214 protein-coding genes, 12 tRNA genes and 1 other RNA gene (2 of these 227 running past the window's edge) are annotated in these 230,686 nt (G+C 52.7%); 88 read left to right on the top strand and 139 right to left on the bottom strand.

Going from position 1 to position 230,686, the window contains the following annotated elements:
- Together HV229_RS18140 and HV229_RS18135 are read left to right on the top strand one after the other, a co-directional pair.
- Positions 1-477 carry the final stretch of a Gfo/Idh/MocA family oxidoreductase gene (locus HV229_RS18140; protein WP_181546081.1) on the top strand. 675 nt of this gene lie to the left of the window's left edge, so the window shows 477 of its 1,152 coding nt (coding positions 676-1,152); its start codon lies beyond the left edge, outside the window; its stop codon occupies positions 475-477.
- Between the two features lie 77 nt (positions 478-554).
- A complete protein-coding gene (locus HV229_RS18135; protein ID WP_016152169.1) occupies positions 555-1,535 on the top strand; it encodes a LacI family DNA-binding transcriptional regulator in 981 nt (326 codons plus the stop codon).
- Positions 1,536-1,538: 3 nt separating this feature from the next.
- Here the strand turns inward: HV229_RS18135 and HV229_RS18130 are convergent, their stop codons facing one another.
- From HV229_RS18130 to HV229_RS18115, 4 genes are all read right to left on the bottom strand, one after another.
- Positions 1,539-2,783: a mechanosensitive ion channel family protein gene (locus HV229_RS18130; RefSeq protein ID WP_016152170.1), complete on the bottom strand. Its 1,245-nt coding sequence runs from the start codon at positions 2,781-2,783 to the stop codon at positions 1,539-1,541.
- A gap of 64 nt (positions 2,784-2,847) precedes the next feature.
- Entirely contained in the window at positions 2,848-3,501 is a 654-nt protein-coding gene (gene nfsB, locus HV229_RS18125) for an oxygen-insensitive NAD(P)H nitroreductase (RefSeq protein WP_016152171.1), read from the bottom strand.
- Between the two features lie 119 nt (positions 3,502-3,620).
- A complete protein-coding gene (locus HV229_RS18120; protein WP_016152172.1) occupies positions 3,621-3,989 on the bottom strand; it encodes an MmcQ/YjbR family DNA-binding protein in 369 nt (122 codons plus the stop codon).
- Positions 3,989-4,570, bottom strand: a complete 582-nt coding sequence (locus HV229_RS18115; RefSeq protein WP_016152173.1) for a TetR/AcrR family transcriptional regulator — start codon at positions 4,568-4,570, stop codon at positions 3,989-3,991. The genes HV229_RS18120 and HV229_RS18115 overlap by 1 nt, the downstream gene beginning before the upstream one ends.
- A gap of 189 nt (positions 4,571-4,759) precedes the next feature.
- On the opposite strand from HV229_RS18115, the gene HV229_RS18110 reads away from it, so the two are divergent.
- A complete protein-coding gene (locus HV229_RS18110) occupies positions 4,760-5,872 on the top strand; it encodes an MBL fold metallo-hydrolase (protein ID WP_016152174.1) in 1,113 nt (370 codons plus the stop codon).
- A gap of 17 nt (positions 5,873-5,889) precedes the next feature.
- Complete coding sequence (locus HV229_RS18105) at positions 5,890-6,231, top strand: RamA family antibiotic efflux transcriptional regulator (RefSeq protein WP_003021996.1); 342 nt, start codon at positions 5,890-5,892, stop codon at positions 6,229-6,231.
- A gap of 21 nt (positions 6,232-6,252) precedes the next feature.
- Here HV229_RS18105 and HV229_RS18100 read toward each other — a convergent pair whose 3' ends face one another.
- Entirely contained in the window at positions 6,253-6,501 is a 249-nt protein-coding gene (locus tag HV229_RS18100; protein WP_016152175.1) for a DUF1158 domain-containing protein, read from the bottom strand.
- Between the two features lie 66 nt (positions 6,502-6,567).
- Positions 6,568-7,686, bottom strand: coding sequence for a YbdK family carboxylate-amine ligase (locus HV229_RS18095; RefSeq protein WP_181546079.1), 1,119 nt, complete (start codon positions 7,684-7,686; stop codon positions 6,568-6,570).
- A gap of 169 nt (positions 7,687-7,855) precedes the next feature.
- On the opposite strand from HV229_RS18095, the gene HV229_RS18090 reads away from it, so the two are divergent.
- Positions 7,856-8,560: a GNAT family protein gene (locus HV229_RS18090; protein ID WP_016152177.1), complete on the top strand. Its 705-nt coding sequence runs from the start codon at positions 7,856-7,858 to the stop codon at positions 8,558-8,560.
- Between the two features lie 75 nt (positions 8,561-8,635).
- On the opposite strand, the gene HV229_RS18085 is transcribed toward HV229_RS18090, so the two are convergent.
- From HV229_RS18085 to HV229_RS18070, 4 genes are read right to left on the bottom strand one after another with little or no spacing between them, the layout of a single operon-like run.
- Positions 8,636-10,144: an FGGY-family carbohydrate kinase gene (locus tag HV229_RS18085; protein ID WP_181546077.1), complete on the bottom strand. Its 1,509-nt coding sequence runs from the start codon at positions 10,142-10,144 to the stop codon at positions 8,636-8,638.
- Between the two features lie 32 nt (positions 10,145-10,176).
- Entirely contained in the window at positions 10,177-11,595 is a 1,419-nt protein-coding gene (locus HV229_RS18080; protein ID WP_047358063.1) for an L-fucose/L-arabinose isomerase family protein, read from the bottom strand.
- Between the two features lie 37 nt (positions 11,596-11,632).
- Positions 11,633-12,580 (bottom strand): transketolase C-terminal domain-containing protein, encoded by a 948-nt coding sequence (locus tag HV229_RS18075; RefSeq protein ID WP_047358064.1) that lies wholly within the window; start codon positions 12,578-12,580, stop codon positions 11,633-11,635.
- On the bottom strand, positions 12,573-13,403 hold the full coding sequence (locus HV229_RS18070; RefSeq protein WP_016152181.1) for a transketolase: 831 nt from the start codon (positions 13,401-13,403) through the stop codon (positions 12,573-12,575). The genes HV229_RS18075 and HV229_RS18070 overlap by 8 nt, the downstream gene beginning before the upstream one ends.
- Positions 13,404-13,719: 316 nt before the next feature.
- Here HV229_RS18070 and HV229_RS18065 point away from each other — a divergent pair, with 316 nt between their 5' ends.
- A complete protein-coding gene (locus HV229_RS18065; protein ID WP_047358065.1) occupies positions 13,720-14,670 on the top strand; it encodes a sugar-binding transcriptional regulator in 951 nt (316 codons plus the stop codon).
- 82 nt (positions 14,671-14,752) lie between these two features.
- On the opposite strand, the gene HV229_RS18060 is transcribed toward HV229_RS18065, so the two are convergent.
- From HV229_RS18060 to HV229_RS18035, 6 genes are all read right to left on the bottom strand, one after another.
- The gene (locus HV229_RS18060; RefSeq protein WP_016152183.1) at positions 14,753-15,841 is read right to left on the bottom strand and encodes an ABC transporter permease; all 1,089 of its coding nucleotides are present in this window, start codon (positions 15,839-15,841) and stop codon (positions 14,753-14,755) included.
- A gap of 1 nt (position 15,842) precedes the next feature.
- Positions 15,843-17,369 (bottom strand): sugar ABC transporter ATP-binding protein, encoded by a 1,527-nt coding sequence (locus tag HV229_RS18055; protein ID WP_170973930.1) that lies wholly within the window; start codon positions 17,367-17,369, stop codon positions 15,843-15,845.
- A complete protein-coding gene (locus tag HV229_RS18050) occupies positions 17,369-17,977 on the bottom strand; it encodes a DUF2291 family protein (RefSeq protein WP_016152185.1) in 609 nt (202 codons plus the stop codon). Before HV229_RS18050 ends, HV229_RS18055 begins: the two co-directional genes overlap by 1 nt.
- Before the next feature lie 11 nt (positions 17,978-17,988).
- The gene (locus HV229_RS18045) at positions 17,989-18,930 is read right to left on the bottom strand and encodes a D-ribose ABC transporter substrate-binding protein (RefSeq protein WP_016152186.1); all 942 of its coding nucleotides are present in this window, start codon (positions 18,928-18,930) and stop codon (positions 17,989-17,991) included.
- Positions 18,931-19,047: 117 nt separating this feature from the next.
- Positions 19,048-19,710 (bottom strand): enterobactin synthase subunit EntD, encoded by a 663-nt coding sequence (gene entD / locus HV229_RS18040; protein ID WP_101699794.1) that lies wholly within the window; start codon positions 19,708-19,710, stop codon positions 19,048-19,050.
- 50 nt (positions 19,711-19,760) lie between these two features.
- A complete protein-coding gene (locus HV229_RS18035) occupies positions 19,761-22,055 on the bottom strand; it encodes a TonB-dependent siderophore receptor (protein ID WP_094760663.1) in 2,295 nt (764 codons plus the stop codon).
- Positions 22,056-22,308: 253 nt separating this feature from the next.
- Between HV229_RS18035 and fes the strand changes: the two genes are divergently transcribed.
- The 4 genes from fes to wzz(fepE) all read left to right on the top strand — a co-directional run bounded on the left by fes (position 22,309) and on the right by wzz(fepE) (position 29,024).
- Positions 22,309-23,526, top strand: coding sequence for an enterochelin esterase (fes, locus tag HV229_RS18030; protein ID WP_016152189.1), 1,218 nt, complete (start codon positions 22,309-22,311; stop codon positions 23,524-23,526).
- A gap of 30 nt (positions 23,527-23,556) precedes the next feature.
- Entirely contained in the window at positions 23,557-23,775 is a 219-nt protein-coding gene (locus HV229_RS18025) for an MbtH family protein (RefSeq protein ID WP_016152190.1), read from the top strand.
- Complete coding sequence (gene entF / locus HV229_RS18020) at positions 23,772-27,662, top strand: enterobactin non-ribosomal peptide synthetase EntF (RefSeq protein ID WP_181546075.1); 3,891 nt, start codon at positions 23,772-23,774, stop codon at positions 27,660-27,662. Before HV229_RS18025 ends, entF begins: the two co-directional genes overlap by 4 nt.
- 228 nt (positions 27,663-27,890) lie before the next feature.
- On the top strand, positions 27,891-29,024 hold the full coding sequence (gene wzz(fepE) / locus HV229_RS18015) for an LPS O-antigen length regulator Wzz(fepE) (RefSeq protein ID WP_046275117.1): 1,134 nt from the start codon (positions 27,891-27,893) through the stop codon (positions 29,022-29,024).
- A gap of 46 nt (positions 29,025-29,070) precedes the next feature.
- Here wzz(fepE) and fepC read toward each other — a convergent pair whose 3' ends face one another.
- The 3 genes from fepC to fepD are packed head-to-tail and all read right to left on the bottom strand — an operon-like array spanning position 29,071 to position 31,861.
- Positions 29,071-29,868, bottom strand: a complete 798-nt coding sequence (gene fepC / locus HV229_RS18010; protein ID WP_046275116.1) for an iron-enterobactin ABC transporter ATP-binding protein — start codon at positions 29,866-29,868, stop codon at positions 29,071-29,073.
- Positions 29,865-30,857, bottom strand: a complete 993-nt coding sequence (gene fepG / locus HV229_RS18005) for an iron-enterobactin ABC transporter permease (RefSeq protein ID WP_049271360.1) — start codon at positions 30,855-30,857, stop codon at positions 29,865-29,867. The genes fepC and fepG overlap by 4 nt, the downstream gene beginning before the upstream one ends.
- Complete coding sequence (fepD, locus tag HV229_RS18000) at positions 30,854-31,861, bottom strand: Fe(3+)-siderophore ABC transporter permease (protein ID WP_016152194.1); 1,008 nt, start codon at positions 31,859-31,861, stop codon at positions 30,854-30,856. The genes fepG and fepD overlap by 4 nt, the downstream gene beginning before the upstream one ends.
- Before the next feature lie 109 nt (positions 31,862-31,970).
- On the opposite strand from fepD, the gene entS reads away from it, so the two are divergent.
- Positions 31,971-33,209, top strand: a complete 1,239-nt coding sequence (entS, locus tag HV229_RS17995) for an enterobactin transporter EntS (RefSeq protein WP_181546073.1) — start codon at positions 31,971-31,973, stop codon at positions 33,207-33,209.
- Positions 33,210-33,267: 58 nt separating this feature from the next.
- On the opposite strand, the gene fepB is transcribed toward entS, so the two are convergent.
- The gene (gene fepB, locus HV229_RS17990; protein ID WP_016155944.1) at positions 33,268-34,224 is read right to left on the bottom strand and encodes a Fe2+-enterobactin ABC transporter substrate-binding protein; all 957 of its coding nucleotides are present in this window, start codon (positions 34,222-34,224) and stop codon (positions 33,268-33,270) included.
- A 187-nt stretch (positions 34,225-34,411) separates the two neighbouring features.
- On the opposite strand from fepB, the gene entC reads away from it, so the two are divergent.
- From entC to HV229_RS17955, 7 genes are all read left to right on the top strand, one after another.
- The gene (gene entC / locus HV229_RS17985; protein WP_016152197.1) at positions 34,412-35,587 is read left to right on the top strand and encodes an isochorismate synthase EntC; all 1,176 of its coding nucleotides are present in this window, start codon (positions 34,412-34,414) and stop codon (positions 35,585-35,587) included.
- Positions 35,588-35,620: 33 nt separating this feature from the next.
- Positions 35,621-37,231, top strand: coding sequence for a (2,3-dihydroxybenzoyl)adenylate synthase EntE (gene entE / locus HV229_RS17980; protein ID WP_181546071.1), 1,611 nt, complete (start codon positions 35,621-35,623; stop codon positions 37,229-37,231).
- 13 nt (positions 37,232-37,244) lie between these two features.
- A complete protein-coding gene (locus HV229_RS17975) occupies positions 37,245-38,102 on the top strand; it encodes an isochorismatase (protein WP_019076241.1) in 858 nt (285 codons plus the stop codon).
- Positions 38,102-38,857, top strand: a complete 756-nt coding sequence (entA, locus tag HV229_RS17970; RefSeq protein ID WP_181546069.1) for a 2,3-dihydro-2,3-dihydroxybenzoate dehydrogenase EntA — start codon at positions 38,102-38,104, stop codon at positions 38,855-38,857. The genes HV229_RS17975 and entA overlap by 1 nt, the downstream gene beginning before the upstream one ends.
- Positions 38,858-38,859: 2 nt before the next feature.
- Positions 38,860-39,273, top strand: a complete 414-nt coding sequence (gene entH, locus HV229_RS17965; protein WP_029139447.1) for a proofreading thioesterase EntH — start codon at positions 38,860-38,862, stop codon at positions 39,271-39,273.
- A 185-nt stretch (positions 39,274-39,458) separates the two neighbouring features.
- Positions 39,459-41,564: a pyruvate/proton symporter CstA gene (gene cstA / locus HV229_RS17960; protein WP_016152202.1), complete on the top strand. Its 2,106-nt coding sequence runs from the start codon at positions 39,459-39,461 to the stop codon at positions 41,562-41,564.
- A 63-nt stretch (positions 41,565-41,627) separates the two neighbouring features.
- Positions 41,628-41,825, top strand: coding sequence for a YbdD/YjiX family protein (locus HV229_RS17955; RefSeq protein ID WP_019076244.1), 198 nt, complete (start codon positions 41,628-41,630; stop codon positions 41,823-41,825).
- Between the two features lie 104 nt (positions 41,826-41,929).
- Here the strand turns inward: HV229_RS17955 and HV229_RS17950 are convergent, their stop codons facing one another.
- Positions 41,930-43,018, bottom strand: a complete 1,089-nt coding sequence (locus HV229_RS17950; RefSeq protein ID WP_181546067.1) for an oxidoreductase — start codon at positions 43,016-43,018, stop codon at positions 41,930-41,932.
- A 132-nt stretch (positions 43,019-43,150) separates the two neighbouring features.
- Here HV229_RS17950 and HV229_RS17945 point away from each other — a divergent pair, with 132 nt between their 5' ends.
- Positions 43,151-44,311 carry a pyridoxal phosphate-dependent aminotransferase gene (locus HV229_RS17945; protein ID WP_181546065.1) on the top strand — a complete coding sequence of 387 codons (1,161 nt, stop codon included), beginning with the start codon at positions 43,151-43,153 and terminating at the stop codon, positions 44,309-44,311.
- Here HV229_RS17945 and HV229_RS17940 read toward each other — a convergent pair whose 3' ends face one another.
- From HV229_RS17940 to dsbG, 4 genes are all read right to left on the bottom strand, one after another.
- The gene (locus tag HV229_RS17940; protein WP_046275109.1) at positions 44,312-44,929 is read right to left on the bottom strand and encodes a ParB/RepB/Spo0J family partition protein; all 618 of its coding nucleotides are present in this window, start codon (positions 44,927-44,929) and stop codon (positions 44,312-44,314) included.
- Positions 44,914-46,137 (bottom strand): phosphoadenosine phosphosulfate reductase, encoded by a 1,224-nt coding sequence (locus HV229_RS17935; protein ID WP_131351919.1) that lies wholly within the window; start codon positions 46,135-46,137, stop codon positions 44,914-44,916. The genes HV229_RS17940 and HV229_RS17935 overlap by 16 nt, the downstream gene beginning before the upstream one ends.
- A 149-nt stretch (positions 46,138-46,286) precedes the next feature.
- A complete protein-coding gene (locus tag HV229_RS17930) occupies positions 46,287-47,207 on the bottom strand; it encodes a LysR family transcriptional regulator (protein ID WP_181546063.1) in 921 nt (306 codons plus the stop codon).
- 205 nt (positions 47,208-47,412) lie between these two features.
- On the bottom strand, positions 47,413-48,159 hold the full coding sequence (gene dsbG / locus HV229_RS17925; RefSeq protein ID WP_053388573.1) for a thiol:disulfide interchange protein DsbG: 747 nt from the start codon (positions 48,157-48,159) through the stop codon (positions 47,413-47,415).
- Between the two features lie 374 nt (positions 48,160-48,533).
- On the opposite strand from dsbG, the gene ahpC reads away from it, so the two are divergent.
- Entirely contained in the window at positions 48,534-49,097 is a 564-nt protein-coding gene (ahpC, locus tag HV229_RS17920; RefSeq protein WP_004859485.1) for an alkyl hydroperoxide reductase subunit C, read from the top strand.
- A gap of 154 nt (positions 49,098-49,251) precedes the next feature.
- Complete coding sequence (ahpF, locus tag HV229_RS17915; protein WP_016152210.1) at positions 49,252-50,817, top strand: alkyl hydroperoxide reductase subunit F; 1,566 nt, start codon at positions 49,252-49,254, stop codon at positions 50,815-50,817.
- 250 nt (positions 50,818-51,067) lie between these two features.
- Here the strand turns inward: ahpF and uspG are convergent, their stop codons facing one another.
- Both uspG and rnk read right to left on the bottom strand, forming a co-directional pair.
- Complete coding sequence (gene uspG / locus HV229_RS17910) at positions 51,068-51,496, bottom strand: universal stress protein UspG (protein ID WP_016152215.1); 429 nt, start codon at positions 51,494-51,496, stop codon at positions 51,068-51,070.
- Between the two features lie 187 nt (positions 51,497-51,683).
- Positions 51,684-52,094 (bottom strand): nucleoside diphosphate kinase regulator, encoded by a 411-nt coding sequence (rnk, locus tag HV229_RS17905; protein ID WP_005120853.1) that lies wholly within the window; start codon positions 52,092-52,094, stop codon positions 51,684-51,686.
- A 275-nt stretch (positions 52,095-52,369) separates the two neighbouring features.
- Here rnk and HV229_RS17900 point away from each other — a divergent pair, with 275 nt between their 5' ends.
- A complete protein-coding gene (locus HV229_RS17900) occupies positions 52,370-53,200 on the top strand; it encodes an alpha/beta hydrolase (protein WP_181546061.1) in 831 nt (276 codons plus the stop codon).
- 96 nt (positions 53,201-53,296) lie between these two features.
- Complete coding sequence (locus tag HV229_RS17895; protein WP_016155958.1) at positions 53,297-53,920, top strand: flavin reductase family protein; 624 nt, start codon at positions 53,297-53,299, stop codon at positions 53,918-53,920.
- Positions 53,921-53,961: 41 nt separating this feature from the next.
- Here HV229_RS17895 and rna read toward each other — a convergent pair whose 3' ends face one another.
- From rna to citC, 8 genes are all read right to left on the bottom strand, one after another.
- Positions 53,962-54,768, bottom strand: a complete 807-nt coding sequence (gene rna / locus HV229_RS17890) for a ribonuclease I (protein WP_181546059.1) — start codon at positions 54,766-54,768, stop codon at positions 53,962-53,964.
- A 110-nt stretch (positions 54,769-54,878) separates the two neighbouring features.
- On the bottom strand, positions 54,879-56,342 hold the full coding sequence (gene citT / locus HV229_RS17885) for a citrate/succinate antiporter CitT (protein WP_016152219.1): 1,464 nt from the start codon (positions 56,340-56,342) through the stop codon (positions 54,879-54,881).
- A gap of 25 nt (positions 56,343-56,367) precedes the next feature.
- On the bottom strand, positions 56,368-57,273 hold the full coding sequence (gene citG / locus HV229_RS17880) for a triphosphoribosyl-dephospho-CoA synthase CitG (protein ID WP_181546057.1): 906 nt from the start codon (positions 57,271-57,273) through the stop codon (positions 56,368-56,370).
- Positions 57,242-57,796, bottom strand: coding sequence for a citrate lyase holo-[acyl-carrier protein] synthase (citX, locus tag HV229_RS17875; protein ID WP_094760678.1), 555 nt, complete (start codon positions 57,794-57,796; stop codon positions 57,242-57,244). The genes citG and citX overlap by 32 nt, the downstream gene beginning before the upstream one ends.
- Positions 57,797-57,799: 3 nt before the next feature.
- Positions 57,800-59,332 carry a citrate lyase subunit alpha gene (citF, locus tag HV229_RS17870; RefSeq protein WP_181546055.1) on the bottom strand — a complete coding sequence of 511 codons (1,533 nt, stop codon included), beginning with the start codon at positions 59,330-59,332 and terminating at the stop codon, positions 57,800-57,802.
- A 9-nt stretch (positions 59,333-59,341) separates the two neighbouring features.
- Positions 59,342-60,250, bottom strand: coding sequence for an aldolase/citrate lyase family protein (locus tag HV229_RS17865; RefSeq protein WP_046274582.1), 909 nt, complete (start codon positions 60,248-60,250; stop codon positions 59,342-59,344).
- On the bottom strand, positions 60,247-60,543 hold the full coding sequence (gene citD / locus HV229_RS17860; RefSeq protein ID WP_003831276.1) for a citrate lyase acyl carrier protein: 297 nt from the start codon (positions 60,541-60,543) through the stop codon (positions 60,247-60,249). Before citD ends, HV229_RS17865 begins: the two co-directional genes overlap by 4 nt.
- Positions 60,540-61,616, bottom strand: coding sequence for a [citrate (pro-3S)-lyase] ligase (gene citC, locus HV229_RS17855; RefSeq protein WP_181546053.1), 1,077 nt, complete (start codon positions 61,614-61,616; stop codon positions 60,540-60,542). Before citC ends, citD begins: the two co-directional genes overlap by 4 nt.
- A gap of 389 nt (positions 61,617-62,005) precedes the next feature.
- Here citC and dpiB point away from each other — a divergent pair, with 389 nt between their 5' ends.
- Together dpiB and dpiA are read left to right on the top strand one after the other, a co-directional pair.
- Complete coding sequence (dpiB, locus tag HV229_RS17850) at positions 62,006-63,667, top strand: sensor histidine kinase DpiB (RefSeq protein WP_046274583.1); 1,662 nt, start codon at positions 62,006-62,008, stop codon at positions 63,665-63,667.
- Complete coding sequence (gene dpiA, locus HV229_RS17845; protein ID WP_016152226.1) at positions 63,636-64,316, top strand: two-component response regulator DpiA; 681 nt, start codon at positions 63,636-63,638, stop codon at positions 64,314-64,316. The genes dpiB and dpiA overlap by 32 nt, the downstream gene beginning before the upstream one ends.
- Positions 64,317-64,465: 149 nt before the next feature.
- Here the strand turns inward: dpiA and dcuC are convergent, their stop codons facing one another.
- Positions 64,466-65,848 (bottom strand): anaerobic C4-dicarboxylate transporter DcuC, encoded by a 1,383-nt coding sequence (gene dcuC / locus HV229_RS17840; protein WP_016152227.1) that lies wholly within the window; start codon positions 65,846-65,848, stop codon positions 64,466-64,468.
- A 451-nt stretch (positions 65,849-66,299) separates the two neighbouring features.
- On the opposite strand from dcuC, the gene pagP reads away from it, so the two are divergent.
- Positions 66,300-66,863: a lipid IV(A) palmitoyltransferase PagP gene (gene pagP / locus HV229_RS17835; RefSeq protein ID WP_016155963.1), complete on the top strand. Its 564-nt coding sequence runs from the start codon at positions 66,300-66,302 to the stop codon at positions 66,861-66,863.
- A gap of 189 nt (positions 66,864-67,052) precedes the next feature.
- Positions 67,053-67,262, top strand: a complete 210-nt coding sequence (cspE, locus tag HV229_RS17830) for a transcription antiterminator/RNA stability regulator CspE (protein ID WP_000034825.1) — start codon at positions 67,053-67,055, stop codon at positions 67,260-67,262.
- Between the two features lie 51 nt (positions 67,263-67,313).
- Here cspE and crcB read toward each other — a convergent pair whose 3' ends face one another.
- Positions 67,314-67,697 carry a fluoride efflux transporter CrcB gene (crcB, locus tag HV229_RS17825; protein ID WP_181546051.1) on the bottom strand — a complete coding sequence of 128 codons (384 nt, stop codon included), beginning with the start codon at positions 67,695-67,697 and terminating at the stop codon, positions 67,314-67,316.
- Between the two features lie 90 nt (positions 67,698-67,787).
- On the opposite strand from crcB, the gene HV229_RS17820 reads away from it, so the two are divergent.
- Complete coding sequence (locus HV229_RS17820) at positions 67,788-68,576, top strand: deaminated glutathione amidase (RefSeq protein ID WP_016155964.1); 789 nt, start codon at positions 67,788-67,790, stop codon at positions 68,574-68,576.
- Between the two features lie 128 nt (positions 68,577-68,704).
- The gene (gene tatE, locus HV229_RS17815) at positions 68,705-68,908 is read left to right on the top strand and encodes a twin-arginine translocase subunit TatE (protein ID WP_016152230.1); all 204 of its coding nucleotides are present in this window, start codon (positions 68,705-68,707) and stop codon (positions 68,906-68,908) included.
- 77 nt (positions 68,909-68,985) lie between these two features.
- Here tatE and lipA read toward each other — a convergent pair whose 3' ends face one another.
- From lipA to HV229_RS17765, 10 genes are all read right to left on the bottom strand, one after another.
- Positions 68,986-69,951: a lipoyl synthase gene (gene lipA / locus HV229_RS17810; protein ID WP_003022702.1), complete on the bottom strand. Its 966-nt coding sequence runs from the start codon at positions 69,949-69,951 to the stop codon at positions 68,986-68,988.
- Positions 69,952-70,157: 206 nt separating this feature from the next.
- On the bottom strand, positions 70,158-70,799 hold the full coding sequence (gene lipB, locus HV229_RS17805; RefSeq protein ID WP_181546049.1) for a lipoyl(octanoyl) transferase LipB: 642 nt from the start codon (positions 70,797-70,799) through the stop codon (positions 70,158-70,160).
- 96 nt (positions 70,800-70,895) lie between these two features.
- Positions 70,896-71,159 carry a DUF493 family protein YbeD gene (ybeD, locus tag HV229_RS17800; protein ID WP_003022706.1) on the bottom strand — a complete coding sequence of 88 codons (264 nt, stop codon included), beginning with the start codon at positions 71,157-71,159 and terminating at the stop codon, positions 70,896-70,898.
- 106 nt (positions 71,160-71,265) lie between these two features.
- Positions 71,266-72,477, bottom strand: a complete 1,212-nt coding sequence (gene dacA / locus HV229_RS17795; protein ID WP_003022711.1) for a D-alanyl-D-alanine carboxypeptidase DacA — start codon at positions 72,475-72,477, stop codon at positions 71,266-71,268.
- Between the two features lie 142 nt (positions 72,478-72,619).
- Positions 72,620-73,729, bottom strand: coding sequence for an endolytic peptidoglycan transglycosylase RlpA (rlpA, locus tag HV229_RS17790; protein WP_016155966.1), 1,110 nt, complete (start codon positions 73,727-73,729; stop codon positions 72,620-72,622).
- A gap of 10 nt (positions 73,730-73,739) precedes the next feature.
- The gene (gene mrdB, locus HV229_RS17785; protein ID WP_006685529.1) at positions 73,740-74,852 is read right to left on the bottom strand and encodes a peptidoglycan glycosyltransferase MrdB; all 1,113 of its coding nucleotides are present in this window, start codon (positions 74,850-74,852) and stop codon (positions 73,740-73,742) included.
- A gap of 2 nt (positions 74,853-74,854) precedes the next feature.
- Positions 74,855-76,756, bottom strand: coding sequence for a peptidoglycan DD-transpeptidase MrdA (gene mrdA / locus HV229_RS17780; RefSeq protein WP_016152233.1), 1,902 nt, complete (start codon positions 76,754-76,756; stop codon positions 74,855-74,857).
- 30 nt (positions 76,757-76,786) lie between these two features.
- Complete coding sequence (rlmH, locus tag HV229_RS17775; RefSeq protein WP_181546047.1) at positions 76,787-77,254, bottom strand: 23S rRNA (pseudouridine(1915)-N(3))-methyltransferase RlmH; 468 nt, start codon at positions 77,252-77,254, stop codon at positions 76,787-76,789.
- A gap of 3 nt (positions 77,255-77,257) precedes the next feature.
- Entirely contained in the window at positions 77,258-77,575 is a 318-nt protein-coding gene (gene rsfS, locus HV229_RS17770) for a ribosome silencing factor (RefSeq protein WP_003022728.1), read from the bottom strand.
- Positions 77,576-77,829: 254 nt separating this feature from the next.
- Positions 77,830-78,441 carry an adenosylcobalamin/alpha-ribazole phosphatase gene (locus HV229_RS17765; protein WP_016152234.1) on the bottom strand — a complete coding sequence of 204 codons (612 nt, stop codon included), beginning with the start codon at positions 78,439-78,441 and terminating at the stop codon, positions 77,830-77,832.
- A 96-nt stretch (positions 78,442-78,537) separates the two neighbouring features.
- Between HV229_RS17765 and cobD the strand changes: the two genes are divergently transcribed.
- Positions 78,538-79,632, top strand: coding sequence for a threonine-phosphate decarboxylase CobD (gene cobD / locus HV229_RS17760; protein WP_181546045.1), 1,095 nt, complete (start codon positions 78,538-78,540; stop codon positions 79,630-79,632).
- Here cobD and nadD read toward each other — a convergent pair.
- The 4 genes from nadD to leuS are packed head-to-tail and all read right to left on the bottom strand — an operon-like array spanning position 79,607 to position 84,471.
- Positions 79,607-80,248, bottom strand: a complete 642-nt coding sequence (gene nadD / locus HV229_RS17755; protein WP_181546043.1) for a nicotinate-nucleotide adenylyltransferase — start codon at positions 80,246-80,248, stop codon at positions 79,607-79,609. The two genes, cobD and nadD, sit on opposite strands and share 26 nt — an antisense overlap.
- Position 80,249: 1 nt before the next feature.
- On the bottom strand, positions 80,250-81,281 hold the full coding sequence (holA, locus tag HV229_RS17750; protein WP_046274591.1) for a DNA polymerase III subunit delta: 1,032 nt from the start codon (positions 81,279-81,281) through the stop codon (positions 80,250-80,252).
- Positions 81,281-81,874: an LPS assembly lipoprotein LptE gene (gene lptE, locus HV229_RS17745; RefSeq protein WP_181546041.1), complete on the bottom strand. Its 594-nt coding sequence runs from the start codon at positions 81,872-81,874 to the stop codon at positions 81,281-81,283. The genes holA and lptE overlap by 1 nt, the downstream gene beginning before the upstream one ends.
- A 14-nt stretch (positions 81,875-81,888) precedes the next feature.
- The gene (gene leuS, locus HV229_RS17740) at positions 81,889-84,471 is read right to left on the bottom strand and encodes a leucine--tRNA ligase (RefSeq protein WP_181546039.1); all 2,583 of its coding nucleotides are present in this window, start codon (positions 84,469-84,471) and stop codon (positions 81,889-81,891) included.
- A gap of 235 nt (positions 84,472-84,706) precedes the next feature.
- Between leuS and HV229_RS17735 the strand changes: the two genes are divergently transcribed.
- Positions 84,707-85,189, top strand: coding sequence for a zinc ribbon-containing protein (locus HV229_RS17735; protein WP_003022748.1), 483 nt, complete (start codon positions 84,707-84,709; stop codon positions 85,187-85,189).
- Between the two features lie 45 nt (positions 85,190-85,234).
- On the opposite strand, the gene rihA is transcribed toward HV229_RS17735, so the two are convergent.
- The 10 genes from rihA to miaB all read right to left on the bottom strand — a co-directional run bounded on the left by rihA (position 85,235) and on the right by miaB (position 95,718).
- Positions 85,235-86,170 (bottom strand): pyrimidine-specific ribonucleoside hydrolase RihA, encoded by a 936-nt coding sequence (gene rihA / locus HV229_RS17730; RefSeq protein ID WP_046274594.1) that lies wholly within the window; start codon positions 86,168-86,170, stop codon positions 85,235-85,237.
- 116 nt (positions 86,171-86,286) lie between these two features.
- The gene (gene gltL / locus HV229_RS17725; RefSeq protein ID WP_003022754.1) at positions 86,287-87,012 is read right to left on the bottom strand and encodes a glutamate/aspartate ABC transporter ATP-binding protein GltL; all 726 of its coding nucleotides are present in this window, start codon (positions 87,010-87,012) and stop codon (positions 86,287-86,289) included.
- Positions 87,012-87,686 carry a glutamate/aspartate ABC transporter permease GltK gene (gene gltK / locus HV229_RS17720; RefSeq protein ID WP_003022757.1) on the bottom strand — a complete coding sequence of 225 codons (675 nt, stop codon included), beginning with the start codon at positions 87,684-87,686 and terminating at the stop codon, positions 87,012-87,014. Before gltK ends, gltL begins: the two co-directional genes overlap by 1 nt.
- On the bottom strand, positions 87,686-88,426 hold the full coding sequence (gltJ, locus tag HV229_RS17715; RefSeq protein WP_016152241.1) for a glutamate/aspartate ABC transporter permease GltJ: 741 nt from the start codon (positions 88,424-88,426) through the stop codon (positions 87,686-87,688). Before gltJ ends, gltK begins: the two co-directional genes overlap by 1 nt.
- Before the next feature lie 289 nt (positions 88,427-88,715).
- A complete protein-coding gene (gltI, locus tag HV229_RS17710) occupies positions 88,716-89,624 on the bottom strand; it encodes a glutamate/aspartate ABC transporter substrate-binding protein GltI (RefSeq protein ID WP_016152242.1) in 909 nt (302 codons plus the stop codon).
- A 357-nt stretch (positions 89,625-89,981) separates the two neighbouring features.
- Entirely contained in the window at positions 89,982-91,520 is a 1,539-nt protein-coding gene (gene lnt, locus HV229_RS17705; protein WP_181546037.1) for an apolipoprotein N-acyltransferase, read from the bottom strand.
- A gap of 24 nt (positions 91,521-91,544) precedes the next feature.
- Positions 91,545-92,423 carry a CNNM family magnesium/cobalt transport protein CorC gene (gene corC, locus HV229_RS17700; protein WP_181546035.1) on the bottom strand — a complete coding sequence of 293 codons (879 nt, stop codon included), beginning with the start codon at positions 92,421-92,423 and terminating at the stop codon, positions 91,545-91,547.
- Positions 92,424-92,585: 162 nt separating this feature from the next.
- The gene (gene ybeY, locus HV229_RS17695) at positions 92,586-93,053 is read right to left on the bottom strand and encodes an rRNA maturation RNase YbeY (RefSeq protein WP_003835559.1); all 468 of its coding nucleotides are present in this window, start codon (positions 93,051-93,053) and stop codon (positions 92,586-92,588) included.
- Complete coding sequence (locus HV229_RS17690; protein ID WP_019076268.1) at positions 93,050-94,096, bottom strand: PhoH family protein; 1,047 nt, start codon at positions 94,094-94,096, stop codon at positions 93,050-93,052. The genes ybeY and HV229_RS17690 overlap by 4 nt, the downstream gene beginning before the upstream one ends.
- Positions 94,097-94,287: 191 nt before the next feature.
- A complete protein-coding gene (gene miaB / locus HV229_RS17685) occupies positions 94,288-95,718 on the bottom strand; it encodes a tRNA (N6-isopentenyl adenosine(37)-C2)-methylthiotransferase MiaB (RefSeq protein WP_016152245.1) in 1,431 nt (476 codons plus the stop codon).
- Positions 95,719-95,863: 145 nt separating this feature from the next.
- Between miaB and ubiF the strand changes: the two genes are divergently transcribed.
- Complete coding sequence (gene ubiF / locus HV229_RS17680) at positions 95,864-97,039, top strand: 3-demethoxyubiquinol 3-hydroxylase (protein ID WP_065554191.1); 1,176 nt, start codon at positions 95,864-95,866, stop codon at positions 97,037-97,039.
- Positions 97,040-97,142: 103 nt separating this feature from the next.
- On the opposite strand, the gene HV229_RS17675 is transcribed toward ubiF, so the two are convergent.
- The 12 genes from HV229_RS17675 to nagB all read right to left on the bottom strand — a co-directional run bounded on the left by HV229_RS17675 (position 97,143) and on the right by nagB (position 104,135).
- Positions 97,143-97,217, bottom strand: a tRNA-Gln gene (locus HV229_RS17675).
- 36 nt (positions 97,218-97,253) lie between these two features.
- Positions 97,254-97,328: transfer RNA gene (locus tag HV229_RS17670), tRNA-Gln, on the bottom strand.
- A 43-nt stretch (positions 97,329-97,371) separates the two neighbouring features.
- Positions 97,372-97,448 (bottom strand) — tRNA-Met (locus HV229_RS17665).
- Positions 97,449-97,469: 21 nt separating this feature from the next.
- Positions 97,470-97,544 (bottom strand) — tRNA-Gln (locus HV229_RS17660).
- A 37-nt stretch (positions 97,545-97,581) separates the two neighbouring features.
- A tRNA-Gln gene (locus HV229_RS17655) sits at positions 97,582-97,656 on the bottom strand.
- 23 nt (positions 97,657-97,679) lie between these two features.
- Positions 97,680-97,764: transfer RNA gene (locus HV229_RS17650), tRNA-Leu, on the bottom strand.
- Between the two features lie 8 nt (positions 97,765-97,772).
- Positions 97,773-97,849 (bottom strand) — tRNA-Met (locus tag HV229_RS17645).
- A gap of 222 nt (positions 97,850-98,071) precedes the next feature.
- Positions 98,072-99,736, bottom strand: coding sequence for an asparagine synthase B (gene asnB / locus HV229_RS17640; RefSeq protein ID WP_181546033.1), 1,665 nt, complete (start codon positions 99,734-99,736; stop codon positions 98,072-98,074).
- Between the two features lie 252 nt (positions 99,737-99,988).
- A complete protein-coding gene (gene nagD, locus HV229_RS17635; RefSeq protein WP_005121413.1) occupies positions 99,989-100,741 on the bottom strand; it encodes a ribonucleotide monophosphatase NagD in 753 nt (250 codons plus the stop codon).
- A gap of 155 nt (positions 100,742-100,896) precedes the next feature.
- The gene (locus tag HV229_RS17630) at positions 100,897-102,117 is read right to left on the bottom strand and encodes an N-acetylglucosamine repressor (RefSeq protein WP_016152247.1); all 1,221 of its coding nucleotides are present in this window, start codon (positions 102,115-102,117) and stop codon (positions 100,897-100,899) included.
- A gap of 8 nt (positions 102,118-102,125) precedes the next feature.
- Positions 102,126-103,274: an N-acetylglucosamine-6-phosphate deacetylase gene (gene nagA, locus HV229_RS17625; protein WP_032931096.1), complete on the bottom strand. Its 1,149-nt coding sequence runs from the start codon at positions 103,272-103,274 to the stop codon at positions 102,126-102,128.
- 60 nt (positions 103,275-103,334) lie between these two features.
- Complete coding sequence (nagB, locus tag HV229_RS17620) at positions 103,335-104,135, bottom strand: glucosamine-6-phosphate deaminase (RefSeq protein WP_003022803.1); 801 nt, start codon at positions 104,133-104,135, stop codon at positions 103,335-103,337.
- Positions 104,136-104,477: 342 nt separating this feature from the next.
- Here nagB and nagE point away from each other — a divergent pair, with 342 nt between their 5' ends.
- Both nagE and glnS read left to right on the top strand, forming a co-directional pair.
- Entirely contained in the window at positions 104,478-106,427 is a 1,950-nt protein-coding gene (nagE, locus tag HV229_RS17615; protein WP_181546031.1) for a PTS N-acetyl glucosamine transporter subunit IIABC, read from the top strand.
- Between the two features lie 187 nt (positions 106,428-106,614).
- A complete protein-coding gene (glnS, locus tag HV229_RS17610; protein WP_016152250.1) occupies positions 106,615-108,282 on the top strand; it encodes a glutamine--tRNA ligase in 1,668 nt (555 codons plus the stop codon).
- Between the two features lie 58 nt (positions 108,283-108,340).
- Here glnS and HV229_RS17605 read toward each other — a convergent pair whose 3' ends face one another.
- Genes HV229_RS17605 through HV229_RS17595 form a run of 3 tightly spaced genes read right to left on the bottom strand, consistent with a single transcriptional unit; the run spans position 108,341 to position 112,802 of the window.
- Positions 108,341-109,624, bottom strand: a complete 1,284-nt coding sequence (locus HV229_RS17605; protein WP_181546029.1) for an ABC transporter substrate-binding protein — start codon at positions 109,622-109,624, stop codon at positions 108,341-108,343.
- 33 nt (positions 109,625-109,657) lie between these two features.
- Positions 109,658-111,766, bottom strand: a complete 2,109-nt coding sequence (locus HV229_RS17600) for an ADP-ribosylglycohydrolase family protein (protein WP_181546027.1) — start codon at positions 111,764-111,766, stop codon at positions 109,658-109,660.
- Positions 111,767-111,800: 34 nt separating this feature from the next.
- Positions 111,801-112,802, bottom strand: a complete 1,002-nt coding sequence (locus HV229_RS17595; protein WP_137366608.1) for a LacI family DNA-binding transcriptional regulator — start codon at positions 112,800-112,802, stop codon at positions 111,801-111,803.
- A gap of 636 nt (positions 112,803-113,438) precedes the next feature.
- On the opposite strand from HV229_RS17595, the gene chiP reads away from it, so the two are divergent.
- Together chiP and chiQ are read left to right on the top strand one after the other, a co-directional pair.
- Positions 113,439-114,845, top strand: coding sequence for a chitoporin (chiP, locus tag HV229_RS17590; RefSeq protein WP_181546025.1), 1,407 nt, complete (start codon positions 113,439-113,441; stop codon positions 114,843-114,845).
- A 49-nt stretch (positions 114,846-114,894) separates the two neighbouring features.
- Positions 114,895-115,227: a ChiQ/YbfN family lipoprotein gene (chiQ, locus tag HV229_RS17585; protein ID WP_016155980.1), complete on the top strand. Its 333-nt coding sequence runs from the start codon at positions 114,895-114,897 to the stop codon at positions 115,225-115,227.
- A gap of 51 nt (positions 115,228-115,278) precedes the next feature.
- Here chiQ and HV229_RS17580 read toward each other — a convergent pair whose 3' ends face one another.
- From HV229_RS17580 to ybfF, 9 genes are all read right to left on the bottom strand, one after another.
- Positions 115,279-116,574: an MFS transporter gene (locus tag HV229_RS17580; RefSeq protein ID WP_016152256.1), complete on the bottom strand. Its 1,296-nt coding sequence runs from the start codon at positions 116,572-116,574 to the stop codon at positions 115,279-115,281.
- A 53-nt stretch (positions 116,575-116,627) separates the two neighbouring features.
- Positions 116,628-117,767, bottom strand: coding sequence for a tricarballylate utilization 4Fe-4S protein TcuB (tcuB, locus tag HV229_RS17575; RefSeq protein WP_137352675.1), 1,140 nt, complete (start codon positions 117,765-117,767; stop codon positions 116,628-116,630).
- Positions 117,754-119,157, bottom strand: coding sequence for an FAD-dependent tricarballylate dehydrogenase TcuA (gene tcuA / locus HV229_RS17570; RefSeq protein ID WP_181546023.1), 1,404 nt, complete (start codon positions 119,155-119,157; stop codon positions 117,754-117,756). Before tcuA ends, tcuB begins: the two co-directional genes overlap by 14 nt.
- 97 nt (positions 119,158-119,254) lie before the next feature.
- A complete protein-coding gene (tcuR, locus tag HV229_RS17565) occupies positions 119,255-120,181 on the bottom strand; it encodes a tricarballylate utilization LysR family transcriptional regulator TcuR (RefSeq protein ID WP_181546021.1) in 927 nt (308 codons plus the stop codon).
- A gap of 130 nt (positions 120,182-120,311) precedes the next feature.
- On the bottom strand, positions 120,312-120,758 hold the full coding sequence (gene fur / locus HV229_RS17560) for a ferric iron uptake transcriptional regulator (protein WP_003022836.1): 447 nt from the start codon (positions 120,756-120,758) through the stop codon (positions 120,312-120,314).
- Entirely contained in the window at positions 120,751-120,837 is an 87-nt protein-coding gene (locus HV229_RS17555) for a ryhB-regulated fur leader peptide (protein ID WP_049259739.1), read from the bottom strand. The genes fur and HV229_RS17555 overlap by 8 nt, the downstream gene beginning before the upstream one ends.
- A 210-nt stretch (positions 120,838-121,047) precedes the next feature.
- On the bottom strand, positions 121,048-121,578 hold the full coding sequence (gene fldA, locus HV229_RS17550; RefSeq protein ID WP_003022839.1) for a flavodoxin FldA: 531 nt from the start codon (positions 121,576-121,578) through the stop codon (positions 121,048-121,050).
- A 155-nt stretch (positions 121,579-121,733) separates the two neighbouring features.
- On the bottom strand, positions 121,734-122,021 hold the full coding sequence (gene ybfE, locus HV229_RS17545) for a LexA regulated protein (RefSeq protein WP_003022842.1): 288 nt from the start codon (positions 122,019-122,021) through the stop codon (positions 121,734-121,736).
- A gap of 128 nt (positions 122,022-122,149) precedes the next feature.
- The gene (gene ybfF, locus HV229_RS17540; RefSeq protein WP_181546019.1) at positions 122,150-122,923 is read right to left on the bottom strand and encodes an esterase; all 774 of its coding nucleotides are present in this window, start codon (positions 122,921-122,923) and stop codon (positions 122,150-122,152) included.
- Positions 122,924-123,117: 194 nt separating this feature from the next.
- On the opposite strand from ybfF, the gene seqA reads away from it, so the two are divergent.
- Positions 123,118-123,660 carry a replication initiation negative regulator SeqA gene (gene seqA, locus HV229_RS17535; protein WP_016152261.1) on the top strand — a complete coding sequence of 181 codons (543 nt, stop codon included), beginning with the start codon at positions 123,118-123,120 and terminating at the stop codon, positions 123,658-123,660.
- Between the two features lie 24 nt (positions 123,661-123,684).
- On the top strand, positions 123,685-125,325 hold the full coding sequence (gene pgm, locus HV229_RS17530; RefSeq protein ID WP_016152262.1) for a phosphoglucomutase (alpha-D-glucose-1,6-bisphosphate-dependent): 1,641 nt from the start codon (positions 123,685-123,687) through the stop codon (positions 125,323-125,325).
- A gap of 71 nt (positions 125,326-125,396) precedes the next feature.
- Here the strand turns inward: pgm and potE are convergent, their stop codons facing one another.
- The 9 genes from potE to kdpF form a co-directional block, all read right to left on the bottom strand.
- A complete protein-coding gene (gene potE, locus HV229_RS17525) occupies positions 125,397-126,716 on the bottom strand; it encodes a putrescine-ornithine antiporter (protein WP_016155987.1) in 1,320 nt (439 codons plus the stop codon).
- Positions 126,713-128,911 (bottom strand): ornithine decarboxylase SpeF, encoded by a 2,199-nt coding sequence (gene speF / locus HV229_RS17520; RefSeq protein ID WP_016155988.1) that lies wholly within the window; start codon positions 128,909-128,911, stop codon positions 126,713-126,715. The genes potE and speF overlap by 4 nt, the downstream gene beginning before the upstream one ends.
- Before the next feature lie 256 nt (positions 128,912-129,167).
- Positions 129,168-129,272 carry a leader peptide SpeFL gene (gene speFL / locus HV229_RS17515; RefSeq protein ID WP_114149115.1) on the bottom strand — a complete coding sequence of 35 codons (105 nt, stop codon included), beginning with the start codon at positions 129,270-129,272 and terminating at the stop codon, positions 129,168-129,170.
- Positions 129,273-129,550: 278 nt separating this feature from the next.
- Positions 129,551-130,228 (bottom strand): two-component system response regulator KdpE, encoded by a 678-nt coding sequence (gene kdpE / locus HV229_RS17510; RefSeq protein ID WP_016152265.1) that lies wholly within the window; start codon positions 130,226-130,228, stop codon positions 129,551-129,553.
- Positions 130,225-132,909, bottom strand: a complete 2,685-nt coding sequence (gene kdpD, locus HV229_RS17505; RefSeq protein ID WP_080859006.1) for a two-component system sensor histidine kinase KdpD — start codon at positions 132,907-132,909, stop codon at positions 130,225-130,227. The genes kdpE and kdpD overlap by 4 nt, the downstream gene beginning before the upstream one ends.
- Before the next feature lie 10 nt (positions 132,910-132,919).
- Positions 132,920-133,486: a potassium-transporting ATPase subunit KdpC gene (gene kdpC / locus HV229_RS17500; RefSeq protein ID WP_181546017.1), complete on the bottom strand. Its 567-nt coding sequence runs from the start codon at positions 133,484-133,486 to the stop codon at positions 132,920-132,922.
- 8 nt (positions 133,487-133,494) lie between these two features.
- Positions 133,495-135,543, bottom strand: coding sequence for a potassium-transporting ATPase subunit KdpB (gene kdpB, locus HV229_RS17495; protein WP_181546015.1), 2,049 nt, complete (start codon positions 135,541-135,543; stop codon positions 133,495-133,497).
- A gap of 20 nt (positions 135,544-135,563) precedes the next feature.
- Positions 135,564-137,243, bottom strand: coding sequence for a potassium-transporting ATPase subunit KdpA (kdpA, locus tag HV229_RS17490; RefSeq protein WP_046274707.1), 1,680 nt, complete (start codon positions 137,241-137,243; stop codon positions 135,564-135,566).
- Positions 137,243-137,332, bottom strand: coding sequence for a K(+)-transporting ATPase subunit F (kdpF, locus tag HV229_RS17485; protein ID WP_001670793.1), 90 nt, complete (start codon positions 137,330-137,332; stop codon positions 137,243-137,245). The genes kdpA and kdpF overlap by 1 nt, the downstream gene beginning before the upstream one ends.
- Before the next feature lie 308 nt (positions 137,333-137,640).
- On the opposite strand from kdpF, the gene HV229_RS17480 reads away from it, so the two are divergent.
- The 3 genes from HV229_RS17480 to HV229_RS17470 all read left to right on the top strand — a co-directional run bounded on the left by HV229_RS17480 (position 137,641) and on the right by HV229_RS17470 (position 140,478).
- Positions 137,641-137,847: a YbfA family protein gene (locus HV229_RS17480; RefSeq protein WP_003022870.1), complete on the top strand. Its 207-nt coding sequence runs from the start codon at positions 137,641-137,643 to the stop codon at positions 137,845-137,847.
- A gap of 124 nt (positions 137,848-137,971) precedes the next feature.
- Positions 137,972-139,390, top strand: a complete 1,419-nt coding sequence (gene phrB / locus HV229_RS17475) for a deoxyribodipyrimidine photo-lyase (protein WP_181546013.1) — start codon at positions 137,972-137,974, stop codon at positions 139,388-139,390.
- A 161-nt stretch (positions 139,391-139,551) separates the two neighbouring features.
- Positions 139,552-140,478 carry an Rpn family recombination-promoting nuclease/putative transposase gene (locus tag HV229_RS17470; RefSeq protein ID WP_181546011.1) on the top strand — a complete coding sequence of 309 codons (927 nt, stop codon included), beginning with the start codon at positions 139,552-139,554 and terminating at the stop codon, positions 140,476-140,478.
- Positions 140,479-140,527: 49 nt separating this feature from the next.
- On the opposite strand, the gene dtpD is transcribed toward HV229_RS17470, so the two are convergent.
- Positions 140,528-142,009 carry a dipeptide permease DtpD gene (gene dtpD / locus HV229_RS17465; RefSeq protein WP_016155995.1) on the bottom strand — a complete coding sequence of 494 codons (1,482 nt, stop codon included), beginning with the start codon at positions 142,007-142,009 and terminating at the stop codon, positions 140,528-140,530.
- A gap of 289 nt (positions 142,010-142,298) precedes the next feature.
- Here dtpD and ybgI point away from each other — a divergent pair, with 289 nt between their 5' ends.
- From ybgI to nei, 8 genes are read left to right on the top strand one after another with little or no spacing between them, the layout of a single operon-like run.
- Complete coding sequence (ybgI, locus tag HV229_RS17460) at positions 142,299-143,042, top strand: radiation resistance protein YbgI (protein WP_181547730.1); 744 nt, start codon at positions 142,299-142,301, stop codon at positions 143,040-143,042.
- A 15-nt stretch (positions 143,043-143,057) separates the two neighbouring features.
- Complete coding sequence (gene pxpB / locus HV229_RS17455; protein WP_046274709.1) at positions 143,058-143,714, top strand: 5-oxoprolinase subunit PxpB; 657 nt, start codon at positions 143,058-143,060, stop codon at positions 143,712-143,714.
- Complete coding sequence (gene pxpC / locus HV229_RS17450) at positions 143,708-144,640, top strand: 5-oxoprolinase subunit PxpC (protein WP_016152275.1); 933 nt, start codon at positions 143,708-143,710, stop codon at positions 144,638-144,640. Before pxpB ends, pxpC begins: the two co-directional genes overlap by 7 nt.
- Complete coding sequence (gene pxpA, locus HV229_RS17445) at positions 144,630-145,364, top strand: 5-oxoprolinase subunit PxpA (protein ID WP_181546009.1); 735 nt, start codon at positions 144,630-144,632, stop codon at positions 145,362-145,364. Before pxpC ends, pxpA begins: the two co-directional genes overlap by 11 nt.
- A gap of 55 nt (positions 145,365-145,419) precedes the next feature.
- A complete protein-coding gene (locus HV229_RS17440; protein ID WP_003831395.1) occupies positions 145,420-146,142 on the top strand; it encodes a DUF969 domain-containing protein in 723 nt (240 codons plus the stop codon).
- Complete coding sequence (locus HV229_RS17435) at positions 146,139-147,134, top strand: DUF979 domain-containing protein (protein WP_016152277.1); 996 nt, start codon at positions 146,139-146,141, stop codon at positions 147,132-147,134. Before HV229_RS17440 ends, HV229_RS17435 begins: the two co-directional genes overlap by 4 nt.
- 9 nt (positions 147,135-147,143) lie before the next feature.
- On the top strand, positions 147,144-147,788 hold the full coding sequence (pcp, locus tag HV229_RS17430) for a pyroglutamyl-peptidase I (protein WP_181546007.1): 645 nt from the start codon (positions 147,144-147,146) through the stop codon (positions 147,786-147,788).
- Positions 147,789-147,802: 14 nt separating this feature from the next.
- A complete protein-coding gene (gene nei, locus HV229_RS17425; protein ID WP_181546005.1) occupies positions 147,803-148,594 on the top strand; it encodes an endonuclease VIII in 792 nt (263 codons plus the stop codon).
- On the opposite strand, the gene HV229_RS17420 is transcribed toward nei, so the two are convergent.
- Both HV229_RS17420 and HV229_RS17415 read right to left on the bottom strand, forming a co-directional pair.
- Positions 148,591-149,637 carry an AbrB family transcriptional regulator gene (locus HV229_RS17420; protein WP_155574061.1) on the bottom strand — a complete coding sequence of 349 codons (1,047 nt, stop codon included), beginning with the start codon at positions 149,635-149,637 and terminating at the stop codon, positions 148,591-148,593. The genes nei and HV229_RS17420 overlap by 4 nt on opposite strands.
- A gap of 174 nt (positions 149,638-149,811) precedes the next feature.
- A complete protein-coding gene (locus HV229_RS17415) occupies positions 149,812-151,095 on the bottom strand; it encodes a citrate synthase (protein WP_016152281.1) in 1,284 nt (427 codons plus the stop codon).
- 697 nt (positions 151,096-151,792) lie between these two features.
- Here HV229_RS17415 and sdhC point away from each other — a divergent pair.
- The 8 genes from sdhC to sucD all read left to right on the top strand — a co-directional run bounded on the left by sdhC (position 151,793) and on the right by sucD (position 161,437).
- Positions 151,793-152,197 (top strand): succinate dehydrogenase cytochrome b556 subunit, encoded by a 405-nt coding sequence (gene sdhC, locus HV229_RS17410; RefSeq protein ID WP_016152282.1) that lies wholly within the window; start codon positions 151,793-151,795, stop codon positions 152,195-152,197.
- Entirely contained in the window at positions 152,191-152,538 is a 348-nt protein-coding gene (gene sdhD / locus HV229_RS17405) for a succinate dehydrogenase membrane anchor subunit (RefSeq protein ID WP_005122550.1), read from the top strand. Before sdhC ends, sdhD begins: the two co-directional genes overlap by 7 nt.
- Entirely contained in the window at positions 152,538-154,304 is a 1,767-nt protein-coding gene (gene sdhA / locus HV229_RS17400; RefSeq protein ID WP_003022919.1) for a succinate dehydrogenase flavoprotein subunit, read from the top strand. The genes sdhD and sdhA overlap by 1 nt, the downstream gene beginning before the upstream one ends.
- A 15-nt stretch (positions 154,305-154,319) precedes the next feature.
- Positions 154,320-155,036 carry a succinate dehydrogenase iron-sulfur subunit SdhB gene (gene sdhB / locus HV229_RS17395; RefSeq protein WP_181546003.1) on the top strand — a complete coding sequence of 239 codons (717 nt, stop codon included), beginning with the start codon at positions 154,320-154,322 and terminating at the stop codon, positions 155,034-155,036.
- A gap of 235 nt (positions 155,037-155,271) precedes the next feature.
- Entirely contained in the window at positions 155,272-158,073 is a 2,802-nt protein-coding gene (gene sucA, locus HV229_RS17390; protein ID WP_016152283.1) for a 2-oxoglutarate dehydrogenase E1 component, read from the top strand.
- Positions 158,074-158,087: 14 nt separating this feature from the next.
- Positions 158,088-159,311 carry a 2-oxoglutarate dehydrogenase complex dihydrolipoyllysine-residue succinyltransferase gene (gene odhB / locus HV229_RS17385; RefSeq protein ID WP_016156001.1) on the top strand — a complete coding sequence of 408 codons (1,224 nt, stop codon included), beginning with the start codon at positions 158,088-158,090 and terminating at the stop codon, positions 159,309-159,311.
- Between the two features lie 90 nt (positions 159,312-159,401).
- On the top strand, positions 159,402-160,568 hold the full coding sequence (gene sucC, locus HV229_RS17380) for an ADP-forming succinate--CoA ligase subunit beta (RefSeq protein ID WP_003022927.1): 1,167 nt from the start codon (positions 159,402-159,404) through the stop codon (positions 160,566-160,568).
- Positions 160,568-161,437, top strand: coding sequence for a succinate--CoA ligase subunit alpha (gene sucD, locus HV229_RS17375; RefSeq protein WP_003022929.1), 870 nt, complete (start codon positions 160,568-160,570; stop codon positions 161,435-161,437). The genes sucC and sucD overlap by 1 nt, the downstream gene beginning before the upstream one ends.
- Before the next feature lie 93 nt (positions 161,438-161,530).
- Here sucD and HV229_RS17370 read toward each other — a convergent pair whose 3' ends face one another.
- From HV229_RS17370 to otnK, 8 genes are read right to left on the bottom strand one after another with little or no spacing between them, the layout of a single operon-like run.
- Positions 161,531-162,184 (bottom strand): aspartate/glutamate racemase family protein, encoded by a 654-nt coding sequence (locus HV229_RS17370; RefSeq protein WP_046274716.1) that lies wholly within the window; start codon positions 162,182-162,184, stop codon positions 161,531-161,533.
- Entirely contained in the window at positions 162,181-162,600 is a 420-nt protein-coding gene (locus HV229_RS17365) for a heme-binding protein (protein WP_016152289.1), read from the bottom strand. The genes HV229_RS17370 and HV229_RS17365 overlap by 4 nt, the downstream gene beginning before the upstream one ends.
- Before the next feature lie 5 nt (positions 162,601-162,605).
- The gene (locus tag HV229_RS17360) at positions 162,606-163,952 is read right to left on the bottom strand and encodes a bile acid:sodium symporter family protein (RefSeq protein ID WP_053388609.1); all 1,347 of its coding nucleotides are present in this window, start codon (positions 163,950-163,952) and stop codon (positions 162,606-162,608) included.
- Positions 163,953-163,973: 21 nt separating this feature from the next.
- A complete protein-coding gene (locus HV229_RS17355) occupies positions 163,974-164,786 on the bottom strand; it encodes a 3-keto-5-aminohexanoate cleavage protein (RefSeq protein WP_103929032.1) in 813 nt (270 codons plus the stop codon).
- Between the two features lie 28 nt (positions 164,787-164,814).
- The gene (locus tag HV229_RS17350; RefSeq protein WP_016156007.1) at positions 164,815-165,591 is read right to left on the bottom strand and encodes a TIM barrel protein; all 777 of its coding nucleotides are present in this window, start codon (positions 165,589-165,591) and stop codon (positions 164,815-164,817) included.
- Entirely contained in the window at positions 165,572-166,378 is an 807-nt protein-coding gene (locus tag HV229_RS17345; RefSeq protein ID WP_046274719.1) for a DeoR/GlpR family DNA-binding transcription regulator, read from the bottom strand. Before HV229_RS17345 ends, HV229_RS17350 begins: the two co-directional genes overlap by 20 nt.
- Positions 166,379-166,387: 9 nt before the next feature.
- Positions 166,388-167,032, bottom strand: a complete 645-nt coding sequence (locus HV229_RS17340) for an aldolase (RefSeq protein ID WP_016152294.1) — start codon at positions 167,030-167,032, stop codon at positions 166,388-166,390.
- On the bottom strand, positions 167,029-168,285 hold the full coding sequence (gene otnK / locus HV229_RS17335) for a 3-oxo-tetronate kinase (RefSeq protein ID WP_181546001.1): 1,257 nt from the start codon (positions 168,283-168,285) through the stop codon (positions 167,029-167,031). The genes HV229_RS17340 and otnK overlap by 4 nt, the downstream gene beginning before the upstream one ends.
- A 372-nt stretch (positions 168,286-168,657) precedes the next feature.
- Here otnK and HV229_RS17330 point away from each other — a divergent pair, with 372 nt between their 5' ends.
- On the top strand, positions 168,658-169,551 hold the full coding sequence (locus HV229_RS17330) for a PocR ligand-binding domain-containing protein (protein WP_181545999.1): 894 nt from the start codon (positions 168,658-168,660) through the stop codon (positions 169,549-169,551).
- Here HV229_RS17330 and cobA read toward each other — a convergent pair.
- Positions 169,530-170,318 carry a uroporphyrinogen-III C-methyltransferase gene (cobA, locus tag HV229_RS17325; protein WP_115191216.1) on the bottom strand — a complete coding sequence of 263 codons (789 nt, stop codon included), beginning with the start codon at positions 170,316-170,318 and terminating at the stop codon, positions 169,530-169,532. The genes HV229_RS17330 and cobA overlap by 22 nt on opposite strands.
- 405 nt (positions 170,319-170,723) lie before the next feature.
- Between cobA and HV229_RS17320 the strand changes: the two genes are divergently transcribed.
- The gene (locus HV229_RS17320; protein ID WP_047359471.1) at positions 170,724-171,626 is read left to right on the top strand and encodes a LysR substrate-binding domain-containing protein; all 903 of its coding nucleotides are present in this window, start codon (positions 170,724-170,726) and stop codon (positions 171,624-171,626) included.
- An 82-nt stretch (positions 171,627-171,708) separates the two neighbouring features.
- Here HV229_RS17320 and cobO read toward each other — a convergent pair whose 3' ends face one another.
- From cobO to glmS, 10 genes are all read right to left on the bottom strand, one after another.
- Complete coding sequence (gene cobO / locus HV229_RS17315) at positions 171,709-172,311, bottom strand: cob(I)yrinic acid a,c-diamide adenosyltransferase (RefSeq protein ID WP_016156012.1); 603 nt, start codon at positions 172,309-172,311, stop codon at positions 171,709-171,711.
- Positions 172,312-172,320: 9 nt separating this feature from the next.
- Complete coding sequence (locus HV229_RS17310; protein WP_094168594.1) at positions 172,321-173,973, bottom strand: class I fumarate hydratase; 1,653 nt, start codon at positions 173,971-173,973, stop codon at positions 172,321-172,323.
- Between the two features lie 58 nt (positions 173,974-174,031).
- Positions 174,032-175,033: a glutaminase A gene (gene glsA, locus HV229_RS17305; RefSeq protein WP_047359470.1), complete on the bottom strand. Its 1,002-nt coding sequence runs from the start codon at positions 175,031-175,033 to the stop codon at positions 174,032-174,034.
- 125 nt (positions 175,034-175,158) lie between these two features.
- Positions 175,159-176,463, bottom strand: coding sequence for a dicarboxylate/amino acid:cation symporter (locus tag HV229_RS17300; RefSeq protein WP_016152302.1), 1,305 nt, complete (start codon positions 176,461-176,463; stop codon positions 175,159-175,161).
- Positions 176,464-176,631: 168 nt separating this feature from the next.
- Entirely contained in the window at positions 176,632-176,949 is a 318-nt protein-coding gene (locus HV229_RS17295) for a DUF4387 domain-containing protein (RefSeq protein ID WP_016152303.1), read from the bottom strand.
- On the bottom strand, positions 176,946-178,316 hold the full coding sequence (locus HV229_RS17290; protein WP_181545997.1) for an acyclic terpene utilization AtuA family protein: 1,371 nt from the start codon (positions 178,314-178,316) through the stop codon (positions 176,946-176,948). Before HV229_RS17290 ends, HV229_RS17295 begins: the two co-directional genes overlap by 4 nt.
- A gap of 3 nt (positions 178,317-178,319) precedes the next feature.
- On the bottom strand, positions 178,320-179,561 hold the full coding sequence (locus tag HV229_RS17285) for a methylaspartate ammonia-lyase (RefSeq protein ID WP_016152305.1): 1,242 nt from the start codon (positions 179,559-179,561) through the stop codon (positions 178,320-178,322).
- Positions 179,561-181,006 (bottom strand): methylaspartate mutase subunit E, encoded by a 1,446-nt coding sequence (locus tag HV229_RS17280; protein WP_016152306.1) that lies wholly within the window; start codon positions 181,004-181,006, stop codon positions 179,561-179,563. The genes HV229_RS17285 and HV229_RS17280 overlap by 1 nt, the downstream gene beginning before the upstream one ends.
- Positions 181,007-181,024: 18 nt before the next feature.
- Positions 181,025-182,413 carry a methylaspartate mutase accessory protein GlmL gene (gene glmL / locus HV229_RS17275; RefSeq protein WP_016156015.1) on the bottom strand — a complete coding sequence of 463 codons (1,389 nt, stop codon included), beginning with the start codon at positions 182,411-182,413 and terminating at the stop codon, positions 181,025-181,027.
- Positions 182,413-182,862, bottom strand: coding sequence for a methylaspartate mutase subunit S (gene glmS / locus HV229_RS17270; RefSeq protein ID WP_016152308.1), 450 nt, complete (start codon positions 182,860-182,862; stop codon positions 182,413-182,415). The genes glmL and glmS overlap by 1 nt, the downstream gene beginning before the upstream one ends.
- A 1,218-nt stretch (positions 182,863-184,080) precedes the next feature.
- Here glmS and cydA point away from each other — a divergent pair.
- The 19 genes from cydA (at position 184,081) to pnuC (ending at position 196,146) form a co-directional block, all read left to right on the top strand.
- Entirely contained in the window at positions 184,081-185,649 is a 1,569-nt protein-coding gene (gene cydA / locus HV229_RS17265; protein WP_016152309.1) for a cytochrome ubiquinol oxidase subunit I, read from the top strand.
- A 15-nt stretch (positions 185,650-185,664) separates the two neighbouring features.
- Positions 185,665-186,804, top strand: coding sequence for a cytochrome d ubiquinol oxidase subunit II (gene cydB / locus HV229_RS17260; RefSeq protein WP_181545995.1), 1,140 nt, complete (start codon positions 185,665-185,667; stop codon positions 186,802-186,804).
- Positions 186,805-186,818: 14 nt separating this feature from the next.
- On the top strand, positions 186,819-186,932 hold the full coding sequence (gene cydX, locus HV229_RS17255) for a cytochrome bd-I oxidase subunit CydX (RefSeq protein ID WP_003022970.1): 114 nt from the start codon (positions 186,819-186,821) through the stop codon (positions 186,930-186,932).
- Complete coding sequence (gene ybgE, locus HV229_RS17250) at positions 186,932-187,225, top strand: cyd operon protein YbgE (protein WP_181545993.1); 294 nt, start codon at positions 186,932-186,934, stop codon at positions 187,223-187,225. Before cydX ends, ybgE begins: the two co-directional genes overlap by 1 nt.
- A gap of 330 nt (positions 187,226-187,555) precedes the next feature.
- Positions 187,556-187,960: a tol-pal system-associated acyl-CoA thioesterase gene (ybgC, locus tag HV229_RS17245; protein ID WP_003831439.1), complete on the top strand. Its 405-nt coding sequence runs from the start codon at positions 187,556-187,558 to the stop codon at positions 187,958-187,960.
- A complete protein-coding gene (tolQ, locus tag HV229_RS17240) occupies positions 187,957-188,649 on the top strand; it encodes a Tol-Pal system protein TolQ (RefSeq protein ID WP_016152312.1) in 693 nt (230 codons plus the stop codon). The genes ybgC and tolQ overlap by 4 nt, the downstream gene beginning before the upstream one ends.
- Positions 188,650-188,652: 3 nt before the next feature.
- On the top strand, positions 188,653-189,081 hold the full coding sequence (tolR, locus tag HV229_RS17235; protein ID WP_003022978.1) for a colicin uptake protein TolR: 429 nt from the start codon (positions 188,653-188,655) through the stop codon (positions 189,079-189,081).
- Between the two features lie 64 nt (positions 189,082-189,145).
- Entirely contained in the window at positions 189,146-190,402 is a 1,257-nt protein-coding gene (tolA, locus tag HV229_RS17230) for a cell envelope integrity protein TolA (RefSeq protein WP_016152313.1), read from the top strand.
- 127 nt (positions 190,403-190,529) lie between these two features.
- The gene (tolB, locus tag HV229_RS17225; RefSeq protein WP_003022981.1) at positions 190,530-191,822 is read left to right on the top strand and encodes a Tol-Pal system beta propeller repeat protein TolB; all 1,293 of its coding nucleotides are present in this window, start codon (positions 190,530-190,532) and stop codon (positions 191,820-191,822) included.
- Positions 191,823-191,856: 34 nt separating this feature from the next.
- On the top strand, positions 191,857-192,375 hold the full coding sequence (gene pal, locus HV229_RS17220) for a peptidoglycan-associated lipoprotein Pal (protein WP_003022983.1): 519 nt from the start codon (positions 191,857-191,859) through the stop codon (positions 192,373-192,375).
- A gap of 9 nt (positions 192,376-192,384) precedes the next feature.
- Positions 192,385-193,173, top strand: a complete 789-nt coding sequence (cpoB, locus tag HV229_RS17215) for a cell division protein CpoB (protein ID WP_047359468.1) — start codon at positions 192,385-192,387, stop codon at positions 193,171-193,173.
- A 165-nt stretch (positions 193,174-193,338) separates the two neighbouring features.
- A tRNA-Lys gene (locus HV229_RS17210) sits at positions 193,339-193,414 on the top strand.
- A gap of 26 nt (positions 193,415-193,440) precedes the next feature.
- Positions 193,441-193,516, top strand: a tRNA-Val gene (locus tag HV229_RS17205).
- A gap of 3 nt (positions 193,517-193,519) precedes the next feature.
- Positions 193,520-193,595, top strand: a tRNA-Lys gene (locus HV229_RS17200).
- A gap of 152 nt (positions 193,596-193,747) precedes the next feature.
- Positions 193,748-193,823: transfer RNA gene (locus tag HV229_RS17195), tRNA-Lys, on the top strand.
- A gap of 32 nt (positions 193,824-193,855) precedes the next feature.
- Positions 193,856-193,931: transfer RNA gene (locus HV229_RS17190), tRNA-Lys, on the top strand.
- Positions 193,932-193,960: 29 nt separating this feature from the next.
- Positions 193,961-194,086: non-coding RNA, RtT sRNA (locus HV229_RS17185), on the top strand.
- A 269-nt stretch (positions 194,087-194,355) separates the two neighbouring features.
- A complete protein-coding gene (nadA, locus tag HV229_RS17180) occupies positions 194,356-195,399 on the top strand; it encodes a quinolinate synthase NadA (RefSeq protein ID WP_047359467.1) in 1,044 nt (347 codons plus the stop codon).
- Between the two features lie 27 nt (positions 195,400-195,426).
- On the top strand, positions 195,427-196,146 hold the full coding sequence (gene pnuC / locus HV229_RS17175; RefSeq protein WP_016152316.1) for a nicotinamide riboside transporter PnuC: 720 nt from the start codon (positions 195,427-195,429) through the stop codon (positions 196,144-196,146).
- On the opposite strand, the gene zitB is transcribed toward pnuC, so the two are convergent.
- Positions 196,143-197,084 (bottom strand): CDF family zinc transporter ZitB, encoded by a 942-nt coding sequence (gene zitB / locus HV229_RS17170; protein ID WP_019076308.1) that lies wholly within the window; start codon positions 197,082-197,084, stop codon positions 196,143-196,145. The two genes, pnuC and zitB, sit on opposite strands and share 4 nt — an antisense overlap.
- A 113-nt stretch (positions 197,085-197,197) precedes the next feature.
- A complete protein-coding gene (locus HV229_RS17165) occupies positions 197,198-197,572 on the bottom strand; it encodes a YbgS-like family protein (RefSeq protein WP_181545991.1) in 375 nt (124 codons plus the stop codon).
- Between the two features lie 332 nt (positions 197,573-197,904).
- Between HV229_RS17165 and aroG the strand changes: the two genes are divergently transcribed.
- The gene (gene aroG / locus HV229_RS17160) at positions 197,905-198,957 is read left to right on the top strand and encodes a 3-deoxy-7-phosphoheptulonate synthase AroG (protein WP_016152319.1); all 1,053 of its coding nucleotides are present in this window, start codon (positions 197,905-197,907) and stop codon (positions 198,955-198,957) included.
- Positions 198,958-199,111: 154 nt separating this feature from the next.
- On the opposite strand, the gene gpmA is transcribed toward aroG, so the two are convergent.
- The 7 genes from gpmA to modE form a co-directional block, all read right to left on the bottom strand.
- Entirely contained in the window at positions 199,112-199,864 is a 753-nt protein-coding gene (gpmA, locus tag HV229_RS17155; protein ID WP_003022999.1) for a 2,3-diphosphoglycerate-dependent phosphoglycerate mutase, read from the bottom strand.
- A 232-nt stretch (positions 199,865-200,096) separates the two neighbouring features.
- On the bottom strand, positions 200,097-201,137 hold the full coding sequence (gene galM, locus HV229_RS17150) for a galactose-1-epimerase (RefSeq protein ID WP_019076309.1): 1,041 nt from the start codon (positions 201,135-201,137) through the stop codon (positions 200,097-200,099).
- Complete coding sequence (galK, locus tag HV229_RS17145; protein ID WP_080859023.1) at positions 201,131-202,279, bottom strand: galactokinase; 1,149 nt, start codon at positions 202,277-202,279, stop codon at positions 201,131-201,133. The genes galM and galK overlap by 7 nt, the downstream gene beginning before the upstream one ends.
- Before the next feature lie 3 nt (positions 202,280-202,282).
- Positions 202,283-203,329 (bottom strand): galactose-1-phosphate uridylyltransferase, encoded by a 1,047-nt coding sequence (gene galT, locus HV229_RS17140; RefSeq protein WP_181545989.1) that lies wholly within the window; start codon positions 203,327-203,329, stop codon positions 202,283-202,285.
- Between the two features lie 9 nt (positions 203,330-203,338).
- On the bottom strand, positions 203,339-204,355 hold the full coding sequence (galE, locus tag HV229_RS17135; protein WP_016152323.1) for a UDP-glucose 4-epimerase GalE: 1,017 nt from the start codon (positions 204,353-204,355) through the stop codon (positions 203,339-203,341).
- Between the two features lie 217 nt (positions 204,356-204,572).
- A complete protein-coding gene (modF, locus tag HV229_RS17130; protein ID WP_094760711.1) occupies positions 204,573-206,045 on the bottom strand; it encodes a molybdate ABC transporter ATP-binding protein ModF in 1,473 nt (490 codons plus the stop codon).
- A 67-nt stretch (positions 206,046-206,112) separates the two neighbouring features.
- Complete coding sequence (modE, locus tag HV229_RS17125; RefSeq protein ID WP_016152325.1) at positions 206,113-206,901, bottom strand: molybdenum-dependent transcriptional regulator; 789 nt, start codon at positions 206,899-206,901, stop codon at positions 206,113-206,115.
- A gap of 130 nt (positions 206,902-207,031) precedes the next feature.
- Between modE and HV229_RS17120 the strand changes: the two genes are divergently transcribed.
- The 4 genes from HV229_RS17120 (at position 207,032) to modC (ending at position 209,906) form a co-directional block, all read left to right on the top strand.
- Positions 207,032-207,181 carry an AcrZ family multidrug efflux pump-associated protein gene (locus tag HV229_RS17120; RefSeq protein WP_003023026.1) on the top strand — a complete coding sequence of 50 codons (150 nt, stop codon included), beginning with the start codon at positions 207,032-207,034 and terminating at the stop codon, positions 207,179-207,181.
- Between the two features lie 201 nt (positions 207,182-207,382).
- A complete protein-coding gene (gene modA / locus HV229_RS17115) occupies positions 207,383-208,156 on the top strand; it encodes a molybdate ABC transporter substrate-binding protein (protein WP_016152326.1) in 774 nt (257 codons plus the stop codon).
- Positions 208,156-208,845 carry a molybdate ABC transporter permease subunit gene (gene modB / locus HV229_RS17110; RefSeq protein ID WP_016152327.1) on the top strand — a complete coding sequence of 230 codons (690 nt, stop codon included), beginning with the start codon at positions 208,156-208,158 and terminating at the stop codon, positions 208,843-208,845. The genes modA and modB overlap by 1 nt, the downstream gene beginning before the upstream one ends.
- A 2-nt stretch (positions 208,846-208,847) precedes the next feature.
- Positions 208,848-209,906, top strand: coding sequence for a molybdenum ABC transporter ATP-binding protein ModC (gene modC, locus HV229_RS17105; RefSeq protein WP_016152328.1), 1,059 nt, complete (start codon positions 208,848-208,850; stop codon positions 209,904-209,906).
- On the opposite strand, the gene HV229_RS17100 is transcribed toward modC, so the two are convergent.
- Entirely contained in the window at positions 209,907-210,725 is an 819-nt protein-coding gene (locus HV229_RS17100; protein ID WP_019076314.1) for a pyridoxal phosphatase, read from the bottom strand.
- A gap of 165 nt (positions 210,726-210,890) precedes the next feature.
- On the opposite strand from HV229_RS17100, the gene pgl reads away from it, so the two are divergent.
- A complete protein-coding gene (gene pgl, locus HV229_RS17095) occupies positions 210,891-211,886 on the top strand; it encodes a 6-phosphogluconolactonase (protein WP_049042052.1) in 996 nt (331 codons plus the stop codon).
- A 115-nt stretch (positions 211,887-212,001) separates the two neighbouring features.
- Here pgl and HV229_RS17090 read toward each other — a convergent pair whose 3' ends face one another.
- The 13 genes from HV229_RS17090 to HV229_RS17030 form a co-directional block, all read right to left on the bottom strand.
- A complete protein-coding gene (locus HV229_RS17090; protein ID WP_181545987.1) occupies positions 212,002-213,150 on the bottom strand; it encodes a hypothetical protein in 1,149 nt (382 codons plus the stop codon).
- 14 nt (positions 213,151-213,164) lie between these two features.
- Complete coding sequence (locus HV229_RS17085; protein WP_249417765.1) at positions 213,165-213,941, bottom strand: M23 family metallopeptidase; 777 nt, start codon at positions 213,939-213,941, stop codon at positions 213,165-213,167.
- Positions 213,942-213,953: 12 nt separating this feature from the next.
- Complete coding sequence (locus tag HV229_RS26465; RefSeq protein ID WP_131405742.1) at positions 213,954-214,751, bottom strand: A24 family peptidase; 798 nt, start codon at positions 214,749-214,751, stop codon at positions 213,954-213,956.
- Between the two features lie 12 nt (positions 214,752-214,763).
- The gene (locus HV229_RS17075; protein WP_131405743.1) at positions 214,764-215,801 is read right to left on the bottom strand and encodes a type II secretion system F family protein; all 1,038 of its coding nucleotides are present in this window, start codon (positions 215,799-215,801) and stop codon (positions 214,764-214,766) included.
- The gene (locus HV229_RS17070; RefSeq protein WP_181547726.1) at positions 215,785-217,167 is read right to left on the bottom strand and encodes an ATPase, T2SS/T4P/T4SS family; all 1,383 of its coding nucleotides are present in this window, start codon (positions 217,165-217,167) and stop codon (positions 215,785-215,787) included. The genes HV229_RS17075 and HV229_RS17070 overlap by 17 nt, the downstream gene beginning before the upstream one ends.
- 143 nt (positions 217,168-217,310) lie before the next feature.
- Positions 217,311-217,847 carry a hypothetical protein gene (locus tag HV229_RS17065; RefSeq protein ID WP_181545985.1) on the bottom strand — a complete coding sequence of 179 codons (537 nt, stop codon included), beginning with the start codon at positions 217,845-217,847 and terminating at the stop codon, positions 217,311-217,313.
- The gene (locus tag HV229_RS17060; protein WP_181545983.1) at positions 217,829-218,686 is read right to left on the bottom strand and encodes a hypothetical protein; all 858 of its coding nucleotides are present in this window, start codon (positions 218,684-218,686) and stop codon (positions 217,829-217,831) included. Before HV229_RS17060 ends, HV229_RS17065 begins: the two co-directional genes overlap by 19 nt.
- Positions 218,687-218,690: 4 nt before the next feature.
- Positions 218,691-219,236: a hypothetical protein gene (locus HV229_RS17055; RefSeq protein WP_131405745.1), complete on the bottom strand. Its 546-nt coding sequence runs from the start codon at positions 219,234-219,236 to the stop codon at positions 218,691-218,693.
- Between the two features lie 7 nt (positions 219,237-219,243).
- The gene (locus HV229_RS17050; protein WP_181545981.1) at positions 219,244-220,686 is read right to left on the bottom strand and encodes a type II and III secretion system protein; all 1,443 of its coding nucleotides are present in this window, start codon (positions 220,684-220,686) and stop codon (positions 219,244-219,246) included.
- Positions 220,687-220,706: 20 nt separating this feature from the next.
- Positions 220,707-221,198 carry a TcpQ domain-containing protein gene (locus tag HV229_RS17045; RefSeq protein ID WP_249417764.1) on the bottom strand — a complete coding sequence of 164 codons (492 nt, stop codon included), beginning with the start codon at positions 221,196-221,198 and terminating at the stop codon, positions 220,707-220,709.
- Positions 221,179-223,323 (bottom strand): prepilin-type N-terminal cleavage/methylation domain-containing protein, encoded by a 2,145-nt coding sequence (locus tag HV229_RS17040; protein WP_181545979.1) that lies wholly within the window; start codon positions 223,321-223,323, stop codon positions 221,179-221,181. The genes HV229_RS17045 and HV229_RS17040 overlap by 20 nt, the downstream gene beginning before the upstream one ends.
- A 70-nt stretch (positions 223,324-223,393) precedes the next feature.
- Positions 223,394-224,146: a prepilin-type N-terminal cleavage/methylation domain-containing protein gene (locus tag HV229_RS17035; protein ID WP_131405748.1), complete on the bottom strand. Its 753-nt coding sequence runs from the start codon at positions 224,144-224,146 to the stop codon at positions 223,394-223,396.
- A 568-nt stretch (positions 224,147-224,714) separates the two neighbouring features.
- Positions 224,715-225,998 carry a putative acyl-CoA thioester hydrolase gene (locus HV229_RS17030; RefSeq protein ID WP_029139460.1) on the bottom strand — a complete coding sequence of 428 codons (1,284 nt, stop codon included), beginning with the start codon at positions 225,996-225,998 and terminating at the stop codon, positions 224,715-224,717.
- 223 nt (positions 225,999-226,221) lie between these two features.
- Here HV229_RS17030 and hutI point away from each other — a divergent pair, with 223 nt between their 5' ends.
- The 4 genes from hutI to hutU form a co-directional block, all read left to right on the top strand.
- The gene (hutI, locus tag HV229_RS17025; RefSeq protein WP_181545977.1) at positions 226,222-227,445 is read left to right on the top strand and encodes an imidazolonepropionase; all 1,224 of its coding nucleotides are present in this window, start codon (positions 226,222-226,224) and stop codon (positions 227,443-227,445) included.
- On the top strand, positions 227,442-228,383 hold the full coding sequence (gene hutG, locus HV229_RS17020) for a formimidoylglutamase (RefSeq protein ID WP_047359451.1): 942 nt from the start codon (positions 227,442-227,444) through the stop codon (positions 228,381-228,383). Before hutI ends, hutG begins: the two co-directional genes overlap by 4 nt.
- A gap of 87 nt (positions 228,384-228,470) precedes the next feature.
- A complete protein-coding gene (locus HV229_RS17015) occupies positions 228,471-229,190 on the top strand; it encodes a histidine utilization repressor (RefSeq protein WP_016152334.1) in 720 nt (239 codons plus the stop codon).
- Between the two features lie 125 nt (positions 229,191-229,315).
- Positions 229,316-230,686, top strand: the 5' portion of a protein-coding gene (gene hutU / locus HV229_RS17010) for a urocanate hydratase (RefSeq protein ID WP_049043080.1). The gene runs 315 nt beyond the window's last position; only the first 1,371 of its 1,686 coding nucleotides appear in the window; it begins with the start codon at positions 229,316-229,318; the stop codon falls past the right edge of the window.

Raw genomic sequence — 230,686 nt, 5'->3', positions numbered from 1 at the left:
GACCTGCAATTTGAGGATAAAGCGGTGACGACGGAAGATTGTGGATCGGTGCTGGTACGTTTTGACGATGGTAGCAAAGGCTGCTTTAGCGTTTCACAGGTGAGTGCCGGGCGCAAGAATCACCTGAGCTTTGAAATTAACGGTAGCCAGAGTTCACTGCACTGGGATCAGGAAACGCCGCAACAGCTTTGGGTCGGGCACCGTCAGCAGGCGAACCAGATCCTGACCGATGACCCTGGATTGATGAATGCGGATGTTGCTGCCAGTGCGCACTTTCCGGGTGGGCATATTGAGGGCTGGCCGGATGCGTTCAAGAATATGATGCAGCAGTTCTATCAGGCGGTGCAGGCAGGCAAAATGCCCGCGACGGCGGAGCGTCGATTTGCGTCATTTTCTGATGGTGCGGATGTGATGTATATCATTGATGCGATTATAAAAAGCCATCAGCAGCAGCGCTGGGTATCAGTGCAGCGCTAAACACGCACCCGGTTCGCCGGGCAGTGATTTTATGGTAGCCTCAACGTAAAGCCTAAACCGCAGGACTTGTCGTCGTTATGTCTATTCAAAAAATCGCCCAGCTTGCCGGTGTGTCGGTGGCGACGGTATCGCGTGTGCTGAATCACAGTGATACCGTCAAAGCCAAAAATCGCGAGCGCGTGCTACAGGCTATTAAAGAAAGCAATTATCAGCCCAACCTGCTGGCTCGTCAGCTGCGTACGGCACGCAGTTCGATGATTCTGGTGATGGTTTCCAACATTGCCAACCCTTTTTGTGCAGAGGTTGTTAAAGGCATTGAAGAAGAGGCGGAAAAGAATGGCTATCGCATTTTGCTGTGTAATTCCGGCTCGGATACCGCCCGCTCAAAATCGGCGCTAAAGCTGCTGTCTGGGAAAATCGTTGATGGCATTATCACCATGGATGCATTCTCAAAATTACCGGAACTGACCACGCTGATTGGCGACGCTCCCTGGGTTCAGTGTGCGGAATATGCTGATAAAGGCGCGGTTTCCTGCGTAGGGATTAACGATGTTGACGCTGCGCAGTCGGTAATATCTCACCTGGTGGAAAAGGGCTATCGACGCATTGCGCTAATCAATCATGATCTGAGTTATAAATACGCCCGGTTGCGTGAACGTGGCTATAAAGCGGCGCTGCATGCGCTGTCGCTTGAGTATCAGGCCGTAGAATACGCCAGCGAATTAAGTTCCAGCGCAGGAATTGCGGCGATGAAAACATTGCTTGCCGCAGAGGTGAAACCCGACGCGGTGTTTGCCGTATCGGACACGCTGGCCGCTGGCGCGATGCGTGCTATTCTCAATGCCGGATTACAGATCCCGCAGGATATCGCCGTCGTGGGCTTCGACGGTACGGAACTGGCAGAAATGGTTTCCCCACAGCTTTCGACCATTGAGCAGCCCTCGCGGGATATAGGCCGCAAAGCGGTAGGATTGCTGCTGAATAAAATAGAAAATCCTGACGCGCAGACGGAAAGGGTGATGATGGACTGGCGCTATATTTCACGCGCCAGTACCTGAGCGTTAGCGTTGAAATGCGCCTGACAGTGCGCGAATATCATTTCCGGTGGGTGATTGATGAATGCGCAAGCCAAATTCTTCGATCACGGCGAATATATGGTCGAAAATATCAGCCTGAATACTTTCATATTCCAGCCAGACCACCGTATTAGTAAAGGCATAAATTTCGATCGGTAAGCCGTGATCGTCTGGCGCAAGCTGGCGCACCATTAACGTCATATCTTTGCGAATCCGCGGATGATGACGCAAATATTCGTTCAGATAGGCGCGGAAGGTGCCAATATTCGTCATTCGACGGTGGTTTAATACCGATTCAGGCGCATCTAACTGCTGATTCCACTCGTCAATTTCCTGATGGCGCGTGGTCAAATACGGTTTCAGCAGGTGCGCTTTATGCAGCCGCTGACGCTCATCCTCATCAAGAAAATGAATGCTGGTAGCATCAATGCTGATGCTGCGTTTAATGCGTCGCCCACCGGAAGCCGACATCCCACTCCAGTTTTTAAAAGAGTCCGATACCAGTGACCAGGTTGGGATAGTGGTGATGGTGTTATCCCAGTTGCGCACTTTTACGGTGGTTAAGCCAATATCAATCACCGCGCCATCTGCGCCGTATTTAGGCATTTCCAGCCAGTCACCCAACTTCAACATATCGTTGGCTGAAAGCTGTATTCCGGCCACCAGCCCGAGGATCGGATCTTTAAACACCAGCATTAACACGGCGGCCATGGCACCCAGACCGCTTATCAATATTGCCGGTGACTGACCAATCAGCAGGGAAATCATCAATATTCCGACGACAATAGCGCTGATGAGCTTGATGCCCTGAAATATGCCTTTTAGCGGCAATTGCGATGCGGCAGGGAATTTTTGCGACAGATTGAGAATGACGTCCAGCAGGGAAAACAAGGACAACAGGGCGTACATCATGATCCACAGCTGTGCGCAGGTTACTAATATTTCTGCTGCTTCACTGCCTTTCTGTAACCAGAGTGCGGCCTGTATATTGACAATGATACCCTGCAGGGTGAATGCCAGCCGATGAAATAACTTGTTCTGCGTGATGATTTGTAGCCACAGGCGGGAGCTGGCGTTGGCGCGCTTTTCAAATGCGCGTAATACCACCCAGTGCAAAATAACGTGAACAATAATGGCGGTGATAAAAATAATGCCAAAAATCATCACCAGTGAGGTGGTGTGATTTATTTCAATGCCGAGTTCTTCTACCTGAGATATCAATTCCTGCATAACGTCTCCTTAATAAACAGCGGTCTATGATGACCGCTGTGTAGAGCTTATGCAAATGCGGGGATTAAACTTCCGTCAGTGTTGTTTCCAGCGGCAGACGAGATTTTGGCAGCGCGGCGTTGAAATCTTCTACGCTGTGATGACCCACCGGGACCACAACTACGCTGGTGAACCCTTTTTCTTTCAGGCCAAATTCTGCATCCATGACCGCCGCATCGAAACCTTCGATCGGCACCGCATCCAGACCCATCGCCGCCACGCCCAGCAGGAAGTTACCGACGTTCAGATACACCTGTTTTGCCATCCAGTGGTTGTCATCTTTCAGCTCTTTGCGATGCATGTCGGCAAAGAAGGTACGGCCTTTGTGGTTTGCGGCTTTGGCTTCAGGGGTGGCGAAACGGCCATCGCGCTCTTCTTGATCGACCACGCGCTCCAGCCAGGCATCGTCCATCGCCGTTTTGGCGCAGAACACCACGACGTGGGAAGCATCCAGCATTTTACGTTCGTTGAATACAAAGCCGCCGGCTGCGGATTTCGCCACGCGCGCTTTACCTTCGTCAGTGCTGGCAACGATAAAGTGCCACGGCTGAGAGTTGGTGCTGGACGGACTAAACTGCAGCAGCGTTTTTAATTTTTCGGCCTGCTCAGCGGTCAGTTTTTTATTCGGATCGAATGCCTTAGTGGAGTAACGTTTTAAGGCGACAGAAACAATATCCATAACTACTCCTGGTGATTTTTCATACCCTGCGGGTGCGTTTTGTTTCAGCAGGGTACAGGGTTAGCAAGAAAAAGATAAGACAGGAAAATGCAAAAACACTTATCGGAGTTAACGATAAATCAACCTGGACGCAGGCGTTTTTGATCCCGCTTCGCCAGGCCGTCTACGACGCGATGCCATGAATCATTTACCAACTCCGTCAGTAATGACTCGGTAATGTCGTCGCCTGGGTAGACCGATATCCAGTGCTTTTTATTCATGTGATAGCCGGGTTCAATGCTGGGGTAGATCTGCTGATTTAACAGTGACTTTTGCGGATCGGCTTTCAGGTTAACCAGCGGGCGTCCGCGAAGCTCTGAGACCAGCATAAAAATTTTGCCGCCGACTTTGAAGACATCGTATTCCGGGCCGAATGGCCAGCAGTGCTCGGTAAAAGGCAGTTCAAGCGCAAGGCGCTTTGCACAGGCATGTAAGGTCTGGCCGTCCATTATTTTTCCTCACGGGTGAGTGCGCGCCACATCGCCTCAAATCCCATCGAAATATATTCTTTTGCGCGAGCCGCGTCGCGGGCGGCGAACTCCATGGTGGTCTCTGCCAGAGAAAGAAACAGCGCGTCGCCAAAGGCGCGATACTCGTCAGACATAAACTCAGGTCGTACGGAGCGATGACAAAGATCGCGCAGTTCCGGGAACATATCGTCAGCCTGCTGTTCCGTTTCTTTGCTGATTTTCTCGCTGACGGCCAACTGGCGAATCGTGCGATGCCCGCAGGTATGGTTCAGGCCCCAGCTAATGTAGCTGTTCCAGATATAGTGAGTCATGGTTTTGGCATCGGTCACCGATCGATCCAAATTTGCCATCATCGACTGACAAAGGTCTTGCTTCAAAAAGAGGTAAAGCTCGTTGATCAAATCATCTTTGGTTGCGAAATAGCGAAACAACGTCCCCTCCGCAACCCCTGCATTGCGGGCTATCACGGCGGTAGATGCCGCAATGCCTGATTGTGCAAATGCTGTGGTTGCAGCTTCCAGTAATGCCAGTTTTTTGTCTTCACTCTTCGGACGAGCCACTACACTTTACCCTTAAGTCTGTAAAAAACATGATTGAATCACGGCCTTTGCAGCACCGCAACGGCGAATGTCAAAGATTGAAAATCATCTTGACGGCGAACTTTCGATTTCTATAATGAGTGCTTACTCACTCATAATCAAGAGTCAGTCGCGCAAACCAGCGGAAAGGGGCGCGTTTAAGGTCAGGATATGAAGCGTCTCACAGTTTGTGTGGTTGTTATTATGCTAATTGCCGCAGCTGCAAGTTTACCGTTTGTACTCAATGCCGGGTTTGGTCAGGCTCCGCAAGGGGCACAACTGAGTTTGGTTGAACAGTCACCTCACTATCGTGATGGACAGTTTCATAACCAGGTGCCGACACCGGGCTATACCGGCAACAAAGGCATGCTGGCGGCCTGGTGGGAATTTCTGGTCGCTAAGCGTGATAATGCGCGCCCGGCGCAGCCGTTACCGCTGGTGGCAACCGATCTCGCCGGACTTTCGCCACAGCAGGATACTCTGGTCTGGCTGGGCCACTCCTCATGGTATTTGCAGCTGGCGGGTCAACGTATCCTGATTGATCCGGTATTTAGCAATTATGCCGCACCGTTTTCATTCCTGAACAAAGCCTTTGCCGGGGATTATCCGTGGACTGCGCAGACGATGCCGGAGATCGATCTGCTCATTATCTCGCACGATCACTATGACCATCTGGATCTCGCCACTATCAAGGCGTTAATGCCGAAAATTAAGCGAGTGATTACGCCGCTCGGCGTAGGGTCGCATCTGCGTTACTGGGGGATGCGCAGCGAGATAATCGAAGAGCGGGACTGGAATCAGTCCGTCAGAGTGACGGATTCGCTGATCGTTCATGTGCTGCCTGCTCGTCATTTTTCGGGGCGCGGTATCAAGCGCAACCAGACGCTATGGGCGAGCTTTATGTTCGAAACGCCGGAGCAGAACGTTTATTACAGCGGAGATTCCGGCTATGGACCGCATTTTAAAGCCATCGGTGAGCAGTTTGGCTCGGTTGATTTGGCGATTATGGAGAACGGTCAATATGACCAGGACTGGAAGTTTATTCACATGATGCCAGAAGAGACGGCGCAGGCCGCGGCCGATCTGCATGCGAAAGCCGTGTTGCCAGGGCATGCCGGCCGTTTCGTTCTGGCGAAACATACCTGGGATGATCCCTACAAACGACTGGCGCTTGCCAGCCGTCGTCAGGATTACCGACTACTGACGCCAATGCTGGGTGAACCGGTAATTCTGTCCGAACCGGACCAACCGTTTACGGCCTGGTGGCAACAGGCGACTCAATGAATACAGGGGAGAGCATGATGACGATTTCTGCTCAGGTCATTGATACGATTGTTGAATGGATTGATGATAATTTGAATCAGCCATTGCGCATTGATGATATTGCACGCCATGCGGGATATTCCAAATGGCACCTGCAGCGTCTTTTTATGCAGTACAAAGGTGAAAGCCTCGGGCGCTACATCCGCGAGCGTAAGCTGCTACTGGCGGCGCGCGATCTACGCGATACCGACCAGAAAGTGTATGACATCTGTTTGAAATACGGATTCGATTCGCAGCAGACCTTTACGCGAATTTTCACCCGTACGTTCAGCCAGCCGCCGGGCGCGTATCGCAAAGAAAATCATAGCCGAACGCATTAACGGCAAAGGGTTCTCGCGGGTCTAATCCGCCAGCGAGAACCAGCGCCGCCAGATAAAACGCAGTACAAAATATTCAATCACCCCCAGCAGTAAAAACCACAGACAAAACAGCAAAGTATAAAATTGGTTGAGATCCATTAGATGAAAGGTGGCGACGAGTTTTTGCGCCAGCACAATGCCCAGTGAGGGGGCGGGCAGCAGCAGGCAAGACAAAAAAGCCAGCAGCAGGATCCCTGCGGCGGTCATCAGTGATTCAAGCGGGTGTTTCATTGTATTGTTAAACTTGAGTTAAAAAGCCATTGTCCGGGATCTCTGTGGGCAACGCAAACGCCACGCTTACAGCCCGGCCCAAATCTCACAATGTTTTTTCACCAGACCACTCAGAGATCCGCCATCGGCGACAAAATCACGCATGCTCTGCGCTTCATCATGACCATTTTTAACCTGCAGGCGTAAGGATTCAATCGCGCTGGTCGCGCCTACTTTGTCCGCAGAAGCGGCGACATTCTCCAGTAGCCGTAGCGTGTCATCTGACAGGCGGTGCCCATCGCCGGTATTGACGTCGGTGATGATTCCCTCCATGCCAAAGCGGCAGGCCTGAAAACGGTTAAATTTATACAGCAGGTAATCACGCTCCTGGTGCTTGAATGGCCGTTTAGTGAGCAACCAGTGGGCGGTAGCCTGAATAAGTCCCGCCATATTGACTGCGTGTTCAAGGGTTAGCGGAGTGTCCATGACGCGAACCTCTACCGTACCAAAGTGCGGGCTGGGGCGGATATCCCAGTGTAAATCTTTAATGCTATCAATCATGCTGGTGTAAGCCAGTCGACGAAATAACCCCTCGAATTCCTGCCAGCTATTCACCCACGGCATCGGGCCATTATCGGGAAATCCGGAGAAAATATTCAGCCATGCGCAGGCAAACCGCGTGTCGGACGTTTGCATATAAGGTGAGGCGGCAGAGAGTGCAATAAAATGGGGAACAAATCGCGACAGGCCGTGCAGGAGGTAAATAGCATCATCGCCGTTTGCACAGCCGATGTGCACATGTTGGCCGAATACCGTCGCCTGCTGAATAAGATAGCCAAAATTTTCCAGGTTGCGCCGATAGCGTTCGTCATCGCAGACTTCCTGACGTTGCCATTTTTGAAACGGATGCGTACCGCCGCCACAGATGGCGAGGTGATGCTCGGCAGCAACCCGTGAGATTATCTGCTGCATGGCGGATAATTCAGCACTCGCCTGGTCGATATTGCGACAAACCCCGGTCGCCATCTCCAGCATACTTTCAGTGATATCGTGCTTTACTTCTCCGGCGGTGAGCTGCGGCTTTACGGCGTCAATCAGTCGGGAAGAGTCCTGGCTCAGGTCGTAGCCCGGAGGATTGACCACCTGCATTTCCAGTTCAATGCCTAACGTAAAAGGGTCAGAAACATGAAAATCGGGTAGGGACATAGTGTTCTCTTCAGCGTTGATTTTTAATCAGTATAGACGCGTCATCTTGCAAGCTGCATATAGAAGGGCCGCTGATTTTCTGTTCGATGTCAGAAATCCCCCCGCGATGCTTTGACGGCGAAATGGCCGGTGTTATAACTATTTTTTACTTCGCAACAGGGGTTGAATCGTGCCGGAAATTAATCTTTATGGACAGACCGTCGGCGATATTGTGCCTGACTGGAATGGTGCTGCCGTACTGCCGCGGGAAGAACTTGCAGGGCAATATTGTCGACTGGTTCCCCTGGATGCCGACAGCCATGCCGCCGATCTGTTTGATGCTTACGCGCAGGCGCCAGACGATCGCGACTGGACCTGGCTTGCAAGTTCTCGCCCCACGAGCGTTGAGGCCACAGCTTGCTGGGTAGAGGGCAAATCCACGGATGCATCTCTGGTTCCCTATGCTGTCATTGAACAGCGTTCCGGTCGTGCGGTGGGACTGGTGTGCTTTATGGCGATCGAACGGGAGCATGGTTCGGTTGAAATTGGTCATGTAACCTGGTCACCGCGCATGAAAAATACGGTACTCGGCACCGAAAGCATCTGGCTGTTGCTGCGCCAGGCGTTTGCGTTGGGCTATCGTCGCGTGGAGTGGAAATGTGACTCTCTGAACACGGCTTCCCGTCGGGCGGCGGAGCGCCTTGGGTTTATCTTCGAAGGACGTTTTCGCCAGAAGATTGTGCGCAAGGGGCGTAATCGCGACAGCGACTGGTTATCGATGATTGATAGCGAATGGCCCCAGTGCGACGCTGTTTTGCAGCGCTGGCTGGCTGCCGACAACTTCGACGAAAAAGGGCAGCAACGCCGATCTCTGGCGGCGTGTCAGCCGCAGTAGCTCGCTTTTGAAGAATTAACAGTGCGCTCACAGTCAGTTATGGCTGCGGGCGCATTTATCATTAGCGTTGATTTATTAACGGGTTTGCCAACGGGTGCGTTCGACGGCTCCTTGCCATTCATGCCAGCGTTTTTGCAATCTCCCATGGCGCGCCATGTTTGGCTGGAACGATACGTGATCGGGCAGATAATCTCGCAACTGGCTGGTAGATGCACCTTGCAGCTTCTTGCGTGCCAGCAATCCGGCACCGATAGCGGAAAGTTCAGGGATATCGCTGCGCATCACCGGACAGCCCAATAAATCGGCTTGATACTGCATTAGCCAGTCATTTTTTGTTGGCCCGCCATCAACCATTAACGCGCTGAGTCGAAAACCGTTGTGCTGGCGCATCGCTAAAACAACATCGGCAATCTGATAGGTAATCGACTCCAGTGCCGCACGTACCAAATGTGCGCGTTTCACTCCGCGGCTGAGACCGTGAATCAACCCCCGGGCATCTTCATCCCACCAGGGCGCGCCCAGCCCGGTAAGGGCCGGAACAAAATAGACGCCCAGCGTGGAGTCAACCGTGGCGGGCAGCGTATTGAGCTCATGAAGCAGTTGCTCTTCCGGTAATTCGCTAAGACCTGTGCTATCGGCCATCCATGCGACGGCATCTCCCGTATGCGGAATATTACCTTCCAGTCCGTAGACCAGGGTGTCAGCGTCATGCCAGGCTATGGTCGTTGCCAGCGCGCTCACCTCGGACTGCGCCGAGAATACGGGAGCCATAATGGAAGATCCGGTGCCATAGGTCGCTTTGACGCAGCCTTCCATACCCAGCCCATGGGCAAAAAGCGCAGCATGAGAGTCGCCAATCATCGCCAGAATAGGGATTCCATCAGGTATCCTCTCCAGACCTTTTGTTACGCCAAAATGGTGGCTGGAAGGGCAAACTTCGGGCAACGCCTGCTGCGGGATACCGAATAGAGCCAACATCTCGTTATCCCATTGTCCGCTGTTGAGATTGAGCAACTGCGTGCGTGAAGCGTTGGAGATGTCGCAACGAAATTCCTCGCCGTGCGTTAAGTTCCACAGTAACCAGCTATCGATGGTCCCGAGACATATTTCCCCTTGCTGTGCGAGCGTCATACCGTTGGGAACTGACTCCAGCAGCCAGCGCATTTTAGAGGCGGAAAAGAGTGGGGCAACGGGTAATCCGGTGATGGATTTTATGTACGCTTCGTGCCCCTGTTCACGTAATGCACGGCAAAAATCTGCCGTGCGCGAACATTGCCAGGTGATAGCAGGGCCGATAGGGCGACCGCTGGCACGATACCAGCCTATCGCCGTTTCACGTTGATTGCTGATCGCCAGCGCTGCGACGCGTTGTGCGCCGACGCAGGCAATGGCTTGTGCCACAACATCCAGCGATGCGTCCAGAAGTGCACCACCTGACTGTTCAACCCAGCCTTCACGGGGCGTGTGGATCGCCAGCGCGCGGGAGAACTTCGCGACCACGTTTCCCTGACCATCCAGCGCTACGGCTTTGGCATTGGTGGTGCCTTCATCAAGCGCAATAATAATGTCTTTTTGTGCTGACATTGTTTTCTCCAGCCCTTCGGTTTCCCTGAGTATTAGCGATGGAAAAAGGTATCCACCCCGAGATAGCGGGTGAAAGCTTCATGCAGTACCTCTGCGCTGGCGGAATGGTTCATTGCCACGTGATGCTCAAAGCCATTACGACAAATCCAGGCCAGTAGGTTCTCCAGATGAGGCACCTGGATTACCGCTCGGCAGCCGACAGTGTCCAGCGGATCGTCAACCGATAGCCCTTCACCGACGTAGGCTTTGATTTCGCCGGTTAAATCGTCGGTACTCAGGCGGAAGTAGGTCAAGGCACCGCTTTTCATACGACCGTGAACTGCACCGCAGGTGTTCTCTTTACCGACGGTGGTACCGATGATATCCGCCGTCCCCATCTTCGGGCTGTCCAGACTGGCTGATGCGAAATTACCGCAGTGAAAAAGAACGCATTTATCACGATCGTCGCCGAAATTATTGTTCCAGTCGGCAATGGATGCTGGACTTAAGTTGCTGCTGGCGAGGGCGTACATTGACAACGCGCCCATCACATCCACTTCGCAGGCACTGGGCATTAACTGCCCGGACATCACGCTCATGATTGAGCAAACGTTGATGCCTAAATTTTCCTGCAGCGAGGTCCAGCACTGGATGGCAGTCGTATCAATATCATTAGCGATGACCCATTCGCTGATAACGACAAACAGTTTTGCCATGGTGACCAGTTTGTCGGCTGGAATGGCGCTGGCGTCGGCGTTATCCATCAACAGGCGGCGTTTTTCATCCACCCGGATATCGTCGTCGCGCAGTCGTTTGATGCGGGTAAAGACTTCAGACAGATCCAGTGTTTCAACGGCAATACCCAGTCTTTCGAGCAATTTTTCGCTGTAGCGGACGGTGTTAAACCCAGCTGGACGTGCGCCGATAGCGCCGACGCGAACTCCGCGCATGCTGGCGACCACGCGACAGATTTGTTCGAAACGTTTCAGATCTTGTGCAAACACCTCGCCTGACAGGTCGCAGACATGCTGGGTGGTTAGCGTAAACGGAATACCGTACTGGCGCATGTTATTGCACAGGGAGATCTTGCCGCAGAAGCTGTCACGGCGAGTGGCAAGCCCCATTTTATCCAGGTTGTCTTCCTGCGCCTGGATCAGAACCGGGACATCTAAACCGGAAAGTCGCAGCGTTTCCGCTATCGCTTTTTCATCGCCAAAGTTCGGCAGTAGTACCACCACACCGTGAATCTTGTCGCGGTGAGCGCGGAAAAGTTCAGCACAAACTTTCGCATCCTGACGGGTTTCAACACCGCCGAGTTCTGTCTGCGTTTCGTTGAGCATTATGGTGTTAATGCCCAGCCGCTCAAAGAGCACGCTGGCTTGTTCGCGGGCTTCAGCAACCAGATAGCTCGGGAAAAATCCCCGATTGCCAATAATCACCGCCATGGTCAACTGATGAGGAATTCGTGACATCGCTTTCTCCAGTAAGTGTTCTGTTGTTGTTATTGTTTTATCGTGTTGCCAGCAACAGTGCGGTGGCGTTTTTCACGACACCCGCCGCGTCAATTTCATGGCGTGCGCGCGTTGCTGCACGATCGGCTGCGATTGCATATTGGCCATCGGCAATCCCCAATCTACGCAGTGGAATAGCACAGCCAGCTTCTGCCAGCACTTCAGCCACCAGACTTCCCACGCCGCCATTAATGTTATGTTCTTCCACGCTAACCACTGCCTTGCAGTGGGTTAAAGCTGCCAGTAACTGTTGGGTATTGCAGGGACGAATTGACGGTACACTGATTACGCTGGCGTCAATACCCGCCTGTTCCAGCACTGTGGCAGCCTCGACAATTTCATGCACAGTTGAGCCCATTGCCACCAGTGCGACATCTTTTCCTTTGCGCAAAATATCGATATTACCCGGCGCGAACTGGTAGTTTTCGTCGTGTAATTCGGGTAAGGCTTTGCCATCCAGGCGAATATAAACCGGACCTATGTGGCTTAAGGCGTAATCGAGAATCTGTCGGCATTCCACCGGACAGGACGGGGCGTAAATCTCAATATTGCCAAAACCGCGTAGCACGGAAATATCATCAATGCTGTGGTGCGTACTGGCGAGCGGTCCGTAGCTGGCCCCTGCGTTCAGGCCAATCAACTTCACGTTGGTATTGTTGTAGCAAATGTCGACTTTAATTTGCTCATTGGCCCGTGAAATCAAGAAGGGCGCAGCGTTACAGGTGACGGCGATTTTACCGCCCAGCGCCAGTCCGGCAGCAGCACCGACCAACGTCTGTTCGGCAATACCCACGTTGACCAGACGACCGGGAAATTCCTTCATAAATGGGGCGATTTTTGCTGTTGATGTTGAGTCAGCCACCACCGGCACAACATCCATTCCACGTTTGACCGCAGCAATTAACGTGTTCACCATGACGGTGGCGAGGTGTTCGCTATTACGCATCTTTCAGTTCCTCCAGCGCCAGTTCAACTTCTTCTCCTTTTGGCACGCGGTGGTGCCATTCCGGGCGGCCCTGGATAAAAGAGATCCCGGCTCCTTTGGTGGTGTGTGCAATGACGACATATGGCTTGCCTTCAGGGGTTAATCCTTCCAGCGTGCGCACCACATCGCTCATATCGTTCCCGCGACACTCTGTGACTTGCATACCGAAGGCTCGCCATTTTTCATCCAGCGGATCGGTGTTCATGATCTCTTTGGTTGAGCCGGCAAGCTGGAGGTTATTTTTGTCGTTGATGATAATCAGGTTATCCAGTTTATAGTGGGCAGCGACCAGTGCCGCTTCCCAGTTGCTGCCTTCGGCCAGTTCACCATCACCGGTGACGACAAACACCCGGCGTTTGCTGTTGCTGCGTTTAGCCGCCAGCGCAATCCCTACTGCAACCGGCAGACCGTGACCAAGAGCTCCGGTATTCAATTCAATTCCTGGCGTTTTATGTTTTACCGGATGCCCCGGCAGATGCGAATCAGCGTGTTGATAGGTCGCCAGCCAGTCCACAGGAATAAAACCGGCTTCAGCCAAGACACAGTAGTAACCGCCCACAGCGTGACCTTTTGACTGGATGTAGATATCGCGCTCGTCGCTCTCTTTAATCTCCGGGGAGCAATTCAGGATGCGAAAATAGAGTGCTGTCAGCAGTTCAACCTGCGACAGGTCTGCGCCAGTGTGCCCGCCAGCCGGGCTTTCAGCATTCAACACGATAATGCGGCGACGCACGGCACGTGCTTTCTTTTCTAGCTCAGGTATTGAGAGCGAAAACGGATTCATAAGACACCTCTTGAATGTTTAATCTTGAATGAATAAATATTCCATGTGAGTGCAGTAGTGCAACTGTCTCTCTACCCACCACGTAATCTGCAGATAAAACAGTCAGTCGTTATTGGCTAGAATAAATATTCACTACTGATTTATTATTCACGATTAAAGATATGCCTTGTCTGGCGGTTTGTCTACGGCTTGTGCCACCAAATTTTGGAGAAAAGAGAAAAGGATCACACTAACGTGATAACTGGAAAGGTACTGATGACTTGTTATCTATTCAGGTATGAATAAAAATAACAGGCAGTTTATCAGGGGGAATGCCATGTCAAAGCAGGATGAACAGCGGTTGCTGGTTAAGATTGCCACGCTTTACTACGCCGAAAATAAAAAACAGTCTGAAATCGCCACGCTGCTGCATTTGTCGCAGTCCTTTGTCTCCCGTGCTTTAACGCGTTGTCAGAAAGAAGGGCTGGTGAAAATCACCGTCGTACAGCCGACCAATATCTTTGTGGCGCTGGAAAAAGCCATTGAAGAGCAGTTTGGTATTCGTCAGGCGATTGTCGTGGATGTCGGTGACAACCCCAGCAATACGCAAATTAAGCATGCAATTGGCAGCGCGGCGGCGCATTACGTTGAAACCCGCTTGCGAGCCGAGGACCTGGTTGGAATTTCCTCCTGGAGTAGCACCATTCGCTGTATGGTCGATGAGATGCACCCGCAAAATATCCGTGCGGCGGGGGTGATCCAACTGCTGGGCGGCGTAGGGCCGAATGGTAACGTGCAGGCCACGATTCTTACGCAACAGTTGGCAGCGCACCTTGGCTGTCCGGCCTGGCTGCTGCCTTCACAAAGTATTGAGCATTCGGTTGAAGAGCGTACACGGTTGGTTAACAGCCCTGACGTTGCCGCGGTGGTTGAAAAGTTTGCTGAAGTGGATGTGGCAATTGTCGGTATTGGCGAACTGGAGCCTTCTCAATTGCTGAAAAACTCAGGCAACTACTACAACGAAGAAATGTTGCGACTGCTCGCCGAGCGCGGCGCAGTAGGCGATATCTGTCTGCATTATTACGATGCAGCAGGTAACCCGGTACTCAGCCATGAGGAAGACCCGGTCATCGGAATGGAGCTTTCGCAGATCCGGGAGTGTAACCACGTGATTGCTTTGGCTGGTGGTGTGGAAAAACAGAATGCGATACGCGGGGCATTGCAGGGGAATTATATTGACGTATTGATCACCGACTACCCGACAGCCCGCAGTCTGGTGAAAGGGTGATGTCACGGTGAGTTAAACAATTGACAGCCCCAGGAGGCCCCTGGAGCTGTCTGGTTGTGCATATCAGACTTTTCAGAGGGGATCACTGACTTTCCATCGCCGCCTTTTGTGCTACCACCGCGGCTTTTTGCTGCATCCGGTTTTGCATCTGGTCGATGATGACCGCGACGATAATCACGATACCTTTAATCACCATTTGCCAGAACTCGCTGACGCCCATCATCACCAGACCATCGGCCAGAAAACCAATAACGAAAGCGCCAATCAGCGTGCCTAAAATCGTGCCCCGTCCACCGGCCAGTGACGTACCGCCGAGAACCACTGCGGCAATGGCGTTCATCTCAAATGCCGTACCGTTGGCCGGATGGCTGGCGGAAAGCTGTGCCGAGACCACAATTCCAGCAATCGCGGCACACAGTCCGGATAGGGTATACACCCAGATTTTCACCTGTTTTACTTTTACCCCTGACAGCTCAGCAGCGCGCTCGTTATCCCCGATGGCGTAAACGTGGCGACCAAAGGGTAGACGACGAGCGACGTAAGCAATGACCAGTGCCAGCACAATCATCATCCAGATGGCCCACGGAATCCCAAACAGTGTACCGGCACCAATCTCATCAAAACCGGTATTGCCGAGCTGCGGATTGCCGGAAAGCCCGGGAAAGGTTTGCCCATCGGAGGTCAGCATCGCCGCCCCGCGCAAAACGTACATGGTTCCGAGCGTACAAATAAACGGTGCGACGTTATAGTGGGTGATGATCCAACCATTCGCCGCGCCAATCAGCCCACCAATCAACAAGACGACAGGCACAATCACCCAGACGCTGGGGAAAATTGCGATGCCGAACATTGGCAATACAATGCCTTTAGTGATTAGCCATCCCGCGACCATGCCGCACAGCCCAAGCGTAGCGCCAATTGAGAGATCAATCCCGGCGGTAATAATGACAAACGTGATCCCCAGCGCCAGAAAGGCGTTAATGGCGATATGCTTGATCATAATGACCATGCTGCCGCCAGAGAGAAATCCCGGTACGGTGAAGGCAAAGAACCCGACGATTAAAAACAGTGCAATAAAAGTGCGCAGTTTTAGGATTAGTAGCAGGATATTTTCCCGAGAGAAGGCGACTGTGGAGCGAGGCGCGATGGCGGCAGATTGTAGTGTTTTCATATCAGAACCCCTGAGCACTTGCGGTTACCAGCGCCGATTCTTCGGCACGATCGCGGGCGATATCGGCAGTTAGCTTGCCGCCGGACATCACCAGAATGCGGTCAGAAACCGCCATAATTTCTTTTAAATCTGAGGTGGAGAAGACCACAGCAATACCCTGCTGGGAAAGCTGGACCATCATGCGGAACACATCGGCTTTCGCTCCGACATCGATGCCGCGTGTGGGTTCGTCAAGAAATAGAATTTTGGGATTGGTGAGCAGAGAGCGACCAATCACCACTTTTTGCTGGTTCCCTCCGCTCAGCGCCTGAATTTCAACCTCTGGCGAGGAGACTTTTATCGACAGATTGCCAATTGTGCTGGCGACCACGGCCTCTTCATCTTTGCGGGCAATGGCAAAGCCACGTTGCAGACGCCGCCAAAGGCTGGCAATAGTCAGATTGGTGGCGACGGATGAAATGGGGAAAATCCCTGTGCGCTTGCGATCCTCCGGCACCAGACTCATTCCCATACGGATGCGATCGGCGGTGGTTAAGCGCTGCGGGACCGGTTTGCTGTCGAGCCACAGTTTTCCGAGGTAGTTGCGCTCAGTACCTAACAAGCACTCGAACAATTCGGTTCGCCCAGCCCCCATAAGTCCATAGATACCGACAATTTCACCGGCATGAACGTTAAAGGTGACGTCATTGACGACTGCGCTGCCAGCGGTATTCACGCAGGTGATATGTTCAGCTTCCAGAACCGGAGCTCCAAACGTGCGGCCGGGTTCGAGAAAGTTACTTACCGGGTCACTGCCCAACATCTCGCGCACAATCCACGGGACATCGATGTCGCTAACCTTGGCTTCGGCTTGAAATTTACCATCGCGTAAAATAGTGATCACATCGCCAATTGCCATCAATTCCTCGAGGCGATGGGAGATATAGATTATCGACACGCCCTGGCGAGTAAGTTCACGGATCACGCGAAACAGAATCTCGACTTCAGTTTTACTGAGCGCTGAGGTGGGTTCATCAAGAATCAGGATATCTGCATCTTCAGCCAGTGCTTTGGCGATTTCGACCAGCTGTTGCTGCCCTACTTTGAGATTGCCAACCAGGTCGCGCGGTGATATCGGCTGATCGAGCCGGGTTAATAATTCCGCGGTGCGTTTCTCTTGCTCGGCCTCATTGATGGGGGCCATGCCTTTTTGAATCTCCCGACCGAGGAAAATGTTTTCCGCGACGGTGAGGTTCTCAAACAGGTTTAACTCCTGATGCACCATACCAATTCCATGTGCCGCAGCATCACGGGTGCTGGCAAAGCGCACGGGATTTCCATTGAGCGACATCTCACCGCTACTGGGTTGCTGAACGCCTGCGAGGATCTTCATCAACGTCGATTTCCCCGCACCATTCTCACCAATAATCACATTCACCTTGCCACGCCAGACCTGATAATCGACGCTGTCCAGTGCAATTGTGCCGGGAAACAGCATTGAAATGGCATGCGTGCGCAGGATGATGTCATCAGCTGAGGTATTGCGCATTAGTGAGCCTCCTGTTCCAGCGTCAGTGCTGCTGCGTTTTCCGCTTTTCCAGCATTCAACGTCACGGCAAACAGCACCGTGGCAGTTTTCCCTTGCCAGCTAGTGTCTACGGCGGGTAACTGTTTCGCCGCTTCACGGTTATAAGCCCGTGACAGTTGGGCAAACTGAACCTGGTTAGTAAAATCTTCAAACTTGAAACCACTGGCATCGCGAATAGCATTGCCACGCATTACCGGGCCAATCTGAATCGTGACGGGCATATCATTGACCCTCACCACGATGGTGTGCTCTCGCCCATTGGTGGTGTCGACGCTATCAATCTGGCTGGTCAGGCGTACAAACACGCTTTCGGGAGCGGGTGAGGGGGCCTTCAGGCGAGTGGTCAGCGCTGAAGCATCCAGAACATGTTGCTGTGCCGCTTCCAGGACGCGGGATTGCCAGGTTTGTTGCGCGATCTGATCGGGAGTCTGGTTGTCGAAACTGGCTTTGGCCTGAGGATCGGCCGGGATAATTGGTTTGCCGTTTTCGTCGAGGTCAACTACCGTACAGGCCGTCAGCAACAGGGTGGCGCATCCAACCAGCGCGGCACCCCATTGTGTTAACGACATAGTGCCTCCGCTTAGTGGCTCAGGTTGAACTTGTTCAGCTTGCTGGCATTGGTTTCGTCAATCAGCACGCAATCCATGAGCTGTTTTTCTTCTTTCTGGGCTTTGCCGTTTTTCAGATAGTAATCCGCCTGCTCAACAGCCATTTGTGCCTGCTGCCAGCCGGGCTGCAGTACTGTCGCTTTAATATTGCTTTTATTAATGATTGAATCGCGGGTGTAGTCGCTGCCATCAAAACCGACCACGATGACATTATTTTTCCCCGCCGCTTTTAGTGCGGCTTCTGCACCCAGCGCCATAGTGTCGTTACCTGAGATCACGCCTACGATATCTGGGTTGGTTTGTAGAATGGCTTCCATTCGGGTAAAGGCTTCGGTTTGGCTCCAGTTTGCCGTCTGCTGGGCTACCATTTTCATGTCCGGATAGTCATCGAGTACATCGTGATACCCCTGCGAGCGTACATGGGCGTTGGTGTCGGATTGACGTCCCAGCAGTTCAACGTACTTCCCTTTTCCGTCCAGTAACCTGGCGAACTTCTCTGCGCCGAGCTGTGCGCCTTGATAGTTATTCGACACGATTTGCGCCACCGCGATGCCGGTTTTATTGATTTCGCGATCGATCAGAAAAGCAGCTACACCCGCTGCTTTGGCTTTTTCCAGCGGCCCTACAGTGGCATCTGCACCCGCATTATCAAGAATGATCGCTTTCGCTTTACGAGCAATAGCAGTCTCAATCAGTTGGTTTTGTTTATTGACGTCATCATCATGAGAGGCAACCAGCGTGGCGTATCCCAGCTCTTTTGCTTTGGCGACTGCACCGTCGGCTTCGGCTTTAAAAAACGGGTTATCGTGAGAAGGGGTAATAATCGCAATCAGTCCGTTGTCGGCAGCATACAGCGAACCCGATGTGGTAAGGATCGAGGCCAGTAATACGGATTTAATCAAGGTCTTGTTCATCTCTTTCTCCACTTTGAATATTTATTCAAATATGATTTATTATTCAAGTTAACGATAAGACGAGATAATCGAACTGTCTACGATTTGCGCAGCTAATTTCTTAAAAAGAGAAAAGGATCACGATCCTGATGGTGAGAATGGAAATAGCGTCACGATATTTTTATCACGCTGAAACCAATGAACGTTAACTTCTTGATTGCCGAGGTTTGCCGAAAATGACGGCATGATTTGTAATGTTAATTGCTGAGTCGTGAGTGCGGTGATTTTTGCGCTGGTGAAACCTGGTAGCCCCGATGCCTGATTGGAAAACGCCTTATACAGGCTCTCCTTTGCGCTGAATACCAGGGTTAAGGCGAGCGGAAAGGGCAGGCAGGCATGCTGCAAAATCTGATGTTCGTGGTTATCAATAATGCCATCAGCCAGCTCAACTGCGGTTTGTGGTGTAAAAATAGCTTCTATATCCAGCCCAATGGGATGCGTTGATACGACCGCCAGCGCCGTTGTTGTGCTATGGCTGATGCTGCCAAACAGATCCTGCGGCCACAATGGTTGGCGTTGCACATCGATGCCGGGCACGGTTTTGTGGCCAAATTCACGCAGTGCGTGGACTGCAGCAATACGCCCCGCTAAGTGCTCAGCTTTACGCTTACGCCCACTGGAGTGGAGCTGAGTGTGGTGGGGGAGCCAGAGCAGGTCGTGCTCATGGAAAGTGTCGGGATCAAATTCGACAATGTGCAGCGTATGATCTGCGAAAGGGAGCGGGATGTGCGTTGTGTGCATGATTTCTTACGGTTTCCCTCTCCCCGCAGCGAGGAGAGGGAAAAACATTATCAGAAGTGTGTGTTAACGCTCATGAACCACGTCCGGCCCGGTTCGTTATAGGTGTACGCGCCAGCGCCCGCCATGTAATAGCCAGTTTTGTTGTCGCTGGTGGTTTGGGCATTACCTTCACGCCACAGACGTTTGTCGAAGACGTTATCCACGCCGCCGGTCAGGCTGACGTTTTTCGTCACATCCCAGGTCGCACTCAGGCCGACAATGCTGTACGGACTCACTTCCTGGGCTGAACTGCCGGTCACCGGTTTCCCCTGGTAATCGTATTTTTTCGGCTGCTGTTTGCCGTACCAGGTGAAGGTGGATTGCAATGACAGATCTTCGCGTGCCTGCCAGCTCAGGGTCGAGTTCAGCGTGTATTCAGGAATAATCGACAGGCGTTCGCCGGTCTCTTTATTCTTACTTTGCAGCATGTAGGTAATGTTGTTGGTCCAGGTTACGGTCTCGCTAACCGGCACGTTCAACGTCCCTTCCAGACCTTCCACCACCGCTTTAGGCACGTTTTCCCACTGATAGATATCGGTGTAGGTTGTTGTTGTTTTACCTGTGGTCGGGTTTTTCTGGGTAATCGATGTTCTGCTTAACGGTACGGTTCCTGCTTCAATCTTGTTACGGTAATCGTTGCGGAACCAGGTTACCCCGGCCAGCCAGCCATCACGTTTGAACTCCAGACCAATCTCTTTGTTGATACTGGTTTCGGCCTTCAGATCATCGTTGCCCATCATGTAGCAACCAATACCGGTCGCTGAGCCAGTGGCGTAGCAACCCTGACCTTTACTGTACAGAATGTAGTTCGGGTTGAGCTGATATAGGCTTGGCGCTTTATAGGCGCGCGCAATCCCCATCTTCAGGGTGAAGTCATCGCCCAGACCTTGGGACAGGTTCAGGGACGGACTCCAGTTATCGCCCACAATGCTGTGATGATCGAAACGCAAACCTGGCGTCAGCATGGTGCTGTCGGTCAGTTCCATGTTGTTTTCAGCAAACAGAGAGAAAATCTCTGCGTCTGAGTACGGGCTGCGGTTGGTGCTGCTGGACCCAGGAATATTACCGCCCATAAAGGTCTGAGTATTGGAACTCATGTCCTTCATGCGCTGCTGGTTCCATTCGGTACCGAGCGTCAGATTTTGGTTAACCAACAGGTCGAATGGAATGCTAATTTCGCTGTGCAGGGTGACATCCGCCAGGTCAGTGTCGGTAAAATGATTACTGTTAAATAGCCCTTCAAGACCTCCTGCCAGACCTTCACCCAAACGGGAGTTGCGGGTATGTTCGTATTGCGCCCAGTTGCTGGTGGTAATGCCATTGTCCCAGCCGCCGTTCCACGTCAGCGCATAGTTCTGACGGTACATACGGTTGGTTTCTTTACCGTAGTATTTTTTTACCAGTCCGTTGGTTTTGTTATCGTTGTTGGTGTTCTGGGTGTCGCCAGCGTATAGATTGCCCTGGCGGCTGTAGCCGGCTTCAAACTCCAGCGATTGCATTGGCGCAAAATCCCACCGCAGTTGGCCGTTGATATCTTTGTTTTTTACCCCTTCACGACCCGCTGGCATGGTATCTGCGTAGTCGCCCGTACGTGCAGACTGGTGACCATCGTTAATGTCCCACGCGTCGGCCTGGGTTTTATCGAGATTACCGTTCAGGCGGAAGCTGAAATCCCCGCCCAGCGGGCCATTCAAACTAAAGTTGGTGCGTTTGGTCGAGCCTTCTTCTTTGTGTTCAGGGGCGTTGAAATAGGTATTCCAGGAGCCATGCCACTCATCGCCGCCTTTCTTGGTGATGATATTCACCACGCCGCCAGCCGCACCGTTGCCATAGCGTGCCGCGGCAGGACCACGCAGCACTTCAATACGTTCGATCATTTCCGGAGCAACCCATGCGGTATCGCCGCGGGTATCACGCTCGCCGCGCCAGCCCTGACGCACAGAGTTACGGCTGGTTACCGGTTTGCCGTCGATCAGAATCAGGGTGTTTTCCGGCCCCATGCCGCGAATATCGATTTGGCGGTTGTTGCCGCGTTGACCGCTGGTTGAGTTACCGGTCAGGTTGACGCCTGGCATGGTACGGATGATTTCCGACACATCGCGAGCGGGAGGATTCTTACGAATTTCATCAGCGGTAATGGTTGAAACGCCCGGTGCCTGCAGGTTCTGCTGGGCGGCGGTAACCACGATGGTGTCTTCATGAGAGACAGCGGCGCTATCGGTTTGATCTTCTGCCATCGCTGGCAGGGCTACCCCGTAAATCCCTAAATTGACCAATAAGGCCAGTGAATGAATCTTGTTGTTCATTGTATGTCCTGCTGTTCTTTTAGCCACGAGTACCAATGTGCCGTGGTGCGGCATTTGGTCTGATGTCGCCCGCATCCGCGTAAACCCTCCATTCCAGAAAAAGTACGCAGCGCCAGGCCGGTTTATAAGTGGTGAAAAACTGTGCGCGCTTCCCACAGCGCGACAATACGCTATTGCAAATGCAAATAGTTATCAATAATATTATCAATATATTTCACGCTAGATCATAAAATTTGACAATAAACATGGGGTTATGGCGGTGACGACGTTAAAGATGGGAAGCGAGGCGTGGTGGCAGTCAAAAAAAGGCCCGGAGTGGGAGCGTGAAGACAACGGAAATTATCGGGTAACCTTCTGGTGGCGCGACCCGCAGGGAACGGAAAAAGAGTCAGCCATTCATCGCGTATGGGTCTATATCACCGGCGTCACCGACCACCATCAAAATGCCACCCCGCAGTCGATGCAACGCATTGACGGAACAAATGTTTGGTGCTGGAGTGTTTCCCTCAGCGCCAACTGGCGCGGCAGTTACTGTTTTATCCCAACAGAACGAAATGATATTTTTGCCGCGCAGACGCCGGGCGAAGCGCCTGACCGAACCGTGCTGCGTGAAGGCTGGCGGCAATTGTTGCCGCAGGCTATTGCCGATCCCCTCAATCCGCAGAGTTGGCAGGGCGGTCGTGGCCATGCGGTGTCTGCGCTGGAAATGCCTGATGCACCCGTACAACCGGGATGGGATCGACCTGAAAACCCCGACTCGCCCGCAGTTTGCCTGCAATGGCGTAGCGCCAGACTCGGCAATACACGCCGCGTGTGGGTGTTTACCACTGGTGAAGCCCAACCGGAAGCGCGTCCGCTGGCCATCCTGCTGGACGGACAGTTTTGGGCACAAAGTATGCCGGTCTGGCCTGCGCTGACTTCACTCACCCATCGCGGACACCTCCCGCCCGCCGTTTATCTCCTGATTGATACCATCGACACGGCTCACCGCAGCCGCGAATTGCCGTGTAATGCGGATTTTTGGTTGGCGGTACAGCAGGAGTTATTGCCGCTGGTGAAGACCACGACCGCGTTCAGTGACGACCCGCAGCGTACCGTCGTCGCCGGGCAAAGTTTTGGCGGGCTGTCATCGCTGTATGCCGGGCTTAACTGGCCCGCGCGCTTTGGCTGCGTGCTCAGCCAGTCAGGCTCTTATTGGTGGCCGCATCGCGGTGGTCATCAGGATGGTGCGATCGTTGAGCAACTGAAGAGCGGAAAGATAAGCGCCCAGGGGCTGCGTATTGTCCTGGAAGCCGGGATCCGCGAGCCCATTATTTATCGCGCAAATCAGGCGCTTTATGCCCAGTTACCCTCTGCACCACAGTCTATTTTCTGGCGTCAGGTTGATGGTGGACACGATGCGCTTTGCTGGCGCGGCGGACTGATGCAAGGGCTGATCACGCTCTGGCAACCGCTTACCGACACGATTTAACCGGACGATGTTCCACGACAGGAGTTGAGTATGGAATTCAGTAACCCCTTCGATAATCCGCAGGGCCAGTTTTACATTCTGCAAAATCCCCAACGTCAGTTTAGCCTTTGGCCGCAGCAATGCTCACTTCCTGCTGGCTGGACGGTCGCGTGCGAACCCCAATCACAGGAAGCCTGCCAGCAATGGCTGGATGCAAACTGGACCACGCTGACGCCAGCGAACTACGTCGATGTGCAGGAGGCTCCATGACTCAACGTTTACCGTTAGTTGCGGCTCAGCCGGGGATCTGGATGGCGGAAAAACTCTCCACATTGCCCTCTGCGTGGAGCGTGGCGCACTACGTAGAATTAACCGGCGAACTGGACGCACCGTTGCTGGCGAAAGCGGTAGTGGCGGGTCTACAGCAGGCCGATACCCTACGGATGCGGTTTAGCGAAGATAACGGCGAGGTCTGGCAATGGGTAGACTCTGCGCTTGCCTTTGCGCCACCAGAAATTATCGATCTGCGCGAAAAATCCGATCCGCATGCGGCAGCGCGCGCCTTGATGCAGGCAGACCTGCAGCAGGACATCCGTGCTGATGGCACTAAGCCGCTGGTTTTTCACCTGCTCATTCAGGTGGGAGAAAAGCGTTGGTATTGGTATCAGCGTTACCATCATCTGCTGGTTGATGGCTTCAGTTTCCCGGCCATTACCCGCCAGATAGCCGCAATTTACCGCGCATGGCTGCATGGCGAGCCCACGCCGGAATCACCTTTTACGCCATTTTCTGAGGTGGTGGAAGAGTATCAACAGTATCGGCAAAGCGATGCCTGGCAACGTGACGGCGCCTTCTGGACCGAGCAGCGAAAGCAACTCCCACCTCCGGCTTCGCTGTCTAACAAACCCCTGCCAGGGCGGTCGGCCAGCGCGGATATTATTCGTCTGAAGTTAACCGCGCCTGAAGGGGAGTTTCGCCGGCTTGCGGCACGTATGCCAGACGATCAGCGTGCGGATCTGGCCCTTGCGCTGGTGGCGCTGTGGCTCGGACGTTTATGCAGCCGAATGGAATATGCCGCCGGGTTTATCTTTATGCGGCGTATGGGGTCGGCGGCGCTCACGTCCACCGGACCGGTTTTAAACGTCCTGCCATTTGGCGTGCAGTTGAATGCGGCAGAAAGTTTGCCTGCACTTGCCCAACGACTGGCCGCACAGTTGAAGAAAATGCGCCGACATCAGCGATATGATGCTGAGCAAATTGTTCGCGACAGCGGGCGCGCAGCCGGTGCCGAACCGCTGTTTGGCCCGGTACTGAACGTGAAAATATTTGACTATCAACTGAATATTCCTGGCGTTCAGGCGCAAACCCATACGTTGGCGACAGGTCCAGTGAACGATCTGGAGCTGGCGCTGTTCCCGGATGAAAACGGCGGGCTGAGTATTGAAATCCTGGCCAATAAACAGCGCTACGATGCCGCGACGCTGGCGCAACATGCATCGCGTTTAACCGCGCTTATCGCGCAGTTTGCCGACAATCCGTCGCTATGCTGCGGCGATGCCGGGATGCTGTTGTCGACAGAACATGAGCGGCTGGCGAAGATTAACGACACGACCGTGGCGATCCCGTCCACCACGCTGAGCGCGCTGGTGGCACAGCAGGCCGATAAAACGCCGGATGCCCCGGCGCTGGCTGATGCCCGCTATCAGTTTAGCTATCGTGAAATGCGCCAACAGGTTGTGGCGCTGGCGCGCCGCCTGCGCGAGCGTGGCGTACAGCCTGGTGACAGCGTTGCCGTGGCATTACCGCGTTCCGTGTTCCTCACGCTGGCGCTGCACGGTATTGTTGAGGCAGGAGCTGCCTGGCTGCCATTGGATACCGGATACCCGGACGATCGCCTGCGGATGATGCTCGAAGACGCGAAGCCAAAATTGTTGATCGCGACCGAAGAGCAACTGGCGCGCTTTAGCGATATTCCGGAGCTGGAAAGTCTGTGCTACAACGCGCCGCTGCCAGAAGAGGATGTTGCACCGCTGGCGCTATCTCAACCTAATCATACGGCCTATATTATTTTTACTTCCGGTTCTACCGGCAGACCAAAAGGGGTGATGGTTGGGCAAACAGCCATCGTTAACCGTTTGCTGTGGATGCAAAATCACTATCCTCTGACTGCGGATGATGTGGTGGCGCAAAAAACGCCGTGCAGTTTTGACGTCTCGGTATGGGAGTTTTTCTGGCCGTTTATTGCCGGGGCAAAACTGGTCATGGCAGAACCTGAAGCGCACCGCGATCCGCTGGCGATGCAGCAGTTCTTTGCGCAGTCAGGGGTGACGACCACGCACTTTGTTCCCTCTATGCTGGCCGCTTTTGTTGCTTCACTGACGCCGGAAACCGCGCGGGAGAGCTGTGCCTCGCTGAAACGGGTATTCTGCAGCGGCGAAGCCTTACCTGCAGATTTATGCCGCGAATGGGAACAGTTGACTCATGCGCCACTGCACAATTTATACGGGCCAACGGAAGCGGCGGTCGATGTGAGCTGGTATCCGGCCTGGGGGGACGATCTCGCTGCCGTAACGGGCAATAGCGTGCCGATTGGCTATCCGGTATGGAATACCGGTTTACGGATCCTGGACGCCATGATGCGCCCGGTGCCCTTTGGCGTGGCGGGTGATCTCTATCTGACGGGGATCCAGCTGGCGCAAGGATACCTGGGACGAGCGGATCTGACTGCGAGCCGCTTTATCGCCGATCCGTTTAACCCTGGTGAACGCATGTACCGTACCGGGGATGTGGCGCGCTGGCTGGAGAATGGCGCAGTGGAATACCTCGGGCGCAGCGATGACCAGCTTAAAATTCGCGGACAGCGCATTGAGCTCGGTGAGATTGATCGGGTGATGCTGCAACTGCCAGATGTCGAACACGCCGTTGCCCACGCCTGCGTATTCAACCTGGCGGCGGCCACAGGCGGCGATGCGCGACAGTTAGTGGGGTATCTGGTGTCGCAATCGGGTTTACCGCTGGATACGTCTGCATTGCGGGAAACCCTGCGTGAAAAACTGCCTGCGCATATGGTGCCGACGGTATTGTTGCAACTGGCGGAGCTGCCGCTGAGTGCAAACGGTAAACTGGATCGTAAAGCGCTGCCGATGCCGCAGTTGACGTCGCGTACGTCAGGACGTGCGCCGCGAGCAGGGACTGAAACCGCCATCGCGCAGTCTTTTGCAGCCTTGCTGGATTGCGAGGTTAATGACGTGGAGGCGGACTTCTTTGCGCTTGGCGGGCATTCGCTGCTGGCGATGAAGCTGGCAGCGCAGTTGAGCCGTGTTTTTGAGCGTCAGGTAACGCCTGGGCAGATAATGGTGGCTTCTACTGTTGAACAACTGAGTGCACTGCTGGAGAGCAATGATGATGAACAGACGCAGCGTCTGGGATTCGAGACGATGCTGCCGCTGCGTGAAAGTCATGGCCCTACGCTGTTTTGCTTCCATCCGGCGTCGGGTTTCGCCTGGCAGTTTAGCGTGCTGTCGCGTTACCTCAGTCCGCAGTGGTCGATTATTGGCATTCAGTCGCCGCGACCGGATGGCCCTATGCAGACGGCGGAAAACCTTGATGCGGTATGCGAACATCACCTGGCAACGCTGCTCAGCCAGCAGCCTCATGGTCCCTATTATTTATTAGGCTACTCGCTGGGGGGGACGTTGGCGCAGGGAATCGCCGCACGCTTACATGCCAGAGGAGAGACAGTTGCATTCCTGGGGTTGCTGGATACCTGGCCGCCGGAAACGCAAAACTGGCAGGAAAAGGAGGCCAATGGGTTGGATCCCGCGGTACTGGCCGAGATCGAGCGTGAACGTGAAGCGTTTCTGGCAGCGCAGCAGGGGAATGCGTCAGAGGCCTTATTTAATGCTATCGAAGGTAACTACGCCGATGCGGTTCGCCTGCTCACCACGGCACACAGCGCGCCGTTTGCTGGTCACGCCACGCTGTTCGTTGCTGAGCGCACCTTAGTGCCGGGGGTCAGTCCTGAACGCAGTTGGTCACCGTGGATATCCAGTCTGGATGTATATCGTCAGGACTGCGCGCATGTCGATATTATCTCTCCCAGCTCGTTTGAGGCGATAGGGCCAATAATAAACACCTTGATCAATAATTCGGTGTAACAAAGCGAATCTTACTATCGCGACGATCAAATAACCCCATGATGTAATCATTATGTTATGGGGTTGATCTTTTTTGGTGTGATGAGGGCGATTAAAAGGGTGAATAAATTCCGAATATAATTTTTGGTAGGGCTTCGAGCACAAAGAGTGTTTCGGATAAATCTTACTAACTGGTAGACTTCTCTTTCGGAAATGTTCTTCTTTGGGTACGGATCTCAGGTCACACACATGTCATCATTAAATATTAAGCAAGATAACGTTTCGGATTTTACTGCATATCCTCAGCCAGCGGTAAATGCTAATGAAATCGATTTAGTTAATCTAATCGAAATCTTATGGCGCGCCAGGACGAAAATTATGGCGACCGTTTTCGCCTTTGCCTGTGTGGGTATTCTGGTCTCTTTTCTACTACCGCAAAAATGGACCAGTCAGGCCATCGTGACGCCGGCCGAGCCCGTCCAGTGGCAGAACCTCGAAAATACGTTGACCAAATTGCGCGTGCTGGATATGGATATTAACGTTAGCCGTGGTGAAGTATTTAATCTGTTTATCAAAAAATTTCAGTCGCCCTCATTGTTGGAAGAGTATCTGCGTTCTTCTCCTTATGTGATGGAACAACTGAAAGGCGCGGATATCGATGAAATGGACCTGCATCGGGCAATTGTCAGGCTCAGTGAAAAAATGAACGCCGTTGACAGCAATGTGGGAAAAAAGAATGAGACTTCGCTGTATACCGCATGGACGCTAAGCTTTACCGCGCCCCAGGCTGAAGAAGCCCAGTCTGTGCTGAAGGGCTATATCCAGTATATTTCTGATGCTGTGGTGAAAGAAACGCTGGAAGATATTCGCAATAAACTGTCCATCAAAACCAGCTTTGAGAAAGAAAGACTGGAGATGGATCGCATCAGGCTTAAGAATCAACTGGACGCCAAAATCCAGCGACTGCATTATTCACTGGAAATTGCGAATGCCGCTGGGATTAAAAAACCAGTCTACAGTAATGGCCAGGCGGTGAAAGATGACCCTGATTTCTCTATTTCACTGGGCGCTGATGGCATTGCACGTAAATTAGAAATAGAAAAGTCGGTAACGGATGTTGCTGAAATTAACGGTGAATTACGTAACCGCCAATATCACGTTGAACAGCTGTTAGCTATGAATGTGAATGATGTAAAATTTACGCCATTTAAATATCAACTTTCACCTTCGCTGCCAGTGCATAAAGATGGTCCGGCAAAATCGATGATCGTTATTTTGGCAGCTTTGCTGGGTGGCATGGTGGCGTGTGGTGGTGTTCTGCTGAATTACGCCATGGTGGCGCGTAAGCAAAAAATGACGTTTATTGATCAACAACTGGTGTGATGACATTTCGTCTGGCGGCGAGCAGTCCGCCAGACGGTAAATCTTGCTATTTATTGCGCCCAAGCGGCACCACTAACGGCGTTCCGGCAACCGGATCGTCGATAATCATACAGCGCAGACCATAGATTTTTTCAATAAGCTGCGCTGTGACGATCTCCTTCGGCGCACCCTCGGCAACAATTTTTCCGTCACGCAGCGCAATCAGATGTGTCGCATAGCGACACGCCTGATTAAGATCGTGCAGAACGGCGGCCAGCGTATACCCTTTCTCCCGGTTTAGCTCACTCAGCAGCTCCAGCAGATCGATCTGATGGCTGATATCCAGCCAGGTGGTAGGTTCATCGAGCAGCATAATCGACGTTTCCTGCGCCAGCACCATCGCAATCCATGCGCGCTGGCGTTGTCCACCGGAAAGGGTATCCACACTTTGTGACGCAAGATGAGTGATTCCCGTCGCCTGCATTGCGTTTGAGACTGCGATTTCATCCTCATTTCGCCAACGGGTAAACAATGGCTGGTGCGGGTAGCGCCCACGGGCAACCAGCTCCTGTACCGTAATATCACCCGGCGTGGTGGCGTTCTGCGCCAACAAACCTATTCTGCGAGCAACCTCTTTGCTGGCATAGTGCTGGATATGCTCGCCGTCGAGCCAGACCTTACCGTGCGCGGGCGTCATCAGACGACTAAGCGTGCGCAGTAGCGTTGATTTTCCGCAGCCGTTTGGCCCGATAATTGCGGTGAAGTGACCGTCTGGAATCGACACATTGAGGTTTTCCGCTACGGTAAATTTGCCATAACCCAGCGTTAACTGGTCGCCACGCAAACGGGCTACTGATTCGATCATTTTTTGCGGGACTCCTGAATTAACAAGACGATAAGATAAATACCGCCGAGGCTTACGGTGACAACGCCCACCGGAAGCTGATAAGGCATAAACAGCTGTTGGGCGCATAAATCCGCCATCAACAGCAGCAACGCGCCACACAGCGCCGACAGGGTTAATCCCCAGCGCGATGTGCCGCTAATCCGCCGCGCGATATGTGGGGCGACAAGGGCAATAAACGAGATAGGGCCAGCCAGCGCGGTGGCGGCAGCGGTCAGTACAACCGCAACCAGCATCATCATCAGACGTGAGCGCTCTACGCTGACGCCAAGCGCACAGGCACTGTCATCACCCATTTCCAGTAAACGCATCCGGCGCACCAGCAGCGTGGCGCACACCAGCATAAGGATAATCAGTGGGGCAGAAGGCCAGGTTTTGGCCCAGGTCAGGCCATTGAGCGATCCGGCGTTCCACAGTCCGGCGGTCAGCGCGGTTTCTAATGATGCCTTCAGCAGTAGCCAGGTGTTGAACGCAACCAGCATGGCGCGTATGCCGATCCCAATAATAATCAGCCGGAAGGTGTCGATACCATTGCGCCAGGCGAGCGCCCAGACCACCAGAGACGTCAGGACCCCGCCAACCATGGCCGCAAGCGCGATAGCGGTGAGATGCTGTCCGAACAGCACCATTGCCACCAGCACACCGCTCCAGGCACCGGTATTGAAACCCATCACATCCGGGCTGCCCAGCGGGTTGCGCATCAGCGACTGGAATATTGCACCGCTCACGCCGAGCGCCGCGCCAATCAATAGCGCCATCAGCACGCGTGGCAAACGCCATTCGGTCACCACCAGCGTAATACTGCGCGGCGCATCGCCAAGCAGAGCGGCAATAATTTGCTGGGTTTCCAGCGTAACGACGCCGCTACGCAGGCTCCACAAGCCAACGGCGAGACAACCTATAACCAGCAGCAGGCTGCTGACTATCAGGCGGCGGGAGAGGTGCATCATGCGCCACCCCCGCGCGGTTTCCGGCGTACCAGAAAGATAAGCACCGGCGCGCCGATAAATGCGCTGACCACTGAAACGCGCAGCTCGCCGGGGACAATCAGGCGACCGATGATATCGGCAATTAGCAACAGAGAGGGGGTTGCCAGCAGGGTAACGGGCAGCGACCAACGGTGATCTGCCCCCACCAGCCAGCGCGCCATATGTGGCATCATCAGGCCGATAAAGGCGATAGGGCCGACAATCGCGGTCGCACTGCCGCACAGTACGGTAATCACCAACAGGCCAATAAACTGCGTGCGAGCGACTTTGCTGCCAAGCGCGGTGGCGGTGTCGCTCCCGAGGCTCAGGCTATTCAGAGCACGGCTAAGGAATAACGCGACAGCCGCGGCAATCAGCACCGGCACCAGGACGACCTTCAGCGTTTGCAGGCTGCGGATATCCAATGAACCGGCCTGCCAGAAACGCAACTGATCGTAGACATCCGGGTTGAGCAGGGCGATTCCGGTGGATAATCCTTCCAGCACCGCGCCCAGCGCAACGCCCGCCAGCGTCAGACGCACCGGGCTTAACTGCCCGCCGCCCTGGCTGCCGGTAAAGGCCACTATAAGCGACGCGGCCAGCGCCCCGGAAAAGGCCATCAGCAGTTGCTCTTGCGCAGAGGAAAAACCGAACAGCGCGGCTCCCAGCACAATAGCGAAGCTGGCACCGGAGTTAACGCCCAGAATGCCGGGATCGGCGAGAGGGTTACGCGTGAGCGTTTGCATTAATGCGCCAGCCAGACCCAGCGCCCCACCGGCGAGCAGCCCCGCCAGCGTGCGCGGCAGTCGCGCGTCCAGCACGATGGTGCAATCAGCGCTTTGACAACTGCCGGTAAGTGCATCCAGCACCACGGAGGCAGGTAGCGACTTGGCGCCAATAACCAGACTTAATACCGTGGTGAGAACAAGTAATAACAATAGTCCGGGCACGGCGAAGGCACGTGTCGCGGAAACAGAGCATGACATATCAACTTCCCTGATAATGATAGTAATTATCGTTATCGATCTTATTTGGATATGTTAGCATGTGCAGCCATCGAATGGATATTGAAAAAGTACCTGGTAAGGCTCTGTAATGAATCGACAATCCTGGCTGCTCAATCTCAGCCTGTTAAAGACCCACCCTGCATTTCGCGCCGTCTTCCTCGCCCGTTTTATTTCCATTGTCTCTCTGGGGCTACTCGGCGTGGCGGTTCCGGTACAGATCCAGATGATGACCCAGTCGACCTGGCAGGTCGGTTTGTCAGTAACGTTGACCGGCAGCGCAATGTTTATTGGTCTGATGGTGGGCGGGGTGCTGGCCGACCGCTATGAGCGTAAAAAAGTGATCCTGTTGGCTCGTGGAACCTGCGGAATCGGCTTTATTGGTCTGTGTCTGAATGCGCTGCTGCCCGAACCGTCGTTACTGGCGATTTATTTGCTTGGCTTATGGGACGGTTTCTTTGCCTCGCTGGGCGTGACCGCGTTGCTGGCGGCAACACCGGCGCTGGTTGGGCGGGAGAATTTGATGCAGGCCGGGGCGATTACCATGCTGACGGTACGTCTGGGTTCGGTTATTTCGCCGATGCTTGGCGGAGTATTGCTCGCGACCGGTGGCGTGGCCTGGAACTACGGTCTGGCGGCGGCGGGCACTTTCATTACCTTGCTGCCGTTGCTGAGCCTTCCCGCGCTGCCGCCTCCGACTCAGCCGCGCGAGCATCCGTTAAAATCGCTGCTGGCAGCATTTCGCTTTCTGCTTGCCAGCCCGCTGATTGGCGGCATTGCGCTGCTTGGCGGTCTGTTGACTATGGCGAGCGCCGTGCGCGTGTTGTATCCCGCGTTGGCGATTAACTGGCAAATGTCGAGTGCGCAAATAGGTCTGCTGTATGCGGCCATTCCTCTTGGCGCGGCGGTGGGCGCGTTGACCAGCGGACAACTGGCGCACAGCGTGCGTCCGGGACTGATCATGCTGGTATCGACCGTGGCTTCGTTCCTGGCTATCGGTCTGTTTGGGTTGATGCCGGTCTGGGAGCTTGGCGTTGTCTGCCTGGCGCTGTTCGGCTGGCTGAGTGCGGTCAGCTCTTTGTTGCAGTACACCCTGTTACAGACGCAGACGCCAGAAGCGATGCTCGGGCGAATTAACGGTTTGTGGACTGCGCAGAACGTTACAGGAGATGCGATCGGCGCGGCGCTGTTAGGGGGATTGGGGGCGATGATGACACCGGTTGCTTCGGCAAGCGTAAGTGGGTTTGGGCTGGTGATTGTCGGTCTGCTACTGCTGCTGTTGCTGGGAGAAGTGCGCCGATTCCGACAAATGCCTGTGAATGCCGGATAGCGTTGTCCTCTACGGTTTATAGGCCGGATAAGGCGTTAGCCGTATCCGGCGCTGGCGATTAAAAGAGTGCCGACAGACGTTGCAGCAGCAGGGTCGCGCTGTAGTAGTCGAGACGGAAGGTTTCCGTACCCAGGGCGTAAACACGTTTATTCTGCACGGCAGGCAGATGTGCCAGCAGCGGATTAGCATAAATGGCGTCGGCATCTTTGTTGTCGCCAGCGAACAGGAACAGCGCTTCGCCGTTCAGGCCAGCCGCCAGGTTCTCACCGCCAAGCTGGATGATATCGTGGCGTTTGCCCTGACTCTGGCTGGTGTGCAATCCGGCAGGCAGCGGTGCCAGGGTGAAACCTAACTGCTCCATCAGCTTGCCCTGCGCCGACTCAGGCGTCCACAGGTTGGCGCTGTGCGCTGCAGCGGTGTATACCAGCGCGCTGACCGGTTGTGGCGGCAGGGTAATACGCTGCTTGACCGCCTGCAGTTGCTTATCAAACTCGGCAATACGCGCAGCAGCCTGTTGCTCCTGACCGGTAATTTCACCTAACTGCGTCAGCAGCGCCTGCCAGCTTTTGTCGTCGTAATTAATGATGAGCGTTGGCGCAATGGTGGACAGCTGATCGTATAGCGCGAGGGCTGAATCTCCCCCGGTGGCGCTGATCAGAATCAGATCCGGCATTTGCGCCGCTACGGCCTCAGCGCTCGGTTCGCCGATATACAGGCGGCTCAGTTTGCGCGCTTTTGCCACTTCGCTCCACTGGCGTAAAAAGCCCTGTGCATCGCCGATGCGATTGTTCGGCGTAGTAGCGCCGCTGGCGATGACCGGGGCATCAATTGCCAGCAGCGAGCCGGTGAGGGTGACGCTGGTGGAGACAATTCGCTGCGGCTTATGTTCCAGCGTATGCGTACCACGACTGTCGGTAACCTGACGCGGCCAGTCGGCGGCATAACCTGAAGAAATTCCTGAAATAGACAAACCTGCCAGTAAGAGCACGGTGCGGCAAAAAGAGGGGAGACTCACGAATCAGCATCCTGTTATCAGTATAAGTAATGCTTCTCATTTTCATTGTTAGTGGACAAGGATGCAAGCCAAAGTCGCACATTGTGCTGCCACAAGAGTTGACATACCGCCGCTTTGCTTTTAGGTTAGCGACCGAAAATATAAATGATAATCATTATTAGAGCTTTTATCATTTTTGGAGGATGATATGGAAACGTCACTGGCCGAGGAAAAAACGCAGACTATGCCGACGCTCGCTCCCGACAGTTTTTTCTTTATGTCGCCGTACCGTAGTTTTACGACGTCAGGATGCTTCGCCCGCTATGCGGAACCGGCAATTGATGGCGATTCGCCAGACAGCCCTTTCCAACAAAAAATGCATGCGCTGTTTGCTGATGCCAAAGCGCAGGGTATCGCTAACCCCATCATGGTCGGGGCGATTCCTTTTGACACCCGCCAGCCGTCATCGCTGTTTATTCCCCAGTCGTGGCAGACGTTCTCCCGAACGGCGAAGCAGCAATCATCTCGTTACTTTAACGCGCATCAGTCGCTGAACGTTGTTGAACGTAAATCGATCCCGGAACAGAACTTCTTTGAAGATATGGTCGCTCGCGCGGCTGCGCTGACGGCAACCCCGGAAGTCGACAAAGTGGTGTTGTCACGCCTGATCGATATCACCGCTGATGCCAATATTGACAGCGGGGCGCTGCTGGAGCGCCTGGTGGCGCAAAATCCGGCGAGCTACAACTTCCACGTCCCTCTTGAAGACGGTGGCGTATTGATTGGCGCCAGTCCGGAACTGCTGTTACGCAAAGAAGGCGATCGTTTCAGCTCATTACCGCTGGCAGGCTCGGCACGTCGTCAACCGGACGATGTGCTGGACCGGGAGGCGGGCATCCGCCTGCTGGCGTCCGAAAAGGATCGCCATGAGCACGAACTGGTGACGCAGGCCATGAAAAATGTCCTGCGCGATCGCAGCCGTGAACTGCAACTCCCTTCTTCTCCGCAACTGGTCACCACGCCTACGCTCTGGCACCTCGGCACGCCGTTTGAGGGTAAAGCCAACGCGCAAGAAAACGCCCTGACGCTCGCGTGCCTGCTGCATCCGACGCCTGCGCTGAGCGGCTTCCCGCATCAGGTTGCGCGCAAACTGATCGCCGAGCTGGAGCCGTTCGATCGCGAACTGTTCGGTGGTATTGTCGGCTGGTGTGATGCCCAAGGCAACGGCGAATGGGTGGTGACGATCCGTTGTGCGAAGCTGCTGCGTAATCAGGTACGTTTCTTTGCCGGTGCCGGGATTGTTCCGGCTTCGTCCCCGGTTGCTGAATGGCGTGAAACGGGAGCCAAACTCTCCACGATGTTGAATGTTTTTGGACTGCATTAAGAGCCTTATTGACCAGGCCTCTAAGGAGCGATAATGAGTATTCCTTTCACCCGTTGGCCGGAGGAGTTTGCCCGCCGCTATCGTGAAAAAGGTTACTGGCAGGATTTGCCGCTGACCGACATTCTGACCCGTCACGCCGACAGCGACCATACGGCGGTGATCGATGGCGAATGCCACCTGAGCTATCGCCAACTGAATCAGGCCACTGACAATCTCGCCTGCAGTCTGCGCCGTCAGGGGATCAAACCCGGCGAAACCGCGCTGGTGCAACTGGGCAACGTGGCTGAGTTGTATATCACTTTCTTTGCGCTGCTCAAGCTGGGCGTAGCTCCGGTGCTGGCATTATTCAGCCATCAGCGAAACGAGCTTAACGCCTATGCCAAACAGATTGAACCGGCGCTGCTGATTGCCGATCGTCAGCATGCGTTGTTTAGCGGAGACGATTTTCTTAACGCTTTTGTGGCTGAACACAATTCAGTGCGCGTGGTGCAACTGCGCAATGATGAAGGCGAACACAATCTGCAAACGGCGATAAGCCAGCCCGCGACTGATTTTTCCGCCACGCCATCGCCTGCTGATGAGGTGGCCTATTTCCAGCTTTCAGGCGGGACTACCGGGACGCCAAAGCTGATTCCTCGTACCCATAACGATTACTACTACAGCGTGCGTCGCAGCAATGAGATTTGCCGCTTCACCGGGGAAACGCGTTATTTATGCGCGATCCCGGCGGCGCATAACTACGCGATGAGTTCGCCTGGCGCGTTGGGGGTATTCCTGGCTGGCGGCACCGTCGTGCTGGCGGCTGACCCGAGCGCCACCCTGTGCTTCCCTCTGATTGAACAGCATCAGGTTAACGTCACGGCGCTAGTGCCGCCAGCGGTGAGCCTGTGGCTGCAGGCAATTGCGGAGTGGGGGAGCAATGCGCAATTGGCTTCGCTGACGCTGCTACAGGTCGGTGGGGCACGGCTTTCCGCCTCGCTTGCGGCGCGTATTCCGGCGGAGATTGGTTGCCAGCTGCAGCAGGTCTTCGGCATGGCGGAAGGGCTGGTGAACTACACCCGTCTGGACGACAGTCCTGAACGCATCATCAATACCCAGGGCCGCCCGATGTGTCCCGATGATGAAGTCTGGGTAGCAGACGCTGACGGCAACCCTTTAGCCGAGGGAGAAACCGGGCGCCTGATGACGCGTGGCCCATACACCTTCCGCGGCTACTTCAACAGTCCTGAGCACAATGCCAGCGCCTTTGACGCCAACGGTTTTTACTGCTCCGGCGATCTGATCGCCATCGATCGAGATGGCTACATCACCGTCCAGGGACGCGAGAAGGATCAGATCAACCGCGGTGGAGAGAAGATCGCTGCAGAAGAGATTGAAAACCTGCTGCTGCGCCACCCGATGGTGATCCATGCCGCGCTGGTCAGTATGGATGACGAACTGATGGGCGAGAAAAGCTGTGCCTGGTTGGTGGTAAAAGAGCCGCTGCGAGCGGTGCAGGTGCGTCGTTTTCTACGCGAACAGGGCGTAGCGGAATTTAAATTACCTGACCGCGTGGAGTGCGTTGAGTCGTTACCGCTGACTCCGGTTGGGAAAGTAGATAAAAAACAATTACGTCAGTGGCTGGCATCACGTTCACTGGCCTGAAGGAGAATAAGAGATGGCAATTCCTAAACTGCAGGCTTATGCGCTACCCACGGCGCTTGATGTTCCGGTGAACAAAGTGGACTGGGCGTTTGACCCCGAACGCGCCGCACTGCTGATCCACGACATGCAGGACTATTTTATCGGTTTTTGGGGCGATAACTGCCCGATGATGGAGCAGGTCGTCGCTAACATCGCCGCACTGCGTCAGTACTGCAAAGAGCATAACATTCCGGTGTATTACACCGCTCAGCCGAAAGAACAGAGTGATGAAGACCGCGCTCTGCTCAATGATATGTGGGGACCGGGACTGACGCGTTCGCCGGAACAGCAGAAAATCGTTGAGGCGCTGGCGCCGGATGAAGCGGATACCATTCTGGTGAAATGGCGTTACAGCGCATTTCATCGCTCCCCGCTGGAACAGATGCTTAAGGAAACCGGACGTAATCAACTGATCATTACCGGCGTGTATGCGCATATTGGCTGTATGACCACCGCAACGGACGCCTTTATGCGCGACATCAAGCCGTTTATGGTTGCCGATGCGTTGGCAGACTTTAGCCGTGACGAACATCTGATGTCGCTGAAATACGTGGCGGGACGCTCCGGGCGTGTGGTGATGACTCAGGAATTATTACCGACGCCGGTACCGGCCAGCAAAGATGCGTTACGCAGCGTTATTCTGCCGCTGCTCGATGAGTCCGAAGAGCCGATGGATGACGAAAACCTGATCGACTACGGACTGGATTCCGTGCGCATGATGGCGCTGGCGGCGCGCTGGCGTAAGGTTCATGGTGATATTGACTTCGTGATGCTGGCGAAAAACCCGACCATTGACGCCTGGTGGACGCTGCTCTCTCGCGAGGTGAAGTAATGTCTGGATTTGACTTCGCAGGGAAAACCGTCTGGGTAACCGGCGCGGGAAAAGGGATTGGCCACACCACCGCGCTGGCGTTTGTGAAAGCGGGTGCTGAGGTGACAGGATTCGATTGTGAATTTTCTCAGGATAACTACCCGTTTGCCACCGAAGTGCTGGATGTGGCGAATGCTGGACAGGTGGCTGAGGTGTGTCAGCGCGTCCTGCAAACGCGCGAGCGGTTGGATGTGTTGGTCAATGCGGCGGGTATTTTGCGTATGGGGGCCACCGATGCGCTGAGCATTGAGGAGTGGCAGCAGACGTTTGCGGTTAACGTTGGTGGGGCGTTCAATCTGTTTCAGCAGACGATGGCGCAGTTTCGTCGCCAGCAGGGCGGCGCAATCGTGACCGTCGCGTCGGATGCGGCGCACACGCCGCGTATCGGTATGAGCGCATACGGTGCGTCAAAAGCCGCGCTGAAAAACCTGGCACTGACCGTCGGACTTGAACTGGCTGGCAGCGGTGTGCGTTGCAATGTGGTTTCGCCAGGCTCGACCGATACCGACATGCAGCGTACGTTGTGGGTCAGCGATGACGCGGAGCAACAGCGCATTCGTGGGTTTGGCGAGCAGTTTAAGCTCGGCATTCCGCTGGGGAAAATCGCTCGTCCACAGGAAATCGCTAACACGATTTTATTCCTCGCTTCCGATCTGGCGAGCCACATTACGCTTCAGGATATCGTGGTGGACGGCGGCTCCACGCTGGGGGCATGACGATGATCTGGAAACGTCATTTAACGCTGGATGAACTGAATGCCACCAGTCAGAACACGATGGTGGCGCATTTAGGCATGGTCTATACCCGACTGGGGGATGATGTGCTGGAAGCAGAAATGCCGGTGGATAGCAGGACGCATCAGCCGTTTGGTCTGCTGCACGGCGGCGCGTCGGCGGCCCTGGCGGAAACATTGGGTTCGATGGCGGGTTATCTGATGACTCGCGACGGACAGTGTGTGGTGGGTACGGAACTGAACGCCACGCACCATCGGGCGGTTGCGCAGGGGAAAGTGCGCGGCGTTTGCCAGCCGCTGCACCTCGGGCGTCAGAGTCAAAGCTGGGAAATCGTCATCTTTGATGAGCAGGGACGACGCTGTTGCACCTGTCGTTTAGGCACTGCGGTGATGGGGTGAAGTCGCCCGACAAAGTAAAATGAAATTGCAGGGTTAACGGCTAAATGAAGTGATCCAGTTAACAATGCAATGTAAATACTCAGTGATACTTCGGGTTTACATGGTTGTCAGGTTGTTAAATTCAGAAAAGATGTTATAGAAACAAAATGTAACATCTCTCTGACCAGGACAACGGAAAACCAAGTATGAATAAATCAGGGAAGTACCTCGTCTGGACAGTGCTCTCCGTTATGGGAGCATTTGCCCTCGGCTATATCGCATTAAATCGTGGCGAACAGATCAACGCGTTGTGGATAGTCGTGGCGTCGGTCTGTGTCTACCTTATCGCTTATCGTTTCTACGGCCTGTACATCGCGAAAAATGTACTGGCGCTGGACCCGACGCGTATGACGCCTGCCGTGCGTCATAACGATGGTCTGGACTATGTTCCTACCGATAAAAAAGTGCTGTTTGGCCACCATTTCGCGGCGATTGCTGGAGCGGGTCCATTAGTTGGACCGGTGCTGGCGGCGCAAATGGGCTATCTGCCGGGTATGATCTGGCTGCTTGCCGGGGTAGTACTGGCGGGGGCGGTGCAGGACTTTATGGTGCTGTTTGTTTCTACTCGTCGCGATGGGCGTTCCCTTGGCGAACTGGTGAAAGAAGAGATGGGCCCAACGGCGGGTGTCATTGCGCTGGTGGCCTGTTTTATGATCATGGTGATTATCCTCGCGGTACTGGCGATGATCGTCGTGAAAGCGCTGACCCACAGCCCGTGGGGAACCTACACCGTCGCCTTTACTATCCCGCTGGCGATCTTCATGGGGATTTACCTGCGTTATCTGCGCCCGGGCCGCATTGGTGAAGTGTCGGTCATCGGTCTGGTATTCCTGGTGTTTGCTATTATTTCCGGCGGCTGGGTGGCTGAAAGCCCGACCTGGGCACCGTACTTTGACTTTACCGGCGTACAGTTGACCTGGATGCTGGTGGGATACGGCTTTGTCGCCGCCGTACTGCCGGTGTGGCTGCTGCTGGCACCGCGTGATTATCTCTCTACCTTCCTGAAAATTGGTACCATTGTTGGTCTGGCGGTAGGGATTCTGATCATGCGTCCGACGCTGACCATGCCTGCGCTGACCAAGTTTGTTGACGGTACAGGCCCGGTCTGGAGCGGTAACCTGTTCCCGTTCCTGTTTATTACCATCGCCTGCGGTGCGGTCTCTGGTTTCCACGCGCTGATTGCCTCCGGCACCACGCCGAAGATGCTGGCGAATGAAGGTCAGGCCTGTTTTATTGGCTACGGCGGGATGCTGATGGAATCCTTTGTCGCCATTATGGCGCTGGTGGCGGCCTGCGTTATCGACCCGGGCGTCTACTTTGCGATGAACAGCCCGATGGCTGTACTGGCACCTGCCGGAACCACCGATGTGGTTGCGTCAGCGGCACAGGTTGTGAGCAGTTGGGGCTTTGTTATCACGCCTGATACGCTGCATCAGATTGCGAACGATGTCGGCGAACAATCCATTATCTCCCGCGCAGGCGGTGCGCCGACGCTGGCGGTGGGTATGGCGTATATTCTGCACGGTGCGCTGGGCGGCATGATGGATGTGGCGTTCTGGTATCACTTCGCCATTCTGTTTGAAGCCCTGTTTATTCTGACGGCGGTAGACGCCGGTACGCGCGCCGCACGCTTTATGCTGCAGGATCTGCTGGGCGTGGTGTCACCGGGTCTGAAACGTACTGATTCCCTGCCTGCGAACCTGCTGGCAACGGCGCTGTGCGTGCTGGCCTGGGGTTACTTCTTGCACCAGGGCGTGGTGGATCCATTGGGTGGTATTAATACCCTGTGGCCACTGTTTGGTATCGCCAACCAGATGCTGGCCGGTATGGCGTTGATGCTTTGCGCGGTGGTGCTGTTCAAGATGAAACGTCAACGCTACGCGTGGGTGGCGCTGGTGCCAACGGCCTGGCTGCTGATTTGTACCCTGACCGCCGGCTGGCAGAAAGCGTTTAGCCCGGATGCGAAAATTGGCTTCCTCGCCATCGCTAACAAGTTCCAGGCGATGATCGACAGCGGTAATATTCCGGCGCAGTACACTCAGTCGCAGCTGACGCAGTTGGTGTTTAACAACCGCCTGGATGCGGGTCTCACTATCTTCTTCATGGTAGTCGTTGTGGTGCTGGGTCTGTTCTCCATCAAAACTGCACTGGCAGCACTGAAAGAGGACAAACCTACGTCGAAAGAAACGCCATACGAACCGATGCCTGAGAATGTCGAAGAGATCGTGGCGCAGGCGAAAGGTGCTCACTAATATTCTCTTAACCAACGAGCCCTCTCCTGAATGGGGAGGGCGTTTGTTCGACAGGGAACCACTATGTTTGAAACGCTCTCTAAAGCCGGGAAGTATTTAGGTCAAACCGCCCGATTAATGATAGGTGTGCCGGATTACGACAACTATGTTGAGCATATGCGCGTCACGCATCCGGACCTGACACCAATGACCTACGAAGAATTTTTCCGCGAACGCCAGGATGCGCGCTACGGGGGGAAAGGCGGCGCGCGCTGCTGTTAATGCTCTTCATCATTCAAGCTGCAGGCGTGTTCACCCTGGTCACTTATCTTTGTAAGCTCCAGGGGTTTCGCTGCGTTGCCGCCATCAGGCATCCCACACCATAATCACACCGTAAACGATTCTACTTTTTCGAACGCTGCGCGCAGCGTCTGTGGCGTTAACGTTACCGGCAGCGCATGAATGGACTCCACCGGGCGCAGGGTGTGCGCAATCACGTTGTCGATTTCGGCGCGGTTGTTGATGTCCACGTCCAGTTGAGCCAACCGGGTTGGCAGGTTGAAGCGCTGATAGGCGGTAATTAACTGCGCCAGCACATCATCTTGTCCCAGCAGCGCGCTCTGCACCAGTATGCCGTACGCCACTTTGGTGCCATGCAAAAACTTCTCGGTCTGCGGGAGCACGGTCAGGCCATTATGTACCGAATGCGCTGCCGCCACGCGGGTGTAGCGCTCACCCAGACCGCCGACCATGCCGCCTCCGGCAATAATTGCATCCACTACATCGCAAAATGTGCGGCTCAACATGCCTTGTTGCTTATCGACCAGCGCCTGCTCGCTGCTTTCCAACAGGACGTCGCGGATCGTCTGCGCAGCATGGATACCCAGACGTACGGTCAGAGGTAGGTTTTCCGGCTCAGGCGCGAGCACGACGGCCTCGTACCATTTCGCCAGCGTGTCGCCGATCCCCGCCAGTAAGTATTCTTCAGGCGCATTGAGAACGATCTCTGGCTCGACCAGCACGAGGAAATTGGCGTCAGCGAAAATTTCGAAATGCAGCGCCTGGCCTGCATCGTTGTACCAGACGGAGAGCGGTGTCCATGCGGCGCAGGTCGCTGCGATAGTAGGGATACCGACAAAAGGCAGACCCAGACGACGAGCCAGCGCTTTGGCCGTGTCGAGCAATGTCCCGCCGCCCACACCAATCACCACGCTGCGATTCTCTCCTGACTCTTTTGCCAGTTGAGTAACATCGGTTTCGCTGCAATGTCCCGTAAACAGCAGGTGCCTGGCATCGGCAAGATGAAATGCCTCAGGCAGATAAGGGCGGGCCGCGTCGATGGCGCGTTCACCGTAAACCCAGACGGCGCGTGAGAGTTGCTCTGCGGTGAAAAAATCGTTGAGTCTTGACAGGCTGCCGGGATGGGAAAAATAGTTGGCCGGGCCGGTGACGACGCGAATCTCGGTATTACTCATGTTGTGTTGTCCTTTTGGCTGTCCTGTCAATGCAGGTTATTTTTATATAGACGTCTGAACGTCTTGATTGCCAAATACTAGCATCGTGCTATAGTGGCTTCAACCACAACATCACACGCTGGGATAACAATAATGAGTAATAACCCGCTGATTCCGCAAAGCAAACTGCCTAATCTTGGCACCACTATCTTCACGCAAATGAGCGCGCTGGCGCAGCAGCATCAGGCCATTAATCTCTCGCAGGGATTTCCTGATTTTGACGGCCCACTTTTTTTGCAGGAACGTCTGGCGTATCACGTCGCGCATGGCGCAAACCAGTATGCGCCGATGACGGGCGTACAGCCGCTGCGCGAAGCCATTGCGGATAAAACCGCGCAGTTGTACGGCTATAAACCTGATGCGAATAGTGAAGTGACCGTGACGGCGGGGGCCACAGAAGCGCTGTTCGCCGCAATTACGGCGCTGGTGCGTCCTGGCGATGAGGTGATTTGTTTTGACCCGAGCTACGACAGCTATGCGCCCGCGGTCGAATTATCCGGCGGCGTAGTTAAACGTATCGCGCTGCAACCGCCGTCTTTTCGCGTCGACTGGCAGGAATTTAGCGCTGTACTCAGCGAACGTACCCGACTGGTGATCCTTAACACGCCGCACAATCCTTCCGCCACCGTATGGCATCACGCCGATTTTGATGCCCTGTGGCAGGCAATTAAAGAATGCGAGATCTATGTCATCAGCGACGAAGTTTATGAGCACATTTGCTTCGCCGGACAGGGACATGCCAGCGTGCTGGCGCATTCACAGCTGCGCGAACGCGCCGTTGCCGTTTCATCGTTTGGGAAGACCTACCATATGACCGGCTGGAAAGTCGGCTACTGCGTTGCGCCTGCCGCCATTAGCGCTGAATTACGCAAGGTACACCAGTATCTGACGTTCTCAGTTAATACGCCGGCTCAGTTGGCGCTGGCGGATATGCTGCGGGAGGATCCAACACACTATCGTGAGTTGCCAGCCTTTTATCAGAAAAAACGCGATGTGTTGGTGAACGCGCTGTGTGACAGCCGACTGGAAATTTTGCCGTGTGAAGGCACCTATTTTCTGCTGGTCGATTACAGTGCCGTCTCCACGCTTAACGACGTTGAGTTTTGCCAGTGGCTGACCAAAGAAGTGGGCGTTGCCGCGATCCCGTTGTCGGTTTTCTGCGCCGATCCTTTCCCGCATAAGCTGATTCGCCTATGTTTTGCCAAGCAAGAATCGACGCTGCTGGCGGCAGCCGAACGTCTGGTTGCGCTGTAGTTATTTTACTGTCCAGGCTTTGGAGAAGCGACGGTCGGCAAATAACTCTTGCAGACCGTTAATTTGTTTCAGACGTAAAACCTCATCGTCGTCCATACCTAACTCTTTACTGATTTTCTCTGCGCTCCATCCCAGTAGCGATAATTCACGAACGATTTCCGACATGGCATGAATTTTATGCCGCCCACGGGCACGGTTATGACGAATTGTCGCTGCCATGCGTTCATGGCGCTCACGCTGTAAACAGGTGACCGGCAGGTAGCCATGCAGGCGTGATTTCAGCGACGGTTTGCTTTTACCTAGCTCATGACGGTGGAAACCATCGACAATTTCGTATTCTTCCGCCGTAGAGTGAACTACCACGATGGGCTGCGTGAATCCGTCTGCTTCGAGGGATTTCTGCAGCAACTTTTTCTCCGGAGGCGCAACGTTATTGGGGTTATAGTCATTGGGTGAGATATGCTCATTTTTAATCCATAGTACACAATCTACTGGCTCTTCGCGAAAAGGGCTGACGCTGTGGATAGCCATTCTGAATTGGTTGATTGCTTCAATTCGCTCTTCTTCTGACAGTCCAGAAAGAAAACCAGTGAGTTCTTGAGTTAGTCGGTGTTGCATAAGATTCCCCATTGCTGGCGTTTTATTTTCATGCGTTCATTATAACGTTGGTAGTTTTTGGGTTTTGTGGGGCTGAATGACAGCGCCCGGCACCAGTAGTCGTTATTCAGCAGGACTTTACAGATACGCCGCCACGACGGAATATCCGCTGAGCCAATATCTTTTTCCTGAGTTTGCGGGATATTGTCCATGCCCTTTTTCTTATACCACTGCAAATAGATGGCGATTTTATTGCGATAATGCTCAGCGGTCGTTTCCGGCATACTGTTGAGTAGCAGCATGGCGTATTCCTGCCAGTTTAAATGTTCGGGTTTCAATATTTTGCGGTGCCCGTAAAAATGGTTGTCGTGACCGGCATAAATTCCGCCGCTTTTTACACCGCTGACACGGGCGCACATGGCTGCCCAGCGCTCGGGTTCAATGACGTGATATAGCCATAATCCCTGACGCTGTTCCGGGCCAAAGGGCTCACAAATACGCATGTAACGTGTTGGGACACCGGCCTGATACATGAGATTGTATAAGGGATTGCACGACATTCTGGTTTTTGCGAACCAGGTCCAGATATCGGCAGTTTTCCAGTCATAAATCGGGTAAATATACCAGGTATGCCCGCCGGGGGCGCTGGTGGTCCAGGGTTTATCATCGGCAAAGCGCTGCTTTTGCGAATTGGCAATGGCGACAAAACGATTATATGACTCATCGGCGCGGATCCCGACCATCATGCCGGCTGGACGTTTCTCTGAATACCAGTCAGCGAACTCGCGAACAAATTGTTCAAAGGTCATGCCGGGTTGATAGAAGGAGAAATACTCTGGATCGGTTATGGCATCCGTGGGAGGCTGGCGAACCCACGGAGTACCTGGTTCCCAACACTGCCATTCTGGCTGAAATTGAGAGAGGGAATTCTGGGTGGTGAGCGGTAAAGCCACCCAATAAAAGCGCTCGATGACATCAGAATAACGTGCACGAAGCGCCTCAACATAATCAATAGTGCAGGAAAACTGGGCTTCCCAGTCGATAAATAGTACGTCAATTTTTTTATGCAGTTGGCGTGCAAGCATAGCTGTCAGATGTAGCATCAGTCCTGAATCTTTCCCGCCGGAGAAAGAGACACAAACCCGAGGCAGAGTTTCCAGCGCCCAGGTTATGCGCTCCAGAGCGGCGTCCAGTACGTTTTGATCAAGCGGGATTTTATAAATAGACATATTAAACTCATATCAAAATTATTATTTAAAACAATAACAAATGCTGACAATAAGATATGCTAATTTTTTCCAGGCGCAACGTTTTAATACATTCATGGTTATTTTGAATTACTCTAATTCATAAATATTTAAAATGAATAGGTAAAGTTCTACTTGTTAGTCCTTTGATCATGTTTATAATTTATTTTATTAATTAAATTAACGAAGCCAGTATTGTTGAGTGATGCTCTGTTATACATCAAAAATAAATTTATTTTTGGTAAGGGAATATCGATACAGATCTCTTTTAAATTAAATGATCCGGTATATTGTTCGTAAATATCTCTTGGTAGCAGACCTATGATGTCTGTATTTGAAATAATGTTAATGATCGTTATTAATGAGTCGCTGCGGAAGCCAACATCTCGATTAGCCAGCAATGTGCTGGTTTGTTGCCAGTATTCCTTAACGCCTGTATCTTCAGAAATAAGTTGCGTGAACTGTTCTTTTAATATTGTTTCAAGCGTACTTTCTCCATTAATTCTCGGATGGTTTTTGTTGCAAACTAATATTGTTTCGACAGTTTTAAATGGCGAGCATATTATCGAGCGATTACTCACTGGAGCGGTAGCAATGACTAAATCTGCTTTTCTGTAAGCCAACAGATTTTCCGTACTTTCAGCAGTGATGAGTATGTTATGGTGCTCAATTTCGACATGCGATTCTTCTCTGACAAAATGAATAATTTCCTCGATGTTGATAATTGTTGGTAGTTGTGGACAGTAAATAATGAATTTTTTCTTCAGACTGGAGTTATTCATGATGTTTATTGTCTGCTCCAGACTGTTGAGATTTTTCTCAAGATGATGATGGAGGTTAATCCCCATAATCGTTGGTGTTATGCCTTTTCCGGAGCGGATAAACAGTGGGTCATTAAATTGTGTGCGTAGCCGTTGCAGTGACTGGCTAACAGCAGAGGGGGTGATATACAAAGTTTCGGCAGCTTTAGTGATACTCAAATGTTGATAAATACACTCAAAGATAACCAATAGATTGAGATCGAACTTTTTAAGGTCATAGAGGTTAGCCATACATACCTTCCTGTGATGGTCATGTTTTGAAAAATTTAATTCTGAAATATTTTAAGTTGTGAATATTCTTGTGGTTTATGTTTGTGTGCTTAATGAATTATTAATTTAAACTAAAAATAGCACATGTTGCGTAATTTTGACCAAAAAAGTTAATTTAAATGAGTGATTGACATGGGAATGATAACAACCACTCATTTTTTCACATTTATTTATTACCCATGATAATGTTTAATTTCTCCTTATCCGGTAAGCCGATTTCCTGTTGTAACGTATCGTCTTTACTCATGTAATAGATAGCCGGCGTGACGTTGGCGCCTAAATCATCCATCAACTTTTGATTGATATTCAATACCTTCATCTGCTCCGGTGAGACGGAGGTCGGGATTTGTAGCTTCATTTTCCCACCGGATGCCTCATAGTCATGCCAGGTCTTGGCCGGATCTTTTGCGGCCAGAATCGCTGCGGCGGTAGCCGGGCTTTCGGGTTTAATTACGCCAACCAGTAATGTGCGCAACTGAACTTTACCTGAGTCCACCCACGGGCGAGCCTGCTGCCAGAACTGTTTGCAATAGGGACAGAAGGGATCGGCAAACACGTAAACAATGACCGGAGCCTCTTTTTTCCCGTCCAGAATCCAGGATGCTTTTTCCATTCGCTGCCACATTTCGCGCCCGGCAGGGGCGTAGATCTCTTTTTCTATCAGCGTATTACTGAGGTTTTCGCCTTTTTCGTTATACATATAACCGGAAATGGCGTGTTTGCCGTCAGGCGTAACATAAATAGTAACGCCCATATCCTGGTATTTTCCCAGGTAGCCCTTCATTCCACCGGGCGCGTCGAAGGGTTTCAGAATAGTAATGCCCTGTTTCTCAATAGCTTTAACGGGGGCAGGAAGTTCTTCGGCGTGCACCACGGCAGGAAGCAGGGTTAAGAGTAAGGTACGTTTAAACATTGATTTTCCTTATAAAATCAGAAGGAAAGGGGGCTAAGTTGCAAAACCTATCGCAGCCATAGGTAAGATCGACCGTCAGTCGATTGCCCTTTCTTGAGTGGGGTGATGTAATCCCAATCGCTGTTACGACCTTTGTTAAGGTAATGTAGAGCGCAACACATAGCCAGCCCTGCTGGCACTGACGTTACCTGCGGGTAGCTCGGGTAATGAGGCTCCCTGCAAAGGGGGCCTTTTTTACTTTTATCTTTAGGTTCACAACATGAGTTTGAGTGGGTTGTTAGTTAACGCTTATTGATTTGATAAAGGAAACGCATTAGCCCTGCGAAGATATTTTCGTTAACTTATCTCTCAACGAAAACACGGAGGAAGTACAGATGTCTTTGATTAATACCAAAATTAAACCTTTCAAAAACCAGGCGTTCAAAAACGGTGAGTTCATCGAAGTAACCGAGAAAGATACCGAAGGTCGCTGGAGCGTCTTCTTCTTCTACCCGGCTGACTTTACTTTCGTTTGCCCGACCGAGCTGGGTGATGTGGCTGACCACTACGAAGAACTGCAGAAACTGGGCGTAGATGTCTATTCCGTATCTACTGACACCCACTTCACCCACAAAGCATGGCACAGCAGCTCTGACACCATCGCGAAAATCAAATACGCGATGATCGGCGACCCGACTGGCGCCCTGACCCGTAACTTCGACAACATGCGTGAAGATGAAGGTCTGGCTGACCGCGCAACCTTCGTTGTAGACCCGCAGGGTATCATCCAGGCAATCGAAGTTACCGCTGAAGGTATCGGCCGTGATGCGTCTGACCTGCTGCGTAAAATTAAAGCCGCACAGTATGTTGCCTCTCACCCAGGTGAAGTTTGCCCGGCGAAATGGAAAGAAGGCGAAGCGACCCTGGCTCCATCCTTAGATCTGGTCGGTAAGATTTAAGTCGCATAATTTGTCGGCCGGATAAACGCAGTGCATCCGGCCATTCCACAGGCGCAGTTTGCGCCTGTTTCATTCCAGCACCATGACGCAAGTTGCATTAATGCAGTCCCGCAAAGTCGGCTTGCATGATGATGTTTTCAGAGAGGGAAGAAGAATGCTCGACACAAATATGAAAACCCAGCTCAAGGCTTATCTTGAGAAACTGACCAAACCTGTTGAGCTGATTGCTACGCTGGATGACAGCGCTAAATCGGCAGAAATCAAGGAACTGCTGACTGAAATTGCTGAACTGTCAGAAAAAGTCACCTTTAAAGAAGACAATACTCTGGCGGTACGCAAGCCATCGTTCTTGATTACCAATCCAGGTTCTCACCAGGGGCCGCGCTTTGCCGGTTCTCCGCTGGGCCATGAGTTTACCTCCCTGGTGCTGGCGCTGCTGTGGACCGGTGGTCATCCGTCAAAAGAGGCGCAGGCGTTGCTGGAGCAGATCCGCGATCTTGACGGTGATTTTGAGTTTGAAACCTATTATTCGCTTTCCTGTCATAACTGTCCGGACGTGGTACAGGCGCTGAACCTGATGTCGGTACTGAATCCACGCATCAAGCATACGGCGATTGACGGCGGTACATTCCAGAACGAAATTACCGATCGCAACGTGATGGGCGTTCCGGCGGTGTATATGAACGGCAAAGAGTTCGGTCAGGGGCGTATGACGCTGACTGAGATCGTGGCGAAAGTAGATAGCGGCGCAGAAAAACGTGCGGCACAAGAGCTGAACAAACGTGATGCTTATGACGTGCTGATTGTCGGTTCCGGTCCTGCGGGGGCGGCAGCGGCAGTGTACTCTGCACGTAAAGGTATTCGCACCGGTCTGATGGGCGAACGTTTTGGCGGTCAGGTTCTTGATACCGTTGATATTGAAAACTACATCTCGGTACCGAAAACCGAAGGCCAGAAACTGGCGGGCGCGCTGAAAGCACACGTTGATGACTATGATGTTGATGTGATCGACAGCCAAAGCGCAAGTAAACTGGTTCCGGCGGCGCAGGAAGGCGGTTTACATCAGATTGAAACGGCATCCGGCGCGGTGCTCAAAGCACGCAGCATTATCATTGCCACCGGTGCGAAATGGCGCAACATGAACGTTCCGGGTGAAGATCAGTATCGCACAAAAGGCGTAACCTACTGCCCGCACTGCGATGGCCCGCTGTTCAAAGGCAAGCGCGTTGCGGTGATTGGTGGCGGCAACTCCGGTGTTGAAGCTGCTATTGACCTGGCAGGCATTGTTGAACATGTGACGCTGCTGGAGTTCGCACCTGAAATGAAGGCTGACCAGGTGCTGCAGAATAAGCTTCGCAGTCTGAAAAACGTCGATATTATTCTGAATGCGCAAACGACAGAAGTGAAAGGCGATGGCAGCAAAGTCACCGGCCTGGAGTATCGCGACCGCGTGAGTGGCGACGTTCACAGTGTGGAACTGGCGGGTATCTTTGTACAGATAGGTCTGCTGCCAAACACCAACTGGTTGGAAGGTGCCGTCGAGCGTAATCGCATGGGTGAAATCATCATCGATGCCAAGTGCGAAACCAGCGTGAAGGGGGTTTTCGCCGCTGGTGACTGCACCACCGTACCGTATAAGCAGATCATCATTGCGACCGGTGAAGGCGCGAAGGCCTCATTGAGTTCGTTTGATTATCTGATTCGCACGACAGTAGCATAAAAAAAGTAAGACTCACCTGCAATGCCAAAACCGTCAGCCATCCGCTGGCGGTTTTTTATTTCCACGCTTTCAGATTGTCAATTCTTGAAACAATAAACCGCATAACACATTCCTTTAATGAGTCTGAACATTAGTTTTATCAAAGAAAGATGAGGCGTTTTCTTTATTATATCAACCTGCATTACGTTTTCATGGTCACCCCTGTCAGGCGTTAACCTGGCAGGGGTTTTCTTTAGCAAATTAGAGACTATTAACGTACAACCAGCACTGGCAGAGTAGCGTGGCGAACAACGCTGGAAGCGTTTGAGCCGAGCAGATGAGTGCTGATTGATGGGTTGCGCGATCCAATGACGACCACATCCGCATTCAACTCTTCACCCAACTCGTTGACGACGTCACGTACGCTGCCAAAGCGGACGTGTTGTTTAATACGGGAAGGATCGATGCTGAAGTGACCGACCATCGTTTGCAGACGAGTTTCCGCTTCGTGTTGTAGATGCTCTTCAAAACGACGGACATCGGCTGCAAAGCGGTGCAGGCTTAAGCTTGCTGAGCCTGGCAGCACATGCAGCAGATGGATAACCCCGTTTTCCTGTGCCAGAAATTCTGCATGGCGAATAGCCTTGTCGCTCAGTTCCATTTCGAATACATCAACAGGCATTATGATTGTGTTGTACATAAACATTCTCCTTGTCATTACATGAACACATATCAGCATAGTATTAAAAATGATTCTGTCAGTCACGACACAGATTTATGTTTTGCGAACAGGAGATAAGGTGAGAGTCAGGAGCTGGGGACTAACCGGAAAGAGGATGCGGATGCATCCCCTGTAAGATAAAGCGAGTGGCTTTGATAAGACAGAGTTAGCGCAGGTAGTCGCCCGCAGCTTCAGGTTGGTACTCAAGCTCAATGACTTCGAGGTGTGTTGAGGTCCCGCCTGGTAGTTCCCAGTGAATGGTGTCGCCAACGCGCAGGCCCAGAAGTGCAGCGCCAACAGGTGCCATTACCGAAAGCTGTGTGCTGCTGTCAGTCATATTGGCCGGATACACCAGGGTACGCACACGGACTTCGCCATCACTCAGATTGCGGAATTTCACGCGGCTGTTCATGGTCACGACATCGTGCGGCATGGTTTCTGGTGAACACATTTGGGCACGATCCAGCTCGGCGTTCAGGGCGTCGGCAATCGGTAAACCAGCAAACGCAGGTTGCTCCAACAGGCGGTCAATGCGTTCCGCATCGAGGTCGTTAATGATGATAGTTGGTCTGGACATTTGTTACTCCATGTCGTCGATACTGCGGGTGCGCAGGTAAATAATCCCAAAAGAAAACCCTCACCGTCAGGCGGCAAGGGTTTAGCTTTTATGATGATACTGAGACTTACCCCTGGTTTGAAGTGATTTAGTTCACATTCAGGCAAATCATCAATATTGTTGCGTATGGTGTGATTTTAGCCGAAAAACGCGATCGTTCTCCAATTTGCATTATGCTTTTTAAGCGCTCGCTGCGGGCGCGTCAAACAACTCAGTGTTCCGCGACAGGAGATCTCATGAGCCAGTACGACAAACTTACCTTGAAAGACGGCAGCTATTTGCATTTTAAAGATTGGGGAAGTGGGCAGCCTATCGTCTTTAGCCATGGCTGGCCGCTGACGGCAGATGCGTTTGAGGATCAGATGCTGTTCCTCGGGGCGAAAGGATTTCGGGTGATCGCCCATGACAGGCGTGGGCATGGGCGTTCAGCCCAACCCTGGGATGGTCACAATATGGATCAGTATGCTGACGATCTGGCTGAACTTACCGCGCATCTCAATCTTAAAGATGCCGTACATGTCGGACACTCTACCGGGGGCGGGGAAGTGGCGAGGTACATTGGTCGCCATGGAACGCAGCGGGTAGCCAAAGCGGTGTTAATCGGCGCGGTGACGCCCATAATGATCAAGACCGACTTTAACCCAAATGGTGTGCCGAAAGAGGTGTTTGATGGCATCCGTGAGGGAGTGATAAACGATCGCGCTGCCTTCTTCTATGAACTGACCGCTGCATTCTATGGCTACAACCGCCCGGGCGTAAATGCGTCGAAAGCCGTTCGTGAAAGCTTTGTTGAACAGGGCTTACAAGGTTCCATCAAAGCGTTGTACGACTGTATTCACGCGTTTTCAGAAACTGACCTGCGTGAGGATCTCAAAAGGATGACTATCCCGACGCTGGTGATCCATGGTGATGACGATCAGATTGTCCCGTTTGAAACCTGCGGAAAGGTTGCGGCGGAAATACTGCCGGACGCGCAGTTGAAGGTGTATGTTGGCGGTTCGCATGGCATTTGCACTACCCATAAACAACAGATCAACGGTGATCTGCTCAACTTTATTCAATCGTAATCTTTAGCGGATTGTTCTACGCTGATCTTCTTTTTCCAGGGAGATGAGCGAAGCATAATTTGTGCTGCGCTGATGTTAACTTCAACAGAGAACACTATGTATTTCTATCAACCATCACAAGGACACGGCTTACCGCATGACCCGCTGAATGCCATCATTGGACCGCGCCCTATTGGCTGGATTGCCTCCCGCGACAGCGATGGTCGGCATAACCTTGCACCGTACAGTTTCTTTAACTGCTTTAATTATCATCCGCCGATTATCGGTTTCGCCAGTAGCGGCTGGAAAGATAGCGTGCAGAATATTATCGACACCGGTGAGTTTGTCTGGAATCTGACGACTCTTGAGCTGGCCAGCGCGATGAACGAAACGTCAGCCAGCTTGCCTCACGGCGAAGATGAGTTTTTTGCCGCCGGGCTTAGTAAGGCAGATAGTCGGATAGTCAGCGTGCCGCGCGTGGCGCAAAGCCCGGTCAATTTTGAGTGTCGCTTATCGCAAAGTCTGCAACTGACAACCGCTGATGGTTCGCCTGTTGAAACCTGGCTGGTGCTGGGAGAAGTGGTGGGTATTCATATTGATGAAACGCTACTGGAAGGCGGCATCTACCAGACGGCGAAAGCAAAACCGGTACTGCGGGCGGGCGGGCCAACGGCGTATTATTCGATCAGTGAAACACACCGCTTTGATTTAGTTCGCCCGGATGCTCGTTCAAAACGCTAACCATATGGACCGACGCCAGCTTGCCGCGCCGGTCGTTATTTTCAGTATCCCACTTTGTCGATAATAAACTGTTTACCGCAGTTACCCGGATGCGGTTGCGGTAAGAATGACTGTGCGGATAACGCCTGGTTAATGGTGTCGGCTTTCAGGGACAACTGGATTTCTGTGAGATAGGCCGGATTGCCGTGGCAGCTTAACTTCACGGCTTTGACGTTCTCTCTGCCCCAGCTTTTAGCGACGGCGGCGTCAAATGCGCTGCGGCTGACTGTTTTGCCGTAGTTTTCCGCGAGGAATTTGCCAGCCTCGCTGTTCTTAACCTCATTATTCATCCGTACCATCGTGCCGAAGTATGCGTCGGGATCAAAACCGAAACAGGCGCCATGTTTGGCATATTCGTAACGTTCCAGACAGGATCTCCCGCCGGCACCGGGCATTACGGCACTGAGTTTTGCCGCGCTTTCCAGCGACAGGCCCGTTTCGGGAGCCGAGCATTTACGGCTGGCGCGCGCTTCAGGCAGGTTGGGAATAGGGCGAGTCGCGCAGCCAAAGCGCATCCAGCGGCGGTTGTCTACTCCGCGGGCGGCGATGGATTTTGGCAGGCTGGGCCATAAACCGTGAACGGTCAGGAAATCTGCTTTGTCCGCGCTCTCTTTTTGCAGACGACATTCGTCGGGCTCTTGACGATTTCTCTCGTGTTGGCTCTGACAAAATCCGGTTTGCCAGGAGAGGGCCAGCACGTAGCTGTCAAAATCAGCGTACTGTTTTGCCTGAAGTTCATCGGCCTGAGCTACAGAAACTGGGAGCAGAAGTGCTGCCAGCAGCGAAGAATAACGCCATGTTGATGTCATGATGATTTCGGATACTTATATAAATTCTGAATATCATCTATTTAATCATAAAAAATGCCAGTCAGGTTTAGCTGACTGGCATCATTTTCATCAGGCGGGAACCCGAATGACTAGCTCCACATTGCCAGAATTGGCCAGCCGACCAGCAAAAGCATAGAGATGTAGATAACGCCGAAGATAGCACCCAGACGCCAGTAGTCTTTGGACTTCACATAACCGCAGCCGTAAATAATAACGCCAGGGCCAGTTGCATACGGAGTCAGACAGCCCATGATACCGATGGACAGTACCAGCAGGATACACAGGTGTTCCATCGGAACGCCCGGGATGCCTTTGCCGACGGCCAGAATAACCGGCAGCATGGTGGCGGTGTGTGCGGAAAGGCTGGCAAACAGGTAGTGAGCAAAATAGAACACCAGCACCAGAACGATCACGGTCGCGTTAGGCGAGAAGCCTTCCAGGTGCGAGCTCATCGTGTTGGCGAACCAGTCGATGAAGCCTGAACGGGTTAAACCATTCGCCATAACGACCAGCGTGGCGAGGTTAACCAGGGTGTTCCATGCGCTGTTATAACGGGTGATGTCTTTCCACGGGACAACGTGCAGCGCCAGCATCAGCGAGACTGCCAGCAGACCCACAGCGGTCGCATCAATCAGTTTACCGCCAAAGACCCACAGACCCAGGCTGAGCAGAACCAGACCGATCAGGGTCAGCTCTTTACGCGTCAGTTTACCCATGGTTTTCAGTTCATCACCAGCCCACGCGGCAACTTCAGCACTGTGAGTAACTTCTGGCTTGTAAAGAACATAGGACAGCCACGGAGCAACGATCAGCAAAATAATACCAACCGGCAGGAAGCTGAGGAACCATTGCAACCAGCTGATTTGAATACCGGCAATTTTATTGACGAATTCCAGACCCAGCACGTTAGGTGCAGCGCCGGTAACGAACATAGAGGAGCTCAGGCTGGTACTGATTACCATCATCCACATCAGATATCCGCCGATACGGCGCGCGGACGGATCGTTCGGGAATGATTTAAACAGCGGCGGCAGGTTTTTGATAACCGGGAATACGGTACCACCGGTTCGCGCGGTGTTGGACGGTGTAAACGGCGCCAGCAGAATGTCGATGATGACAATCGCGTAGCCCAGCGTCAGGGTGCGCTTACCCATGAATTTTACCAGGAACAGCGCGATACGACGACCCAGACCGGTGACTTCATAGCCCAGCGCGAAGATAAACGCGCCAAACACCAACCACACGGTAGTGCTGGAGAAGCCTGCCAGACCCCATTTCAGCGCTTGCTTACCCGCTTTAAACGCCGGGTCTGCCAGCTCTGAAGCATCAAACAGCAGATAGTTGCTGCCGATGACGCAGATCGTTACGGCGATAAAGCTTATCGCTGTTGCCGGGATTGGCTCCAGGATCATCCCAACAATCATTGCCACGAAAACGGCAAAATAGTGCCAGGCCTGCGGGGGCATTCCATCAGGGACAGGGATAAGAAACATGACGCCCATTACGACCAATGGGGCCAGTAATTTCCATATTTTATCTTTTGCTAAAGACATGTGTGTGATTCTCCGGAAAGGATCTTTAATTGTGATAATGATGAACTTGTGAAATCTGAGCTAAGAACCAGGTGACGATCAGCAGATCGGCGCAGCCTCCTGGGCTGAGGTTGCGTTCAATGCACTGTTGGTCGAACTGGCGCAGGTATTCGAGATCGGCAGGGGTGCGAATCCCCCCTTGCTGCAATAGAGTTGTGGCCTGCTGCTGTAGCCAACGCAGACCTTCTGCGCCGCCACGTGAAGCCACGTTGGTGTCGCCATTGATAGACATCAGCAGCAATAACGTGTCGAGTAGCGCCAGTTCAGGATCGCGGCCCTGAGTCAGCAGTGCGCGGTAGTGCGGCAGGGCATGCTGGATGACTAGCGGGTATCCCGCTTCGGCTTCGCCCCGTGCGCCGGTTAATCCCAGTTGCTGATAAAGACGTTGGCCAGCCGTGAGTTGTTGATTGTTCTGGCGCAGTTCGCGCTCGGTCAGGCCACGGCAAAATGTTGCTGCCGTAGAGCAAAGGGTTTCAGCGGTAACAGTCAGTTGGAGCTGGTGCAGGCGGCCAATGGCGGCACACAGCAGCCCCAGTGAAAAGATGCTCCCTTTATGGGTGTTTACCCCCTCGGTGGCGCGAAACATATCGGCTTCGCAGGCCATACCCAGTGGGCGCAGTCCTTTCAACACATCTTCAGGCGACAGCTGTGCGCTAAACGCCCCATATTCAATAAAACGCGGCAGCCAGGTCTGAATTGCCTCAGCGCTGCGATGAAAATCTTCCAGCGCCATATCTTTATGTGCGCCGTTGTTAATACGATCCACCAGACCCGGTTTGGGCGACAGGTTGACTTCAGTCAACATGGCCCGCCACGCAAGCGTTGCGTAAGCGTCAGGCAGATCCAGAGGAAGGACTGCGTTATTGGTTGATGTTGCGGGAATCGGCATCATGCAGCAGAGCCTCCATCTGAGAGAGTAAGTCGGAAAGCGCGTGGGTTTTACCCCGCGCGCATTCGGCAGCGCTTTGCTCGCACAGCAGACAGCGGCGGGCAGGGAGTGCGAAATGACGCCGGGACAGAATTTCCCCTTCAGGGGTCAGGACATCGATGTCCCATAACCGTCCCAGCGGATGTGAATGCTCAAGTTCAATCGTGGCTAGCTTGAGATCGTGGGCCGGGGCCTCAATAGACAAAAGACCTTCCGGACCGCTGGCAGAAACCAGCGCCGTTTGCTCCCTGATAATCCAGGTGGATTTTTCCGCCAGCGCGAGCAGGGCGGTGACGCCGTGATTAAAGATGCGACGGGTTAATGCGCTGTCTTTAATCGGACCCGGTGCGACCACGGTAAATGAGACCAGTGGCGCGTGATGACGCGTCAGCCAGGCATGTTGCCTTGCTTGTCTCTCATCCCGGCTGGCGAGCAGCTCGGGAATCGAAACCGCGTGTTGGGTGGCGTGTTCAGGGAGCAGGCGCATGGCTTATTCCTTCACCTGATGCACAACGTCAATCACCGAGCCATCGCGGTAACGCACAACGGCAATCACGCGGTCGGTGAATTCGATAGCGCGTGGCTGACCGGTGAGCTGCTGTGCACGTTCGCGCAGCCATTCAATGGACACCACTTTCATACCGGCTTCTTTCAGACGTTCAGCCAGTTCCGGACGCGCAGGGTTAACGGCGATACCGTGGTCAGTGACCAGGATGTCTACGCTGTAGCCCGGGGTTACGCAGGCCAGGACGTTATCAACCAGCGTCGGGATGCGTCCGCGAACCAGCGGAGCGACAATGATGGAAAGCGCAGCGGCAACCGCAGTATCGCAGTGACCGCCGGATGCGCCGCGCAGTACGCCGTCAGAACCGGTCAGTACATTAACGTTGAAGCTGGTATCAACTTCCAGCGCACTCAGCACCACGACGTCCAGACGATCGACGGAGGCGCCTTTTGAGCCCCAGTTGGCATACTGGTTGGCACTGATCTCAATGTGGTTTGGATTGCGGGCCAGCGACTCAGCCGCGTTACGGTCAAAGCTCTGTACGTCCAGCAGTTTGCGAATCAGGCCTTTTTCGTGCAGGTCAACGATGGTAGCGGTGATGCCGCCCAGCGCGAAGTCAGCACGGATATCGCGGCTGCGCATCTTGTCTTCCAGGAAACGAGTAACGGCCAGAGAAGCGCCGCCGGTTCCTGTCTGCAGTGAGAAGCCTTCATTGAAGTAACCGGAGTTAGCAATGACGTCTGCCGCGCTACGGGCGATTAACAGTTCTCGCGGGTTGGTGGTCATGCGTGTCGCATCAGCACCGATTTTGTCCGCATCGCCGACCTGATCGATCTGTACAATCAGATCCACTTGATCCTGCGTAATGCTGGCCGGGTTATGTGGATAGGTCAGCAGCTGTTCAGTCAGCAGGACAACCTGTTTTGCATTTTCGGCATCGACGCGGGCATAGCCCAGTGAACCACAGCACGCTTTACCGGTATAGCCGTTAGCGTTACCAAACTGGTCACAGGACGGTACGCCGAGGAACGCCACATCAATGCTGAGTTCGCCACTTTGCACCAGGTGTACACGGCCGCCATGGGAGTGGACCTGCACAGGCTCGGCCAGCAGGCCACGGGAGATCTCTTCCGCCAGCGGGCCACGCAGCCCGGAGGTGTAAATACGGCTGACCACGCCCTGACGGATGTGCTCAACCAGCGGAGCATGGCAGTCGCTCAGGGAGCTGGAGGCCAGCGTCAGATTTTTAAAGCCCATTCTGGCGATGGCGTCCATCACCAGGTTAATCGTCAGATCGCCACCGCGAAAAGCGTGGTGGAAAGAGATGGTCATGCCATCCTGTAAACCTGAACGACGAATGGCGTCTTCCAGGTTAGCGCATAGCTTTTTGTCGCGCGGTTTTTGCGCCTGTAATTCTACTTTTGCGGTGCTCTGATAAGCGGAAAGCTCACTTTCTGCATGACGGCTCCAGGCCGCCACGCGATCCTGGCGTTGAGACTGTTCGATTTTCTGCGTCATTTTTTTGCCTTATTCTTCGCGAATGCCGGAAAGTTCTGCACGGGAGATAACCAGAAGGGCGCGCTCGATAACCGGGCTGTCGACCATTTTGCCGTTCAGGGAAACTACGCCACGGCCTTCGCGAGCGGCGGCTTCAGCGGCTTCCACGACCAGGCGCGCGTGAGCCAGCTCTTTGCGTGTCGGGGCATACAGGTTGTGCAGGAGCTCGATCTGGCGCGGGTTGATGAGCGACTTACCGTCAAAACCCAGTTGCTTGATGTGTGCGGCTTCATGCAGGAAACCCGCTTCGTTGTTGGCATCGGAATAAACGGTGTCGAACGCCTGAATGCCGGCAGAGCGTGCCGCCTGCAAAATAGAGCAGCGGGCAAACAGCAGTTCAGTCCCTTCCGCAGAGCGCTCAGTACGCAGGTTACGCACATAATCTTCCGCACCCAGTGCAATACCGATCAGGCGCTCGGAGGCGTGGGCAATTTCTACCGCGCGGGTAATGCCTAACGGTGATTCGATGGCGGCTAACAGACCGGTACTGCCGGGCTCACGGCCACAGGCTTTCTCGATACGCAGGATTTCGCTTTCGATGTCGATGACATCCTGCGCGGTATCGGTCTTCGGTAAACGCACGATGTCAGCACCGCCGCGTACCACGGCTTCGAGATCGTTAATGCCCCATTCGGAGTCGAGGGCGTTTACGCGCACGATAGTTTCAACGTCGTGATACAGCGGATGCTGCAGCGCGTGGTACACCATACGGCGAGCAGTATCTTTCTCGCGCAGCGCGACGGAGTCTTCCAGGTCGAACATCAGCGCATCTGCCGGATAGATGAACGAGTTGCTGACCATGGCGGCATTGGCGCCCGGTACGAACAGCATGCTGCGGCGGGTACGGGGTTTACGTTGCTGCAAAGATTCACTAATCACTGGCAATCCTCCCATGGCAGTGCAGGAATACCGCCAGCGCGGGCCAGTAGTGCTTCCAGTCGCGCACGTAAAATGCAGTCCAGTGCGCCTTTATCATCAACATTTAATTGCACGCCGCGTACGTTGTAGCGGGACAGAACGTCCAGAATGGTGGCCCGGATGGCATCACCGAACTGCTTTTCGACGCTACTGTTAACCTGCAGGTCAATATCCTGCGAATCGAGTGGGGCGATGCGAATCATCACATCACCGGACTCGAGTGTGCCTGCGACGGCTGCCTGGTTTATTTTCATTTTTCACCTGTTGCTAATGCGGGGGTATTTTGGCGGACTGCCGCACCCGATGAGGCCCGCTCAACCATGCTTTGCAGATAGTGCAGCGTGGCGTCAGGGACCAGGGATGCGATAGCCGTGAGATCTTTTTTAACCAGCAGCTTGCGCACCCAGGAGGCAGAAATCGGCATCTCCTGGAAGCACAGCCGCTCAATTTCCACCAGTTCAATCGGTGGGGCGGGAAGCGTTGGGGTCTCCAGCCAGTAGCGCATATCGTTGTTGTACTGGGAGGTGACGGTGCAATACGGCTCGGTACCGACGAAGCGGTGCGTGACGCCAAGAGCCGGGGCCAGATACTGGCGGAAGATTTTCAGGTCTATTTCGGTATAGCAGTGGTTAATAACGCTCTGCTCTTTGATGAAGTAGCATGGGAATGTGGCGCGGGAAATGATGTATTCCGAACCGCGATGAACGGTTAAACGTGGAATGTCTTTTGTCCCTTTAAGCACCAGATCCAGTCGGTCTTCATACGGAAAACGCGAGGTATCTTCTTTCACCAAAAACAGATGCAGCCAGTCACATTGCGTGGCTGCTTGTTGGATCAGAAAACGATGTCCGTTGGTGAAGGGGTTGGCGTTCATGACGATACAACCAATTTTTTTCCCTTCATGGCGCTGTTTCGCCAGTGATTCAGCGTAGCGTTTCAGACGTGTAGTGCTGTTTTCCATCAGCACCATAATGCCGGGAACGCTGGTCAGCGTAGAAAAACCGCACTGCTTAAACAGCGACTCGTACTCGGTTTTGGTATAGATGAAGAGGTGCGTACAGTGGCGCTCATAGGCGAGGTTGATTAACTCGGTCGCCAGCGTCAACGCTAAGCCTTCACCCCTTACGGATCCGCAGATGGCGACGCACTTTATGATATTGCCGGCAATGCCGCCGCAAGCAATCAGGCGGTCATCACGGGTGACGGTGATAAATACTTCGACAGTTGTATCAACGCTCAAATCATTCTCTTTCAGAAATTGCGCGATAGCCGCCATCTTTTTATTTTCTGAGCGTTTAACTTGCGTGAATATATTATTACCGAACATAGTGAATAGAGCCCCGATGCTATATTTGTTACTGGGTTTCTGTTTTTGTTGCTCTGTTTAGCAACCTGATAACTTCTTGTTTGCAATTGAAGGGAATGTTTTTTTATTACGGAGTATTTCTTTTTTTCCCTGCTGCATACATCGTAAGGAGTATTTTGGAGGTAATTTTTGATTTATTTCACAATAAGTTAGAAGGTTTTAATGTGTTTTATGGTTTTAAGTTTTTTAATTAATTTAACTCCGAAATAGCGTGTGGTTTTAATTTGTTTAATTGATTTAAGGTGGGGAATCTGCAACGATCCTGTTTTATACCGCGACTTGCAAATAAAACATTTTTATTACAACTACAATGAGAAATAAGTTTCGGGTATCGTCGCTGAGGAAGAAATATGGCAGAGCAGAAAAATAAAACACGGTTTCCTTTTTTTCGCAGTCTGGCGTTTCCATTGCGTATCTTTCTGCTTATTTTGGTCGTTTCTGTTTTTATTATCGCCGCGTTAGCACAATACTTTACCGCCAGTTTTGAAGATTATCTGGCAACGCATGTCCGCGATATGGCGATGAACCAGGCCAAAATCATCGCCTCTAACGACAGTATCATCGCGGCGGTGAAGCATCGTGATTACAAGCGTCTGGCGACCATTGCCGACAAACTGCAGAGCGGGACTGACTTCGACTATGTGGTGATCGGGGATACCAACTCTGTCCGCCTTTACCACCCAAATCCGGAAAAAATTGGCTACCCGATGCAGTTCACCAAACCCGGCGCGCTGGAAAGAGGGGAAAGTTACTTTATTACCGGCAAAGGGTCGATTGGGATGGCGATGCGCGCCAAAACGCCCATCTTTGATGACGATGGCAAAATCATTGGCGTGGTCTCAATTGGCTATCTGATCAGTAAAATCGATAGCTGGCGATCGGACTTTTTACTCCCAATGGCAGGGGTGTTTATCCTGCTGTTGCTGGTACTTATGCTGCTCTCCTGGTTATTTGCCGCCCATATTCGCCGGCAGATGTTGGGGATGGAGCCTAAGCAAATCGCGCGGGTAGTGCGTCAGCAGGAAGCGCTATTCAGCTCGGTATATGAAGGTTTGATCGCCGTGGACCCTGATGGGTATATCACCGCAATAAACCGCAGCGCGAGGAAAATGCTGGGGCTGTCTTCGCCTGGACGAAAGTGGCTTGGAAAACCGGTTAGTGAGGTGGTTCAGCCGACTGACTTTTTCACCCAGCAGATTGCGGAAAAACGACAGGACGCGATGGTGAACTTTAATGGCCTGAGCGTTATCGCTAACCGTGAGGCGATTCGCTCCGGCGATGAACTGCTTGGGGCAATCATCAGTTTTCGTAGTAAAGATGAAATTGCTACTCTTAATGCGCAATTAACGCAGATCAAACAGTATGTAGAGAGCCTGAGAACGCTGCGTCATGAACACCTTAACTGGATGTCGACCATTAATGGCCTGCTGCAAATGAAAGAGTATGACCGGGTGCTGGCAATGGTGCAGGGGGAGTCGCAGGCGCAACAGCAACTGATTGACAGCCTGCGCGGCGCGTTTGCCGATCGTCAGGTAGCCGGTCTGTTGTTTGGCAAGGTGCAGCGTGCGCGTGAACTGGGCCTCACTATGACTATCGTTCCTGGCAGTCAACTGCATCAACTCCCTGAGGGGCTGGATAGCACAGAGTTTGCAGCAATTGTTGGCAATCTGCTTGATAATGCATTTGAAGCGAGCTTGCGCACCCAGCAAGGCAACAAGATCGTCGAACTCTATTTGAGCGATGAAGGGGATGACGTGATCATCGAAGTTGCCGATCAGGGATGCGGTGTACCGGAAGCATTGCGTGAAAAAATATTTGAACAGGGTGTGAGCACCCGTACCGATGAACCAGGTGAACATGGCATCGGTTTGTATCTGATTGCAAGTTATGTGAGGCGCTGTAACGGGGTGATTACACTCGAAGATAACTCCCCCTGCGGCACCTTATTTTCTTTATTTCTTCCGAAAGTGAAAAAAAATAATGACGGAACCATTAACGCTATTGATCGTTGAGGATGAAACGCTACTGGCGGAAATGCATGCTGAATATATCCGCCATATACCCGGCTTCAGCCAGATTTGGCTGGCGGGTAATCTTGCGCAAGCGAGGATGATGATTGAGCGTTTTAAGCCCGGTTTGATTCTGCTCGATAACTACTTGCCGGACGGCAAGGGAATTACGTTGTTGCATGAGCTAACCCAGACGCGTTATCCGGGGGGCGTGGTGTTTACCACGGCGGCCAGCGACATGGAAACGGTCTCCGAGGCCGTGCGCAGCGGCGCGTTTGATTATCTGGTCAAACCCATTGCCTACGAGCGCCTGGGACAGACGCTGACGCGTTATCAACAGCGCAGACGCATGTTGGCCGGTAATGACAGCGCCAGTCAAAAGCAGATTGATGAAATGTTTAATGCTTATGCGCGCGGCGAACCGAAAGGCGATTTGCCGACCGGAATTGATGCGTTAACGCTGAATGCGGTGTTGAAATTATTTGCCGATCCGACGGTACATCATACTGCGGAAACGATCGCCCAGGCGCTCACTATCAGCCGTACCACCTCCAGGCGCTACCTGGAGTACTGTGCCAGCCGTCATTTGATTATTGCGGAGATTATTCACGGTAAGGTGGGGAGGCCGCAGCGTATTTATCACGGCGGCTAATTCACGTCATCCTTGAAACTGCCTCTTTGTGGGCGGCGTGAAGAAATCCCAGTCACATAATTATCTATGGTACTGGGGATGTCTTCACTTGCCGCCTTGATGCTGCTTAAATGATTTTGCGTATCAAGGTCAGATACTGACAGTTATCGTTAACCGCCAATCAGGGCGGACGTCGCCGGCACCATCACTTCAGTTGCGATAATCACAACCAGCAGTCCAACCAGAACCGGAACCGAGGTACGTTTCACTACTTCGAACGGAGAGATCTTTGCCATCCCTGCGACAGCGACAACCACACCGGAGACCGGAGAGATTGTGCGTCCAAGGTTTGATGCCTGCAGCATCGGGATAGCAAGGTAAGCCGGGTTAATGCCAGAAGAGTGCGCCAGTTTCGGGATCATCTCAACGAAGGCATAGAACGGTGCGTTACCGGACCCCGTGGTCATTGCCGCCAGCATAGTCAGGATCACCAGTACCAGCATCAGAATAATGCTCGCGGAGCCAAACGAGGTGGCGATAGAAATCAGACTCTGAATAAAGCCGATTGTGCTCAGACCCTGGGCAAAAACGCCCGCCGCGACTAACAGCATCACCACGTTAGCAAAGGCATCCGCCATACCACGGTAGGCGACTTCCAGACCCGAGAAAACCTTCTGGGTGTTGAATCCTCGTACGAACTCCAGTACAGCAGCGATGAGCATGCACAGCACCAGAATCGTAATGATATGCAGCTGTGGGCCCCATTTTCCATCGAAAATCAGGACGCCAACGATCGGGGTAAATGGCAAGATGGCGTAAAACGACGGGGCGGTAGTGGTAATTTCAGCCACATCTAACATTTCATGAGAAATGTTCTCTTTTTTATCCAGATAACGCTGCCAGAAAAAGTGGGCAATCGCCATAGCAATGATGGCGGCAATGGAAATTGGCAGCGTGGTTTTAAACGCGAAATCGATCAGCGGCATTTCCGCGGCTTTTGCAGCCAGCACTACATCACCGGATGTTGGCGAAAGAATAATAGCGGCTGGGGAGGCGCAAATGGCCGCTGCGGCGCCACGGCTAATCCCAACGTTAACCATGACCGGGAACAATGTCGCCATCAGCAATACGCCCAGACCGGTTGCTGAAGAGACCGCCAGGGACATCAGGCAGGCGACAAAATAGGCGGCAATCATAAGCAGATAAGGTGAATTGATATACTGCAGCGGCTTAGAGGCCAGCTTAACCACCATATCATTCGCGCCAATATGCGTCATGTAGGCGGCAAAACCACACAGCATCATAATCATCATGCCGAGATCGCCGCCACGGCTCATCAGCAAAATTTTAATATATTCAACAATGTCTGTTGCCGTATAGCCCGTTGTTGCTGCGCTAGACGGCAAAACTTTATGGCCCATCAACGCACTGATAATCAGCAAAACCAGACCGCCGACAAACAGTACGCCTGTCGCGGAATAACCTTTAATGATGTAGCGCGCTACACCCACAATAACCACAACCCCAATAAGGAGTTCAATAAATGTCAACATTGTTTCCCCTGTCGCATTGCTGCCCAGAAAGTTAAAAAACTAAAAAAAGTAAAAAGTGGTGACAGAATGTGCCTAATAAACCGATAACTCTTGCTGATTGAAATCAATAAAAATACGGATTCAAGCGATGGCTAAGCCGTTTTTTCAGCATCGCGATTAAAAAAAGAATATCACAATAAAAAACTGTGAAGCGCAGCGTTGGTGTGTGTGTTTTGTGGTGATATTGATGCTTTATTGTTAATTTATTGTGATGTTATTTAACTCTCGCCGCAGGAAAGCACAATTTATTGGCAATAAAGAGAAAATAGTTCCTATGAAATGGCTCAGTAAATAAAGGGATAACTTATAGGCTGAGGAATATTCTGATTTTTTATTTGCGCATTTTTGTTAAGCTGACATTAAGGTTGGGTTTGCTAAAATTAATATTAAATCCCAGGATGGTAATTAAGTTGTGATTTTCGCTAAACGATATTTTCTCATTTTTTCATTTATTTTTATTCAGTTAGCTTTCACTTCCCAGGCTGCTGCTGAAGATAAAGGCTGGTTTGCTACTTTTAAAGATAATGTAAGTGAAACCTGGCAGCAGCCGGAACATTATGATCTGTATGTACCTGCTATTACCTGGCATGCGCGTTTTGCCTACGATAAAGAAAAAACGGATCGCTACAATGAACGGCCGTGGGGTGCAGGATTTGGTCAATCCCGTTGGGATGATAAAGGTAACTGGCACGGACTTTATATCATGGCGTTTAAGGATTCCTACAATAAATGGGAACCCATTGGCGGCTATGGCTGGGAAAAAACCTGGCGACCGCTGGCTGATGAAAACTTCCATACAGGTCTCGGCTTTACCGCCGGTTTCACCGCGCGTGATAACTGGAACTATATTCCGGTACCGGTGCTGTTACCGCTGGCATCAATTGGTTATGGCCCGGCAACGTTTCAGATGACCTACATTCCTGGAACGTATAACAACGGCAACGTCTACTTTGCGTGGATGCGGTTCCAGTTTTGATGGACTACCTGTATTGTCAGGTAGTTTATTGGAAAGTCTTTTAAAAACATAGTGATAGGAAGTTTAACTGAAAAATAACGCGACATTTATCACTTTTTGATAAAGTTCGACTGGACAAAGTGCACCACAATTGTTGTACTGATACCCGACACAGCATTTGTGTCTATTTTTCATGTAAAGGTAATTTTGATGTCTAAGATTAAAGGTAACGTTAAGTGGTTTAATGAGTCCAAAGGATTCGGTTTCATTACTCCGGAAGATGGCAGCAAAGACGTGTTCGTACACTTCTCTGCAATCCAGACCAATGGTTTTAAAACTCTGGCTGAAGGTCAGCGTGTAGAGTTCGAAATCACTAACGGTGCCAAAGGCCCTTCTGCTGCAAACGTAATCGCTCTGTAAGCATACGACAGCAAGCATTCAAAACCCGCTTAATTGCGGGTTTTTTTCGCTTCAATGTGCGGGAGAGACAGATACCAACCAGAATGCCAGGGCGGTCATCGCGAATGATCCCAACAGATTAACCAGTACATTCACCATAGCCCAACCAAAGCGTCCTTCCTGCAGTAAAAACACTACCTCAGCAGAGAAAGTGGAAAACGTTGTCAGTCCCCCGCAAAAGCCAGTAGTAATCAGCACTTTCCACATTGGGTCAATATTTGTCATGCGATTAAACCATGCCAGACCCATACCAATGATAAATGCGCCAAGTAAGTTTGCAGCCAGCGTACCGAATGGAATGGCCTGATGCAGCGGGTTAAACCGCATACTCAACATCCATCTTGCTACGCTACCTGTGCCACCACCGATAAAAACCGCTAAAAGGAGTTGTAACACTGCGTAATCCTGCTATTTGATTGTATAGAGGGTGAGTGTAACGCTGAATAATTGTTGTTGGCGAGCTTAACAAAGTTTTCTGGAGGGAATATGTTCGTTGCAGCAGGGCAATTTGCCGTGGGACCTTCATGGGAAAAAAATGCAGAAACCTGCGCCTTACTGATGTCTCAGGCTGCTGGAGAGGGGGCGTCGCTACTGGTATTACCGGAGGCATTGTTGGCGCGTGACGATTTAGACCCTGACCTGTCAGTGAAATCAGCTCAGCTTTTGGAAGGCGGGTTTCTGACGCATTTGTTGCGAGAAAGCGCACAAAATGAGATGACGACAATCCTGACGATTCATGTTCCCTCTGTGCCAGGCCGGGCATTTAACATGCTGGTGGCGCTACGGGCTGGTCGGGTAGTGGCCCATTACGCTAAATTACATCTCTATGATGCCTTTTCGATTCAGGAGTCACGTAATGTCGATGCAGGGGACGCCATAGCACCGCTGCTGGACGTAGGCGGATTAAAAGTAGGGCTAATGACCTGCTATGACCTGCGCTTCCCTGAGCTGGCGCTGGCGCACGCGTTGCAGGGGGCTGAGATTCTCGTTTTACCTGCGGCTTGGGTGCGGGGATCGTTAAAAGAGCATCATTGGGCCACGCTTTTGGCGGCAAGAGCGCTGGATGCCACGTGTTATCTGGTTGCGGCTGGAGAATGCGGTAACAAGAATATCGGCCAAAGCCGGGTCATCGATCCCTTTGGCGTGACTATTGCGGCGGCGGCTGAAACGCCCGCGCTCATTATGGCCGAGGTTTCCGCCGAGCGGGTGAGGCAGGTCAGGGCACAACTTCCGGTGTTAAGTAACCGACGCTTTGCGCCACCGCAATTATTATGACGTTTTTTTAAACAAGGCTTGATTCACCTTGTTACAGATTGCTATTGTGTGCGCGCGTCGAAAGGCCGTTAATATTCTCAGGTTAATATGGCGCTTTATGTAGCCTGGTTTAAGTCAAGAAGGTATCTATGGGTGAGATTAGTATTACCAAACTGCTGGTGGTTGCCGCACTGGTTGTTCTGCTGTTTGGTACCAAGAAGTTACGTACTCTGGGTGGAGACCTGGGGACGGCAATCAAGGGCTTCAAGAAAGCAATGAACGACGATAATGCCGATGCCAAGAAAGAGGCTGATGGTAGCGTTCAGGCTGAGAAGCTTTCTCATAAAGAGTAATACTGCAAACTCTGCATGAAAAAAAACCGGCGATTTGCCGGTTTTTTATTTCTGATATGTAAGTGAGTATTACACGATTACTTCACTTCCAGCCCTTTGGCCTGCATGTCAGCATGGTATGAAGAGCGCACGAATGGACCGCAAGCAGCGTGGGTAAAGCCCATAGCCATGGCTTCTGCTTTCATCTCATCGAACTCATCCGGGCTTACATAGCGTTGAACCGGGAGGTGATGGCGGCTTGGCTGTAAATACTGCCCCAGCGTCAGCATGGTCACGCCATGGCTACGCAGGTCGCGCATGACCTCAATGATTTCAGCATTGGTTTCACCCAGACCCACCATCAGACCCGATTTGGTCGGAATCTCCGGGTGCGCTTCCTTGAAGCGTTCCAGAAGCTTCAGCGACCAGTTGTAGTCAGCCCCAGGGCGTACATTACGATAAATACGCGGTACGTTTTCGAGGTTGTGGTTAAACACGTCTGGCGGCGTGGCTGTGAGGATATCCAGCGCGCGATCCATACGGCCACGGAAGTCAGGCACCAGCGTTTCGATTTTAATCGACGGGCTTTTCTCACGAATCGCGGTGATGCAGTCAGCAAAGTGCTGAGCGCCGCCGTCACGCAGATCGTCGCGGTCAACGGAGGTAATCACGACATAGCGCAGCGCCATGTCCGCAATCGTCTGAGCCAGTTTTAACGGCTCGTTGGCGTCAGGAGCAACCGGACGGCCATGGGCAACGTCACAGAATGGGCAACGGCGAGTACAGATTGCGCCGAGGATCATAAAGGTTGCTGTTCCGTGATTGAAACATTCAGCCAGGTTAGGGCAGGAAGCTTCTTCGCAGACAGAGTGCAGGCCATTTTTGCGCATTGCCGCTTTGATGCCCTGGATGCGAGTGGAGTCCGCTGGCAGTTTTATTTTCATCCATTCCGGTTTACGCAGCAGGGCTTCACGCTCTGTTGCCACATTTTTTACCGGGATAAGAGCCATCTTATCGGCATCGCGGTATTTAACACCGCGTTCCATCACAATGGGTTTACTCATAGCTTGCGTGTTCCAGTTGCGAATTACGAAGGAAAGCGTTTCAATTCAAGGGAATGTTGCATTTATCAACTATTTTTGAATTAGTGATACGCAGTATATCATTGAAACGGGCCAGAAAGCAGCCTGACAGGCTGGCAAAATGTAAAATAGTTGTTGTTTTGTGCCATTTGCCACAACATATGCCGTGGCAAACTATGACCGTATTTTCAGTCCGCAATGTACTCGTGCGGTGGGTTACCCAACAGCGCGAAGATGTTGGCCAGCAGGCGGGGGCGAATGCTCTTGGTCGTGGCCGTGCTATCCCACTGTGATACTTTCGCCATCTCCATCCCGGCATAACCACAAGGATTGATACGCAGGAAAGGCGACAAGTCCATATCCACGTTGAGCGCTAAGCCGTGAAATGAACATCCTTTACGGATACGTAATCCCAAAGAGCAGATTTTCTTCACACCCACGTATACGCCAGGCGCATCGGCTCGCGGGTGGGCGTCAATGCCGATTTCGGCAAGGGTATTCACGACGGTTTGCTCCAGCAGCGTAACCAGTTCGCGCACGCCAAGTTTACGACGCTTCAGGTTCAACAGCACATACATGACCTGTTGGCCTGGCCCGTGGTAGGTTACCTGACCGCCACGATCGCTCTGGATCACCGGAATATCTCCCGGCATCAATACGTGCTCAGCTTTACCTGCCTGACCCTGGGTGAAGACAGGATAATGCTCTACCAGCCAGATTTCATCATGACTGTTTTCATCACGGGTATCGGTAAATTCATGCATGGCCAGAGAGACTGGCTCGTAAGGTTGAAGACCGAGCTGGCGGACCAGAATTTTATCCTGATACAAAACGGCATCTCCGTAGAGAATGTTAAAGAGGGGAAAAGTATATCACAGGGGGGAGGGGTTACCCGAGCGGGGATGCAGCGGGTAACCGACAGGTTTTTACAGCACCATGCGTACGATATCGATATTGCCTAATTCTTCGTACAACGTTTCAACCTGCTCAATGTGTGTAGCAGTGATGGTGATTGAGACCGAGTGGTAGTTGCCTTTGCTGCTCGGTTTTACCGTCGGAGAGTAATCACCTGGCGCATGGCGCTGTACCACTTCAACCACCTGATCAACCAGCTCAGGCAACGCCTGCCCCATTACTTTGTAAGTAAATGGAGTAGGGAATTCAAGCAGTTCGTTAAGTTTGGTTTTCATGTCAGCTCCGGCGTTACATCAAAAAATAATAACTCCCACTGCGCGTGGGAGTTATCTGGATACCTAGTATATGGGGACGTAAATCACACTTTCAAGTGTTCGATTTTTAGCCAAACCAGTGATGGAACATTAATTTAATGTAATCAATGATTTTCCCAAAGAAGTTGCCTTCAGGGATTTCCTGCAGCACCACCAGTGGGCGCTGTTCAATGGTTTTGCCATCTAACTGGAAGTTGATAGTGCCGACAACCTGGTTTTTCTGCAGCGGGGCGTGCAGTTCAGTGGTGTTCAACACATAGCTGGCTTTCAGGTCTTTCATGCGGCCGCGCGGAATGGTCAGGTAGACGTCTTTATCAACGCCTAACGACGCACGATCGGTGTTACCAAACCAGGCGGGTTCTGAGGCAAATTCTTTACCCACTTTCAACGGGTTCACGGTTTCGAAGAAACGGAAGCCCCAGGTCAGCAGTTTTTTACTTTCGGTTTCTCGGCCTTTATAGGTGCGACCACCCATAACGGCGGAGATCAGACGCATCTGGCCTTCGGTTGCGGATGCAACGAGGTTATAGCCAGCCTTATCGGTGTGACCGGTTTTGATACCGTCGACATTCAGGCTGTTATCCCACAGCAGGCCGTTGCGGTTTAACTGACGAATGCCGTTAAAGGTGAACTCTTTTTCTTTATAGATAGAGTATTCGTTAGGCACGTCGCGAATCAGAGCCTGACCAATCATCGCCATGTCGCGAGCCGAGCTGTACTGACCGTCAGCATCGAGACCATGAACGGTCTGGAAGTGGGTGTTTTTCAGGCCCAGCGCATTCACATAGCTGTTCATCAGGCCGACGAAAGCATCCTGGCTACCGGCTGCGAAGTCTGCCATCGCCACGCACGCGTCGTTTCCGGATTGCAGGTTAATACCACGGATCAGCTGAGAAACAGGAACCTGCATGCCTGGCTTGAGGAACATCAGCGATGAACCTTTGAAGACCGGGTTGCCCGTAGCCCATGCGTCATTGCCGACGGTGACCAGATCGGTTTCTTTGAATTTCCCGGCTTTCATCGCCTGGCCGATGACGTAGCTGGTCATCATTTTGGTCAGGCTGGCGGGGTCGCGGCGAGTGTCTGCGTTCTGTTCTGCCAGAACTTTACCTGAATTGTAATCAATCAGGATATACGACTCCGCATCGATCTGCGGAACACCCGGGATCATGGTTTTAATATTCAGGTCATCGGCATGGGCAGCAGAGAGAGAGGCTGCGCAGAGAGCCGCGGTGAGCGCCATACGCTGCACGAAACGAGCGGAAAAAGTGGTCTTCATGGTCTGAACTACGACGTCCGTGATGAAATTAAAAAAAGTGCCCTACTATAGCAAATGCATAACTGGCAGGCATCTGACTTTCCGCGTGACTTTGTTAATGTCATTTACAGAAACTGACAGTTCAGATACCTGATTTACGTTATTACACGCCGGTGATGAAGGACTGTAATTGCGCCTCGGATTGAAGACGCTGCTGCAATGTGGAGGCTTCAGCTTTGCTGGCAAACGGCCCCATCTGGATACGCCAGACTGCGCCGTTTTGTACCACCCGGCCAGGAACGCCAAACTGCTGGCTTAAACGCTTTTGATACTGCTGCGCGCGCGACTGCTCGCTGACTGCGCCAACCTGAACCACATAGCGTCCGTTGGCAGTTGCCGCAGGCGCAGGGGCTGTGACGGCTGCTGGGGTTGCTGCCGGCGCGGTTGACGTGACCGGTGCGGTGGTTGTCGATTGCGGCGCCGGAGTCGGCTCGCTGCTTTCCAGCACGCCTGATGCGAGCGTGGTTGGCGCACCGAGGAATCCACTGCTGTTTACTGGCGCACCGGTTGGATCATCGCTTTTCAGCGTGGAATTACTGATCGGACGAATATCGCCTTGCGGCTGACCTGCATCTGATGGCGAAGGCATGCTTCCCATATTGCCGCCACCGCTTAAATCAGGACGCGCAGGCAAGGCATATGTTTGTTTCGCGACAGTGGTACAAGCCATACCCGGTCCGGACAATGAACCATCCTGGGCGACGATGATTGGGTCGATACGCACTTTAGTGTTGTTGGAGGTGTTCAGACGATCGGCTGCGGCGCGCGAAAGTGAAATCACGCGATCGTTGCCATAAGGCCCGCGATCGTTAATGCGCACGACGATCATCCTGCCGTTCGCCAGATTGGTAATTCTGGCATAGCTGGGGACTGGCAGCGTCGGATGCGCAGCGGTCAGCTGCATCGGATCGAACGCTTCGCCAGACGCGGTTAAGTTGCTTCCTGGTTCCGCATCATAGATAGCGGCAAGTCCGGCCTGGCTAAAGCGGGAGGGATCCTGCACGATTTTGTAGCTTTTACCATCACGCTGGTAGTCCTGATTCGCCGTTGGGTTCAGGGGTTCAAAGCGCGGATCGGCCCCGCTGATTTCAACAATCGGACCATTACACACCGCAGGCTGCGGCGCGACAGCAACCTGTTGCTGACCATCATCACTCGAACACGCCGCGAGCATTCCTGCTGCGATGCAGATACCAAGCCACTGCTTACGCATTGCGTACCCCTTACACGCTTTTCGACAACATTTTTCTATGGGTGTGGATCGACATAACAATCCCGAACCCGGCCATCAGCACGATAAGTGCCGAGCCTCCGTAACTGACCAGTGGGAGTGGAACCCCAACCACGGGCAGAATACCGCTCACCATACCAATATTTACGAAGACATAAACGAATAATATCAACATTAAGCCACCCGCCATGACGCGACCAAAGGTGGTTTGCGCGCGGGCAGCGATCCATAATCCGCGCATAATCAGCAAAATGTAGAGCGTCAACAGAATCAAGATCCCCACCAGACCCAGCTCTTCCGCTAAGACAGCAAAGATAAAGTCGGTGTGGCGTTCGGGTAAAAACTCAAGCTGCGATTGTGTACCATGCAGCCAGCCTTTGCCGCGTAACCCGCCGGAGCCAATAGCTATTTTAGACTGAATTATGTGATAACCCGCGCCCAGCGGATCGGTTTCCGGGTCGAGCAGCATCATGACGCGCTGACGCTGGTAATCATGCATCAGGAAGAACCACAGTATCGGGATAAACGCCGCGACCAGAACCACCGCAACGCCGATTAAGCGCCAGCTCAAACCAGAAAGGAACAAGACAAACAGACCGGAAAGGGCGACCAGAATTGAAGTGCCGAGGTCAGGTTGGGCGGCGACCAGCAGCGTGGGCATAAAAATCAGCACCAGCGCAATGGCGGTATTTTTTAGCGATGGTGGGCAAACGTCACGGTTAATAAAGCGCGCAACCATCAGCGGCACGGCGATTTTGGCAATTTCAGAAGGCTGAAAACGCACGATACCCAAATCCAGCCAGCGCTGCGCACCTTTGGAAATGGCGCCGAAGGCGTCTACCGCCACCAACAGAATGATGCAAAAGATATAGAGATAGGGCGCCCAGCCCTCATACACCCGGGGGGGAATTTGCGCCATCACTACCATGATGACCAGGCCCATTGCGATCTGGCCGACTTTGCGCTCCATCATGCCAATATCCTGGCCGCTGGCGCTCCAGATGACCAGTGAGCTGTAAACCAGCAGAGCCAGCAAAATAAGCAACATTGTGGGATCTATGTGGATTTTGTCCCAGAATGTTTTTTTGTTCGGATTATCCGTCACGATTATTGGTCCTCCGCTGCTGCAACCGCTGGGTTTTCCGCAGGCAGATTGGTGTTGTTGTCGCCCAACATAATATGGTCAAGGATCTGGCGCATAATGGTACCCACCGCCGGACCCGCACCGCCGTTTTCAAGGATCATGGCGACAGCGACCTGGGGTTTATCATAGGGGGCGAAGGCCGTCATCAGCTTGTGGTCACGTAACCGCTCGGCGATCTTATGTGCGTTATAGGTTTCATTAGCTTTCAGGCCAAAGACCTGCGCGGTACCGGATTTCGCCGCAATTTTGTAAGGCGCGCCAGCAAAATACTTATGCGCAGTTCCGTTAGGGCGGTTCGCAACACCGTACATACCGTCTTTCGCGATTTCCCAGTAACCAGAATGAATATCGCCAACGGGCGGTTCGTGCGGCTGTACCCACGGCACCTGCTTGCCGTTTTCTGCCGTGCTCATCAGCAGATGCGGGACTTTTATCAAACCGTCGTTGATAAGGATCATCAGCGCTTTACTCATCTGGATTGGGGTTGCTGTCCAATAACCCTGGCCGATGCCGACGGGAATGGTATCACCCTGATACCATGGCTTTTTAAACCGTTTTTGCTTCCACTCGCGGGTTGGCATATTGCCGGAGCGCTCTTCGGCAAGATCGATGCCCGTATATTTGCCGTAGCCAAATTTGCTCATCCACTCGGAAAGCCGGTCAATCCCCATATCATAGGCGATTTGATAGAAAAACGTATCCGCGGACTCTTCCAGTGAGCGGGTGATGTTCAGATGGCCGTGCCCCCACTTTTTCCAGTCGCGGTAACGTTTTTCAGAGCCCGGTAGCTGCCACCAGCCCGGATCGAACAGGCCGGTATTGCGGGTGATAACACCTGCGCTTAACGCAGAAACCGCAACGTAAGGTTTAACCGTCGAAGCAGGGGGGTAAACACCCTGTGTGGCGCGGTTAACCAAGGGGGTGTTCGGGTCATTGAGCAACCCGGAGTAATCTTTACTGGAGATACCATCCACGAACAGATTCGGGTCATAGCTCGGCATAGATACCAGCGCCAGAACACCACCGGTACGCGGGTCGGTAACCACCACGGCGGCACGACTGCCCGCCAGCAGCGTTTCAATATACTGCTGGAGTTTCAAATCAAGGGTGAGATAGATATCGTGCCCGGCCTGCGGCGCCACTTCTTTCAGCTGGCGAATGACGCGGCCGCGGTTGTTCACTTCTACTTCTTCATACCCGGTCTGGCCGTGAAGCACGTCCTCATAATAGCGTTCAATACCCAGCTTGCCGATGTCATGCGTTGCCGCGTAGTTAGCCAGTTTGCCGTCTTTGTCCAGGCGGTCTACGTCTTTATCGTTGATCTTCGATACGTAGCCAATTACGTGGGTCAGCGCAGAGCCGTATGGGTAATAGCGGCGTTTATAGCCTTTAACTTCGACCCCAGGAAAGCGATATTGATTCACGGCAAAGCGTGCGACCTGAACTTCAGTCAGGTTGGTTTTTACCGGAATTGAGGTGAAACGGTGTGAACGGGCGCGCTCTTTTTTAAAGGCAGCAATATCGTCGTCCGTCAGGTCTACGACGTTACGCAGCGCGTCGAGGGTATCCTGAATGTTGTCTACCTTTTCCGGCATCATTTCTATCTGATAAATGGTGCGGTTAAGGGCGAGAGGAATTCCGTTGCGGTCATAAATGATGCCGCGACTCGGCGCGATAGGCACCAGTTTGATGCGGTTTTCGTTCGAACGGGTCTGATAATCAGTGAAGCGAACGATTTGCAGATTATAAAGGTTGGCGATCAGCACGCCGGTTAGCAGCAAAATCCCCAAAAAAGCGACCAGCGCCCGGCGCACAAACAGCGCGGACTCAGCCGAATAGTCGCGAAAAGAATTCTGTAGTTTCATCCGCTGCTTAATCTACTCAAGAATCAATGATCACTCACGGTGATAAGGATGGTTGGTGGTAATGCTCCACGCCCTGTACAGACTCTCCGCAACCAGAACCCGAACAAGAGGGTGTGGAAGGGTTAATGCAGAGAGTGACCAGCTTTGTTCCGCTGCCGCTTTACAGCCAGGAGAGAGACCTTCCGGCCCGCCAATTAACAGGCTGACGTCACGACCGTCCTGTTTCCAGCGCTCCAGTTCGGTAGCCAGCTGCAGCGTGTCCCAGGGTTTACCCGGGATATCAAGGGTGACGATGCGGTTTTTGCCTGCGGCAGCCAGCATCTGCTCACCCTCTTTGTCGAGAATGCGTTTAATGTCCGCGTTCTTGCCGCGCTTTCCTGCCGGGATTTCGATCAGCTCAAAGGGCATATCTTTCGGAAACCGACGGAGATACTCGGTAAATCCGGTTTGTACCCAGTCAGGCATTTTCGTACCCACAGCGACAAGTTGCAGCTTCACGCATTAACTCCAGAGTTTTTCCAGTTCATACAGGCGACGACTCTCTTCCTGCATTACGTGGACAATCACATCGCCGAGGTCAACGACGATCCAGTCAGCGACATTCTCGCCTTCCACGCCGAGCGGCAGCAGGCCAGCAGTGCGGGACTCCTGAACCACGTGGTCTGCAATAGACATAACGTGACGGCTGGATGTACCGGTGCAGATAATCATGCAATCAGTGATGCTGGATTTGCCCTGAACGTCTAAGGCGATGATGTCTTGACCTTTCAGGTCATCAATTTTGTCGATTACAAAATCCTGGAGTGCTTTACCCTGCAAGTGTTCCCCCTGGGTGAAAAGAGTTAAAAACGTCTGTTAGTATACCTGAACCAGAGGCGATATCGGGACAAATGTCTCCGAATGCGCTTGTGAAGTGCGCTATCATCCCACCCCACGCTACAGAATGCATCGCCATTTTTGTAAAACAATTTCTGCAAAGCTCTGAAGGGCGGGAAAAGTCAGGTTGCGGAGAATAACAGCCTGTCATGGGGTGTCAATGGGAGAGAGGCCCTTCGGCATAAAAAACAGCGCTTTCACTCCCCGTCGCGCCATACGGCCCGGCTGTTAAGCACTTTCAGAACCGCAAAATCGTCACAAAAATCAATTGCGCTCCAGCAGCCTTGTTCGACGCGGAAATGCCACATTGCCGCAGCGGGCATGGACAGCAGACGGGCGATCAACACGCTCAGCACGCCTTGATGACTCACCACCAGCAGATTTTGGCTCGCTTTATAATCAGCAAGCTGGGCAATGAAACGTTCCACTCGCTGGGAAAACGCCTGAAAACCTTCGCCATTGGTGGGCGTCGCATTCTGCCAGTCGTTACACCACACGGCGTAATTTTCGGCGTCTTCGCGCGCCAGATCGCGATGGTGACGCATTTCCCAGTCACCAAAAAACATCTCATTAAGCTCAGGCATGTTGCGCACAGGAACTTCACGTTCTGCCAGAATCAACTGCGTTGTATGGCGGGCGCGTTCCAGTTCGCTGCACAGAACGTTGTCGACAGGGACATTGCGTAACAGCGTACCCAGCGTTTGTGCCTGAGCGATCCCCCGTTCCGTTAGCGGTGTGGGGGCGTGGCCGCTATATAAACCAGCGACATTGGCTTCGGTTTCGCCATGACGTACTAACCAGAGTCTCATGTTTTCCTCGTGAGGCTATTCGCACAAAATATGATGTTTGCCCTGATTGCGCAGTGATTTTTCACTAAAATACCCTTTTTTACGTGGAGCGGCACGATGTCTTTATTGAAGAGCGCACATGGCGGTAACACCCGAGAAGCCGCCGAATTGTTGGGCATCTTGCCTGAACAGTTGCTGGATTTTAGCGCGAATATTAACCCGCTGGGTATGCCGGTAAGTTTAAAACGGGCGATTATCGACAATCTGGACTGCACGGAGTGTTACCCGGATGTCGATTACGCGCAACTGCATGCCGCGCTGGCGGAGCATCATCAAATTCCGTCCTCGTGGATCCTGGCCGGGAACGGTGAAACCGAATCCATTTTTACCCTGGTGCATGGCCTGAAGCCACGCCACGCGATGATCGTGACGCCTGGGTTTGCGGAATATCGTCGGGCGCTGCAATGGGGAGACTGTACGATCCATGAGTTTGCGCTGTGCGAAGACGATGGCTGGCAGCTTACCGATGCGATCCTCGATGCGTTAACGCCTGAGCTGGACTGCCTGTTTCTCTGTACGCCCAATAATCCCACCGGGTTGTTGCCCGAAACCCGCCTGCTGCGTGAAATTGCCACGCGTTGTGAGTCGCTGGGGATCGCCCTGATCCTTGATGAAGCGTTTATCGATTTTATTGCCGGGGAGTCGGGGTTTATCCCGTTACTGCACGAGAACCCGCATATTTGGGTGCTGCGTTCGCTCACCAAGTTCTATGCGATCCCGGGACTGCGTCTGGGGTATCTGGTCAACAGTAACGAACAGGCGGTTGCACAGATGCGCAGCCAACAAATGCCGTGGTCAATTAATGCGTTTGCTGCCCTGGCAGGCGAGATTATCTTACGCGATAGCGCGTATCAGCGGGCGACGTGGAAATGGCTGGAACAAGAGGGGGAGCGGTTTGATCAACAACTGCAAGATCTGCCCGGCCTGACGGCGTATCCCGGCCGGGCAAATTATCGTTTATTACGCTGCGATAATGCGGATATTGATCTGCAACTTGCGTTGCTGAAACAGCATGTCTTGATTCGCAGTTGCGCCAATTATCCGGGGCTGGATGCGCGCTATTATCGGGTAGCCGTTCGCAGCCAGGAAGAGAATAACCGCCTGCTGACGGCCTTACGCAAGGCGCTTAGCGGTACAGTCCCTGTTGATTGATATAGTCAAGCACCGCGTCTGGCATCAGGTCGTCGCACGGCTCGCCCTTTTCCAGGCGCTCACGGATGAGCGTGGCGGAGATGTTAAACCACGGCGTTTCGGCCAGGTAAATCTTCCCGCAAGGCAGGTTGTGCAGGTCATCTGCTGAATGGGTCAGATGATCCTCCAGCCATTGCTGGTGTTTTTCCTGCGCCATTTCGAGTGGATAGCCCGGACGTCGGCACACGATGAGGTGGGTATTACCCAGAATCGTGTGGTAGTCATGCCAGGAAGGGAAGGTAAGCAGCGAATCCAGACCAATGATAAACGCTAACGGCACGTTTGGGCCTTGCTCCTCGCGCCACTCTTTTAGCGTTTGCGCGGTGTAGGAGGCGGTATCGCGTTTCAGTTCGCGTTCATCCAGGGAAAATAGCGGTTTATCAGCAATGGCCAGTTCAACCATACGCTTACGTTGTTCACCGGACGCTTCGGGCTGCGCACGATGTGGCGGCACGTTATTGGGCATGATGATGACCCGGGAAAGGCCAATCAGATTCGCCAGAATTTCAACCGGTTTAAGATGACCGTAATGCACCGGATCAAAGGTGCCACCGAACAGAGCCTGCAATGATTTCATATCAACCATCAATAAAAACATCGGCCAGCGATTTATGACAGAGCAAAAGGGAAAGCCCCTCAAGTTCCGCCCACACTGACTGACCATAGTCTTGTTTAAGCGTAATTTCCGTACGCGTTAAAAGCGTAACAGCCTGACGCAGTTGCGCCGGGTTCAGCCGGTTTAGCGCATCTCCCATCATGCCCCGGCGATTTTGCCACACCCGGTGTTTATCAAACAACGTGCGCAAAGGCGTATGGGCCGACTGCCGTTTTAAGTTAACCAGCAACAACAACTCACGCTGGATCGTACGCAGCAAAATAACCGGCTCGCTACCTTCCAGGCGTAGCTGCTGCAGAATGTGCAGCGCGCGTTTGCTTTTGCCCATTAGCAGCGCGTCTACCCAGTGGAATGGGGTAAAGTGCGCGGCATCGTTAACCGCTTTCTCCACGCGAGGCAGCGTTAGCTTGCCGTCAGGCCAAAGCAACGCTAATCGTTCCAGCGCTTGCGCCAGTGCTAACAGATTACCTTCATAGCAATAGCACAGCAGCTGATTGGCTGCGTCATCCAGTTGCAGGTTGTTAAGTTTCGCCCTGGCGGCAACCCAGCGAGGAAGCTGTGCTTGTTCCGGCGTCTGGCAGCTTACCTGAACCGCGTTATTTGCAAGCCCCGTATACCATGCGGCGTTTTCCTGTGCCCTGGTGAGTTTGTTGCCGCGAACCATCAGTAGCAGATCGTCATGTAACAGAGTGACGAGTGACGCGAGCTGTTCATTAATGGCGGCATTAGGGCCGTTTTCAGGCAACTGCAGAAGCAGGGTTTGACGGCTGGCAAACAGGCTCATCGCCTGGCAGAGTGAAAATATCTCTCCCCAGTCGGTGCTGTTGTCCAGAGTGAAGGCGTGGTGTTCTTCGAATCCTTGCGTTGCGGCAGCCTGACGGATGGCATCCTGGCTTTCCTGCAATAAGAGGGGATCGTTTCCCAAGAGTAAATACGCCGCGCGCAGCCCTTCATTGAGCTGTGCGCGGAGTTGTTCAGGGTACAACTTGAGCATCAGTTACCCAGCGTGGTGGAGACACGCGCCGGAGATGATGCAGGCGCTGCGGTTTTATTCACCGCAGGCTCAGCATCAGCATTGGATGACTGAGTATCGGCCAGATGTACGCTTGGCAGCTTACGAATCAACTGTTCAGCCGCTTTGTCATACATCTCTTTTATGATCATGTCCTGCTCGTTATCCTTCGCCAGTGCAGCCTGTGGGTTGTCAAAGAACGAACGATAAACTTTGGCGCTGATTGGATAAATATCATGACCTGGAATCAGCACAGTAGCCCTTACGGACATCACCATCTGGTATTCAGCCGTTTGACCGTTCTGGAATACCGATGCCGTATCCTGCGAAATGCTGACCGCACCCAGACGTAAGGACGTCACATCTTTACGCATGGTACCGTCTTCAAGCAGCGTAACACCGTTCAGACGCAGCTGATTACGCACCGCGCGGCTTAACGGGCCGTTTGGATCGCCAGAGTTCAGGATCATGGTTTTCATTGAGGGTGGAACCTGCGTAGTGTTACGCAGATGCCAACCACACCCGGCGGTGACAAGCACCGCCAGCGATAACAACAATGTTGTCAGAAGTCGCACGCTTCCTCCCGCGCTTAGCCAACGACCAGATTGAGGAGTTTACCCGGTACATAAATCACTTTACGTACGGTAACGCCATCAAGATATTTTGCCACCAGATGCTCCTGGCCAGCACGTTCACGAACCTGCTCTTCAGTGGCGTTTACCGGAACGGTGATTTTGCCACGAACTTTGCCGTTTACCTGAACCACAACCAGCGTTGAGTCTTCAACCATTGCTGCTTCGTCCGCCACCGGCCACGGTGCGTTGTCGATATCGCCTTCGCCTTTCAGCGCCTGCCACAGGGTGAAGCAAACGTGTGGGGTGAACGGGTTAAGCATGCGTACAACAGCCAGCAATGCTTCCTGCATCAGGGCTCTGTCCTGCTCGTCTGCCTGCGGTGCTTTCGCCAGCTTGTTCATCAGCTCCATAATCGCCGCAATCGCGGTGTTAAAGGTCTGACGACGACCGATATCATCGGTGACTTTAGCAATGGTTTTATGCACGTCGCGACGCAGCGCTTTTTGATCTTCGCTCAACACATCAACGTTCAGGGCAGCAACATCTCCCTGGGACGTATGTTCGTAAACCAGTTTCCAGACACGTTTCAGGAAGCGGTTCGCCCCTTCAACGCCGGATTCCTGCCATTCCAGCGTCATATCAGCCGGAGAAGCGAACATCATGAACAGACGTACGGTGTCGGCACCGTAGCGTTCAACCATGACCTGCGGGTCGATACCGTTATTTTTTGACTTGGACATCTTGCTCATGCCGGTATACACCAGTTCATGGCCTTCTGCGTCCTTAGCCTTGACGATACGACCTTTTTCGTCACGCTCAACGATGGCATCAACCGGAGAAACCCAGTTACGTTCGCCGTTGGCGCCAACGTAGTAGAACGCATCGGCCAGAACCATCCCCTGACACAGCAGCTGTTTAGCTGGTTCATCAGAGTTGACCATGCCTGCGTCGCGCATCAGTTTGTGGAAGAAGCGGAAGTAGAGCAGGTGCATGATGGCGTGTTCAATACCGCCAATGTAGATATCAACCGGCAGCCAGTAGTTCGCCGCGTCGGAATCCAGCATACCTTCCTGATACTGCGGGCAGGTGTAGCGCGCGTAGTACCAGGACGACTCCATAAAGGTATCGAAGGTGTCAGTTTCACGCAGCGCAGGCATACCGTTAACGGTGGTTTTCGCCCACTCCGGATCAGCTTTGATTGGGCTGGTAATGCCGTCCATGACTACGTCTTCCGGCAAAATAACCGGCAGTTGGTCTTCTGGCGTTGGCAGGACGGTACCGTCTTCCAGCGTCACCATCGGAATCGGCGCGCCCCAGTAACGCTGACGGGAAACACCCCAGTCACGCAGACGATAGTTAACTTTACACTCACCCACGCCTTTAGCTACCAGCTTGTCAGCAATAGCGTTGAAGGCCGCTTCGAAGTCGAGGCCGTCAAACTCACCGGAGTTAAACAGCACGCCTTTTTCGGTCAGCGCTTGTTCAGACAGATCCGGCTCTGCGCCTTCAGCAGTCAGAATTACCGGCTTGATGGTCAGGCCATATTTGGTCGCAAATTCGTAATCGCGCTGATCGTGACCCGGAACGGCCATAACTGCGCCTGTACCGTATTCCATCAGCACGAAGTTTGCCGCCCAAACCGGGATCTCTTCGCCAGTCAGCGGGTGAACGGCTTTGAAACCAGTGTCGACACCTTTCTTCTCCATGGTCGCCATTTCGGCTTCCGCAACCTTGGTGTTGCGGCATTCGTCAATGAAGGCAGCCAGTTCTGGGTTATTTTCAGCGGCTTTCTGCGCCAGCGGATGACCTGCAGCAACGGCCAGGTAGGTCGCACCCATAAAGGTGTCCGGGCGTGTGGTGTAGACGGTCAGCGTGTTGTCGTAACCGTTCACATCGAAGGTGATTTCCACGCCTTCAGAGCGGCCAATCCAGTTGCGCTGCATCGTTTTCACGGTGTCAGGCCAGTGATCCAGATTATCCAGGTCGCGCAGCAGTTCGTCAGCGTAAGCGGTGATTTTGATGAACCACTGCGGGATCTCTTTACGCTCAACTTTGGTGTCGCAACGCCAGCAGCAGCCGTCGATAACCTGTTCGTTCGCCAGTACGGTCTGGTCGTTCGGGCACCAGTTAACGGCAGACGTTTTCTTGTACACCAGCCCTTTTTTGTACAGCTCGGTGAAGAACTTCTGTTCCCAGCGGTAGTATTCCGGGGTGCAGGTCGCCAGCTCGCGGCTCCAGTCGTAACCGAAACCCAGCATTTTGAGCTGGTTTTTCATGTAAGCGATGTTGTCGTACGTCCAAGGCGCGGGGGCGGTATTGTTTTTGACCGCTGCACCTTCCGCCGGCAGACCGAACGCATCCCAGCCGATTGGCTGTAATACGTTTTTGCCCAGCATACGCTGATAGCGAGCGATCACGTCACCGATGGTGTAGTTACGTACGTGGCCCATGTGTAGTCGACCAGAAGGATAGGGAAGCATAGACAGGCAGTAATACTTCTCTTTGCTCTCGTCTTCGGTAACTTCAAATGTGCGCTTCTCATCCCAGTGAAGCTGTACTTTGGATTCTATCTCTTCCGGGCGGTATTGCTCTTGCATGGCAGCCAGTGGTCCTGTTTTCAATACAGCTACAAACGTAGCTCTAGATGTGGTGTTTTAGATCCGCATAGCATAGCCCAAACGCCCGCGCCAAAACAGCCTTTCGCGCATTCAACGTTGAATTCCCGTAAGGATAATTCTTGCACGAATTTACACACTCTGTGGACAGTCTTGCAAAGCGTAGCGTAAATAACGTCTATTATTATAGACAGTTAACGACCCAGGAGGCGAAGCGATGAACAAGGTTGCTCAATATTACCGTGAACTGGTGGCTTCACTGAGTGAACGCCTGCGTAATGGCGAACGCGATATTGATGCGTTGGTGGAACAGGCGCGTCAGCGCGTTATGCAGACCGGGGAGTTAACGCGCACCGAGGTGGAAGAGCTCACCCGGGCCGTCAGACGCGATCTGGAAGAGTTTGCTCTGAGCTATGAAGAAAGCCTCGATGAGGAGACCGACAGCGTCTTTATGCGGGTTATCAAAGAGAGTATCTGGCAGGAACTGGCCGATATTACCGATAAAACGCAGCTCGAATGGCGCGAAGTGTTCCAGGACCTCAGCCATCACGGGGTTTATCACAGCGGCGAGGTGGTCGGGTTGGGCAATCTGGTCTGCGAGAAGTGCCACTTCCATTTAGCGGTGTACACTCCTGACGTGCTGCCGCTATGCCCGAAATGCGGACACGATCAGTTCCAGCGTCGACCGTTTGAGCCGTGATAATGTTGCCGGATGCGACGCGCTGCGTCTTATCCGGCCTACGCATTAGGCGTAAAACTTCAACCGTTCTGCCAGCAGATCGACAAAACCTTCGCGATCCACGTCCACCATTACGGTGGCGTTTGGCTTATTGCCGCTCAGGAAGTAGTAGTCAACCACGGTCATTCCCTGGGTGTATTTGCCCTGAGTTTCCACACCAACCCAGCGTTCAACGGTGGTAAACAGTTCAGGTTTCAGCAGCCAGGCAATGGTGCATGGATCGTGCAGCGGCGCGCCAATGAATCCCCATTTTTCATCTTTGTGATATTCAAAGAAGAAGTCGAGTAGCTCTGCAACGATTGTCGAAATGGGATTGCCGATAGCGCGGAACCGTTCGGTATCTTCACGATGTATTTGCGCTTTATGCGTGACATCCAGTCCAGCCATCACCACCGGAATGCCCGACTGGAACACGATCTCAGCGGCTTCTGGATCCACGAAGATGTTGAACTCAGCGGCGGGCGTCCAGTTTCCGAGGCCCATTGCACCACCCATGATCACGATACGGGCGATTTTGGGGTGCAGTTCAGGATGGCTATTCAGTAGCAATGCCACGTTAGTTTGCGGCCCGGTGGAGACAATCGTCACCGGTTCCTGACTGTTACGCAGGGTTTTCGCCATCAATTCCACGGCGGTACAGTCCTGTGGAGCAAAAGCGGGTTCAGGCAGCGCCGGGCCATCAAGCCCGCTCTCACCGTGGACGTTATCGGCAATTATCAGGTCGCGCATCAGCGGTTTGACTGCGCCACCGGCCACTGGGATATCCGTGCGGTTGAGCAACGTTAACATACGCAATACGTTACGCAGTGTTTTGTCGGGGGTCTGGTTACCGGCAGAGGAGGTTATCGCTTTCACATCCAGTTCAGGTGAAGCGAGGGCGAGAACAATTGCGATAGCGTCGTCATGACCTGGATCGCAATCAAACAGGATAGGAAGTGCCATTGTTGCTCCTTGTAAGTGGGACTTTGTGACAAGGTTAACGCTGGGCTGTGCCTGTTTCGAGAAGTGAAGAGATAAATCGTGAGGTGGCGCGCACATGGAGGTGCGCGCCAGCAAAATTAGTGCAGGATTTTCGCGAGGAAGTCTTTGGCACGGTCTGATTTTGGATTAGCGAAGAACTCTTCTTTCGGTGAGTCTTCAACAATCTTCCCTTCATCCATGAAGATCACCCGGTTCGCCACTTTACGCGCAAAGCCCATTTCGTGGGTAACCACCATCATGGTCATCCCTTCATTGGCCAGTTCAACCATGACGTCCAGTACTTCGTTGATCATTTCTGGGTCGAGTGCTGACGTCGGTTCGTCAAACAGCATAGCGATAGGATCCATGCACAGCGCCCGGGCGATGGCGACACGCTGTTGCTGGCCCCCGGAGAGCTGAGCTGGAAACTTCTCGGCATGCGCTGACAGACCAACGCGTTCCAGTAACTTTTGTGCTTTATCGCGGGCCGGCTTTTTATCGCGTTTAAGCACTTTTACCTGCGCCAGAGTCAGGTTCTCAATAATCGACAGATGCGGGAACAGTTCAAAGTGCTGGAACACCATGCCAACGCGGGAGCGCAGTTTGGCCAGATCGGTCTTTTTATCATTCACCACGGTACCATCAACGGTGATGACGCCCTGTTGTACCGGCTCCAGCCCGTTCACCGTTTTGATAAGCGTTGATTTACCTGAACCTGACGGGCCGCAGACCACCACCACTTCACCTTTTTTCACTTCCGTGGAGCAGTCGGTCAGCACCTGAAAGTGACCATACCATTTAGAAACATTTTTCAGGGTAATCATTAAACTGTCCTTTTCTTCAAATAGCTGACCAACAACGATGCGCTCAGACTGAATACAAAATAAACGGCGCCAGCAAACAGGATCATTTCAACCTGCGTGCCGTCACGCTCACCAATGGTGGAGGCGGTACGGAAGAAGTCTGCCAGACTCAATACATAGACCAGCGAGGTATCCTGGAAGAGTACGATGCCCTGGGTAAGCAGCAGCGGCACCATCGCGCGAAATGCCTGCGGCAGAATGATGAGCTTCATCGACTGCCAATGGGTCATCCCCAGCGCCAGCGCGGCACTGGACTGCCCGCGAGAAATACTCTGGATACCGGCGCGGATAATCTCGGAATAGTACGCGGCTTCAAACATCGAAAATGCGACCATCGCTGAGATCAGGCGAATATCGGTTTTTGGCGACAGACCCAGCACGTTTTGCAGGAAGCCGGGCACAATCAGGTAGAACCACAGCAGCACCATCACCAGCGGAATGGAGCGGAATACGTTGACGTAGCCCTTCGCAAACCAGGCAATTGGCGCGAAGCTGGACAGACGCATTACTGCAAGGATGGTCCCCCAGACGATACCAATGACGACTGCCGTGACGGTGATTTTCAGCGTGATGATCAGCCCATCCAGCAGATACGGCAGGGAAGGGACGATAGAACTCCAGTCAAATTCGTACATTATTTGCCTCCCAAATTGCCAGGCAGGCGGATTTTGCGTTCGACGAGATTCATCACCAGCATGATGACGGCGTTAATCAGTACGTAGGCCAGAGTGATGGCCGTAAACGATTCCCATGCGTGGGCGGAGTAATCCAGTAGTTTACCCGCTTGCGCAGCCATATCGACCAGGCCGATAGTGGAGGCGATCGCGGAGTTCTTTACCAGGTTCATCATCTCTGAGGTCATTGGCGGAACAATCACGCGGTAAGCGTTTGGCAGCAGAACATAGCGGTAGGCCTGCGGCAACGTCAGTCCCATCGCCAGCGCGGCATTTTTCTGTCCGCGAGGCAGAGACTGAATAGCAGCACGAACCTGTTCGCAGACTCGCGCAGCGGTAAACAGCCCCAGACAAAGCATGGATGAGAGGAAGAACTGAATGTTGGGATCCAGTTCTGACTTAAACCACATCCCGATGTTTTCCGGCAGCAGTTCAGGAATGACCAGATACCAGGTAAAAAACTGGACGATGAGCGGAACGTTACGAAACAGCTCGACGTACAGCGTGCCGATCCCGGAAAGGAAACGATTTGGTACGGTACGTAAGATGCCGAATAAAGAGCCGATGAGGAAAGCGATAACCCAGGCGGTGATAGATAACGCGACAGTGACCTGGAAACCACTCCAGAGCCAGCCGAGATAGGTGGTGTTGCCGAACGGGGCTTGTTGTAAAAAAATACCCCAGTTCCAGTCTATAGACATAAATCTACTCCAGAAAAAAAAAGGGTAGCAGCGCTACCCCCGAAGATTGTTATTCAGCGTTTTGCGGTTTTCAGGCCTGATGGGGAACGACCATCAGGCTTATAGTCTGTCCGTGCTGAGTAGCAATCGAGAGGGAGGGGAAGCCTCCCTGATTACACTTCATCCTTCAAGATATCTCGTTGTTGGCTGCCTTTATTAATCCCGGTCACATACTCATGTAAGCGCCCGGGAATTCGCTCAGTTGCCGCCTCGATATAACTTGAAAGGTTTTGTGTACTCTTCTAATTAATTAGTTAAGCGCTTTATCATTCGGTTCTTTGAACAGGGCTTTCATCTCGTCTGACAGTTCGAAATTCATGTTCAGGTTCTTCGGTGGAATTGGATTTTTAAACCACTTATCAAACCATTTCTCAGCTTCGCCTGAGGTCTGCGCCTTGGCGATAGTGTCATCCATCAGCTTTTTGAACTGAGGGTCATCTTTACGCAGCATGCAGCCGTAAGCTTCCTGAGACTGCGGCTTGCCGACGATCTCCCAGTTGTCTGGTTTCTTCGCCTTCGCGCGCTCGCCAGCCAGCAGGGCGTCATCCATCATAAAGGCAACGGCGCGGCCGCTTTCCAGAGTACGGAAAGAGTCACCGTGGTCTTTCGCGCTGATGATGCGCATATCCATTTTTTGCTCTTCATTCAGCTTGTGCAGCAGCACCTCTGAGGTGGTACCCGAAGTCACGACTACGGCTTTACCTTTCAGATCGGCGAAATCTTTGACGTCGCCGCCTTTTTTCGCCAGCAGACGAGTACCAACAACGAAAATGGTGTCAGAGAAAGCCGCTTGTTTTTGGCGCTCGACGTTGTTGGTGGTGGAGCCACATTCAAAGTCGAAGGTGCCGTTTTGCAGCAGCGGGATACGGTTTTGTGAAGTAATCGGGATCAGTTTCACCTGCAGGTCAGGCTTGTTCAGTTTTTTCTTCACGGCTTCAACGATCGCGTTGGAGTAATCCTGTGAATAACCGACCACTTTTTGTTGATTATCGTAGTAAGAAAACGGTACCGATGATTCACGGTGGCCGACCACAATCACGCCGTTTTTGGCGATCTTGTCCAGCGTGCTGCCTGCCGCTGGTGCTGCGTCTTCTGCGTGCGCCAGACCGGCGGACATTCCCATGACCAGCATGGCAGTGGCGAGCTTACGTAATTGCATATCCAACTCCTTTATCGTCTGCGCCAGGGACGCATTGATACCCATTGTGATGTTGTTATTGTTTGCTACTAAAACGTGCAGTCTTGTATATGTTTGTTAACATTTAGTTTGGATGAATGTAAAGAATTTGCTGTTTTATTGTTTATTTTTGCGAGGTGCGCCGCACCATTTGGGGGCAAAAATATCTTGTTGCACTTTTCAGGTGCTACCGGCGCTCAACGTTGGTGCGACCAGGTTGCACATTCAGCCAAAACTGCATTTGTCTTGTAGAACAAAGCAATAGACGTGCCAGAATGGGGAGCGGGAAATGTTTTGTGGGCCGGATAAGCGAAACGTTATCCGGCCGGGAAAGGAAGGTTACTTACGACGCTGGCGCAGGCTCATTACCACTGCACCAAAGCCAAACAGCGCGGTAAGCAGCCAGAGCGGCCAGTTACCGGTACGGGCATAAGGGGTTAAGCCCGTCGTTGGCGTCACGCTGGTGGTCAGGACCTGGCGGGTAAACTGCGGGATCATCGCCTGAATCTCACCCTGTGGACCAATCACCGCCGTAATACCGTTGTTGGTGCTACGCAGCAGAGGGCGCGCCAGCTCGAGGGAACGCATACGTGCCATCTGGAAGTGCTGCCACGGGCCGATGGATTTACCAAACCATGCATCGTTGGAAATCGTCAGCAGGTAGTCCGTATCCGGGCGGAAATTATCCCGTACCTGTTCGCCAAGAATGATTTCATAGCAGATGGCAGCCGTCAGCTTAAAGCCGTGCGCATGCAGCTGTGGCTGCACATAAGGCCCACGGCTGAAAGACGACATTGGCAGGTCAAAGAACGGCGCTAACGGGCGCAGGATCGATTCCAGCGGGACGAACTCGCCAAACGGTACCAGATGGTTTTTGTTGTAGCGGTTGCTGGAGTCGTAACTGTACGGGCTGTCTTTACCCAGTGTGATGATGGTGTTGTAGGTGTCGTAACGATTCTGCTTGTTCAGACGTGCGTCAACGATACCGGTAATCAGCGTGCTGTTTTTCGATCTCAGCAGGTCATCCATCATGCCCAGAAAACGCTGCTGATTAATTTCCAGGTCCGGGATAGCGGATTCTGGCCAGATGATCAGCTGTGATTTGCCCATCTCAGGCTGGGTGGCGTCGAGATAAATCTTCAGGGTGTTGAGTAACTGACCTTCATCCCATTTGAGCGACTGCGGAATGTCACCCTGCACCATCGAGACCTGAGTGGTTTTTTCCGGCTCAAGCGTGTACCACTGGATATAGCGCAGCGGAAAGGGCAGAGCAAAGAGCACTAGCGCGGCAATCAGCGGCTTCCAGTTACGCGTCACCAGCGACAGCGCCAGCAGGCCGCTAACCACCATCAGCAGGAAGTTAATCGCCTCAACGCCCATTACCGGAGCCAGCCCTTTTAACGGACCGTCGATCTGACTGTAGCCGAACTGTAGCCACGGAAAGCCGGTCAGTACCCAGCCGCGCAGGAATTCGGTTATTTGCCAGACGACCGGCGCGGCAATCGCCACGCGTATCCAGGTGGTTTTCGGCCACAGACGCGCCAACACGCCGGCAAACAGGCCGGTGTAGAGGGAAAGGTATGCGGCAAGCAGAACCACGAGGAACACATTAATGGGGCCCGGCATACCGCCAAACTGCGCGATGCTGACGTAAACCCAGTTGATGCCGGAGCCAAACAGCCCCAATCCCCAGAAGTAGCCGATTGCGGCAGACTGGAGCGGACGGCGATTGAAGGTAAGAGCCTGCAGGCCCATCAGCGAAACGATCGCAGCGGGCCAGATGTCATACGGAGAGAAAGCCAGCGTCCCGCAGGCACCGAATAATAACGCCAGCAGCAGGCGAATGCGCTGGCGTTCAATTAATGGGGCAAATGCCATGTAGTCTTAGATCCAGTTTCGGGTTTATTCGTCCAGTTTGGGCTGGGGTGAGTCGTCCGGAATTCTGACATGAACCTGAATAATACGACGGCTGTCGGCCATTGCCACTTTGAACTGGTAACCATCAATGTCGATAGTCTCCCCGCGCGCGGGCAGATGACCAAAGGCCTGCATGACCAGCCCGCCGATGGTATCTACTTCTTCGTCGCTAAAATGGGTACCGAAAACGTCGTTGAAGTCTTCAATCGGCGCCAGAGCGCGAATGGTCCAGGTGTGGCGACTAAGCTGACGGAAATCGATATCGTCTTCTTCGTCGTACTCATCTTCAATTTCACCCACGATCAGTTCAAGGATGTCCTCAATGGTCACCAGACCTGAGACACCGCCGAATTCGTCGATGACGATAGCCATATGATAACGCTGGGAGCGGAACTCTTTCAGCATGCGGTCAACTCGCTTGCTTTCAGGTACGACAACCGCCTGGCGTAACACTTTCTCCATGCTGAAGGCTTCGGCATCGCTGCGCATAAACGGCAGCAGATCTTTGGCCATCAGAATCCCTTCAATGTGATCTTTGTCTTCGCTGATCACCGGGAAACGCGAGTGGGCAGACTCGATTATGACATCGAGACATTCGTCCAGGGTCTGGTTGCGTTTCAGGGTAATCATCTGAGAGCGAGGGATCATGATGTCGCGCACGCGTTGGTCCGCAATATCCATCACCCCTTCGAGCATATCGCGCGTATCTTCATCGATAAGGTCGTTTTGCCCGGAATCACGGATCAGCTCCAACAGTTCGTCGCGGTTTTTTGGTTCACCGTGGAAAAGTTGGCTCAGTAACAGGGAGAAAAATCCCTTTTTGCTGTTTAAGGTGTCACTACTGTGTGAATTGTCGTCGCTCATGGCGTCGTATGGGTTCTCATGTTAGTTAATACAAAGCTCGTCATGCGTATATTCAGCTGTTGACGGCATGTCTCTTCATCGTACTTCAAACCAGGTAAGCCGGATAAGGCGCAATACCTGATGGCGGCTGCGCCTTATCAGGCTTACAAGATTTCGAAATGCTTATTCTTTCTCGGCAATGTACGGATCCTCATAGCCCAGAGCAAGCATAATCTCTGTTTCGAGGGATTCCATCTCTTCCGCTTCATCGTCTTCGATGTGGTCGTAACCGAGTAAATGCAGGCTACCGTGCACCACCATGTGCGCCCAGTGGGCCTCAAGCGGTTTGCCTTGTTCCTGCGCTTCTTTCTCGACTACTTGACGGCAGATGATCAAATCGCCCAGCAGCGGCATTTCAATGCCCGGCGGGGCTTCAAACGGGAAAGAGAGTACGTTGGTTGATTTATCTTTCCCGCGATAGGTCAGGTTCAGCTCGTGGCTTTCCGCGTCATCGACCAGACGAATGGTAACTTCAGACTCTTCCTGAAACTGGGGGATCACCGCATCCAGCCAACCCTGAAACTGACTTTCTGTTGGTAAACCGGATTCGTCTTCACATGCCAGCTGTAAATCGAGAATAACCTGACTCATTTTTGTTCCTGCTCCTGAGCTTCGCGCTTGCGTTCTGCAGCCAGCTCGGCTTTGCGTTTCTGTTCTGCTTCTTCCCAGGCTTCATACGCCGTGACGATACGGGCGACCACCGGGTGGCGAACCACGTCTTCGCTATGGAAGAAATTAAAACTAATTTCGTCGACTTCAGCCAGCACTTCAATGGCATGACGCAGACCGGATTTGGTGCTTCGCGGCAGGTCAATCTGGGTGATATCGCCGGTGATAACCGCTTTAGAGTTAAAGCCGATACGGGTCAGGAACATTTTCATCTGTTCGATGGTGGTGTTCTGGCTCTCATCAAGAATGATGAACGCATCGTTTAATGTACGACCGCGCATGTAGGCCAGCGGCGCAACTTCAATGACGTTACGCTCAATCAGCTTTTCGACCTTCTCAAACCCGAGCATTTCGAACAGTGCGTCATACAGCGGTCGTAAGTAGGGATCGACTTTCTGGCTGAGGTCACCCGGCAGGAAGCCGAGTTTTTCGCCCGCTTCCACTGCCGGGCGGGTCAGCAGAATTCGACGGATCTCCTGACGCTCAAGCGCATCAACCGCAGCGGCAACCGCAAGATACGTTTTACCCGTACCCGCAGGGCCAACGCCAAAGGTGATGTCGTGGTCGAGGATATTCGCAATGTATTGTGCCTGGTTCGGCGTACGCGGCTTAATTACCCCGCGCTTGGTTTTGATGTTCACCGCTTTGCCAAATTCCGGCACGCTGTCTGCGCTTTGCTCAAGCACTCGCGCTTCTTTAATTGCCAGATGAATTTGTTCAGGCTCAATGTCCTGCGTCTGACCGCGCATTGGGGCAGTATCGACGTACAGGCTACGTAAAATATCTGCCGCCGCGGTGACGCAAATTGGGCGACCGGTCAGCTTAAAGTGGTTATCACGGCGGTTAATTTCGATGCCGAGGCGACGTTCCAGCTGCTTGATGTTGTCATCAAATGGGCCGCAAAGGCTCAACAGGCGGGCATTGTCTGCGGGTTCAAGGGTGATTTCACGAGTGTCTATGTTCAAACTGTTCCTCTTTTGCATGTCTTGCCGGACGCTGAACATTTACCGGCATCTAAGGAAATTATTCACGCCATGGGGGAAAGGCGCAAGCATTGCGATAAATATGGGGATGATGAGGTAGATTACAAGGCCCGCCGGGGCAGCGAGCCCAGAAGAGTAAGCCCGATAAGCGTAGCGCCATCGGGCATTGAAGATTAAGGCTGATAAATACCGACGCCCAGATCGTTTTCTTTGCGGGTACGCGCAATAACCGACTCAGGGGATTCAGCGATGCGCAGACCCATTTCGTCTTCGGTGCGCACCACTTTACCGCGCAGGGAGTTCGTCCAGACATCGGTAATTTCTACATCCACGAACTTACCGACCATTTCCGGGTTGCCTTCAAAGTTCACCACTCGGTTATTTTCGGTACGGCCAGACAGTTCCATGATGCTTTTACGCGATGTGCCTTCAACCAGAATGCGCTGGGTCGTGCCGACCATGCGACGGCTCCAGGCCATGGCTTGCTGGTTAATACGCTCCTGCAGAATATACAGGCGCTGTTTTTTCTCTTCTTCCGGCACGTCGTCAACCATATCGGCGGCAGGGGTGCCTGGACGCGCAGAGAAGATAAAGCTGTAGCTCATGTCAAAATTGACGTCTGCAATCAACTTCATGGTCTGCTCGAAATCCTGCGTGGTTTCGCCTGGGAAGCCAACGATGAAGTCGGAGCTAATCTGGATATCCGGACGCGCTGCGCGCAGTTTGCGGATGATCGCTTTATATTCCAGCGCGGTATGGGTGCGTCCCATCAGGTTCAGTACGCGATCTGAACCGCTCTGTACCGGCAGGTGCAGGAAGCTCACCAGTTCTGGCGTGTCACGATACACTTCAATGATATCATCGGTGAATTCGATCGGATGGCTGGTGGTGAAGCGGATACGGTCAATGCCATCGATCGCCGCGACCAGCCGCAGCAGATCGGCAAAAGATCCGATCGTGCCGTCGTAGTTTTCACCGCGCCAGGCGTTCACGTTTTGTCCCAGCAGGTTCACTTCACGCACGCCTTGCGCCGCAAGCTGGGCGATTTCAAACAGGATATCGTCCGCCGGACGGCTCACTTCCTCACCGCGGGTGTATGGCACCACGCAGTAAGTACAATATTTATTACAACCTTCCATGATTGACACGAAAGCGCTTGGACCTTCAGCACGCGGTTCCGGTAGGCGGTCGAATTTTTCGATCTCAGGGAAACTGATATCAACCACCGGGCTACGGGTGGTACTTCCACGCACTTTGTTAATCATTTCCGGCAGACGATGCAGGGTTTGCGGCCCAAAAATAATATCGACATAGTGCGCGCGTTGGCGAATATGGTCGCCTTCCTGAGACGCAACACAGCCACCGACACCGATGATCAGCTTGGGGTTTTTCTCTTTTAACAGCTTCCAGCGGCCCAACTGATGGAAGACTTTTTCCTGAGCCTTCTCACGGATAGAGCAGGTATTCAGCAGCAGCACATCCGCTTCTTCGGCCACGTCGGTCAGTTGATACCCATGGGTGGCATCCAGCAGATCGGCCATCTTCGATGAATCGTATTCGTTCATCTGACAGCCCCAGGTTTTAATATGGAGTTTTTTGGTCATCGACTTGCTCTTGCGAAATTGTGGCTGAAATGCAGGGCGCATAGTGTACTGCTTTGGCGCGGTTGTGACCAGTATGACGGATGTCAGCCTCAAGGGGTAAAAAATCCTGTAAACTTACACAATACATGTAACAGGATAATTGACCATGACAAATCAACCAACGGAAATTGCCATTGTCGGCGGGGGGATGGTCGGCGGCGCGCTGGCGCTAGGACTGGCGCAGCATGGATTTACGGTAACGGTCATTGAGCATGCCGTTCCCGCGCCGTTTGTGGCTGACGGACAGCCTGATGTCAGAATTTCGGCCATCAGCTCCGCCTCCGTGTCGTTACTGAAAGGGCTGGGCGTCTGGGATACGGTTCAGGGGATGCGCAGCCATCCTTACCGTCGTCTGGAAACGTGGGAATGGGAAAATGCCCATGTGATGTTTGATGCCGCCGAGCTTAAGCTGCCCTTGCTGGGCTATATGGTGGAAAACACGGTCCTGCAACAGGCGCTCTGGCAGGCTCTGGACGTTCACCCCAAAGTCACGCTGCGCGTGCCTGCGTCGCTGATCTCTCTGCATCAACATAACGATCGGCATGAGCTTGAGCTGGCTGGTGGCGAAAAAATTAGTGCGAAGCTGGTCATCGGCGCCGATGGCGCAAATTCTCAGGTGCGGAAAATGGCCGGGATTGGTATCCATGCCTGGCAGTATGCGCAGTCCTGTATGTTGATAACCGTGCAGTGCGAGAATTCGCCGGGAGACAGCACCTGGCAGCAATTCACCCCTGACGGTCCGCGCGCATTTTTACCGCTGTTTGATAACTGGGCCTCGTTGGTGTGGTACGACTCACCGGCGCGTATCCGCCAGTTGCAAGGTTTGAATATGTCGCAACTGCAGGTGGAGATCGCCAAACATTTCCCATCGCGACTCGGTAACGTTACACCTGTGGCAGCGGGGGCATTCCCGCTAACGCGCCGTCACGCGCTGCAATATGTGCAGCCAGGACTGGCGCTGGTGGGTGACGCCGCGCATACCATTCATCCGCTGGCGGGGCAGGGCGTTAATTTGGGGTTCCGTGATGTGGATGCGCTGATTGACGTGCTGGTGAATGCGCGCAGCTACGGTGAGTCCTGGGCAAGTCAGCCGGTGCTGAAGCGCTATCAGAACCGTCGCATGACTGACAATTTCATCATGCAAAGCGGCATGGATCTGTTCTACGCAGGATTTAGCAACAACCTGCAGCCGCTGCGTATCATGCGTAATCTTGGGCTAATGGCCGCAGAGCGCGCCGGTATGTTGAAACGCCAGGCACTCAAGTACGCGTTAGGATTGTAATTCAGACAGGCCTACAGAGAACGTTGTAGGCCTGGTAAGCATGACGCCATCAGGTAATAAATGCAGGAAAGCAAAAAGCTCGCCGAAGCGAGCTTTTTTAATATGGCTGGGGTACGAGGATTCGAACCTCGGAATGCTGGTATCAGAAACCAGAGCCTTACCGCTTGGCGATACCCCAACGGGTGCATCCACAGAATGGACGGCTTTTTGAAATTGGCTGGGGTACGAGGATTCGAACCTCGGAATGCTGGTATCAGAAACCAGAGCCTTACCGCTTGGCGATACCCCAACAATTTTTTGGATTTACCGAACGAGTCGATACGTCCTTAATATGGTGGCTACGACGGGATTCGAACCTGTGACCCCATCATTATGAGTGATGTGCTCTAACCAGCTGAGCTACGTAGCCAGATATTATCATATTCTTCGATGGCTGGGGTACCTGGATTCGAACCAGGGAATGCCGGTATCAAAAACCGGTGCCTTACCGCTTGGCGATACCCCAATGACCGTTGCGGTGAACCGCTACATCGAAGAAAAAATGGCTGGGGTACCTGGATTCGAACCAGGGAATGCCGGTATCAAAAACCGGTGCCTTACCGCTTGGCGATACCCCATCCGTGCAACGCTTACGGGTGAATGGTGCGGGAGGCGAGACTTGAACTCGCACACCTTGCGGCGCCAGAACCTAAATCTGGTGCGTCTACCAATTTCGCCACTCCCGCAAAAAAGATGGTGGCTACGACGGGATTCGAACCTGTGACCCCATCATTATGAGTGATGTGCTCTAACCAGCTGAGCTACGTAGCCATCTTTTTTTCGCGTAACCTTATCGGCGTTGCGGGGCGCATTATGCGTATTGAGCCTTGAAGCGTCAACCCCTTTTTCATTGAAAATAGCTGGAATGTGACTGTTTGGTTAGGTTGCGAACAGCATGACGCAATATTCGGCAATTATTAGTTATTAATTGTTTTTTTGCACAGAAAATAGACATAAAAAAGAGCCCCGCAGGGCCCTTTTCTAAGGATTAACTTATTTATAAGCGGACTGATGTACGCCAACCGCACGACCAGAAGGATCGTTCATGGTTTTAAACGCCTCATCCCATTCGATTGCTTTGGCAGAAGAACAGGCAACAGACGGCCCGCCAGGCACACATTCCGCAGCGCTCGCAACCGGGAACAGCTCTTCGAAAATCTCACGGTACAAATACGCTTCTTTAGATGATGGCGTGTTGTAAGGGAAACGGAAGTTGGCGGTTTCCAGTTGTTGGTCAGAAACTTGCTCAGCGGCCACCTCTTTCAGGGTATCAATCCAGCTGTAACCGACACCATCGGAGAACTGCTCTTTCTGGCGCCATGCAACGCTTGCTGGCAGGTAGGACTCAAAACATTCGCGCAGAACATGTTTTTCCATTTTGCCGTTGCCGCACATTTTGTCCTGCGGGTTGATGCGCATCGCCACATCAAGGAATTTCTTATCCAGGAAGGGCACGCGAGCTTCCACTCCCCAGGCCGACATAGCTTTGTTGGCACGGGCACAGTCGAACATATGCAGCGCCTGCAGCTTACGCACGGTCTCTTCGTGCAGCTCTTTTGCATCTGGTGCTTTGTGGAAATAGAGATAGCCGCCAAATACTTCGTCAGAACCTTCGCCCGACAGCACCATTTTAATGCCCATAGCTTTAATTTTACGCGACATTAAGTACATCGGGGTCGAGGCGCGAATCGTCGTAACATCGTAAGTTTCGATGTGATAAATCACGTCGCGGATAGCATCCAAACCTTCCTGCACGGTGAAGTGGATCTCATGGTGCACAGTACCCAGATGGTTCGCCACCTCTTGCGCGGCTTTCAGGTCCGGAGCGCCTTCCAGGCCTACGGCGAAGGAGTGCAACTGCGGCCACCAGGCTTCGCTACGCTCCTGATCTTCAACACGACGCGCGGCGTATTTTTTGGTGATTGCGGAAATGACGGATGAATCCAGACCGCCGGACAGCAATACACCATAAGGAACATCTGACATCAGGTGGCTTTTCACTGCATCTTCCAGTGCCTGACGCAACTCGTTTTTATCGGTAACGTTGTCTTTTACCGCATCGTATTCAAACCAGTCGCGCTGATAGTACTGACGAATTTCGCCGTCTTTACTCCATAAATAGCTACCGGCCGGGAATTCTTTGATCGTGCGACACACGGGAACCAGAGCTTTCATTTCAGACGCAACGTAGAAGTTACCGTGCTCGTCGTAACCCATATACAGCGGGATGATCCCGATATGATCGCGACCGATCAGATAAGCGTCCTGCTCGCTGTCGTACAGAGCAAAAGCAAACATGCCTTGCAGGTCATCCAGAAACTCTGGGCCTTTTTCCTGATACAGTGCAAGGATAACTTCGCAGTCGGAACCGGTCTGGAACTGATAGCGATCGCCGTATTCAGCGCGCAGCGCCTGATGGTTATAAATTTCACCGTTAACCGCCAGGATATGCGTTTTCTTCACGTTGTACAGCGGCTGAGCACCGGCGTTGACGTCGACGATGGATAGACGTTCGTGCGCCAGAATGGCGTTATCACTGGCGTAAATACCCGACCAGTCCGGGCCGCGATGGCGCATCAGACGAGACAATTCCAGGGCTTTTTTACGCAGTTCAACTGCGTCAGTTTTAATATCGAATACGCCAAAAATAGAACACATAACCTTCTCCGTTAACCTGTTGCGTGATGCTTTTTATGTTTGCTTGATAAAGAAAATGCCGCAAAGCTGGAGAGGGCGCAAGTGAATTACGGGTCAGAAAATAAAAAACGCAATGGTCATTGTGGATTGGTGAAAAAAGATTACAGAATAGACGGGTTTATTAATGAATCGATAATTTTATGGCGGTTTTATTAAATGGAAGGATTTCTTCTGGCCGGATATGACGCGGGGGCGTCTTATCCGGCTTACGCATCAAATCACATCAATTTCCGCAACGGACGGGTAAATCCAGCTTGGTCTGAACGGCATGCTGTCAATGTCGTCGAGCGTCGAAACGCCAGACAATACCAGGATGGTCTCGAGACCCGCCTGGAAGCCCGCCAGAATATCGGTACGCAGGTTGTCGCCAACGATAACGGTCTCTTCCGAATGCGCCTGCATTTTGTTGAGCGCCGCGCGAATAATCCACGGGCTGGGTTTGCCCACATAAAACGGCTTGCGGCCAGAGATTTTTTCGATACCAGCGCACAGCGCACCACAGGCGGGATAAAAGCCGCGTCCGTGAGTATCCGGGTTTGTGGCGATGAAACGCGCGCCGTTGGCCACAAAATATGCTGCTTTATGCATCATGTCCCAGTTATAGGATCGCGTCTCGCCAACAATCACAAAATCGGGGTTCACGTCAGTAATAGTAAACCCGGCTTTATACAGCTCGTGAATTAACGCACCTTCACCTACCACGTAGGCCTTTTTCCCTTCCTGGCGGCGAAGAAAATCAGCGGTAGCCATGGCGGAAGTATAAAAGACGCTATCAGGGACATTCACACCCGCGGTGGCGAAGCGGTTTGCCAAATCCTGCCCGGTCTGTGAAGGATAGTTAGTCAGCAAAACTAACGGCAGGCCTTTTTCCAGGATCCCAGTCAGAAATTCTGCCGCACCCGGTACGGCAACATTGTCGTGCATCAGCACGCCGTCGATATCACAAATTACATTCTTAATGGCCATGGACAATCCGACATCAAAAAAAGAAGGCATTACTATACACAAAATACACTAAATCATTCGAGTTGCATCAAGGGGGCAAGTCTGAGAACCCCGGGAGCTTACTGAAGTAAGTGACTAGGGTGAGCAGATGCAGCTAACGCAGAGGCTGCTTGGTATTAGCTTTCCAGCAAACGTTGCAGCAATGTACCGTTGAGCATCGCACGCTTCACCAGCGCAAAGGCGCCAATGGCTGAACGGTGATCCAGCGTGGAACGAACCACCGGTAAATTGTGGCGAAACGCTTTCAACGCCTGCGTGTTGATACAGCTTTCTATAGCAGGCAGCAGCACTTTATCAGCCTCGGTAATCTCGCCCGCAATGACGATTTTTTGTGGGTTAAACAGGTTGATGGCGATGGCGATGGTTTTACCCAGGTGACGACCAACGTGCTCAATGACTTCTGATGCCAGGTTATCGCCTTTATTAGCCGCCTTACAGATGGCTTTAATGCCGCAATCATCCAGCGTGAGTCGGCTGGGATAACCCTGTTTCAATAAGTTCTGCACGCGGTGTTCAATAGAGGCATTAGCGGCAATTGTTTCCAGACAGCCGAAATTACCGCAGTGACAGCGCTCACCCAGCGGCTCTACCTGAATATGGCCAATCTCACCCACGTTGCCATTGCGACCAATAAAAATTCGGCCATTGGAGATGATTCCCGCCCCGGTTCCGCGGTGAACACGCACCAAAATGGAGTCTTCGCAATCCTGGCTTGCCCCGAAATAGTGCTCGGCCAGCGCCAGACTGCGAATATCGTGACCGACAAAGCAGGTGACCTTAAAGCGTTTTTCGAGTGCTTCGACCAGCCCCCAGTTTTCGACCTGAATGTGCGGCATATAGCGGATGACGCCGCTTTCAGGATCAACCAGGCCTGGCAGAATGACGGAAATCGCAACCAGCTCGCGGATTTTCCGCTGGCAGTTCTCAATAAAGGTGGCAATGGTGTTGAGCAGCGCATACTCGAGCGTTTCCTGGGTGCGCTCCGGGAGGGGATAATGCTCTTCAGCGACCACTTTACTGCTCATATCATAGAGCGTGAGCGTAGTATCGTGGCGGCCCAGGCGTACGCCAATCGCGTGGAAATTGCGGGTTTCGGTGACGATAGAGATAGCGCGGCGGCCCCCGGTAGAGGCCTGCTGATCGACTTCTTTGATCAGCCCGCGTTCAATCAATTGACGCGTAATTTTCGTTACGCTGGCGGGGGCAAGCTGGCTTTGCTCGGCAATTTGAATTCGCGAGATTGGCCCATGCTGGTCAATCAGGCGATAAACCGCCGCGCTGTTAAGCTGTTTTACGAGATCAACATTACCTATTTGAGCTTGTCCGCCTGGTGTCATTCTTTCTCTTACTCAGTAACGACCTCGTTGCCATTAACGATGGTCTTGATAATTTTAAAGTCGTGCGTGAACGCAGTCAGGTTGGCTACTTTGCCTGGCGCGATGCTGCCGAGTTGTTTGTCGACGCCAATGGCGCGAGCAGGGTAGAGCGTTGCCATACGTAAGACTTCGTCGAGAGCGATATTCGCATGTTCGACCAGATTGCGTACGCCTTCAATCATGGTTAATGATGAGCCGCTCAGTGTACCGTTCTCATCAACGCACAATCCATTACGGTAGTATATTGTTTTACCAGCGAAAATGAACTGTTCAATGTTTGCACCTGCTGGTGCGGTTGCGTCGGTGACCAGGCACAGCTTGTCGCCTTTCAGGCGTTTGGCATTACGAATGTTAACGTAATCAACGTGGAGGCCATCGGCGATGATACCGCAGTAGATATCGGCTTCATCAAGAATAGCGCCCGCCAGACCTGGTTCGCGACCGGTAATGTACGGCATCGCGTTGAACAGATGCGTCGCAAAGGTGATACCTGCGCGGAACCCGATTTTTGCTTCTTTTACCGTTGCATTTGAGTGACCCGCAGAAACCACAATACCCGCATTCACCAGCTTGGTAATGACCTCTACCGGGACCATTTCTGGCGCCAGCGTTACTTTGGTGATCACATCGGCATTATTGCACAGGAAATCAACCAGCGCAGCGTCCGGTTGACGGACAAATCCCGGATTATGGGTGCCTTTTTTCACCAGATTCAGCCACGGACCTTCCAGATGAAGTCCTAGTGCCTGATTTGGGTGTTTCGCCAGGTATTCACGCATGACGCGAACGCCTTGTTTCATCAGGTCATCGCTGGTGGTGATAAGCGTTGGCAGGTAGCTGGTGCAGCCAGATTTTTCATTGGCTTTCTGCATGATTTCCAGCGTTTCAACGGTCACGGCTTCTGCCGTATCGTTAAACTGTACGCCGCCGCAGCCGTTTAGCTGTACATCGATAAAACCGGGGGAAACAATGGCCCCATTCAGTGAGCGCTGTTCAATTCCTGACGGTAACTCAGCCAGTGGGCAAACGCTGTCAATCAGGCCATTGGCGACAACAATCGCATGGTCATCAAGAATTTCGTGACCGGTAAAAATCCGGCCCTGGGTTAAAGCATACATTCCGACCCCCGATTTCAAAAAATGCCGCCCTGCAACTTATCGACAGGGCGGAGACATCAATTACAGACCTTTAATATTTTCCGCTTCTAACTCGTTAAAGTATTTCAGCGTCTTCACTTTCAGTTCCATGGTGGAAGGCTCATCGCAGACCACAACGGCTTTCGGATGCAACTGCAGACAGCTGATGGTCCACATATGGTTAACGTTGCCTTCAACGGCGGCTTGCAGCGCCTGCGCTTTCTGGTGGCCCAGTACCAGGATCATCACTTCTTCGGCATCCAGCAGGGTGCCCACGCCAACGGTCAGCGCATATTTAGGCACCTGGCTGACGTCGCCGTCAAAGAAGCGTGAGTTCGCAACACGCGTGTCGTGAGTCAGCGTTTTGATGCGAGTACGGGAAGCCAAAGAAGAGGCTGGTTCGTTGAACGCGATGTGACCATCGTTGCCTACGCCGCCCATAAACAAGTGGATTTTACCGTAAGAACGGATTTTTTCTTCATACTGACGGCATTCTGCATCAATATCCGGTGCGTTACCATTGAGGAGGTTGATGTTTTCTGCTGGAATATCAACGTGATCAAAGAAGTTGCGATGCATGAAGCTATGGTAGCTTTCCGGATGCTCTTTCGGCAGGCCAACATATTCGTCCATATTGAACGTCACAACATGCTTGAAGCTTACCTGGCCCGCTTTGTGCATTTCAACCAATGCTTTGTAGGCTGTCAGCGGAGTACCGCCAGTCGGCAGGCCCAAAACGAACGGACGATCAGCCGTTGGTTTGAACGCGTTAATACGGTTAACGATATGGCGAGCAGCCCATTTGCCGACTTGTTCAGCGGTATTCAGGGGGATCAGTCTCATTCTTCACCTCAAAAGTAAATGTAAGCAATTGGCGGATTGAGTCTCTGTGCAGTATTAAGCGTAACCTGGTTTTGCATCGGTAAGGATCAATCCGTTTCGATTTTTTGAATGATAAAATAAGTTTTCGTAGTTAGCCAGTGGAAGGGAGGGTTAATAACGATATTTGGTGACTGGAATCACAAAAAACACGCATTTAATTTGCGATACGAATTAAATTTTCACACACTCTGAATGTAGATGAATGGTTAATATTGTTGTTCCAGAATCTTGCTGTCAGGAATGGTCGCACAATAAAAATATGGCTTCAAAGAAGCCTAATCGGGGTCTCGTAGGGGGAATAAAATGAATATTTTAGGTTTTTTCCAGCGGCTGGGTAGGGCGTTACAGCTCCCCATCGCTGTGCTGCCAGTCGCGGCACTGCTGCTGCGATTCGGCCAACCAGATTTACTTAACGTACCCTTCATCGCGCAAGCGGGTGGGGCCATCTTTGATAACCTGGCGTTAATTTTCGCTATCGGTGTGGCTTCCAGCTGGTCAAAAGACAGCGCGGGTGCTGCAGCGCTGGCGGGTGCGGTCGGTTATTTCATATTGACCAAAGCAATGGTTACCATTAACCCGGCCATCAACATGGGCGTGCTGGCAGGTATCATCACTGGTCTGGTCGGCGGTGCAGTGTATAACCGTTGGTCTGGTATCAAATTACCTGACTTCCTGAGCTTCTTTGGCGGCAAACGCTTCGTGCCGATCGCCACTGGCTTCTTCTGTCTGGTGCTGGCTGCTATCTTCGGCTACGTGTGGCCGCCGGTGCAGAACGCCATCCATGCGGGAGGTGAGTGGATCGTGGGTGCTGGCGCGCTGGGTTCCGGTATCTTTGGTTTCATCAACCGTCTGCTGATCCCAACCGGTCTGCATCAGGTGCTGAACACTATCGCCTGGTTCCAGATTGGTGAATTCACTAACGCTGCAGGTACCGTATTCCACGGTGACATCAACCGCTTCTACGCGGGTGACGGCACTGCGGGTATGTTCATGTCTGGCTTCTTCCCGATCATGATGTTTGGTCTGCCGGGTGCGGCGCTGGCAATGTACTTCGCCGCTCCGAAAGCACGTCGTCCGATGGTTGGCGGTATGCTGCTGTCCGTTGCGATCACCGCGTTCCTGACCGGTGTTACCGAGCCGCTGGAATTCCTGTTCATGTTCCTGGCGCCATTGCTGTACCTCCTGCACGCACTGTTAACGGGTATCAGCCTGTTCGTTGCAACACTGCTGGGGATCCACGCGGGCTTCTCCTTCTCCGCAGGGGCTATCGACTACGTGTTGATGTACAACCTGCCGGCGGCAAGTCAGAACGTCTGGATGCTGGTCGTGATGGGCCTGGTGTTCTTCGTCATTTACTTTGTGTTGTTCAGCGCGGTTATTCGTATGTTTAACCTGAAAACGCCGGGCCGTGAAGATAAAGAAGACGATATCGTTACTGAAGAAGCGAACAGCAACACTGAAGAAGGTCTGGCTCAACTGGCAACCAACTACATTGCAGCAGTTGGCGGTACCGATAACCTGAAAGCGATTGATGCTTGTATCACTCGTCTGCGTCTGACCGTTGCCGACTCCGGTCGCGTAAATGATGCGATGTGTAAACGTTTAGGCGCATCTGGAGTGGTTAAGCTGAACAAGCAAACTATCCAGGTCATCGTGGGTGCGAAGGCCGAATCTATCGGCGACGAAATGAAGAAAGTTGTCGCGCGTGGCCCGGTGGCTGCAGCGTCTGGTGAAAGTGCGCTAGCAGCAGCGGCTCCGGTTGCTAAACCGCAAGCTGTAGCGAACGCTGTAACCGTTGAAACTTTAGTTTCTCCGATTACCGGTGACGTGGTTGCGCTGGAGCAGGTGCCTGATGAAGCCTTCGCCAGCAAAGCTGTAGGCGACGGCGTGGCGGTGAAGCCAACGGATAAAATCGTGGTTGCTCCGGCTGCCGGCACCATCGTGAAAATCTTCAACACTAACCATGCGTTCTGTCTGGAAACCGTTAAAGGCGCGGAAATCGTGGTCCACATGGGTATCGATACAGTAGCGCTGGAAGGTAAAGGCTTTAAGCGTCTGGTTGAAGAAGGTGCGGAAGTGACTGCAGGTCAACCGATTCTGGAAATGGATCTGGAGTTCCTGAACGCTAACGCACGTTCCATGATTAGCCCGGTTGTGTGCAGCAACAGCGATGATTTCGGTGCTCTGGTCATTAAAGCCGAAGGTCATGTGGTTGCTGGTCAAACACCACTGTATGAGATTAAAGGTAAATAACTGCTCCTGAGTAAAGTGAGTTAAGTGCCTTAAGCGGCGGGGGATATTCCTCCGCCGCTTTTTTTTGCAGCAAATACCCTCATATATCCTGTTGAAACACCTTTTTTGTGCAACTAATAGTTGTCTCCTGACGTTGCTTATAAGATCATGTTCCGTTATACGTTGTTTACGCTTTGAGGAATCCACGATGAGTGAGGCTGAAGCCCGCCCGAGTAACTTTATTCGTCAGATCATCGATGAAGATCTGGCCAGTGGTAAGCACACCACTATCCATACACGTTTTCCACCGGAGCCAAATGGCTATCTGCACATTGGCCACGCGAAATCCATTTGTCTGAACTTTGGCATTGCGCAAGATTACCAGGGCCAGTGCAACCTGCGTTTTGATGATACGAACCCGGTTAAAGAAGATATCGAGTACGTTGAGTCGATTAAAAACGACGTTGAATGGTTAGGTTTCCACTGGACTGGCGATATTCGCTACTCTTCGGATTACTTCGATCAGCTTCACGCCTATGCGGTTGAACTTATTAATAAAGGCCTGGCGTACGTTGATGAACTGTCAGCGGAGGAGATCCGCGAATACCGCGGCACTCTGACGCAGCCGGGTAAAAACAGCCCGTTCCGCGATCGTAGCGTCGAAGAGAACCTGGCACTGTTCGAAAAAATGCGTACCGGTGGTTTTGAAGAAGGTAAAGCCTGCCTGCGCGCGAAAATCGATATGGCTTCGCCGTTTATCGTGATGCGCGATCCGGTGCTGTACCGTATTAAGTTCGCCGAACACCACCAGACCGGCAACAAGTGGTGCATCTACCCGATGTACGATTTTACCCACTGCATCAGCGATGCGCTGGAAGGCATTACGCATTCACTGTGTACGCTGGAGTTCCAGGATAACCGTCGTTTGTACGACTGGGTGCTGGACAACATCACCATTCCGGTTCACCCGCGCCAGTACGAATTCTCGCGCCTGAATCTGGAATACACCGTGATGTCCAAACGCAAGCTGAACCTGCTGGTGACCGACAAGCACGTTGAAGGCTGGGACGATCCGCGTATGCCGACGATTTCTGGCCTGCGTCGTCGTGGTTATACTGCTGCCGCTATTCGTGAGTTCTGCAAACGCATTGGCGTGACCAAGCAGGATAACACCATTGAGATCGCTTCTCTGGAGTCCTGCATTCGCGAAGATCTGAACGAAAACGCCCCGCGCGCGATGGCAGTTATCGATCCGGTGAAACTGGTTATCGAAAACTACCCGCAGGGCGAAAGTGAGTTGGTTACCATGCCTAACCATCCGAACAAACCGGAAATGGGCAGCCGTGAAGTGCCGTTTAGCGGTGAAATTTGGATCGATCGCGCAGACTTCCGCGAAGAAGCGAACAAGCAGTACAAGCGTCTGGTGATGGGCAAAGAAGTACGTCTGCGTAATGCTTACGTGATCAAGGCTGAACGTGTAGAGAAAGATGCAGAAGGGAATATCACCACCATTTTCTGCACCTACGATGCCGACACCCTGAGCAAAGATCCGGCTGATGGCCGTAAAGTAAAAGGTGTTATTCACTGGGTGAGCGCGTCCCATGCGCTGCCGATTGAAATCCGTTTGTACGATCGTCTGTTTAGCGTGCCAAACCCAGGTGCGGCGGAAGACTTCCTGTCCGTTATCAACCCGGAATCGCTGGTCATTAAGCAGGGCTACGGTGAGCCGTCACTGCAGGCTGCGATTGCAGGTAAAGCGTTCCAGTTTGAGCGTGAAGGCTATTTCTGCCTGGACAGCCGCTATGCAACGGCTGACAAGCTGGTATTTAACCGCACTGTAGGTCTGCGCGATACGTGGGCTAAAGTCGGCGAGTAATTCCTGTCACACTGCCTCAAACGCCGCCAACGCGACGTTTGAGGCGGATTTTTCTGTTTTACTTATGCTGCATTAACGCCTGAACCCGCTGCTGGCTGCGTTCCAGCACCACCGATGTCTCCTGCTTACCCACCGTCGCCTGATTGACCATTTCACTGAGGATCATGGAGCCGGTAATATCCCCCATCCGCGTAAAGTTCTTCTCGCCGACCGATCCAAAGACCTGCATATTCGGGTACTGGGCAATCAGCTGTTCAGGGAGAGTTCCAAAGACTTTGACGGCAGGGTTGTCCTTCCAGCTGACGTTTTGCGCGGCGGCCTTCGTCACCGGCAGCATCGCCCCCGGAGACATCAATACCCAGTCAGCCGCGTTCTGCGCCTGTCCCATAAAGCTGACAAATTTTTCGGCGGCTTTCGTCTCTGCCTCAGTCTGACCGGTCGTGAGCGTTAATGATGTGATAACGCCAAATACGGCAGGTGATTTTTCGCTCGGCACGACAAAGCCTAAATCCGCCAGTGAACCATCCTGATAAATCGCTGGCAGGATGTAGGTCGAATAGACCGCCATCGGCGCGGTGCCGTTCATAAAGGCGTCTTTGATCTCTGTTACGTTGTTCGAGCCAGGCATGGTATAGCGGGCCAGTTCGCGATAATAGTTCAGCGAGGCCTGCATTTCCGCTGAGTTAACCGTGATGTCGCCGTTTGCGTTGAACACATTGGCACCGTTTGAAAGTGCGAACTGAGAGAAGGTTTGTTCGCTCATGACGCTTTCAGCCGTCGGCAGCGCGATGCCATATTTTTTACTGGCGCTGTCGGTCAGCCTGCGTGCCGCTTCCAGCAGCTGCGTCCAGTTTTTGGGTTCGTCGATTCCCGCTTTAGCCAGTACCGATTTACGATACCAGACTCCCTGCAGCCAGGCGCTGATCGGCACGCCGGTATAGGCCGTTCCGTCTTCGGTGCGAACAATGCGCAGCACGCCGTCGTAGAAGGCGCTTTCACCTTGCCTGTCGATCAGCGTTTTCACCGCTTTGTGGTCGATAAGCTGCTCTTTATCCATGACTTTGGCATAGTCATGGCTGACCTCGACGACCTCCGGCAGTGATCCTGAGCGGGCAAGGGTAATGATTTTGGTATTATAGGCATCCTCTTCGACGGGAACCTGCTTCACAATAATATCCGGATTCTCTTGCTGAAAGCAGTTGATGATCCCGGCAATGACGGTCTGGCGCTCCTGCTCAACGGCGGAGTGCATAAATTCGATGGTCACCTGCTGCGGTTTATCCTCACAGCCTGAAAGCAAAACGGCTGTTACAAGCGCCAGCATTGTTTTTGATATGTTCATTTTTAATCCTTTGTTGTCGTCCATTTCCGTTAATTAACAACTGGCGCTGATATGGATAGCGTCCGTCGACAGCGCACCTGCACAAATCAGTAAACCGATCCCGCCATCCATCAAGGCTTCGTGTTCAGCGTCCTCCACGTGCAGCGTTTTACCGTCAACGGTCGCGGAAATAATCTGCCCGTTGACGCTGATATCGAACGACACAGGGCGCTCGTACACGTCGGACAACGCCGCTTCTGCCAGAACTTTGGTGCTGGTGTCACGCACGCGGACGATTTGGAATTTTCCGTCGCGCAGGATGCGCGCGGCGTAATAGCGCCTCATCCCCTGCACCCGAAAAGCCAGACCGCCGTACTCCCCTAAATGCAGCGTAATGTCACTCTGAACGCGGTAGTTATCCCACTGCCGCGTTCCGTGAATAATCAATCCCTCGTCGAACTCTTTGGAGATGCGAAAGCTGGTGGGATAGTGGCGTGAAAAGAGATCCACGCCGTTTACCCAGGCCCGCCACCAGAAATTATTTTCCCCTGTGGGTTTACGCAGGGTCAGCTCAGGTGTGCCGTCCCAGCGCATACTGTCGATGAGCAGGCGACCGCGGGCAACGCGGGCATCTGTGCTGATTGTTACGCCAATCTCGCCGATCGGTTGGCCCTGGCAGTCCGGGAGATCCAACGCCAGCGTTAGCGAATCACCCGGGGCTATACTCTGCGCATCGCCGTACTGGGGCGTCAGCTGATTGTTGTCATCATAAACCCGGTAGCAGAGCCGCACGTTTAACGCGGATGTGTTATCCGGTGGCGCAATCAGGGTGGCCTGAAGACGCTGGCCTGGGTAGATAAGTGGGGTAGCCATTAAATCGTAGCTGCGCATTTCCACGATTTCAGGCGGGGTAAAGGTTTGCGTGGTCACGCTGGCGTGAAGTCCGGGCGAAAGATGGCGATAGTGCAGACTCAACATCTGCCGCCCCAGGTGCGCCTCATTCTTAACCTCAACCGCGGCCGCATTTTCTTCATTAAGCCAGCGGAAACCCTGCACGCTGCCCGGTAGTGAGAAATGGTACTGCGCGCCGGATTTTTTGGCTTCAGGGCGCGGCAGACCGGCAATCTGGTGTCCCAGCCCGACCAGGTAATCGGTGATCCGCACGGCGTTGTTTATGGAGAACCCCCCGTCGGCTGAGGAGATCAGCATTCTGTCCGCCAGCGGCCCGCGCCAGTCCGGGCCTGCGTCAATACCCTGGAGTCCCAGCATAATGCCGGACAGACAGCCGACATTCCCCGCATTGCAGTCAGTGTCCCATCCTGACGTATTGACAATGCACTGGGCCTGCTGGAAGTCGTCCGGCGCGTAAAGGATCGCCATAATCATCAGCGCATGATTAGGGATGATGTGACAATTGCTGGGATATTTGTGATAGCCATAGTTGTCGTCGATTCGCTGGCGGGTCGTCTGCCAGTCGTTATCTTCCCGTCGCCAGCGACGGATATCGCCAACCAACTGGGCTATTTGCGACTCTGCCGGGATCACGGATAGTCCGACGTCAATAAGCTGTTCGATCTCCTGGCAGATAAAGGCCTGTGATTCCATCGCCGCCCAGAGCATAGCGGCATACACCGCTTCACCGTCATGGCTCACGCTGGCGGCATTTTTGGCAAGTTCTGCCGCCAGACGGGGTTGTCCCGGTGCGACAAGCGCCCAGCTATCAATAAAGATTTGTGCGCCAATCTGTTCGGCAATCGTTTTCCCGTTGGTCGCAATGGCTCCGCTTAGCGGAGCCGGAATGCCTTTTTTGAGATTCAGCCAGGCGGTGTGTTCCGTCGAATTACCGTTGCCGCCCCACCAGAGAATGGTGCGCTTATCAATGATGTAATTAAGCCAGCAGTGCCCCATCTGATCCGCGCTCAGATCCGGCGGCAGGGCATAATCTTCCAGTGCGCGGATAAAGGTAAAGGTTCCGGCGACATCATCGTCGGTGACAACCAGCGGACGGTTAAATTTTTCGTGGACGTAATACTGGATCGGCCCCAGCTCCTGCATAATTTTTTCGTAGGTCCACCCTTCGAAAGGGCGGCCAAGGTAGACGCCGATTAGCTTCCCCAATACCCCTGCATAAACGCGCGACTCATAATCTGAAGGCAATTCCATCTGTTTGATCCTTGTGTGGTGTTTTATCAGCCGGTCAGGCGGATTCTCTTTTTACCAGGCCCCAGGGCATTTCTGTGGTGCTGCCCTGGAGCGGCGCGGTGATATCAGTTTGCGCCAGGAGGAGGGCGGCCGCTTTTTGCCCAAGCTGCTCCGGGTACTGGGCGATAGTGGTCAGGGAAGGGGTCACCAGCCCGGCGGCGGGAATATCATCGAAACCCATCACCGCAAGCTGCTCCGGGATAGTGATGCCTTTCTCCCTTGCGGCACGCATCACGCCGATAGCCATTAAATCGTTGGCGGCGAAAATCGCATCCGGGAGCGTGCCGTCATTAATCAGCTGCATCGCGATCTGATAGCCGCTCTGTTCGTTAAAACCTGGCAGAATTTTGATGCGCGGAAGGCGGCCGGCCTGGGTCATCGCCTGGCGATATCCTTCCACTCTGGCAGGCTCAGGACCGCCAGCGCTGGCGATCATCGTGATATTTTGGTGCCCCTGTGCCAGCAGATATTCGACGGCGCTGCGCGCGGCAGCGGCGTTGTCGATATAAACATTATGCAGCGGTAGCGGGCCGCTTTTTTTCATCCTGGCTTCAATACGTGCAATCGGGATCCCTGCCTGAAGATACGGGGCAAAATCTTTCATCCCGACGTTAAAAAATGTCCCTACCACGGCGTCGACCCGCCCCTGCGCTGACCAGCGCAAAAAATGCAGCTCTCTTTCCCGTAATCCATCGGTGCTGGCCACGATCGCATCGTAGTGATACCTATCCGTCACCGACTGGACACCACGGACGAGCGAGGCATAAAAAGGGTTGGCGATATCCGGCACGATGCAGGCGATCGACATGGTTTTATTGGTTTTCAGCGCTTGTGCAAAACGGTTCGGTATATATCCCAGCTGATTAGCCGCTTGCTCAACCCGGATCACTGTCTCCTGTGGGTAGGTGTGATTTCCTTTGGTGAGTACCACGGATACCACCGCCTGTGAAACGCCAGCCAGGGCCGCGACGTCTTTCTGTGTGATGCGTTTTGTCATTTATTTATCAACTTATACGTATAACCTGCATCTTTGAATAATGGGACACCCGGTAGCTGTCAATAAAAACCTTATAAAGTGAGTGTATTTGTGTGGAAAATCCGAGGACGGTCACATCAACGACGGAGAGTGAATTCAGGAGCTCGAACGTTCTGTTTGCAGAGCGAATTAATGACGTTCGAGAATTAATTTGTTTTGCGAATGCAAAGACAATTATTAAGGGTTGAATTATATATATAATAATAAAATTGAAGATATCTATATGTATATAAAGTGTTTTTTATTGTTTTTGTGAATTTTTTTACTCCCAAAGCAAAATGTAACAGAAAACAAGAAAATATGTGCGGTTGCTCATACTATTACATACTCGTTACAGAAAGAGATTGATAATTCGCGTCGCGAAAAATAGTCTATTCATTGTAGTCACTGAGGTTTTCTCAGCGCTACTTTTTTAATTTTTGTTTTTTCGCTGTCCGCTTTTGTCGGCAGCATTTTATACCCAATGGATTTCGAGTTGCATCAAGGCGGAGACGCAGCGCGTGCGCTGTCCCCGAAGGGGCGAGGCCAAAGGCCGAGTAAAGCCAACACCGATGCAGCTTGAAAAACGAAGGGTTATACGTCAAAGAGGATTAACATATGCGTACGTTTAGTGGCAAACGTAGTACGCTGGCGCTGGCTATCGCCGGTATCACAGCAATGTCGGGTTTCGTTGTCGCTCCCCAGGTACACGCCGAAGGATTTATTGATGACTCAACCTTAACCGGCGGCATCTATTACTGGCAGCGTGAGCGTGACCGTAAAGATGTGACCGATCACGACAAATACAAAACCAACCTTTCTCACTCCACCTGGAACGCTAACCTCGACTTCCAGTCCGGTTATGCGGCTGATATGTTTGGTATTGATATCGCAGCATTTACCGCTATTGAAATGAACGAAAGTAGCGAAAGCGGCCATCCAAACGAAATTGCATTCTCGTCAAAAAATAAAGGCTATGATGAAGATTACTCCGGCGATAAGAGCGGAATTAGCCTTTATAAAGCAGCAGCCAAATTTAAATTTGGCCCAACCTGGGCGCGCACCGGTTACATTCAACCAACCGGACAGACTCTGTTGGCTCCGCACTGGAGCTTTATGCCAGGTACCTATCAGGGTGCTGAAGCCGGAGCCAACTTCGACTATGGTGATGCTGGTGCACTGAGCTTCTCCTATATGTGGGCCAACGAATATAAAGCACCATGGCACACTGAAGTCGATAAATTCTATCAGGCTGATAAAAAGACCAGCGTAGATTATCTGCACTCAATCGGCGCGAAATATGACTTCAAAAATAACCTGTTGCTGGAAGCCGCATTTGGTCAGTCTGAAGGCTACGTCGATCAGTACTTCGCAAAAGCCAGCTATAAATTCGATTTAGGCGGTAACCCGTTTACCACCAGCTATCAGTTCTACGGTGCGCGCGACAAAGTTGATGATCGCACCGTGAACGATATTTATGACGGTACGGCCTGGCTGCAGGCGCTGACCTTTGGCTACAAAGTGGCGGAAGTGGTTGACCTGCGTCTGGAAGGGACCTGGGTTAAAGCGGACGGGCAGCAGGGGTACTTCCTGCAGCGTATGACCCCGACCTACGCCTCATCAAACGGTCGCCTGGATATCTGGTGGGATAACCGTTCCGACTTCAACGCCAACGGCGAAAAGGCTGTCTTCTTCGGCGCAATGTATGACCTGAAGAACTGGAATTTGCCGGGCTGGGCAGTGGGCGCGTCCTACGTTTACGCATGGGATGCCAAGCCATCAACCTGGCAGATCAATCCGGATGCGTACTACGACAAAAACCGGACTATCGAAGAATCTTCTTACAGCCTGGATGCGGTCTATACCCTGCAAGAGGGTCGTGCGAAAGGCACCATGTTTAAACTGCACTTCACCCAGTACGACAACCATTCAGACATTCCGAGCTGGGGCGGTGGTTACGGCAACATCTTCCAGGATGAGCGCGATGTGAAATTCATCGTTATTGCTCCGTTCACCATCTTCTAATGCCAACAGCGGCAGGCCGGGCGCCTGCCGCATCGTTGAGGAAAGTGCTATGAAAAAACTGATACTCATCGCTGTTATGGCATCCGGGCTGGTGGCTTGCGCACAATCCCCGGCACCAAAAGAAGACAGTCGTCTGAAAGAAGCCTACAGCGCGTGCATTACTACTGCGCAAGGATCGCCGGAGAAAATCGAAGCCTGCCAAAGCGTGTTGAATGTGCTGAAGAAAGAAAAGCAGCATCAGCAGTTTGCCAATGAAGAAAGCGTACGCGTACTGGATTATCAGCAATGCATCCAGGCCACGCGCACGGGTAATGGTCAGTCCGTTAATGCTGATTGCGACAAGGTCTGGCAGGAAATTCGTAGCAAGAATACTGCGCAGTAAATCGAAAAATGAAACAGACAACGGGCGGAGAGTTTTCCGCCCGTTTGCATTTCAGGGTTTATATTCCACCGGTTGATAACTCCGACTCAGCCGGACAAACAGCATTGCCGTGGCGGCGAGCCCGCAAAGTGCCGCACACATCAGCCACCACCCCGGTGAGCTTTTATCCCCGGTTAGCTGGACCAGCGCTGTGGATATGACTGGCGTAAGGCCGCCAAAAATCGCCGTGGCAAGACTGAATGCCAGTGAAAAACCCACCGTACGCACATAGACAGGCATCACCTCGGTGAGTGCGGCGACCATTGCCCCGTTGTACATACCAAAAAAGAACGAGAACCAAAGCAGGACCAGCGTCATGCGCGTGAAATCTGGCGCGGCGGTGAGCCAGTGCATAACCGGCCAGGTGGTGATTAGTGCAAGGATGGTAATCCCCATCAACACCGGACGACGACCAATTCGGTCAGAAATCGCCCCGCCAATCGGCAGCCAGATAAAATTAGAAATACCGACCAGCATGGTGACGATCAGGCTGTCGCGAGCGCTCAGGTGAAGTACAGCTCTACCATAGGTCGGTGTGTAAACGGTAATAAAGTAGAACGTCGTTGTGGTCATCGCCACCAGCAGCGTACCCGCAGCGATGAGACGCCAGTTTTTGATGATGGTAGTAAAAATTTCCCTGGTGTCGGGACGGTGCGTACGTTGTAAAAAGGCGTCTGTTTCCTGAAGCGAGCGGCGGAGCACGAAGATCAAAGGAATAATCATGCAACCAATAAAGAATGGAATACGCCAGCCCCATTCAGAGATCTCATCGTGTCCCAGGGTGGCGTTCAGGCCGTAACCAATCAGAGCTGCCACCACAATGGCGACCTGTTGACTGGCGGACTGCCAACTGGTGTAGAAGCCTTTATTGCCAGGGGTGGCGATTTCAGAAAGATAAACCGAGACGCCGCCCAGCTCCACCCCTGCAGAAAAGCCCTGTAATAATCGACCGAGTAATACCAGGACAGGGGCCAGCAGACCAATACTGTGATAACCGGGTACCAGGGCAATCAGCAGGGTACCGCAGCCCATAATCGCCAGCGTCACCATCAGTCCTTTACGGCGACCAATTCTGTCGATGTAAGCACCCAGCACAATTGCGCCAACAGGCCGCATTAAGAAACCTGAACCAAACACGGCGAAAGTTAACATTAGCCCGGCAAATTCACTCTCTGCAGGAAAGAAGGTCTTTGCGATATAGGTGGCGTAAAAACCGAACAGAAAAAAGTCAAACTGTTCGAGGAAATTACCGCTGGTTACCCGCAGTATTGCGCCGAAAGTTCCGGCGCGCGATGGTTGTTGTGTCATTGGGTTTGCTCCACTGTCTTATCATAATATTTATAGAGGTAAGAGTTTGCGGGTTAGTCGCCTGCGACCCCCGCCTGTTTGCCGCGCCGTTTCTCAATCGCCCACTTGAGTAAGGCTGCGCAGCGGTAAAATCCGTGGGCAAATTTTCCATAAGGAATGGTCAGAAAGAGCGCCATGACCACGCCGAGGTGAATGGCGAGCAAAATAGCCATCCAGGAGGTGTCTCTTCCCGCCAGCAGCGCTAAACCGGTCAGACTGGTCAGGAGCAGCAGCAAAATAAAACCGCGATCCATCGGTTTTTGCCGTGCGTCGCCATGCAGCGGTGAGCGCTTAAAATTGAGCCATAGCAAGCCAGCCGGGCCGACAGTCAGGCCAATGCCGCCCAACGTGCCCAACATTACCGGAACGCTGAAGAACGGATAGGGCGCTTCTATACCTGCAAAGTAGTGATAGCCCGTTGCCACCACGGTGGCGGCAAAGCAGAGCATAAAACCGTAGAAGGTGAAGTGATGGAAACGGCGGCGCATCAGGGTGAAGGCATCATCTGCTTCGTTACAACCTTTGCCATGCCCACCATCGAGATACTTCAGCGTCAGCGCATTGTGCGAGGCTTCAGCAATTTCAGCGGAACGCGGTACACCCGGAGAGATTTCGCGCCAGAAGCGCAGAACACCCGCCATCAGCAGACCTATCGCCAGAATAAATACCGAACCAAACATCCATGCGAGCAGGTTATGCGGGAAAATCTGATAAAAATCCCCGGCCAGCGGAGGATGGAATAACGAGCCCTTTAAACTCATGGCGAGGAGTAAAAACAGGATCAGACCGAAAACCAGCGCCAGCGTCACGGTGATGCCTGCGCGACGATAAAGCGCGCCAAAGGTGGCGGGTTGCGCGTAGTGCTGATAGGTTTCGAGCCGCACTTCCGCCATCGCCTTCGGTACGTTGATGGCAAATTCATGGGGTGGGGCATACTGACACGCGTGCAGGCAGGCGCCGCAGTTATGGCACAAGTTAGCCAGATAATTGATATCCGCTTTACCGAATTCCAGGCGCTGAGTCATTGCCGGGAACACGGCGCAAAAACCTTCACAATAGCGGCAGGCGTTACAGACCTGCATCACACGTTCAACTTCTGCTTCCGGCTCGGTGATAATTTGTGCTTCGATGATCAGTTTCTCAAGCTGCTTCATGACGTGCCTCCTTTCGTGCTGCCAGCGCGGCTTCTTTTCCGGCAATGCGGCCAAAGGTTGTCCCGATCGACATGCCCACGCCAGCGGTGTAACCCTTGCCCAACACGTTGCCCGCCATCATCTCTCCGGCGACGAACAGGTTGCGGCTTGGCTGCCCGGCAAAGTGTACGGCAGCGCGTTCGTTCACTTTTAACCCAAGATAGGTGAAGGTGATCCCTGGCCGCAGGGCATAGCCGTAGTAAGGTGGCTGGTCCAGCGGTCGCGCCCAGTGTGTTTTCGCGGGGGTTAACTTCTTCGTCGTGCAGTTGTCCAGGACGGTATGATCGAACTGACCTGGCTGGCAGGCGTTGTTGTACGCCGTCACAGTGTGGGTAAAGCGTTCGGCATCCAGCCCCAACTGATGCGCCAACTCCGCCAGCGTATTCGCCTGTGCGCCGGGGAATACCGGTGGCATAAAGTGGTCGATGGCTTTACTGTCGATAATGGAATAGCCAATCTGTCCTGGCTGTTGGGCGACCAGGCGTCCCCAAATGGCGTAGCGTTTGGGCCAGAAATCTTCGCCTTCATCATAAAAACGTTCTGCGTCACGGTTGACTACTATGCCGAGTGAAACGCAGTCCACGCGGGTGCAAATCCCGCCGTCATATAATGGCGCTCTGGCATCAATGGCTACGCAGTGTGACTGGGAGGGGTCGCCGATGATGTCCGCCCCGGCATCCATCATAAATTTAAGCAGTACGCCCTGATTAAAGCGCGTGCCGCGAATCAGGAAGTTATCCGCAGGCCACTCGCCGCGGGCGTTTTCTCCCCAGGCTTCGCGCAGCCATTCGCGGTTTGACTCAAATCCGCCAGCGGCAAGCACGCAGGACTTAGCGGTTATGCGCTCTTCGCCTGCCAGCGCTGCCACAAACTCACCGTTATGCAGTTCAAGCGCCTGCACCGGCGTGTTGTAGCGGATTTGCACGCCTAACTTTTCTGCGCTGCGATAATAGGCATTCACGAGGGCTTTCCCGCCCCCCATAAAAAAGGCGTTGGTTCGCGCTACGTGTAAAGCACCGGAGAGAGGAGGTTGAAAATTAACGCCGTGTTGGCGCATCCAGTCGCGGCATTGTGAAGAGGTGCGGATCACCAGACGCGCCAGGGCTTCGTTAGTATTTCCCTCGGTGACGCGCCGCAGATCCTGCCAGAACTCCTCTTCAGGATAGCTTTCCACCAGCACATCCTGCGGCGCGTCATGCATACAGCGCAGATTACGCGTGTGTTGAGAATTTCCTCCGCGCCATTCCCGTGGAGCCGCTTCGAGCAAGAGTACCGAAGCTCCTTGCTCACGGGCGGTTAGGGCAGCACATAACGCGGCATTGCCACCGCCAATCACCAGAACATCAACCATCGTATACTCCATTACCATTTAACTAATTGTTAAATTTGTAATTGAAATGTATACGCACAGCTTGTGCAGGCGCTATGACGAAGTGCTAAAGAGGGCTTTAGTTATTGTAAAGGATGGCGCCTGGCCAGCTTCCTGCTTCCACCAGTTGATGCATCACTTTCGTTAGTACGACGCGGGCGGCGAGGCCCGCGGGGGTGAGCTCATCATCAGAAAGGCTGGCCAGAAAGTTGGGGCGACTGAGTATTGGATTATGGACGCCGATCACTCTTAGCGTCTCTTTATCTAGATGGGAAATCGCCGCGCCGGGCTGGAGAGTAGCGCCGATTCCACTGCGAACGGCGCGCATTAGCAGCGCCAGACCATCAATTTCTGTAGCGATCTCAATGCGCAGCGCGTGTTCCTGACAAATTGCTTCCAGCCTGCCGCGCAGACCGTGGCCTGGGCTAGGCATTATCAATGGGATACTTGCCAACTGGGCTGGCGCAATATTGTCATCGGCAATATCGGCCAGTAAGGCATGAGTCCCAATCAAAAACAGGCGCTCTTCGAGAATCGGTCTGGCGCTCCAGCGCAGGATCTTTTCTTTTTGAAATACCACGGCCAGATCAATCTGGCGGGTATTAATCATCCGTTCCAGGTTGCCAGAGAGGCTTTCCACCACATGCAGGCGGACATCACTATAGCTTTCCCGCATGGCGTTAATAAAAGGCATGCCGAGAACGGAAGCGGTACTGGGGGCCATACCGACGCTGACGTGCCCGGAAAGCCGGGACTCTCGCGCGGCGAGGATTGCATCGTCTGCGTGGCGGAGCGCCAGCTGCGCCTGGGAGTAAAAAGCCAGTCCGGCGCTGGTGGGCGTCACGCCACGCGAGGTGCGCTGCAGCAGGCGAATAGCGAGTTCGTTTTCCAGGCGGGACATTTGCTGGCTGAGTGCCGAAACCCCAATATTGAGATCGAGCGCCGCGCTACCCATGCTGCCGGTTTCTACAATGCGAACAAAATAGCGTAGCTGGCGAAGTTCCATTTCGACTCTCCGGGAAGGGACTATTGATTTTACATTAAAGCAACACAGGAGTGGAGGGAAGGGGAAAAGGGGGGGAATAACGCCCATAAAAAAAGCCAACCGAATGGTTGGCTTTTCAGAAAGCATCACATTATTTACCGTCGTGAGCATGCTCATCTTCGCGGCAATCGCCTTCGGCGCAGTGACCGTAAAGATAGAGGCTATGGTTGGTTAAACGAATACCATGTTTAGCCGCAATCTCACGCTGGCGCGCCTCGATGGAATCATCGCTGAACTCGACCACTTTGCCGCAGTCGAGGCAGATGAGGTGATCGTGATGATGCTGTTGAGTCAGTTCGAAGACGGATTTACCACCTTCAAAATTATGGCGGGTCACGATACCGGCATCATCAAACTGGTTCAGCACGCGATACACGGTCGCCAGACCAATTTCTTCACCCATATCGATCAGACGTTTGTATAAGTCTTCCGCACTGACGTGATGGTTATCCGGTTCCTGAAGAACTTCCAGAATTTTTAAACGAGGAAGCGTTACTTTCAGGCCAGCCTTCTTTAATGCGGTATTGTTGTCAGTCATGCGGAATCTGTCCTGTAGCTAAACGATTCACTTCATTAACAGAAGTGACAGAAATTGCACTTGAGATAATGCGATTCATTATAGAACTGCCATGGCTAAATGAAAACTGCAAGTCTCTGGCATATATTGTTAATCAAAACGTGGTATCGCCGACAAACACACTGTGCAATACCCGATTGGCATCCGGCCATTGTACAGGGTCAGACGAAAAAGTTACAAATTTGTAGCAATTATTTTGATTGGTTTTATCTATTGATGTGGCGCAGATGGAAATCTGCGCCACACAAAATCAGGCATTGATGATTTCGTCGAGGTGCAGCTCCTCAGAGATCTGCTTAACCCATTTTTCTACGCGTTCGGCGGTCAATTCAGGCTGGCGATCTTCATCAATGGCCAGACCCACAAAGTGGTCGTCGTCAGCCAGGCCTTTGGACGCTTCAAAGTGATAACCCGCCGTTGGCCAGTGACCGACGATGGTTGCGCCGCGTGGTTCGATGATGTCGCGAATTGTACCCAACGCATCGCAGAAATATTCTGCGTAATCTTCCTGGTCGCCGCAGCCGAACAATGCAACCAGTTTGCCGTTAAAATCAATGTCTTCGAGGGTTGGGAAGAAATCGTCCCAGTCACACTGTGCTTCACCGTAGTACCAGGTTGGAATGCCGAGCAGCAAAATGTCATACCCTTCGAGGTCTTCTTTGCTGCTTTTTGCAATGTCATGTACATCGGCAACGTCTTTACCAAGCTGTTTTTGAATCATTTTTGCGATGTTTTCGGTGTTACCGGTGTCGCTGCCGAAAAAGATGCCAGTGATTGCCATGAGTAAAATAACCTCTTGAAACTTATTGAAATGGTGGTGGCGCATTGCCCACGGATAAGGGCAATCATAGCAGAACAGTCAGGCATGCGGAAACAGCAAACACGCAGGACTGCACTCTGTGCTACACGATTTATGATTTAGAGCAGAAATTCAGACTAAGCCTGACCGCGCAATGCGCTGAGTTGGTTCATCAGCATCTCTTCGATGAGTTCACTGCGACTCATGTTGCGCGCCTCGGCCAGCTCGTTCAGAGCGTCAACAGCATCAGCGTTCAGTTTCAGTTCGACACGCTTAAGCCCGCGAACTTTATCGCGTTTAAGCTGATTACGTTTGTTAATACGTAACTGTTCATCACGCGAGAGCGGATTAGTTTTGGGTCGTCCCGGGCGACGCTCCTGCGCGAACAGATCTAATGTCGTACGGTCCGTTTGTTCTTTGGCCATGATCTTGGTGACTTCGGGGAAACAATCAGCCAGGCGTCTGCCCGGATGGATAGCCCGCCATAATACATCAGCAGGGGAGACACGCCAACGCCCACGCGCGTAATCACGCGCAGACGCTGAGTTTTTAATCAGTTAGCCTGTTCGCTCAGATAACGACGGATGGCGCGCAGTACCGCCTCCGGTTTTTCCGCATGCACCCAATGGCCCGCGCCTGCAATAACGTGCGCCCGAGCCTGCGGGAATTGCGCCAGCAGTTGTTCGCGATACGCTTCGGTTACATAAGGTGAGTTGCCTCCGGGGATAAACAGCGCCGGGTGTTCCCACGCCGGGATGGTCTCCCAGCCGACAATATGAGGATATTGCTCCCACAGCACGGGAACATTAAAGCGCCATTCGCCGTCCACGAAGGATTTGAGCAGAAACTGGATCACGCCTTCCTCTTGCAGATGCTGGCGCATGACGCTCGCCGCCTGCTGACGCGAAGAGGACTGCGCGTCAGTTACTGCGTTAATGGCAGCAAAAATCTCATCGTGACGGCGAACATGATAGTCAACGGGAGCAATGTCGATGGCTACCAACCGTTCGACACGTTCCGGGGCCAACGCGGTTAACGCCATGACGGCTTTGCCCCCCATCGAGTGACCAATAAAGATCGCTTTTTCGATCTGTTGATCGTCCAGCGTATCCAGCAGATCTTGCGCCATGGCCGTATAATTCATCTCAGGTGAACGCGGGGAGAGGCCATGATTTCGCATATCAACCTTGATGATATCGTGATCGGCCACCAGATCGCGCGCCAGGATCCCCAGGTTATCCAGACTGCCAAACAGGCCGTGCACCAGGACGATGGGAGAATTATTGTGCAGGTTTTGCGCAGATTGCGCTCGGATATTCAATTTCATGGCAAAGTTCTTTTTTTCACACTCACGGGTTAGGGTATCATGTTGACCATTCTGCCACATGGCTGCAACAACTACGGTTACTCTGAGTTTTGCCAGCCACCAGGCTTGACGCTATCCGCTGTTGGGATTTGCCTTTACACTACGCGTGTTGACCCCAACAACTTGTATTCAGCTAAACACTGCACTGGATTAAGATGAAAACGATTGAAGTTGATGATGAACTCTATAGCTATATTGCCAGCCACACCAAGCATATCGGCGAGAGCGCATCCGACATTTTACGGCGTATGTTGAAGTTTTCCGCCGCATCACAGCCTGTCACTCCGGTAGTAAAAGAAGTCCGCGCTGTGCAAGCTGTCGTGGAAGCGAAGCCGGTTAACCCCGTAAAAGATAAAGTGCGCGCGATGCGTGAACTGCTGCTGTCCGACGAATATGCGGAGCAGAAGAAAGCAGTAAATCGCTTTATGCTGGTGCTGTCTACACTCTATTCACTGGATCAAAACGCGTTCGCCGAAGCAACGGAATCGTTGCATGGTCGTACGCGCGTTTATTTTGCAGCAGATGAACAGACGCTGCTGAAAAATGGTAATCAAACCAAACCGAAACACGTGCCAGGCACGCCGTACTGGGTGATCACCAATACCAATACCGGCCGTAAATGCAGCATGGTTGAGCACATCATGCAGTCAATGCAATTCCCTGCGGAATTGATTGAAAAGGTTTGCGGAACAATTTAATCCTTGCATTAGAAGGACCAGGCAATGGCAATCCACAACCGTGCAGGTCAACCTGCGCAACAGAGTGATTTGATTAACGTCGCCCAACTGACGGCACAGTACTATGTACTGAAACCAACGGCAGGGAACGCTGAGCACGCCGTCAAGTTCGGTACGTCCGGACATCGCGGCAGTGCAGGTCGTCATAGTTTTAACGAGCCGCATATTCTGGCAATCGCTCAGGCGATTGCTGAAGAACGTGCGAAAAACGGGATCACTGGCCCGTGCTATGTGGGCAAGGATACCCACGCGCTGTCTGAACCGGCTTTTATCTCTGTACTGGAAGTGCTGGCAGCGAACGGCGTGGACGTCATCGTGCAGGAAAATAACGGCTTTACGCCAACCCCTGCCGTGTCGAATGCTATCCTGGTCCACAACAAAAAAGGCGGCCCGCTGGCTGACGGCATTGTGATCACGCCGTCCCACAATCCGCCGGAAGATGGTGGCATTAAATACAACCCGCCAAACGGTGGTCCGGCAGATACTAACGTCACCAAAGTGGTGGAAGACAGGGCTAACGCTCTGCTGGCTGATGGTCTGCAAGGCGTGAAGCGTATGTCGCTGGATGCTGCGCTGGCATCTGGTCATGTAAAAGAGCAGGACCTGGTTCAGCCGTTTGTTGAAGGACTGGCCGACATCGTCGACATGGCGGCGATCCAGAAAGCGGGCCTGACGCTGGGCGTCGATCCGCTTGGCGGTTCCGGTATCGAATACTGGAAGCGTATTGCCAAGCACTACAACCTGAACCTGACTATCGTTAACGATCACGTTGATCAGACTTTCCGCTTTATGCATCTCGACAAAGATGGCGCAATCCGTATGGACTGCTCCTCCGAGTGCGCGATGGCGGGACTGTTGGCGCTGCGTGACAAGTTCGATCTGGCCTTTGCCAACGATCCGGACTACGACCGTCACGGTATCGTCACCCCGGCGGGCCTGATGAATCCGAACCACTACCTGGCAGTGGCGATCAACTACCTGTTCCAGCATCGTCCTCAGTGGGGCAAAGACGTTGCCGTCGGTAAGACGCTGGTATCTTCGGCGATGATTGACCGCGTAGTGAATGATTTAGGGCGTAAACTGGTCGAAGTTCCGGTTGGCTTTAAGTGGTTCGTTGACGGTCTGTTTGACGGCAGCTTTGGCTTTGGTGGTGAAGAGAGCGCGGGCGCTTCTTTCCTGCGCTTTGACGGTACACCGTGGTCGACCGACAAAGACGGCATCATCATGTGCCTGCTGGCGGCAGAAATTACCGCAGTGACCGGTAAGAATCCGCAAGAGCACTACAACGAACTGGCAGCCCGCTTCGGCGCGCCAAGCTACAACCGCCTGCAGGCAAGCGCGACCTCCGCGCAGAAAGCGGCGCTGTCTAAGCTGTCTCCGGAAATGGTGAGTGCCAGCACGCTGGCGGGCGACCCGATCACGGCACGTCTGACGGCGGCACCGGGTAACGGTGCTTCTATCGGCGGTCTGAAGGTGATGACTGACAACGGCTGGTTTGCTGCGCGTCCGTCAGGTACTGAAGACGCCTATAAAATCTACTGCGAGAGCTTCCTTGGTGAAGAACATCGCAAGCAGATCGAAAAAGAAGCCGTTGAGATTGTCAGCGAAGTGCTGAAAAACGCGTAAGTCTTGTTTGTACTGACGCGTTTTGTAGGCCCGGTAAGCGTTAGCGCTACCGGGCTTTTTTATGCCAGGATTTAACTATGCTTATTTTTCAGTTCAAAACGCGGTGATACCAGGCCATACAGCGTCCAGCCGAGGAAGGTCACGATAGAACCATAAAGCATTGCTTCTTCGCCAGAGGAGTAGAGCGCATAGAAGCTGTACAATGCGCCAACAAACGCCACGAAGTTCGCCGGTTTCGCTTTTGACGACGGAACATTCGCCATTTTTTGAATAATTACCAGCGCGGCCATCGACAGAATATACGGAATGATGTTCGTTACCACCGCCAGGTTGACCAGCACGTTGAACTGACTGTTCAGTGACGGGCTGATAGTCATCAGCGATAAACCACTCTGGATGATCACGATAGCCAGCATCCCCTGTACCGGCGCGTCTACTTTGGTCACGCGAGAGAAGATTTTAGGGAAGTAACCCCCATCAGCCGACGATTTGAATACCTGAGCGATAGTGAACTGCCAGCCCAGCAGTGAACCGCAGCAGGACATCACCATCAGCGCCATGATCACCTTACCGACTTCCGGGGTGAACATTTGTGCGAAGGCTAAACCGAACGGTGCCGTAGAGTTAGCCAGATCCATATTCGGCACAATCCCGGCTATCACGTTGGTGGAGATGATGTAAATCACCGCAGCGCCCAGCGTACCGCCCAATACGGCGATGGGCACGTTGCGTTCCGGGTTGTCTACCACTTCAGCGTTGGCGCAGGCCGATTCCAGACCCAGAAAAGCCCACAAGGTCATCGCAATGGAAGAGCCGACAGCCGTGAAGAACGGGACGTGGTGTGGATTCCAGGAGTTAGCGTACAGCGTCGGACTGAACCAGAACCAGCCGATGATACACAGACCGACAACCGGAATAATGACGCCCCAAACGGTGATGCTGCTGATCTGCCCGGTAATGCGCGCCCCGCCAAAGTTAGCCACGGTACAGATCCACAGTACACCAATGGTTGCCAGGCCAATCTGCACCGGCGTCAGTGTGGCGCCAAACAGCTCGGTACCGTAGCCAACGGCAGAGATGGCGATAGCCACGTTGGCGATTAACAGCGAAACGCCATAAGTGTAGTTCGCCATAAAGTTACCGGATTTGCCAAAGGCGTATTCAGCGTAACCCCCCATACCGCCAGATTTACGGCTGAACATACCGCATTTTGCGAAGGCCCAGGCCAGCGCCATTGAACCGACAGCAGTCACCAGCCACGAGATGATCGAGATAGTACCGACTTCCGCAAGCTTGGTGGGCAACATGATGATTCCGGATCCCATCATATTAACCATGGTCAGGATAGTGAGCTGGACGACGCCCATTTTGTTGGATTTGGCTTTGCTCATAACATTTCCCCTTTCAACAGAGCGGGTTGCGCGCTTTGTTGCTTTATCACGTAGCACCACACCTGTTTACGACCGTCGTGTTCTTCGATGTAGACACCCTGGAGTTCAGGCGCAAAACCCGGTAGCAAATTGATTCCTTCTTCCAGTGCGCTGAAGTAACGTAATACTGAACCGCCCCAGATTTCACCCGGAACCACACACAGCACGCCCGGAGGATAAGGCAGCGCGCCTTCTGCCGCGATGCGACCTTCAGCGTCCGGCAGACGCACCAGTTCAACTTCACCACGCAGATATGCATAATTGGCATCCTGGGGATTCATGCTGACGCGCGGGAAATGTGCCTTACGGAACATCTCTTTCTGTAGCTGCTTCACGTTGTGACGCGCATACAAATCGTGCATCTCCTGGCACAGCTGGCGCAGGGTGTAACCGGCGTAACGGGCTTCATGCTGCTTGTAGATCGAGGGCAGAACCTCGGCTAGCGGGGCATCGGCTTCCAGCAGTTTTTCGAAACGTACCAGCAGGGCGACAAGCTGCTGCAACTTCGCCATATCTTCTGCGGGGGTCAGCAGGAACAGGATGGAGTTGAGGTCGCATTTTTCGGGCACCACACCATTTTCGCGCAGGAAGTTAGCCAGAATGGTAGCCGGAACGCCGAAGGTATCGTATTCGCCGTTACGCGCATTAATACCCGGAGTGGTGAGCAGCAATTTGCATGGATCCACAAAGTACTGGTGTTCGGCATACCCTTCAAAAGCATGCCAGTGTTCACCTGGGACAAAATGGAAGAAACGCAGGTCGCTGGCGATTTCAGCGGTGGGATAAGCCTGCCACGGTTTACCTTCTACTATCTCCGGCACGAATGGGCGGATATGGTGGCAGTTTTCCAGGATCAACTTACGAGTATCAATTCCGTTGACGACGCAGTCCATCCACATGTTGCGCCCGCTGACGCCTTCATGCATTTTGGCGTTGATGTCCAGTGCGGCAAAGAGCGGATAGAACGGGCTGGTGGAGGCGTGCATCATGAACGCGTTATTCATTCGTTTATGAGGCACGTAGCGAGACTGGCCTTTAATATGGCTGTCTTTTTTGTGGATCTGCGAAGTCTGAGAGAAGCCTGCCTGTTGTTTGTGCACTGACTGGGTGACCAGAATGCCGGGGTCATTTTCGTTAAGATCCAGCAACAGCGGAGAGCAATCGGCCATCATCGGAATAAACTGCTCATAGCCAACCCACGCGGAGTCAAACAGGATGTAGTCGCACAGATGACCGATCTTATCCACCACCTGACGGGCGTTATAGATTGTGCCGTCGTAGGTACCTAACTGAATCACGGCCAGACGGAACGGACGCTCATCTTTCGAACGTTGTGGCGCAACTTCACTCACCTGTTCACGTAGATAGCCTTCTTCAAAGCAGTGCGCGTCGATCCCGCCGATAAAGCCGTACGGGTTACGCGCGGTTTCCAGATATACCGGCGTTGCCCCGGCCTGCAATAACGCGCCGTGGTGGTTTGACTTGTGGTTGTTGCGGTCGAATAACACCAGATCGCCTGGGGTGAGCAATGCGTTAAGCACCACTTTGTTCGATGAGGAGGTCCCGTTCAGTACAAAGTAGGTCTTATCCGCGTTGAAAACTTTAGCTGCGTGCTGTTGTGCGATGCAGGGAGCGCCTTCGTGAATCAGCAGATCACCCATTGCGACATCGGCATTACACAAATCGGAGCGGAAAAGTGTTTCGCCGAAATATTCGACAAACTGATTACCCGCAGGATGGCGACGGAAAAACTCGCCCCCCTGATGACCAGGACAATCAAAGGCGCTGTTACCCTGATTGACATAGTCGACAAGCGCACGGAAGAACGGCGGACGTAACTGCGTTTCATAATGGCTGGCGGCGGTTTCTAACTGCCGGCCATAAAAGGCGGTACGGGCTTCATTACATTCGAATACACCTGAGATCCGCGGCAGATGTTCAGATGGAACACGTTCTTCATTTTCGGTGGCGATAAAAACAGGAATCCCATAGCCGGTGGCGTCAATTTCATCGAGTTTTCCACGTTCAATATCATTGATGGATAACACGATAGCAGCAACATCAATAAAATTACTTTCATCGATATTTACGCAAGAACGCTGCGTAGAAAAACAATCAGGACAGGAACGGCTTACGGCAATTTTTAATTCTGACATTTTCATCTCTTTATTTTTAGGTAATAGCAGGTCCTCAATTTCTCAAATGAGAAATTGATAACTCCGGAAAAAAAAGCAAAGTCATACCGCTGATAAATAAATCAGTAAATTGCTTTTTTGAAGATGCAATAAACCCTAACCGGTCCGGTCACAGGTAATACAGGGTTATGCAGGGAGAGCACTGCGGATACAGGCGTTAGCCTGCGATACAGAGAGTCAGGAAGACCTGTATACTTGAGTGCCCTTAGTCGGAAGACTAACGGGCATTAAAGAAATGAAAGTCGAAACTGTTGCGGTGGGCAAACATCATAATATGCGTTGTTCGCCTTATATGTGGCATTGTACGGCTATTATTTTCCATTTTAGTTACCTTTACTGGATAAGTGGAAGGTGCGGGTATTTTATCCAGGAAATGGCTATGAACTGTGAAGAAGATCAATAAAAAACGATCGTTTATAAAATATTTAGTCGCCATTTATGCATAGTGCGGGACAAGATGCTGTTTTGTTGTTTATATGTTATTTATTTGTATTTTATTATTTTTTTACAATATTCTACTGGCTGCATAATAAGTATTATGCAGTGGAGTGAGTAATGAAAAATATATTTATTAATTAATCAGAAAAAATGAATAAGAATTCACGGCATAAACCGATAGCCAATTCCGGTTTCGGTCAGAAAATGACGCGGACGGGCCGGGTCCAGTTCCAGCTTCTGGCGCAGGTGTCCCATATAAATACGTAGATAGTGACTATGTTCGACGGCGTTTGGTCCCCAAACCTGATTTAACAACTGGCGTTGCGTCAGTACCTTCCCGGCATTATTTAGCAGAACCGCTAACAGACGAAACTCAATCGGCGTCAAATGAATTTCCTCGTCACCACGGTGAACGAGGCGCGCGGCAATATCCACTTTGACGTTGGAAAAATGTACCACCGGTTCGGGAGACGCACCGCTGGCGTGGCGACGCAATGCCACGCGCAATCTCGCCTGTAGCTCGCCAATACCAAAGGGTTTACTGAGATAGTCATCGGCACCGGCATCCAGCGCAGCAATTTTATCGCTTTCCTCACTGCGGGCTGAAAGCACAATCACCGGAATCGCGCTCCATTGTCGCAGGTCGCGAATAAAATCAATGCCGTCGCCGTCCGGCAGGCCGAGATCGAGAATGATGAGATCGGGTTTTCGCGTGGCGGCTTCCAACAGACCACGTTGCAGCGTTTCCGCTTCATATACACGCAGGCCATCGGCTTCCAGCGCGGTGCGCAGAAAGCGGCGAATGGCATGTTCATCTTCAACAATCAGTACGTTCGTCACATATCCTCATGAAAATCTTCAAGTTCAGGGGGAATTTCCTGGGGCAGTGTAACACGAAAACAGGCTCCTCCCTGCGCGCGATTGTGGACCGAAATAGTACCGCCGTGCACGTCCACAATAGCCTGACAAATTGCCAGCCCCAGCCCAACGCCGGGCACCGATGACTCTTTATTTCCCCGGGAAAATTTGTCAAAAACGCGCTGTTCCATACCCGACGGAATACCCGGCCCGTTATCCCAGACGTCCAGTTGCAGATGTGCGCCATCGACGCTGGCATCAATACCGATTTGCGCCTGTGGACCCGCGTATTTGACGGCGTTTTCCAACAGGTTAATCAGCACCCGTTCAAAGAGCGGACCATCGACGTGAATCAGTGTTAACGGTTCAGGTAACGACAGATTTATCGGGGCAGAGAGACCGGGCTCCAGCATCTGCAGGGCGCTGCCGACCACCTCTTCCAGCGTTAACCACTCCTTCTTAAGATTAAAGCCGCCAGACTGAATTCGCGCCATATCCAGCAGGTTATTAACCAGTCGGGTAGTATTCAGAACGTGCTGGCGAATCTCACTGGCCTGGCGCGCGTGCGGCGATCCCTCGCTGGCCAGATCCAGTGTTAAGATTTCCGCCTGACCGAACAACACCGTCAACGGCGTGCGTAAATCGTGGGACAGAGCAGCGAGCAGGGCGTTGCGAATGCTTTCGCGCTCGCTGGCAAACCGCGCCTGCTCTTCGCTGGCGGTCAGCGTCAGGCGCTCCAGCGCACTGGCTACCAGTAGAGTGAAGGTTTCCAGCAGGCGTTGCTGTTCGGGGATCATAAGCTGGCGTAAATTTCCCGGTTCGACTACCAGCAGCCCATGCGTTTTATCGGCGCTTTTTAACGGTAAAATCTGATACGGCACGCCCGGTAACGTGTCGGTGCCTGCACCGGCCGGTTGCCCTTTGTCAAAGCTCCATTGGGCAATGGCGTCATCCCACGGCGTCATGCCCTGTTGATGGGTGAGCGGGGCCAGCTTGCCGTTCTCACCGGGCAGTAAAACCTGGCTGCGGGCCTGAAACGTTGAAGCGATAAACTGTTCACTGGTGGCGGCGATATCCGTCTGACTCCGACCGACGGCCAGCGCTTTCGACATCTCATACAAATGACGCGTACGCTGTTCACGATAACGCGCTACCCGCGCCTGATAACGCACCCCGGCGGTCAGATTACCAATAACCAGCCCTACCGTTAGCATTACGGCAAAGGTGAGCAGGTACTGAACGTCTGAAACGGCCAGCGTCCCGCGTGGGGCAATAAAGAAGAGATCGAAGCTGGCGACGTTAATAAAGGTTGCCAGTACTGATGGCCAGCGTCCGTAAAAGAGTGCGATAACCACCACACCCAATAAATAGATCATCACCAGGTTGGCGGCGTCAAAGGCCATTAGCCACTGCATGGCGATTAGCGTAATGATGGCGCACAGCGCAACGGCAACCACACAACCCTGAATTTGTACCCGCCATTTATCCTTAAAGGTGCGACTATCAGCCGTTTGCAGCACAGGGCGTGAAGGGGGCTCATCGAGCGCAACAATCATCAGGTCGAGATCCGGTGCGCGATGAGCGAGTTTGTCGGCAAAGGAATCGCTACGCCACCAGCGACGCGAAGTCGGACGCCCGAGCACAATTTTTCCCAGATTATGCTCACGGGCATAGTGGATGACCGCTTTGTCTTCGGCGGGGTCGGAAAGGGTAGCTGTTTCTGCGCCTAACTCCTGAGCCAGCCGCAGAGCGCTTAAAATTGCGCGGCGTTGTTTTTCGGGCAGTCGGTGCAGCGCTGGCGTTTCGACATACACCGCATGCCAGACGCTGCCGAGACGCGCCGCCAGACGTGCGGCGGCGCGTACCAGTTTTTCGCTGCCGGTATTGTGCCCAATGCACAGTAAAATAGCGTCGCGGGTATGCCAGACTTTCTCCTCTCCCGGACGTCCTCGCCAGGCGCGCATCTGATCGTCTACCCGATCAGCCGTGCGGCGCAGGGCAAGTTCACGTAGCGCGATCAGATTACCTTTGCGAAAGAAATGCTCAATTGCTCTTTCTGCCTGACCGGCGATATAAACCTTGCCTTCGTTCAGGCGCTGGCGCAAATCGTCGGGGGGGAGATCGACCAGCACCACATCGTCGGCGGCATCGAAAAAAGGGTCGGGTACGGTTTCACGAACCTGAATGCCGGTAACGCCGCTGACCACGTCATTGAGACTTTCCAGATGCTGCACGTTAACGGTAGTAAAGACATCAATCCCGGCTTCCAGCAGCTCTTCAATGTCCTGCCAGCGCTTAGGATGCCGTGAGCCTGGCGCATTACTGTGCGCCAGTTCATCCATCAAAATGAGCGCCGGACGGCGGGCCAGCGCCGCGTCGAGATCGAACTCATTGATATGGCGGCCGTGACGCGCCTGTCGCTTTAGCGGCAAGATGCTGAGGCCGTCCAACAGCGCGGCGGTCTCTTTGCGTCCATGGGTTTCCACCACGCCAATCAGCACATCTAACCCTTGCGCCCGCAGTCGCTGGGCCTCTGCCAGCATGGCCCAGGTTTTGCCGACGCCAGCACAGGCACCGAAGAAAATTTTCAGTTTTCCCCGGTGCGGGGCCGTGGTCTGCTCCAGCAGGCGATCGGGGTCGGGGCGTAAGGGTTCGTTATGCATGTCCTTTTTCTCAGTGCTTATCCAGCGCTAAATTAAGTTCCACCAGGTTCACCACCGGCTGACCGATAAAACTGACCAACGGCTTTTGCGTATATTGTGCAACCAACCGCGTAACCTCTTCAACGCTGAGGTTGCGAGCCTGCGCCACGCGGGGAATTTGCCAGGCCACCGCGGCTGGCGTCAGGTTGTTATCCAGCCCGCTGGAAGAAGCCGTTACCAGCTCTACCGGGACGGCAGGACTTGCCTGCGGGTTGGCGGCACGCAGTGCGGCAATCCGGCTTTGCAGCTGTTTATCCAGTTCCGGGTTGCTGGCTGCCAGATTACTGCCGCCTGAAGCCATTGGATTATAGGGCATTTCAGCTGTGGCAGACGGACGCCCCTGAAAATAACCGGCAGCGGTAAAATGTTGCCCGATGAGCTCAGAGCCGCGAACAACCTGACCTTCGCTAAGAAGCGAACCGTTAGCCTGGTGGGGAAACCACCACTGCCCCAGCACAGTAGTTAGCAACGGGTAAGCCCCGCCGGTGATAAGCATCAGGAAAATCAATGTTGATAATGCAGGACGTAATCCACTCATCTGAAACCTCACACCAGACCCAGCAGGGTCAGCAGTAAATCAATCGCTTTGATACCGATAAACGGCACAACCAAACCGCCCAGACCATAGATCCACAAATTGCGGCGCAACATCGCGGATGCGGACAAAGGTTTGTAGCTCACGCCTTTTAGCGCCAGCGGGATCAGAAAGACGATAACCAGCGCGTTAAAGATAACCGCGCTGAGGATCGCCGAGTCTGGCGAATGCAGTCCCATCACGTTCAGCGCATTGAGCTGCGGATAGGTGGCGGCGAAGGCGGCCGGGATAATAGCGAAATACTTCGCGACGTCGTTGGCAATACTGAAAGTGGTCAGCGAACCGCGCGTCATCAGCATTTGTTTACCAATGTGCACTACTTCAATCAGTTTGGTGGGGTTGGAGTCGAGATCCACCATGTTACCTGCTTCTTTCGCTGCCTGAGTTCCCGAGTTCATGGCGACCGCAACGTCGGCCTGCGCCAGGGCTGGAGCGTCATTGGTTCCGTCGCCGGTCATCGCCACCAGACGACCTTCCGCTTGATACTGACGAATCAGCGCCAGCTTGGCTTCCGGCGTGGCTTCAGCTAAGAAGTCATCCACTCCGGCCTCAGCGGCGATCGCGGCAGCGGTCAGGCGGTTATCGCCGGTGATCATCACCGTTTTAATCCCCATTTTGCGCAGTTGAGCAAAACGTTCTTTGATCCCGCCTTTCACAATATCTTTCAGCGCAATCACGCCCAGTACGTGGGAGCCTTCGGCAACCACCAGCGGCGTTGCGCCAAGGCGAGCGACGCTTTCGACCTTCTGCTCCACATCGGCGGGAAAGTGGCCGCCGTTGGCTTCAACGTGCCGACGAATGGCATCGACCGACCCTTTGCGGATCATTCGGTTGTCGATGTTGATGCCGCTCATCCGGCTTTGGGCGGTAAACGGCACAAAGGTAGCGTGCAGCGATTGCACGTCGCGAATACGCAGATTAAAGCGCTGTTTTGCCAGGATCACGATGCTGCGGCCTTCCGGCGTTTCATCGGCCAGCGATGAAAGCTGTGCGGCGTCGGCCAACGTTTTTTCGTCCACGCCGTGGGCGGGCAGAAAATCTGAAGCCTGACGGTTACCCAGCGTAATGGTGCCTGTTTTATCCAGCAGCAGTACGTCTACGTCACCTGCCGCCTCTACTGCACGTCCGCTGGTAGCGATGACATTCGCGCCCAGCATGCGGCTCATCCCGGCGACGCCAATCGCTGAGAGCAGTCCGCCTATCGTTGTAGGGATCAAGCACACAAGCAAGGCAACCAGCACCGTGATGCTGACCGCACTACCACCCCAGGCGGAAAACGGCCATAGCGTGGCGGTCGCCAGCAAAAAGATAATGGTCAGGGCAATCAGCAGGATCGTCAGGGCGATTTCATTGGGCGTTTTACGCCGCTGCGCGCCTTCAACCATGGCGATCATCCGGTCGAGGAACGTTTCACCAGGGTTGACGCTGCATTCGATAACCAGCCAGTCGGAGAGGATGCGGGTGCCGCCGGTGACGGAGGCGAAATCGCCACCAGATTCACGAATCACAGGCGCGGATTCACCGGTAATGGCACTTTCATCTACTGATGCGCCACCTTCAATGACCTCGCCGTCACATGGGATGATATCGCCAGCTTCCACCAGCACGATATCCCCTTTCCGTAAATCATCAGCAGGAACGTGATCCATCGCCGCGTCGTATTTGGGTTCGCGAAGTTTGCGGGCAAAGGCGGTTTTTTTGACTCCCTTTAGGCTGTTAGCCTGAGCTTTACTGCGACCTTCCGCCAGCGCCTCAGCAAAGTTGGCAAACAGTACGGTAATCCACAGCCACAGACTTATCGCGCCGGTAAACCACGGATTGCCCTGCATATGGTTTGTTGCCATCGCTACCGTTAACAGTGTCGTTAACAAACTGCCCAGCCAGACGATGAACATCACCGGGTTACGCCACTGGGTATGTGGGCTTAATTTTTTCACTGCGTCCATCAGCGCCTGTGCGACCAGAGAGGGTTCGAACAGCGCCAGTTGCTTGCGACTCATAGTAATGTGCTCCGCATCACTCAGTGTAATGACAGGTATTCTGCGACCGGGCCAAGCGCCAGGGCAGGAACAAAGGTGAGAGCGCCAACCAGTAACACCGTACCGATTAACAACCCGACAAACAGCGCGCCGTGGGTAGGTAGCGTGCCTGGGCTTGCTGGCTGGATCTTTTTACTGACCAGCGACCCGGCAATAGCCATCACGGGGATGATCACGCCGAAGCGACCGAAGAACATGCACAGGGCCAGCAGGCAGTTCCAGAACGGGCTATTGGCGCTTAATCCGGCAAAGGCGCTACCGTTGTTGTTCGAGGCAGACGACACGGCATACAGGACTTCACTAAAGCCGTGAGGACCTGGATTAAGCATGGCGCTGCGCCCGGCATCGCTCATCATGGCGATCGCTGTCCCGAGCAGGACCAGCGTAGGGGTGACCAGAATCGCCAGCGCGGTCATTTTCATTTCGCGCACGTCGATTTTCTTACCCAGATACTCCGGCGTACGGCCAATCATTAACCCGGCGATAAATACCGCCAGCAGCACGAACAGCAGCATGCCGTACAGACCTGAACCCACACCGCCGAAGACCACTTCACCAATCTGCATCAGCCACATAGGTACCATGCCGCCCAGTGCGGTAAAGGAGTCATGCATCGCATCGACAGCCCCGCAGGATGCTGCTGTGGTGACGACGGAAAAGAGACTCGTGGCCAGCACGCCAAAGCGGCTCTCCTTGCCCTCCATGTTGATATTGCTGTCGGCACCGAATGCCATCAGGTGCGGGTTGCCCTGAACTTCGGCCCACATCACGACGGCAACGCAGACTGCAAAAATCAGTGACATGGCCCACAGTAAGGTCCGCCCCTGACGACGATCGCCCACTACATCACCAAAGGCAAAACACAGCGCGGTGGGAATTAAGAAAATAGCCAGCATCTGTACCAGATTGGTTAGTGCGGTTGGGTTTTCAAACGGATGCGATGAGTTAGCGTTAAAGAATCCCCCTCCGTTAGTGCCGAGCATCTTAATCGCTTCCTGTGAGGCGACTGGCCCCATTGGCAGCAGCTGTTTCACCCCTTCAAGGGTGGTGATGGGCTGATAAGGCAATATGTTTTGCAACGTACCTTGCTGAATGAAGAACAGGGCAATGAGCAACGCAATAGGGACGAGGATCCACAGCGTAATGCGAACCAGATCGACCCAGGCGTTGCCCAGCGTGTTCATACTCTGGCGTGTGAAAGCGCGGGTCAGGGCAAAAATCACCGCAATTCCGGTCGCCGCAGACAGGAAATTCTGCACAGTCAATCCAGCCATCTGGCTGAAATAGCTTAAGGTGGTTTCGCCAGCATAGGATTGCCAGTTGGTATTAGTGACAAAACTCACCGCCGTGTTGAGCGCCAGATCCCACGAAAGCCCTGGCAGTTGCTGGGGATTTAGCGGCAGCAAGTTTTGCGCCATTAGCATCGAAAACAGGACCAGCAGGCCCAGCGCATTGAGAGCAAGGATAGCCAGCAGATACTGCCGCCAGTTCATCTCCTGCTGCGAGATGCCCAGACCGCGCCAGAGTAAATGCTCCGCGCCAACCAGACCCGGCAGGGGCGTATTGTTGATCAGTCGCGCCAGCCCAAATCCCAACGGTCTGGCGATGACAAATAGCACCAGCAAGAAACTGGCAATGAGTAAAAATCCTTGGGCTGCCATCAGAACGCCTCCGCATTGATCAGGGCATAGACCAGGTAACCTAATAATAAAAAGACCAGCACAATGCCGGTTATCACGCCTGCACTCACAGTGCACCTCCAGTGGCATAAATGTGATAACCAGAGCGTAGGTTTTTGCTTGCAAAGATTTCGCAAAAATCAGCGGGTGGGGTGTAAAAAAAGTATAAAAATGGCAAAAACCATTATTTAACTAATGGTTAGTATTAATTTAACCTTTATGTAACTTAATTACGGTTTTATGCTAAACGGAGCATCAATAGATAAAAATAAGTGGTCGGATGAGTAGCAAAATTACACACAAGGCGGTATTATTTTCATCAGTTAACCAAGTTTATTTTTCCGGTGCTATTCACCGAACAGATATATGGGAGAGGATTATGGACTTTTATAAAGAATATCCAGCACACATTGTTTTCTTGCGCCGTACCTTTGCCGTAGTGGCGGGCGTGCTGGCGCTACCGGTCATGCTGTTCTGGAAAGACCGCGCTCGTTTTTACAGCTACCTGCACCGCGTCTGGTCTAAAACCAGTGATAAACCGGTGTGGATGGAGCAGGCTGAAAAAGCCACCTGCGATTTCTACTAAGTTATCGTTCTTGCTCAAGAAAACCGCTCACAGTAATGTGGCGGTTTTTTTTATGCGCCGACGTCTACACTTGTCGGTGTAATAGATAACGAGTGGCAATGATTAATTTATATCCGGGAGTATTATGACCACCCATCTGGTCTGGTTTCGACGTGATTTACGTCTGCATGACAACCTCGCGCTGGCGGCGGCTTGTCGGGATCGTACTGCGCAGGTCATCGCGCTATATATCTCTACTCCTGAGCAGTGGAAGGCGCATGAAATGGCCCCACGTCAGGCGGCCTTTGTGAGTGCGCAGTTGAATGCGTTGCAGACGGCGCTGGCGGAAAAAGGCATCCCGCTTCTGTTTGATGAAGTCGCAGATTTTGCGGCCAGCGTGGAAACCGTCAAAAACGTCTGCGCACAGCATAGCGTCAGCCGATTGTTTTATAACTATCAATACGAAATAAACGAACGTCAGCGTGATGTCGCCGTTGAGAAGGTACTACCCCATGTGGTGTGTGAAGGGTTTGACGACAGCGTGATCCTGCCTCCAGGGGCGGTCATGACCGGCAATCACGAGATGTATAAAGTCTTTACACCGTTTAAAAATGCCTGGCTGAAGCGGATTAAAGAGGGTGTTCCAGAATGCGTTAGTGCGCCGAAGGTGAGAGAAAGCGGCGCTCTTGACGCTCCGTTAACATCAATAACGCTGAGCTATCCGCAGCAAGATTTTGATACGCAGCGGTTTGTGGCAGAAGAAAAACTGGCTATCGCGCAATTACGCCAGTTTTGCCAGCAGGCCGCGAGAGAATATGAGCAACGGCGTGATTTCCCTGCGGTTGACGGTACCAGTCGATTATCCGCGAGCCTGGCGACAGGGGGATTGTCGCCGCGCCAGTGCCTGAATCGACTGCTCGCGGAGCAGCCGCTGGCGCTTGAAGGAGGGGAAGGCAGCGTCTGGCTGAATGAACTTATCTGGCGTGAATTTTATCGTCATCTGATGACTTACCATCCGGCGCTGTGTCGGCATCAACCGTTTATCCGTTGGACCGATCGCGTGCAATGGCAGAATAATCCGGCACATTTGCAAGCCTGGCAAACAGGGAACACGGGATACCCGATTGTGGATGCGGCGATGCGTCAGCTCAACGCCACGGGCTGGATGCATAATCGATTACGCATGATTACGGCCAGTTTTTTAGTGAAAGATCTGCTGATCGACTGGCGTAAAGGCGAGCAATATTTTATGTCGCAACTGATCGATGGCGATCTGGCGGCCAATAACGGCGGCTGGCAGTGGGCGGCCTCAACCGGGACCGACGCCGCACCGTATTTCCGTATCTTTAACCCCACGACTCAGGGCGAAAAATTTGATCGCGACGGCGAGTTTATCCGCCAGTGGCTGCCGGAACTGCGCGATGTGCCGGGTAAAGCCATTCATGATCCGTGGACGTGGGCTGAAAAAGCGCAGGTTACGCTTAACTATCCTCGTCCGATTGTCGATCATAAACAGGCAAGACTGGCGATGTTGGCGGCCTATGAGGTGGCGCGCAAGGGATAAGTATGTGACGGATTTCTGCGTAATGCCTTCCAGCAGAATGAACATGTTGCAGCCGGGAGCTTTTAGCGCTGAAACGTGCTCTCAGTGCCGTGAATACCCTGCTGCATAAGTTTTCCCTCAGCAGTAAATTTCCGTCATCTTCATTCAGATGACGGAAATTAATGACAACGCCAACGACATCCACACCGCACGATGCGGTGTTTAAAACGTTTTTACATCATCCCGAAACTGCGCGGGATTTTCTCGACATTCACCTGCCAGCTGAACTGCGGACGCTTTGCGATTTGAATTCGCTGAAGCTGGAGTCAGAAAGCTTTATTGAAGCGGATTTACGTTCGCGCTACTCCGACGTGCTCTGGTCTTTGCACACACGCGACGGCGACGGTTATATCTATGTGGTTTTAGAGCATCAAAGTTCAGCCGAGCCGCATATGGCTTTTCGTCTGTTGCGTTATGCGATGGCGGCGATGCAGCGCCATCTGGACGCAGGGCATAAGGAGCTGCCGCTGGTGATACCGATGCTGTTTTATCATGGCTGCCGAAGCCCCTATCCGTACTCGTTGTGCTGGCTGGATGCCTTTGCCGACTCCGTGGCGGCAAGACAACTTTATTCCAGCGCATTTCCGTTGGTGGACATAACGGTGGTACCCGATGATGAGATCATGGCTCACAGGCGAATGGCGCTGCTGGAATTAATGCAAAAACATATCCGTCGGCGGGATTTGATGGGGCTGGTAGAGCAACTGACCACGCTGCTACTTACTGGATGCGCTAATGACACGCAATTACAAGCGATGTTTAATTACATTCTACAATCTGGCGATGAATCTCGCTTTAATGAGTTTATGCAAGAGATGGCACAACGGATCCCCCAACACAAGGAGAGGCTGATGACTATTGCAGAGCGGTTACGGTTAGATGGATTACAGGAAGGTCTACAACAAGGACTACAACAAGGCAAAGAAGAAGGAAAACAAGAAGCGGCATTACGTATAGCGCAAACCATGTTGGAACAGGGAATAGAACGCGAAATGGTAAAACTGGTGACCGGTGTTTCAGAAGCGGATTTGGCTGTAAACCATGCATAATCTCCAGAAGAACAGGCCCGAATCTTATTACATCATCGGGCCTGTAAACTCAGGACTCTACCGCCAGCGAACGATTTCTGAACTTCAGCGACTGGTACAGCCAAATCAGCAGCACCAGCACCACACAGGCCAGCGCGCCCCAGGTTATTTCGCTAAAGACATCAATATATGCATTGATGGAATAGTTGATAGCGCCCGCCGAGTCAAACGAACCTTGTGAGGTCTGATCGGCGATAACGCCGGCCAGGTAGTTGGCGATGGCTCCGGAAAGCAGCATGTAAATACCCGTTAATACGCCGGTCACTCCTGGGATCTCGATACGTGTAATCTGAGACATAGCCACCGGATCGATAAACAGCTCGGCAAAGCCCATGACCGCCAGCCCCAATACCATCAGCGGCATGGAAGAGTGACCGTAAGCCGCAGACCAGCGGGCGCTCAAGGTCAGAATACAGAATCCGGCGCTCATTAAACCGAGGCCAAGGGCAAATTTACCCCAGATACGTACGGTACGATTACCGCTAACGCTTTCTTTGACCACCCAGGCCAGCACGATACCGCACAGCATAACGGCAAAGGCGTTAACCGACTGGAACATCGCGGTAGGGACGGAATATCCCAGAATATCGCGGTTAACGAAGCGGTCGATATACAGGCTAATCGAACTGCCGCCCTGTTGAGCAAAGGCCCAGAACAACAGACTGAAGAAGGTCAGCGTAACGATAAGCCCCAGCTCTTTGCGCTGTTTCTGGGTCTGCGCCTGGCGGTAAATCTTCGCCAGAACCGCCAGACCAATAACAGTAGCAACGATCAGTGCGTAAACGGACCACTCTTTCCAGAACAGAACGGTAATCAGCAGCGGTGCTGCAACCAGCAGAACTAACAACCAGGCCCAGTTTGGCAGCATATATTTTTTCGCACACAAGACGGCCTTGTTGACGCCGGTGGTATGGGCGAAATGGCGATTACCGCATACGAAAATCACCAGCCCCGCCAGCATGCCAATCGCCGCCAGCGCAAAGCCCATCGCCCAACTGTACTCTTCCTGCACGTAGCCGCAGGCAATAGGCGCGATGATTGAACCAATATTACCGGCAGCGTAGAGCAGAGAGAATCCACCGTCACGGCGAGGGTCTTCAGGCTGATACAACTCGCCCAACAGGCAACTGATGTTGGATTTAAACAGACCGTAGCCACAGACAATAATCGCCAGCGACAAATAAAGGAACGCCGGGGCCATTTCGCTGGCGCCCAATACCAGATGTCCCACTGCCATTAAAAATGCGCCGATCATCACCGCCATTCGATTGCCGAGCACTTTATCGGCCAGGTATCCCCCAAGAATGGGCGTGACGTAGACCAGCGAGCAGTAGGCGCTGAACAGTTCATATGCGTGATTATCGTCGTACTTAAGCTGGTTAGTGAGATACAGGATCAGCAATGCACGCATGCCGTAAAAACTGAAGTATTCCCAAATTTGTAGCGCAACGACGTAATAAATCGCCCGTGGTTGAGATGCTTGTTTATTCATTCTTTTCTCGAAGTAAATGCCTCGCAACAGGCTGAACGTGCTGCGCGAGTGTGTTTCCTTAAAGTTTTAACTTTGATACAGATCTGATTATTTTTGCAATATGCTGTCTGATTGCATAAATATACATGAATTAGATCGCGTGGGGGTAAGCAAATTGCGTTCAAATCGGGGGTGATTGTTTCTTGATGTGTCAGTGAAATGTCTATCGACGAACGCAAGCGGGGACGCTATTTTAACCTAAGCTGTGTTGCTGATTGGGCAGGCAGAATTTATGACTACGAGGACGATGATGAAAAACACCGAACTGGAACAACTGATCAACGACAAACTGAACAGCGCCGCCATTAGCGACTATGCGCCGAATGGTTTGCAGGTTGAGGGCAAAGAGACGGTGCATAAAATCGTGACCGGCGTGACCGCAAGTCAGGCGTTACTGGACGAGGCGGTACGCCTGCAGGCGGATGCGGTCATCGTTCATCACGGTTATTTCTGGAAAGGCGAATCGCCGGTTATTCGCGGTATGAAGCGCAATCGTCTGAAAACGCTGTTGGAAAATGATATCAACCTGTATGGCTGGCACCTGCCGCTGGATGCTCACCCGGAACTGGGTAATAACGCGCAGCTGGCAGCGCTGTTGGGGATCACCGTCATGGGTGAAATCGAGCCGCTGGTGCCATGGGGAGAACTCTCCATGCCGGTTCCGGGGCTGGAGCTGGCATCGTGGATTGAAGCGCGTTTAGGCCGTAAACCGTTATGGTGCGGTGATACCGGGCCGGAAAAAGTTCAGCGCGTCGCCTGGTGTACAGGGGGCGGTCAGAGTTTCATTGATAGCGCAGCCCGGTTTGGTGTCGATGCCTTTATCACCGGTGAAGTTTCAGAGCAAACCATTCACTCAGCCCGCGAGCAGGGGTTGCATTTTTATGCTGCTGGTCACCATGCGACCGAACGCGGCGGCATTCGCGCATTGAGCGAATGGCTGAATGAAAATACCGATCTGGACGTAACCTTTATCGATATTCCTAATCCAGCGTAATAAAGAGGGACGAAAGTGCAGCGAGCGCGTTGTTATCTGTTAGGTGAGAGTGCGGTGGTTCTTGAGCTGGAACCTCCCATTACGCTGGCAACTCAGAAACGCATCTGGCGTCTGGCCCAGCGTTTGGTTGATGCCCCGAATGTGCTGGAAGCTATTCCGGGAATGAACAATATCACGGTTACCCTGCGCGACCCGAAAACGCTGGCGCTGGATGCGATTGAACGCCTGCAGCGCTGGTGGGAAGAGAGTGAGGCGCTGGAGCCGGACTCGCGCTTTATTGAAATTCCCGTGACCTATGGCGGTGAGTTCGGCCCCGATCTGGCAGAGGTCGCCCGGCACAGTGGATTAAGCGACAAGCAGGTCGTCGAACTTCATGCGTCGGTTGATTATGTGGTGTGGTTTATCGGTTTTCAGCCGGGATTTCCCTATCTCGGGAGCTTACCTGAACCGCTCCATACTCCGAGGCGTGCGGAACCGCGTCTGCTTGTTCCGGCAGGTTCTGTGGGTATTGGCGGATCCCAAACGGGGGTCTATCCGCTTTCCACGCCAGGCGGATGGCAATTGATTGGCCGTACCTCCGTTGCGTTATTTGATCCAAAACGGCAGGAGCCGATTCTGTTAAGGGCTGGCGATACCGTGCGTTTTGTCCCGCAGAAGGAGGGGATATGTTAAACATCATTCGCGCTGGCATGTACACCTCAGTACAGGACGGGGGACGCCATAGTTTTCGTCAATCCGGAATCAGTCACTGTGGCGCGCTGGATAAACCGGCGCTGAACGTTGCTAATCTGCTGGTGGGTAATGATGCGAATGCCGCTGCGCTGGAAATCACACTGGGGCAGTTGGTGGTGGAATTTGAAACCGATGGCTGGTTTGCCCTGACCGGTGCGGGATGTGAAGCGCACCTGGATCGTACTCCCGTATGGAGCGGATGGCGGCTGCCGGTGAAAGCCGGGCAGCGTCTGACGCTAAAACGTCCACATCACGGCATGCGCAGCTATCTGGCGGTAGCGGGCGGTTTTGATGTGCCCGAAGTAATGGGCTCGCGCAGTACCGATCTCAAAGTCGGAATTGGCGGGCTGGAAGGGCGTCTGCTGCGCGATGGCGATCGGCTGCCAATTGGCGCATCGACCCGGCAATTCAGCGGGCCGCAGGGCGTAAAACAGCTGATGTGGGGCAACCACATTCGTGCGCTCCCCGGGCCTGAATACCAGGAGTTTGACGAAGTATCGCAGGCTTCTTTCTGGCGCTCCCCGTGGCAACTGAGTCCGCAAAGCAACCGTATGGGGTATCGCTTGCAGGGGCAGTCGCTGACGCGTACGACCGATCGCGAGCTATTGTCGCATGGTTTGCTCCCTGGCGTAGTGCAGGTTCCGCATAATGGTCAGCCCATCGTGCTGATGAACGATGCTCAGACGACGGGCGGCTATCCGCGTATCGCCTGTATCATCGAAGCAGATATGTATCATCTGGCGCAGATCCCGCTCGGCCAGCCGATTCATTTTGTGCAGTGTTCGCTGGAGGAAGCGCTTAAGGCGCGCCACGATCGGCAGCGTTATCTGGAACAGTTAACATGGCGACTTAACAATGAAAATTGATCTCAACGCAGACCTCGGTGAGGGATGCCCTAACGATGCAGCGCTGCTGCAACTGGTGTCATCAGCCAACATAGCCTGTGGGTTTCACGCCGGTGATGCGCAGACGATGCTTTTAAGCGTGCGCGAAGCGCTAAAAAATGGCGTAGCGATAGGCGCGCATCCGAGTTTTCCGGATCGGGAAAATTTTGGCCGTAGCGCCATGACCCTGCCTGTGGAAACGGTGTATGCACAGACGCTGTATCAAATTGGTGCGCTGGCTGCCATTACGCGTGCGCAGGGCGGCGTAATGCGTCATGTTAAACCGCACGGTATGCTTTATAACCAGGCGGCGAAAGATCCTCAGTTGGCGGATGCTATTGCTAAAGCGGTGTATGCCTGCGATTCGTCGCTGGTTCTGGTAGGGCTGGCGGGAAGCGAACTGATTCGTGCGGGTGAACGCTATGGTCTGGTAACACGTCAGGAGGTTTTTGCCGATCGGGGTTATCAGGGGGATGGCAGTCTGGTGCCGCGCAGCCAGCCGGGCGCATTGATTGAGGATGAAGAGCAGGCGCTGGCGCAAACGCTAGAAATGGTGCAATCCGGCAGAGTAAAAAGCCAGAGTGGAACGTGGGCGAGCGTGACAGCCCAGACGGTATGCATTCACGGGGATGGTGAGCACGCACTCGCTTTTGCCCGTCGCTTGCGAGCCGCATTCAATGCATGCAATATTCAAATTAGCGCATAAATTTATTCATACAAAACAATAATATATTACACAACAACATATACAGGACTGAATTATGGGAGAGGTAATTTCTCTCTGGCCATTGACGGGGATCGCCGTCATCGTGGTCGGATTTCTTTTACGTTTTAACCCGGTATTGGTGGTCATTATTGCCGGGATCGTCACGGGGCTGGCGGCGCATATGCCGATCGCCACTATCCTTGAGAAGCTGGGTGAAGGTTTTCTTAACACCCGCAACCTGCCATTTATCCTGCTGATCCCGCTGGCGGTTATTGGCCTGCTGGAACGCCACGGACTCAAAGAGCGTGCTCAGGCGTGGATTGCAAAAATCCGCAGCGCCACCAGTGGCCGTCTGCTTATTGTCTATCTGTTCATTCGCGAAGCGACCGCTGCGTTAGGGCTGACCAGTCTGGGGGGGCATCCGCAGATGGTGCGTCCGCTGCTGGCGCCGATGGCGGAAGGGGCCGCAGAAAAAAATCACGGCGAGATACCTGGGGCGGTACGTTATCGTCTGCGCGCCATGTCAGCTGCGACCGATAACGTCGGACTGTTCTTCGGTGAAGATATCTTTGTTGCCTTCGGCGCCATCATTTTTATGCACAACTTTATGCTGGAGTCTGGTGGGATCCAGACCGAACCGCTGCATATTGCCTTGTGGGGGATCCCTACGGCAATTTGTGCATTCCTGATCCACGGTACGCGTCTGTGGCGTCTGGATAGCTATTTGCAACGTGAGGTGGCGAAAGCGAATGCCGCAGCGAAAGGGGAAGCGAAATGAATTTTCAACAAAGCTATCTCTACTGGCTGGCGGGAGCGGTATTACTGATTGTGGCGCTGATGTCCTGGCAGGACAAAGCGAACCCGCGTCGCTTCACCACCGGCCTGTTTTGGGGCATATACGGCGTACTATTTCTGCTTGGCGACTGGACATATTCGCTGTTTGGCGACAAACGCACGGTGCATATTGCCGTTGGCGTTGCGGTGGTCGTGCTGGCCCTGATCGCCGGTTTTGGCGGCGTGAAGCTGGGAAGCTACCATCAACGAACGCAGCAACAGCGCGAAGAAAGCGCCAGTCGTCTGGGTAATCGCCTGTTTTTCCCGGCGCTGGCAATTCCGGTGGTAACGGTTATTGGCGTGCTGATGTTCAACCATATTCCGGGCTTACAGGATGCGCTGTTTGGGCCGGGTAATCACGCCACGCTGGTGACGCTCTTTTCCATGACCGCAGGCTCGTTGATTGGTCTGGCGATGGCGATAAAAATGACCCATGAGCGGGTTCACCAACCGATTCAGGAGGCGCGCCGTCTGCTGGACTCCATCGGCTGGGCGTTCATCCTGCCGCAGATTTTGGCCACGCTCGGGCTGTTGTTTACGGCAGCGGGCGTAGGCAGCGGTATTTCCTGGCTAACGCAAGAATACCTGGCGGTGGATAGCCGCTTTATCGCAGTGGCGGTGTACACCCTCGGCATGGCATTGCTGACGATGGTCATGGGCAATGCGTTTGCCGCTTTCCCGATCGTGACCGCCGGAATTGGGATTCCGATCCTCGTGCTGCAGCACGGCGGCAATCCGGCAGTAATGGCGGCAATTGGTATGTTCTCTGGCTATTGCGGGACGTTAATGACGCCGATGGCGGCAAACTTTAACATTGTTCCTGCAGCGCTGCTGGAGCTGCCGGATAAAAACGCGGTGATTAAAGCGCAGGTGCCAACCGGCATACTGCTGCTGCTGGTCAACGTGTTCCTGATGTATTTCCTGATGTTCTTGTAAGGTGACAGGATGAAAACAGTACTCATCACGGGATTTGAACCCTTTGGCGGCGAGTCAGTTAACCCTTCCTGGGAAGTGGTCTCGGGCCTCGACAATGCTATCATCGGCGGATGCCGCGTCGTTGCCCGCCAACTGCCGTGCGTCTTTGGCGAGTCTCTTGCCGTACTCAATGGTGCGATTGACGCGCTGTCGCCATCACTGGTGCTGGCGGTGGGGCAGGCGGGGGGGCGCACGGATGTCACCGTGGAGCGCGTGGCGATCAACGTTGACGATGCGCGTATTGCGGATAATCAGGGTCAACAGCCGGTAGATGTGCCGATTGTGGCCGATGGTCCGGCGGCGTGGTTTAGTTCGTTGCCGATCAAAGCGATGGTTGTTGCCATGCGCAACGCGGGAATTCCGGCTTCGGTTTCCCAGACCGCGGGCACTTTCGTTTGTAACCACGTGATGTATGGCCTGCTGCATAAACTACGTGACGTTCCGGCGGTGAAGGGAGGATTTATTCATATCCCTTATTTGCCGCAACAGGCTGCACTGCACCCCGGGGCGCCAAGTATGGCAGCGGACACGGTGCGCCGGGCGCTGGAAGTTGCGATTGCCACCGCGTTGCAGGTGGAGAGTGATATCGCAGTGACGGGCGGTGCAACACATTAAAAAAGGACAGTATTATGCCTGAAGGCCCGGAGATCCGCCGCGCGGCGGATAACCTGGAGGCGGCAGTCAAAGGCAAACCCCTGACCGATGTCTGGTTTGCCTTTGAGCAGCTAAAACCGTATCAATCTCAACTGATTGGGCAGGGTGTTACCCAGCTTGAAACGCGGGGTAAAGCATTGCTGACCCATTTTTCTAATGGATTGACGCTGTACAGCCACAATCAGCTCTATGGCGTGTGGCGAGTGGTGGATACCGGCAAAATACCGCAGACTTCGCGGGTACTGCGTGTCAGGTTGCAAACACACGACAAAACTATTCTGCTCTATAGCGCCTCTGATATCGACATGCTGACGCCGGAACAGCTCGCTACCCACCCGTTCCTGCAACGGGTTGGGCCAGACGTCCTGGATTTACGTTTAACGCCCGATGACGTGAAAGCGCGTCTGTTATCCCCGCGTTTTCGCAATCGCCAGTTTTCTGGCCTGCTGTTGGACCAGGCGTTTCTGGCGGGATTAGGTAACTACCTGCGGGTAGAGATTCTCTGGCAGGTAGGGCTGACCGGGCAGCATAAAGCGTCGATGCTCGGAGATGAGCAGTTGGATGCGCTGGCGCATGCGCTGCTTGATATTCCTCGTTTGTCCTATAACACCCGCGGGCTGGTGGATGAGAACAAACATCACGGCGCGCTGTTTCGCTTTAAGGTCTTTCACCGGGATGGTGAAGCCTGTGAGCGCTGTGGCGGAATCATCGAAAAAACGACGCTCTCTTCACGACCCTTTTACTGGTGTCCAGGATGTCAGCACTAAGCGGGATGCTTTGGCGCGTGTACTGAAATAAACCGCGCCACCGCCGGGCCAGTCAATAAAATACTGAATAGCCGCAGGGTTTGCATCGCCATGATCAGCGCCATATCGGCGTGACTCCCTGCGGCAATCACCGCAACAGAATCCACGCCGCCTGGACTGGTCGCCAGATAGGCGGTAAGAAAATCTATCTGCATGTAATGCGCCAGTCCCCAGGCCATAGCGGCGCAGATCGCCATCAGTGAAAAAATGGACAAGAGGATTTGCGGTAAGGGGCGCAACGCCATTAAAAAGATCTGCTTGTCAAAGCCCAGGCCGATTTGCCAGCCGATGGCCATATAGGCAATCGCCAGCAACCATTCCGGTAGTTCGATCACCATCACGCCTCCGGCATTCAGCAATGCGCCTGCCAGCATCGGTAGCAACATGACGCCAGAGGGGATACGCAATACACGTCCGGCCGTACCGGCAACGGCGGCCAGCGCCAGGGTACTGAACAGATTGCTGCTCAGCGGCGGAAACCAGACAATTTGCTCACTGACCGTTTGGGCCTGGTCGCCCATCATCACTCGGGTGACCAGTGCCGCCGCACCAACCACCAACAGTACGCGCAGATACTGCATAAACGCCACCAGCCGGATGTCGGCACCATATTCCTGCGCCATCGCCACCATTGCCGCCGCACCGCCAGGTGATGAGCCCCATGCACCGGTGTTTCCCGGTAGGTTACTGTAGCGAACCAGCAGCCAGCCGATTACCGCGCTGCTGATAAGGGTCGCCAGCAGGATGATAATCACCATCGGCCAGTGGGCCGTAAGGGTCGTTAAGATTGAGCCCGTCAGGTTTTGGGCAATCATGCAGCCGAGAATCGCCTGCGCGCCAAGAAATGTGCAGCGGGGAGGGTGCAGTGAGATGCCGCGCATACTGAATATGATGCCGACGATCATCGAACCGAGCAGCAGCGGTCCTGGAAGGTGTATAAACAAAAAGAACAGGGAAAGAAGGAGCGATAGCAGAAACAACAGGCTCCACTGCAAAACAGGCATCCCATGCTCCTGAGTGAAATGACGGAAATCTCAGTAAATCATAGAGAAAGCATGATGAGAATAAAATAATATGCATCAAAAAAAACAGGTCGGATTCTGGCTTCAATGCCTTGTCCGACCCGGGAGAATTAATGGCTGTAAGCCGGACAGGCGCTGGCACCATCCGGCAGACAATTAACGCTTAATATCAGACTTAAAATCGCGCTTGTCGTAGCCGGTGTACAGCTGACGCGGACGAGCGATTTTCATGCCGTCGGTGTGCATTTCGTTCCAGTGTGCAATCCAGCCCACGGTACGCGCCATGGCGAAGATAACGGTGAACATGGAGGACGGAATACCCATCGCCTTCAGGATGATGCCGGAGTAGAAATCTACGTTCGGGTAGAGTTTCTTCTCGATGAAGTACGGGTCGTTGAGCGCAATGTGTTCAAGTTCCATCGCCACTTCCAGCAGATCATCTTTGGTGCCCAGTTCTTTCAGTACTTCATGGCAGGTTTCACGCATGACGGTGGCGCGCGGGTCATAGTTTTTATAAACACGGTGACCAAAGCCCATCAGGCGGAAGGAATCATTCTTGTCTTTCGCGCGGCGCACAAATTCCGGAATGTGTTTAACAGAGCTGATTTCTTCCAGCATTTTCAGCGCAGCTTCGTTTGCGCCGCCGTGTGCCGGTCCCCACAGGGAAGCAATACCGGCCGCGATGCAGGCAAACGGGTTAGCGCCAGAAGAACCGGCGGTACGAACGGTAGAGGTTGAGGCGTTCTGTTCGTGGTCAGCGTGCAGGATTAAGATACGATCCATTGCGCGTTCCAGAATCGGATTCACTTCGTATTTTTCGCACGGCGTGGAGAACATCATGTTCAGGAAGTTACCGGCGTAGGAGAGGTCATTACGCGGGTACACGAACGGCTGTCCGATGGAATATTTGTAGCACATCGCTGCCATGGTCGGCATTTTGGACAGCAGACGGAAGGCGGCGATTTCACGGTGACGCGGATTATTCACATCCAGCGAGTCGTGGTAGAACGCAGCCAGCGCCCCGGTAACACCACACATAACGGCCATCGGGTGAGAGTCGCGGCGGAAACCGTGGAACAGGCGGGTGATCTGTTCGTGGATCATGGTATGGCGAGTGACTGTGGTTTTGAACTCGTCGTACTCTTCCTGCGTCGGTTTTTCGCCGTACAGCAGGATATAACACACTTCCAGATAGTTCGACTCGGTCGCCAACTGATCAATCGGGAAGCCGCGATGCAGCAAAATACCTTCGTCACCGTCGATGAAAGTAATTTTGGATTCGCAGGATGCGGTAGAGGTGAAACCTGGGTCAAAAGTAAACATCCCTTTTGAGCCAAGACTACGAATATCAATAACATCTTGACCGAGCGTACCTTTCAGCACATCCAGTTCAATAGCAGAGTCACCATTTAGAGTGATTTTTGCTTTAGTATCAGCCATTTACGGTCTCCTTAGCGCCTTATTGCTTAAGACTGCTGGAACTCACATTTGCCTTCGTACATCAATGAACCGTTACCAGTTTGTTATTTGGCTCGCCGCTCTGCGAAAGAGGGGATAACCTGGGTACAGAGCTATGGGCGCTTGCAGGTAAAACGGTCTTTTCATGGCGAATAAACTGCAAATCAAGAACTTAGCAATCCGAATTATTAAACCTGTCTATCACTAATAACTGTCCTGACTGTATTGGTCAATACTTCCACACTGTTACATAACTAAATGTCCGGTGAAAGAGTGACCCCATAACTTTTACGCATTATATGCTTTTTCTGGTGTTGTTTGTAACAACTTTGTTTAATGATTGTCAAATTAGATGGTTAAAAATTAAAATAATGTTGTTATCGTGACCTATGTCACTGTTCGGGATAAAACCCGACAAACTATATGTAGGTTAATTGTAATGATTTTGTGAACGTCCTATACTGCCGCCAGGTCTCCGGAATACCCTGCAATCCCGAGCCAACCAGCGTTGTAACGTGTCGTTTTAGCATCTGGAAGCAGTGTTTTATATGACGCGTAGTTATAGTAAGGACGCTGTCTGACCCGCACGCAGACCGGAGGAAGGAAATCCCGTCGTCTTTCAGGCTACAGGTGTCTTCATCTTCTGTACCCGAAGTCCAAAGGGAATAATAAGAACAGCATGTGGGCGTTATTCATGATAAGAAATGTGAAAAAACAAAGACCTGTCAATCTGGATCTACAAACGATCCGGTTCCCAATCACGGCGATAGCGTCCATTCTCCATCGCGTATCCGGAGTGATCACCTTCGTGGCGGTCGGGATTCTGTTGTGGTTATTGGGTACCAGCCTTTCCTCCCCTGAAGGTTTCCTCGCGGCGTCATCCATTATGAATAACTTCTTTGTGGAGTTAATTCTGTGGGGGATCCTGATTGCGCTGGCATATCACGCCGTAATGGGCATTCGCCATCTGTTGATGGATTTTGGCTATATCGAAGAAACCCTCGAAGCAGGGACACGTTCCGCCAAAATTTGTTTCGTTATCATTGTCGTGCTTTCACTTCTCGCAGGAGTCCTCGTATGGTAAGCAACGCCTCCGCATTAGGACGCAACGGCGTACATGACTTCATTCTGGTCCGTGCTACCGCTATCGTTCTGACGTTATACATCATCTATATGGTCGGCTTCTTCGCCACCAGCGGCGAACTGACGTTTGAAGTCTGGACCGGTTTCTTCTCATCGGCATTCACCAAAGTCTTCACCCTGCTGGCTCTTTTCTCCATCTTGATTCATGCCTGGATCGGCATGTGGCAGGTGTTGACCGACTACGTTAAACCGCTGGCCGTGCGCCTGATTCTGCAACTGGCTATCGTCGTTGCGCTGGTGGTTTACGTCATTTATGGATTTGTTGTGGTGTGGGGTGTGTAATGAAACTGCCAGTCAGAGAATTTGATGCTGTTGTGATTGGTGCCGGCGGCGCAGGTATGCGCGCGGCGCTGCAAATTTCCCAGAGCGGTCAGACCTGTGCACTGCTCTCCAAAGTGTTCCCAACCCGTTCCCATACCGTATCTGCGCAAGGTGGCATCACCGTTGCGCTCGGTAATACCCATGAAGATAACTGGGAATGGCACATGTACGACACCGTCAAAGGGTCGGACTACATTGGTGACCAGGACGCTATTGAATATATGTGTAAAACCGGTCCGGAAGCGATTCTGGAGCTGGACCACATGGGGCTGCCGTTCTCTCGCCTCGATAATGGCACAATTTATCAACGTCCGTTTGGCGGCCAGTCGAAGAATTTCGGCGGCGAGCAGGCGGCACGTACCGCGGCAGCGGCAGACCGTACCGGCCATGCGCTGTTGCACACGCTGTATCAGCAGAACCTGAAAAACCATACCACCATCTTCTCCGAATGGTATGCGCTGGATCTGGTGAAAAATGCCGATGGCGCGATTGTTGGTTGTACCGCGCTGTGTATCGAAACCGGTGAAGTCGTTTACTTCAAAGCTCGCGCAACCGTGCTGGCGACCGGCGGTGCTGGCCGTATTTATCAGTCCACCACCAACGCCCACATCAACACCGGTGACGGCGTCGGTATGGCTATCCGCGCTGGCGTGCCGGTGCAGGATATGGAGATGTGGCAGTTCCACCCAACCGGTATCGCTGGCGCGGGTGTTTTGGTAACAGAAGGCTGTCGTGGTGAAGGTGGCTACCTGCTGAACAAACACGGTGAGCGCTTCATGGAGCGTTATGCCCCGAATGCGAAAGACCTGGCGGGTCGTGACGTGGTGGCGCGTTCCATCATGATCGAAATCCGCGAAGGTCGCGGCTGCGACGGTCCGTGGGGGCCGCACGCCAAACTGAAACTCGACCACCTGGGTAAAGAAGTGCTGGAGTCCCGTCTGCCGGGTATTCTCGAACTGTCCCGTACCTTTGCTCACGTTGACCCGGTGAAAGAGCCGATCCCGGTTATTCCAACCTGCCACTATATGATGGGCGGTATTCCGACCAAAGTCACCGGCCAGGCGCTGACCGTGAATGAGCAGGGCGAAGATGTGGTGATCCCAGGGCTGTTTGCCGTCGGTGAAATCGCCTGCGTATCGGTTCACGGTGCTAACCGTTTGGGCGGCAACTCACTGCTTGACCTGGTGGTATTTGGTCGTGCTGTGGGTCTGCATCTGCAGGAATCTATCGCAGAGCAGGGTGACCTGCTGGATGCAACCGAAGATGAAATCGACGCTTCTCTGGCGCGTCTGAATCGCTGGAACGGTAACCGTAACGGTGAAGATCCGGTGGCAATTCGTAAAGCGCTGCAAGAATGTATGCAGCATAACTTCTCGGTATTCCGCGAAGGCGATGCGATGGCGAAGGGCCTGGAAGAGCTGAAAGCGATTCGCGAACGCCTGAAAAATGCCCGTCTGGACGATACCTCCAGCGAGTTCAACACCCAGCGCGTTGAGTGTCTGGAGCTGGATAACCTGATGGAGACCGCGTACGCCACTGCAGTATCTGCAAACTTCCGTACCGAAAGCCGTGGCGCGCATAGCCGCTTCGACTTCCCGGAACGTGATGACGAAAACTGGCTGTGTCATTCCCTGTACCTGCCAGAGTCGGAATCCATGACGCGACGTCAAGTCAATATGGAACCGAAGCTGCGCCCGGCATTCCCGCCGAAGATTCGTACTTATTAATGCGGAGACAGGACAATGAAACTCGAGTTTTCAGTTTATCGCTATAACCCGGATGTTGATGACGCTCCGCGCATGCAGGATTACATCCTGGAGGCGGAAGAAGGGCGCGACATGATGCTGCTGGATGCGTTGATGCAGCTGAAAGAAAAAGATCCGTCGTTGTCGTTTCGTCGCTCATGCCGTGAAGGGGTCTGCGGCTCCGACGGTCTGAACATGAACGGCAAAAATGGACTGGCCTGTATCACACCTATTTCTGCGCTGAATCAGCCGGGCAAGAAAATTGTCATTCGCCCGCTGCCAGGTTTACCGGTTGTGCGCGATTTGGTGGTAGACATGGGGCAATTCTACGCACAGTATGAGAAGATTAAGCCTTACTTGTTGAATAATGGGAAAAATCCTCCGGCTCGTGAGCATTTACAAATGCCAGAGCAGCGTGAGAAGCTCGATGGGCTGTATGAATGTATTTTGTGTGCATGCTGCTCAACGTCCTGCCCATCATTCTGGTGGAACCCGGACAAGTTTATTGGCCCGGCAGGCCTGTTGGCCGCGTATCGCTTCTTAATTGATAGCCGCGATACCGAGACCGACAGCCGTCTGGAAGGTTTAAGTGACGCTTTCAGCGTATTCCGCTGTCATAGCATCATGAACTGCGTCAGCGTATGTCCTAAAGGGCTGAATCCGACGCGCGCCATCGGTCATATTAAGTCGATGCTGCTCAAACGTAGTGCATAAGTAATTGTAGTTGCCGGGGAAGAGATTCCCCGGCCGTGCAGGGAAACCTCTAAAAACTGCCACATTGATAGCAATAATCGCAGCCTGAACGACGACGATTATTAGACAGTTTTTAAAGGTTCCTTAGCGGACGCAGATGACACGACAGTCCGCAACAAGTGAACCCCGGCACGCACATCGGTGTGCGTGGTAGTATCCACGGCGAAATAAGCATACAAATGCTTAAGGGATCACGATGCAGAACAGCGCTTTGAAAGCCTGGTTGGACTCTTCTTACCTCTCTGGTTCTAACCAGAGCTGGATAGAACAGCTCTATGAAGACTTCTTAACCGACCCTGACTCGGTAGATGCTAACTGGCGTTCGACGTTCCAGCAGTTACCTGGTACCGGAGTCAAACCGGATCAACTCCACTCAAAAACACGTGATTATTTCCGTCGACAGGCGTTGATTACCCCACGTTACTCTTCTTCTATTTCCGACCCTGATGCCAATGTGAAGCAGGTTAAAGTCCTGCAGCTCATTAACGCCTATCGTTTCCGCGGTCATCAGCATGCGAATCTCGATCCGCTGGGACTGTGGCAGCAAGAAAATGTGGCCGATCTGGATCCCTCCTTCCACGATCTGACCGATGCGGATTTCCAGGAAAGCTTTAACGTGGGTTCTTTTGCCGGTGGCAAAGACACGATGAAGCTGAGCGACCTGGTTGTCGCGCTGAAACAAACCTACTGCGGCCCGATTGGCGCCGAGTATATGCACATCACCAGCACCGAAGAAAAACGCTGGCTTCAGCAGCGTATCGAGTCTGGTCGTACTGCGTTCAGTAGTGAAGAGAAGAAACGCTTCCTCAGCGAACTGACCGCAGCGGAAGGTCTGGAACGCTACCTGGGCGCGAAATTCCCGGGCGCGAAACGCTTCTCGCTGGAAGGCGGTGATGCGTTAATCCCAATGCTCAAAGAGATGATCCGCCACGCCGGTAACAGCGGTACCCGTGAAGTGGTACTGGGTATGGCGCACCGTGGTCGTCTGAACGTCCTGGTTAACGTGCTGGGTAAAAAGCCGCAGGATCTATTCGACGAATTTGCGGGCAAACATAAAGAACACCTCGGCACCGGTGACGTGAAGTACCACATGGGCTTCTCATCAGATATCGAAACCGAAGGCGGTCTGGTGCATCTGGCGCTGGCGTTTAACCCGTCGCACCTGGAAATCGTTAGCCCGGTGGTTATCGGTTCCGTACGTGCACGCTTGGATCGTCTGGACGAGCCGAGCAGCAATAAAGTGCTGCCAATCACTATTCATGGTGATGCGGCAGTAACCGGGCAAGGCGTGGTTCAGGAAACCCTGAACATGTCGAAAGCGCGTGGTTACGAAGTGGGCGGTACCGTTCGCATCGTTATCAACAACCAGGTGGGCTTCACCACCTCTAACCCGCTAGATGCACGTTCTACACCGTACTGCACCGACATCGGTAAGATGGTTCAGGCGCCGATTTTCCACGTGAACGCGGATGACCCGGAAGCGGTCGCTTTCGTAACGCGTCTGGCACTGGATTTCCGTAATACCTTTAAACGCGATGTCTTCATCGATCTGGTGTGCTACCGCCGTCACGGCCACAACGAAGCCGACGAGCCAAGCGCAACCCAGCCGCTGATGTATCAGAAAATCAAAAAGCATCCGACTCCGCGCAAAATCTACGCTGACAAGCTGGAAGCGGACAACGTCGCTACGCTGGAAGATGCGACCGAAATGGTCAATCTGTATCGTGACGCGCTGGACGCAGGCGAATGCGTGGTGAAAGAGTGGCGTCCAATGAATATGCACTCCTTCACCTGGTCGCCGTACCTCAACCACGAATGGGATGAAAACTACCCGAACAAAGTTGAGATGAAGCGTCTGCAGGAGCTGGCAAAACGCATCAGCACCGTGCCTGAAGCGGTGGAAATGCAGTCGCGTGTTGCCAAGATTTACGGCGATCGTCAGGCCATGGCCGCAGGCGAGAAGCTGTTCGACTGGGGTGGTGCAGAGAATCTGGCTTACGCCACGCTGGTTGATGAAGGTATTCCGGTACGTCTGTCGGGTGAAGACTCTGGCCGCGGAACCTTCTTCCACCGTCATGCGGTGATTCATAACCAGGCGAATGGTTCAACGTACACTCCGCTGCAGCATGTGCATAACGGGCAGGGCACGTTCCGCGTATGGGACTCCGTGCTGTCTGAAGAAGCGGTGCTGGCATTCGAGTACGGTTATGCCACGGCAGAACCGCGCACCCTGACTATCTGGGAAGCGCAGTTCGGTGACTTCGCCAACGGTGCGCAGGTGGTTATCGACCAGTTCATCTCTTCCGGCGAGCAGAAATGGGGCCGTATGTGCGGTCTGGTTATGCTGCTGCCACACGGCTATGAAGGTCAGGGCCCGGAGCACTCCTCCGCGCGTCTGGAACGTTATCTGCAACTTTGCGCTGAGCAAAACATGCAGGTTTGCGTCCCGTCTACCCCGGCACAGGTTTACCACATGCTGCGTCGTCAGGCGCTGCGCGGAATGCGTCGTCCGCTGGTAGTGATGTCACCGAAGTCGCTGCTGCGTCATCCGCTGGCGGTGTCCACGCTGGACGAACTGGCAAATGGCACTTTCCTGCCAGCCATTGGCGAAGTAGATGAACTTGATCCTAAAGGCGTGAAGCGTGTCGTGATGTGTTCTGGTAAGGTTTATTACGACCTGCTGGAGCAACGCCGCAAGAACGACCAAAAAGATGTCGCCATTGTGCGTATCGAACAGCTCTATCCGTTCCCGCATAAAGCGGTGCAGGAAGCGCTGAAACCGTTTGCTCATGTACATGATTTTGTCTGGTGCCAGGAAGAGCCGCTCAACCAGGGCGCATGGTACTGCAGCCAGCATCATTTCCGTGAAGTAATTCCATTTGGGTCAGCTCTGCGTTATGCAGGTCGCCCGGCCTCTGCCTCTCCGGCAGTAGGATATATGTCCGTTCACCAGAAGCAGCAACAAGATCTGGTTAATGACGCGCTGAACGTCGATTAAATAAAGGATAAATAATGAGTAGCGTAGATATTCTTGTTCCCGACCTGCCTGAATCCGTAGCGGATGCAACGGTTGCAACCTGGCACAAAAAACCGGGCGATGCAGTACGTCGTGATGAAGTACTGGTAGAAATCGAAACTGACAAAGTGGTACTGGAAGTACCGGCATCAGCGGACGGTATTCTTGATGCGGTTCTGGAAGATGAAGGGACAACCGTCACTTCTCGCCAGATCCTTGGTCGCCTGCGTGAAGGCAACAGCTCTGGCAAAGAGACCAGCGCCAAGTCTGAAGAGAAAGATTCTACTCCGGCACAACGCCAGCAGGCGTCTCTTGCTGAACAGAACAACGATGCCCTGAGCCCGGCGATCCGTCGCCTGCTGGGTGAGCATAATCTCGAAGCCAGCGCCATCAATGGCACCGGCGTCGGTGGTCGTATCACGCGTGAAGATGTTGAAAAGCATCTGGCCAAAGCACCGGCTGCGAAAGCAGAAGCCAAAGCGCCGGCCGCCGCGCCTGCACCACAGGCTCAACTGGGCGCTCGTGGCGAAAAACGTGTTCCGATGACCCGTCTACGCAAACGCGTAGCTGAGCGTCTGCTGGAAGCGAAAAACTCCACCGCCATGCTGACCACGTTCAACGAAGTCAACATGAAGCCAATCATGGATCTGCGTAAGCAGTACGGTGACGCGTTCGAGAAACGTCACGGTATCCGTCTGGGCTTTATGTCTTTCTACGTGAAAGCGGTTGTTGAAGCGCTGAAACGCTATCCGGAAGTGAACGCGTCCATCGACGGTGATGACGTGGTTTACCACAACTACTTTGATGTCAGCATGGCGGTCTCCACGCCGCGTGGCCTGGTCACGCCGGTCCTGCGTGATGTGGATCTGCTGGGTATGGCTGACATCGAGAAAAATATTAAAGAACTGGCAGTTAAAGGTCGCGACGGCAAGCTGACGGTCGACGATCTGACGGGCGGTAACTTCACCATCACTAACGGTGGCGTGTTCGGTTCCCTGATGTCTACCCCGATCATCAACCCACCGCAGAGCGCCATCCTGGGTATGCATGCCATCAAAGATCGTCCGATGGCAGTAGACGGCAAGGTTGAAATCCTGCCGATGATGTATCTGGCGCTGTCTTATGACCACCGTTTGATCGATGGTCGTGAGTCAGTAGGCTTCCTGGTAACCATTAAAGAGTTGCTGGAAGATCCGACGCGTCTGCTGCTGGACGTGTAGTAAATAAGAGTATCACCTGCCCCGTAGGTCTGGAGGCTTATCAGGCCTACGGGTAAAAGATAACGATTACCTGAAGGATGGACAGAACACATGAACTTACATGAATATCAGGCAAAACAACTTTTTGCCCGCTATGGCTTACCGGCACCGGTGGGTTATGCCTGTACTACTCCGCGTGAAGCTGAAGAAGCTGCATCTAAAATCGGCGCAGGCCCGTGGGTAGTGAAATGTCAGGTTCACGCTGGTGGCCGTGGTAAAGCGGGCGGTGTGAAGGTTGTGAACAGCAAAGAAGACATTCGCGCTTTTGCTGAACACTGGCTGGGTAAACGTCTGGTCACTTACCAGACAGACGCCCATGGTCAACCGGTAAATCAGATTCTGGTTGAAGCAGCGACCGACATTGGTAAAGAACTTTACCTCGGCGCAGTTGTTGACCGTAGTTCCCGTCGCGTGGTCTTCATGGCCTCTACCGAAGGCGGCGTGGAAATTGAAAAAGTGGCGGAAGAAACGCCGCACCTGATCCACAAAGTAGCGCTCGATCCGCTGGCCGGTCCGATGCCTTATCAGGGTCGTGAACTGGCGTTCAAACTGGGTCTGGAAGGTAAACAGGTTCAGCAGTTCACCAAGATCTTCATGGGTCTGGCGACTATCTTCCTTGAGCGCGATCTGGCGCTGATCGAAATCAACCCGCTGGTGGTGACCAAGCAGGGTGATCTGATCTGCCTCGACGGCAAACTGGGCGCTGACGGCAACGCGCTGTTCCGCCAGGCTGACCTGCGTGAAATGCGCGATCAGTCTCAGGAAGATCCGCGTGAAGCACAGGCTGCACAGTGGGAACTGAACTACGTCGCTCTGGACGGCAACATCGGTTGTATGGTTAACGGCGCGGGCCTGGCAATGGGCACCATGGACATCGTTAAACTGCACGGCGGCGAACCGGCTAACTTCCTCGACGTTGGCGGCGGTGCGACCAAAGAGCGTGTAACCGAAGCGTTCAAAATTATCCTCTCTGACGACAATGTTAAAGCCGTACTGGTTAACATCTTCGGCGGTATCGTACGCTGCGACCTGATCGCGGACGGTATCATCGGCGCGGTAGCAGAAGTGGGCGTTAACGTTCCGGTCGTGGTACGTCTTGAAGGTAACAACGCTGAACTCGGCGCGAAAAAATTGGCTGATAGCGGCCTGAATATTATTGCAGCGAAAAGTCTGACGGATGCAGCTCAGCAGGTTGTTGCCGCAGTGGAGGGGAAATAATGTCAGTTTTAATTAATAAAGATACCAAGGTTATCTGCCAGGGCTTCACCGGTAGCCAGGGGACATTCCACTCTGAACAAGCGATTGCTTACGGTACGCAAATGGTCGGCGGTGTTACGCCGGGCAAAGGCGGCACCACGCATCTGGGTCTGCCGGTGTTCAACACCGTACGTGAAGCGGTAGAAGCGACCGGCGCAACCGCCACCGTTATCTACGTTCCGGCTCCGTTCTGCAAAGACTCCATCCTGGAAGCTATTGATGCAGGCATCAAGCTTATCATCACCATCACTGAAGGTATCCCAACGCTGGATATGCTGACCGTGAAAGTGAAGCTGGATGAAGCTGGCGTGCGCATGATCGGCCCGAACTGCCCAGGTGTTATCACCCCTGGCGAATGTAAAATCGGCATCATGCCGGGCCATATTCACAAGCCTGGTAAAGTCGGTATCGTTTCTCGTTCCGGTACGCTGACCTATGAAGCGGTTAAGCAGACCACCGACTACGGTTTTGGTCAGTCTACCTGTGTGGGTATCGGCGGCGACCCAATCCCTGGCTCTAACTTCATCGATATCCTGAAGCTGTTCCAGGAAGATCCGCAGACCGAAGCGATCGTCATGATCGGTGAGATCGGCGGTAGCGCGGAAGAAGAAGCGGCGGCGTACATTAAAGATCATGTGACCAAGCCGGTTGTGGGTTACATCGCGGGTGTGACTGCGCCGAAAGGTAAACGTATGGGTCATGCTGGTGCGATCATCGCAGGTGGTAAAGGTACGGCGGATGAGAAATTCGCTGCGCTGGAAGCCGCTGGCGTGAAAACCGTTCGTAGCCTGGCCGATATCGGCGAAGCGCTGAAAACAGTGATTAAGTAAGAAAAAAACAGCCCTGACTCTCTGCATAGTCAAGGGCTGGTCCCATTTCGACATGGTTGGCCATCTGATGATGGCCTTTTTTTGGCCTGTAAATCAGCTTTCAGCCAGTGTTTTCAACCAGCGAATTCCGCTTTCCGGCGAGGTCATTACCGGCACCGGCGGGGAAGGGAGCTGCTGTAAAACGCGCGCCATCGAGGCTTGCGCCAGCATCACAACATCCGCCTGGGTAAAGGCGCTCTGTAACCCTTCACTGACGATACGGTCATGAGTATCCATGTCTCCCGCCAGCAGCGCGTGGAATGCCTCCTCCATTAATATAGGCGTGATGGTTCGCGATTTACCGCTCTGCTGCACTTTGCGCTGTACGTAATCCAGCGTTGGCTTCAGCGTGGTTGCCACGGTCGCCAGTACGGCGATCCGCTCACCTTTTTCAATCGCCTCTTCCACCATTGCGCAGTCAATGCGCGCGAGCTGCAGTGGGGTCATAAACTGGCATTGCTCCACCGCAGTACCTATTGAGGAGCAGGCGGTAATAAAGATATCGCAGTCCGCCTTTTCGGCAATATGTACATAATCGGCGATGCGGGCGGCAATATTGGGCGTCACGCCCTGGGCCTTCATTACCTGCTTGATCATGGATTCTTCCACCAGGTGCATGACTTCAACATCCGGCATGATGTCGGCAATCAGCTGTTGCATCATCGTAAGCGTGGCGGCACTGGTATGCAGCATGGCGACCTTTTTCATTGGGCAATCTCCTTAAGTAACGTTTCCGCGACGGCCAGCGCCGCATCATGATCTTCCTGCGCGGATAAACCGCCTACCGCGACGGCCCCAAGGCATTTTCCTTGGTGCAGAATCGGGATCCCGCCCGGCAGCGCCGTAAACAGCGGGTCGGCAAAATAACCAATATCCAGTTGCTCTTTCTGCAGTCGCTGTAAAAATGCCTGCGTGGTACAGCCCAGGCGGCTACTGGTGCGTGCTTTGCGCTGGGTTAACTCGATGGTTAACAGTTTGGCGTTATCCATCCGCGCAAAGCTGAGTAGTTCGCCATTGGCATCGCATACGGCCACGCTTAACGGGCGTTTTGCGTAACATGTTTCGGCAAGGTCGAGCGCAGAGGCCACGGCGCGCAGGGCATGCCCCAGAGTGAGAGTTGTCATCGTGATTATCCTTTTGACAGATTTTCGCAAGCGGGTTGAACGGGATCTTTGGCTGCGGCGGCCTGCGCCTGTTTGGCGTCTTTCTTGCGCCAGTAGTTCGCGAGCAGCGAGCCGCTGACGTTGCCAAGCGGAGTCATCACCGCCGAGGCCAGGCCAACCGTTGCCAGTTTGCCCATCGCTGCGGCAAGCCCGGACGCCATGCCGCCGTTTTGCAGGCCGACTTCAAAGGCTACGGTGCGGGCAGACTGTACGTCCATGCGGAAGATCCAGCGGCTCATCAGATAGCCAATCAGGAAGCCGCCGAGGTTATGCATCAACATGGCGAAGCAGAGCAGGAAGCCGACCTGCACCAGGTTCTCGCGCCCGGCTGCGGCTGCGGTGGTCGTAAAGAAAATGATCCCCATCATTGAGATAGTCGGCATGATTTTCTTCACGCCTGCCACGCGGCCATACAGCCAGTTGTAGAACAATGCCCAGACGAGACCGCCTGCCACGAAGTTGAGCACCACCGCGTACATTTGCGCGTCGGCGCTGGCGTGACCAAACAGCGCGTCCCAGCCGCCAGCAATCATATACAGCAGCCAAAGAGCGCCGATCCCGGCCAGCATCTGGACGACACGGCGTCCGCGCACGCCCGCATAGGTTTTCAGATAGTCATGCAGAATTGCCGCGCCGATGGGGATCAATACGATTTTCACCACATCCATTACCATTGCGGTGAGCTGGATATCGATCATCGACCCCGCCAGCAGATTAACCCACAGCGGCGTCATCACCGTCGCCGCCAGCGTTGAGACTGCGGCGATCGAGACCGCCAGCGCCAGGTTGGCGTTCGCGATATAGACCATGACGGTAGAGGAGAGTCCGCTTGGGCAGGCGCCAATCAGCAGAATCCCGACCGCCACCTCAGGCGGAAAGTTAAAGATAAGCGTAATGCTCAGGCCGAGCAGAGGCATGATAACGAAGTGGCAGAAGGTGCCAATAAACACCGCCCACGGCATTTTGGCGACATCAATAAAATCCTGGATCGTGAGCTTAGTGCCCATGCTAAACATGGTGGCCTGAATGACGAGGAATACGATCCATTTATGGGTGATATTGAAACCGCCCCAGACGATCAGATCCGTAGACCAGGTCATGGCGGCGACAAACCCGGCGATGATCCATAGCGTAAACTGATAGCTGCGTAGACCCGGCCAGTAGCCTGCACCGGCGGCGAATCCGGCGGTGAACATCACCAGCCCTGGCTGCCAGAGCGCCGCGGACTGGATTAGCGCGCCGATAATCGCCAGCGCCGCGCCCGCAACGCTGATGCCGAGTCCGGTTTTGTGAATAACAGTGGTCATAGTCATGTTGAAATGTCCTTGCTGTTGTTATTGCTGCCGGGATGGAATAGATAACATGTGCCGCGCAATTTCTGGCGTGGCGACTTTTTTATCCATGCTGCGAATGAGCGTGGCGAGTTTGGCAACCTGCTGGTAATTATGCTGTGCTTTTTCTTCAGCGCTTAAATAATAGCTATCCTCAAAGCCGATTCGTACTTCACTGGCCCCCATGCCGACGGCGGCGGCAATAATATCGAAGTTCTTTCTGCCAAAATGAGTAATACCCCATAAGGCATCGCGCGGGATCATGCTACGCAGAGCAATTAAAGCGTCAATGGTTGCTGGCGTACTGCCGCGATGACCGAGGACGATATTAAAGAGCATGGGTTTTTGGAGTTTTATTTTATCTTCAAGGTTCAGGATGTTATTAATCATGCCAATTTCAAAAACTTCAAACTCGGGAATGATATTGCGCTCGACTATTTGCCGGGAGCAATATTCCACGTCCGGACCGGGATTAAAGTACACCGCATCTCCGAGGTTGACGGAACCGACGTTCAGCGAAGCCATCTCTACGCCGGGGCAGGAGAGTGGCGCGCAGCGTTCGGCGATGGACATTGAAGAGACGCCGCCGGTAGATGCCTGAATAATCAGGTCTGAATGGCGCATGACGTTATCAATGGTCGCCTGAAAATCGGTGGTATCCGGCGTCAGGCGACCCTGTTTATCGCGAACGTGTAAATGCACGATGGACGCGCCATGCTCTACGCTGGCGAGTATTTCCTGCGCCAGTTCTGCGGGTATAACTCTGGGGCAATCCGCGGCAACGGGTGCCAGCGAAATAATAACAGTATCCGACATATTTTCCTCCGGTACAGAGATATTTAAATTATAGGTAAGGCGTTATCCAGTTTAATGAGTCGGGCCCTGATGTTGATGGTTGATATTCACAACCAATCCAGCCCTGGTAATTCATTTTTCTAATAAAATCGAATAGCCATGTTTCATTTAATTCACCTGTTCCCGGTTCATGGCGATAGGGGACAGAAGCAATTTGAAAATGTTTAATTAAGGTGAAGTAGCGTTCAATATTTTTTGCCACATTGCCATGAATTTTCTGACAGTGGTAAATATCAAACTGTAAACCGATATTTTTCTTGCCAACCTCTTGAATAATAGATTCGGCCAACGGAAAACTGTCAATAAAATAACCGGGCATATCCTGCGAATTTAACGGTTCAATCAGCACATCGATTTCCGCTTCAGCCATCATATCGCAGGCGATACGCAGCCGGTTGGTCAGGAGAGTGCGCTGAGCGTGAAGCGTCAGATCGTCGCAGCGCGAACCGGCCATAACGTGAACCCGACGACAGCCCAGCGCCGTGGCGTAATCACGCGCCACGTTGAGGCTATGGTGAAATTCCGGGTCTCGACCGGGCTGCGCGGCCAGTCCCCGCTCACCTTGTGCCCAGTTACCCGCCGGTGCGTTCATCAGCACCACCGGCAGGGATGTTTCCCGCTGTGCAGCGTGCAAATGCGCCAGCGGGTGCTGCCAGAGAAATAGCCCTTCAACGCCGCGAAAACCAGCCGCCTGCGCCGCCGCAAATCGCGCCGCTATTGGTAAATCTGTAAACAACCAGTCGAGGTTAGCCGCTAACTTCAGCATGGCGCGCACCCTCCCGGTTATCAACCAGATGCAGCTTAACGCCCTGGCTGGCAAGAGTTTGCTGGGCGTTTTCCGGTAACCGGTTATCAGAAATAATGTCGGTTAACTGTTCCAGCCCACAGATATGGAACATGCCGTATTTGCCAAACTTACTGCTGTCGCAGACCAGCACCCGACGCCGGGAAACGGTGAGTACCGCTTCTTTAACCGAGGCTTTCCCTTCGCTCGGCGTCGACATGCCGCGTTCGGTATCCCACGATGAGGAGCTCAGAAACGCCACGTCAATATTAATGGTGCGCAGAAAACTGGCGGCGCTTTTTCCAAGGCATGAGCGGTTACGCTGATCCACCAGACCACCGGTGTGATAGAGCGTGATGTGCGGCATATCCATCAGATAGTGGCTGATGGAAAAATCGTTGGTTACTACCGTCAGATTGAAACAGTGGCTGGCGGCGACCGCTTTCGCCACTTCAAACAACGACGTACCGGCATCCAGATACAGCGTTTGTCCGGGCTCAATGAGCATGGCGGCGAGCTGGCCCATTTTACGTTTCACGTCATGATTCAACTCGGCTTTTTCCCGCCATGGCAGCTCGGATTTCAGCAGGTTATTGAGCTTCACTCCGCCGTTAATGGCGATAACTTTGCCTTCTTCTTCCAGCAACTGGATGTCGCGACGCACGGTCATATGCGACACGCTCATCAAATCTGCCAGTTCATTAAATGAGGCGGCATTTTTTTCGTGTACGTAGCGGTAGATAAAATCACGTCGTTGCTCGGGGATCATTATGTCACCTCACGCTTGCCGGGAATGTTCAAGTTCGGCCACCGCTTCTTCTGAGAGCGGAACATAGCCAAGCGGTTTTAACGTCAGCCAGATGCGGGCGCTGTCTTCCAGTTCTTCAGCGTTAAACACCGCCTCACGCAGCGAGCGACCGCTTACTACCGGCCCGTGATTGGCCAGCAGCGCGGCCGTATGGTCTGCCGCGATTTCACTCAGTGCGCTGGCAATGCCTTCATGGCCAGGCTTGAAATAGGGCAGCAGCGGTAACTGCCCGACGCGCATCACATAGTACGGCGTTAACGGCGGCAGGCAGTTTTTCGGCGTGGTGCACGGCAGGCAGGAGAGCGCGGTCAGCCATGGAGAATGCAGGTGCACGACCGCGCCGCAGGATGGCCGATGTCGATACCACGCCAGATGCATGGGCACCTCTTTTGAGGGTTTGTCGCCGCTAAGATGAACGCCGTTGGCATCCAGCCGACTTAGCGTGGCAGGATCAAGCTCGCCCAGACAAGAGTTGGTCGGGGTCACCAGATAGCCGCCATCCGGCATTTTGACGCTAAGATTGCCGGAACCGCCGCTGCTGTAACCGCGCATAAACAGGGAACGGCCATAGTGGACGAGTAGTTCGCGCAGTTGGTGTTCACTCACCGAATTCATAATGCGTACTCCTGGGCAGTAAAAAAGAAATCGTCGTCACCAAAGTTGCCTGACTTCAGCGCCAGCGCCAGACCGGAGGAAAATACCCACGGCACGCCTGGCGCAATGGCTTTGCCGACGGACAGACGCTTCACCTGCAAGGCTTCCACAACGGTGCCGGAGGTTTCTCCGCCCGCGACGATAAAGGTGTTTACACCCGCAGTTCGTAGCTTTGTGCTCAGCCGGGCAAAAGCGTGTTCGATTGCCTGGCTGGCGACCTGTTCGCCGTGCTCCTGTTGAATACGTTTGAGTACGTCTGGCGGCTGGGTGGCGTATATCAGTGGCGCTAATGGGTCGCTGATATGCGTCATCGCCCAGGCGCTCAGTTCATCGGTGTAGCGTTCGGCATCAGACAGGCAGCGGGACACATCAAGCAAATGAGACGCTGCCGCGGCCTTGTAGCGATTAACCTGACGATTGCTCATTGCCGAACAGCTACCGGAGAACACCACCGTTTTGGCAGGCAGTGGAAAAGAGTCCGGCGGCATGGATTGCTGGCCTCCGGTACAGGCGGCCAGCGCGCCGCCGAGCCCGGAGCCCCCGGCTAACAGAGGGCTGGCATGGAGAGCTTGCGCCAGCGTGTTGAGATCTGCTTCATCCAGCGTATCGACGATAACGTGACGCGTACCTTCAGCCTGAAGTTGGGCCAGGGCGTAAGTGACCGCTTCCACACCTTGACGTAGGGTCGTGAGGTTGATGCAACCAACCGCGCCTGGCGTTTGCGCGCTCAGCAGGCGCGGCAGGCTGGCATCGTTCATTGGATTGAGCGGATGCTTTTCCATTCCGGATTCGTTAAGCAGTACACCGTGTACAAAAAGATGACCATGCACCACCGTGCGTCCGTTTTGCGGCAGAGCGGGGCAGTGGACGATCAGTGGAACCTGCAGGTCGTTCATCAATGCATCGCTGACCGGGCCAATATTGCCTGTTGGCGTGGAGTCAAACGTCGAACAATATTTAAAATAAATCTGGCGGACACCTGCATTTTGTTTCAGCCAGCGGGCACAGAACAGGGATTGGGCGACGGCCTGTTCTGCGGGTAATGAGCGGCTTTTCAGCGAGATGACGATAGCGTCAACCTCTTCATTCCAGCATTGCGCGGTATCGGGCATACCGGGCAGAAGCGCGACGCGCCACCCCTGCTGCGCCATAAAGCTTGCAATGTCCGTTGCGCCGGTAAAATCGTCGGCGATAACGCCTGTGGTGACGGCCATGGATCAACTCCGTTCAGATTGTTTGCTAATTGAACATATTATTCAGGAGGGCCTTTCACATTCACATGATGATTATCACAAATAAGCACATCATCGATTCACATTAAAAACGGGTAATTTATTGAAAATAATGAGGTTAGGTGTTGAGTGTTGCGAAAAGAGTCTCACAAGAGAGTGTGAAGATTCGTTAATCTTTGAGAAAGCGGAGTCGGCGGTGTGCTGCAGAGTATTATCGTGGTCGCTATAATTTTCTTGCCAATTGATCATAATCATCTGCACAAATGAGATTATTTTTTGCGGTGAGCATCATTCTTTCCTGAGGCTAATTTTTGCATATTAGCGGCCTTAATATTGTTAATGCCGGAGGATAACGTGCCGCTGAAAATCCAGGATGACTATTTACACCGTTTTTTCTCTATCGCAGAACTCTTCTCCCGAGCCACTGGGTTAGCCACAGTCGTCGTTGATATTAACGGTATAGCGTTGTCTAAATGTCATAATTTTAATTCGTTTTGCACATTAATGCGTGCGGATGAGCGCTATCGAGCAGGTTGCCAAAAGTGCGACAAGTACTGTGCTTTTGAGGCATTAAAACAGCTCAAACCCAGAATACTCACCTGTCATGCAGGGCTAAGCCTGTTCTCGATGCCATTAATCCATGAGGGACACCTTCACGGTTTTATTATCTGCGGGCAGGTGCGGGTAAAATATCAGGAATATAAAACTATCGCTATTGATAACAAAAACTCATGGATTAATAACCCCGAAATTAAAGCTGAGTGGGGCCAGTCTGCGGTGGTGGATAATAATGTACTGGTGGCGTCGGCAAATTTGTTAAGTTTTATTGTTGATAATTTTGAGAAAGAACAATTGATCTCTGAGAAGATTGTAGTTCCGGCAACCCGTTACGCTCATCATTATTTCACTGAGCCTTCACGTCACGAGAAAAAACTTATGGCGGCGCTGCGTTATATTGACGAGAATTTGTATGGTGAATTGTCTTTGGAATCTGTCGCGGCTCATGTGTGCTTAAGCGCGAACTATTTCAGCCGTTTTTTCAAGAAACGCCAGGGTGTTAATTTTAAAACCTGGGTGAGTCAGAAGAAAATGCAAAAAGCAGGGGAGTTATTACACGATCCGGATCATTCCATAGACAGTATTGCCAGGAAACTGCAATACGCGCAAACCAGTTACTTTTGCCGCGTTTTCCGGGCGGCGCATCAAACGTCGCCCCAGTCTTTTCGTCACGCCAGACTTTCGCAGTAAAGATTGTCTGGCAGCTTGATGGCTTCAGGTATAAAAGAGAGCCGATCGCTCAGGGTCACCACATCTCCGATTACAATCAACGCCGGTGGAACAATATTAGCTTCCTGCGCCTTGCTCAATAATGAACCGAGCGTGCAGGTCAGGCGGCGTTGATTTTCCCGGGTCGCAGACATAATTAGCGCGGCGGGCGTGTCTGCTGATTTTCCGCCCATCAACAGCTCTTCACAGATAAACGCCAGATTGGCGATACCCATGACGATGACCAACGTGCCGTTAAGTTTCGCCAGTTGACGCCAGTTCTGCTGCTGATTGCCTTCCCGCGTGTGGCCTGTCACCACGTGAAAACCGGAGGCAAAATCGCGATGCGTCACCGGGATACCGGCATAGGTCAGGCCGCCAATCGTAGAACTAATACCCGGTACAACTTCAAAAGGGATGCCCATTTCAACCAGATCCTCCACTTCTTCAGCCCCACGGCCAAAGACATACGGATCGCCACCTTTGAGGCGCACAATGTTGTGGTGTGTTTGGGCATACTGGACCAGCAGTGCGTTGATTTCATCCTGGGGAACGCAATGGAAGCCTGGATTTTTGCCGACATTGATAAGCAGGCAGTCAGGTAATGCCCATTCCAAAATTTTAGGATTGACCAGCCGATCGTAAATAATGACGTCGGCCTGTTTAATGCACATCATTGCTTTGAGGGTCAGTAATGAAATATCACCAGGACCTGCTCCAACGAGCCAGACCTTTCCGAAAGTTTTCACAATGTGTCCTTTATCACGTCTGTCAAAAAATGGCACAAACGACATCAATAAATGATTAAAAGCAGTCGTTTGCCCGTAAGTTATAACGTGAAATTATCCAGGATTAGCGCGTGGATAATATTGATTAATCTCGCAAAGTTTTTTCTGCAATAAACAAGAAGACTTGAAAAATTATTAAGAACTTATTGGCACTATTTACTTAGGTTTAACCTTATTTAAATTGTGTTTATTGTTGTGCTTGAGTATTATTGGTTAATATTTATCCGCCATCAGTGTGAGCAAATCATGGATTGGATCAATGACATCAATGGAGAAAATAAAATATAACTCTCGGTGCTTATCTGGGTGCCTTGAATTATTTTTTATAAATTAAACTATTTTTGTACGCTGCATATGGAAGAGGTTATGAGAGGAAAAATACCCAAGACGGAGTTGCTGGTAACTTTTGAAGTGGTTGCGCGTCACGAAAGTTATACCCGGGCAGCTGAAGAGTTGGCGTTAACACAAAGTGCTGTTTTCCGCCAGGTGAATGCACTGGAGGATTTTCTTAATACCGCGCTATTTAATCATGCCAAAAAACGTATTTTTTTAAATGCGGCCGGCAAACACTATTTAAGTATCGTTAAAGAAACGTTAAATAAACTCGAGCGTGATACGACCACAATAATGACCTGGCAACCGACCGTACAGGTTATTGAGCTGGCGGTAAATCCGACGTTTAGTACGCATTGGTTGATCCCCAACCTGCGCGAGTTTAACAAACTCAATCCTGATATTATTGTGAACATCCATTCGCTGGCGAATATCGGTGATTTTCTTAATCGTGAGTATGATGCGGCAATTATGCGCGAAGATTTCTACTCACCGTGGTCAGAGGTTGAGTACCTGTTTGAAGAGGAAATTCTGCCAGTTTGCAGCCGCTGCCTGCTGGCCGAACCGGAACGGAAACTGTCAGTCCACGAACTGCTGAACGAATACCCGCTGTTGCACCAGAGTACGCGAATCAAAGGCTGGCAGGAATGGTTTGCGCTGTCCAACGTCAGCAGCCCGCTGGTAAATAAAGGCCCGAGATTTGATCTGTTGTCGATGTTGATTGCGGCGGTCCGTTCTAATCTGGGGGTTGCGCTGCTTCCTCGTTTTGCCATTCAGCACGATCTGGACAATGGAGATATGGTCATTCCTTGCGATGTTCCGATGCGCACCGGGAACCGTTTCATTATGACGTGGCGTGAAGAGAAATCGGAGTCTGCGCATTTACAGACATTTCGTAACTGGTTGCTCAGTAAGTCCGTGGTGTCGGCTGCCTGATGGTGGTTTGCGCTTTATCAGGCCTACAACGATTGGTAGGCCGGATAAGACGCGTTAGCATCGTTATCCGGCAAAAGAACGGCTACCAGTCGATTCCAATCTGTGCCTGAATCCCGCGGTCAAACGCGTGCTTGACCGGGCGAATTTCACTGACCGTATCGGCCAGTTCCAGTAACAGCGCATGGCATCCGCGCCCGGTCACGATGACGCTTTGCTCCGCAGGGCGATTTTCGATGGCGCTGATAACCTCCTGGGTGTCCAGATAGTGGTAAGCCAGCATGTAGGTGAGCTCATCCAACACCACCAGATCGTACTGCGGATCAGCCAGCATGCGCTTACTTTCCTGCCAGACTACCGTTGCCGCCTCGATATCCGCTTGCCGATTTTGGGTTTCCCAGGTAAATCCGGTGCCCATAATATGAAATTCGACACCGAGCGGTTGCAGCGTGTTGTACTCGCCATTATCCCACTGACCTTTAATAAACTGCGCGATGCCAACGGTTTTTCCGTGACCAACCGCGCGCGTTGCCGTACCAAAGGCTGCGGTGGATTTTCCTTTACCGTTGCCGGTGAAGACAATCAGGATCCCTTTCTTCTCCGTTGCCGCCGCCACGCGGGTATCAACCTGTTCTTTCAGTTTCTGCTGACGCTGGCGGTGTCTGTCATTATTGGCTCGCGCTTCCATGGTGACTCCTTAATGTCCTGCCGGACAGGTTGCGCAGCGGTGCTGCTGCTCAAACTGGCTAAAGAAGTTATTGCCTTTGTCATCCACTAATACGAAGGCCGGCATATTTTTAACTTCCATCATCCACACCGCTTCCATTCCCAACTCGGGATATTCAAGGCAGTGCAGGCTCTTCACGTACTGCTGCGCCAACAAGGCTGCGGCGCCGCCAATGCTGCCAAGGTTAAAACCACCATGTTTGCGACACGCATCCGTGACTTGCGCGCTGCGGTTGCCTTTCGACAACATGATCAGACTGCCGCCCGCGGCCTGGAAAGCATCGACGTAACCGTCCATGCGCCCGCCAGTTGTGGGTCCGAGCGAACCGCAGGCCAGATTACTGGGGGTTTTAGCCGGGCCCGCGTAATAGACGATATGGTTTTTCATGTAATCTGGCATCGGTTCGCCGTTATCCAGGCGCTCTTTGATTTTGGCATGCGCGATATCGCGAGCCACAACAATCGGGCCGCTTAACGATAAACGCGTCCCAATTGGCAGAGTGGTGAGATCCTGCAGGATCTCGCGCAACGGACGATTCAGATCCAGTTGTACGGTCTGGGCGCTATTTTCTACCCGCTGTGAATCGGGAATAAATTTGCCCGGATTATGCTCGAGTTTTTCCAGCCAGATTCCGTGTTTGTTGATTTTGGCCTTGATGTTGCGGTCGGCTGAGCAGGAGAGAGCCATGGCGATAGGGCAGGAGCCGCCGTGGCGCGGCAGGCGGATCACCCGGATATCGTGGGCAAAGTATTTGCCGCCAAACTGCGCGCCGATGCCAAACTCGCGGCTGGCGTTAAGCAGCTCGGCTTCCAGCGCCGTATCGCGGAATGCCTGACCCAGTTCGTTCCCGCTGGTGGGCAGGTTATCGTAATATTTAGTTGAAGCCAGTTTAGCAACTTTCAGCGTTTGGTCGGCGGACAAGCCTCCAACGACGAAAGCGATGTGATACGGCGGGCAGGCGGCTGTACCCAGTGATTTCATTTTTTCGATCAGAAACGCGGTGAGCTTTTCCGGCTGCAGAATAGATTTGGTTTCCTGGAACAGCGCCGCTTTGTTAGCAGAGCCGCCGCCTTTGTTGACGAACAGGAAACGGTATTCGTTACCCGGCGTGGCGCTGATGTCGATTTGCGCCGGCAGGTTAGTCTGGGTATTGACCTCGGTATACATGTCCAGCGGGGCATTTTGCGAGTAACGCAGGTTGTTTTCGGTGAAGGTGGTGTACACGCCTTTGCTTAATGCTTCTGCGTCATCGCCGCCGGTCCAGACATGCTGTCCTTTGCAGGCCACAATGGTTGCCGTCCCGGTATCCTGGCAGTTGGGCAGGACGCCTTTGGCCGAAACCTCAGCATTGCGTAGCAGTTGCAATGCGACGTACTTATCGTTACTGCTGGCCTGCGGATCGTGCAGAATGCTGGCTATCTGTTTTAAATGTCCGGCGCGCAGGAAAAATGAAGCCTCATAAAATGCCTGCTGGGCTAATAAGGTTAGCGCTTCTGGCGCAACCTTAATCACTTCCTCTCCGTCTAACTCCGTTACCGCAACGTGCTGGTTACTCAGTAATTCATATTCGGTATTATCTTTACTCTGAACAAAGAGTTCCTGCCAGACAAATGGTTTAGACATGTTTACATCTCACCTTTTAGTTAATATGTCGGATGGCGCTCACGCCATCCGTAATTGCTTAATGCGCTAAAAAGACATTGGCTTTTGTCGCTTCGGCGACATATTCGATCGTTTTCTGGGCGCGAACGCTGTTACCGGCTTCATCCAGCGGCGGAGAATAGACGGCAATTGCATATTTGCCCGGGACAACGGCGACCATTCCGCCGCCGACGCCGCTTTTTGCCGGGATGCCCACGGTGTAGAGCCATTTACCGCTGCCGTCGTATAGTCCGGCAATCGCCATTTCTGCCAGCACCTGCGGAACATATTTTTCATTCAGCAACTGCTTGCCGTTGAATGGAGATTTGCCTTTGTTCGCCAGTACCGCCCCCATTTTGGCCAGTTGCTCAACGGTGATATCCACCGAGCACTGACGGGTATAAATTTCGACGGCTTCGTCGGTATTGCCATAGAAGCTGTTATAGGATTCCATCAGCTTCGCCAGCGCCTGATTGTGCTGGTTGGTTTCCATCTCGGATTTAAAGACCGGCTCATTAACCGTGAGCGTGGCGTCGGCCCAGACGTTCAGGTTGTCGAGGATTTTGTTCCAGCGATCGGTTTTGTCTTTGGCTTCAATCAGGCTAACGGTGCTCATCGCCCCGGCGTTTACCAGCGGGTTCTCAGGCGCGCCTTTGGTCAGCTCAACCGCTAAACCGGAGTTGAAGGGCATGCCGGTGGCATTGGCCCCGAGTTTATCCAGCACCACTTGAGGGCCGTGCTGTTCCATGGCGAGCGCCATGGTGAAGACTTTGCTCAGGGATTCCATGGGGAAGGGTTTGTTAACATCGCCAACCTGGTAGATCTTGCCGTCCACCGTGGCAATGGTGATGGCAAAGTTATTCGGGCTGTAGGTCGCCAGGGCAGGGATGTAGTCGGCGACTTTTCCATCGTGGTTACTTTTATATTTTTGATGTGCCTGGTCGATAAGCTTTGCGTAATCCGGCGTGGTTTGCGCGAGAGTCGTTGCGCTAAACAAAACGCTGAAGGAAAAAATACTCACGCCGAGAAGAGTTTTAGTCATGGTGCAATCCTGTTGGTGTGCTCATCATGGTGCCGGATGGCGGCTTACCGCCTTATCCGGCCAACGGATAGTTAAACGTTATGTAGGCCGGATAAGCGCAAGCGTCATCCGGCAATAACGTCGTATCAGGACAACGCGACTTCTGTTTCGGTAACCGGACGTTCTTGTTCCGGGGTCTTCACTGGCGCAGTGCCACGACAACCTTGGCCGAAGTGTTCACCTTCCCAGCGACCTACAATGGCAGCACCCATTGCGTTACTCATGACGTTGGTAGCAGAACGCCCCATATCGAGGAACGGATCGACGCCCATCAACAGGATCAGACCGGCTTCAGGAATGTTGAACTGGTTCAGGGTTGCGGCGATAACCACCATTGATGCACGCGGTACGCCCGCCATCCCTTTAGAGGTCAGCATCAGGATTAACAGCATGGTAATTTGCTCGCCCATGCTCAGCTCAATGTTGCACGCCTGAGCAATAAAGACGGTGGCAAATGAGCAGTACGCCATGGAGCCGACCAGGTTAAAGGAGTAACCGATAGGCAGAACGAAGCTGGCGATTTTTGAAGAAACGCCGAATTTTTCCAGCTTGTCCAGGGTGCCCGGGAAGGCGGCTTCTGAGCTGGAGGTAGTAAAGGCCAGCAGTGCAGGCTCGAGGATTGATTTGGTCAAACGCGCGATGCAAGGCCCGACTATCATGGTTGACAGGCCAATCAGGATTGCCCACAGCATACCCAGGGTCAGATAGAATTCACCCATGAAGATCCCGGCGCTGACCATCACACCCAGACCACGTTCGGCAATCAGACCAGAAATAGCGGCAAAAACGGTCAGTGGTGCAAACAGCATGACGTAGCCCGTCAGCTTCAGCATCACGTGTACCAGTGAATCCAGAACCTTCACGATAGGCTCGGCTTTTTCACCAATCGCGGCCAGGCTGCAACCGAGGAAAATTGAGAACACCACGATCTGCAGAATTTCGTTACGCGCCATCGCATCGACAATACTGGTCGGTACCGCGTGCGAGATAAACACTTTCAGCGTGAATGGCTCTGACTTAACGGCGGCAACAGCCCCGACGTCATGTGGCACGAAGTTGATCCCCGCGCCTGGCTGGAAGATGTTAACGATAACCAGACCCAGTGCAATTGACACCAGAGAGGCGCAAATAAACAGGAAGAAGGTTTTCGAAAATATACGTCCCAGCGTTTTGGCATCGCCCATTTTGGCAATACCAACAACCAGAGTTGAAATAACCAATGGCGCGATAATCATTTTTACCATGCGTAAGAATATAGTGGTAAAAATAGAAATATCTGCTGCATAGGATTTTGCGGTTTCAGCCGCGGCCATATTATTTATGGCCACCCCAGCAATCATGCCGAGTATCAGGCCTAATATGATCATCTTCGTTAAACTTATTTTCTTCATGTGTACTCCATCGGATAAAGGCTGGTAATTGGAATTGTGTAGGGTGGCGTGCGCCTGAGCCTGGACAGCAGCTCAGACGCACGCCTGTTGTGACCAACCGCATGAATAATTCGAAGCACTGTGATACCGCTGAATTCTGTGCTCCAATGGTTGTTATTGTGTTTTTTGTTACAAGTCGAACTCAATACTTAATAATGGAGCGTGTTGCTGAGCACCATAAACATCATTATCACCGACGTTGCCGGAAATAATATCGCGCGGCATGACGATTTTTACGGCATTCGCCGGATCGAACCACACGATATTGTGAATGAAGTCAGGTTCAACATTATATAAACTGGCAATGAGCTGCGGCGTTAATTGCTCGCAGGCTTTTACCCGCTGATAGTCTTCCCTGGTTTTAAATAAAATATCTAAAACCAGTTCGTACGGTCCGGCGTTTTTGGAGCGAATAACCTGCGCCAGTGAACAAATTGAGTGTTTCATGCCTGAACTCCTTCTGGCGTCACCTGTTCAATGTGGAAATCAAATCGCAGCGCATCGCTCGCTTCAATCAGGTGATAGATCGAGAACTCATACACCGGTCCACTTTGAATATCAGATGGCGAGAACGGGAAGGCGAGGTTGCCCGCAGTCGCAATGCGATTTTCATAGCCGTAGTGCAGCAGGGTAGAGCGTACCAGCGAGCAAACGCTGTTGGCGATATCCTGCGTTGGCGCAACGACATCCAGTAAAATCCCCAGCTCATGACCGGCGGTTTTCATCGGTTCATGGTTGCCCATCACACCGTTCTTACCATACAGGTGGAACGTCATGCGGATACTGTCGTCATTCAGTGAGAGGTTACGCGCCACACTTGCTTGTACCTCTTCGAGAATGGTGTCAATCCCGGCAATCATAATTGGGTCGCGCGTTCCGGCGATGGTCAGGCAACGGAAGCCAACCTGACGCGCGCCTTCCAGTTTCAACGCATAAGGTGTTTCTTCATGACGTGAACCACTGACATACACTTCGCCCTCGTTAACCTGGGTAAAGGTGCACGCTTTCAGGTTTAGCACGCCGCCTGGTCCTGGCAGGAAGTACGGATCGGACTTCTCATACAGGGTGTGCGCCGCAGCGGAAGTTTCAGTGAACTTACGCTTGGGATTGAACGCCTTCAGCGTAAAGCCGTTGTCATCAATGATCCCCATCGCACAATCTGAGCCGGAGCCAGGGGTGGCAGCAATGGCAGCACACTCAAGGATCTTCCCGCAATGAAGTGCCAGACCTTCATCAAAGCCCTGCATTATTGGCAGCGCGGCGAAGCAGGCCGGATCGTAGGCACGTCCGCCCAGAACCACCTGTGCGCCAGCTTCGAGCGCACGCTGAAAAGGCTCGACACCCATCTGCGCGACAATGTAGGTGCTCTCTTCAATTGCATCGTGAGTCAGTTCAGGCACAAAATCGAGCGCGGTGATTTTGCCGTTATCCAGCGCCTGATGAACGATTTCTTTGTCGACATCAGACGGGATTAACGCCATTGAGAAGGACAGTTTTTCTTCCTGTGCGATCTCATGGATTATCTGGCGACACCACTCCAGATGCGGAGCTGCGCCAGAACCACCGGCCGTGCCGATCACTACCCGGATGTTGTTCTTCACGCCTGCCACGATCATATAGCGCAGATCGCGTTTCACACCGGCCCGGTCGGTAAAGGGTTTACCCGCCCCCAGATAGTGGGGGCCTGGATCGGAGGAACCTGCGTCAACAGCAATAAGATCCGGTGACTCTTCCATGGCTTTACGAAAACTTTCTTCCGGGAAGCCATAACCCAGGATAGCCGTAGGCGATAAGATCTTAAATGTGCGTGCCATCTCTTAATCCTTAGTTTGCAACAGCGCGATGGTGCGGTTCATTTCGTTAAACACGATGTTGAGACCTTCATCGAAACCCATACCCGGCTTGATCAGCATGCGCATTGGACGCGCAGCCAGCGCGACGTGTACGCAGGTACGCGCACTGATTTCCGTTTCGTTACAGGTACCGCCCTGATAGGCTTCCATTCCGTGTTTGTTGCAATACAGCACCGCATCAACGATGTTGTGAATACCGCCCAGATCCGGGGTCTTGATCTGCACCATGTGGCAACTGCCCGCGTCGGTGAAGTCCACGATATCCTGATAGGTGTTACACCATTCATCCGCAACAATTTTCACGCCGGAACCCAGACGGGTAAGCTCCTGAGTGATCTCGGTGAGCATGCGGATCTGATCCGGCTTGTTACCGGCATCTACCGGGCCTTCAATGTACAGCGGCAGGCCTTGAGCTTCGGCTTCCAGGCTGGCGATGTATTCGGCGCAACGCACCGGATCCATATCGAAGATCAGACCGATGGTGCCGTAGACATCAATATGCAGCGTCGGGTGATAGGTTTCGTTGGTGCGCAGGCTCAGGATGCGGTTTGATAACCAGCGGACGTACTCACGCAGTTTTTCGCCTTTGAAGCCCAGCTTCTCTTCTACGTTATTGATCAGCGCATGCGGCAGGACGTCCACACCTTTGAGGATCATCTTGTCGACGGCGATATAACGGTCGTCGCCGCTCTGGCCAAATAATGGAATGGCTTCCGGGACGCACGGCAGTTGCCATTCATCACAAACCACTTCTGCTTTCAGACGACCGGTAGCCAGTGCTGCCGCGTCGAGCAGCGCCTGAGACAGACCATAACGTACGGCGGTATGCAGCAGATGGCCGTCAATACGCAGTTCGTCAAAGAAACGGGCGTTGGTCAGGAACGAATCAACGTCGCGGCCTTCCAGCAGCGGTTTGATGTGATCGTTAAGGAACGGAATGAAGTTTTCAGCCAGGAACAGCGGATCGCGTCCACCTGCACCTGAATATTGCACCGCTGCACAATCGCCCACTGCTACTGCGCCGTTTTCCAGAATCAGCTGTACGGATACGCATTCACCCGCCTGACGAACAGACGTAAATCCAGGCGTTACCGGAGCGCCGGTATAGATAAATCCGTCATGACCGGCGCCGTTTTTGATGGCCTGTTGATCGTCAAAATAAAATGAGGAGTAGCCAGCTGTGAAAAGGGCCTGTTTAATTTTCATTATGGTCTTCCTATTAATTTACTGTGGGATACGGCGTTGATGTCATCAATGACCATCTGGAAAGAAGGCTTGCGGCCTTCGAAATGCGCGCGCTCTGCGACGTAGTCGTGGTGCAGGGCGAGAATGTCTTTCGGCAGCGGAACGGAGCCAGCTTCGAGAATACGGATGGCGCCTGTGTTATCGCGAACAGGCAGGATCTTACCGGCGTTACAGGCGGCAGGCGCGAAAGGTACATCCAGTACGCCTGCTTCAAAGGCCAGCACCGTACCGCGCGCAATGTCGCCATTGCCCAGTTCGAAGACTTTCTTCAGCACCGCGCGGACTTCGCTCTTAATCAGATCAACTTCCTGCTCCACGGCAGCGCACTGCGGGAATTTCTGGTCGCTGACCATGTTGAGCATCTGGCGCGAAGCTTTCAGACCCTGGGCGTTCGCTGCCGCCGTTGGGATACCGAACGCTTCGTGCGGGCTTTTGGTGATCACTTTGGTGGCACCTGACATACCGGCAACCGCTGCGCCCCAGGCGATAACGGAGAAGGCTTTTGCTTCATCTTCCGGGAATCCGCCCATCCACTGGTGGAAAACGGTACTCAGTTCGTAATCGTCAAAGCCGTGGTTATGGAAATATTCGTGGGAAAGTTCGCGCAGCGCCTGAATCGCTGCAATATCCTGCGTTAGGCTACCGACCTGGCCGTAGCCAACGGTAATTGACTTGACGCCTTGTTCCAGAGCCAACAGACCTTCGATAATCGCCACCGAGTGGGACATAAACGGCGGGATCAGGGTGCCGGTCAGTGGGCCAAATGGTTCACGGTTGATACGAATACCGTTCTCTTCGTACAGGCCCATCAGGCGGTCGCAGTACTGCCAGTCGCGGATGGATTTTTCCAGAGTGACACGTTTAGCGTAAGGAATGTTGTAGGAGATGCCGCCGCCTTCGTAGCTGGTAAAGCCACTGGCCATGGCGATTTCTGCCAGCAGGCGCGCATCCGGCGTGCCGTGACGAACCTGGATCGGTTTTTCCAGCGCTTCAGTCATACGACGGCAGGCAGCAACCCCGTGATTGACGACCGGTAAACCATTCAGCTTGGAAGTACCTGCTTCGATAGATTTCTGGATCCCGACAGCGGCTTCTTCATAGCGGTTCAGACGGGTATAGGCATCGATAGTACTCGGCAGGAGGTCGCACTCTTCCTGCAATGTTTTGAGCAGCGCAATATGCTCATCCATTAATGCTACGCCTGCGCGCGGCTGGCTCAGGGTTTTCCCTTCCTGATCGGCCTTCAGCAGAGCAAGGGAGAAGCGCTTTTTATCCGGAATTGATTGCTGGTACTTCACGCCATCTTCGAAGTTCTCAACGTCTTTGCCGGTTTCCCAGGTTTGTAATACCTGATGCCTTTCGGTCATGAATTCGTCATGGGTCAATTTTTTATTTCGAAGTTCCATTCTTAGCTGCCTTAAGTTTTATAGGGTTAAACACTGAATGCTGGTGCGAGCAGCGGCTTGCGGGTACAGCCTGGCGACGTTTGCCAGTAGCGGGAGCAGGCCATTTGAATCGCGGTAATACTCAAACTGATTCGGTAACAAAATTCTTTTACCCTGGTCGTCCAGCTCCCGGTATTTGAGCCAGTTATGGATATCGAACTGGCTGGCGCGAGAGAGCCATCCCCCTGAACCGACGACTTTGCGTACGGTGGTGAGATCGCGACCCATCTGTAAATCCACGTTACCCACGCAGGTGCAAACCTGCTTCTTAGTGCCCGCGTGGCGCTCAGCGGCATAGCCCACGCACAAACCTGCCAGCAGGGTGTCGAAATATTTCTCCTCCTCGCTGAGCGGCAGGTAATCCGGTTGCCCAACCAGATGACGCAGGTAGCGGTAAAATGCTTCCTCGCGCTGCGGTTGTTGGGCGAAGATGACTTTCACCATATCCTGCGTGCTTTCTCCCACCACGACGGCGGAAACGCGCATTCCCAGGTCGCCTTCAACGGTACGTTTGACGAACGGTTCAGGAACACCATGCAGGACGGTATCGGGGGAGAGGGTATTCGCGCTGGCCGAATAGACATCCGTGGTGGCTCCGCCCATATCAATCAGCATGAATTCCTTCCATGCGCTGTCGTAATCGCTAATGGCTTTGACTAACTCATATACCGTCCATGGCGTCGGCATTGGCTCTTCGCCGGTTTCGCCGACGATGACGTCCAGACCTTTACCTTTGACAATGCGTGACAAGAACACATCGCAAATCGCCTGGCGCGCGGCAAACGGATTCGGGTGATCGAGGTCAGGCAGAATGTTGTCTACCGTGGTCAGATCTTTATGTCCCAGAATCGTTTGTATTTCGTCCTGAATGTCCCGATTTCCGGCGTAGATAATGGCGCAATCAAGCGTTGAGCCTGCCAGCGCGTGCGCATTCGCCAGGCCGTAGCTTTCTTCGCCACCGTCTGTACCGCCGGTAAACAACAGAATATCTGGCGGTGATGATTCCAGCTCCTGGATGTCATGCCGGTTCAGTTTGTACGAATAATATTGCGCGATTTTCGCTCCTGCCGAATGGGCGGTAACTTTTGCTGATTCCAGCGTAATGGAAGGCACCAGCCCCATTGCTGCAACGGCGAGTCCACCTTTGGCCGAGGAGGAGTATTTCAACTGCACTTCACCACTTTTCAGTAACGGGCGAGCATCGGCAACGTTCAGCACCTGATTCAGGCTGGCAAAAAAACCGTCTGCCAGATGATGTGTGGTGGTTGGGGTCAGGACATGGTTTACCAGGGTTAATTCCTCGCCTTCATGGGCAAAGAGGGCAGCCTTGGTCCATGTCGAGCCGATATCGACAGAAACTGTTTGCATCAGATAGCCTCTTCCAGGCAACGCTGCTCGAGGCCATTGTGTTGGCGAATATCATTGGTGATAAGCGCGCAGACATCTTCCAGGTCGTGGCTCGGTGCGAAGACGCGGTTAAAACCCATCTCCTTAAACTTCACTTCCACATCGCCGAAGTCATGTTTACCAACTACCAGGTTGCCACCGACGTACAGCAGAATGTCGCCGAGGCCGCGTTCGATGCAGCGCTCACGTAACCCGAGGCAGTCAATGTCGCCATGACCGTAGATAGAGGACACCACGATGGCATCGGCGCCTGTTTCAATCGCGGCATCAATATATTCATCCTGGCTCACCATCACCCCGAGGTTGATTACGTGAAAATCATGAGCAGTAAAAACGCGATCCAGAACTTTATTACCTACTGCATGGCAGTCAGCACCGATGACGCCAATAACAAGTGTAGATTTCTTCATGGGTAATCCTCTGTAGGGCTGATGGTCAATAAGTGAAAATTATTTTCTAATATTTAGAACATGGTTTGTGACAACCTCTTAATAGGGTCGGAGTTTCTGTGTAAGCGGAAAAGGAAGCAATTGATCTATTTTCAAAATATCCTGCGCAAAATGATTGTTATATTTTTTATTAATAAAAACCCTTGTTTATCATGTAGTTGAATGTTGTTTTTGCGGATTTTTTTAATTTGCCAGGAAAATGAAGAATAAATGACTTGCCATGTTTGTGATCGAAATCTTATTTTGTTGTGCGCCTCATTTATGCGTCATTTTTTATAATTTAAAAAATTACCTTTGCTAAATAACTTGTGAACGGGATAACGGTTTTTTATTGTTTAATCTTATATGACATAATTATATTTTGTTAAATTTAAGATAAAAATGATAATGAATTGTTTGTGGCATATTTAAACGTTGCCACATAAGAGAAAAAGAGAAGTGAGTGATAACTTTCAGTGATGCTTTAAGCGAAACGCCTGCGCTGTGCTGAGGAACGTCAAACCCAATGCGTCTGTCAATGAGGGACGCTTTCGCTTCCATTTGAGATAGTTACATCTTGGTGTTAATTATAAGTAAAATTTAAATGAATAATTTGTATGAAATAACAATTCCATGACTTGCTAAACAAAAAACTGTGAGCTACCCAGCAATAGTGACTCTTTATCTGCTGGCAATTCTGTCAATCGGGCGGGTTAAAAGATCGTGTAGATTTAAATAAATATCCTATCATTTGTAGTAACGGCAATTACTCATTGAAAAACATACCGTTAACATGGCGTTCACTAGTCGCCTGACTGTTAAACACTATTAACATTAAATTTGAAAATTGATTTAAATCAATGTTTAAAACTTGGTAAACAGCCTCAAAAGAGGTTAAATTGCTGCAGATCAAATTGGTCTGAAAGTGATAAATTAGCTATAAATTGATCACTATCGAAAAATGCAAATTTACCTCGATAAAAACCTGTTTATTGTAAGGATTTTACGGCGTAATATAATTGCGGGATCAATTTGAGTGTTTTATTAACATGTTTGTAACCTTTCATCATTGTCCTTTCTTCAATTGAGAAGAAAGAGCAGCGGCGGAGGGAAGCAGATAAATTTGTATTGGGGCATGCGTGTGACCCTTTCTAACGGGGTTCACTCTCGGAGTCTTCATGCGATGAGCAAGGAGTCATGATGTTAGATATAGTCGAACTGTCGCGCTTACAGTTTGCCTTGACCGCGATGTACCACTTCCTGTTTGTGCCACTGACGCTAGGTATGGCGTTCTTGCTGGCCATTATGGAAACGGTCTACGTCCTTTCCGGCAAACAGATTTATAAAGATATGACCAAGTTCTGGGGCAAGTTGTTTGGTATCAACTTCGCTCTGGGTGTGGCAACCGGTCTGACCATGGAGTTCCAGTTCGGGACTAACTGGTCTTACTACTCCCACTATGTAGGGGATATTTTCGGTGCGCCGCTGGCGATCGAAGGTTTGATGGCCTTCTTCCTCGAATCCACCTTTGTAGGTCTGTTCTTCTTCGGCTGGGACCGTTTGGGTAAAGTCCAGCATATGTGCGTCACCTGGCTGGTGGCCCTGGGTTCTAACCTGTCCGCACTGTGGATTCTGGTTGCGAACGGCTGGATGCAAAACCCAATCGCCGCGGATTTCAACTTTGAAACCATGCGCATGGAGATGCTGAGCTTCTCTGAACTGGTGCTCAACCCGGTAGCACAGGTGAAATTTGTTCACACTGTGGCATCTGGTTATGTTTGTGGCGCGATGTTCGTTCTGGGGATCAGCTCCTACTATATGCTGCGCGGTCGTGACTTCGCGTTTGCTAAACGTTCTTTTGCAATCGCCGCCAGCTTTGGTATGGCTGCTATTCTGTCTGTTATCGTTCTGGGTGATGAATCCGGTTACGAAATGGGCGACGTGCAGAAAACCAAACTCGCTGCTATTGAAGCAGAATGGGAAACGCAGCCTGCACCGGCTTCCTTTACCCTGTTCGGTATTCCGGACCAGGATGCGCAGGAAAACCATTTTGCGATTCAAATTCCTTATGCGCTGGGCATCATTGCCACCCGCTCTGTTGATACACCGGTCATTGGTCTGAAAGACCTGATGGTGCAGCACGAAGAGCGCATCCGTAACGGGATGAAAGCGTATCAACTGCTGGAAGAACTGCGTGCGGGTACTACCGATCAGGCCGTTCGCGACCAGTTCAACAGCATGAAGAAAGACCTGGGTTATGGTCTGCTGCTGAAACGCTATACGGATAACGTCACCGACGCGACCGAAGCACAAATTCAGCAGGCAACGAAAGATTCTATTCCTCGCGTTGCGCCGCTGTACTTCGCTTTCCGTATTATGGTGGCGTGCGGCATTCTGATGCTGGCAATCATCGCAGTGTCCTTCTGGACCGTGATTCGTAACCGTATCGGTGAGAAAAAATGGCTGCTGCGCACCGCGCTGTATGCGATTCCTCTGCCGTGGATTGCCATTGAATCTGGTTGGTTTGTTGCAGAGTACGGCCGCCAACCGTGGGCGATTGGTGAAGTGTTACCAACAGCCGTAGCGAACTCTTCGCTGACCGCTGGCGACCTCATCTTCTCGATGCTGTTGATTTGCGGCCTGTATACCCTGTTCCTGGTGGCTGAACTGTATCTGATGTTCAAGTTCGCACGCCTTGGGCCGAGTAGCCTGAAAACCGGTCGTTATCACTACGAGCAGTCCACTGTGACTTCTCAGCCGGCACGCTAAGACAGGAGTCGTCAAATGATCGATTATGAAGTATTGCGTTTTATCTGGTGGCTGCTGGTTGGCATTCTGCTGATTGGTTTCGCGGTCACTGATGGCTTCGACATGGGGGTGGGCATGCTCACCCGTTTCCTCGGTCGTAATGATACCGAGCGTCGAATTATGATTAACTCCATCGCCCCGCACTGGGACGGTAACCAGGTTTGGCTCATCACCGCGGGTGGCGCACTGTTCGCTGCCTGGCCGATGGTGTATGCCGCTGCGTTCTCCGGTTTCTATGTGGCGATGATCCTGGTACTGGCGTCTTTGTTCTTCCGTCCGGTCGGTTTTGATTACCGCTCGAAGATTGAAGACATGCGCTGGCGCAACATGTGGGACTGGGGCATCTTCATTGGTAGCTTCGTTCCACCGCTGGTTATTGGCGTGGCGTTCGGCAACCTGCTGCAAGGGGTTCCGTTCCACGTAGACGACTACATGCGTTTGTACTACACCGGTAACTTCTTCCAGTTGCTGAATCCGTTTGGTCTGCTGGCGGGTGTCGTGAGTGTTGGGATGATCATCACCCAGGGCGCGACCTATCTGCAAATGCGTACGGTAGGTGAACTGCATCTGCGTGCGCGTGCAACGTCGCAGGTTGCGGCACTGGTCACTATGGTCTGCTTCGCGCTGGCTGGTGTGTGGGTGATTTACGGTATTGACGGTTATGTTGTGACCTCAGCACTGGATCATCATGCCGCCTCTAACCCGCTGACCAAAGAAGTGGCTCGCGTGGCTGGCGCATGGATAGTGAACTTTAACAATGCACCTATCCTGTGGCTGGTTCCTGCACTGGGCGTGGTTCTGCCGCTGTTGACCATCCTGACTTCTCGTATGGAGAAAGGGGCATGGGCGTTCGTCTTCTCTTCACTGACGTTAGCCTGCATCATCCTGACGGCTGGTATCGCAATGTTCCCGTTTGTGATGCCATCCAGCACCATGATGAACGCAAGTCTGACCATGTGGGATGCAACGTCCAGCCAGCTGACGCTGAATCTGATGACGTATGTAGCTTGTGTGTTCGTTCCGATCATTCTGCTGTACACCGGCTGGTGTTACTGGAAGATGTTCGGTCGCATCACCAAAGAAGATATTGAAAGCAACACCCACTCTCTGTACTAAGTAAGGAGCTTAAAATGTGGTATTTCGCATGGATTTTGGGAACGCTTCTTGCCTGTGCATTTGGGATAATCACAGCGCTGGCGCTTGAGCACGTTGAATCAGGCAAAGCCGGACAAGAAGATAGCTGATGACCAACATTATCGCGATGCAGTATAACGCGATGGATAAGCGCCCCATGCGGGCGCTTTCCTTTGTGCTGGCAATCGTGTTGGCTGGCTGCATATTCTGGGATCCGTCACGTTTCGCGGCCAAAACCAGTGAGCTGGAAATCTGGCATGGTCTCCTGCTGATGTGGGCGGTCTGCGCAGGCATCATTCACGGCGTTGGTTTTCGTCCACGCGCCGTACACTGGCAGGGCATTTTCTGCCCGCTAATCGCGGATATCGTCCTGGTTGTTGGTCTGATTTTCTTCTTCTTTTGAATAAGAAACATCCTTAAATATTTATGGGCTTGCATAAGCCCATAAATTTTTACTCTCCGTTTACTTTCCCCCATTCCAAACCACCATTCCCGCGCGTATAGTAGCGAAGTTTGAAAGCATTAACCTAAGGTTGTGCCCTGGAGTTGTGTGCGGTGGCGACACTGGACCATCAGGACGCAACTTAATTGCATTACCGGGATGTAAAGTGAATACAGCGCGATATACAACGACATTCTTGAAGCATCGCGGCGGCAAGAACGCGAGTCACCAGGCGCTTACAAAGTTAAGCGACCGGTGTGAGTGGGCGAAGCCAACAAAGAGGCAGTAAGAATGAACAAGTATATGTTTCGATGGCCGGTTCGTGTCTACTATGAAGACACCGATGCCGGAGGGGTGGTTTACCACGCCAGCTACGTCGCTTTTTACGAAAGAGCACGCACAGAAATGCTGCGTCATCATCACTTCAGTCAGCAGGTCCTGTTGGCCGAACGTGTAGCCTTTGTGGTGCGCAAGATGACGCTGGAGTATTTTGCGCCTGCCCGGCTCGACGATATGCTCGAAGTCCAAACTGAAATTACGTCAATGCGTGGCACCTCATTGGTTTTCACGCAACGCATTGTCAACGCAGAGAACACCGTGCTGAATGAAGCCGAAGTTCTGATTGTTTGCGTTGATCCACTCAAAATGAAGCCTCGTGCGCTTCCCAAGTCTATTGTCGCGGAGTTTAAGCAGTGACTGACATGAATATCCTTGATTTGTTCCTGAAGGCAAGCCTTCTGGTTAAACTTATCATGTTGATTTTGATTGGTTTCTCAATCGCATCCTGGGCCATTATTATCCAGCGGACCCGTATTCTTAATGCGGCTTCACGTGAAGCCGAAGCATTTGAAGACAAGTTCTGGTCCGGCATTGAATTGTCGCGCCTGTATCAGGAAAGCCAGGGGCGTCGTGATAACCTGGTGGGCTCGGAACAAATTTTCTACAGCGGATTCAAAGAGTTTGCGCGTCTGCATCGGGCGAATAGTCATGCGCCGGAAGCGGTCGTTGAGGGGGCATCCCGTGCGATGCGTATCTCGATGAACCGTGAACTGGAAACGCTGGAAACGCATATTCCATTCCTCGGCACCGTCGGCTCTATCAGCCCGTATATAGGTCTGTTCGGTACCGTTTGGGGGATCATGCACGCATTTATCGCGTTAGGCGCGGTAAAACAGGCAACGCTGCAAATGGTCGCACCGGGTATCGCGGAAGCGTTGATTGCAACGGCTATCGGTCTGTTTGCGGCAATCCCGGCGGTTATGGCTTACAACCGACTGAATCAGCGCGTGAACAAGCTGGAACTGAATTACGACAACTTTATGGAAGAGTTCACCGCGATTCTGCACCGCCAGGCGTTTACCGTTAGCGAGAGCAACAAGGGGTAAGCCATGGCCAGAACGCGTGGACGAGGTCGTCGCGAACTCAAGTCCGAAATCAATATTGTACCGCTGCTCGACGTACTACTGGTGCTGTTGCTGATCTTTATGGCAACTGCGCCGATTATTACGCAGAGTGTGGAAGTCGACCTGCCGGATGCGACCGAATCGCAAGCTGTCAGTAGTAACGACGAACCGCCGGTCATTATTGAAGTTTCCGGGATAGGGCAATACAGCGTGGTCGTTGAGAAAGATCGTATGGATCAACTGCCGCCGGAGCAGGTTATCGCGGAAGCGAAAAGTCGCCTGCAGACCAATCCGAAAACGGTCTTTTTAATCGGTGGTGCGAAAGACGTGCCTTATGATGAAATAATTAAAGCGCTGAACTTGTTACACAGTGCAGGCGTAAAATCGGTTGGCTTGATGACGCAGCCAATCTGATGACTGCGTTTTGCTGGCTTGAAAGATAGCGCGTAACAGGCGAACAGTTTTTTGGGAACCGAGAGTGTCAAAGGCAACCGAACAAAACGACAAGCTCAAAAGGGCGATAATTATTTCAGCGGTGCTGCATGTCATTTTATTTGCAGCGCTGATCTGGAGTTCGTTCGATGAGCACATTGATGCTTCAGCCGGCGGCGGTGGCGGTTCGTCCATCGACGCCGTTATGGTCGATCCTGGCGCCGTTGTGCAACAGTACGACAGGCAGCAGCAACAGCAGGCAAGTGCTAAACGTGCAGAAGAGCAGCGTGAAAAACAGGCGCAGCAGCAAGCTGAGGAACTTCGCGAGAAGCAGGCGGCCGAGCAAGAGCGACTGAAGCAACTTGAAAAAGAACGTTTAGCCGCGCAGGAAAAAGTGCGCGAACAGGCGGAACAGCAGAAACAGGCCGAAGCCGCCGCCGCGAAAGCGCAAGAGCAACAGAAACAGGCTGAAGAAGCTGCGGCGAAGGCTGCTGCAGACGCGAAGGCCAAAGCTGATGCTCAGGCGAAACAAGCGGCAGATGCCGCGAAGAAGGCCGCTGCGGACGCACAGAAAAAAGCAGAGGCTGAAGCCGCTAAAGCCGCCGCTGATGCGAAGAAAATTGCCGAAGCACAAGCTGCTAAGGCTGCCGCAGACGCCGCGAAGAAAGCTCAGGCTGAAGCCGCTAAGCAAGCAGCAGCCGAGAAAGCTGCTGCGGAGAAAGCAGAAAAAGCCGCTGCCGCGAAAGCTGCCGCTGCTGAAAAGGCTGCGGCTGATAAGAAAGCCGCAGCGGAAAAAGCAGCAGCAGACAAAAAAGCTGCAGCCGAGAAAGCCGCTGCCGATAAGAAAGCTGCGGCGGATAAAGCGGCGGCTGCGAAAAAGGCTGCGGCCGAAAAAGCAGCTGCAGCCTCTGGCGTTGACGACTTGTTGGGCGACTTAAGCTCCGGTAAGAATGCACCGAAATCGGGTGGTGGAGCGAAAGGAAACGGTCAACCGGCGAAAGATAGTGGTACAAGTGGTGCAAATGGCGGTGCATCTGGCGCTGATATCAGTGCTTACGCATCTCAAATTCGTAATGCGATCCAGAGCCGTCTGTATGGTGCCGATTTGTATGCGGGTAAATCTTGCGTATTACATATCAAGTTAGCACCCGATGGTCTGTTACTGGATGTGACCGAAGAGGGCGGAGATCCGGCATTGTGCCAGGCTGCGCTGACGGCTGCGAAAACAGCCAGAATTCCTAAACCGCCTAGCCAGGCTGTTTATGAAAAAGTAAAAGATGCCAAGCTGGATTTTAAACTGTAATAACGTCCCTGAGAATTCAGGGGAAACGGTCTAAGGTTGAGACAGCGTTCTGGTAGTTTTGTGTATTTGAGTTTGTTAACATTCTGCTAAATTATCGTGGGCTTTCCGTCCAGATAAGGGAGATATGATGAAGCAGGCATTACGAGTAGCATTTGGTTTTCTGATGCTGTGGGCAGCGGTGCTGCACGCAGAAGTACGTATCGAGATCACCCAGGGGGTGGACTCGGCACGCCCGATTGGTGTTGTCCCATTCCAGTGGGCAGGGCCGGGTGCTGCACCTGAAGATATCGGTGGTATCGTAGGCGCTGACCTGCGTAACAGCGGTAAATTTAATCCGTTAGACCGTTCTCGCCTGCCGCAGCAGCCGGGTACCGCACAGGAAGTTCAACCTGCCGCATGGTCTGCGCTGGGTATTGATGCCGTGGTAGTAGGTCAGGTTACGCCAAATCCGGATGGTTCCTACAGCGTTGCTTATCAACTGGTAGATACCGGTGGCGCACCGGGTACCGTACTGGCACAGAACACCTATAAAGTGAACAAGCAGTGGTTGCGTTACGCGGGCCATACTGCAAGTGACGAAGTGTTTGAAAAACTGACCGGTATTAAAGGTGCATTCCGTACCCGTATCGCTTATGTTGTTCAGACGAACGGCGGCCAGTTCCCGTACGAATTACGTGTATCCGACTACGATGGCTACAACCAGTTCGTGGTACACCGTTCTCCGCAGCCGCTGATGTCTCCGGCATGGTCTCCGGACGGTTCGAAACTGGCATACGTCACTTTCGAAAGCGGTCGTTCTGCGCTGGTTATTCAGACGTTGTCTAATGGCGCGGTTCGTCAGGTAGCGTCGTTCCCACGTCACAACGGTGCACCTGCGTTTTCTCCGGATGGCAGCAAACTGGCGTTTGCCCTGTCTAAAACCGGTAGCCTGAACCTGTATGTTATGGACATTGGTTCCGGTCAGATCCGTCAGGTGACGGATGGTCGCAGCAACAATACGGAACCTACCTGGTTCCCGGACAGCCAAAACCTGGCCTTTACCTCTGACCAGGCCGGTCGTCCGCAGGTATATAAAGTTAACGTCAACGGCGGTGCTCCGCAGCGTATTACCTGGGAAGGTTCGCAAAACCAGGATGCGGATGTGAGCAGCGACGGTAAGTTTATGGTAATGGTAAGCTCAGCCAATGGTCAGCAGCACATTGCCAAACAAGATCTGGTAGCGGGTGGCGTACAAGTCCTGTCGTCAACGTTCCTGGATGAAACGCCAAGTCTGGCACCTAACGGCACTATGGTAATCTACAGCTCTTCTCAGGGGATGGGATCCGTGCTGAATTTGGTTTCTACAGATGGGCGTTTCAAAGCGCGTCTTCCGGCAACTGATGGTCAGGTTAAATTCCCTGCCTGGTCGCCGTATCTGTGATAATAAATAATTGATTAATAAAGGAATCATTGAAATGCAACTGAACAAAGTGCTGAAAGGGCTGATGATTGCTCTGCCTGTTATGGCTATTGCAGCGTGTTCTTCTAACAAGAACGCCAGCAATGACGGCAGCGAAGGCATGCTGGGTGCCGGCACTGGTATGGATGCAAACGGCAGCGGCAACATGTCTTCTGAAGAGCAAGCGCGTCTTCAGATGCAACAGCTGCAGCAGAACAACATCGTTTACTTCGATCTGGACAAGTACGATATCCGTTCTGACTTCGCTGCAATGCTGGATGCTCACGCTAACTTCCTGCGTAGCAACCCGTCTTACAAAGTCACCGTAGAAGGTCATGCGGACGAACGTGGTACTCCTGAGTACAACATCTCCCTGGGTGAGCGTCGTGCGAACGCCGTTAAGATGTACCTGCAGGGTAAAGGCGTTTCTGCTGACCAGATCTCCATCGTTTCTTACGGTAAAGAAAAACCTGCAGTACTGGGTCATGACGAAGCGGCTTACGCCAAAAACCGTCGCGCCGTACTGGTTTACTAAGAGAATTGCATGAGCAGTAACTTCAGACATCACCTGTTGAGTCTGTCGTTACTGGTTGGCATAGCGGCCCCCTGGGCCGCTTTTGCTCAGGCGCCAATCAGTAGTGTCGGCTCAGGCTCGGTCGAAGACCGTGTCACTCAACTCGAGCGTATTTCTAACGCTCACAGTCAGCTTTTAACCCAACTCCAGCAACAACTCTCCGATAATCAGTCCGATATCGATTCCCTGCGTGGTCAAATTCAGGAAAATCAATATCAGCTGAATCAGGTTGTTGAGCGACAGAAGCAGATATTGCTGCAGATGAATAATCTTGGCAGCGGTAGTGCGCCTGCGGCACAGTCTACAGGTGGCGATCAGAGTGGGGCGGCAACCCCTGCACCTGATGCGGGAGTTGCAGCAACGTCAGGGGCTCCCGTGCAAACTGGCGATGCGAATACCGATTACAATGCAGCGATTGCTCTGGTGCAGGATAAATCCCGCCAGGATGACGCGATTGAAGCATTCCAGAACTTCATCAAAAAGTACCCGGACTCTACTTACCTGCCCAATGCGAATTACTGGCTGGGTCAGTTGAATTACAACAAGGGTAAAAAAGATGATGCTGCGTTCTATTTTGCTTCGGTAGTTAAAAACTTCCCCAAATCACCTAAGGCTGCAGACGCGATGTATAAAGTCGGCGTCATCATGCAGGACAAAGGTGACACAGCAAAAGCTAAAGCGGTTTATCAGCAGGTTATCACTAAATATCCTGGCACTGATGGCGCGAAACAAGCGCAAAAACGCCTTGGCGCGATGTAATGACCACCATGCGACCAGAAATCGTGTTATTTCTGGTCGTGTCGTGTGATTCCTAAGCAGTTGAGTTATTTACATCGAAATTTTTGTTGCGCTAAAATCTGAAATCAGTAATATATGCCGCCGTTGCCAAGGGATATCAAACAGCCCGAAAGCGGCGAAAAAAGTGGGGCGTTAGCTCAGTTGGTAGAGCAGTTGACTTTTAATCAATTGGTCGCAGGTTCGAATCCTGCACGCCCCACCACTTAATGCAGTATCCAGCGTAGTATCGGGTGATTAGCTCAGCTGGGAGAGCACCTCCCTTACAAGGAGGGGGTCGGCGGTTCGATCCCGTCATCACCCACCACTCGGGGCGTTAGCTCAGTTGGTAGAGCAGTTGACTTTTAATCAATTGGTCGCAGGTTCGAATCCTGCACGCCCCACCAACTTTAACATTGTACTTAGGTGTTAAACGTGAAGGATAACGTTGCTTTAGCAACGGCCCGTTAGGGCGAGATGAAGTCGAGTCATCCTGCACGCCGCCATATCAATTGTTATGTTGGTGTCGAGTAAAGAATTTTTCAGGTGACATCCGAGCGGGTCGTTAGCTCAGTTGGTAGAGCAGTTGACTTTTAATCAATTGGTCGCAGGTTCGAATCCTGCACGACCCACCATCCTGAATAATTGAAGCAGTAAACCCCATACGGGGGCGTTAGCTCAGTTGGTAGAGCAGTTGACTTTTAATCAATTGGTCGCAGGTTCGAATCCTGCACGCCCCACCAGTGTAAAAAGGCGCCCTAAAGGCGCCTTTTTGCTATCTGCGATTTATAAGATTCGAACCTGCAGCAGGTTCGGGTCGAACGCAGTGAGACAACGGAGCCGTTCACGGCGACGGCCCGAAGGGCAAGCGAAGCGAGTCATCCTGCACGCCCCACCAGTGTAAAAAGGCGCCCTAAAGGCGCCTTTTTGCTATCTGCGATTTATAAGATTTCCTGATGTCCTTTGCTTATCAGCCTACAGACGACACTACTCGTGTAGGCCGGATAAGACGTCAGACGCCATCCGGCATTCATCACACGCAATTATTGTGACTTTTCTGCGCCAATCCGCTATCTTGTTTAGCATACAAAACAAATCAAACCGAATATGGCGTGCGTCACGCTTTTAATCGGTTATTTCGTTAAGCCAGTGAAACGAGAAAGCAAGATGAGCGTGATGTTTGATCCAGAAGCAGCAATTTATCCGTTTCCGCCGAAGCCAGTACCGCTAAGTGTGGATGAAAAGCAATTTTATCGTGAAAAAATCAAGCGCCTGCTGAAAGAGCGTGATGCCGTTATGGTCGCGCATTATTACACCGATCCTGAAATTCAGCAGTTAGCGGAAGAGACCGGGGGCTGTATTTCTGATTCTCTGGAGATGGCGCGGTTCGGTGCAAAGCATACTGCCTCTACGCTGCTGGTTGCGGGCGTGAGGTTTATGGGAGAAACTGCCAAAATTCTCAGCCCGGAAAAGACCATCCTGATGCCGACCTTACAGGCGGAATGTTCATTAGATCTGGGCTGTTCGATTGACGCGTTCAGCGCATTTTGCGACGCGCATCCGGATCGTACCGTGGTGGTTTACGCCAATACCTCTGCTGCCGTTAAAGCACGTGCGGACTGGGTCGTGACTTCCAGTATCGCGGTTGAACTTATTGAACATCTTGATAGTTTAGGTGAAAAAATCATCTGGGCTCCGGACAGACATTTGGGCAACTACGTGCAAAAACAGACCGGCGCAGACGTGCTCTGTTGGCAGGGGGCCTGTATCGTCCACGACGAGTTTAAAACCCAGGCTTTGACACGCATGAAAGGGCTTTACCCTGATGCCGCGGTGCTGGTGCACCCGGAGTCCCCTCAGTCTATCGTTGATATGGCAGATGCGGTTGGCTCAACCAGCCAGCTCATCAACGCGGCTAAATCGTTACCGCATAAGCAGTTGATTGTGGCGACTGACCGGGGCATTTTTTACAAAATGCAGCAGGCCGTTCCGGATAAAGAGCTGCTTGAAGCTCCGACGGCTGGCGAGGGGGCAACCTGTCGCAGCTGTGCGCATTGTCCGTGGATGGCGATGAATGGCCTGAAAGCGATTGCTGAGGGCCTGGAACATGGCGGCGCGGCTCATGAGATACATGTTGAGGACTCGCTGAGAGAAGGGGCGCTGTTGCCGTTAAACCGTATGTTGGAATTTGCGGCTACACTTCGAGCGTAATTATTTATTTTTGCTCTGGGGGAAAAGATGGACTTTTTTAGCACGCAGAACATTCTGGTACATATTCCGATTGGCGCGGGTGGTTACGATTTGTCGTGGATCGAAGCCGTGGGGACGATCGCCGGGTTGCTGTGTATTGGCCTGGCGAGCCTTGAGAAAATCAGCAATTACTTCTTCGGTCTGATAAACGTCACGCTGTTTGCAATTATCTTCTTTCAGATCCAGCTCTATGCCAGCTTGTTACTGCAAGTTTTCTTCTTTGCCGCAAATATCTACGGCTGGTATGCCTGGTCCCGGCAAACCAACCAGCATGAAGCGGAACTGAAAATTCGCTGGCTACCGCTTCCAAAAGCGATCGGCTGGCTGGCGGCTTGCGTGGTGGCGATCGGCCTGATGTCGATCTATATCGATCCGGTCTTTGCGTTCCTGACAGGCATTGCAGTGAATATTATGCAGGCATTAGGATTACAGGTTGTTGTGCCTGAACTACAACCCGATGCATTCCCGTTCTGGGACTCCTGCATGATGGTGCTGTCGATTGCAGCGATGATCCTGATGACGCGCAAATACGTTGAAAACTGGCTGCTGTGGGTGATCATTAACGTCATTAGCGTTGTGATCTTTGCCCTGCAAGGCGTATATGCCATGTCGCTGGAATATATGATCCTGACGGTTATCGCCCTGAACGGTAGCAGGATGTGGATTAACAGTGCGCGTGAGCGGGGTTCCCACGCGCTTTCTCATTAATGGTGATGATGTGAATGGCCGGACACGCCCTGATACAGGTGACAGTCCGGCCCATTGCACGGCTGATACTCCATCTGGATTGTGGCGTGTTCAATCTGGTAGTGATGGATAAGGAAATGCTGAATACGCTCCAGCAACGCATCGTGATCGTGTGGCGGGATCACCTGAACATGCAGCGTCATTACCGGTTTTTCGCCCACCATCCAGACATGGACATGGTGAACGTTGCGGACTTCAGGGATATCCCGGCTGAGATGGCGCTGCAGTGCGGCGATATCCAGCGTCAGCGGGGCACCTTCCAGTAATTCATTAACGCTATCTTTTAGCAATCGCCAGGCGCTACGCAGCACCAGTACGGAAACCAGAATCGAGAGAATTGGGTCCGCGGGCGTCCAGCCCGTCCAGATAATAATCAGCGCAGCGATGATTGCCCCGACCGAGCCGAGTAAATCGCCCATCACATGCAGCGCCGCGGCGCGGACGTTCAGATTTTTCTCTTCACTGCCGCGATGTAAAACCCAAAAAGCGAGCACGTTGGCCAGTAGACCCGCGACAGCAATAACCATCATCATGCCGCCAGCCACGGGGCGAGGCGTCTGGAAGCGCTCAATCGCCTCCCAGACGATTAAAATGGTGATAACGACCAATGCGATGGCATTAACAAATGCGGCCAGCGTCGTGAGCCTCAGCCAGCCGAAGGTGTGTCGTATTGTGGGCGGGCGACGGGAAAACCGGACGGCCAGCAGCGCGAAAAGCAGCGCCGCAGCATCTGTGAGCATATGCCCGGCGTCGGCCAGCAAGGCCAGTGAACCAGAAAGTATTCCACCCACCACTTCAACCAACATAAATCCGGCTGTAATGCAGAATGCGAACATCAGTCGGCGGGCATTATTGTCCTTGGGTTGCTCAGAGGAAGTATGAGTATGTGCGTGCGCCATTATGCCATCCCTTTGTTATTCTCATCTTTACTGTATGCCATCATACCGTTTTTGGGATGATAAAATTAAAAAGGAGAGCTATTGCTCTCCCGTTATTAGCTTTAATTTCAGCGTTACTGCGTGGTGCCATCAGTTTTTGTATCAACATCATTGTTGATGCCGTTTCCGGTCTCAACCTTCTTATTCACATCAGGGCAGCGACCGTCCTTACACATCGTGTTTTTGTGCATCTCATCTTTGGTCATCCCTTCATGGTTCATTGATGAACCGTCCGGGTGCAGCATTGTGCCACCTGAATTCACGTTACTGTTGTCGACATTATTTGGCGCCACGTTTTCGCGGGCGTCTGGGGCGACTTGTCCTGCATCAGCCGAGGAATTTGCCTGACCGTTATTGGACTGCGCGTTGCTTTCAGCAGCCAGTGCCGCGCCGCTGGTGAGGCTGAGTGTAGCGGTAAGGAAGAGTGAAGCCAGCTTTGTCATATGCATAATATGCTCCTGTTAAGGTCGATATGTCGGATAACGTCTTCCAACAGTGCATGTGCCAGTTACATCATTAATATGTGGTTAATCAATATGTGGTTAATCGTTTTGCTATGGAAATTAAAACCAGCATAGAATCTTGAAATCTATGAAAATTAAAGCTGTTACAGTTAGAAATTGTAGTTTGGATCTCGTTTTTCGCTACTTTATTGCGTTTTTTTGGCCAATTCCAGGATTAATCCGTCCAAAGTGTAAAACCCCGTTTACACTTTATGACTGAAGATATAGATTGGAGGGATTGCATTCATTTATATAAGTATGGCAACGCTGGAATAATCATGAATTATCAGAACGACGATTTACGCATTAAAGAGATCAACGAGTTATTACCACCAGTCGCACTGCTGGAAAAATTCCCCGCTACTGAAAATGCCGCCAATACGGTGGCTCATGCCCGTAAGGCGATTCATAAAATTCTGAAAGGGAGCGACGATCGCCTTCTGGTGGTGATTGGGCCGTGCTCTATTCATGATCCGGCAGCTGCCAAAGAGTATGCCACTCGTCTGCTGGCGCTGCGCGAAGCGTTAAAAGGTGAGCTTGAAATCGTCATGCGCGTCTATTTTGAAAAACCGCGTACCACCGTTGGCTGGAAAGGGCTTATCAACGACCCGCACATGGACAACAGCTTCCAGATCAATGATGGGCTGCGTATTGCGCGTAAACTGCTGCTGGATATCAACGACAGCGGATTGCCGACTGCGGGTGAATTCCTCGATATGATCACCCCACAATATCTCGCCGATCTGATGAGCTGGGGCGCGATTGGGGCACGTACAACAGAATCTCAGGTGCACCGCGAGCTGGCATCGGGTCTGTCCTGCCCGGTTGGTTTTAAAAACGGTACCGATGGCACCATCAAAGTGGCGATTGATGCAATCAACGCTGCAGGGGCACCGCACTGCTTCCTGTCTGTCACCAAATGGGGGCATTCAGCGATCGTGAATACCAGTGGTAATGGCGATTGCCATATCATTCTGCGCGGTGGCAAAGAGCCGAACTACAGCGCTCAGCACGTTGCGGACGTGAAAGAAGGTCTGGTCAAAGCAGGGCTCTCTGCGCAAGTGATGATCGACTTCAGCCATGCCAACTCCAGCAAGCAGTTCAAAAAGCAGATGGATGTTGCTAAGGATGTTTGCGGACAAGTCGCCGGTGGCGAAAAAGCAATTATTGGCGTGATGATCGAAAGCCATTTGGTGGAAGGTAATCAGAATCCGGATAGCGGTGAGCCGCTGACCTACGGTAAGAGTATCACCGACGCATGCATTGGTTGGGAAGATACCGATGCGGTGTTGCGTCAACTGGCGGATGCGGTAAAAGCGCGTCGCGGTTAACCAAGTTCCATAGGCCTGAGAAGCGTAGCGCCATCAGGCATTCCGGTGCAGACTATCGGATGGGGCGATGCCTTATCCGGCCTACATTTTCTGGTAGGGCCGAAATAAAAAAGCGTGGAGAAATCCACGCTTTTTCTTTAACTTACCGCGAAAATTACTTCGCTTTACCCTGGTTCGCAACGGCCGCCGCTTTTGCTGCGATCTCGTCAGCGTTACCCAGATAGTAGTGTTTGATCGGCTTGAAGTTTTCGTCGAACTCATACACCAGCGGTACGCCGGTCGGGATGTTCAGTTCAAGGATCTCATCTTCGCCCATGTTATCAAGGTATTTAACCAGCGCACGCAGAGAGTTACCGTGAGCGGCGATAATTACGCGCTCACCGCTTTTCATGCGCGGCAGAATGGTTTCATTCCAGTAAGGGATAACGCGATCGATGGTCAGCGCCAGGCTTTCGGTAACCGGTAACTCTTTGTCGGTCAGCTTCGCATAACGCGGATCGTGACCCGGGTAACGCTCGTCGTCTTTGGTCAGTTCCGGCGGGGTAACCGCAAAGCCGCGACGCCACTGCTTAACCTGCTCATCACCGTATTTTTCCGCGGTTTCTGCTTTGTTCAAACCCTGCAGCGCACCGTAATGGCGTTCGTTCAGTTTCCAGGATTTCTCAACCGGCAGCCAGGCCTGATCCAGTTCGTCCAGTACGTTCCACAAGGTGTGGATGGCACGTTTCAGCACGGAGGTATAAGCAAAATCAAAGCTGTAGCCTTCCTCTTTCAGCAGTTTTCCTGCCGCTTTTGCTTCGCCCACGCCTTTCTCGGACAGATCAACATCATACCAACCGGTAAAACGGTTTTCGTTGTTCCACTGACTTTCACCGTGACGTACCAGAACCAGCTTAGTTACAGCCATACATTCACTCCTATAAATCATATCGAATGATAATAATTCTCATTATATTGCCGTAATGTGTAAGCGGCAATGCTTACGCATAACCATAGCGAAAATAGCGCTACAGTGTAAGGTTCTTGTGAACTCAAGGTTGCGATTTTGTCTTTGAGTGGTGGGGATTTGAGCGGTTCTACTGTGATTAACAAGCACCAGGCCCGAAAAGATACGTCATCGGGCCTGGGAGGGGAAACGATCAAGCTGGAATAAACTGATATTCCGTCACGCTGGCATACTCTTCACCCGGACGCAGGAAGCAATCCGCCTGTGGCCACTCGGGGTGGTTCGGGCTGTCCGGCAGAAATTCACTTTCCAGCGCCAGGCCTTGCCAGTCTTCGTAGGCCTCTGGCCCGCGGGAAGGCGTACCACCGAGGAAATTACCGGAGTAAAACTGCAATGCCGGGGCCGAGGTGTAGACCACCATCTGCAGTTTTTCATCCTGTGACCACAACTGAGCGACCGGCGTACGCGCGTTGCCCTGTGCCTGAAGCAGGAAGGCGTGATCGTAACCTTTCACCTTGCGCTGATCGTCATCGGCCAGAAATTCACTACTGATGATTTTAGGGGTGCGGAAATCGAACGTGCTACCGGCGACGGATTTCAGTCCATCATGCGGGATACCCATTTCGTCAACCGGTAAGTACTCGTCCGCCAGAATTTGCAGCTTATGCTGGCGCACATCCGTTTTATCGCCGTCGAGGTTAAAATAGACGTGATTTGTCAGATTCACCGGGCAGGGTTTATCGACCGTGGCACGATAAGTTATCGAAATACGATTATCATCAGTCAGGCGATACTGCGCGGTGGCGCAAAGATGGCCTGGGAAGCCCTGATCGCCATCGTCAGACGTTAAGGCGAACAGCACCTGACGGTCATTCTGATTGACTATCTGCCAGCGACGTTTGTCGAAACCGTCTGGTCCGCCGTGCAGTTGGTTATTGCCCTGACTCGGCAGTAATTCAACGGTTTCGCCAGCAAAGGTATAGCGGCTGTTGGCGATACGGTTCGCGTAGCGGCCAATCGAAGCCCCCAGAAATGCAGCCTGTTCCGGGTATTGTTCCGGACTGGCGCAGCCGAGTAATGCTTCGCGCACGCTACCATCGCTAAGCGGAATACGCGCAGAGAGCAGGGTAGCCCCCCAGTCCATGAGCGTGACTACCATCCCTGCGTCATTGCGCAGGGTGAGCAGGCGAAACGGTTGACCGTCCGGAGCCTGCACGGGGATTTCGTTTAACATTGTCCGGCTCCTTGTGAAGGTTTGCAGACGTAGAATGTTTCTTTAATACCGGTTTTTGCCTCGTACTGTGTGGCGACAGCCTGCTGTACGGCAGGAACCAAATCTTGCGGGATCAGTGCCACGATGCAGCCGCCGAAGCCGCCGCCGGTCATCCGCACACCGCCTTTATCACCGATGGTCGCTTTGACAATCTCTACCAGCGTATCAATTTGCGGCACCGTGATTTCAAAGTCATCGCGCATTGAGGCGTGAGATTCCGCCATCAGCTGGCCCATGCGCAGCAGGTCGCCTTTTTCCAGTGCCTGTGCGGCTTCAACGGTACGCGCATTTTCCGTGATGACGTGGCGCACGCGTTTGGCAACAATCGGATCCAGCTCGTGGGCGACAGCGTTAAACGCTTCGAGGCTGACATCACGCAGCGCTGGCTGCTGGAAGAAACGCGCGCCAGTTTCACACTGTTCGCGACGGGTGTTGTATTCGCTACCGACCAGCGTGCGTTTAAAGTTGCTGTTGATGATCACCACTGCTACACCCTCAGGCATAGAAACGGCTTTGGTGCCCAGCGTACGGCAGTCGATCAGCAGCGCATGATCTTTCTTGCCAAGTGCAGAGATTAGCTGATCCATGATGCCGCAGTTACAACCGACAAACTGGTTTTCAGCTTCCTGGCCATTCAGGGCAATCTGCGCGCCGTCGAGCGGCAGATGATAGAGCTGCTGGAATACCGTACCAACAGCGACTTCCAGTGAGGCAGAAGAGCTTAAGCCAGCACCCTGCGGGACGTTACCGCTGATCACCAGATCCGCGCCGCCAAAGGCGTTATTGCGCTTTTGCAGATGCTTTACCACGCCACGCACGTAGTTTGACCACTGCTGGCTATCGTGGGCGATAATCGGCGCATCGAGAGAGAACTCATCAACCTGATTGTCGTAATCAGCGGCGATGACGCGTACTTTTCGATCGTCGCGCGCCGCGCAGCTGATGACGGTTTGATAGTCGATGGCGCAGGGCAGAACGAAGCCGTCGTTATAATCGGTATGTTCGCCGATCAGGTTTACACGACCCGGTGCCTGAATAGTATGGGTGGCAGGATAGCCAAACGTTTCTGTAAACAGAGATTGTGTTTTTTCTTTCAGACTCATTATTTACACTCCGGATTCGCGAAAATGGATGTCGCTGACCGCACGCAGTCGCTCAGCCGCTTGTTCTGCGGTCAGATCTCGCTGGGTTTCTGCCAGCATTTCATAACCGACCATAAATTTACGCACGGTCGCAGAACGCAGCAGCGGCGGGTAAAAGTGCGCGTGCAACTGCCAGTGTTCGTTTTCTTCACCGTTAAACGGCGCGCCGTGCCAGCCCATGGAGTAGGGGAATGAGCACTGGAACAGGTTGTCGTAACGACTGGTCAGTTTTTTCAACGTCAGCGCCAGGTCAGCACGCTGCTCGTTGGTCAAATCGGTAATACGCAGCACATGCGCTTTCGGCAGCAGCAGCGTTTCGAACGGCCACGCGGCCCAGTAAGGGACAACCGCCAGCCAGTGTTCAGTTTCAACGACCGTACGGCTGCCGTCTGCCAGTTCACGCTGGACGTAATCAACGAGCATCGGCGCGCCCTGTTCGGCGAAGTATGCTTTCTGTAGGCGATTTTCACGTTCAGCTTCGTTGGGCAAAAAGCTGTTGGCCCAAATTTGACCGTGCGGGTGCGGGTTCGAGCACCCCATCGCCGCGCCTTTATTCTCAAATACCTGCACCCAGGGATAGGTTTTCCCTAAGTCTTCGGTCTGCTCCTGCCACGTTTTTACGATTTCTGTCAGCGCAGGGACGCTGAGTTCTGGCAGCGTTTTGCTGTGATCGGGCGAGAAGCAAATTACGCGGCTGGTACCGCGCGCGCTCTGGCAACGCATCAACGGATCGTGACTGTCCGGCGCGTCCGGGGTATCGGACATCAGCGCCGCAAAATCATTGGTAAAAACATAGGTCCCGGTGTAATCCGGATTTACATCACCGGTCACGCGCGTATTGCCAGCACACAGGAAACAGTCCGGGTCATGTGCAGGCAGTACCTGCTTAGACGGGGTTTCCTGCGCCCCTTGCCACGGGCGTTTGGCGCGATGCGGTGATACGAGGATCCACTGCCCGGTGAGCGGGTTAAAACGGCGATGTGGATGATCGACAGGATTGAATTGCGTCATGATTGGTCCTTAATCCGAATATCCTTGCGGGTGGCGTGACTGCCAGTGCCAGGTGTCTTGTGCCATTTCATCCAGTGTGCGGGTCACGCGCCAGTTGAGCTCGCGATCGGCTTTGCTGGCATCTGCCCAGTAAGCCGGAAGATCGCCGTCACGGCGCGGGGCGAAATGGTAATTAATGGGTTTACCGCAGGCTTTGCTGAAGGCGTTGACCACGTCCAGTACGCTGCTGCCGATGCCTGCTCCGAGGTTGTAAATATGTACACCCTGTTTGCCCGCCAGTTTTTCCATCGCGACGACGTGGCCGTCGGCGAGATCCATCACGTGGATGTAGTCGCGAACGCCGGTGCCATCTTCAGTTGGGTAGTCGTTGCCAAATATGGCAAGGGACTCGCGGCGGCCCACGGCAACTTGTGCGATGTAAGGCATCAGGTTGTTGGGAATACCTTGCGGATCTTCCCCCATATCGCCCGACGGATGAGCACCAACCGGGTTAAAGTATCGCAGTAAGGCGATACTCCAGTCGGGGTGTGCTTTTTGCAGGTCGGTCAGGATTTGTTCTACCATCAGCTTGCTTTTGCCGTACGGACTTTGCGGCGTGCCGGTGGGGAAGCTTTCAACGTAAGGAATTTGTGGCTGATCGCCATAGACGGTCGCGGAGGAACTAAAAATGAAGTTTTTCACGTTGGCGGCGCGCATTGCATTCACCAGACGCAGGGTGCCATTGACGTTGTTGTCATAGTACTCCAACGGCTTGGCAACGGATTCTCCAACGGCTTTTAAACCCGCAAAATGAATGACCGTGTCAATGGCATGATCGTGTAGAATTTCGGTTATCAGCGCTTCGTTACGGATATCCCCTTCCACGAAGGTCGGCTGCTTGCCACCTAAACGCTCAATGACGGGCAAAACGCTGCGTTTGCTGTTGCAGAGATTGTCCAGGATCACCACCTCGTGACCGTTTTTCAACAACTGCACGCAAGTGTGGCTTCCAATGTAACCGCTACCACCTGTAACCAATACTCTCATAATTCGCTCCGTTAAGCCTATGGTATGCAATAACCATAGCATAACAAAGATACGAAAAGTGTGACATGGAATAAATTAGTGGAATCGTTTACACTCCATAAGTTTCACGCATTTTTAATGGTTATTTTATTTTAAATCATTATGTTAGGTTGTTATTCCAGCGTTTGTCTGAAAAAAAGCAGAAAAAAAGGGCGTGATAAACGCCCTGCAATGAAAACTAACGCAGAGACGTTAGTCGATAGGCGTAGATGTCGTTCTCGGGCACAAACTCCAGTCGATGGGTAATGCAGGCTGGGGCATCTTCGGCGTGGTGAGAGACGAACAGCAGTTGAGTTTCACCTTCACCGATTAGCACATCCACAAAACGGCGAATCAGTTGGCGATTGAGCGGATCTAACCCTTGCAAAGGCTCGTCAAGGATCAACAACGTCGGGTGCTTAACCAGCGCGCGAACAATCAGTGCCAGCCGCTGCTGTCCCCAGGAAAGACTATGAAATGGCGCATCCGCGGTACGTTTATCGAAGCCAAGAATATCCAGCCACTGTTGCACCAGCTTGTGCTGCCTGTCGGAAACGGCCTGATAGATGCCGATTGAATCAAAATAACCAGAGAGAATAACGTTGCGAACTGTGGTACTCACCCGGTAATCCAGATGCAGACTGCTGCTGACGTAGCCGATGTGTTTTTTGATATCCCAGATAGTTTCACCGCTGCCACGGCGACGGCCAAACAGGGTCAGGTCGTTGCTGTAGCCCTGGGGGTGATCGCCGGTGATTAAACTGAGCAGAGTTGATTTTCCCGCTCCGTTGGGGCCGACGATTTGCCAGTGTTCCCCCGGATTTACCTGCCAGCTCAAATGGTGAAGGATAGGGCGATCGTTATACGAGACCGTGCCATCGTTAAGCACAATTCGCGGCTCGTTATCTGACAACGTACGGCGCACCGAAGGCTCGTCCGGTTCAGGTAACTGAATTCCTTCCAGCCGCTCGCTATGGGCAAGCTGAGCGATTAATGCCTGTTGCAGAAGGTCGGTTTTTGCGCCGGTTTCTGTCAGCGTGCAATCGGCAAGTACGCCAGCAAACTGCACGAATTCGGGAATCTCATCAAAGCGGTTAAGTACCAGCACCAGCGTAAAGCCGGCCTGATGCAACTCCGCGAGCAGTTCTGCTAACTGACGGCGTGACGCCACGTCCAGCCCGTCAAAGGGCTCATCAAGGATCAGTAAATCCGGCGCGGACATTAACGCCTGACAGAGCAGGGTTTTACGTGTTTCACCGGTGGAAAGGTATTTGAAACGCCTGTTGAGCAGGGAAGAAATGCCAAACTGCTGCGCCAACGCAGCGCAGCGGGCGGGATCGTTGACCTCATCCTGGATGATTTCGGCGGTGGTGCGCCCGGTGTCGTCTTCACCGGGACTAAGAAGATCGGTGTTGTTTCGCTGCCACTCGTCGCTGACTAGCTTTTGTAGCTGCTCAAAGGAGAGTCGGGTAATACGCGTGAACTGACTGTGACGCTCGCCTTTCAGAAGCGGCAGCTCTCCCGCCAGTGCGCGGGCCAGCGCGGATTTCCCGCTCCCGTTAGCGCCAACAAACGCCCAGCTATCACCCGCGTTTAACGTCAACGCATCTAACTGGAGCGTTTTTGTGTCGCTAAGACGAAACGTGCCTTGCGAAATTTGCAACGATGACATTTTGTATCCCATTATTTGCAGCGATTAATAACAGGGATACGTGTTCTTCAGGCTGATGTCAATCTACTCAGCACAGCGTGGCGATAATCACTCTGTCAGCATTAAACCAGGCGGTGACGTTAGCGCCTTCTTGCAGCGTTGCGGCGTCTTGGGCCGGAACGGTGGCGCACAGCGTCTGGCCGTCTGGCAACGTCATCAGCACTTCACACTGTTCCGCACCGCGTTCAATATGGCTAATCGTGCCCTGCAACTGGTTATCGGCGGCCTGAGCGATGGCGTCGTCCTGAGTGATTCCTACCCACGGCGCTTTCAGCAGAATCAGTACTTCTTTGCCTTCCTCAAGACCCAGACGCTCGCCGCTTTGCGCAGTGATCGCCACTTTCAGGCGCGTTTCGCCATCGGCCAGCAGGACGTCGACATGCTGCTGGACCTGATCGTGGTCGCGGGCGGTGATTGTGCCAAACCATTGGTTACGGGCGCTGGTTTGCAGTGAAAATCGAGAGATAGCCGCCAGCAGGCTATTGAGCGGTAGCGCATCGTCATCGCTCAAAACATCAAAGGCTTTTTGTTGGATCTGCGCCAGCAAATCATACAACTGAATTAAGCGTTGGCCGTAGCGCGTTAATACCGCGCCGCCGCCGCCTTTGCCGCCTGTGGCGCGCTCAACCAGCGTCTGCTCGCTGAGTTGGTTCATTTCGTTAATCGCATCCCAGGCGCTTTTGTAGCTAATACCTGCATCCTTCGCGCCCTGACTGATAGAGCCGGAAAGCGCAATATGCTTAAGCAGAGAAATGCGACGGGGATCGGCAAACAGTTTTTGCTGAAGTTTCAGCGTAAGAAGGATTTCGGCCTGCATCACAAGCTCCTGGCAAAAAAGGGTATTGTGACGGAAAACCGTGCCTGAGCAAAGCCGACCGCACAAAAGGGGAGTGCTTTTCTGCGTTATGTGGTTAGAATACAGCTAAGGACTACATCTGGAGTTGACCATGTTAGAGTTATTGAAAAGTCTGGTATTCGCCGTAATCATGGTACCTGTGGTAATGGCCATCATTCTGGGTCTGATTTACGGACTGGGTGAAGTGTTCAACATTTTCTCCGGTATCGGTCAAAAAGACCAGTCCAGACAGAATCATTGATTCCCCAAACGCCCGCTCAGTCGGGCGTTTATATTTTTTACGCCTTCCAACCCGTTTTCTCAGTCTACCGTTTCTCAAGATCCTGCTTTCCCTGCCGATATTTTCTTCGTGTAACCTCAAATTGGTATCAATAACCACTGGGAAAATCCTGGTTTACTCGTTATATTTGCGACTACATAACGAAACGCAAAGGAGTTACAGATGGCACGTACATGGTTACGCTTGTTTGCCGGGGCAACACTTTCTCTTACTGTTGCCGGGCATGCGCTGGCGGATGAAGGAAAGATTACTGTTTTCGCAGCGGCTTCACTGACTAACGCGATGCAGGATATTGCGACGCAATACAAAAAAGAGAAGAACGTTGATGTTGTCTCCTCTTTTGCGTCTTCTTCCACGCTGGCGCGCCAGATTGAAGCAGGCGCACCGGCCGATCTGTTTATCTCTGCCGATCAGAAATGGATGGATTACGCGGTAGACAAAAAGTCGATTGATACCGCAACGCGTGAAACGCTGTTGGGTAACAGCCTGGTGGTTGTCGCACCGAAAGACAGTGCGCAGAAAGACTTCACCATCGACAGCAAAACCAACTGGACTCGTTTGTTAAATGGTGGGCGTCTGGCCGTTGGCGATCCGGAACATGTTCCGGCGGGCATTTATGCTAAAGAAGCGCTGCAAAAATTGGGGGCATGGGATACCCTGGCCCCGAAACTGGCACCTGCCGAAGATGTGCGCGGTGCGCTGGCGCTGGTAGAGCGTAACGAAGCGCCGCTGGGGATCGTTTATGGTTCCGATGCTGTCGCCAGCAAGGGTGTAAAAGTTGTTGCGACTTTCCCGGAAGATTCACACAAAAAAGTGGAATACCCTATCGCAATTGTTGATGGGCACAAAAACGCAACGGTCAGCGCGTTCTATGATTACCTGAAAGGACCGCAGGCTGCTGAAATCTTTAAACGTTATGGATTTACGACCAAGTAATGATACTGACCGATCCTGAATGGCAGGCCGTTATACTGAGCCTGAAAGTTTCTTCCCTGGCTGTGTTGTTTAGTCTGCCGTTTGGGATCTTCTTTGCCTGGCTGCTTGTGCGATGCAAGTTCCCGGGCAAAGCGCTGCTCGACAGCGTTCTGCATTTGCCGCTGGTACTGCCGCCGGTCGTGGTGGGCTATCTGCTGTTGGTCGCCATGGGACGCCGCGGATTCATTGGCGAATGGCTGTATGACTGGTTTGGCATTACCTTTGCCTTTAGCTGGCGCGGTGCGGTACTGGCTGCGGCGGTGATGTCTTTCCCGCTTATGGTACGGGCTATTCGTCTGGCGCTGGAAGGTGTCGATGTCAAGCTGGAGCAGGCGGCCCGCACGCTGGGCGCTGGACGCTGGCGCGTATTTGTCACGATTACTTTACCGCTGATGCTACCTGGCATTATTGTCGGTACGGTGCTGGCATTCGCGCGTTCCCTCGGGGAATTTGGCGCAACGATTACCTTTGTCTCCAATATTCCTGGCGAAACCCGCACTATCCCGTCGGCGATGTATACCCTGATCCAGACCCCCGGCGGCGAAAGTGCGGCGGCAAGGTTATGTATCATTTCTATTGTGTTAGCGCTGATTTCACTGCTGATTTCTGAATGGCTGGCGCGTATTAGCCGTGAACGGACGGGGCGGTAATCATGCTGGAACTTAATTTCTCCCAGACGCTGGGGACGCATTGCCTGACGCTTAACGAAACGCTGCCAGCCAGTGGGATCACCGCTATTTTTGGCGTTTCCGGCGCGGGTAAAACCTCGCTGATTAACGCCATCAGCGGCCTGACGCAGCCGCAGTCCGGGCGCATCGTGCTTAACGGTCGGGTTTTGAACGACGTCGAGAACGGTATCTGTTTAACGCCCGAAAAACGCCGGGTGGGCTATGTTTTCCAGGATGCGCGCCTGTTTCCGCATTATAAAGTGCGCGGCAACCTGCGTTACGGTATGGCGAAAAGTATGGCCGGACAGTTTGATAAGCTGGTGGCCCTGTTGGGCATTGAATCGCTGCTTGACCGTCTGCCTGGCGGTCTTTCTGGCGGTGAAAAACAGCGCGTAGCCATCGGTCGGGCGCTGCTTACCGCACCGGAACTGTTGTTGCTTGATGAGCCGCTAGCCTCGCTGGATATCCCGCGTAAGCGTGAACTGTTGCCTTACCTTCAACGCCTGGCGCGTGAAATTAATATTCCGATGCTGTACGTCAGCCACTCGCTCGATGAAATCTTGCACCTGGCTGACAAAGTGATGGTGCTGGAAAACGGGCAGGTCAAAGCGTTCGGTTCGCTGGAAGATGTCTGGGGCAGCAGCGTGATGCACCCGTGGCTACCAAAGGAACAGCAAAGCAGCATTCTGAAAGTCAGCGTGCTGGAACATCATCCACATTACGCAATGACTGCACTGGCGCTTGGCGATCAGCATCTATGGGTCAATAAGCTGGATCAACCGCTGCAAACTGCACTGCGTATTCGTATTCAGGCATCTGATGTTTCGCTGGTGCTTCAACCGCCGCAGCAGACCAGTATTCGTAACGTGCTGCGGGCGAAAGTCGCGCAGTGCTATGACGATAATGGTCAGGTGGAGGTTCAGCTTGAAGTGGGCGGTAAAACGCTGTGGGCGAGGATCAGCCCGTGGGCCAGGGATGAACTGGGTATCAAACCTGGCCTGTGGCTGTACGCGCAAATTAAGAGCGTGTCGATTACCGCGTGATTACAGCAGGTGGGAGTAAATAAATTTCGCGATGCTGTCGGTGGTGTTGTCACCAATTACGATGTTGGCGCGGGCTTTGACCGCGTCGTCCGCATTACCCATCGCCACGCCGGTACCTGCGGCTTCCAGCATGCTGATATCGTTAAAGTTGTCACCAAAGGCAATGACGTTTTCCATTGACCCGCCCTGTGCTTCAATCCACTGGGTAAGGCGTCGTCCTTTGCTGTTGCCTTTACGGGCAATGTCGACCTGATCGTGCCAGGACCATTCACACTCCAGCCCCAACTGTTGTTCAACATGCTTACCAAACTGCTGCAGTTTCGGAATATCTTCGTCGGTGAGGGCAAATTTCCAGACGGCGTTAACGTCATGTGCAGCCTGCGCCAGCGAAGGCACCTGGGTGAAGGTCGGGCGCTGTTCCGGCGGCAGGGTTTGCGCCCAGTTAGCGGTACGCACCACATGCCCGGTTGGGCGCTCATACAGCATGGCCTCATCCACATACATCAGCCCGTGGATCTGATGTTCATCCAGCATTTCGATCAGCTGTAATGCCTGGTTTACCGGAAGGGGATCGGATTCCAGTACCGTTTTTGCCTGATAATCATACAAGTAGGTGCCGTTGCAGCAAATTGCAGGTGTATCCAGCGCCAGTGCCTGATAAAAAGGATGAATAGCAACGTGATGGCGACCTGTGACAATGATAAGTTGGTATCCTGCTTCTCTGGCGCGCGCGAGCGCTTCAACAGAGGATGGCAGTAAGGTTTTTTTCGGAGTCAACAGGGTACCGTCTAAATCCAGGGCAATCACGCGTGCGGTCATAGTTATTTCCAGATTAAGGTTGAGAATTTTGTCTGCTGGAATGGTACACCGAGACGGGAGCCGGACAAAATTCTGCGCCTTAATTAAGCATTCACCGTTAAAAGCGTCTACCTTAGGCGTGTGTCAGGCAATTGCAGCCACCTGCCAAAAAGCAAAGGAGTATTCATGAAGCAAACCGTTTATACCGCCAGCCCTGAAAGTCAGCAAATCCACGTCTGGAGCCTGAATCATGATGGTTCTTTGACGCTGACGCAGGTGGTTGATGTGCCGGGTCAGGTACAGCCGATGGTCGTCAGCCCGGATAAGCGCTACCTCTATGTTGGCGTGCGCCCGGAGTTTCGCGTGTTGGCTTACCGCATTGCGCCTGATGACGGTGCGCTGACCTTCGCGGCGGAGTCTGCGCTGCCGGGTAGCCCGACGCATATTTCTACCGATCATCAGGGACGTTTCGTGTTTGTCGGCTCTTATAACGCCGGGAGCGTGAGCGTCACGCGTCTGGAAGATGGCCTGCCGGTGGAACAGGTTGACGTGGTTGAAGGTCTGGACGGCTGCCACTCGGCCAACATCTCACCGGATAACCGTATCCTGTGGGTTCCGGCGTTGAAACAGGATCGTATCTGTCTGTTTGAGGTAAGCGATGATGGACATCTGGTGGCGCAGGAACCGGCTGAAGTGACCACCGTTGAAGGTGCTGGCCCGCGTCATATGACGTTCCATCCGAATAAGCAATTTGCCTACTGTGTGAATGAGCTGAATAGCTCCGTTGACGTCTGGGCGCTGAAAGATCCGTACGGCAAGATTGAGTGTGTGCAGACGCTGGATATGATGCCGGCTGATTTCACTGATACCCGTTGGGCAGCGGATATTCACATTACACCGGATGGTCGTCATCTGTACGCCTGTGACCGCACCGCCAGCCTGATTACGATCTTTAGCGTGTCTGAAGATGGCAGCGTGCTGACCAAAGAGGGTTTCCAGCCTACTGAAACTCAGCCGCGCGGGTTTAATATCGATCACAGCGGTAAATACCTGATTGCTGCCGGGCAAAAATCGCACCATATCGCGGTGTATGAGATTGCTGGCGAGCAGGGGCTGCTGGCAGAGAAGGGGCGTTATGCAGTGGGGCAGGGACCGATGTGGGTCGTGGTGAACGCCTACTAACGCCATCAGTTAGAGCAGGAAAAGCCTGTTCAAAGATAAAAAGCGAGGTTTACATCCGTGTGAACCTCGCGGGGAAACTAAGTTATTTATAACGTTTATGGGGAACGATTTATTGTCACGGTCCCGGATAACGACAGGTAGCGACGGCCCATGGAATACAGTTAAGATCCGTTTTGCTGAAATCAACAGCAATCCCTGTATTTTCAGGCCTCCACCAGTTAATGCGTTCGCCATTATATTTAAGAGTGACATCAAGAATATCAATCTTTTCGAAATCGACTTCCTCGCCACCGCCATGAATATTGGAGTCACCTGCATCCCAATACCCCCCTGTATTATTGTTTGGGGTTGATGAAGGAAAACCACCTGCATGTTCACTATTTACAAATACCTCCATTCCCGACGAGGCATTTTTATCCGTTCTTAATATTTTCATTTTCTTCCCATTCCCTTTGGGGACATATTTTACGGCCATAACAGGGAATGTCCAAAATTCGTGAGTGGAAGCTATGAGGCCTCCAACGTCATGCTGGAACCCGATGACCTCAATGACGAGATATTCCAGATCGTTACTTGAGATAGTTATGCTTTGAGGGGTTTGCTTTCCATCCTGACCACCGCAAAATTTGCCCGCATCATCACATAGATCTTCTGACTGGGTAAAAAAGACCGAGGAAAGTCGAACATTAGGATCATCAACTGGTCTCGGACCAGGAGGAAGAGGACTGCCGCTGTCTCCACTATTCCACTGGGCGCCACTAAAACGATGCTCAAAGAACCGAGTCACCCTGTTCCATTTATCGGGGATCTTGCCTTGTATATTATAACTGTTCTGGACGCCATTATAAGTCCAAACCAAACCTTCAAGGTGCTCTGATGACCCTCTATCTCCAAGTTTTCCTTTACTGCTATCACACTGTATTTCGCGGCTAAATGAACAACGCGGCAAATTTGGGGAGACAGCGGTAGGAATATTACGGCCTTTATCCTGATCGTATCCTTTTGTTTTCCAGTACACATTCACGCCAAAAGTCTGATAGGCATCTACGCTGAATGACATCCTTCCCCCGTTATTAAAACCAAAGACCGACGATACCCGAACGGTAAAATAATGCGGCCCCAGCGAGGCCGGCGTGCGTGTCAGAAAACCAAAATTTGCGCTGACGTCTTTTCCTGAATTGGGAGCATTATTCGAAGATATTGCACTTGTGCTAAAAAGCAGCATTGCCGAGATCAGCCCTGCCGATAAAACAGTCCTTTTCATTTGTCACTCCCTCTTTATGCGACGGAAATAATCTGATATTTACCACTGCGCAACAGCACGACCTGATAGTCGCCAAACACCATACTACCTGGTGCCACGGTGCGCGTTTTGTTGTTAAACCGGACGGTAATCCGGGTTCCACCCGGTCCCTGAGAAACCAGCACCACCCGAGGCTGAGCGTCGGATTTTTCTTCCGTGGACGCCCGCCCGGCGCGCGCCAGCATCGGGGTGTTGTTCAGCAAGGGCTGCGGGTCGAGCGCCACGCCCCGCCAGGCAATTTCCAGATGCAGATGCGGACCGGTGCTAAAACCGCTGCTGCCGGATGCGGCGATCTCTTCGCCCGCCGTCAGCTTTTCGCCCTTACGCACCCGCGCAGAGGCGAGATGAAAATAGCGGCTCAGCCAGCCGTCCGCATGACGGAGAGTGATAAAGTACCCGGCGCCGCGATCGTAGCCGCTCTCCACCACTTCGCCGTCGGCAATTGCATGCACGCTGCTGCCGAATGGCACAGGAATATCCATCCCTTTATGCTGCATCATGCGCCCCAGCACAGGGTGCAGGCGTTGTCCAAATCCTGAGCTGATCTGGCGTTTTGCCACGGGCCAGATAAAGCGTACCGGCGCGTTATTATCAATCACCTCCGCAGCGCTGGACGATATCTGCAGGTTCTCTTCTGACCACACTTGCGCCGCCTGTAATGACGGAACGAAAGCCTGCTGCCAGGCCTGCTCGCAGCTGGTCGTCGCCAGCGGCGCTATTGTCAGCCATACGCTCCATATCAGACACGACACGATCGACCCCCGTCAGAGCAGAAGTAAAAACGCGACCAGCGCGATAGCCGGACCGAACGGAATATAAAAGCGATGTTTGTCATCCTCTTGCGCATAAAAGAACCGCACGCAGGCGTAAAACAGCAGCCCGGCCAGCGCCGAAAAGCAGAGTAATTCCGGCAGGCGCTGCCAGCCAAGCCATGCCCCGCAGGCGGCGTAGAGCTTGACGTCGCCGTAACCCAGACCGTCACGTTTGCATAATGTCTCCCACAGCTTCATCACGCCCCACAACAGAAGCCAGGCGGCGGCGACGCCATAAACCGCGTCCTTCACCCGCACCATGGAGTACCCCGATGCAGCAAGCAGTAGCCCGCCCCAGAGCACGGTGAAGACCAGCGCGTCCGGCAGAATCAGATGTTTAAAATCGATAACCGCCGCGCTGTAGAGCACCATAAACAACAGCGCATATGCCAGCGCGAGCTGAGGAGACCATTGCGGCAGGTAAAACCAGGCCAGCGCCCCCCATACCAGCCCCATCGCCAGTTCAGAAACCGGATAAATAACCGGGATCGCAATGCCGCACTGGCGGCATTTGCCCTTCAGTAACAGCCAACTGAGAATCGGAATATTATCCCAGGGCTTAATATCCGATTTACAGGCAGGGCAGTGCGACGGCGGCCACCACAAATTAACCGCCGCCCCTTCTGAATCATCCTCATCTATCACGCCAAGCATCAGCGGCAGACGATAAATAATCACGTTGGCTAAGCTGCCAAACAGCAATCCAAGTGGGATAAAAATAGCCACCATCCATGGCATTAACAGTTCCATGATTTAATTTTCCTAAAAAGAACCGCTGGCGCCCATCGCCGCCAGCTTGTCGCTGAGCGCAAACAACGCGGCAAAAACCCAAATAACGCAACCGCCTAATATCAGCGTGGAGAGCGCTCTTAATAACCCGGAAAGTTTAGTGATATATTCCCGAATGTGTTCACGTGATTTATTCGATACCGCCAGCAGCACCTCATTAAACGAAGGTAGCGCGGCGTAAAGGCTGATATTGAGCAGCGTTTCCGTGTTCAGTAAACCCGAGTTGAGCGCTTCTCCATAGCTGACGCCCGCCGCCATTTTCTTCTGCATCCCGGCCAGGTGCCAGCGCAGCCAGCGGCTGGAGTTCAGGCTAATAATGCTGAGCGCATCGTTGAGCGGAATGCCGTTTTTTAACATCAGCGCCAGGTTGTTGAGAAAAATAGAGGCGGTCAACTGCTTATACGTTGAGAACGGCATAATTCGGTCAAGAAACTGATTACGAATATTCCCGGTCATTTTGCCCATCGCTATTTTGATCACGGTAACCAGAGCAATAAAACCAATGAGGATATATATCCACAGCCCTTTACACAGCGCCATCCCAAAAATATAGAGCGCGCTGGTGACGCCAGGCCATTTCTCAACGGGTACAACGCTTTCAAAAGCCGGGAACACCTTATAGGCATAACCCGCAATTACCACCAGCGACAGGACCAGCATAATGAGCGGGAAGGTGATGGCACCGACGATTTTCTTGCGCAGTTCGTCGTTATAATTAATCACGTTTACCAGAGTGATAAAACCGTCAGCCAGGCTGCCGCTGCGCTCCGCCGCGTTAATCACGCTCAGTTCAGATTCAGGTACCAGCCCCTCGAAAACCATCGCAATGGAGGTGGTTTTCGCCATTTTGCTTGTCAGCTCTTCCAGACGTTTAGCAAATCCTTTGCCGAGCAGTTTTTCCCCTTCCGCGCGTAATTTTTGCAACGCGTCATATAGCGGAAGCTCAGCGTTAATCATATCTGCGCAAAACTGATAAAGATAAATACGCTGTTTCTTACCAAATTTTTTCAACTATTACCTCCAGTTCTTCCTGAACGACTTGCCCAAATTCCATTTGAAACCAGGTCGCGCACACGCGTCCCTGAAGTACTGCCGCCATCGTTTTTTCTTTAATTTCGAATCCTTCGCTCAGGCCGGTCTGTTTTAATCGCTTCGCGCGCCAGACGGTATAAACTTTAAGCCATTTCTGTTCAGCAATGGCCTCCAGCTCGTCATACACCGGCAGCAAATACTCCATCACCAACTGGCGTCCACCAATACCGGTGTGTTTGCAGGCCGGACAGCCTTCAGCGTTTTTTTCATAAAGCTGGAACTCGCGTCCCTTAATGGTGGTGGTCCGTAACGACGTTTTACACTGCGGGCACAGTACAGGTATTAGCTTCTGGCACTGTAAGCCCGCAATAAAGCCCGGCGTTGAAAGCTTATCGCTGGTAATCCCGAGCGCGGATAAGCGTTGCAATAACGAAACGATGTTGCCTGCGTGCACGGTGGTAAAACAGTAGTGACCACTTTCCACCGCCCCGGCCAGCGCGTTAGAAGAGATATTGTCGCGAATTTCCCCTACCATCAGTACGTCCGGGTCGCGACGCAGCGAGGATTTGATCGCCGAATGGAATCCTCCGGATTCGCCGCTTAATACCGAACTTTGCGTCGCGCCATAGATCTGATATTCGACCGGATCTTCTACGGTCAGAAAACAGCCGCGATTGTCATAGCGGTTGATCTGCATCCACTCCATCAGATTTTTCAGGGTGGTGGATTTTCCCGAACCGGTTGTTCCGGCAATAATATAAGCGCCGTAGGGGTTACTCAGGATCCTTTTGAGGTCGCTAATTTCCTCATCGGAAACGCCAAGCTTATCCAGGCTCGCGACGCTGGCTCTGTCCAGACCCGAGGGAATAATTCGCAATACCGCGTGATAGCAATCGCTGGTCTCGCCAAATATCGGATAGTGCGCATAGCGGAAGCGGTAGCTTTTCCCCGCCAGCGAATAGAGGATATTGGCGTTTTGCGCAATATTGCGGTTCCAGGTGGTGTCGCGGGTGCTTGCCTCAACGTTATAGAGCACGAACACCAACTCATCGCAGCGTGACGCCTTCATCTGTATAAACGGACAAAGCACACCGTTAATGCGCAGCTCAATATTCGCCACCATATCATTACGGGTGATATGCAGGTCGCTGGCCTTCAACGCCACGGCCTTTTTTAGCATCTCTTCCAGCGCAAGCTGTGTGTTACTGCTTTCCTGCTCAAGCAGCTTATTTCCTGCCGACAGCAGCTGTTCTACGATCAGGTAATAATTTTTCTCAGTAACCTGCGCTATTCCCTTAACCTGAATAGTATGGGAAACCTGCAGGCGGTGGCACACCGCCTGCATTGGTGCCAGATTATCAATCAAAGGCGTGGATACCAGTAACCAGGCTTCATCCGCATGCTCAGCAACCAGAATATCGCCGTCATACTCCTGGAATTGCCACTCCTGAGAATGAATGTTCTCCTCGTTAAACTGGATATAATCGATCACTTACCCACAACCTCGACCGTCACGTCATTTGCCTTGTTATGACGCGCAATATAGTCATAACCGCCGTAACTAAAACGCTGATTCAGCGGCACCATCTTCACGCCGCCGTCGGCGCCGGCAATCGCCACGCGTTTTTGACCCGCGATTTCGGAAATCAGCAGCGGCCGCAGCCCAGGCGCAGATTCTGAAGTTGCTCCTGGGGAAGCGCTAATATCATCCATTGTGCTGGCGGTGCTCACCGGCATAACCGCTGCGCTACCTTCCTTTTTCTCACCGCGCAGCTTACGCAGCTCGCTGCGGACTTTTTCCAGCGCAAGCTGATTCGCCAGCTCGCGGTACTGGCTCTCGAAGTTGAAATCTTTTTCTATCATCTCAACAACGTGATCCTGCATCGGCGATACGTCGCTTAATGGAGGCGTGCCTTCCGCTTGCACAACCTCCTGCGCGGGGATGATTTCTGCCGTATCTGCGGCGTAAAGAGCAGGTGAAAGCGTCAACACTATTCCCGCAATAATTAATTTCCCTTTTTGCATGCCAGTCCTCCGGTAACAAGCGTTGAGTTTTCAGTGAATACGATTGATTTGATAATAAACGCGTCGGCAAAGGGTTGCTTATTCAACACCAGCGACACGCCCGAGATATCCATTTGGGTCGGTGAAGTGATCGTCCAGCCAGCGAACAGCATGCCGAATGACGTTACCGCGCTTTTCAGCGCGCTTTCATTTTGCCCGACGGCAGAGGAGGGCATCCCCGTTAATACCAGTTCGGTATTTCGTCCGCCTAATGAATTCCAGGAGCTGATATAACTTAATACATCGGTACAGACCGGCAGATTGACCGTATTTTTGCTCTGCCAGGCGCTGAACCACGGATGTTTATTCATCCCGGACTCAACGCCCGTATAGTCCAGCGTGTTTTTTGAAAAACTGGGCGACCAGGTTTTACCCCAGAGATTAATATCGGCCACGCTAAATATCCGCTCTGGATTCAGCGCATAGCTGAGTGAACAGCTCGTACTGGTACATTCAATACTTTTTGGTGCAAAGCCCACCTGCGACAGTTTTTTATTCGCCAGCAAGAGCTGTTCCAGCAGCAGGCTGGCATCAGAAATGCTGCCGCCTGTGAGCGAGTTGCGATAAAAATCTTCGATAGCTTTGATTTTTTGCTGGCGGGCAGCCTGTTCAGCCTGGACTCTGGCCAATCGTTCCTGCTCCGGTTTCCAGATAAAATAGTAATAGCCCGCCCCGCCGCCGCCAGCTAATAAAATCAGTAGCGTAACGACCCAGACGATAATATTACCTCCTCGCCCGGTAGAACCGCCCCCTATAATATTACGACGTTTCCAGAAATAGATATTTTCAGAGACCGCCACGTTCTCATCCTTTTATAAATAATTTCAGTAGTGTCATAAACACCAGTAAAAATACGATGCCGCCTGCTATCAGAGCGCCGATCATCATCTGTCGCCGCTTTTTCTGCCGCCGCTGATGTCCAGTACAGCCTTCAATCACCGCCTCAATGTGCTGTTCCGTTAACTGAATTAACGGTAGCTCCGCATACTGTGGCGATTCTTTCAGTTGCTCTTTCAGCTTCATCCAGAAGCGTCTGGAGACCAGACGATCGCTGCCCGAAACGGGAACACCGTGCGAGATAATCAGGAAATAGCAGCTTTCCGCCTGCTCAAAATAATAAATACCGTCACCGTACAGGGCTTTCATCCACAGGGCGAAAGGCTCATATAAGGTGGAGTGTTTGGTACAGAAACCCGTAACCATTTCCCCTTCATCAGACTGGCCCGTTAACTGGCGATGGGTTCGCCGCAAATGTGATAGCCAGTCAAGATAATAAGGCTCGTGAGAGGCAGGCTCGTAGCTCCAGACCAGATCAATTAATACCCGATTTTCTGATAAGTGCTTAAGCATGATGCCCTCATCGGGTCTGCGTTGGAGCACGGTAATTATCAATACCGACTACCATAACCACCGTTTCGACATGATCGTTGTTGGTAACCGAGCCTGCCAGCACCGACCATCCCTGACCGTCAGAATCCTCTTTCGCTTCGTATTTGCTGACCAGCAGCAGGCTACCTGGCGTAATTGTGGAAATGTTAAACATTTCCGTCGTGCTTACCGACGGCAACTGAACTTCATCAAAGGTATCGATTGAGTTGAGATAGCGCTTGGTAAAGCCGCTGGCCACTTCAATTCGCCCGTCGGTTAAGATACGCGGGGTAAGAATAAAGCTGGTGCCGGTGACCAGTTCCGTGGTTTCCACCTCCGTACTGACGTCTCCTGTGTTGGAATCTTGTTCCCTGGTGCGGCTGGAGACATAATATTGCGACGTGGTCATGTTGAGTGGAATAGGGATGTTATTGCGGGTAATAAACGAACCGCTCTGGATCACCTTACTGCCGGTGAGTTCGTACAGGGCATCCAACTGAGAGCTGATATTCATATGCTGATTGGTCCAGCCTGCGGTTAAGCCGCCGGAGAGCTTCATCAGCATTTCTGAGCTGTCGATACCAAAAGAGGAGGTCCCGTCGTTGAAGGTCATATTGACCCCACCGCCCAGCTCTTTCGTTTTGCGCTTATCAAGGGTAAATATTTTGTAAGTCACGACAAACTGACGGGTATTATCCGCCTGGAATTTCTTCAGCGACTCATTCAGCGCGTGATACTCTGAAGGACGCGCGGTGATCGTCAGAATCGAGGCGTCTTTAAAAATGCTGTAAACGCCGCTGGAGACAAATTTTTCCGCCATATCCTCAACGTCGTCCCAGAAGCTGGATGAAAATTTGGTCTCGGCTTTGCCTTTCAGACCGCCGCTGGAAGTGGCTTCATTACCGGACAGATCGAGACTGGTTTCAAATTTGTTCTCTTCGCCGTAAAAATCGAGCTTCAGCACATAGTTCTGGAAATAAGAGACGACCAGCACGCCGTTGTTATCCAGCACTGGGTTCACGTCATATAGCGCGGAAATATAGCGGGTAAATTCCTCAAACGTTCCGTTGAACTTAACGCTACGGAACTCCGGTTCCCCCGCATCCGATTTTCCACCGGGAATGGAAGTATTAATACGGTAGCTAATACCGGTTTGCGCGGTCACCGCCTCAAGAATTGTCGCCAGATCGGTAGGCTCATAAGACTGAATACTCACCTGCTTACGCAGCAGCGCCTGTTTACGGGAGTTATATTCAACCTTTTTGCCCAGATAAGGCTCGTTATATTTCATATAACCGGTCGTTTTCATCTCATCCGCAGTGGTCGGGTTTCCGGTTTCCTGCGGGACAATACTTTTATCGTACTTGGTATCAATAGACGTACAACCCTGAAGAGCCAGCGTCAACGCCAGAAGCGAAACTTTAATTTTCATAGCATTATTCCCTTGCTTAATTACTGCTCATCAATGATCAGTACGTTATTCGCCTGGTAGTCTTTAATCACCAGCCCGTAGTTTTCTGACGTAAATACTTGTCCAAGTTTAACCAGCACATCTTGTATTGATTTACCCTGCAAATGAATTGCTTTGTAAATAACAAAATCAGTTGAGCTGTTCCAGAGCAGCTTATAGCCATTTTGCTGTGCCCATTTTGTGAGCTGCTGGCTTAATAACTCCTCTTCCAGTAAATCAATTTTTATTTCCACCACTGGTGCACTGACTGGCGCGACGCTTTTCACCGTATCATCCCCGGAAAAGGGATTTCGCGGCGTGGTTGTACTTTCTTTCACTGGCGTGGTGGTTAACATACCTGCGTCAATTTTTTGCCCAGCTGGTGCGCTGGCGGCAAAACTTCCCTGGCTGCCTAATAATGCGGACACGGCAGCCCCAATTATCCATGTTTTTTTCATCTTACTCTTCCAATGATTAATAGGTGATTCTTTCATGGTCCGGAATATCAAGTTCATTACCGTTTTCTTTATAAAACTTAAGATCGTTATCTTCCGCAACAAGAGAATGGAGCACATACTTATTCGGTACCGCCTCACTCCAGGCGTAACCTTCGGATGAAATCATTCCCCCTTGCGGGATCGTGCTGCACCACTGGTTAATCACCACTGAGAGAGACTGCGGATTCATTTTATTGATACCATCACCATCGGGATTAATCATTGCCGAGGTGGCACTGATTAACCAGAAGGGGGCGGGGTCGTCCTTGGTGCCTGCACCTTTGAACCAGTCTTCCGCGATCCAGTCCTCAAAGGTTCCGTTTTTGTCCCTTTTCACCGGATCGTGGGCAGGGGCTGCTGTATCTTTGTTAACCACTATATTGGCCTGGATCGCAACACCCGCTACCGCCCCCACTATGTTGCGGGTTTTAACGGTATTCAAACGCGTTGCCCCCTGCTGGGTGTAGTCAGTATAACCACCGCGTTTTTTAGCTTCTTCGTCCTCATCTGCCGAGACTGAGGATATGGCGACCGACAGACGGGGATAGAGGCTTCGCAGCAAGGTTTTACGGTCTTTACCTATACCGGTTACTTTAGGACACGTTTGCAACGGTAAACGAATTACGCCCGGCTCACTTAAGAGACCTGCGTAATTTGTACTCTTATTTGCCTCTTTATAAATATCATCAGCCCCTGTCGGACCTTCACCCCGCGGATAATCGTTTTTAAATGACTGATAAAAAGTGGTGGTGGGCGTCACCAGCTCATACTGACCACTGAAGGCATCAGAAAATACACGTGCGGTATTATCATTATTCTGCTGACTATCCTTAAGCGCGTTTGCCTCTGCTTGATCGTAAGCCACATGCCATTTTTCCGGATGCTTGCGCGAGGTATTTTCCATCACGATATTGGCGTACAGCGTGCCGGTGGTGCCTTTGAGTGAACTCGGCGAAGCAGGTTCTGCCTCGCTACCGTCTGTTTTATCCGCGCTGGTACGCAGATGCAGAATGCGATCGTCCGGGTTATCCGTGCCAGGATTGACGCCGTTGCTGTTCATTGCCGCCAGGCACAGCGTGCTCTTGTTTTGCTCTCTGCTCCAGCACATCGCCGGTTCGTTTTTATCTTTGCCTTCCGCATCGCTGCTGGTAATCAGCAGGCGGTCTTCATCAATCGCCGTAATGCACGGTCCGGCTTCGTCTTTTGCATCGTTCCAGCACAGTTTGGCAGTTGGAATGGAACCATCGGCTGCAATATCTTCACTGCTTTTGTCTAAGCTTAAGCGAATGCCGTAACGTTTATTCGTATTGAGCCTGTCCATATGATTGGGAACGTCCCCCATCTGCAGCGGTTGGCCTGCGGCCGTTGTTACCAGGCTAAAATTACCGTTACCCTCGATTTCAAACACCACAGCCTGCAGATAGCCGAGATCGACGCTTTTCAGCGCTTTTTCCAGCGGCTTAATAAATCCGGCAAAATGGAGACCTTCGTTCTCGGCCTCTGTCTGGTAGGTGAGGTAGAAATCGACACGTTCAATACCTGGCCCGCTGGTGCCGGCTTGCCGAATGTTGTTGACGAAGTCCACGCGTTCCAGCATCAGATCCAGCGATTCGGCGCCAGGGCGCAGTTCACACGGCAGCATGGACTCCGCAAGGGCGAAGGGCAGTTTCCCTTTATTTTTACATTCACTACCCAGAAACAGATAGCGAGAACCCCGGGTGGGCGATACCTGGGTTTGCGTTGATACACCAACAGACCAGCCGGAATAAAACTTGTCTGTATCCGTATTGGGATAGGGTTGAGCCTGTAATGTTTTATTGGTGACGCGATTATCATAATTCGCGGTGGCGACGTTAGTATTTTTCGTCCCGAATAGTGGGTTGGCTTCTTCACCGCCCCCCAGAACATTCAATTTATTTTGCGCAATAAAGCGCATTACGCCAGAAATATCACGGACGATCATATCAGCGACAATAAGCTGGTGACTTTGCTGTGCTTCTTTTCGTTTATAATTTGCATAAGTCATCAGACACATGCCGATAATGGCAAGCACAAGAATCATTTCAAGAAGGGTGACACCTGCCTGCGGGCGAACGTTTTTTTTGAGGTATTTGTACGACATTTTTCCGTCCGTGGTATAAACAATGCCCCCGTATACATGGGTGCAATTTATTAGAAAATAACGCTATAAATTAACGGCTACCGAGGATGACTGCGTTAGCAGAACCAGCGTCTGTACAGACAGTAGAACCCGTAATCATGTCCGGAGAGATGATATCACCAGCCAGTGTTTTAATGATCGGTGCAGCAGGCCCTACACCCATCAACAACTTCGCTTCTACAGCAACACCAGCTTGAGTAGGAGGTGCTACAGCATAGGTACTCTGACTTCCAGCAGCAACGACCGCAGTTGCGACATAATCCCAGTTGCTAGCTGTCTGAGAAAGGAGATTACGACACTCTTCCTGACTTAAACCATTCACGGAAATATAGAAGCCTTTTGCTTTAGTATCAGTAGCATTAGCACCAATGCTTGCAGGCCCAATTTCAAATGGTTCATTGGAGAAACCGTTAAAAGCCTCACCCGTGGTCAGTTTACCCATTTTCAGCATGGTCATAACTGGCCCCTTATACGTTGGGTCAGCTTTCAGTTTATCTGCATCCAACATAGCTTTAGTGATACCAGTCAGATCAGTAGACCCTGGATAACCGTTCGCATCACGATATACCTCAGTCATCGATACGCGAACTGTGTTGGTATTATCAACAACATCGGTCATGTCCTGTGCAGCAAACGCACGCTGTGCCAAAATTACCACGCCCGCAGCAATAATACCGATAATGCCCAGAACGATAATAATTTCAAGTAGCGTTACGCCTTTCTGCTTTTTCAGCTCACGATACTGAGCCGCCTTTTTTTTCCATGAATGAATCATGCTTTTCATGTCTATCAATCCTTAGATATTACTGGTTACTGAAAAATTAAAAAATTAACCCTGCACACATTGTGCCAAAACATTATATGCGGCATTTTTCGTAAATCACCAGAAGCTAAAGGTTGTGACGGGATAATTAGGAAAAAGGGTGGCTGGTCAGATGAGTTTTTTTCGTGAATGATTTTTTCATATGTATTTTATATATAACAAGTATCATAAGGTTTTTTTTGAGTTGTTTTTAGATAACGTTACGGTAATTTCCCTTTTCCAGAGAGTAAAATATATTGATGGGGTTAATATATTAAGATTAATATGGATTATCTTTTATCTATTTTAGGCTAAAAAGTGAGTTTAGCGGCAAAGCAATATTTGTCCAGTTAAACGTTACTGTAACTTACTTAGGTAAGCGCCTGGGCTTGCCTTCATACAACTCGAATTATTATGGCTATAAATAGATTGATTCACGCGATCAATTTAAACCTGCGTTGGTGAAAATATTACCTGTGTGAAGAAAAGACGTTGAAAGCGGTGAAGGGGGCTGGCGGGAGTGTTCCCGCCAGCGGTTTGATGGCTGTGATTACTGCTTCGGTTCGGCAACCACTTTGCTACCGATACCGCGGTTGTTGTATTCCCACATGCGGTTGAAGTTGGTGTCGTTCAGGTTGCGCTGGATTTCACCTTTGTCATCTTGTGCACCGGTATTACCGGCAAAAGGACGCTTCGAGATAACACTGTCAGCCCATGGTTTTGCCATGTTAAAGCCTTCGTTGATCACGCTGTCGCGGATAACGACCTGACCGTTTGTGTTCGAATCAACATCCAGCGAGCGGCCCAACTGTGCCACGCCATCACCACTCGCCGTGAAGCGGCTATTTGTGGCGAGGAAGCCGTAGTAGATGTTTGACAGCGTCGCTGGTGCAAACACATAGGCTTCCTGCTGCGTACGGGAGTTCACAACGCGGAAATCGGTGTTATCGAACACCACGGCGCCGCGACCGGAAACAATATCCACATCGCCTTCAATGTAGCTGTTGGTTACCAAAGTACGCGGTTGACGATCGTTTTCCAGACGGTTTTGTACGCCGCTGTTAGTCACGAAAAACGTATTCTGGCGACCGAGGATGTTGACCTTATTGATCTGCACTTTATCGCCATCGGTACGTAGCGCAACGGCCGGGTGATTACCCGCATCAACGCTGTCACCCAGATTGTTTTCGATGGTCAGGTTCTGCAATTGCAGACCGTTATTTTGCGACCAGACGACAGCAGAACACATCACGCCAATATTTGTGCCGCGCTTGTTCTGGCAATTATCAAACATATACCACGCCGGTTTACCCGGCATGTATTTACCGCCCGGGTTCACCGTACGACGCCAGTCTGCGGTGCTCATGTCACCATCAATAGCCTGGCCAATTTTCACATCCAGCGGTTTTTCGCCCATACCGTACAGCGTCAGACTTCCCGTTGCTGCCGGGATATATACCGTGCCCTGATACTCGCCCGGCATAATCGCGATGTACTGACGTTTGTTAGTACGTTTGATGATTGCCGCATCAACCGCAGCCTGAATGCTGGTATGGGTGACGCCCTGAGTCCCAGCCGGGCCAACCACGAAGTCAGGCTGTGCAGGCAGAGAAATAGCAGAAGGGCTCCACGGCGCGGTGTTTGGCGTCAGCGCGGAAAAATAGTGCGCAGCAACGAAGTTTTTCGCTTCATTGGCCGACAAGATCGGGCGCGAAGAGGTACCTGGCGCGGTCTGATCGGAAGGAATTTGATCGGGCGGCGTAGAGCTACAGGCGGTCAGCGTCACGCCAAAAGCCATTGCCAGCGCCAGACGGGAAACTGATGATATGTTCACAGGTTGCTCCGGGCTTTGAAAGTTATCCATTGAAGCCTGCTTTTTTATACTAAGTTGAGCGAAACGGGAAGGTTAAAAGGTAAAAAGTTGTTTTTATCGCCGTAATGCCTGGCGCGGAGAGTCCTTATATCACAAATACATAACAATTACGGTCCTTCAGGTTGACAACATCCGTATAATCAAAAATAAATGTCTATACAACCTATGACAAGTGGTGAGTCGAATGCAGCAATTCTTCCCTGATGATGTTATCTGGCGCAATGTTCGTCTGGCGACCATGGATCCCGAACGTAACACCCCGTATGGGCTGGTAGAGGGTCATGCGCTGATCGTCCGCCAGGGGAAGATTCGCGATATCGTCCCGGAGTCATCGCTCTATCTCACACATGACAATACCTTTGATATGCAGGGCAGGCTAATTACACCTGGCCTGATTGACTGTCATACGCATCTGGTCTTTGGTGGAAACCGTGCAGGTGAATGGGAGCAGCGGCTAAACGGTGTCTCCTACCAGCAGATAAGCGCCCAGGGCGGGGGTATCAATGCCACCGTATCAGCAACCCGCAGCGCCAGTGATGAACAACTCTTACATCTAGCGCATCAGCGTATGGAACAGCTGATCAAAGAAGGCGTTACGTTGCTGGAAATAAAATCCGGTTACGGCCTGGATTTGCAGACAGAAGAGAAAATATTGCGCGTGGCAGCGGCGCTGGCGGCGGAGAATATCATTGAAATAAGCCCCACGCTGTTGGCTGCCCATGCGACTCCAGCAGAATACCGGGATGATCCTGACGGCTATATTACGCTGGTGTGCGAGACCATTTTGCCGCAGCTGTGGGAACAAGGGCTGTTTGAGACCGTCGATCTGTTTTGTGAAAGCGTGGGTTTTTCGTTGGCACAGAGCGAGCGGGTGTTTCAGGCCGCGCAGGCGTTGGGCATCCCGATTAAAGGCCATGTTGAACAGCTGTCATTGCTGGGTGGCGCACAGCTGGTAAGCCGCTACCACGGGTTATCCGCCGATCATATTGAATATCTCGATGAAGCGGGCGTAGCGGCGATGAGCCAAAGCGGTACGGTCGGCGTACTGCTGCCCGGCGCATTCTATTTCCTTAAAGAGCAACAGAGTCCGCCGGTGGCATTGCTGCGTCAGTATCAGGTACCGATGGCGGTGGCGACAGATTTTAACCCAGGTACCAGCCCGTTTATCAGCCTGCACTGGGCGATGAATATGGCCTGCGTTCAGTTTGGCTTAACGCCGGAAGAAGCATGGGCGGGCGTCACCCGTCATGCGGCCCGGGCGCTGGGACGTCATACCACTCATGGTCAATTGAAGGCCGGGTTTGTGGCCGATTTTGTGGTGTGGGATGCCACTCTCCCGGTCGAGATCCTGTATGAACCGGGGCGCAACCCGCTCTACCAACGCGTATTCAAAGGACAAATAGTATGACTCACTGGCAACCTGTTTCACCTGCGCTGTGGCAGGGACGTGATGATCGCGCCGAATCGCCGAATGCGCTGCGCCTGTTTCAGACTATCACGCTGAGCCCGACATTTAGCCCAGAAATGTATCGCGAGCAGATAGCGCTGCTCGGGTTTGCCTGCGACGAAGGCGTGAAACGTAATCAGGGCCGGACGGGAGCCGCCGGAGCGCCCGATGTGCTGCGCAAGGCGCTGGCGAATTTAGCCAGCCACGATGGGCATCATCGGCTGGTAGATCTGGGAAATATTGTGGCCCAGGCCCCCGACCTTGAGGGCGCGCAGCAGGCGCTACGCAATGCGGTGCAGCGCTGTCAGCAGGAGAATATACGTACCTTTGTTCTGGGGGGAGGACACGAAACCGCATTTGCGCACGGCGCAGGCGTGTTGGATGCGTTCCCGCAGGCGAAAGTGGGGATCGTCAACTTCGATGCGCACCTCGATTTGCGCCATGCCGATCAGGCTACTTCCGGTACACCGTTTCGCCAACTGGCGCAGCTTTGCGATGAACAGCAGCGTGAATTTCACTATGCCTGTATCGGCGTCAGTCGGGCGGCAAACACCCAGGCGCTATGGGATGAGGCGCAACGGCTCGGTGTGACCGTGGTGGAGGATCTGTTCTGTGCAACGGCGCAGGCGCAGTTAGCGCAGTTTGTCGCCAACCTGGATGTTATCTATCTGACTATCGATCTCGACGTGCTGCCGGTGTGGGAAATGCCCGGCGTGTCGGCACCCGCTGCGCTGGGCGTACCGTTGGCGACGCTGCTGAATCTGATTGAACCCCTGTGTCGTAGCGGTAAACTGCAGGCGGTGGATATGGTTGAATTTAATCCACGCTTTGACGATGATGGCAGAGCGGCGCGCGTTGCGGCGCGATTAGGTTGGCAAATCGCGCACTGGTGGCACTGATATACCTGATGGCGTTGCGCTTATCAGGTTCGGGTAATGTCTGTAAACTGTACCCACTCACATTCTCAGCTTAAGGAAGGCTTACGCATGCTCCCATCCCGTTCTGCTCCGGCACCTTTTTACGAAAAGGTCAAACAGGAGATCAGCGAAAAGATTGCCAGCGGTATCTGGCAACCTCACGATCGCATTCCCTCTGAGGCGGAGCTGGTGGCGCAGTATGGTTTCAGCCGCATGACCATCAACCGGGCGCTGCGTGAGTTAACGGATGAAGGGTTACTGGTTCGTTTGCAGGGCGTAGGGACGTTTGTCGCCGAGCCGAAGGGCCAGTCTGCGCTGTTTGAAATTCGCAGCATCGCGGATGAAATCAACGCCCGTCAGCATCAGCACCGCTGCGAGGTGATCACGCTGGAACGAACCCAGGCAAGCGCGCAGCAGGCTTTGGTGTTAAACGTCAAAGAAGGCACCTCCATTTTTCACTCTGTCATGGTGCACTACGAGAACGAACTGCCGGTGCAGATTGAAGATCGCTGCGTGAATGCCGAAATTGTGCCGGCGTATCTGGCGCAGGATTACAGCCAGACTACGCCGCACGCGTATCTGTCGCTGATAGCCCCTTTAACGGAAGGCGAGCATATTGTTGAAGCGGTCCGCGCCAGTGCCGAAGAGTGCGCGCTGCTGAATATCAAAGAACACGATCCCTGCTTGCTGATCCGCCGTAAAACCTGGTCTGCGTCATCCATTGTCTCTCATGCCCGTTTGCTCTTCCCGGGTTCCCGCTATCGCCTGCAAGGGCGGTTTATGTCCTGAAAAGCGTGATTGCTGCCGCAGTATAATAAAATTGTATCTTTTTTGTTAAAAGCACACTTGCGACAACTTGTATAGACAAGTATATGTTACTTATCTGTCCGATCGTTCGCGAGGAGTGCTCTACCATGTCTCATAGCAAGTACCGTCAGCAGGATATTCGTGCCCCACGCGGCACCACGTTAACGGCCAAAAGCTGGCTGACCGAAGCGCCGCTGCGCATGTTAATGAACAACCTGGATCCCGATGTGGCGGAAAATCCGCATGAGCTGGTGGTATACGGCGGGATTGGTCGCGCCGCGCGGGACTGGGAATGTTATGACGCCATCGTCAACGCGCTGACCAAACTGGAGACCGATGAGACCCTGCTGGTCCAGTCCGGTAAACCGGTTGGCGTTTTCAAAACCCATGACAATGCGCCGCGCGTACTGATTGCCAACTCCAACCTGGTGCCACATTGGGCTACCTGGGAACACTTCAACGAGCTGGACGCCAAAGGGCTGGCGATGTATGGCCAGATGACCGCCGGGAGCTGGATCTACATCGGTAGCCAGGGCATCGTGCAGGGGACTTATGAAACCTTCGTTGAGGCCGGGCGTCAGCATTATCAAGGTAACCTGAGCGGACGCTGGGTGCTGACCGCCGGGCTGGGCGGCATGGGTGGGGCGCAACCGTTAGCCGCAACGCTGGCAGGTGCTTGCTCGCTGAATATTGAGTGTCAGCAAAGCCGGATCGATTTCCGTCTGCGTACCCGCTACGTGGACGAGCAGGCGACATCGCTTGACGACGCGCTGGCGCGTATCGAAAAGTACACCCGCGAGGGTAAAGCGGTCTCCATTGCGCTATGCGCTAACGCCGCCGACGTTGTGCCGGAACTGGTGAAGCGCGGTGTGCGCCCGGATATGGTCACTGACCAGACCAGCGCCCACGATCCGCTGCATGGTTATCTGCCGTCCGGCTGGAGCTGGGAAGCGTATCAGGCGAAAGCGGTGTCCGATCCGCAGGGCACGGTACAGGCGGCGAAACGCTCAATGGCAACACACGTTGAGGCAATGCTGGCGTTCAGCAAAATGGGCGTGCCGACGTTTGATTACGGCAACAACATTCGCCAGATGGCCAAAGAGATGGGCGTGGAAAACGCCTTTGATTTCCCCGGTTTCGTCCCTGCTTATATTCGCCCTCTGTTCTGCCGCGGCATTGGCCCGTTCCGTTGGGTGGCGCTTTCCGGCGATCCGCAGGATATTTATAAAACGGATGCCAAAGTGAAAGAGATCGTGGCTGACGATAAGCATCTGCACCACTGGCTGGATATGGCGCGTGAGCGGATTAACTTCCAGGGGTTACCGGCGCGTATCTGCTGGGTCGGTCTGGAATGGCGTCAAAAACTGGGGCTGGCGTTTAATGAAATGGTGCGCAGCGGCGAAGTGTCTGCGCCGATTGTTATTGGCCGTGACCATCTGGATTCCGGCTCCGTCGCCAGCCCGAACCGCGAAACCGAA

It is taken from the genome of Citrobacter sp. RHBSTW-00524, from assembly GCF_013747755.1.
Taxonomy (GTDB): domain Bacteria; phylum Pseudomonadota; class Gammaproteobacteria; order Enterobacterales; family Enterobacteriaceae; genus Citrobacter; species Citrobacter braakii.
The sequence above is the reverse complement of the archived record's forward strand: the minus strand, read 5'-3'. Positions and strand labels throughout refer to the sequence as shown.

Excerpts from the sequence above, each read along its gene's own strand:
- HV229_RS18135 (WP_016152169.1), top strand. The coding sequence starts at position 555 with ATGTCTATTCAAAAAATCGCCCAGCTTGCCGGTGTGTCGGTGGCGACG.
- HV229_RS18130 (WP_016152170.1), bottom strand. The coding sequence starts at position 2,783 with ATGCAGGAATTGATATCTCAGGTAGAAGAACTCGGCATTGAAATAAAT.
- nfsB (WP_016152171.1), bottom strand. The coding sequence starts at position 3,501 with ATGGATATTGTTTCTGTCGCCTTAAAACGTTACTCCACTAAGGCATTC.
- HV229_RS18120 (WP_016152172.1), bottom strand. The coding sequence starts at position 3,989 with ATGGACGGCCAGACCTTACATGCCTGTGCAAAGCGCCTTGCGCTTGAA.
- HV229_RS18110 (WP_016152174.1), top strand. The coding sequence starts at position 4,760 with ATGAAGCGTCTCACAGTTTGTGTGGTTGTTATTATGCTAATTGCCGCA.
- HV229_RS18105 (WP_003021996.1), top strand. The coding sequence starts at position 5,890 with ATGACGATTTCTGCTCAGGTCATTGATACGATTGTTGAATGGATTGAT.
- HV229_RS18100 (WP_016152175.1), bottom strand. The coding sequence starts at position 6,501 with ATGAAACACCCGCTTGAATCACTGATGACCGCCGCAGGGATCCTGCTG.
- HV229_RS18095 (WP_181546079.1), bottom strand. The coding sequence starts at position 7,686 with ATGTCCCTACCCGATTTTCATGTTTCTGACCCTTTTACGTTAGGCATT.
- HV229_RS18085 (WP_181546077.1), bottom strand. The coding sequence starts at position 10,144 with ATGTCAGCACAAAAAGACATTATTATTGCGCTTGATGAAGGCACCACC.
- HV229_RS18080 (WP_047358063.1), bottom strand. The coding sequence starts at position 11,595 with ATGTCACGAATTCCTCATCAGTTGACCATGGCGGTGATTATTGGCAAT.
- HV229_RS18075 (WP_047358064.1), bottom strand. The coding sequence starts at position 12,580 with ATGCGTAATAGCGAACACCTCGCCACCGTCATGGTGAACACGTTAATT.
- HV229_RS18070 (WP_016152181.1), bottom strand. The coding sequence starts at position 13,403 with ATGAATCCGTTTTCGCTCTCAATACCTGAGCTAGAAAAGAAAGCACGT.
- HV229_RS18065 (WP_047358065.1), top strand. The coding sequence starts at position 13,720 with ATGTCAAAGCAGGATGAACAGCGGTTGCTGGTTAAGATTGCCACGCTT.
- HV229_RS18060 (WP_016152183.1), bottom strand. The coding sequence starts at position 15,841 with ATGAAAACACTACAATCTGCCGCCATCGCGCCTCGCTCCACAGTCGCC.
- HV229_RS18055 (WP_170973930.1), bottom strand. The coding sequence starts at position 17,369 with ATGCGCAATACCTCAGCTGATGACATCATCCTGCGCACGCATGCCATT.
- HV229_RS18050 (WP_016152185.1), bottom strand. The coding sequence starts at position 17,977 with ATGTCGTTAACACAATGGGGTGCCGCGCTGGTTGGATGCGCCACCCTG.
- HV229_RS18045 (WP_016152186.1), bottom strand. The coding sequence starts at position 18,930 with ATGAACAAGACCTTGATTAAATCCGTATTACTGGCCTCGATCCTTACC.
- entD (WP_101699794.1), bottom strand. The coding sequence starts at position 19,710 with ATGCACACAACGCACATCCCGCTCCCTTTCGCAGATCATACGCTGCAC.
- HV229_RS18035 (WP_094760663.1), bottom strand. The coding sequence starts at position 22,055 with ATGAACAACAAGATTCATTCACTGGCCTTATTGGTCAATTTAGGGATT.
- fes (WP_016152189.1), top strand. The coding sequence starts at position 22,309 with ATGGCGGTGACGACGTTAAAGATGGGAAGCGAGGCGTGGTGGCAGTCA.
- HV229_RS18025 (WP_016152190.1), top strand. The coding sequence starts at position 23,557 with ATGGAATTCAGTAACCCCTTCGATAATCCGCAGGGCCAGTTTTACATT.
- entF (WP_181546075.1), top strand. The coding sequence starts at position 23,772 with ATGACTCAACGTTTACCGTTAGTTGCGGCTCAGCCGGGGATCTGGATG.
- fepC (WP_046275116.1), bottom strand. The coding sequence starts at position 29,868 with ATGATCGAATCAGTAGCCCGTTTGCGTGGCGACCAGTTAACGCTGGGT.
- fepG (WP_049271360.1), bottom strand. The coding sequence starts at position 30,857 with ATGATGCACCTCTCCCGCCGCCTGATAGTCAGCAGCCTGCTGCTGGTT.
- fepD (WP_016152194.1), bottom strand. The coding sequence starts at position 31,861 with ATGTCATGCTCTGTTTCCGCGACACGTGCCTTCGCCGTGCCCGGACTA.
- entS (WP_181546073.1), top strand. The coding sequence starts at position 31,971 with ATGAATCGACAATCCTGGCTGCTCAATCTCAGCCTGTTAAAGACCCAC.
- entC (WP_016152197.1), top strand. The coding sequence starts at position 34,412 with ATGGAAACGTCACTGGCCGAGGAAAAAACGCAGACTATGCCGACGCTC.
- entE (WP_181546071.1), top strand. The coding sequence starts at position 35,621 with ATGAGTATTCCTTTCACCCGTTGGCCGGAGGAGTTTGCCCGCCGCTAT.
- HV229_RS17975 (WP_019076241.1), top strand. The coding sequence starts at position 37,245 with ATGGCAATTCCTAAACTGCAGGCTTATGCGCTACCCACGGCGCTTGAT.
- entA (WP_181546069.1), top strand. The coding sequence starts at position 38,102 with ATGTCTGGATTTGACTTCGCAGGGAAAACCGTCTGGGTAACCGGCGCG.
- entH (WP_029139447.1), top strand. The coding sequence starts at position 38,860 with ATGATCTGGAAACGTCATTTAACGCTGGATGAACTGAATGCCACCAGT.
- cstA (WP_016152202.1), top strand. The coding sequence starts at position 39,459 with ATGAATAAATCAGGGAAGTACCTCGTCTGGACAGTGCTCTCCGTTATG.
- HV229_RS17955 (WP_019076244.1), top strand. The coding sequence starts at position 41,628 with ATGTTTGAAACGCTCTCTAAAGCCGGGAAGTATTTAGGTCAAACCGCC.
- HV229_RS17950 (WP_181546067.1), bottom strand. The coding sequence starts at position 43,018 with ATGAGTAATACCGAGATTCGCGTCGTCACCGGCCCGGCCAACTATTTT.
- HV229_RS17945 (WP_181546065.1), top strand. The coding sequence starts at position 43,151 with ATGAGTAATAACCCGCTGATTCCGCAAAGCAAACTGCCTAATCTTGGC.
- HV229_RS17940 (WP_046275109.1), bottom strand. The coding sequence starts at position 44,929 with ATGCAACACCGACTAACTCAAGAACTCACTGGTTTTCTTTCTGGACTG.
- HV229_RS17935 (WP_131351919.1), bottom strand. The coding sequence starts at position 46,137 with ATGTCTATTTATAAAATCCCGCTTGATCAAAACGTACTGGACGCCGCT.
- HV229_RS17930 (WP_181546063.1), bottom strand. The coding sequence starts at position 47,207 with ATGGCTAACCTCTATGACCTTAAAAAGTTCGATCTCAATCTATTGGTT.
- dsbG (WP_053388573.1), bottom strand. The coding sequence starts at position 48,159 with ATGTTTAAACGTACCTTACTCTTAACCCTGCTTCCTGCCGTGGTGCAC.
- ahpC (WP_004859485.1), top strand. The coding sequence starts at position 48,534 with ATGTCTTTGATTAATACCAAAATTAAACCTTTCAAAAACCAGGCGTTC.
- ahpF (WP_016152210.1), top strand. The coding sequence starts at position 49,252 with ATGCTCGACACAAATATGAAAACCCAGCTCAAGGCTTATCTTGAGAAA.
- uspG (WP_016152215.1), bottom strand. The coding sequence starts at position 51,496 with ATGTACAACACAATCATAATGCCTGTTGATGTATTCGAAATGGAACTG.
- rnk (WP_005120853.1), bottom strand. The coding sequence starts at position 52,094 with ATGTCCAGACCAACTATCATCATTAACGACCTCGATGCGGAACGCATT.
- HV229_RS17900 (WP_181546061.1), top strand. The coding sequence starts at position 52,370 with ATGAGCCAGTACGACAAACTTACCTTGAAAGACGGCAGCTATTTGCAT.
- HV229_RS17895 (WP_016155958.1), top strand. The coding sequence starts at position 53,297 with ATGTATTTCTATCAACCATCACAAGGACACGGCTTACCGCATGACCCG.
- rna (WP_181546059.1), bottom strand. The coding sequence starts at position 54,768 with ATGACATCAACATGGCGTTATTCTTCGCTGCTGGCAGCACTTCTGCTC.
- citT (WP_016152219.1), bottom strand. The coding sequence starts at position 56,342 with ATGTCTTTAGCAAAAGATAAAATATGGAAATTACTGGCCCCATTGGTC.
- citG (WP_181546057.1), bottom strand. The coding sequence starts at position 57,273 with ATGATGCCGATTCCCGCAACATCAACCAATAACGCAGTCCTTCCTCTG.
- citX (WP_094760678.1), bottom strand. The coding sequence starts at position 57,796 with ATGCGCCTGCTCCCTGAACACGCCACCCAACACGCGGTTTCGATTCCC.
- citF (WP_181546055.1), bottom strand. The coding sequence starts at position 59,332 with ATGACGCAGAAAATCGAACAGTCTCAACGCCAGGATCGCGTGGCGGCC.
- citD (WP_003831276.1), bottom strand. The coding sequence starts at position 60,543 with ATGAAAATAAACCAGGCAGCCGTCGCAGGCACACTCGAGTCCGGTGAT.
- citC (WP_181546053.1), bottom strand. The coding sequence starts at position 61,616 with ATGTTCGGTAATAATATATTCACGCAAGTTAAACGCTCAGAAAATAAA.
- dpiB (WP_046274583.1), top strand. The coding sequence starts at position 62,006 with ATGGCAGAGCAGAAAAATAAAACACGGTTTCCTTTTTTTCGCAGTCTG.
- dpiA (WP_016152226.1), top strand. The coding sequence starts at position 63,636 with ATGACGGAACCATTAACGCTATTGATCGTTGAGGATGAAACGCTACTG.
- dcuC (WP_016152227.1), bottom strand. The coding sequence starts at position 65,848 with ATGTTGACATTTATTGAACTCCTTATTGGGGTTGTGGTTATTGTGGGT.
- cspE (WP_000034825.1), top strand. The coding sequence starts at position 67,053 with ATGTCTAAGATTAAAGGTAACGTTAAGTGGTTTAATGAGTCCAAAGGA.
- HV229_RS17820 (WP_016155964.1), top strand. The coding sequence starts at position 67,788 with ATGTTCGTTGCAGCAGGGCAATTTGCCGTGGGACCTTCATGGGAAAAA.
- tatE (WP_016152230.1), top strand. The coding sequence starts at position 68,705 with ATGGGTGAGATTAGTATTACCAAACTGCTGGTGGTTGCCGCACTGGTT.
- lipA (WP_003022702.1), bottom strand. The coding sequence starts at position 69,951 with ATGAGTAAACCCATTGTGATGGAACGCGGTGTTAAATACCGCGATGCC.
- ybeD (WP_003022706.1), bottom strand. The coding sequence starts at position 71,159 with ATGAAAACCAAACTTAACGAACTGCTTGAATTCCCTACTCCATTTACT.
- dacA (WP_003022711.1), bottom strand. The coding sequence starts at position 72,477 with ATGAAGACCACTTTTTCCGCTCGTTTCGTGCAGCGTATGGCGCTCACC.
- rlpA (WP_016155966.1), bottom strand. The coding sequence starts at position 73,729 with ATGCGTAAGCAGTGGCTTGGTATCTGCATCGCAGCAGGAATGCTCGCG.
- mrdA (WP_016152233.1), bottom strand. The coding sequence starts at position 76,756 with ATGAAACTACAGAATTCTTTTCGCGACTATTCGGCTGAGTCCGCGCTG.
- HV229_RS17765 (WP_016152234.1), bottom strand. The coding sequence starts at position 78,441 with ATGAGACTCTGGTTAGTACGTCATGGCGAAACCGAAGCCAATGTCGCT.
- cobD (WP_181546045.1), top strand. The coding sequence starts at position 78,538 with ATGTCTTTATTGAAGAGCGCACATGGCGGTAACACCCGAGAAGCCGCC.
- nadD (WP_181546043.1), bottom strand. The coding sequence starts at position 80,248 with ATGAAATCATTGCAGGCTCTGTTCGGTGGCACCTTTGATCCGGTGCAT.
- holA (WP_046274591.1), bottom strand. The coding sequence starts at position 81,281 with ATGCTCAAGTTGTACCCTGAACAACTCCGCGCACAGCTCAATGAAGGG.
- leuS (WP_181546039.1), bottom strand. The coding sequence starts at position 84,471 with ATGCAAGAGCAATACCGCCCGGAAGAGATAGAATCCAAAGTACAGCTT.
- HV229_RS17735 (WP_003022748.1), top strand. The coding sequence starts at position 84,707 with ATGAACAAGGTTGCTCAATATTACCGTGAACTGGTGGCTTCACTGAGT.
- rihA (WP_046274594.1), bottom strand. The coding sequence starts at position 86,170 with ATGGCACTTCCTATCCTGTTTGATTGCGATCCAGGTCATGACGACGCT.
- gltL (WP_003022754.1), bottom strand. The coding sequence starts at position 87,012 with ATGATTACCCTGAAAAATGTTTCTAAATGGTATGGTCACTTTCAGGTG.
- gltK (WP_003022757.1), bottom strand. The coding sequence starts at position 87,686 with ATGTACGAATTTGACTGGAGTTCTATCGTCCCTTCCCTGCCGTATCTG.
- gltJ (WP_016152241.1), bottom strand. The coding sequence starts at position 88,426 with ATGTCTATAGACTGGAACTGGGGTATTTTTTTACAACAAGCCCCGTTC.
- gltI (WP_016152242.1), bottom strand. The coding sequence starts at position 89,624 with ATGCAATTACGTAAGCTCGCCACTGCCATGCTGGTCATGGGAATGTCC.
- lnt (WP_181546037.1), bottom strand. The coding sequence starts at position 91,520 with ATGGCATTTGCCCCATTAATTGAACGCCAGCGCATTCGCCTGCTGCTG.
- corC (WP_181546035.1), bottom strand. The coding sequence starts at position 92,423 with ATGAGCGACGACAATTCACACAGTAGTGACACCTTAAACAGCAAAAAG.
- ybeY (WP_003835559.1), bottom strand. The coding sequence starts at position 93,053 with ATGAGTCAGGTTATTCTCGATTTACAGCTGGCATGTGAAGACGAATCC.
- miaB (WP_016152245.1), bottom strand. The coding sequence starts at position 95,718 with ATGACCAAAAAACTCCATATTAAAACCTGGGGCTGTCAGATGAACGAA.
- ubiF (WP_065554191.1), top strand. The coding sequence starts at position 95,864 with ATGACAAATCAACCAACGGAAATTGCCATTGTCGGCGGGGGGATGGTC.
- asnB (WP_181546033.1), bottom strand. The coding sequence starts at position 99,736 with ATGTGTTCTATTTTTGGCGTATTCGATATTAAAACTGACGCAGTTGAA.
- nagD (WP_005121413.1), bottom strand. The coding sequence starts at position 100,741 with ATGGCCATTAAGAATGTAATTTGTGATATCGACGGCGTGCTGATGCAC.
- HV229_RS17630 (WP_016152247.1), bottom strand. The coding sequence starts at position 102,117 with ATGACACCAGGCGGACAAGCTCAAATAGGTAATGTTGATCTCGTAAAA.
- nagA (WP_032931096.1), bottom strand. The coding sequence starts at position 103,274 with ATGTATGCTTTAACCCAGGGCCGGATTTTTACCGGTCACGAAATTCTT.
- nagB (WP_003022803.1), bottom strand. The coding sequence starts at position 104,135 with ATGAGACTGATCCCCCTGAATACCGCTGAACAAGTCGGCAAATGGGCT.
- nagE (WP_181546031.1), top strand. The coding sequence starts at position 104,478 with ATGAATATTTTAGGTTTTTTCCAGCGGCTGGGTAGGGCGTTACAGCTC.
- glnS (WP_016152250.1), top strand. The coding sequence starts at position 106,615 with ATGAGTGAGGCTGAAGCCCGCCCGAGTAACTTTATTCGTCAGATCATC.
- HV229_RS17605 (WP_181546029.1), bottom strand. The coding sequence starts at position 109,624 with ATGAACATATCAAAAACAATGCTGGCGCTTGTAACAGCCGTTTTGCTT.
- HV229_RS17600 (WP_181546027.1), bottom strand. The coding sequence starts at position 111,766 with ATGGAATTGCCTTCAGATTATGAGTCGCGCGTTTATGCAGGGGTATTG.
- HV229_RS17595 (WP_137366608.1), bottom strand. The coding sequence starts at position 112,802 with ATGACAAAACGCATCACACAGAAAGACGTCGCGGCCCTGGCTGGCGTT.
- chiP (WP_181546025.1), top strand. The coding sequence starts at position 113,439 with ATGCGTACGTTTAGTGGCAAACGTAGTACGCTGGCGCTGGCTATCGCC.
- chiQ (WP_016155980.1), top strand. The coding sequence starts at position 114,895 with ATGAAAAAACTGATACTCATCGCTGTTATGGCATCCGGGCTGGTGGCT.
- HV229_RS17580 (WP_016152256.1), bottom strand. The coding sequence starts at position 116,574 with ATGACACAACAACCATCGCGCGCCGGAACTTTCGGCGCAATACTGCGG.
- tcuB (WP_137352675.1), bottom strand. The coding sequence starts at position 117,767 with ATGAAGCAGCTTGAGAAACTGATCATCGAAGCACAAATTATCACCGAG.
- tcuA (WP_181546023.1), bottom strand. The coding sequence starts at position 119,157 with ATGGTTGATGTTCTGGTGATTGGCGGTGGCAATGCCGCGTTATGTGCT.
- tcuR (WP_181546021.1), bottom strand. The coding sequence starts at position 120,181 with ATGGAACTTCGCCAGCTACGCTATTTTGTTCGCATTGTAGAAACCGGC.
- fur (WP_003022836.1), bottom strand. The coding sequence starts at position 120,758 with ATGACTGACAACAATACCGCATTAAAGAAGGCTGGCCTGAAAGTAACG.
- HV229_RS17555 (WP_049259739.1), bottom strand. The coding sequence starts at position 120,837 with ATGAATCGCATTATCTCAAGTGCAATTTCTGTCACTTCTGTTAATGAA.
- fldA (WP_003022839.1), bottom strand. The coding sequence starts at position 121,578 with ATGGCAATCACTGGCATCTTTTTCGGCAGCGACACCGGTAACACCGAA.
- ybfE (WP_003022842.1), bottom strand. The coding sequence starts at position 122,021 with ATGGCCAAAGAACAAACGGACCGTACGACATTAGATCTGTTCGCGCAG.
- ybfF (WP_181546019.1), bottom strand. The coding sequence starts at position 122,923 with ATGAAATTGAATATCCGAGCGCAATCTGCGCAAAACCTGCACAATAAT.
- seqA (WP_016152261.1), top strand. The coding sequence starts at position 123,118 with ATGAAAACGATTGAAGTTGATGATGAACTCTATAGCTATATTGCCAGC.
- pgm (WP_016152262.1), top strand. The coding sequence starts at position 123,685 with ATGGCAATCCACAACCGTGCAGGTCAACCTGCGCAACAGAGTGATTTG.
- potE (WP_016155987.1), bottom strand. The coding sequence starts at position 126,716 with ATGAGCAAAGCCAAATCCAACAAAATGGGCGTCGTCCAGCTCACTATC.
- speF (WP_016155988.1), bottom strand. The coding sequence starts at position 128,911 with ATGTCAGAATTAAAAATTGCCGTAAGCCGTTCCTGTCCTGATTGTTTT.
- speFL (WP_114149115.1), bottom strand. The coding sequence starts at position 129,272 with ATGGAAAATAATAGCCGTACAATGCCACATATAAGGCGAACAACGCAT.
- kdpD (WP_080859006.1), bottom strand. The coding sequence starts at position 132,909 with ATGCATAACGAACCCTTACGCCCCGACCCCGATCGCCTGCTGGAGCAG.
- kdpC (WP_181546017.1), bottom strand. The coding sequence starts at position 133,486 with ATGAGTGGATTACGTCCTGCATTATCAACATTGATTTTCCTGATGCTT.
- kdpB (WP_181546015.1), bottom strand. The coding sequence starts at position 135,543 with ATGAGTCGCAAGCAACTGGCGCTGTTCGAACCCTCTCTGGTCGCACAG.
- kdpA (WP_046274707.1), bottom strand. The coding sequence starts at position 137,243 with ATGGCAGCCCAAGGATTTTTACTCATTGCCAGTTTCTTGCTGGTGCTA.
- HV229_RS17480 (WP_003022870.1), top strand. The coding sequence starts at position 137,641 with ATGGACTTTTATAAAGAATATCCAGCACACATTGTTTTCTTGCGCCGT.
- phrB (WP_181546013.1), top strand. The coding sequence starts at position 137,972 with ATGACCACCCATCTGGTCTGGTTTCGACGTGATTTACGTCTGCATGAC.
- HV229_RS17470 (WP_181546011.1), top strand. The coding sequence starts at position 139,552 with ATGACAACGCCAACGACATCCACACCGCACGATGCGGTGTTTAAAACG.
- dtpD (WP_016155995.1), bottom strand. The coding sequence starts at position 142,009 with ATGAATAAACAAGCATCTCAACCACGGGCGATTTATTACGTCGTTGCG.
- ybgI (WP_181547730.1), top strand. The coding sequence starts at position 142,299 with ATGAAAAACACCGAACTGGAACAACTGATCAACGACAAACTGAACAGC.
- pxpC (WP_016152275.1), top strand. The coding sequence starts at position 143,708 with ATGTTAAACATCATTCGCGCTGGCATGTACACCTCAGTACAGGACGGG.
- pxpA (WP_181546009.1), top strand. The coding sequence starts at position 144,630 with ATGAAAATTGATCTCAACGCAGACCTCGGTGAGGGATGCCCTAACGAT.
- HV229_RS17440 (WP_003831395.1), top strand. The coding sequence starts at position 145,420 with ATGGGAGAGGTAATTTCTCTCTGGCCATTGACGGGGATCGCCGTCATC.
- HV229_RS17435 (WP_016152277.1), top strand. The coding sequence starts at position 146,139 with ATGAATTTTCAACAAAGCTATCTCTACTGGCTGGCGGGAGCGGTATTA.
- pcp (WP_181546007.1), top strand. The coding sequence starts at position 147,144 with ATGAAAACAGTACTCATCACGGGATTTGAACCCTTTGGCGGCGAGTCA.
- nei (WP_181546005.1), top strand. The coding sequence starts at position 147,803 with ATGCCTGAAGGCCCGGAGATCCGCCGCGCGGCGGATAACCTGGAGGCG.
- HV229_RS17420 (WP_155574061.1), bottom strand. The coding sequence starts at position 149,637 with ATGCCTGTTTTGCAGTGGAGCCTGTTGTTTCTGCTATCGCTCCTTCTT.
- HV229_RS17415 (WP_016152281.1), bottom strand. The coding sequence starts at position 151,095 with ATGGCTGATACTAAAGCAAAAATCACTCTAAATGGTGACTCTGCTATT.
- sdhC (WP_016152282.1), top strand. The coding sequence starts at position 151,793 with ATGTGGGCGTTATTCATGATAAGAAATGTGAAAAAACAAAGACCTGTC.
- sdhD (WP_005122550.1), top strand. The coding sequence starts at position 152,191 with ATGGTAAGCAACGCCTCCGCATTAGGACGCAACGGCGTACATGACTTC.
- sdhA (WP_003022919.1), top strand. The coding sequence starts at position 152,538 with ATGAAACTGCCAGTCAGAGAATTTGATGCTGTTGTGATTGGTGCCGGC.
- sdhB (WP_181546003.1), top strand. The coding sequence starts at position 154,320 with ATGAAACTCGAGTTTTCAGTTTATCGCTATAACCCGGATGTTGATGAC.
- sucA (WP_016152283.1), top strand. The coding sequence starts at position 155,272 with ATGCAGAACAGCGCTTTGAAAGCCTGGTTGGACTCTTCTTACCTCTCT.
- odhB (WP_016156001.1), top strand. The coding sequence starts at position 158,088 with ATGAGTAGCGTAGATATTCTTGTTCCCGACCTGCCTGAATCCGTAGCG.
- sucC (WP_003022927.1), top strand. The coding sequence starts at position 159,402 with ATGAACTTACATGAATATCAGGCAAAACAACTTTTTGCCCGCTATGGC.
- sucD (WP_003022929.1), top strand. The coding sequence starts at position 160,568 with ATGTCAGTTTTAATTAATAAAGATACCAAGGTTATCTGCCAGGGCTTC.
- HV229_RS17370 (WP_046274716.1), bottom strand. The coding sequence starts at position 162,184 with ATGAAAAAGGTCGCCATGCTGCATACCAGTGCCGCCACGCTTACGATG.
- HV229_RS17365 (WP_016152289.1), bottom strand. The coding sequence starts at position 162,600 with ATGACAACTCTCACTCTGGGGCATGCCCTGCGCGCCGTGGCCTCTGCG.
- HV229_RS17360 (WP_053388609.1), bottom strand. The coding sequence starts at position 163,952 with ATGACTATGACCACTGTTATTCACAAAACCGGACTCGGCATCAGCGTT.
- HV229_RS17355 (WP_103929032.1), bottom strand. The coding sequence starts at position 164,786 with ATGTCGGATACTGTTATTATTTCGCTGGCACCCGTTGCCGCGGATTGC.
- HV229_RS17350 (WP_016156007.1), bottom strand. The coding sequence starts at position 165,591 with ATGCTGAAGTTAGCGGCTAACCTCGACTGGTTGTTTACAGATTTACCA.
- HV229_RS17345 (WP_046274719.1), bottom strand. The coding sequence starts at position 166,378 with ATGATCCCCGAGCAACGACGTGATTTTATCTACCGCTACGTACACGAA.
- HV229_RS17340 (WP_016152294.1), bottom strand. The coding sequence starts at position 167,032 with ATGAATTCGGTGAGTGAACACCAACTGCGCGAACTACTCGTCCACTAT.
- otnK (WP_181546001.1), bottom strand. The coding sequence starts at position 168,285 with ATGGCCGTCACCACAGGCGTTATCGCCGACGATTTTACCGGCGCAACG.
- HV229_RS17320 (WP_047359471.1), top strand. The coding sequence starts at position 170,724 with ATGAGAGGAAAAATACCCAAGACGGAGTTGCTGGTAACTTTTGAAGTG.
- cobO (WP_016156012.1), bottom strand. The coding sequence starts at position 172,311 with ATGGAAGCGCGAGCCAATAATGACAGACACCGCCAGCGTCAGCAGAAA.
- HV229_RS17310 (WP_094168594.1), bottom strand. The coding sequence starts at position 173,973 with ATGTCTAAACCATTTGTCTGGCAGGAACTCTTTGTTCAGAGTAAAGAT.
- glsA (WP_047359470.1), bottom strand. The coding sequence starts at position 175,033 with ATGACTAAAACTCTTCTCGGCGTGAGTATTTTTTCCTTCAGCGTTTTG.
- HV229_RS17300 (WP_016152302.1), bottom strand. The coding sequence starts at position 176,463 with ATGAAGAAAATAAGTTTAACGAAGATGATCATATTAGGCCTGATACTC.
- HV229_RS17295 (WP_016152303.1), bottom strand. The coding sequence starts at position 176,949 with ATGAAACACTCAATTTGTTCACTGGCGCAGGTTATTCGCTCCAAAAAC.
- HV229_RS17290 (WP_181545997.1), bottom strand. The coding sequence starts at position 178,316 with ATGGCACGCACATTTAAGATCTTATCGCCTACGGCTATCCTGGGTTAT.
- HV229_RS17285 (WP_016152305.1), bottom strand. The coding sequence starts at position 179,561 with ATGAAAATTAAACAGGCCCTTTTCACAGCTGGCTACTCCTCATTTTAT.
- HV229_RS17280 (WP_016152306.1), bottom strand. The coding sequence starts at position 181,006 with ATGGAACTTCGAAATAAAAAATTGACCCATGACGAATTCATGACCGAA.
- glmL (WP_016156015.1), bottom strand. The coding sequence starts at position 182,413 with ATGCAAACAGTTTCTGTCGATATCGGCTCGACATGGACCAAGGCTGCC.
- glmS (WP_016152308.1), bottom strand. The coding sequence starts at position 182,862 with ATGAAGAAATCTACACTTGTTATTGGCGTCATCGGTGCTGACTGCCAT.
- cydA (WP_016152309.1), top strand. The coding sequence starts at position 184,081 with ATGTTAGATATAGTCGAACTGTCGCGCTTACAGTTTGCCTTGACCGCG.
- cydB (WP_181545995.1), top strand. The coding sequence starts at position 185,665 with ATGATCGATTATGAAGTATTGCGTTTTATCTGGTGGCTGCTGGTTGGC.
- cydX (WP_003022970.1), top strand. The coding sequence starts at position 186,819 with ATGTGGTATTTCGCATGGATTTTGGGAACGCTTCTTGCCTGTGCATTT.
- ybgE (WP_181545993.1), top strand. The coding sequence starts at position 186,932 with ATGACCAACATTATCGCGATGCAGTATAACGCGATGGATAAGCGCCCC.
- ybgC (WP_003831439.1), top strand. The coding sequence starts at position 187,556 with ATGAACAAGTATATGTTTCGATGGCCGGTTCGTGTCTACTATGAAGAC.
- tolR (WP_003022978.1), top strand. The coding sequence starts at position 188,653 with ATGGCCAGAACGCGTGGACGAGGTCGTCGCGAACTCAAGTCCGAAATC.
- tolB (WP_003022981.1), top strand. The coding sequence starts at position 190,530 with ATGAAGCAGGCATTACGAGTAGCATTTGGTTTTCTGATGCTGTGGGCA.
- pal (WP_003022983.1), top strand. The coding sequence starts at position 191,857 with ATGCAACTGAACAAAGTGCTGAAAGGGCTGATGATTGCTCTGCCTGTT.
- cpoB (WP_047359468.1), top strand. The coding sequence starts at position 192,385 with ATGAGCAGTAACTTCAGACATCACCTGTTGAGTCTGTCGTTACTGGTT.
- nadA (WP_047359467.1), top strand. The coding sequence starts at position 194,356 with ATGAGCGTGATGTTTGATCCAGAAGCAGCAATTTATCCGTTTCCGCCG.
- pnuC (WP_016152316.1), top strand. The coding sequence starts at position 195,427 with ATGGACTTTTTTAGCACGCAGAACATTCTGGTACATATTCCGATTGGC.
- zitB (WP_019076308.1), bottom strand. The coding sequence starts at position 197,084 with ATGGCGCACGCACATACTCATACTTCCTCTGAGCAACCCAAGGACAAT.
- HV229_RS17165 (WP_181545991.1), bottom strand. The coding sequence starts at position 197,572 with ATGCATATGACAAAGCTGGCTTCACTCTTCCTTACCGCTACACTCAGC.
- aroG (WP_016152319.1), top strand. The coding sequence starts at position 197,905 with ATGAATTATCAGAACGACGATTTACGCATTAAAGAGATCAACGAGTTA.
- gpmA (WP_003022999.1), bottom strand. The coding sequence starts at position 199,864 with ATGGCTGTAACTAAGCTGGTTCTGGTACGTCACGGTGAAAGTCAGTGG.
- galM (WP_019076309.1), bottom strand. The coding sequence starts at position 201,137 with ATGTTAAACGAAATCCCCGTGCAGGCTCCGGACGGTCAACCGTTTCGC.
- galK (WP_080859023.1), bottom strand. The coding sequence starts at position 202,279 with ATGAGTCTGAAAGAAAAAACACAATCTCTGTTTACAGAAACGTTTGGC.
- galT (WP_181545989.1), bottom strand. The coding sequence starts at position 203,329 with ATGACGCAATTCAATCCTGTCGATCATCCACATCGCCGTTTTAACCCG.
- galE (WP_016152323.1), bottom strand. The coding sequence starts at position 204,355 with ATGAGAGTATTGGTTACAGGTGGTAGCGGTTACATTGGAAGCCACACT.
- modF (WP_094760711.1), bottom strand. The coding sequence starts at position 206,045 with ATGTCATCGTTGCAAATTTCGCAAGGCACGTTTCGTCTTAGCGACACA.
- modE (WP_016152325.1), bottom strand. The coding sequence starts at position 206,901 with ATGCAGGCCGAAATCCTTCTTACGCTGAAACTTCAGCAAAAACTGTTT.
- HV229_RS17120 (WP_003023026.1), top strand. The coding sequence starts at position 207,032 with ATGTTAGAGTTATTGAAAAGTCTGGTATTCGCCGTAATCATGGTACCT.
- modA (WP_016152326.1), top strand. The coding sequence starts at position 207,383 with ATGGCACGTACATGGTTACGCTTGTTTGCCGGGGCAACACTTTCTCTT.
- modB (WP_016152327.1), top strand. The coding sequence starts at position 208,156 with ATGATACTGACCGATCCTGAATGGCAGGCCGTTATACTGAGCCTGAAA.
- modC (WP_016152328.1), top strand. The coding sequence starts at position 208,848 with ATGCTGGAACTTAATTTCTCCCAGACGCTGGGGACGCATTGCCTGACG.
- HV229_RS17100 (WP_019076314.1), bottom strand. The coding sequence starts at position 210,725 with ATGACCGCACGCGTGATTGCCCTGGATTTAGACGGTACCCTGTTGACT.
- pgl (WP_049042052.1), top strand. The coding sequence starts at position 210,891 with ATGAAGCAAACCGTTTATACCGCCAGCCCTGAAAGTCAGCAAATCCAC.
- HV229_RS17090 (WP_181545987.1), bottom strand. The coding sequence starts at position 213,150 with ATGAAAAGGACTGTTTTATCGGCAGGGCTGATCTCGGCAATGCTGCTT.
- HV229_RS26465 (WP_131405742.1), bottom strand. The coding sequence starts at position 214,751 with ATGGAACTGTTAATGCCATGGATGGTGGCTATTTTTATCCCACTTGGA.
- HV229_RS17070 (WP_181547726.1), bottom strand. The coding sequence starts at position 217,167 with ATGCAGGCGGTGTGCCACCGCCTGCAGGTTTCCCATACTATTCAGGTT.
- HV229_RS17065 (WP_181545985.1), bottom strand. The coding sequence starts at position 217,847 with ATGCAAAAAGGGAAATTAATTATTGCGGGAATAGTGTTGACGCTTTCA.
- HV229_RS17055 (WP_131405745.1), bottom strand. The coding sequence starts at position 219,236 with ATGCTTAAGCACTTATCAGAAAATCGGGTATTAATTGATCTGGTCTGG.
- HV229_RS17050 (WP_181545981.1), bottom strand. The coding sequence starts at position 220,686 with ATGAAAATTAAAGTTTCGCTTCTGGCGTTGACGCTGGCTCTTCAGGGT.
- HV229_RS17045 (WP_249417764.1), bottom strand. The coding sequence starts at position 221,198 with ATGAAAGAATCACCTATTAATCATTGGAAGAGTAAGATGAAAAAAACA.
- HV229_RS17040 (WP_181545979.1), bottom strand. The coding sequence starts at position 223,323 with ATGTCGTACAAATACCTCAAAAAAAACGTTCGCCCGCAGGCAGGTGTC.
- HV229_RS17035 (WP_131405748.1), bottom strand. The coding sequence starts at position 224,146 with ATGAAAAGCATGATTCATTCATGGAAAAAAAAGGCGGCTCAGTATCGT.
- hutI (WP_181545977.1), top strand. The coding sequence starts at position 226,222 with ATGCAGCAATTCTTCCCTGATGATGTTATCTGGCGCAATGTTCGTCTG.
- hutG (WP_047359451.1), top strand. The coding sequence starts at position 227,442 with ATGACTCACTGGCAACCTGTTTCACCTGCGCTGTGGCAGGGACGTGAT.
- HV229_RS17015 (WP_016152334.1), top strand. The coding sequence starts at position 228,471 with ATGCTCCCATCCCGTTCTGCTCCGGCACCTTTTTACGAAAAGGTCAAA.